Source organism: Nocardia pseudovaccinii, assembly GCF_050942345.1.
Classification (GTDB): Bacteria; Actinomycetota; Actinomycetes; order Mycobacteriales; family Mycobacteriaceae; genus Nocardia; species Nocardia pseudovaccinii.
In genome coordinates this window covers 3,663,200-3,893,397 of record NZ_CP192074.1, presented here as the reverse complement: position 1 = coordinate 3,893,397, position 230,198 = coordinate 3,663,200, and the positions used below count along the sequence as shown (strand labels likewise).

Here is a 230,198-nt window from a genome sequence, read left to right as displayed (position 1 = left end):
AGAGACGGTTTCCGGGTTGCAGTTGACCATGACGGTCTCGTATCCGGCCTGCGAAAGCGTCTGCGCCGCATGGACACACGAGTAGTCGAACTCGATGCCCTGGCCGATCCGGTTCGGCCCGGAACCCAGGATGATCACCTTGTCGCGTTCGCGCTGCGGCGAGACCTCCGACTCGGCTGCGGGATCGAGTTCGTAGGTCGAGTAGTGATACGGGGTTTTGGCCTCGAACTCCGCGGCGCAGGTGTCGACGGTCTTGAAGACCGGACGGATACCGAGCCGATGACGCAGTGCGCGCACGCCGGTCTCACCCGCCAATTCCGGTCGCAGCGCGGCGATCTGGCGATCGGAGAGGCCATAGTGCTTGGCACGGCGCAGCAGCGGCTCGTCGAGTACGGGTGCGTCGATGACCTCTCGGCGCAGCTCGACCAGTCCGGCCACCTCGGCGACGAACCAGGGGTCGATGCCGGAGGCCGCGGCGACGTCCTCGATGCTCGCGCCCAGCCGCAGCGCCCGCTCGACCTGGTAGATGCGCCCCTCGGTCGGCGTGCGCAGATCTTCGAGGATCGCTTCGGTATCGGTCCAGTTGCCGTCGCCCTGGGTCCAGAAGCCCGCGGCCTTGGTCTCCAGCGAGCGCAGCACCTTGCCGAGTGCCTCGGCGAAGTTGCGACCAAGCGACATCGCCTCGCCGACCGACTTCATGGTGGTGGTCAGCGTGGCGTCGGCGCCGGGGAACTTCTCGAAGGCGAAGCGCGGCGCCTTGACGACCACATAGTCCAAGGTCGGCTCGAAACAGGCCGGGGTTTCCTTGGTGATGTCGTTGACGATCTCGTCCAGGGTGTAGCCGATGGCCAGCTTGGCGGCGATCTTGGCGATCGGGAAACCCGTTGCCTTGGAAGCCAATGCGGACGAGCGCGAGACGCGTGGGTTCATCTCGATGACGATCAGGCGTCCGTCGGCCGGATCGACCGCGAACTGGATATTGCAGCCACCGGTATCGACGCCGACCTCGCGCAGGATGTCGATGCCGAGGTCACGCAGCTTCTGGTATTCGCGGTCGGTGAGGGTCATGGCGGGTGCGACGGTGACCGAATCACCGGTGTGCACACCCATCGGGTCCACATTCTCGATCGAGCAGACCACCACGACATTGTCGCGGCCGTCGCGCATCAGCTCGAGTTCGTATTCCTTCCACCCCAGGATGGATTCCTCGATGAGCACATTGGCGGTCGGCGAGGCGGCTAAGCCGCCGCCCGCGATGCGATCGAGGTCCTCGTCGTTGTAGGCCATGCCGGAGCCGAGGCCGCCCATGGTGAACGACGGCCGAACGACCACCGGAAAGCCCAGTTCAGTGACGGTTTCGCGGACCTCGTCCATGGTGTGGCAGACACGCGAGCGAGCGCTCTCGCCACCGACCTTGGCGACGATGTCCTTGAACTTCTGCCGGTCCTCACCGCGCTGGATGGCCTCGAAATCGGCGCCGATCAGCTCGACGTTGTATTTCTGCAGCACTCCGCGCTCGTGCAGGGCGACCGCGGTATTCAGCGCGGTCTGCCCACCGAGGGTGGCGAGAATGGCGTCGGGGCGCTCCTTTTCGATGACCTTCTCGACGAACTCCGGCGTAATCGGTTCCACATAGGTCGAATCGGCGAACTCCGGATCGGTCATGATGGTCGCCGGGTTGGAATTCACCAGCGATACCCGCAGGCCCTCGGCCCGCAGCACCCGGCACGCCTGGGTGCCGGAGTAGTCGAATTCGCAGGCCTGGCCGATGACGATCGGACCGGAGCCGATCACCAGGATGTGCTTCAGATCCTCGCGGCGAGGCATCAGGCTCCTTCCATGAGACCGGCGAAACGGTCGAAGAGATAGGCGGCGTCATGAGGTCCGGCGGCGGCTTCCGGGTGGTATTGCACCGAGAATGCGCGGCCGTCGACCAGGCGCACGCCCTCGACGGTGCCGTCATTGGCGCACACGTGGCTGACCTCGGCCTTGCCGAACGGGGTGTCGAACTGTTCGCCCTGTTCGCCCTCCAGCGCGAAGCCGTGGTTCTGCGCGGTGATCGAGATCCGGCCGGTTTCGTGTTCGACGACCGGGATATTGATGCCGCGGTGGCCGAACTTCATCTTGTAGGTCTTGCGGCCGAAGGCGCGACCGAGGATCTGATTGCCGAAGCAGATCCCGAACAGCGGCAGCCCCTTCTCCAGCACGCCCTGGGTGATGGCGACCGCGCCGTCCTGGGTGGCCGGGTCGCCCGGACCGTTGGACAGGAAGACGCCGTCCGGCTTCAGCTCCAGGATCTGATCCAGCGAGACGGTCGACGGCACCACATGCACCCGCATGCCACGCTGCGCGAACATGCGCGGGGTGTTGGTCTTGATGCCGAGGTCGACCGCGACGACGGTGAAGCGCGGGTCGCCGTTCGGTTCGATCGTGTACAGCGCGTCGGTGCTCACCTCCTCGGCCAGATCCGCGCCCAGCATCGAGGGCTGTCCGTTGACCCGGGACAGCAGTTCGTCTGCGTCGGCGAGGGCCGAGCCGGAGAAGATGCCCGCTTTCATCGAGCCGCGGGTGCGCAGGTGGCGCACCAGCGCGCGGGTGTCGATGCCAGCGATGCCGACGATCTGCTGGCGGTCCAGCTGGTCCTGCAGAGTGCCGGTCGATCGCCAGTTCGACGCGACGCGCGAGGCGTCGCGGACTGCGTATCCGGCGACCCAGATCTTGCTGGATTCGTCGTCCTCGTCGTTCCAGCCCGTATTGCCGATCTGCGGGGCCGTGGCCACCACGATCTGGCGGTGGTAGCTGGGGTCGGTGAGGGTCTCCTGATACCCGGTCATCGCGGTGCAGAACACCGCCTCACCGAGTGTTTCGCCCACGGCGCCGAAGGCCGTGCCGCGGAAGACCCGGCCGTCCTCCAGTACCAGTGCCGCAGCTTCCTTCGGCCCTCCCGCCACCCGGCCACCACCCCTCATCGAATCGCTGCGCGATCCTGTGTTCATTCGTCGTCTCCCGTCATCGCCCTGGCCCACGCCGGGTACACCGTCTTGTCGTCACCTCGGAAACCGGTATCTATCTCGGTTCCGGTCGGCAGCTTCCAGCGAATTACCAGCACACCATCTTCCGTCATCACCTTGCCCGCATGTCCGCGTTCGGTCCGCACGGCGGTAATGGATTCCTGCGGAATCCAGATCACCGTCGCACCGTCGCGCTCGAGCAGAATCCCCCGTTCGAACCGCGTGAGTTCCGCTGTGGCCCGGAAACCAAGGTCGCCCACCGCGATCCGGTCCTGCCAGCTCGGCGCGATGGTGCTGCCGAGATACAGTCCGGTGGCCGGCTCGAGCACCTGAGCGCCGAGATCACCCGGCACATGCGGTAGTTCGCCGATGCGCGCCTCCTGACGCGCGGCTCGGTTCTGCCAGCCCCGGTACATCAGCCAGACGCACAGAACGAACAGTGCGATCAGCCCGACCACCAACAGCACTCTCATCTACGAACCTCCCACCGCCTTGCCCTCACGGGCGGTTACCCGGCCTCGGAGCAACGTCGTTGTCACCCGAGCCGGGAACGTCATGTCCTCGAACGGCGTGTTGTTCGAAATGCTGGCGAGTTCGGCGGCCCGCACCGTCCAGCTCGCGTCCGGATCGACCAGCGTCAGGTTGGCCGGTTCACCGACCTCGATCGGGCGGCCATGGCCGTCGAGTCCGACGATTTCGGCCGGACGCTCGCTCATCACGCGGGCGACACCGCGCCAGTCCAGCAGGCCGGGTTCGACCATGGTCTGCACGATGATCGACAGCGCGGTCTCCAGGCCGAGCATGCCGGGGCGGGCGGCGGCGAATTCGCAGCACTTGTCCTGTTCGGCGTGCGGGGCGTGATCGGTGGCGACGCAGTCGAGGATGCCCTCGGCGAGCGCCTGCCGCAGCGCGATGGTGTCGGAGACCTCGCGCAGCGGCGGGTTCACCTTATTGACCGCGTCGTAGGTCTCCAGGCGCGAGTCGTCGAGCAGCAGATGGTGCGGGGTGACCTCGGCGGTGATCGAAATGCCCTGTGCCTTGGCCCATTTCACCAGCTCGACGGTACCGGCCGTAGAGGCATGGCAGATGTGCACGCGGGCATCTGCGTCGCGGGCCAGCAGTGCGTCGCGAGCCACGATCGACTCTTCCGCGGCGCGCGGCCAACCGGCCAGGCCGAGGCGGGCCGCGGTCGGACCTTCGTGCGCAACAGCGCCTTTGGTCAGGCGCGGCTCTTCGGCATGCTGCGCGATCAAGACGCCGAGGGAGTTCGAGTACTCCAGTGCGCGGCGCATGAGCAGCGGGTCGTAGACGCAGTGGCCGTCGTCGGAGAACATGCGCACCGCGCCGACCCCGGCGGCCATGGTGCCCATTTCGGCGAGCTGCTTACCTTCCAGCCCGACCGTGACCGCCCCCACCGGGTACACGTCGACCAGCCCGACCTCCTGACCGCGCCGCCACACGTGATCGGTGACGACCACCGAGTCGGCAACCGGGTTGGTATTGGCCATGGCGAAGACCGCTGTGTAACCGCCGAGTGCCGCTGCGGCGGAACCGGTTTCGATGGTCTCGGTGTCCTCGCGGCCGGGTTCGCGCAGATGGGTGTGCAGATCGACGAAGCCGGGCAGCAGGATCTGGCCATCCGCGTCGATGACCTCGGCGTCGATAATGCCGAGATCGGTTCCGATGGCGGCGATTACACCGTCGCGCACGAGTACGTCGACCGGCTCACCCTCGCCGTACGGCCGAACACCCTTGAGCAGCAAGCTCATGCCTTCACCTCGCTGGCGCTCGGCTCCGGCATGCGCCATGCGCACTGGCACATGATTCGCTCGATTCGTTCGCTCATGCGACAGCCTCCTGGGTACCGACCAGCAGCCGGAACAGCACGGCCATCCGCATATGCACTCCGTTCGTCACCTGTTGCAGGATCGCCGCCTGCGGGGAATCCGCGACCGGCGAGGCGATTTCCATGCCGCGCAGCATCGGCCCCGGATGCAGGACGACCGCGTTCTCGTCGAGCAGTGCGAGCCTGCGCTCGGAAAGTCCGTAGTTGACCGAATATTCGCGCGCAGACGGGAAGAAGCCGCCGTTCATCCGCTCCTGCTGTACCCGCAGCATCAGCACCGCATCGGCGCCGGGCAATTCGGCGTCCAAGGAAGGCGAGATCCGGGCGGGCCACAGGTCCGCGCCCACCGGCAGCAGCGTGCGCGGCGCGACCAGCACCACCTCGGCGCCAAGAGTATCGAGCAGGAAGACATTCGAGCGCGCGACCCGGCTGTGCAGGATATCGCCGACGATGACGATCCGCTTGCCCTCGATATCGCCGAGGCGCTGACGCAGCGTCAGCGCGTCCAGCAGCGCCTGCGTCGGATGCTGGTGGGTACCGTCACCGGCGTTGATGATGGCCGGGCCCTGCCGCCCTTCGGCGACCGCCCAGCCATCCATCCAGCGCGCGATCTGATGCGCCGCGCCGGAGGCCGGGTGCCGGACGATGAGCGCATCGGCGCCCGCCGCGTGCAGAGTCAGCGCGGTATCGCGCAGGGATTCGCCCTTGGCGACCGAGGAGCTGCTCGCGCTGACATTGATCACATCGGCGCTCATCCACTTGCCCGCGACCTCGAACGAGACCCGGGTGCGAGTCGAGTTCTCGTAGAAGACGGTCATCACGGTGCGGCCGCGCAGCGTCGGCAGCTTCTTCACCTCGCGGCCCAACAGCGCCTGTTCGAAGCGTTCGGCCTCGTCGAGCAGTTCGGTGGCGGTGGCACGATCGAGATCGGTCACCGTCAAGAGATGTCTCACGACTCCACCTCGCTGGCGCTCGGTTCCGTCGTTCGACCTCCGGTCGCTGTGTTGATGGTTCGCTCGCTGCGCTCGCTCACGACTCCACCTCGCTGGCGCTCGGTTCCGTCGTTCGACCTCCGGTCGCTGTGTTGATGGTTCGCTCGCTGCGCTCGCTCACGACTCCACCTCGCTGACACTCGCTCCGGCGAGCCGATTCACTGCGCGTCCTCCTGATGCAAGTAGACGCCGTCGCGCCCGTCGTGTTCGGTGAGCAATACAGAGATGTCCTCGCTGCGGGAGGTCGGCACGTTCTTGCCGACGAAATCCGCGCGGATCGGGAGTTCGCGATGGCCGCGGTCGATGAGCACCGCGAGTTGGACGGCGCGGGGGCGGCCGAGATCGCGCAGACCGTCGAGGGCGGAGCGCACGGTGCGGCCGGAGAAGAGCACGTCGTCGACCAGCACCACGAGTGCGTCCTCGATGCCGCCCTCGGGCACCGAGGTGCGCTCGAGCGGGCGGTGCGGGCGGCTGCGTAGATCGTCGCGATAGAGGGTGATGTCGAGCGAGCCGAGTGCCGGGCGAACGCCGGAGAACTCCTCGATCTTGTCGGTAAGTCGGGCGGCCAGCGTGGTGCCGCGGGTGGGAATGCCGATCAGCACCACGCGCGGTGCGTCCGGCTCGCCCGCATCGAGGGCGGTCTTTTCGATGATCTGATGCGCGATGCGCGCGATGGTCCGGCCGACGTCGGACGGAGACAGCAACTCGCGTCCCGCGCTCACCCACTCCGGGGTGTGTCGCTGCGACGTTTCGGCAGCGCCGGACTTGGCGGCCCGTTCCTCGGGCACGGCCATGCCGACCTCCTTCCCCGCCTCACCGGACGGTCCGTTAAAGGATGTCTTTACGGCATGCAGCCTAGCAGCGCCGTTTGCACCGCTTTAACCAGGCATATCCCGCTGTGAGCGGGGCCACGCACGGTTCGGACACTCCGGGCATTCCGGGCGGTTCACGCCTCGCGGACCGCGAGGACGACTCCGATGTCCGGATCGTTCGAAGCGACGGGCCGGCCCAAGGCGGCGACCATATCGTCCCAGCTACGGAATTCGGTATGCCAGCCGTGTTCGTCCAGCCAGGTTCTGGCATCGGCGCCGAGGCCGGTGCGCGGACGATCCGCGCCGTCGTCACCGCGGACCAACCGTTTGAGTTCGGCGTACGGCCGGGCATTTTCGTCGACGGCGAAGCGGCTGACACCGAAACGGCTTCCAGGAGCGGATAATTCGGTCAGTGTGTTGACCACGTGCAAAGCATGTTCGTGGGTCAGGTAGCCCAGGACGCCCTCGTCCACCCAGTGCGTGGGCAGATCCGGCCGAAATCCGTACTCCCCGAGCAGCTTTGCCCAGTCTTCGCGCAGATCGATGGCGAGCACCGCGCGGCCGCAGCGAGGTTGCGCATGCGCCGCGGCGAGGACCGGTTCCTTGAACGCGAAGAGCTCCGGCAGATCGATCTCGAATACTCGAACGTCGGCCGGCAGCGCCATGCGGAATGCCCTGGTGTCCAAGCCCGCACCGATCAGCACGATCTGGCGTATCCCCTGTTCGACCGCCGCGGCGACGCGGTCGTCGACGAGCCGGACACCGACCGTGCGGCCCTCGAAGAACATGTCCGCCACCTCTTCCAGCCGCGCCCAGCGCTCGGGTCCGCCGTCGATCTCGCAGTAGCCGCGGCGTGCGGCGTCGACGAACAGCTGCGCGAGCGGATCGTCGTACAGGCGGTCCGTGCGCACGGATTCCTTCGCCCGGATGACGGCGACACCGATCGCGGTCAGTGCGACACCGGCCGTCGGCGCCTTCGGATGTGTTTCGGTCATTGCCGCCTCCCCAATAGATAACTTGTCGCCCGGCTAGTAATTCGGGCACTGGGAAGACGCTAGGCTTTCACTAGCCGGTCGTCAAGCAAAAGAGAAGGACGCAATGGACGGACGTCGCAGCGATACGCGTGAGCGGATTCGTACTGTCGCAATGGAATTGTTCTCCGAACGCGGCTACGAGAAGACCTCCCTGCGCGAGATCGCCGACCGTCTCGGCGTCACCAAGGCCGCGCTCTACTACCACTTCCGTACCAAGGAAGACATCGTCGCGAGCCTCTCCGACGACCTGCGTCGCGGCATCGACGGCATCGTGACCTGGGCCGAGAGCGCCCCGCCCGGCACGGAGCGAGCCAACGAAATCCTCACCCGCTACGGCGCGCTGCTGCACGGCATCGGCCGCAGCATGGTCCGCTTCTGGCACGAGAACCAGCCGGCCTTCCGCCAGCTCGACTTCGGCTCGAGCATGCGCTACCAGTTCCGCGTGCTCGCTGACCTGATGGCCGGTCCGGACCAGCCGCCGCTCGCCGTCTTCCGTGCGCGCGAAGCCCTGCTCGCCATCAGCTGGAGCACCGCCATGATGGGCGATCTTCCGCTCACCGACGACGAGTGCTACGCCGCGGCCGTCGATATCGCGCGGGACATTCTCACCAAGAATTGAATGACCGTTTCTCGCTAGCACATATGTTCGATAGCGCGTAGATTCGACGGCATGCCGACACCGCTGCAGGGATCATTGCTCGACGGGTTCGGAGACATCGAGGTGGGCGGGCTCGATGGCGTGCGCCGGACGGCATTGAGTCATGGGGCCTGGGTGGATGTGTTGCCCGGGTGGCTGTCGGGGGCGGATGTGTTGTTCGAACGGTTGGCGGATGGCGTGCCGTGGCAGGCGGAGCGGCGGCCGATGTACGACCGGGTGGTGGATGTGCCGCGGCTGCTGTGTTTCTACGAGGAGGGCGCGGAATTGCCGGATCCAGCGTTGGACGAGGCACGGGCGGCACTGACCGCGCACTACCGCGAGGAACTCGGTGAACCGTTCTGCACAGCCGGGTTGTGCTATTACCGCGACGGACGCGACAGCGTGGCCTGGCACGGCGATACCTTCGGGCGCGGCGCGACCGATGACACCATGGTCGCCATCGTTTCGATCGGTGCGCCGCGAGCGCTGCTGCTGCGCCCGCGCGGTGGCGGCGCGAGTCTTCGATTTCAGGTCGGACATGGCGATCTGCTGGTCATGGGCGGGTCGTGCCAGCGCACCTGGGAACACGCGGTACCGAAGACGCGCAGGCCGACCGGGCCGCGAATCAGCATTCAATTTCGACCGCGGGGCGTGCGCTGACCACACAGACGGCGCGACGATTTGACCTCAACTATGGTTGAGATAAGAAGCTGATCTCCATGAGCGCAACGACAATTCAGCCCGTGGTCGCGGACACCGCGGTCGACCACACCGACGACATTGCGGCGATCGAGCAGATCATCGCCAATGTCGAAACCGCGTACAACACCAACGATGCCGAACTCATGACCGCCGACTTCACCGCCAATGCGGCGGTGGTCAATGCGGTCGGTGCTCTCATGGTCGGGAAAGACGCACTGCTGGAGGCGAATCGGCAGGGGCTGGCGGGATTTCTGAAGGATCAGTATGTCCGCTACGAGGTCGCCGACATCGTATTCCTGCGGCCCGATATCGCGATCGCGCACAAGCTCGCCCGGGCGACCACGGCCGAGGGCGAGCTGATCGATATCGATCACGCGATGATCGCGCTGTACGTCCTGGTCAAAGAGAACGGTCGATGGTGGACCGCGGCGCGGCAGAACACACTGGTCCCGCAGGCGAAGTAGCCGTCAGTTCAGGGCGTGGCGAGCCGTTCCTCGCGCGTCGGGAAACGACGGCGGCGAACGGTTGCACCGTGCGACCAGATGGCCCGCTGAACCTCCTCCGCCGAGGCGCATCCGTCGAATCGTACGAATACTTCGGCACGGGCCTGACGTGCGATTTTCACCTTGCGGCGGTATTGCCGGAAAATCTGCACCTCGCCATTACGATCCTCGTCCAGGTATTCGTAATCCATGCCGTAGTAGGCGTAGGTCCCGAGGGTTGCGAGCGAGGTTGCCCAGGATCGCAGCTGATCGCGTGCACCGAAAATCGTGACCATGCCGCCGATGCGGTCGATCCGTTCCCACCCGGTCGGTATGTCGGCGAAATTCCAGTCGCGCTCCCCCGGCCCCTTCGCGCGCCACTCCCGCAGCTGGGCCACCGCGGCATCCAGACCGAATGTCTGCCAGCGCACCGTGCCCTGCGAACCGTCGCGGAACGGCAGTTGCCTGCGCAAAGCGACGGCGGCGGCACGGGTGAACACGGTCAGGTCGGCGGGGACCAGCACAATCGGATCCGACGGCGCGGCGTCGAACGGATTGGGATCCAGATGCGCCGGATCGATGACCACGAGCGTGCCCGGCCGCCGCTGATAGGCCAGGCCCCACAGCAGTCGAGCAAGCATGCGCGCACCACGCCAATCGGAGAGCACATGCCAGGTCTCGTGGAAATGGTTAGTGGCGAATCGGAAATCGCTGCCGGGCCGCAGGCTCAGCACCGTATACACCCGCCCGTCGAGCACCATGGTGCGTCGATGCAGTTTCGCCATATTGTCGGTGGCCGAACCGGGGCGCGGCCGTTTATTCTGCGCGGCCACATTCACCTCCAGTTCTGCCTCGCGTGCATTCCAGGAGACCACGGCCGCCACCGTGCGGCAACGGATTATTTTCGCGTGGTTGAACAGTGGTCCAGAGCACAGCGGTGCGCGGCATCCCCCGATAGATTGGCCATATGAGCAATCCTGGGGCGGGGGTTTTGGCCGTGATGCCGCTGCATACGATCAGCGAGGTCTACGGCGAAAGCGGACTGCGCGAACGACTACTGCTGGAAATCGCCGAACTATCCGACACCGAACGGCTCACCGAGGCATTGGACCTGGCTACCGAACTGCACCGGGAGGATCGTTACGGCCGCGAACCGTATCTGAGTCACCTACTGCGCGTTGCGATTCGGATCGTCAGCCACTACGAGGTGCGGGACCCGGATGTCGTCGCGGCCGGGCTGCTGCACGATTCGGTCGAGGATCACCCGGTCGAACTGGCCGGAGCGCGTCCCGGTGCACCGGCCGATGCCGCCCTCGCCGAACTCTCGGCCCGGTTCGGCACCCGGGTCGCCGAACTCGTCGCCGCCGTCACCAATCCGGAACCGGATCCGGACATAGATCAGCACGCGCAATACCGCGAGCATGTGGCGGCCAATCTCGATCGGGCGCCGTGGGCCCGCATCGTCAAACTCTCCGACTTCACCGACAACGGCGTCGGCATCCTCTATGCCGACGGACCGGCGATGCGCAGACTCGCCACCAAGTACCGCCCGCTCACCAATATCTACCGCGACCTCGTCACCCGCCCGGACACTCCGCTCGCCGAGCACGTCAAACGGCACATCCTGCATCAGCTCGACAGCGCCGACGAACGTTTCGACGCCATTCTCGCCCGGGACTAGGGTCCGCGCAGCACCGATTCGACGAGTTCACGAACCGCTGCGAGCAGCCGTTCGGTCTCTCCCGCACGAGCCAGTCGCGGCACCTGTTCGCCACCCAGTGCGCCGAACAGCAGCCTGCCGACCACCTCGGCATCCAGGTCCGGGCGGGCCTCCCGCAACAGTGCGGTGATGTGCGCATCCCAGAATTCGTGGATTTCGGCGGCACGTGGATGCGGCGGGCCCTGCAGGTAGGCGACCGTCACCTCGATGTTGTCGGTCATCATTCGCACGAAGCCGTCGAAGAAGGCCACCAGTCGCTCTCCGGCCGGGGCCCCCGGACCCAGCGGCGGCGGCCCGGTCCGGACGGCATCCATCAAGGCGAAGGTGCTCTCGGCGATCATCTCGTGCAGCAATCCGGCGCGATTGCCGAAGCGGTGGAAGATCGTGCCCTTGCCGACCCCGGCGGCCGCCGCGACCCGATCCATGGTGAGTGCGTCGGCGCCGTGTTCGGCGAGCAGCGCGGCAGTCGCGGCCAGGATCGCCTGCCGATTACGCGCGGCATCCGCCCGTTCCCTCGGGCGTTCGTCGGTCATTCCACCACCTTCATTGACAACTTGACCGCCGGTCCATATTGTTCGAGACATCTGGACCGGCAGTCAAGTTATGGAGTCAGCAATGAAGGCAATCGTAATGACGGGCGTCGGCGGACCCGAGGTCCTGGTCGCCCAGGATGTCGCCGTACCGCATCCGGGCCCCGGCGAACTGGTGATCCGCGCCGAGGCGGTTCCGGTGCTGTTCCCGGAGACCAAACTGCGCTCGGGTGAGTTCCCGATGCCTGTCGGAACACCGGTGGTCTTCGGTTTCCAGGCCGCCGGGGTGGTCGTCGAGATCGGGGACGGGGTCGACCGGGCATTGCTGGGCCGACGGGTCGCGGTGGCCACCGCAGGCTTCGGTTCCTACGCCGAATTCGTGTGCGCACCAGCACCTTCCGTAACCGCCATTCCGGACGGTCTCACGTCGGAAGACGCGGCGGCTGTCCTGATGGACGGATCGGTGGCACTGGCTCTGCTCGCGACCGCGGCGCTTACCGGCACCGAAACCGTCCTGATCGAAGCCGCCGCAACAGGAGTCGGCAGCGCACTCACCCAACTCGCCAAGGAATTCGGTGCCGCGCGCATCATCGCAACCGCTGGCGGCCCCGAAAAGTCCACGCGGGCACTGACATTGGGCGCGGATGAGGTCATCGACCACAACGCGCCGGAGTGGCCGACCCGACTGCGCGAAACCCTTGACGGCACAACACTCGACGTCGTCTTCGATTCCATCGGCGGCAGCACCGCCCGCGACCTGCTGGCAGCCATGACCCCGGTTCGCGGCCGAATCCTCAGCTACGGCTGGCTCTCCGGAGCCCCCGCCCAGATATCGACAACAGATCTACTCCCCTACGGCCTCACCCTCACCGCCTGCGCGGGCCCGGCCTGGCTCGCCGAGGTCTCCCGCTCCGGTGCCGCCGCCCTCGACCGAGCCACGTCCGGAACCCTCACTCCCCAAATCGATTCCGTCCTTCCCCTCGACGCGGCCGCCAAAGCCCACCAGCTCATCGAGCAGCGCTCCCCCATCGGCAAGATCGTCTTGCGTCCCTGACGCACCACAGATATCCGACCCGCCGCGACTACCGTCACCGAAAGTGGGTTCTGGATTAAAATGGATTGTGGCCGTTGATGTTTCCCGTGGAGCATACGGTGCACGGACTGCATTTTCGCAGCGAGTGCATCTACCGGAGGCGTCAGGAGCGCCGGGCGAAAGCGGGGGCGTGTTCTGGGAGTATCCCTCGGGCAATCAGAAATGGGGGGACGGTGCGCAGGACCGGGATCCGGCGCAGGATGCGTAGCGGCAACGGAGTCGTCGCGGCGTTGGCGATATCGATTCGGCCGGACAGGGCGGGGCGGAATACGGCGGCGTGGAGGATGCGTTGCAGGCCCTGGGTGACGGCGGTCGGGAGCGTGCGGCGACGCTGCACCCTGGCCAGGTCGCGGGTGGTCAGGGTGCCCGAAGTCAAGGGTGGGGCAAGGATTCTCGCGGTGGCGACGGCGTCCTGGATGGCCAGGTTGATGCCGACTCCGCCAGCGGGTGACATGGCGTGGGCGGCGTCGCCGATGCAGAGCAGGCCGTCGGTGTACCACCTGGTCAGGCGGTCCAATTTCACGTCGAGTAGTTTCACCTCGTCCCAGTTCCGCAGCGCATCCTCCCGGTCACGCAACCACGGTGCCGAATCGGCCATACTGCGCACGATTTCGGTGACCGGATCGCGCCGGGCCGCCGCATCGCCGCCCTTGGCGATGAGGGTCGCGACCTGCCAATAGTCACCGCGATCGAACATGACGGCGGCGCGGTGGGCGCTGAGCAGTCCGATCAAACCGGCAGGGTCGATATCGGTGCGCGGCAAGCGGAACCACCACACATCCATCGGTGTCGGCCAGCTTCGTGAACCGAGTCCGACCTCGGCCCGCAGCGCCGAGTTACGGCCGTCGCAGGCCACGGTCAGATCGGCGCGGATCTCGCCGGTTTCGCCGTCTCTGGTCCGGTAGGCGACACCGGCGACCCGGCCGTCCTCCCGAACCACCGCTGTCGCTTCGGTATTCATCCGAAGCCGGAAGCTCGGCTCCCGATCGGCCGCCCCGGCCAATAAGTCCAGTAGATCCCACTGCGGCACCATCGCGATGTATTTGTGCGTACCCGGCAGATGTTCCAGGGTGAACACCGTCTGCACCGACCCGCGGATCGGCAGCTGGATCTGCTGCAGCTTGCGCGCGGGCAGTTTCGCGAACTCCTCACCGAGGCCCAGTTCATCGAGCAGGTCCAGGGTCGTTGGATGTACTGTGTCGCCACGGAAGTCGCGCAGGAAGTCCTTGTGTTTCTCCAGGACGGTGACATTGATACCCGCGCGGGCCAGCAGCAGCCCGAGTACCATACCCGCCGGTCCACCACCAACCACCAGGCACGTCGTACGTTCCATTGCCCCGACCTCCCTCCGTGCGCACGCGCCGGACGGACATTCCGCGGGCGCGGATGTAGCGGTTTCCCTGGCCGACTTCAATGGTATGCCGCTCAGCCGAGCCCAAGCCCCGTAACCGCTGCGGTAGCGATCAGATCAGCGGCGCAGAACGAAAAAGTACGGCTCGGCCATACCGCGCATATCCATCACCCCGAGCAGCGTATCCATATCCACCCGGCGGAAGTGGTCGATGATCGGCAGCTGGTCGTAAACCATCGCGGCACCCACCGCACCGCGGTATTCGATATCGCGCAAACGTGCTGTCGGCCTGCGAGTTCGGATCGCCGGGGCGAGGACGGGCAGTAGCTTCCGCGCCGTCTGCACGCCCGCGAGCGGCACCCTACCGGCCAGACCGAGCGGCACCCGCCGCGGATCGACCGCGAAGATATTTCCCGATTCGTCGGCGAACAACAGTGGATGCACCGACTCCGGGGCATCGAACTGCTTTCCGTACCAGCCCGAGGCGACCAGTACCCCGGCCATCGGATGCCCGGTATCCAGTTCCTCGCCCCGCCAGCGGCCGACGGTCACCTCCGCGACCCTGGCCGCGGGCAAGCGATCGAACAGCTCCCACGCCTGCTCCGTCGTGCATCCACCATCGAGCAAGTCCGCCAGATCGGACTGCGCGCTCTCATTCTCGGCCATGACCGATCTCCTTCTCGACGGCAACGTTGCGAGAATAAGAGTATCAATCTCTCATCCGGCGGTTCAGAAGGGCGCGTCGGCTGCCAACTGCCCCACTTCCGGCAGGTAGGGGTCGAGTTCGCCGGATTCGAACCGCGACATGCCGATGACATGCCAGAACTGACCGGCGATATTGCCCTCGAATTTGTATCGGCCATCAGGTGCGAGAGCCGCCCATCCTTCGGGTAGACCGAGCAGGATCGCGCGAATCGATGGTGCGCCATCCTCCGGACGCGACCACAGCAGGATGTTGCCGTCATCACCGCCGCTGGCCAGCAGCTTGCCGGACGGATCGAAGCCGAGCGACCAGACCCGGCGCTTATGCCCTTCGAGGGTATGCAGATGACGTCCGGATGCCATGTCCCACAACCGAACAACCAGATCATCGCCGCCGGTCGCCAGGGTGCCGGTGCGCGAGTCGACGGCGGCCGTCCAGAGCCTGCCGGTGTGCCGGGTCAGCGTATGCAGTGCATCACCGGATTCGATATCCCAGATGCGGGCGGTGGTATCCCAGGACACGCTGGCGAGGCGGTCCTCATGGAAGGCCACCGAATACACGCGGTCGCGATGTCCGCGCAGTGCGCGCAGGAACCGGCCGGAGCGCACGTCCCACAGCCGGACCACGGAATCGTCGCAGCCGGTGGCCATCAGCGCGCCGTCGGCACTGAATGCGATCGAGCGCACCCGGCCGCGATGTTCGGCGCAGACGGCGTGCAGTGCACCGGTGGTGCGCACCCAGATGATCACCGTGTCGTCGTCATTGGCGGTGGCCACATAGTCGCCGGTCGGGTCGAAGGCGGCGGCCCAGATCGGTGCGGATTCGACATTGATATGGCGTTCGTACAGGTCGGCGTCGAGGTTGAACAGGCTGAGCCGACCGTCGTTGACGACGAGGCCGAGCTGATGGCGGCCGAGTTCGCTGAATATCGCCGATTCGAAGGTGAGCAGGCGGTCTTCGCTGCCGATCAGTCGGCGAACCAACCGCCCGGTCACCGGATCCCACAGCCGAACCACACCGTCGTTACCCACGCCGGAGAGCAGGGTGCCGTCCGCGTTGAAGCTGACCGTGCGAACTTGGCGGCCGTGGCCGGTGAGCGTGTGTTTGCAGGTGCCGGTTACGGGATCCCAGAGCCGGGTGGTGAATTGGTCGTCGGTAATGGCCAATTGGGTACCGTCCGGGCGAAAGGCGAACGGCCAGATCGAGCCGGTATGCGCGGTGAGCCGGTGTCGCAACTCCCCGCTCTCGCTGTCGCGCAGACAGACCAGCCCGGCGCTATCGCCCGAGGCGAGCAGTTCACCCGCCGGATCGAAGGCGAGCCAGTAGATAGCCGCGGTGTGTTCGGTGAGCGACTGCCGCTGCGCACCGGTCTGCGCATCCCACAGACGCAGTCCCCCATCGGTATCCCCGCTCGCCACGATCGGCAGGCTGGGGTGGAATGTCACGGTATAGACCCGCCCGGTATGACCGGGAAGGTCGCGAATCTTCCGACAACTCAACGGATCCCACAGCGCGAGCGTGCCGTCGACGCCACCGACCGCGAGCAGTTCACCGGTGGGACTGAACGCCACGCGGAATACCGAGCCGGACGCCCCGCTGAATTCGCCACTCTCCCTGCCACTTTCGATATCCCACAGGCGCACGGTGCCATCCCGATAGGAGGCGGCGACCAGCGGTCCGCGAATATCCAAGCTGTAGACGAGTTCCCGGCCGCCACCCGCGGGACGGCATTCGTGCCGCAGTTCGCCGCTCGGCAACGTCCACAGCCGCAGCACGCCGTCGGCGTCGCCGGTGGCCAGCAGATCACCGGCGGGGCTCAGCACCACCGGCCACGGCCAGTTCTTGTGCCCCAGCAGGATTCGGCGCAGTTCACCGGTGGCGGCATCCCAGATGCCCACGGTGCCGTCGCCGGAACCGGTCACCAGCACCGTATCGGTGAACGCCACCGCGAACGTCCGTGCTCGGTGCGTCTGCAAGGTGCGCAGCGGTCTTCCGGTTTCGGCATCGCAGATGAGTACGCCGCCGTCGTCGCTGCCGATGGCCAGCGTGCCGCCGTCCGGGTTGTAGGCGACCGGCTGCGGCAGCCGGCCGTGCCTGGCGTGGAAGCCGTGCCGGACTCCGATTGCGGCAGGCGCGAATTCGGTCTGCGCCGCGACTCCGGGCACCCACGCCGCACCGTACAGATCGGTGCCGGTCGGGGTGCCCGTGACCTCGATGAGTGCCGCCCGGGACCAGCGGCTGCCGCCGGCCCGCGATCCGGTCAGATCGGTATGCACAAGACGGGCGCGGGTGAGATCGGCCTCGCTCAGATCCGCGCCGACCAGGCTGGCCTCGTCGAGTCTGGCACCGACCAACCGCGCACCGCGCAGGACGGCACGGTCGAGGTTCGTGCCGACCAGCCGGGCACCGCTGAGATCCGCCCCGGTGAGATCGACATCGCGCAGATCCCGATACGACAGATCCTCCCCCGCCAGACTCGCACCGCGCAGATCCGCGGTCGGTGCGGTGCGCAGCCGGGTCGCCACCCGAATGGCATTGGTGCGCGAGACTTCGTCGGCCGCCTGGTCGGCGAGCACACCCTCGGCCCAGATACGCAGTGCCCGGTTGTCGGCGAGATCGCAGAGGAAGTCGATCGAGAGTTGGGATAGCGGCGATTGGGTCAGCTGGGCGGGCGCGAGGGTGCCGACCTCGAATTGTTCGGCAATATGGTTGGCCACCAGCCATTCCATCACCGACGAATGGATGAAGCCGAACAGGTTGTCCTCGGTGCGCACCAGCAGGCTGCCGGAGCCGATGGCGTGCGCCGACTGGTGCACCGACATCCGGCTCGATCCGGTCAGCTCGGCCGAACCCGCCGCCACCTCGGTCAATTCGGACAGCCGCAGATACGGCTCGCCGGTTTCCCAGACGCGCAGCGCGAATGCCGTGACACCGAGCCACAATTCGTGCAGGCGCAGTCCGGGCAGCGCACCGGCCACCCCCGCCGTGCGGTCGGCCTCGTAGGTCAGCCAGGACTCCAGGATTTCCCGGTACAGTCCGGCCGGACCCACCGCCTGTTTCGCGCCCGCCGCGGCCCGTAGCCGCCGCTCGTCCAGATCGGCGATGAACCCGAGCATCCTGGGGTTCTGTGCCAGTCCGAGCAGATCCTCGATACCGGTGATCAACCCCATTCTGGCGTCTGCGCGGCGGATGTCGCCGCCGTAGCGGTTGGTCAGGAAGGCGTGGATCTGCGCTGGGGCGAAATCCTCGATGCCCACGATGCGCCGATCCTGTAGCAGACCGACGCGTTCGCCGAGGGCCGTCAGCACCTGGGCGCGAGATTCGAAGTGCTGGGTGCGACTGGCCACGATGATCTTGGCTTTGCCGACGGCGGCCTGCAGCAGGGTGTCGAGATGGTCGGCGGCGAAGTCGTAGCTGATCCGGGTGACGAGTTCGTCGAAGCCGTCGAACAGCAACACCACCCGACCCTCGCGCAGCATATAGTGCAGAGCCTTCAGATCGATCCGATCCTCGCCGTGATTGGCCAGATGCGCGGCGACCAGACCGTCGACCGAATGGGTTTTGTCCAGGGCCCGCAGGTCGATCAGGATCGGAATCAGCGCGGGCATGGTTTCGGTGATGCGGCGGGCCAACTCGCGCAGCGCGAAGGTCTTTCCGCGTCCGAAGTCACCGAGTATGAGGATGAATCGGCCGTGGTCGGCCGCGATCACCTTCATCAGTTCGCCGACCAGATCGTCTCGGATCTGCTGGTCGCCGTGTTCGAGGATCCGGAAGCGCTGCGGCACATACAGATCCGGCGGATAGGTGCGGTCCGCGCGCAACCGCGCGGCCTGATGCGTGAGGTAGTCGTCCAGATCCAGCAGACCCTGGAATTCGGTGAAGCTGCGGACCCGTAGACCGTGGCTGGCCGCCTCCTCGCGCAGCGAACGCGGCGGCGCCGCACCGCGGTACACGAGTTCGGAACCGTATTCCGGATCATGGCCGAGGAAGTCCTCCACCACCTGCCTGGTCATATCACCGACGTGCACGCCGACGCGCCATTGGGCGATGACCTCGTCGTCCTCCCTGGTGACCAACAGATGCGGCGGCTCCACCTCGACGCGCCGGACTTTCGCACCGGGATAACGGGTTTCGCATACCTCGGCGACGCGCTCGAGCAGCCGTCCATGCGGATCGACGGCGGGAGTTTCCGGGGGCGGTTCCGGGAGTTCGGGCTCGTCCGGTCCGAGGAGTTCGGGCTGTTTGGCCGTCGGCAGCGCTGCGGTCACCTTCAGCCAATCGAATTCGAGTTGCGCGGTGGACTCACCGCGTCCGGAGAACCGGGCCAGTCCCGCGGCAGTGAGCTGGATGATCTCGTCGCGGCCCGGAGCGGCGGCGGGCAGGACCGGCAGCATGTCGTCGAGCCGATCCAGATGCGGACCACCGGGTCCCGGACCGTGCAGCAGCAGGTTCAACCGGCCGCCGAGCATCCGGGACAGCGTATCGGCGTCGCGCAGCAGGTCCGGATCATGGGCAGGCGTGCCCGCGCCGGGCAGCGGATCGTGCCGGACGACACCGATGCGCAACCAACCGTTCTCCTCGAACGGGCGCAGCCGCTCGGCGAACCAGGACGCCTGCGGTTCGCCGATCCGGCCGTAATCGTCCTCGGGCAGATGGGTCGCGGCCATGGTCGAGTTCAAACCGGCGACCACCACCCGCAATTCGGGAATCGGGAACAGTGTCCACGGCTGTCCGATATCGAAGACGAGGTGATCCAACCCCTGATACAGCGCGCCGAACATCCGCGCGTACTGCTCGAGCTTCGGGAAATACGGCGGCTGCGGTTTGCGATCGCGAGCCTCGCAGCTCAGGAAGTACGCGTGGCAGGCCGGTCTGGAGACATCATGATTGCCGGGCACCACGATCAGTCGCTCCGGACCGAGGCCGAGCAGCGTACGCAATCCGCTCAGGAAGGTCAGCGCCTCCTCGACCTCGCGCGGACGGCCGGACTCGGTCATATCCCCGGACACCACGATCAAATCCGGTTTGGCCACACCCTGATTCACCAGATGGGTCACATTGGCGTGGATGCGCGCCTGCAATTCGGCCGCGGTGCCCGGCTCGTCCGGTGCGAGTAGCCCACGACCGAAGCGTGGACCCGCGACATGCAGCACCGAGACGCTCGTACGCGGTTCCTCACGATCGGTGGCACCCGGGAACGCAGGGGCCGCAACCGGTGTGCGCCGCGGCAGCACGGATTCGGGTGTGTCCGTGATGGTTTCGACGGCGAACCGGTCAGGACCATCGTGCGGAAAGCCCGGTTCCGACGGCGGCTTGGCCCGCCCCGCGAGCAAATGTCCGACCCGCTCCAGAAGGATTCGGCGCGCCTGCTCGGCGGTGGACACCCGCACCAGGTCGAGATAGGTGATGGTGGCGAGCAGACCCTCGAGCGTGCATTCGGCGATGCGCACCGGCATCAGCTTGCCCGGATCGGTGCGGTAGGCCGCCTGCCATTCCATGGTTCCGTAGTAGGAACCGAGATAGTTCTCCGACAGCACCACCAGCACCACCGCCGAATCACGCACACCGCGATCCATGAAATCGATGAAGTTGGTGCCGGGGACGAAATCCCAGGCCTGGATGAGGGTGCGGTAACCCGCGGTCTCCAACTGCCAGGCCAACCAGGTGGCCCATCGCTCGTCGGCCGGTGAATAGCTGATGAAGAAGTCCCGCCGCCCGCCCGAAGTCACAGCATCAGTATGCCCCGATGGGTCGCCACGCCAAACGGCAGAAGATCATTACGACGCGTACCGAATGCGGAAGTGCCCCAGCCGATATGCTGCATGATGGGGCATGTGTCCGAACAACAGGTCGATTCCGCCGCGGAGAACCCGCCGTCGAGTGCCCTGGTGTCCGCGCCGCCGAGATGGGGGCTGAGCACGCTGGATTGGGTCCGGCTCGGGCTGTTCGCGGCCGGACTGCTGTGTGTGGCGACCGGATTGCTGCCGCGCGCCGAGGCCGCCGACAATATGCGCAGGATCGGGCCGCTGCTGCTGTTCCTGTGCAGTGTGATCATTCTCGCGGAGCTGACGCGGCAGGCGAAGGTGTTCGATGTGATCGCGCACCGCCTGGCCATCCTCGGGCGCGGCTACTATCCGGCGTTGTTCCTGCTCTGCGTGCTTTTCGCTTCGGCGACAACGATTCTGCTCAATCTCGATACGACTGCGGTATTGCTGACTCCGGTGATGCTCGCGCTGGCGGTACCGGCTCGCATTCCGCCGCTGCCGCTGGCGATGACCACGCTCTGGCTGGCCAATACCGCGAGCCTGCTGCTTCCGGTCTCGAATCTCACCAATCTGCTTGCCGCCGACCGGGTTGCGCTGCGCGCCACGGATTTCGCGGCGCGGATGTGGGCGCCGCAGCTCGTGTCGATCACGGCGACCATGGTGTGCCTCTGGGTCTGGTATTGGCGGCGCGGCCGACGTGAAACCGATCGGTACGTACCGCCGGAGCCGATTCGTCCGGAGAACGCCAGGGAGCGCACGCTGCTCTACACGACGGCAGGAGCGTGTCTGCTGTTCATTCTTGCGATCCCGTTCGTGGGTGATCGGATCGGTATCGCCGCCACCCTGGCTGCCGCAATCGCCGTGGGCGCCTTCGCGATCTTCGACCGTTCATCGCTGCGACTAACGCTGATCCCGTGGCAGTTGCTGGTTTTCGTGGTCGGGTTGTTCCTGGTGGTGCCGACATTGAGCCGGTTCGGGCTCGCCGATGTCATGCAGGCGCTGATCGGGCACGATTCCGGAGTGGTCGGGGCGTACCGCGCGGCGGGCGCCGGCGCCGGATTGTCCAATGTGGCCAACAATCTTCCGGCTTACACCGCAGGTGAGGCGGTGGTGTCCGAGGAGAATCGAAATCAGTTGCTGGCCCTGCTCATCGGCACCAATGTCGGGCCGATCGTGACGCCATGGGCGTCGCTGGCGACGCTGCTGTGCCTGGAGTTCTGCCGCACCCATGGTGTTCGGGTGCCGATGCCGCGGTTCGTGCTCACCGGGCTGGGGCTCGCGCTCGTCGCTACGACCGGTGCTGTCGCTGCGCTGCTGGCGACCGGATAGGTGGTATCGCCCCTCAGCCCGGCAGGCCCGTCACACTCACCTCGGCGGCGGTCTTCACCAGCAAAGCCAGCTCCGGCAGCAATTCGGCGCTGGCGGCAATGAAGTTCACCTCGCCGCCGGGGAGGTCGAGGTGATCGTTGAGCGGTGCGCCGTCGAAATCGGTGATGTGGATACCGGATTCACGGGCCAGCAGGGTGCCCGCGGGCAGGTCGACCAAACCGGCTCGGTAGCCGACGAATCCGTCGATATCACCGCGGCTCAGCATGACCCAGCACAGCAGCGGAGACCACAGTTGGATCAGGCGACGGGAACCGGATTCCAGGGCCAGGCGCAGGCCGCGTGCCGTGCTGTCGGTACGAGTCACCGGATAGCCCTGCAGCCAGGCCAGGGTCGGAGCGGATTCGGAGGACCGGTGCGGCGGCCGCCAGAGCGGGCCGTCCGGCCCGGTGGCGCCGGACCCGCGCACGGCGGACCAGGTGCGGTCGGCCAACGGTTCGTGGACGATGCCGAGCATCGCAACCCCGTTGTGACACAGAGCGATACCGATTGTGCAGACGGGCAGGCCGATGGCGATGTTATTGGTGCCGTCGAGCGGATCGACGATCCAGCACCAGGAATCGTCGGCACCGTGGAGCCCGGATTCCTCGGCGAGGATGCGATGGTGGGGGAAGGCGCGGCGGATATGGCCGACGATGATATGTTCCGCGCGCAGGTCCAGGTCGGTGACCAGATCGCCGCTGGCGTCCTTGGTGCGGACGGTGACTGATCCGGCCAGACCCTCCCGGATCGCCCGACCCGCCTCGATCGCCGCCGCCCTGGCCACCTCGGCAGCGGTCGTCAGGACGGTGTCCAGCCGATCGAAGGCGCTGATCGGATCCGGATCGGCCGGCGTCGGACCATCCGGTGACAGCAATAGGTTCGCTACGTCGCCTGCTCGCATCGGTCCTCCAGTTGTTCCGGCAGGGTGGGCTCCTGCAGGTGGTCCAGCACCGTTTGCGCGGCGCGCCTGGTTTCGCTCGGAGTGCAACCGGTTCGGTGCACCCAGTGGTCGGCGGTGGCGAGAGTGCCGAGGGATCGGTCCGGTCGGCCGCGACGAACCTCGCCGAGCACCACGGTGGCCGCCTCGCCCCGCACATCGGAGAGGTGAAATACCCCGTGTGGCAGGGTGTATACCTCGCCTGCACGGAAATGTTCACTGGATCGGATGCGATAGCGGACCAGACGCTCGGTCGCACGCACCACATCACCGTCGGCGCCACTATGGATTTCGAAGATGCGATGGGTCGCCCGGTCCGCAGAGCTCTCCACTTCGAGTATCTCGTTGCCGACCTCGCCGTACAAGACCACGCTGAGCAGATCCCAGCTGTGCGCGTGCATCGCCGAAGTCGTCGGACACGACCGCAGCCCATCGGTCCAGACATGCACGCAGACGCCGAGTCCGCCATCGCGCCACGCGGGAAAACACAAGAAACCCAACGGATGCCGAACCGCGCCGATCTCGGTGCGACCGTCGAGCACTTCCGTCATGAAATCACGAGCCCAGCGTCGCACCGCGGGCCCCGCCGCATCGGAGCCGATCAGCGTTCGTAGTCGGGCATAGTCGTTCATTCAGTACGGATTCCTCGGCTGCAGTGCGCGTCGCACGATATCGGCGACATCGCGATCGGTATAGGGAGCCGGTAGCGCGAGACCGAGCAGATCGAACAGCGCACGAGTCTGATCGACCGACGGTTCGTCGGCGAGCGCGAGTTCCTCGCTCCGGCTCAGCGGCACCTGTCTGGCCTGCTTGAAACTGGCCACGAGCTCGCGGTTGAAGTCCCGGTAGTACGGCTTGTCCCGTTCGAACATCAGGGCAGGAGTGTTCGGATTGTCCTGTGTGACAATGACGCAACTCGACGAGAGGTCCCATCGGAAGGTCGTCATCACCATCGAGAGCCCGACATCGATGGTCAGGAAGGTGAATCGCTGCCGGTACCAGCAGGCCGCGAGCACCGTCGCGAAGGACTCCTTGCGGGTTCGCTCGGTGGTCCACAATTCGCCGGTGCGGTCGGCCTCGGGCACCAGCGAGGAGCGGAACTGCGCGTAGGTCTTGCACAGTTGTTCATTGGTCGGATCCAGCACTTCCACCTGGATCCGCAGCGGACGCTGTTCGCGGCGCGCGTTCTCCACGCACTCCCGCAGCGTCACCGCGCGCAGGTAGGTTCCGGTACCGCCCTTGAAAAGCCACTGCTCGGTACCGCGCCGGGCCAGTGTATGCGCATGCCCGATCTCGGGACCGTAGAGCAACTGCACCGAGGTCGTATCGCGAATGGCCTTGGCCGACAAGTGCCGATCACGCAGTAGCGTGGTGGCCAGCAGACCGAGTACCAGCAGGATGACCGCGTTGATCAGATCCGAATCGAAGAAGCCGATATCGATCAGCGAGATCACACCGAAGATGACCGCGAGAACCAGAGCGACGAGACCGTCGATATTGTTCCGCAGCCAGATCAGCACCCGTGCCATAGGTTTTCGGCCTCCCCTAGGGTTTCTACCCAGGATAGGTGCACCTGTGTGGACGCAGCGAGCGAACGGTCAAGTCGCACTGGCGGGTCGGTGTGTGACGGCGTCCAGTCGAGCGGCGAGGATACGGCGGGCTCGATCGTAGGGCGCCGATTCGCCGAACAGCAGCGCATCCTGGGCCGCGGTGCGTGCTATGGCGTCGAGTTCGAAGGCGAGGTCGGCGGGCTCGTTGCCGGGGACGATCTCGCCGAGGCCGATCGCCTCGGCAACGGTGGTTTCGTAGAGCCGCAACCAGTCTCGGCGCGATGCCGCGAGGGCGTCGTGCACGCGTCCGGGGCGGGCGTCGAACTCCGCGACGGCGGACAGGAAGAAGCAGCCGCCGCTGAAGTACGGCTTCGCGGCATAGTCCAACCACGACTCGGCGAGCGCCCGGACCCTGCGGATCCCGGCGGGTGCACGTCGCGCGGGCTTCACCACATGCGCGACGAATACCTCGACGGCCGCGCGGACGGTCGCGAGCTGGAGTTCTTCCTTGGAGCCGAAGTGCGCGAAAACGCCGCTCTTGCTGAGGTCGAGTTCGGTCGCCAAACGCCGCACGGACAAGCTTTCCAGGCCTTCGACCGAGGCGATATCCATGGCACGGTCGAGGATGACGCGGCGAGATCGCTCACCGCGCTGTAGACGCTTGTCGATCTTTGTTTCGACGGTCATCGGTACCCACCTTCGTCCGAGGTCGAGCATAGTTTACGGACGACCGTCCGAATTGTTTCACACTGGATTAGCTCGATCAACTACTAGGTCGACCGCATTGACAGACAGCGAGGCGGAAAGTAATAGTACGATCGTCCACTTACTTTGCGGTGATAGCCGCTGATCGACGCCGCAATCAGCAGCCTCGACGACAACCAGACAGGCGAATCTCCATGCAGAATCGGCAGATAGCCAGCGGCTCAGTGGATGCCTGGCCGCTCGAATATCTCGGACGAGCGTCCATATTCTTTTCAGGAGAGGACAGATCATGCGCGCTATTCAGCAGGAGCAGTGGGGCGGGCTGGAGACCATGCGACTCGTCGAGATCGCGCGGCCGACACCGCTGTACACCGAAGTGCTGGTGAAAGTCGTTGCGGCGGGGGTCAATCCGATCGACTACTTCACCCGAGAAGGGCGGGCGTACGTGCGGGCATTGACGCTGCCCTTCGTCAACGGCTGGGATGTCGCCGGAATCGTGGAGGAGGTCGGCTACGGGGTGACCCGCTTCCGACCCGGCGACCGCGTGTACGGCATGCCCTGGTTTCCGCGCGCGGCGGGCGCCTACGCGGAATATGTGACCGCGCCGTCGCACCAATTCGCCCACATGCCAACGGGTTCGAGTTTCACCGAGGCAGCCGCCCTGCCCTTGGCCGCGCTCACGGCCTGGCAGATGCTTGTCGATATCGGGAAAGTCGCACCTGGACAGCGTGTTCTGGTATCCGCCGCAGCAGGTGGCGTTGGCCATTTCGCCGTGCAGATCGCAAAGTCGTTCGGGGCCTATGTGATCGGGACAGCACGCGCGGCCAAACACGACTTCCTCGCCGCACTCGGCGCCGACGAGACCATCGACTACACGGCGACCGATGTCGCCGCGAGCGTCCGCGACGTCGATATCGTGATCCAGATGCACGGCGGCGAACCGGCGCTGCGCATGCTCGAAACCTTGCGTCCCGGTGGCGTTCTCGTCAACGCACAGGCGGCATGGACACCTGGAATGGCCGAGCGGGCGAGCCGGCTCGGCGTACGCGCCAGCGGCTACCTGGTGGAACCCGACCGCGCCGATCTCGAAGCACTGACCGACCTGGTCGAGAAGGGACAGCTGCGCCCACACGTGGAAACGGTGCTGCCACTGGAGCAGGCAGCGCAAGCCCACCGCCTCATCGAGCAGGGCCGAACCAGCGGAAAGATCGTGCTCACCGTGAGTGACCCAGAGCACACGCCGGAATCTTGACCTCGAGTGCGGTTGAGGAACCAGGATCGATCGTGCCCAGGTTCGCCGAATGCGGTGCACACCATCCGTCGGTGCGCACCACGGAGCCAGGCATACCCGATTCCGCGAGAATGTCCTCGCGGTTCGCTCCCGCTGGGCCAGTACACCCACCAGCGGGAGCTCGGGCGGCATCGGATCGTGATAGCCCTGAACCGTAAACAGCCGCATACCATTTCGGTATGCGGCTGGGCCGACGGGGATCAGACGGAGACGACGATCTCCCACTCGTACACGGTGAGCTCCGAGGAACCGGTGGTGTGCACCGGATCGGTGAACGCGATTTCCCTTGCGGCTTCCAAACTTTCGGCATTGATCACGTACGCACCGCCGGTGCCGTCAGTGAACCGACCGCTCTCCACCAACTGTCCGCGCTCGAGCAATTCGTTCAGGAACTGCTTGTGCGGTTCGATCACGGCCGGGTCGAACGACGGCTTGCGCATCGCCATGACCAGATACTTGTTGATCACGCCTGCGACTCCGGACGTGGCGCCCTGGTCGCCGCGGCGGCCGCGCGCACTTGCGGGGCGACCAGCACGACCTGGCCGAGCACACCGTTGACGAATCCGGGCGAATCGTCGGTGGACAGCTCCTTGGCCAACTCCACCGCCTCGTCGACCGCGACGACCGGCGGAACATCGTTGGCGTGGAACAACTCCCACACCGCGATCCGCAGGATGGCCCGGTCCACGGCGGGCAGCCGGGACAGCTCCCAGTCCTTGAGGTAGGACTCGATGGTGCCGTCCACCCGATCCAGATCGTCGGCGACGCCCTCGACCAGGGTGCGGGTGTAGGCATGCACCGGAGCGACCGCCTGATCCTGGGTGGCCAGTTCGGCCCGCTCGGTGAGCAGGTCGGCCGCGTCCACATCGCGGGCCTCCGCCTCGAAGAGCAGATCGACCGCCCGGCGGCGGGCCTTGTGGCGCGCGCCGAGCTTCTTGAACGTGGACTTCTTGTCTATGGGCTGTTCCGCCACAGCAGTCATTATCCCTGTTCGCCTCGGCGGGCGATCAGGCGTTCACGCGGCCGAGGTAGCCACCGTCGCGCGAATCGATGCGCAGCTTGTCGCCGGTGTTGATGAACAGCGGGACCTGCACCTCGGCGCCGGTCTCCAGGGTTGCGGGCTTGGTGCCGCCGGTGGAGCGGTCGCCCTGCAGGCCGATGTCGGTGTGCTGCACCACGAGCTCGACGGTGACCGGCAGCTCGACGTAGAGCGGCGCGCCCTCGTGGGTGGCGACCTGAACGACCATGTTCTCCAGCAGGAACCGGGCGCCGGGGCCGATGGTCTCCTCGGAGATGGAGATCTGGTCGAAGGTCTCGCCGTCCATGAAGACGTAATCCGAGCCGTCGTGGTACAGGTAGGTCATATCGCGACGATCGACGGTGGCGGTCTCCACCTTGACGCCCGCGTTGAAGGTCTTGTCGACGACCTTGCCGGACAGCACGTTCTTCAGCTTGGTCCGCACGAAGGCAGGGCCCTTACCCGGCTTGACATGCTGGAATTCGATGATCTGCTGGAGCTGACCGTCGATCTTCAGCACGAGGCCGTTCTTGAAGTCGCTGGTGTCCGCCACTGTTCTCGGATCTCCTAGTTCTGGATATACGGTCTCGGTGACCGGCGTCATTCGACGACGGTCAGGTCTTTGCTGGTGTTGGTGAGCAGATCCGGGCCCCCCTCGCGCACCACGAGCGTGTCCTCGATCCGGACGCCGCCGCGGCCGGGGAAGTACACACCTGGTTCGACGGTCACCGCCACGCCAGACAGAAGTGTACCGGTTCCGGTTTTGGCGATTCCGGGCGCTTCGTGGATCTGCAGTCCGACACCGTGCCCGAGACCGTGCACGAACAGCTTCCCGTGTCCGGCCGCCTCGATCACCGCACGCGCGGCCGCATCCACGTCGGTGACCGGCGCGCCGGGCTTCAGCGCCTCGCGTCCAGCCCGTTGCGCCGCCTCGACCAGCGCGTACACCTCCCGGTGCCAGTCGGACGCGGTGCCGAGCACGAAGGTGCGGGTCATATCGGAGTGGTAGCCGCCGATCACGGCGCCGAAGTCGATCTTGACGAAATCACCGGTGGCCAGGACCGCTCCGGTGGGCCGGTGATGCGGGATGGCGGAGTTCGCGCCGGTCGCCACGATGGTCTCGAAGGCGACCGCATCGGCACCGTGTTCGAACATCGCCCATTCCAGATCCCTGGCGACCTGGCGTTCGGTACGGCCGGGGCGCAGACCGCCGCGTTCCAGCAGGGTCGCCAGCCCGGCGTCACCCGCGGCGCAGGCGGCCCGCAACTGTTCGATCTCGAAAGCGTCCTTGACCATGCGCAGCTGTTCGACCAGCCCTGGAGTGGCAACGAATTCCAACCCGGTCTTCTGCTCGATGAATCCGCGATGCTGGTCGACGGTGACGATATGGCTCTCGTAGCCGACCCGGCCGAGCTGCCACTCCCCCGCGAGCTCCACGATGCGCCGGGCGGTCGCCCTGGCGATTTCGGCGCGCAGGTCCGGCACCTGCTCGGCGACCTGGCTCAGATAGCGCCCATCGGTGCCGATCACGGTGCGCTCCTCGGAATTACGCATATCCCAGGAGGTCACGAGCAGTGCGGCATTGGACCCGGTGAAGCCGGTCAGGTACCTGATGTTCACCAGATCGGTGACCAACAGCGCGTCGACCTCGTTCTCCACCAGCAGACTGCGCAGTGCGCCACGGCGCGCCGCGTAGTCGGGCCCAGGACCCGCGTGATCAGCAGACATGTCTCAAAACTACCGCCGACACGCCGTAGATCCCGCATAAAACACCGGTTTACCGGTATTCGAGCGAGGCGATCGATCTTCACATATCGATCGGTTATCCCCAATCCCGAATCGGGGGCTGCATCCGCGACCAGGGCGGACGAGGCTGAAAGCCATGTCCCCCATCGCTTTTGCCGTGCTACTGGCCTGGTGCTCGGTGCTCACCGTCTTCGATATCCGGCAGCGCCGACTGCCCAATGTGCTCACCGCCTCCGGCGCGCTGATCATCTTCGGATATGCGCTGTTCACAACACAATTCAGAGCCGCGATGGTCGGTTCGATCTTGTTGGCGGTGCCATATTTATTGGTGCACTTGATCGCACCGGCCACACTCGGCGCGGGTGATGTGAAGCTGGCCGTCGGGCTGGGCGCGGTCGCGGCGCTCGGTGGCGCGCAGGTATGGGTGCGGGCGGCGCTCGTTGCACCTGCACTGACTGCGGCATTCGGGCTCGCCGTATTGGCCCACTGGCGGATTCGGTCCGGTGCTGATCGGGCCGGACCGCATGCGCTCCCCCACGGGCCCGCTATGTGCGTCGCGACGGTGCTGAGCCTGGCGGCGGCGTATGGCTAGCCGATGCCGCGACGCCGCCGTGCCGGTCATCACGGCGGGCCGTGTGCCGGAGCACCCCCGTCGACATGGGAAGATGGACAGCGTGTTGCGCTGGATAACTGCCGGAGAATCCCATGGTCCCGCTCTTGTCACCATCCTCGAGGGGATGGTGGCCGGTGTCGAGGTGACGTCCGACGAGATCTCCGCACAGTTGGCGCGCCGTCGGCTCGGGTACGGGCGCGGCGCCCGGATGAAGTTCGAGGCCGATAAGGTCACCGTCATCGGCGGAGTGCGGCACGGACACACCATGGGCGGACCGGTGGCCATCGAGATCGCGAACTCCGAGTGGCCGAAGTGGACGACGGTCATGTCCGCGGATCCGGTGGAGGAGAACGAACTCGCCGACCTGGCCCGCAACGCACCGCTGACCCGGCCGCGGCCCGGCCATGCCGACTACTCGGGCATGCTCAAGTACAACTTCGACGACGCCCGCAATGTCTTGGAGCGGGCCAGCGCCCGCGAGACCGCGGCGCGCGTCGCGGCGGGCACGGTCGCCAGGAATTTCCTGCGCCAGGCCTTCGGCGTCGAGGTCATCTCGCATGTCGTCTCGATCGGCACTGCCGCCAACACCACCGGCATCGTGCCGACTGCCGCCGACCTGGCCGCGATCGACGAGAGTCCGGTGCGCGCGTTCGACAAGGACGCCGAGGCCGCGATGATCGCCGAGATCGAGGCCGCCAAGAAGGACGGCGACACTCTGGGTGGTGTGGTCGAGGTGGTCGTGGACGGGCTACCGGTTGGATTGGGTTCGTTCATCAGCGGCGCGGATCGGCTGGATTCGCGGCTCGCGGGCGCGCTCATGGGAATTCAGGCGATCAAGGGCGTCGAGGTCGGCGATGGTTTCGAAACCGCGCGCCGTCGCGGCAGCCAGGCACATGACGAGATGAAGCCGGGACCGGACGGCGTGCTGCGCTCGACCAACCGTGCCGGTGGTCTCGAGGGCGGTATGACCAATGGCGAGCCGCTGCGCGTGCGCGCCGCGATGAAGCCGATCTCGACGGTGCCGCGCGCGCTGTCCACGGTCGATATGACCACCGGCGAGGAGGCCGTCGCCATCCACCAGCGCTCGGATGTCTGTGCCGTGCCCGCCGCGGGTGTGGTCGCCGAGACCATGGTCGCGCTGGTCGTCGCGCAGGCCGCGCTGGAGAAGTTCGGCGGTGATTCACTGGTCGAGACCGTCGACAACATCACCAGCTACGTCAAGCGCATCCGCACCCGACCACACGTGCCGCAATGATCGTGCAGTCCGATCCGCGCGCACCGCGCGTGGTGCTGGTCGGACCGCCGGGGGCGGGGAAGTCGACGATCGGCCGCAAGCTCGCCAGGGAACTCGGTGTCGAGCTCTACGACACCGATGCCGGAATCGAGCGCGAGACCGGACGCAGCATCCCGGAAATCTTCACCGAGGACGGCGAACCGGAATTCCGCCGGATCGAGGAGCAGGTGGTGCGCCGCGCCATCCTCGCCGAACGCGGTGTGGTCTCCCTCGGCGGTGGTGCCGTGCTGTCCGAGGACACCAGGGCGCTGCTGCGCAATCGCACCGTGGTCTATCTGGAAATCAGTGTGGCCGAAGGACTTCGGCGCACCGGTGCGAGTACGCAGCGACCGCTGCTCAACGGTGCGGATCCGGGTGCGAAGTATCGCGAGCTGATGCGCAAGCGCAGACCGCTGTACCGGGAGGTCGCCACGGTGCGGGTGCGCACCGACGGTCGCAGTCCGGGTCGCGTGGTGCGGATGATCATGGCGAAGCTCGGCATGGAATCGGTACTGCCGCAAGAAGCGGAGCCCGACACGAGCGGAACTACACCGGATGTCGTAGCGCCGAAACCGCAGGGCAGCAATAGATCCCGAGCCCGGCGCGCGGCCAGGGCCCGTGCCGCCGCACGTCGCCGGGCCGCCGCCGCACAGGCGGATGGCACCGAATCCGCGGCGACCGAGCGGCTCGAGCCCACCGGCAAGATCACCGCGGCCGGCCGGATCACGACCGATACCGCAACAGTCGATCGCCCCAAGCCCACCGGCAAAATCGCCAATGGCCGTGCCGGTTCCGAAGGATCCGGTGACCCAGCGACACCCGGAAGCCGGTCCCGCCGGACCCGGGCCCGTCGCGCCCGCGCGCGAGCGCTCAAACAATCAGCACGCACAGAATCGGAGCCGAGTACACGTGAGTGAGCGAAGCGAGCGACCCATCAGCCCAGCTGAGCAGCAGCCGACCAGCCCGACCGAGCCGAGTCGCATCGAGGTCCGCACCGCCGATCCGTATCCGGTGATCATCGGCCGCGGCCTGCTCGACGAGCTCGTCGAGTCGGTCGTCGGCGCGACTACCGGCGTGCGCACAGTCGCGATCTTCCATCAGCCGCCGCTGGCCGAAACCGCCGAGGTGGTGCGCAAGGCGTTGGCCGACAAGGGTATCGATGCGCACCGCGTCGAAATCCCGGATGCCGAGGCGGGTAAGGACCTGGCGGTGGCCGGGTTCTGCTGGGAGGTGCTCGGCCGCATCGGCCTGACCCGCAATGACGTGGTGGTATCGCTCGGCGGCGGTGCGGCGACCGATCTGACCGGATTCGTCGCCGCCACCTGGATGCGCGGGGTGCATATCGTGCATGTGCCGACCACGCTGCTGGCCATGGTCGACGCGGCCGTCGGCGGTAAGACCGGTATCAATACCGAGGCGGGTAAGAATCTCGTCGGCAGCTTCCACGAACCGGCCGCGGTACTGGTGGATCTGGCGACCCTGGAGACGGTGCCGCGCAACGAGATCGTCGCGGGTATGGCCGAGATCATCAAGGCCGGTTTCATCGCCGACCCGGTGATCCTGGACTTGGTGGAGCGCGATCCGGAGGCCGCACTCGACCCGACCGGCGATGTGCTGCCCGAATTGATCCGCCGCGCCATCCAGGTGAAGGCCGATGTCGTTGCCGCCGATCTCAAGGAAGCCAGCCTGCGCGAGATCCTCAACTACGGCCACACTCTCGGCCACGCCATCGAGCGCCGTGAGCGCTACCGCTGGCGGCACGGTGCGGCCGTTTCGGTGGGTCTGGTCTTCGCCGCCGAACTCGGCCGACTCGCCGGTCGCCTCGACGATGCCACCGCCGACCGCCATCGCAGCGTCCTCGCCAGTGTCGGCCTCCCGACCAGCTACGACGCCGACGCCCTCCCACAACTCCTCGATGCCATGCAGACCGATAAGAAGACCCGCTCCGGTGTGCTGCGCTTCGTGGTCCTCGACGGCCTCGCCAAGCCCGGCCGCCTGGAAGGCCCGGACCTCACCCTGCTGGCCGCCGCCTACTCGGCGATCGCCCGCGAGGACAGCGCCAGCAGCGGCGCGATCCTGCTGTAGCCGCGAACAGCGAAGCGGCGCATCCGATTCGGTCGGTTGCGCCGGTTTTGCGTCACGATCTCGGCCGCAGGCACAGTGCCGACGGCATCGGCCCGCCCGCTGGATGGGCGAACTGAGCACCTGAGCAGGGCTGCGGCACATCTGGAAAATCGAAGGCGACCCTCCGGCCGATACGGCCGGAGGGTCGCCTCCAATCGAATTCGCCAGCGGCTACGCAGGAGTCGCGGCGGCGCCCGGCGCCTGGGGTGATGACCGATCAGCAGACTTGTTGATCTGGCGGTCGGCGATGATGCGGCCGATGCCGATGCCGATGAGGCCCGGAATGAAGACCAGCAGGATGATGAAGGACGCGCCCGCAGTCAGCTCGAAGAGCAGGCCGTTATCGCCGAGATCGAAGCGGGGCAGCCAGTCCAGCAGCCACGAAACCAAACCGCTGCCCAGCCCCGCGGCAGCCGCGGTCTTCAGCCACAGGATGGTGAGGTCGGAGCCGTGCTCCGGATCCGGATGGACCTCACGGTCCTTGCGGCCATCCAGCACACCCCAGAACACCACCGCGGCGAGCAGCACCACCAGGCACAGCGGTCGCATCCAACTGCCCTGGGTCGGCCAGTACACCATCGCGAATCCCAACGCGGCACGCAGGAAAACGACCAGCGCACCGAGCCCGATGGCCCGCAACACCCAACCATTCATGGTCAACACCATAGCCTCGAGTCGGCCGGATCCAAATGAGAACCGGTTACAGATTTATCGCCGCGGCCATTTCCGCGTGCGGAGCCGGGCGGCCGGTGAACTGTTCGACCTGCCCGTAGGCCTGGTTCAGCAGCATCTCCAGCCCGCCCACCACGGTGTGCTCCGCCCGCGCGACCGCAACAGCCAGCGGCGTCGGCCACGGGTTGTAGATCGCGTCGAGCACCACCGGGGCTGCCGCCACCGCCTCGGCGACAACCGCGGCCGCCTCGGCCGGGATCGTGCTCACCACGGCACCGGCATCCGCGCACGCCGCGCGCAATGCGTCCTTGTCGAATCCGATCACGGCGGTGGTCATACCGAGTTGCTCAGCGAGGTCCACAGCGTTGCGCGCCCTTCCGGCATCGCGGGCGACGACGGTCACCGCCTTCGCACCGAGTTCGGACAATGCGAGCAGCGCCGGACGCGCGGTTCCACCCGCACCAAGTACGACGGCCTCGGCCAACTCGCCGACACCACCGCCGCGCAACGCGCCGAGCACACCGTCGACGTCGGTGCAGTCGGCACGCCAACCCTGCGAGCCGATCCGAATCAAGGTGTTCGCCGAGCCCACCAGCACCGCCCGTTCGGTGCGTTCGCTCGCATATGCCAGCGCGGCCTCTTTACCCGGCATGGTTACCGAAAGCCCGACCCATTCCGGTCCGAGCCCATCGACCAGACCGGGCAACTGCTCGGCCGAACATTCGATCCGCTCATAGGTCCAATCGAGCCCGAGCGCACGGTAGGCCGCCAGATGCAGCTGCGGCGACCGCGAATGCGCGATCGGCTTACCGAGCACGGCCGCCTTGCGGGTTTCCGTCATCGCCTCACCGCCCACTGTCGAGAATTCCGCTCTGCCTGGCCTTTTCGATATTGCGCAGATGTTCGCTGTAGCTCTCGGTGAACAAGGTGGTCCCCTGTTTGTCCACAGTCACGAAGTACAACCATGTCCCCGGCTCCGGATTCTCGACGGCGCGCATCGCATTCAACGATGGCGCGGAGATCGGGGTCGCAGGCAGTCCCGGCATGGCGTAGGTGTTCCACGGCGTGCGCTTGGCACGGTCGGCGTCGGTGGTCGCGACCTCGGTGCGGTCCAGTGCGTAGTTCACCGTCGAGTCGAACTGCAGTGGCTGGTTGTCCGCGAGCCGGTTCACGATCACCCGCGCCACCTTGCCCATATCCTGCGGCAGCGCCTCGCGTTCCACCAGCGAGGCGGCGATCAGGGTCTGGTACGGATTCAGCTTCGTCTCGGCTCCGGACTGCAGCAGACCGGTCGACTCGTAACTGCGCGCACTCGCGCTCACCAGCTGCTTCAAAATCTGATCCGGCGTACCACTGGGATCGAAATCCCAGGTCCCCGCGGCGATAAGACCTTCCAGCTGCCTGGTGCGATCGGGTACGTCACGCACCCGCTGCTCGGCCCAGCTCGGCACGCCGAGGGCGTTCAGATCCGCACCCGCACCGGCGGCGTCGAGCTGGTCGTAGGTGATGCATTTCTGATTCGTACCGGTGCCGACGCAGCTGGCATCGGCAATCTTGCGGTAGATGCCATCCTTGCGCGAGCCGGTATTCACGTCCTGCTGGTCGTGCAGCTGCCGTCCCTCGGAGACGACGAGATTGCCGACCCGCGAACTCTTGCCGAGCAGTGCCGTCACCGCCTGGGTGGACGGGCTGTGACTCGGGATCGCGTAGTAGCCGGGCTGCACCGAATTCATATTCGAATTGCGCACGGCCGCTTGGAAGAAGGCCTCACTGCTCGCGACGATGCCCTTGTTGTGCATCTCCTCCGCGATCTGGTTCGACGTATCGCCCGGATGGACCTGAACCACCACCAGCGGTCCGACCGGACCCGCGAAGTCCTCGGGCGCGCCGAACATCTTGACCACTTTCATCCCCGCGAATACCGCGGCACCGGCGAACAGCGCCACGAACAGCGCACCGATCAGCCACAGATTCCGGCGGCGCTTCTTGCGCTCGGCGGCCTTGCGGGAGGCCGCCCGGGACCGTCGTCCCCGCGAGGGCGCACTGCGCCGACGCTCCGAGCGGGACTCCGCACGCTCCTCGTCTGTCCGACTCCCGCCGCGCTCGGACCTGGCGCGCCCGGACGCGGCACCGGAGCGTCCGCCACCCAGCCCGTCACCGCGCGCCCGCCGCGGCTCCGCTCCCTCGGTCCGCTGTGGCCACCCACGCCGCGGTTCGGCGCGCTCGGCGCGCTCGGCACGCTGGGTCGCACGCCGCGAACGCTCGGCCGCGAGTACCTCGTCGTGATCTTCGTCGGTATAGCGCGGAATGACAGTGGTGTCGTCGTCGTAGTCCTCCCATGCCTGGTCGTTTCGCCGGTAACGCCGCTCAGCCTCGCGCTGACGGAAACGTTCCTCGGCTCGCGCCCATCGATCCGTCATGCACCGTCTCCGGAATCAGACGCCGCTTCGGCCGACTTCAACACCGCACTCCGTTCGTCCAACCATCCCTGCAGGATCGCTACGGCGGCCGCCTGATCGATCACCTGCCGCTGGCCACGCGCGCGAACTCCACTGTCCCGCAATGCACGTGCAGCTGACACCGTAGTCAAACGTTCGTCGGAAAGTCGGATAGGCACGGGTGCTATGACTGCGCGCAAACGTTCCGCGAACACCATTGCCGCGTCAGCTGCGGTCCCTTTTTCCCCGCGCAATGTCCGCGGCAGGCCGACGATGACCTCGACGGCCTCGTATTCCCGCACAATTTCGGCAATTCTGGAAATGTCACTTGCCGGTCCGGGCGCGCGCTTATTCGGCTTCGCGCGCGCCACCGTTTCCACGGGCGTGGCGAGCATGCCGTCCGGGTCGCTGGAAGCGACCCCGATTCGGACACTGCCGACATCGATGCCGATCCGCCTGCCGCGGCCGGGATCGGTGTCGGGTGAGGGACGATGACTCTCCGAGTCGCCCATCACCCGGCGAGTTCAGCCACCCGGGCACGGACCGAAGCCAGACCGACTTCGATACCCGAGGGATCCGAACCGGCGCCCTGCGCCATCTCCGGCTTGCCGCCGCCGCGACCGGAAATGCTCGGGCCGAAGCTGGCGACCAGGTCTCCGGCCTTGAAGCCGAGATCCTGCGCGCTCTTGTTGACCGTAACGACGAAGGGCACCTTGCCATCGGCATTGCCGAGCAGTACGACGACCGCGGGCTCGGTGCCGAACCGGCCGCGGATATCGGTGGCGAGGGTGCGCAGGTCACCGGCGGTGACACCTTCGGGCGCGGCCGCGGCCACCAGCAGCACGCTGCCGACCCGCTCGGCCTCGTCCACGAACTTGGCCGCGGAAGCGAGCACCGTGGCGATCTTGGTGCGCTCGAGCTCCTTCTCGGCCACCTTCAGCCGCTCCACGAGCTGCTCGACGCGCGCGGACACCTCCTCCGAAGGCACCTTCAGCGAGGACGCGACACCGGCCAGCAGCGCACGCTCCTTCGCCAGATACTTATACGAGTCCAGGCCGACGAAGGCCTCCACACGTCGCTTACCGGAACCGATCGCCGATTCGCCGAGCACGGTGATCGGGCCGATCTGTGAGGAATGCTGTACGTGCGTACCACCGCACAGCTCCATCGAGAACGGTCCGCCGATCTCCACCACGCGCACCTCGTCGCCGTAGTTCTCGCCGAACAGCGCGAGCGCACCCATCTGCTTGGCCTTGGGCAGATCGGTGACGAAGGTGTTCACAGGGAAGTCCGAGCCGACCGCGTCATTGGAGACGGCCTCGATATCAGCCTTCTGCTGTTCGGAGAGCTGGCCCTGCCAGTTGAAGTCGAAGCGCAGATAGCCGGGCTTGTTCAGCGAACCGGCCTGCACGGCGTTCGGGCCGAGCACCTGCCGCAGCGCGGCGTGCACCATATGCGTGCCGGAGTGGCCCTGGGTGGCGCCGTGGCGCCAGGCCGGATCGGCCTGGGCGAGTACGACATCGCCCTCGGTGATCTGGCCCTGTTCGACCGTGGTCTTGTGCACCCACAGCTTCTTGGCGATCTTCTGCACATCGTTGACGCGCAGTTTGAGGCCCTGCGCCGTAATGGTGCCGCGATCGGCGATCTGACCACCGGACTCCGCATACAGCGGGCTGCGGTCCAGGATCACCTCGACGTCCTGGCCGATGGTGGCGGTCGGCACCCGGACACCGTCGGCGATCAGCGCGAGGACGTGCGCCTCGGAGGTCAGCTCGTCGAAGCCGGTGAATTCCGTTGCGCCGCGGTCGACCAACTCCTTGTAGATGGACAGGTCGGCATGTCCGTGCTTGCGCGCCTGCGCATCCTCCTTGGCCATCTTCCGCTGCTCGGCCATGAGCGAGCGGAAGCCCTCCTCGTCGACCGACAGTCCGGCCTCGGCCGCCATCTCCAGGGTCAGCTCGATCGGGAAGCCGTAGGTGTCGTGCAGTTTGAAGGCGTCCGAACCCGGAATCGTCTTGCCGCCCTTGGCCGCGACCTCATCGACGGCATCGGCGAACAGCCGGGAGCCGGTATTGAGCGTCTTGAGGAACGCGGTCTCCTCACCGACCGCGACATTCTCGATCCGCGCGAAGTCGGTGGCCAGTTCCGGATACGACGGCGACATCAGCTCGCTGACGACCTTCATGAATTCGCCGATCACCGGCTTGTCCGCGCCGAGCAGCCGGGCCGAGCGCACGATGCGGCGCAGCAGGCGGCGCAGCACATAGCCACGGCCCTCATTGCCCGGGTTGACGCCGTCGGCGATCAGCATGGCCGAGGTGCGGGCATGGTCGGCGATGACGCGGAAGCGGCGGTCGTCCTCGTGTTCGACACCGTAGGACCGGCCGGTCAGCTCCTCGGCCTTATCGATGATCGGGCGCAGCAGGTCGGTTTCGTAGACGTTGTCGACGCCCTGCAGCAGCAGCGCGATACGCTCGACGCCCATGCCGGTATCGATATTCTTCTTGGGCAGCGATCCGACCGGCGGGTAGCCGAGCTTGGGGCTCTGCTCACCGCGGATGTCCTGCATGAAGACCAGATTCCAGATCTCCAGGTAGCGGTCCTCGTCGGCGACCGGGCCGCCGTCCCTACCGTATTCGGGGCCGCGGTCGTAGTAGATCTCCGAACACGGGCCGCCCGGGCCGGGCACACCCATATCCCAGTAGTTGTCCTTGCCGTCGCGGAACTGGATCCGCTCCTTCGGGATGCCCGCGACCCGGTGCCAGATCTCGGCGGCCTCCGGATCGGATTCGTAGGCCGTCACCCAGATCCGCTCGGGATCGAAGCCGTAGCCGCCGTCCTCCTGCGACTTGCTGATCAACTCCCAGGCGAGGGTGATGGCGCCCTCCTTGAAGTAGTCACCGAAGGAAAAGTTGCCCGCCATCTGGAAGAAGGTGTTGTGCCGGGTGGTGACGCCGACCTCTTCGATATCACCGGTGCGGACGCATTTCTGCACACTGGTCGCGCGCGGGAACGGCGGCGCCTCCTGACCCAAGAAATACGGCTTGAACTGAACCATGCCCGCGTTGACGAACAACAGGGTCGGGTCGGCCAGGATCAGCGAGGCACTGGGCACCTCGGTGTGTCCGGCACGGACAAAATGGTCCAGGAATCGCCGTCGGATCTCGTGGGTCTGCACAAATATCCAGCCTACCGGTGCCCCGCATCCCCTTTTTCAGCGACCGGGTGGTCCACCTCCGCTCACGGGGCCGACCCGGAACCGGTCTGCGGCGAAGTGAGCGTTATCGTCCGCGGACGATTCTGCGCAGCTTCTCGACGCGGCGTTGGATATCGCGTTCGACGCCGTGATCGGTCGGGGTGTAGTAGTCGCGGCCGACGATTTCGTCGGGTGGATACTGTTGGGCGAGCACGCCGTCCGGGTCGTCGTGCGGGTATTTGTAGCCTTGGGCGTTACCGAGGGCGGCGGCTCCCGCGTAGTGGCCGTCGCGCAGATGTGCCGGGACCGCCCCCGCCTTACCTGCCGAAATGTCGGCGAGGGCGGCGCCGAGCGCGGCGGGCACGGCACCGGATTTGGGGGCGGTGGCCAGGTGAATCGTCGCGTGGGTCAGGGTGAGTTGGGCCTCGGGCATGCCGATCAGCTGCACGACGTGCGCGGCCGCGACCGCGGTCTGCAGCGCCATCGGATCGGCCATGCCGATATCCTCGCTCGCCGAAATCACCAGGCGGCGGGCGATGAAGCGCGGATCCTCACCCGCGCTGAGCATGCGGGCCAGGTAGTGCAGTGCCGCATCGACATCCGAGCCGCGAATGGATTTGATGAAGGCGCTCACCACGTCGTAGTGCTGGTCACCGGCACGGTCGTAGCGCACGGCCGCCTTGTCCACGCTGGCCTCGACCAGATCCACATCGACGGTGCCGTCCAACGAGGATTCCGCCGATGCCTCCAGCGCGGTGAGCGCCCGGCGCGCGTCACCGCCCGCGATCCGCACAATGTGCTCGAGCGCGGCCTCGGTCACCGTGTACGCGCCGCCGTAACCACGCGGGTCCGCGAGCGCCCGATCGAGCACCAGCCGGATATCGGCGGTGGTGAGCGACTGCAATTGCAGCACCAGCGAGCGCGACAGCAGCGGCGAGACCACCGAGAACGACGGATTCTCGGTTGTCGCGCCGACCAGCAGCACGATCCGGTTCTCCACCGCGGCCAGCAACGCGTCCTGCTGTGTCTTGGAGAAGCGGTGCACCTCGTCGATGAACAGCACGGTCTGCTCGCCGGCGGTGAGACGGCGGCGGGCCACATCGATGACCGCGCGCACTTCCTTCACCCCGGCCGACAAGGCCGACAGCGCCTCGAAGCGCCGACCCGTGGCCTGCGAAATCAGCGACGCCAGCGTCGTCTTTCCGGTTCCCGGCGGTCCGTACAGCAGCACCGATGCCGCGCCGGACCCCTCGATCAACCGCCGTAGCGGCGAACCGGGCCCGAGCAGATGCTGTTGGCCGACCACCTCGTCCAATGTCGCGGGGCGCATCCGCACCGCCAGCGGCGCACCGGCATCGCGGCGCACCACACTGTCGATGGAGTGTCCGGTCGGCACCTCGTCGCCGGGCACGTCGAATAAGCCTTCGCTCACACCGAGCACGTTACCGAGGAGCACCGACAGCTCCGGGTCGTGTGCCGATTTGCCTCGCCGACCGTGGATCGGCTGTGATCGCAGCCGTGGCTGAAAACGTCGTCGTTCCGGATTCCGAGCCTTTCGCTCGACGCACTCTGCTCGAGGGTGGTGCCGCGGCGACTGTCGCCGCATTCGCGGTCGCCACGCCCGCACGCGCCGAGGGACCGGTATTCCGTCACGGCGTCGCCTCGGGTGATCCGCTGCCGAACAGCGTGATCATCTGGACTCGTGTCACCGTTTCCGACGACGCGATGCCCGGTTCCGGCATCGGCGAATCCGCCGCGGTGCGCTGGGAACTGGCCGCCGATGAGCGCTTCGCATCCGTGATCGCATCCGGAATGGCCACGGCCACAGTGGATTACGATCACACAGTCAAGATCGATGTGACCGATCTGCAGCCAGGCAGCGCGTACTTCTACCGCTTCACCGCATTCGGCGTGCACTCCCCCGTCGGCCGCGCCCGAACGGCTCCGGCCACTTCCGCGGCGGTCGATCGCCTGCGCTTCGGCGTGGTGTCCTGCTCGAACTGGGAGGCGGGATACTTCGGCGCGTACCGGCATCTGGCCGATCGCACCGACCTCGACGCGATCGTGCACCTCGGCGACTACATCTACGAATACGGCCGCGGCAAATACGGCGGGCGCAGCGGCGCGGTGCGTCCACACGAGCCCGCCGATGAGATCGTCACCCTGGCCGACTATCGCATTCGGCACGCGCAGTACAAGACCGATCCGGATCTGCTCGCGCTGCACGCGCGGGTGCCGTTCATCTGCACCTGGGATGATCACGAATTCGCGGACAATGCGTGGTCCGGCGGTGCGAACAACCACGATCCGGCCGCCGAGGGCGACTGGCAGCAGCGCCGCGCCGCCTCGGCCCGCGCCTATCTCGAGTGGATGCCGGTCCGGGCGAGCAGTTCAGGGGCCGACGTCCAGATCTATCGACGGCTGCGTTTCGGCAACCTCGCCGAGTTGTCCATGCTCGACCTGCGCAGCTACCGCGATCACGAGGTCGAACCAGTCGCGGGCTGGCGCGAGGTCGACAATCCGGCGCGCACCATCACCGGCAAGGCTCAAATGGAGTGGCTCACTGCCGGTTTGGCGTCCGCGCCGGTGCAGTGGAAGCTCGTCGGCAATTCGGTGATGATCGCGCCGCTGGTGTTCCCGCCGCTGGAACCGGCGACCACGGAGGCCATCACGACCATGGTGGGTGTGCCGCGCTCCGGCGTTCCGGCCAACGCCGACCAGTGGGACGGCTACACCACCGACCGTCGCACACTGTTCCAGTCGATCGCCGATCAGCAGGTCGGCGACGTCGTCTTCCTGACCGGCGATATCCACTCCTCGTGGGCCGCCGACCTGCCCGTCGACCCGGCGAACTATCCGGGTGGGCCGACGGTGGGCGCGGAATTCGTGGTCCCGTCGGTGACCTCGTCGAGTCTCGGCGAGCTGCTGAAGGCGCCGCCGCGCACGGTCGCTGTCACGGTCGAGGAGTCCGTCAAGGGGATGAATCGGCATCTGCGGTATGTCGAGATGGAGTCGCACGGCTACGGCGTCCTGGAGGTCACCCCGGCGCAGGCGCAGATGGACTGGTTCTATGTCACCGACGTCGCCGATCCCGATTCCGGCGTGCGTCACGGTGCTTCGTTCGCCGTTCGTTCGGGTGGACGCGTCGAGCCACGCCCGGGACCGGTCGCCTGATCGCTCGGGCAGGTCCGCATCGGCACGACTTGCGAGACTCCACGCGATTCCAGGAGCAGAATTTTTCTCGCGCAAGGTTGTCGATTTCCGTCGAGCTCGATCGTCGGAACGAATACGACGGCCCGATCGGCGGGCCGGCGCAACCCGAAGGAGCGAGATCATGAGCCAGTACCTGGTGCTGATTTACGAGGACGAAAACGCGTACGCGACCGCATCGGAGCAGGTCATGGGTGAGGTCTACCAGTCGCACGTGACCTTCCAGGAGATCGCGGGCGACGCCGTGCAGGGCGGCAACGCACTCCAGCCGACCGCCACCGCCACCTCCATCCGGCAGAAGGACGACGGCGATTTCACCGTGACCGACGCCCCGTTCGCCGAGGCCAAGGAGGCGCTCGGCGGCTACTACCTGATCGAGGCCGGGGATCTGGACGCCGCGATCGCAGTGGCCAAGCAGGTGCCCGCCCGATTCGGCGGCGTCGAGGTGCGCCCGATCATGACCTTCGACTAGCCCTGTGCCGATCGATACCGATGCGGCTGCCGCCGTCGACCAGGCGCACCGTCGCGAATGGGCCTTCGTGCTCGCCACGACGGTACGGCTGGTCCGCGATTTCGACCTCGCCGAGGAATGCGTGCAGGACGCCTACACTCGGGCACTCACCGAGTGGGCCGCGCACGGCGTTCCCGCCAAGCCCGGCGCCTGGTTGACCACCGTCGCCCGCCGCCGCGGCCTCGACCTGCTGCGCCGCGATTCGACCATGCAGCGCGCACTGCCCATGCTGATCACCGACCAGGCCGACGACACCGCCGATCTCGCACTCGCGGAACTGGATTCGGCATCGGCCATTCCCGACGACCGGTTGCGCCTGATCAGCACCTGCTGCCACCCGGCACTGGCCCGCGAGGCCCGGGTGGCGCTGACCCTGCGCCTGGTCTGTGGTGTCACCACCGCCGAGGTCGCCCGCGCCTTCCTCACCAGCGAATCGACCATGGCGGCCCGAATCACGCGCGCCAAGAAGAAGATTGCGGTGGCACGCATTCCGTATCGGGTGCCGTCGGTGCGCGAACTCCCGGACCGGCTGGATGCCATCTGCGCGGTCATCCACCTGCTGTTCACCACCGGTCACACCGCGCCGTCGGGTGACGCGCTGGTGCGTGCCGATCTGGTCGATCGGGCACTCCAACTTGCGCGAATGATGCATGCGCTCGTCCCGGACGACCCTTCCGTCACCGGCCTCCTAGCCCTGATCATGCTCACCGACGCGCGCCGCGCCGCCCGAGTGGATACCGAAGGGCGCCTGTGCACTCTCGAACACCAAGACCGCTCCCGCTGGGATCGCGCGGCTATCGCCGAGGGTATTGCCTTGGTGAAAACCGCTCTGCCACATACGGATCGGTACACCCTGCAGGCGGCTATCGCCGCCGTCCACGACGAGGCACCGTCCTGGGCGGACACCGACTGGCGTGAGATCACCGGTCTGTACGTACTCCTGCTCCGGATCTGGCCCGCACCAGTGGCGCGCCTCAATCACGCGGTAGCAGTGGGCCTTTCCGGCAATCCGAGCCGAGCGCTCGCCCTCCTCGACGCGCTCGCCGCCGAACCGTCCCTCGCCACCTACGGCTACCTCGAAGCGTCCCGCGCGGCCTTTCTGACCCAATTGGGCCGCACTACCGAAGCAGCCCGAGCTTACGAATCCGCTCTACTCCTAACCGAAAACACCATTGAGCGAGCCCACCTCGAATCCCGCCTATCCGACCTCACCCGCTGACCCTGCTCGGGACTTCTCGTCGACGGTAGTCAAAGGGTGGTTGCCGTCGGCATGTCGACCCACCATTTCACCACCTTCGATGACGCCCCACATCGACGCTGGAGTTCGGTTCCCTCGACCCGGCCGAGGCGCCCCGGTGGACCCGAAACCTATTCCGACCAGCGCTCTTCGAGCATGGCCGACACATCCTCGGCGAAATCCCCGACCGCGTCGTCGCCGGTGCAGCGCGCGTCTTCGGCCAGGGCGGCCCAGCGATTGATCAGGGCTTCCGAGCGCGGAACGGAGAGGCCGTGTTCGCGGGCGGCGGCGATGCGGGTGTGGTCGGCGGGCAGGAACCAGTAGGTGGTGAGCCAGACCCAGATGAGGCGGGCTTCCAGGATACGTTCGGCGAGTACGGCGTCGTCGGCCAGGGCGGGCCAGACGCCGACGACCTCGGCGCGCCACGCTTCGACCATTTGCTTGGCGCGCTCGCGGGACAGTTCGAAGTCGCACAGGCAGCCGGGGAAGGACACCAGCGCGTAGGCGATGTCGAGAGTGGCGTCGCGGTAGCCGCCCCATTCGTAGTCGAGGAAGCGTGCGCCCTCTTCGTTGAGGATGACGTTGTCCGGGCACAGGTCCGAGGGGCTGAATGCGCGGAAGCGACCCGCGGAGAACAGGCGATTGCCTCGAACGATCCGCTCGGCGATCTCACCGGGCACCTCGATACCGAGTTCACGCTGCAGCATGCCGGGCACCTCGGAGATAGCGGCCTCGGCCTGTTGCGCGATGCCGTCGACCCGGTGCACCACATCCACCCGGCGCAGCAGGGCGACAAAATCCGCTTCGCGCCCGACGGTTGCCGCATGCATCCGGCCCAGCGCCTGTGCGAAGGCCATGAGCCCGTTGCGCGTCGCCGGTTCCGCACCGGATTGCAGCACCTGCGTCATCCGGGCGTTCTCCCCGAGATCACTCAGGACGAGCAGCCGGTCCGGGAGGCTGTGCGCGATCAGGTATGCGCCCGGTCGCTGTTCGCGGCTGAGCGCGGTAGTGAACTGATACGACACGGCCTCGCGTAGAAACGCTGAGTCGATGCTGGCGACGCCGGGCGCAAGACCACCCGTCGTGCGGTCCGCCGCGGATCCGCGAACCTGCTTGACGATGAGCGTCCGGGGCAGGGAGAAGGCGTTCTCTGAAACACGCACGCGTAGGACCGTCGTCCTACCACTACCGCTGAGTTCCATCGGATCGCTCAGCTTTACCGGAGCACCCATTCGCTTTGTGAGCAACTGCTGTGCTGCGGACACGACTTCGGCGGCGCGTTCGGCCAATAGTGCGGTCATCGCTAATCAAGCTACTCGCACCGGGTCACTTCTAGCGAGCGGTTACACAACCTTTCCGCGTCGCTCGGCGTGTCTGCGTCAAGGTTGCGGAACGGGCGCTGGTTGCTTGACACCATTGCGGCTGTCCGGTTTTCTCATCGTCAACTGCCGTGCGCCACACCGCAAACCAGTTGCGTCGAAAGGTCTGCAGACAATGTCCGACTCACCGTCGCCCAAGCCGAACGAACCAACTGGCTCGCCCGAACCGAGCGGCGGCGCGCCCGACGAAGGTGACAGCGAACAGTTCGCCGCCCATCCGGGTCAGCACGAAAGCCCCGATCCGCAACCGACGGAAACCAGCACCGGACACAGTAGGCACGAGATGGCCGGACCCGCGGGCTACCCACAGTTCGAGGGTCCCGGCGCGGCGCAGTACGGCAGTGAACCCGTGGAGCCGCCACCGCCGGTCGGCGCGCCCGGACAACCGGGACAACCGAGCTACGGCCCACCGGGAACCGGTCCCGGCTGGGCACATCCTGCAACGATGCCTCCTGGCACGACGCCGCCCGGAGCTACCGCAACGCCTGCTGGAGCGATCCCTCCGGGCGCAATGCAACCCGGCATCGATCCGGCCGGCGCAGCAGCGCCCGGCATGGCGAAGCCCGGCACCATGCCCCCCGGTGCTGTACCTCCCGGCGCAACGCAACCCGGCTTCGAACCGGCCGGCACGATGCCGCCCCCTGGCGCAATGCCTCCCGGCGCTCAGCCCGGCGCGCCGACCTACGGCTACCAATCCGCCCCCGGCGTGCCGACGACCCTCGATGTCGGCAATGCCCTGAGCTACGGCTGGGAGAAGTTCCGCGCGAATTTCGGCCCCTGGCTGGCCGTTACCGCGATCGGCGTGATCATCTATCTCGCCTTCGTGCTCATCGTCCAGGCCGTGCAACCGAATTCGCTGTTCAGTCTGTTGCTGATCTTCCTCGCGGTCATGGTCGCGATCTGGCTGCTGCAGGCCGCCATGATCCGCGGCGCTCTGTATGAAACCGACGGCAACAAACCAACTTTCGCGTCCTACTTCCATTTCGTGAATGCGGGCAATGTCCTCTTGACAGCACTGCTCGCCTTCGTGCTCACCTGGATCGGCGCGGCGCTGTGCTTCGTGCCCGGTCTGATCGCCGGATTCCTGTGCATGTTCTCGCTGCACTTCGTCGTCGATCAAGAGCAGGGTCCGTTCGACGCGATCAAGTCCAGCGCGACGCTGGTCATCGCCAATATCGGGCAGGTGCTGCTACTCGGCCTCGCCGTACTGGTCATCACCTTTGTCGCCACCCTGCTGTGTGGCTTCGGCCTGCTGGTCGCCGGACCGGTGTGCACGATCGCGGTGACCTACGCCTACCGGGCACTCACCGGCGGCACCGTGTCCGTATCCTAGCCTCCGGTGCGCTCGGCGCGTCCGCTCCCAGCGCACCGGAACATCAGCCCCGCAACAGAATCGGCGGTCACTTCGAGGGCAGTGACCGCATCCACCACCACTGCTTGAACCGGGCGATCGGTCCCCCTTCGCTACCCGCACGCGGGCGCAGCGCCAGCACGAGCACCCCGGCCGTGACGATGCCCGCCAGGTTCACCGCGAGCTGCCCCGCCGACATGAATGCGATATGCCACTCCCCCAGAGTTGCCGCGATTACCGCGAAGCCGGCCGCGGGCACGGTGGTCACCGAGATGAACACCCCGACCAGTGCCGCCGATTTCGCGGTGACCACCGCCAGCATCCCCGCTGCACCAGCCAACAGCGCGACCACCAATGAGAACGGCCCGACCTCATAAATGAAGTCGACATTCTCGATGGTTTCCACACCGGTCACCGTGATCCAGCCGAACTGCTCCCACAGCAAGGTCGCCAACAGTGTGATGACCATCGCCATCGGAAATGCCACCAGCAGCGCGACCGCCGATTTTCGGGCGAGCTGGAAATCGCGCCGCCACAGCCCCACCGAAAAGGCTGCCAGTGGCCCGAATTCCGGCCCGACCACCATCGCGCCGACGATCGTCACCGGCGAGTCGGTGGCCACGCCGACGGCCGCGAGCAGGCAGGCGATGGTGAGGAAGGCGACGAAGGTCAGCGTCAGCGCGGACTCCTCATGGGTCTGGGCGAGCAGTTCCTCCCACACCACCGCATCGGTCGGATCGCCCGGAGCCTCCTCGATCGCCCGCTCACCAGCATCGGAGATCACCGTCTCGACGGGGCCGAGCGTGATGCCGCCGGTGTGCTTGATGCCGAGCGTGGTCAGATCGGCGAGCACATCATTGGCGGCCTCACGCGCGACATCGGCCTGGATCAGATCACCGACGGGCTCGACGGCGACACCACGCGCCAGCGTGACATGCGTGACGCCCGGGTCGGCACTCAGCACCGCCATCACCTTGTCGGTGAGTTCGGGCGGGCTGATCATGCGCAAGTGCAGCACTGGAACCCCTTGTGGTCAGCATCCATGAAACTGACCAGAAAGTACCGTTCCAGCGGCAGCCCGCGCTATTCCGAAGCGCGACCCACGTCGCCGCCCTCGTCCTTCTTCTTCTCCGGTTTGAAGTCCAGTCCCGCTTCCTTACGCTGCTGCGCGGTGATCGGCGCGGGCGCATCGGTCAGCGGATCCACACCGCCACCGGTCTTCGGGAAGGCGATGACCTCGCGGATCGAATCCATGCCAGCCAGCAGCGCGGTGATCCGGTCCCAGCCGAAGGCGATGCCGCCGTGCGGCGGGGCGCCGTAGGAAAACGCGTCGAGCAGGAAGCCGAACTTCTCCTGCGCCTCGTCGTGCCCGATGCCCATCACCTTGAAGACTCGCTCCTGCACATCGCGGCGATGGATACGGATGCTGCCGCCACCGATCTCGTTGCCGTTGCAGACGATGTCGTAGGCGTAGGCCAGCGCCGAGCCCGGGTCGGTGTCGAAGGTGTCCAGCGACTCCGGCTTGGGCGAGGTGAATGCGTGGTGCACCGCCGTCCACGCCGAATGACCAAGTGCCACATCGCCACTCGCGGTCGCCTCGGCGGCGGGTTCGAACATCGGCGCATCCACGATCCACACGAACGCCCACGCGTTCTCATCGATCAGACCGCATTTGCGCGCGATCTCGCCACGCGCCGCACCGAGCAGCGCGCGCTGCGCTTTGGCCGGACCGGCGGCGAAGAACACACAGTCACCCGGTACCGCGCCGACATGCTTGGCCAGGCCCTCGCGCTCGGATTCGCTGAGGTTCTTGGCGACCGGACCGCCGAGCGTGCCGTCCTCCTGCACCAGCACATACGCCAGCCCCTTGGCGCCGCGCTGCTTGGCCCACTCCTGCCAGGCGTCGAGCTGACGCCGCGGCTGACTCGCGCCACCGGGCATCACGACCGCGCCCACGTACTCCGCCTGGAACACCCGGAACGGGGTCTCCTTGAAGTACTCGGTGCATTCGGTGATCTCGACACCGAAGCGCAGGTCCGGCTTATCGCTACCGAAGCGGCGCATCGCCTCCGCGTAGGTCATATGCGGAATCGGGAACGGGATCTCGTAGCCGACCAGCTTCCACAGCGCCTCCAGGATCTCTTCGGCGACGAGGATCACGTCCTCCTGGCGCACGAAGCTCATCTCGAGGTCGAGCTGGGTGAATTCGGGCTGGCGGTCGGCGCGGAAGTCCTCGTCGCGATAGCAGCGCGCGATCTGGTAGTACCGCTCGACCCCAGCGACCATCAGCAGCTGCTTGAACAGCTGCGGGCTCTGCGGCAGCGCGTAGAAGCTGCCCGGCTGAAGGCGCGCTGGCACCAGGAAGTCGCGGGCGCCCTCGGGCGTCGAGCGGGTCATCGTCGGGGTCTCGACCTCGACGAATTCATGATGGGCCAGCACCGCTCGGGCGGCCGCGTTGACCTTCGACCGCAGCCGGATGGCCTTACCCGGCGCCTCGCGGCGCAGGTCGAGGTAGCGGTACTTGAGGCGGGCCTCGTCACCGGGCTGCTCGTCGAGCTGGAACGGCAGCGGCGCACTCTCGTTGAGCACCTCGAGTTCACTGACATTGACCTCGATGGAACCGGTCGGCAGCTCCGGGTTCTCGTTGCCGTCGGGCCGCTGCTCGACCACACCGGTGACCCGCACGCAGAATTCGGCGCGCAGTTTGTGCGCCTGCGCCGCGGGCTCGCCCTCGCGGAACACCGCCTGCGCCACACCCGACGCATCGCGCAGATCGATGAAGATCACGCCACCGTGGTCACGACGCCGGGCCACCCAGCCGGTGAGGGTGACGGTCTGACCGGCGTGCTCGCTTCGCAGCGAACCAGCCAAGTGGGTGCGCAGCACGGGATTCCTTTCGACGATTGTGACACCGGCAGGGCGATCCGGTGCGGTTGCCATCGTAGTGAGACACATATCCCGAGAGGAAACCGATATCGCCGCCCCGCGTGCGAAGCTGTATCGGCAGGGTATGACCGAGGCGTTTTGGACACGAGAAAGCGAAGCAGATGACCTTCAACGAAGGCCTCCAGATCGACCCGGATCGGGCTTCTTCCGGCGGTGGACCCGGGATGGGCGGCAAGCTCGCCCTCGGCGGTGGTGCCGGTGGTCTCATCCTGCTGGTAATCGGCCTGTTGCTCGGTGGGGATCCGAGTTCGCTGCTCGGACAGTTGAACGGCAGCGAGAGCAGCACTGTGCAGCCCGGCACCGCGGGCACGCCCGCGCACTGCAAGACCGGCGCGGACGCCAATAAGTACGTCGACTGCCGGGTGGTGCTCACCGCACAGAGCCTGGACGCGGTGTGGGCGGCACAGCTGCCACAGCAGACCGGCAAGAAGTATTCGAAGCCGAAGCTGGTGCTGTTCTCCGGCGCGGTCTCGACCGGTTGTGGCAATGCGACCAGCGCGGTCGGCCCGTTCTACTGCCCCGCCGACCGGACCGCCTACTTCGACACCGCCTTCTTCCAGGAACTGGTCGACCGCTTCGGTTCCAGCGGCGGCCCGCTCGCCCAGGAGTACGTGGTGGCGCACGAGGTCGGCCACCACATCCAGAATCTGCTCGGCGATATCGGTCGGGCCCAGCAGGATCCGCGTGGACCGGAATCCGGCGCGGTGCGCACCGAACTCCAGGCCGACTGCTACGCGGGCATCTGGGCCCACTTCGCCGACAAACAGCCTGCCCCCGGCAGCGATCAGCCCTTCCTGAAACCTCTGTCCGACAACGATATCCGTGACGCTCTCTCCGCCGCGTCCGCCGTCGGCGACGACCGGATCCAGCGTGCCGCCCAGGGACGCGTCAACCCGGAGGCCTGGACCCACGGTTCCTCGGACCAACGCCAGAAATGGTTCCTCACCGGATACAAAACCGGTCAGGTCCAGGCGTGCGATACGTACTCGGCGTCCGACCTGAACAACCCGTCGGCCTTACGCTGATCGCCGACGGATGATCGATAATCGAGGCCAGTTGGACTGTGGCACAGCGTAGATAGGGATTTCATGCGGATAACGAAGTCGGCACTGCTGTTTCTCGTCGCGGCACTTGCGGGTAGCTGGGGTGTCGCCTCGGCCGAACCCACTGCCGACGCACCACAACCGCCCGCCCCGGCACTGCTGACACTCACCACCATCCCGAGCGGTTGGTCCGAGCGGGTCGACCTGCGCCCGGTGCTGCAGATCTACGCCGACGGCCACGCGGTCGCACAGCCCGACGCCGCGTCCACCACCCGCGCCGCCGACACCCCACCGCAGCGGCTCTCCGGCACCATCCCCACCGACGTCCTGAATGCCGCGCTGGCGGAAACCAAATCGCTTGCCGCGCTCGACCTCGGCATGCCCAGCACCACCGACCAGGGCACTCAGATCATCGACCTCATGCCTGCGCCGCCCGACCAAGACGTCCATGTCCTCATGTACGCCCCCGACGCGACCGAGAACCTCACCTCCGACCAACAAGCCAACCGCAAACGCTTCACCGACCTCTATCGCAAACTCGTCGACGCCTTCACCCGAGACCACTGAGCAGGTTGTCGACCTCGGTAGCGACGGCCATGAGCAACGTTGCGGGGCTTCGGTAAAACGCCAGGCCTGAGGTACCGCAACGTCGTTCGGACATATACACAGCTGGAACACCAGTGCCCCCGTTCGAATTCGAGCGGGGGCACTGGAGAACTCTTTCGGACTAGAACTGGTCCTGTTCGTAGTCCGAGCTGACCAGTTCATCCGGGTGGGTCGCACCGATGACGTCCGGGGTGGACTCACCGAGTGGCCCGGTGAGGTCGTCGTTGCCGGTTCGGCTCTGGTACGGGTCCACATTGCGCGTGTGCTCGTCGTCGTTGCCGCCGCGTTGCCCGGTGGCGCCGGGGCTGCCGCCCATGAAGGAGCTCCCCGAGCTCGCCGCGCTGGTCGACGTACCCGTGCCCAAGGATGTGCCGGACAGGCCCGAGACCCGGCTGATGGGCGAGACGGCGCTGCCCGGCGTGCCGGTCACCTTCTGCGTCGACGGCGAGCCCGATGTGCTCGGCGAACCGGAACGGCTTCCGATGCCGCTCATGCCCGAGATCCCCGAGGTAGTGTGCCCGGAATTGGTCGATGCCGCCATCGTGGACGTGCTCGGCGAACCAGAGGTGCTGGAACCGTCCAACAGGCCGGCGGCATTGGTCGACGCATCCTGCGCGACCGATTGCGCCTGTTCCATGATCGGCTCACCGATGTTCTGCATGACCGCCTGCGCGACCTCCTGCGGCGCGGGCAGACCGCTCGTCCCGAGCAGCTGGTTCACCAGACCGGTCAGCTCGGCGGTCTTCCCGGCCAGATCACCGCGGGTAACGTTGGCGACCGCGACGGCCGATCCAAGATGTTCGGTCGCGGTAGCGATGAGCGCGGCCTGACCGGGTGGCGTCAGCGCCACCGGCACGAGTGCGGTTGCCTGCGTGGCGAATTCGCTCGCGATCCCCAACAGCTGCGCATTGCCCTGCTGCACCACCGCCGCGGCGCGCTGGGTGAGTTCGGAGATATCGATACCGCGCTGACTGGTGTCCTGCCCCTGGGTCTGCGCGGTGTTGCTGGCGGCCTGCGCCTCGCGGGACGACTGGCCCTGCCACAGCTGCTCGACAGTCTGCAGACCACCCTTGCCGACCGATACCGCGGCCTCGATGATCTTGGACGACTGACTGAGAATCGCGGTCGGGTCGAAGGCTCCGATGACGCCGGTGCCGAAGCTGTTGAGGAGCTCCAGGATCGGCTGGAACAGCGTGTCGATTCCGGGAATTCCGGGAATCGACAGCCCCTGCATCAGCGCCGCGACCGGATCGGACGGAATATTCGTCGCCGCCGCGGCCGCCGCAGCTCCCTGGTTGCCCGCCCCACCGAGCGCACTGCTGACCGCACTCTGCGCCTGTTGCGCCGCGCTCTGCGCCGCCTGCATCATCGGCGCGGCCGCATGGCTGATCGCGGTCTGCGCATCGGTAAGCGCCTGCGACACATCGGGGGGCACCGCACCGGACAGAATCGCGCTCGCGTCGGGGTTCGAATTGCCGTTGAGCCCCGGCATGCCCGTCGGTATGGTCCCCAGCTGCGGCGATTCCTCGGTGATCTTGCGCGCGAGCACGAATTCGGGCGCCTCGATCGGCGGCAGATCCGCGGGCAACTGCGGCAGCGACAGATCGCTCAATCCCTGCGACGCATTCTGCAGTGCGTCGACGGCGGTGTTCTGGGTCGCGATCACGGCCTCTTCGATCGCCACGCTCTGCTGATCGGGTGCGATCACGCCGGTCGCGCCGGTATCCATCGGTCTCATGCCCCGCCTCCGACCTGGTCGGCGATCGCTTTCAGTACGCCCGCGTTGCCGAAGTCGGTGGTATCGAACGCTCCGGCCGCCGTGAACGCGGACTTCGAGAGCTTGTCGTATTTGGCCGACAGATCATTGATGTCCTTGGCCTGCAACACCTGTGCCGCGGCGAACGCCAACAGATAATCGGCGCCGATCAAACCGAATACCGGCGTCAGCGCCGCAACGTTCTGCACGGCATCGAAATTGCCCGCTCCCGCGATCTCGCCGGCGACCCCGGCATTGGTCGCCGCGAACGCTCGGACCGCATCGGTCTCCACCGAGAGATCAGCCATCGAGTTGCACCCCCCAAATCGTCGTGAACTGTAGTTCCGTGTTCATAGCGTCGATCAACATCTACTCCCTGCCCGCACCGGCAGCTCGGCTGCGATCGGGCCCCTGCGCAGCTGCGAGCCGGTACCGGCGCCGCTGCGGTTGCGCTCAATATAGCGGACCCCACCGGCAAGTTTCGAGCCCAACGCGGCCACCGGAAGGGAACTGGAACAGGTTGCAAATTAGAACAAGTTCTATATTCTCGATCGCATGAAGGTCGCAGTGACCGGCGCAGCCGGCTACCTTGGCACGAATCTGCTCAGCCTGCTGGTCGAACGAGGACACGAGGTCACAGCAATCGATCGCGTCGTTCCGGAGCAGCGGACGGACCCGAACGTCACCTGGGTCTCCGGCAATGTGCTCGACCCCGAATCCATGCGCACCGTGCTCGCCGGCGCGGAGATCGTCTACCACCTCGTCGCCGTGATCACCCTGGCCGAGCAGCACGACCTGGCATGGAAGGTCAACACCGAGGGTGTGCGCGTCGTCGCCGAGGCGGCCCTGGATCTGGGCGTGCGCCGCATGGTGCACGCAAGCTCCATCCACGCCTTCAACCAGTACACCTGCGGCGGCCGCATCGACGAGACCTCGGCGCGCTCGACCGACCCCGGCCTGCCCGTCTACGACCGCTCCAAATGGGCGGGCGAAATCGAACTGCGCAAGGTGATCGAGCAGGGCCTGGACGCGGTGATCTGCAATCCCACCGGCGTCTTCGGCCCGCTCGACTACAGCACCCCGCTGTCCAGGATCAACCGCACCCTCAAGGACGCCGCCCGCGGCCGGGTTCCCGCGATGATCGGCGGCGGCTTCGATCTGGTCGACGTCCGCGACGTCGCGAAGGGCCTGATCCTGGCCGGGGAGCGGGGACGAACCGGCGAGAACTACCTGCTCGGCGGTTCGATGATCTCGATGCTCGACCTGTGTCGCACCGCGGCGGAATGCGGCGGCAAGAAGGGACCGAAGTTCTCGATCTCACCCAAGGTCGTCAACGGCTTGATTCCGGTGCTCGAACCGATCGGCAAACTGCTCAAGACCGACATCGTGTCGAAGGCCGCACTCGGCGCATTGGTCTCCGCCCCGATCGTCGACCACGGCAAGGCGGAACGCGAAATCGGCTATCAGCCGAGGCCCATCGAGGAAACCGTGCGCGACCTGGTCACCTTCTTCACCGATCCGAAGCAGCTCACCGCGTCCGACACCCGACAGATCGCTTGACACTCTTTAGAACACATGTTCGACTGATGGGGTGCGGTGGCAAAGCCAAACCCTGGATGCCGACGACGGCGCCCTGCCCGGTCTCGACCGGGCGGGTTTCGTGCGCACCGTACAAACCCCCGAATTCGAGGGCATCACGTTCCACGAGGTGCTGTGCAAGAGTGCGCTGAACAAGATGCCGGAGGCGTCGAATCTGCCGTTCCATTGGACGATCAATCCGATGCGCGGCTGTTCACACGCCTGCCGCTACTGTTTCGCGCGTCCCACCCACGAGTATCTGGACCTGGACGCGGGCCGGGATTTCGACTCGCAGATCGTGGTGAAGACCAATATCGCCGCGGTGCTGCGCAAGGAACTCGGCCGGCGGTCCTGGCATCACGAGCCGGTCGCGCTGGGCACGAATACCGATCCGTATCAACGGGCCGAGGGCCGATATCGGTTGATGCCCGGCATTATTCGCGCGCTGACCGATTCCGGCACACCGTTCTCCATTCTCACCAAGGGCACGCTGCTGCGCCGGGATCAGCCCCTGCTCACGGCGGCGGCGCGCCAGGTCCGGGTGAGCATCGCCGTCTCCATCGCGATCCTGGATATGGATCTGCACCGCAGCCTGGAATCCGGTACGCCATCGCCCAAGGCGCGGTTGGAGATGGTGCGGGCGCTGGCCGATGCCGGGTTCGAAGTGAATGTGATGGTCGCGCCGGTGATTCCATATCTCACCGACAGCCGCGCCCACCTGGACGCACTATTCGGTGCGATCGCGGAGGCCGGGGCGGTATCGGTGGTCGCATTCCCGATGCATCTGCGTGGCGCCACCCGTGGCTGGTTCCTGAGCTGGCTGGCCGAGGCACATCCGGCGCTGGTGCGCCGCTATCGCCAGCTGTACGGCCGCGGCGCCTACGTGACGCCGGAATATGCGTCCTGGCTACGCGAGCGCGTGCAGCCACTGCTCCAGCAACACGGCCTCACCCGCGAGCACACCACGGAGCCGCGGACACAGCCCCCGACACCGCTGCCCAACGACACGCAGCTGACGCTCTTCGCGTAAAGCATTTCACAAGCAATTCCCGCACACGGCGGAGTAGGTTGGCCAATGGCACCTCCCATCGGACGAGGAAGTGAAGCAGGCATATGGTTTCCGACCAAAGTGATGTCGGCACAGCGAAATTGGAAAAGGTCGTAATTCGGTTCGCCGGGGACTCCGGTGACGGAATGCAGCTCACCGGTGATCGCTTCACGCACGAGGCGGCCGCATTCGGCAACGACCTCGCCACCCAGCCCAACTTCCCGGCCGAAATCCGGGCGCCACAGGGCACGCTGCCCGGCGTCTCGTCCTTCCAGATCCAGATCGCCGATTACGACATCCTCACCGCGGGCGACCAACCCGACGTGCTGGTCGCGATGAATCCCGCGGCGCTGAAGTCCAATCTCGAGGACCTGCCGCGCGGTGCCACCCTCATCGTGAACACCGACGAGTTCACCAAACGCAATCTGGGCAAGGTCGGCTACACCACCGATCCGCTCGACGACGACACACTGAGCGATTTCGTGGTCCACCGCGTGCCGATGACCTCGATCACCCTGGGCGCGACCGAGCCGACCGGTGTCGGCAAGAAGGACGCTCAGCGGGCGAAGAATATGTTCGCGCTCGGCCTGCTGTCCTGGATGTACGGACGCCCGATCGGCGGTACCGAACGCTTCCTGCGCGAGAAATTCGCCGCGAAACCCGATATCGCCGAGGCGAATCTGCTCGCTTTCCGCGCGGGCTGGAACTACGGCGAGACCACCGAGAGCTTCGCAACCACCTTCGAGGTGGCCCCGGCCAAGCTGCCGCCGGGTACCTACCGCCAGATCACCGGCAATACCGCGCTCGCCTACGGCCTCGTCACCGCGGGGCAGTTATCCGGGTTGCCGGTCTTTCTCGGCACCTATCCGATCACACCAGCCTCGGACATCCTGCACGAACTCAGTAAGCACAAGAACTTCGGCGTCACCACCTTCCAGGCCGAAGACGAGATCGCTGGCATCGGCGCGGCCCTCGGCGCGGCCCTCGGCGGCGCGCTCGGCGTCACCAGCACTTCCGGCCCCGGCCTGGCGCTCAAGAGCGAAACCATCGGGCTCGCGGTGATGACGGAACTGCCGTTGGTGATCGTCGACGTGCAGCGCGGCGGACCGTCCACCGGACTGCCGACCAAGACCGAACAGGCCGATCTACTGCAGGCGCTCTACGGCCGCAACGGGGAATCGCCGGTGGCGGTACTCGCGCCGCGCTCCCCCGCCGACTGCTTCGCCACCGCGGTGGAGGCGGCTCGCATCGCCCTCACCTACCGCACGCCGGTGCTGTTGCTTTCCGACGGCTCGATCGCCAACGGCTCTGAGCCGTGGTCGATTCCGCGGGTCACCGAGTTGGAGCCGATCGATCCGCGCTTCGAACCCGAGGCCGAGGACGGCACACCGTTCCAGCCCTACTCCCGTGATCCCGATACCCTCGCCAGGCCGCTCGCGGTGCCGGGGACCGCTGGTCGCGCGCATCGGATCGGCGGACTGGAGAAGGCCGACGGCAGCGGCAATATCTCCTATGAGCCCGGCAATCACGAACTGATGGTTCGCCTGCGGCAAGCCAAGATCGACGGCATCACCGTCCCCGATCTCGAGGTCGACGATCCGGACGGGCGGGCCGAACTCCTGCTGATCGGCTGGGGCAGTTCCTTCGGGCCGATCGGCGAGGCATGTCGGCGCGCCCGCCGTCGCGGCGTCCCGGTCGCACAGGCGCATCTGCGATATCTGAATCCATTGCCCGCCAACCTCGATGCCGTGCTGCGGAGCTATCGGACGGTGGTCGCGCCGGAAATGAACGGCGGTCAGCTGGCCATGCTGCTGCGGGCGAAGTATCTGGTGGACGTGCAACCGTGGACGAAGATCGCGGGCACGGCATTCTCCGCACAGGAACTCGTCGGGGTGATCGATGCGGCACTGGACGGGTCGATCGAAGATATGGAACACGACAAGGCGTTCGCGGCACGGGCGCGTGCCACGTACTCGACCGGGGGTAACTGATGACCATCGTCGAAACCTCGCTCGTCGGAACCGATCTGGGCCTCACCGGACTCTCGGGAGTGCCGTCCGCGGACGGGCCGCAGAAGGTCAAGGACTTCACCTCCGATCAGGAGGTGCGCTGGTGCCCCGGCTGCGGTGACTACGTGATCCTGGCGACCGTGCGCGGCTTCCTCGCCGAACTCGGATTGCGCAGGGAGAACCTGATGTTCGTCTCCGGGATCGGCTGCTCGAGCCGGTTCCCGTACTACCTCGAGGCCTACGGCATCCACTCCATCCACGGCCGCGCGCCCGCCATCGCGACGGGGCTCGCGGTAACGCGGCCGGATCTGTCGGTGTGGGTGGTGACCGGTGACGGTGACGCGCTGTCGATCGGCGGCAACCACCTGATCCATGCCCTGCGCCGCAATGTGAACATGACGATCCTGCTGTTCAACAACCGGATCTACGGACTCACCAAGGGGCAGTACTCCCCCACCTCGGAAGAGGGCAAGATCACCAAGTCGACGCCGATGGGATCGGTCGACCATCCGTTCAATACGCTGTCGGTCGCACTCGGCGCGGAAGCCGGCTTCGCCGCGCGCGCTCTGGATTCCGATCGGGCTGGCCTCACCGAGGTGCTGCGCGCCGCCGCCGAACACCGCGGGACCTCGTTCGTGGAGATACTGCAGGACTGCCCGATCTTCAACGACGGTTCATTCGATGTGCTGCGCAAGGGCGATGCCGAATCCCGCCTCATCCCGCTGCACCACGGTGCGCCGATCCGTTTCGGCACCGATGGCGAATTCGCTGTGGTCCGTGCCGGTTTCGGGCTCGCGGTGGTGCGCGCCGACGACGTCGACGAGTCCGAGATCATTGTGCACGACGCCTACACCGACAATCCGGAGTACGCCTACGCCCTCTCGCGTCTGTCGGACCAGGACCTCGGCCATGTGGTCACCGGGATCTTCCGCAACGTCACCCGGCCCACCTACGACGATGCGGTTCGCACACAAACCGCCATGGCGCGGGAACGCAAGCCGGTACAAGAGGATTCGCTGCAATCCCTGCTCAACGGTTCGGAAACCTGGACCATCAGCTAGGCAGACCCAGCCGATCGGCGAGCGTGCCCAGGATGCGATGTAGGTCGGCGCGCTCGGCCGCGGTGAGATCCGCGGTGGTCTCGGCGTCGATCGCCTGTACGGCGTCGAGACATTTGTCCAGTAATGCGCGGCCGTGGGAGGTCAGGCTCAGGTTCTGACGGCGGCGATCCTCCGGATCCCGCAGCCGTTCGATGGCCCCGAGGGACTCCAGGTGGTCGGCCAGCGCGACGACCAGACTCGGCGCGACGCGCAGTATCTGCGCCATCTGCATCTGCGAGGTCGGTCCGTCGGCCGCCAACACATTCAGCATTCCGGCGTGCTTCGGCTTGAGCCCGAGACTCGACACATCGATGCTGAAGCGGTCGGTCAGGAACGCACCCAGCAGTCCGAGCCGGAAGGTGATGGTCTCCGGCAGCTTTTCCACCTTGACGTTCTTCATAGCCAGCATAATACTGTCCCTAAACCATTCAGACTCTGAACAATTTAGAGAGTGAAAGATGCAGGACGAGAAGCTCACCAGATCCACGATCATCGTCAATGCGGTCGGCGCGGGCGTCGCCGTGGCATTCAGTGTCGCGGCACTCATCGACCCGACCCTGGCGATCACCGGCAGTGCGGACTCGCCCGGAGTCGATCTGTATGCCCAGGCCTACGCCGCGCGTGCCATCCCGTTGGGTGCCGCGTTGCTGTTCAGCCTGACCAGCCGCCGCAAGCGGGCTCTCTTACCGCTGCTGACCGTGTCGGGTGCGGTACAGCTCGGCGATGGCGCCATCGGCGCCGCCCAGGGAATTCCGGGCATGATGGTCGGCGGCAGCGTGCTCGCGCTGATTCATCTCGCCACCGCGGGTCGATTGGCCCTCGGCAACAGTCGCTCCGCCACAGCCGCGGCCTGAGCTACGACTTCGGGCATGAGTTCAGACGTACTTGGCGAATCCGAGGCCGACGACGGCGTCGCGTTCCTGTTCGAGTTCCGCGACGCTGGCGTCGATGCGGGCGCGGGAGAATTCGTCGAGCTCCAAGCCCTGGACGATCGCGTATTCGCCGTCCGCGCAGGTGACGGGGAACGAGGTGATGAGGCCTTCGGGAATGCCGTAGGAGCCGTCGGAAGGGACGGCCATGGAGGTCCAGTCGTCGGTGTGGGTACCGAGCGACCAGTCGTGGATGTGGTCGATGGCCGCGCTGGCCGCGCTGGCGGCAGAAGAGGCACCGCGGGCCTGGATGATGGCGGTGCCGCGCTGTTGGACGGTGGGGATGAATTCCTCGCGCACCCAGCCCTGGTCGACGAGTTCGCGGGCGGGGCGGCCCGCGATGGTGGCGTGGGTGATATCCGGATACTGGGTCGCGGAGTGGTTGCCCCAGATGGCGACGCGGGCGATATCGGCGGCGGCCGCGCCGGTCTTCTCGGCCAGTTGCGCGATGGCGCGGTTGTGGTCGAGGCGGGTCATCGCGGTGAATCGCTCGGCGGGGACGTCCGGGGCATTGCTCATGGCGATGAAGGCGTTGGTATTGGCCGGATTTCCGACCACGAGCACCTTGACGTCGGCGGCGGCGCTGGCGTTGATCGCCTGGCCCTGTTCGGTGAAGATCGGGCCGTTGGCGGCCAGCAGGTCCGAGCGCTCCATCCCCGCGGTGCGCGGCCGGGCACCGACCAGCAGTGCGACATTCGCACCCTCGAACCCGACCCACGGATCGTCACTGATGTCGATCGACTCGAGCAGCGGAAACGCACCGTCCTCGAGCTCCATCGCCACACCCTCCAGCGACGCCACCGCCGCCGGAATCTCCAGCAACCGCAGCCGTACCGGCGTCTCGGACCCGAGCAGCGCCCCGGACGCGATCCGGAACAGCAGACCGTAGGCGATCTGCCCCGCACCTCCGGTCACGGCGACGGTCACGGGCGCGGTCCGAGCAGCGGTGCTCACGAGAAACTCCTTGCGATAGACGGACACTCGATCCCACCCTAACGACTCTCACGGCCCCCGAACCCCACTGGTGAGCTACGCGACAATCACCGCGCCACACCCATCCAGCCGCCCCAGCTAACGACAAGCACCCACAACGGACGCGAAATCCGACAGAGTGCGCGCTGTTCAGCGCACGACGCAACCGCGCATCGCCTGCAACCTCGCGTGGCACGCGGATTCACGTGTCGCACAACTCGACTCGCGTATCAACACAGTCCCGCGACTTCCTGATCGGTCAGCACGATCGGCGACACATAGTCCTTCGCCCGAGCCAGGCGAACGGCACGGTACAGCGGCCGCTCCTCCAGTCCGGCATCCCGGGCCTCGGCGCGCAGTTGGTGGACGAGCATGGTCGATACCGCTACGGCCGCGGCGAGCTCGCTGGCGGCCAGGGCGTCGGCCAGTTTGCGGAGGCCGAGCAGGTGGAGTTCGCGACCGCTACCCGCATCGGTGTACATCGCGAGCGGCACGACCTGCGACTCGACGCCTGCGGTCACCCGCAGGACGATGCGGCTCAAACGGGCCGGAAAGACGAGGATCTCGACGCCGTTGGCGGCCGCGATATCGACCTGACGCTCGCCGATCACCCGCCGCGCGTGAATCGTGGTCCCGGCCAGCCACATCCGCCGACGGCGCAGCGCGATGGCGTAGGCGACGGTGGGCGCACCGACGACGAGACCGATCGCGATCGCGATCGACCACGGCACCAGCAGCGCCGCGAGCAATGCGGCACCGATCCCCACCCCTACCGCCGCGAGGGCGAGTCGCCGCAGCATTGGCGCGTAGGTCTCGGGCGCGACGAGATCGAGTCCGACCGACCGAACCGGTTGGGCTGCACCAGGATTCGTGGGTTCTACCGGCATGGCTGCCCATTCGTCGTGGTGCGGGTGTACCCCGGCACCGTACTACTCGCCGGAGCGCAGAGCGGTCGCGACGGCGGCCACCGTCTCGTCCAGTGGGATCTGACGCTGTTCACCGGTGGCCATATCCTTCAGGCCGATGGTGTTCTCGGCCAGATCACGGTCACCGAGGACCAGGGTGAATTTGGCGCCGGACTTGTCCGCGGCCTTCAGCGACCCCTTGACACTTCGACCGCCGTAGGCCAGATCGACCCGAATGCCCGCCGCGCGCAACTGCGCCGCGAGCACGACCAACCGCTGCTTGGCCGCATCGCCGAGGGCTACGCCGTAGACCTCGCACCGCGCCGGATCGCCCGCCGACTTGCCCTCGGCCCGCAGCGCCAGCATGGTGCGGTCCACACCGAGTCCGAATCCGATGCCGGACAGCGGTTGTCCGCCCAGTTCGGCCATGAGCCCGTCGTAGCGTCCGCCGCCGCCGATACCCGACTGCGCCCCGAGACCGTCGTGCACGAATTCGAAGGTCGTCTTCGTGTAGTAGTCCAGGCCGCGCACCATCCGCGGGTTCACCACGTAGGGCACCCCGAGCGCGTCGAGATACCCGAGCACCTGCTCGAAGTGCGTCTTCGCCGACTCGGACAGGTGATCGATCATCAGCGGCGCGTTCGCGGTCATCTCGCGCACCTCGGGCCGCTTGTCGTCGAGCACTCGCAGCGGATTCAATTGCGCCCGCCGCTTGGTCTCCTCGTCCAGCGGCAGCCCGAACAGGAACTCCTGCAACAGCTCTCGATATTGCGGGCGACAGGTCTCGTCACCGAGCGAGGTGATCTCCAGCCGGAAGCCGGCCAACCCGAGTTCGCGATATCCGGCGTCCGCGATCGCGATCACCTCGGCATCCAGCGCCGGATCATCGATACCGATCGCCTCGACGCCGACCTGCTGCAACTGCCGGTACCGACCGGCCTGCGGGCGCTCATAGCGGAAGAACGGACCCGAATACACCAGTTTCACCGGCAACTGCCCCCGGTCGAGCCCGTGTTCGATGACCGCACGCATGACACCCGCGGTACCCTCCGGCCGCAGCGTGACACTGCGCTCGCCGCGGTCGGCGAAGGTGTACATCTCCTTGGTCACCACATCGGTGGATTCACCGACACCCCGCGCGAACAAGGCGGTGTCCTCGAAGATAGGCAGCTCCACATGCCCGTACCCGGCGAGTCGGGCGGCGCGGATCAAGCCGTCGCGCACCGCGACGAACTCGGCCGAACCGGGTGGCACGTAATCCGGAACCCCCTTCGGGGCGGAGAAGCTGCTGGTCTTGGTCACGATGGTCCAGTTTCCACCACTACGGCCCGTCAAGTCCAACCGGTTTGCCGCCACCTGGTTCATACGGCGTCACGACTGGTCGAAATGGCCTGCTGAGCAGTCTCAGGAATAGATGGCACAATCCTGTGCCGTACGTAACGGATACGGGAGGAACGTGGTAGTGCCGAGCAACGAACAGCGACGGGCAGCGGCGAAACGCAAGCTGGAGCGCCAGCTGGCCAACCGGGCCGACCGGGCGCGCAAGCGCAGGCGACTCACGATCGCCGGATCGGCGCTCGGCGTGGTGGTCGTGGCGGCGGCGGCCGTCGGCGTCTACTTCCTGACCAAGAGTGACGATAAGCCCGCGGCCATCAGCTGCGACTACCGCGACAGTCAGAAGCCCGCGGATAAGCAGGTGAAGAAGCCGCGCACCAGCGGCATCGAGAACACCGGCGACAATGCGAGTCTCAGCGTCAGCATGGACACCACGCAGGGCCCCATCGGCCTCACCCTGGACAACGCCAAGGCGCCGTGCACCGTGAACAGCTTCGCCAGCCTGGCCGGTCAGGGCTACTTCGACAACACCACTTGCCACCGCATGACCGCGGATGAGGGCCTGAAGGTGCTGCAGTGCGGTGACCCGACAGCCACCGGCACCGGCGGTCCCGGCTACCAGTTCGACAACGAGTACCCGACCAATCGGTACAACCCCGCCGACCCCGCATTGCAGCAGCCCATGGACTACAAGCGCGGCACGCTGGCCATGGCCAACGCGGGTCCGGATCCCGTCACCGGCGGCGGCACCAACGGCAGTCAGTTCTTCATCGTCTACGGCGATTCGCAACTGCCGCCGAACTACACCATCTTCGGCACCGTCGATCCGGACAGCATGGGCACGCTGGACAAGATCGCCGCCGGCGGTCAGGACAACTCCAACGGCCAGGGCGACGGCAAGCCCAATCTCCCCGTAACCATCCAGTCGGTCCGCATCGACTGAGCTGGCCCTTTCGAGCGACCTGCAAGCAGTCGCTACGACACGCCCGATCCGAATACTCGCTTCGTTCGGACCCGCTGCGCACAATGAGCGGCGGGCCCGAACTACCGCCCCCGAACAAGCCAGGCTAGGCGACCCTAATCGTTCGGTTAGGGTGCGCTAAAACCGGAGATCCTCCGAAGCTTTCCCCTACCCGCCGGAATTGTGCGATATATGCTCTTAAGCGGCACGCCCACACGGTTGGCGCCGGGTTTTCTCGGGTAATCTCGAATAAAGGAGAACGCGTAGCGTCGTCATCCCCTGACCGGACGATCCCCAAACCGGGAATGCGACGCGACAAGTTCTCTGGGTGTCCACGTTTGCAGGCGGGGCACCGGCGCGGCGGACTACAGTTCGACGTGGCGGCGTCCGTGACGAAGCACCACAACATCCATAGTGATCACTGCAGCATCGGGGAGCAGCCATGTCCGAGGAACTGGACGACATCGGCCGGGAAACCGCGGCCATGATGAAGACTATGTTGCAGATTGCGACCCTGGTCGCGCTGCGGACCCGTGAGCGTGGTCAGAAGGAAGCCGAAGCCCGCGTCAAGGTCACCGAGGCCCGCATCAAGGAGGCCCGGGAACTGCAGATCCGTGAGGCCCGCGACGCCAAGGCGAAGGACCCACGCAATCTCGAACTGGCCCGGATGGTCGAGAAATCGGTTCCGGCCCAGGGTATTTCATTGGAGAAGGATCGTTTCTCCGCACAGGCCGAGGCCAGCAGGATGGCCGCGACGGCGTCGGCTCAGTCCAAACCGCTCGTTCGTTACGACTCCCAAGAGCGTCGGCAGGCCATCGCGGCACATCTCGCCCGGATCGGTATCGCACCGGAACTCGCGGCAGTGCGGATGCTCATCGAAGTAGGTCAGGGGCAACCGCCCGAAGAGGCCGTACGCATTCGCGACGAAGCCGCCCGCGCAGCCGCCGCACGCGGTCGGGAACAGGACGCACGCGGTTTGGAACGCGTCCGGCAGTAACTGGATCCCGACGCCGGAAACCGAAAACGCCCGCTGAAATCAGCGGGCGTTTCGACGTTTTCGGCTCCTCAGACGCGGAAATCGCCGATGGTCGGATCGCCGAAAAGCCCCTGGGTGGGCGACTTCAGCGGCAGTGGGCTCAGCATGTCCTTGTGGCCGTTGCGCACACTGCAGTACTTGAACGGCCCACGGGGATCGAAGAGTTTGGTCATATGCGGATCCGCGTGGTCGAGGAACCAGATGCTCAATCCGGTGCTCGGCTCGAGCCGGTAGTGCTCCCAAGCGCGCCAGAGCGCATCTAGTCGCGCCACCGCCTCGGCGTGTTTCCACCACTCCGGGCACCACACCGTTTCGCTGATGTCGGTGACCTGACGCCGGTACACCAGGCCGAGGTAGTTCTCGACGAAGTCGACCACATTGCTGTAGATCATGGGCTGTTGCTGCTGTTCAGTCACAGCGGCCGAACCTCCTCGATTTGACCGTATTCGGGTGGCGGAGCAGCCTTGGTCAGGTTGGGCGAGCCGAACAGGTCGGCGATCTCGGTCTTACGCCCCGGAAGATGGTGCGAGATCGACTTCTTCACGTCGTCAGCGTAGTCGCCCTCCCACCAGGGCACGGTACGCACGAGCACCGCTGGCTGGCCGGAGGTGAAGACGATCGCGCGGCCCTGTGGCAGGGTAGCCAGCGCGTTCACGGTGAATGTCTTGGACGAACCGAGTGAACGCGAATAGCTCTTGCCGCCTTTGGATTCCGAGACCGAGGAAGAGATCGCGTCGTATTCGCCGATCGCCTCGGACCGGTCCCGCAGGAAGTTCATATCGTCGACGCCCGGACCGAGCACCTTGATATTGGCCGCCGACCACAGCGCCAGCATGCCGTCGTCACCCCAGCAGCGCGCACCCTGGGCCCAGGACTGCAACACCGTCATCACCACGATGCCGCGTGACCCGAAGTGACTGTACTGCTTGGGCAAATCCTTCCAGCGCACCACATTCGCCGCCTCGTCCAGGACCGCGAGCATCGGGATCGGCAACCGTCCGCCGGGCGAATGCGTGGCCTTGCGCATGGCCACATCGACCACGGCCTCGGTGAGCGCACTGACCAGCGGCGCCGCCGAACCGCGGCCCTCGAGCGAGAGGCTGTAGAGCGTGCCGTTGTTCTCGATGAATTCGAGTTCGTCGAACTGCATGCGGTTGTCGCCGGGCAGAATCCACGGGTGCACATTGGACAGCTGCAGGCAGCGGATCATTTTCTTCGCGGTGCCGAAAATGCCGCTCTTCGTGCGCGGATCGGCGTTGTACTGCATCGCCAGGCCCGAGGCGGTGTAGTGCTTACTCGAATTGCGCAGCAGCTCGATGGGTTCGGAGTCGTTGGGATTGGTCACCCAGTCCCAGACCTGGACGATCGGGCGACTACCGAGCGCGGCCGCCAGGAACAGCCCAGCGAGCAGATCCTCGGCCTCCGGGTCGAAGAACACATCACCCTTGGCATCGGAACCGCTGTCGGCATCGGCGAAGTGTCCGGCCAGCCGCGCGGCCCGCATCTCCGCACCGTCGTGATATGCGTCCACCCAGGCAAGCGGATCCCAGAACCAGGTCGGCTCCTCCCCCGCCACGCCCTGCGGGTCGAAGACGAAGGTGCGACTTCCCTTGGCCTCGCGCACATCTCGGGTCGCATCGACCACGTCGCGTTTGTTCGAGGTAGACAGGACAGGTCCGATGGCAGTCAGGATGGCCGGGATCACCCGCGAGGTCGATTTGCCCTGGCGCGGACCCCAGATGTCCAGGTGCAGATCCTCATACGAGCCGTAGAGCATCACCCCATCGGCAACACCGACGCCGATCGGCACGCCCGGGCTGTCGTTGTAGCCGAGCCGGACGCCGAGCATTTCGGCCTTCGACCGCACCCCGGCCTCGGTGAGCGATTTGATAGCGCTGCCGCTCCCCATCACATCGGCCTTCTCGTCCACCGAGAGCCGACCGACCGATCGACGTGCGGCAAGCCGCTTGCGCACCACCACATAGGCCACGATCGCGCCGATGACGAGCAGCACGATCACCGTGGAGGCACGCGGCCAGTGCACTTTCCCCTTGACCAGATCGGCGACGATCGCGATCGGGTTGACCGGAATGTCCTGCGGGGTGACAGCCATCGCGTTGCCGAGATGCAAGGCGATCCACAGGGTTCCGAGAGTCGCGAAACCGGCGTAGATCATGTAGAGGGTGATATCGGGTCCGACCACGGCCGGATCCTGCACCTTCTTCTTTTTCGCCATGTCTGCCTCCTGTTAGGACCTAGCTATGTGGTTGTCGCTGGCGCGGGTTCAGCGGAAGGCGTCGAGCCGCCAACCTTCCGATGTACGCACCACGGTCGCGATGACCGTCCCGGGCGGCAGGGATTCCTTGCGCCCGTTCGGGTAGACGACCGTTTGCTCGATCCCGATCTTGAACTGTTGGACGTTCGGATCGGCGCTCGCGGGCGGGCGCTCACCCGATGCGAAGGTGAAGGCCTCGATATGTGCCTGCGCCTTGGCCCAGTCCGCCCACTGCAGCGTCGCTTTCGGTGTCTCGATCCCGGTCGGCGTGCTGTCGAGCATGCGGATCAGGCTGGGGCCCAACCATTTCCGCGCGCGCGACAGCGAGGCGCCCTGAGCCTCGGTGGCGGGCTGCCAGGAGTAGATCTCCTTCAGCGCGGCCACCGCGACGCCGTCGGGCGTCACCGGATCGGGTGCGGGCACACCCTCCAGCAATCGGGTTGTGGACGTGGGCGGCTGCGGCGCACCGGAACCCGACTCCCGATCCGAGCCGGCGCACCCCGCACCCGACATCGCGACGCTCAGCACCAGCATCACCACCAGTTTCACGCGTGCATTGTTATTCAAGGCTAGCCGCCGGGACCGACACTTGTGCGGTCCAATCGCCGCACGTGCCTCGGCGTGTTCGCCGGTCGCGGTATCGGTTGTCGTCACAGCACCCTCCTCCCGCGGCCGTCACCCGGCACCGCGACCTCGGTCACGCCACTGGAATGCCCGTACGCGGCGGGCACGGATTGGATCATTCGGCCGTTGCCGGAATAGATTCCGACCTGGGCGGGGCCGCGCGGGCCGAATGAGCTGAAGACCAGATCACCGGGTTGCAGCTTGCTCAGCGGTACTTCGGCGCCCGCCTCCCACTGCTGTTCGGCGGTCCGCGGCAAGGTCACCGCGCCCGACGAGGCCGCGAACACCGCGGCCGACGTGAGGCCGGGACCGTCCATTCCGCCGCCGCTCGGCCCCTGCGGGCCACCGCCACCCCAGACGTACGGCGTGCCGAGCCATTGCTGCGCCGCCTGGACGACCTGAATGCCGCCCGCCCCCTCCTGCGGGGTGAAGCGGCCATTGGAACCCTGCGCGCGGTATTGCGGTTCCATCGCAAGGATATTCGCGACGTACGGCTGGGTTTCGGCGTAGTGCGCGGCCACCTGGTTCGGCATACCGCCGGAGGCGAGTACCGCGCCCTCGCCGGCGTTGTAGGCGGCCAGGGTCAGTGCCACGACATCGCCCTGCACGCGCCCCTGGGACTCCCACGCCGTGATCTTGTGCGCGAGCGCGCACATATAACGGCCCTGACCGATGATCGCGTCGCCGTCGTCCCATACGCTCGCGACGCCATTGCCGTCGGCATCGATGACATAGGGCTGACCGTCGTCGGGATCGATACTGGCCGCGGTGCCGGGCAGGAACTGGGCCAGACCCTGCGCGCCCGCGGGAGAGGACGCGCTGCGCCGGAATCCGGACTCCTGCCTGCCCTGTGCGGCCAGCAGCGACGGGGTGATCTGCGGGCAGATGGAACCCGCACGGCGATACCAGATCTCGAGTTCCTGCGGCACCTTGCCCGCGGCCAGCGCACCACCCGCGGTGCCGAAGCCGCGGCTACAGCGCGGGTCGGTCGAGAAGGCCTGCGCGCCACCGACATCCGGGGTCGGTGCGCCGTCGAGCCAGGGCAGCGGGTCGATCTGCCGACCACCGGTGAAGCGTCCGCCCGGCACGATCTCGAAATGGAGGTGCGGACCGCTGGATTCACCCGCCGAGCCGACCTGCGCGATGGGCTGACCAGCGACGACGGTATCGCCGACGTGCACATGCACGCCGCTGTCCCACATATGGCCGTACACCGCGGAATACGCGCGGCCGTTGGTGTCGACGGAATCGACGACGATCCAGTTGCCGAAACCCGAAGCGGGACCGGCCGCTACGACGCGTCCATCGGACACCGAGTAGATGGTGGTGCCGTCGGTCGCGGCGAAGTCGACGCCCTTATGGGTGCCGCCGCGCGCGCCGAATACGTCCGACACGGTGAAGGTGCCTGCGGCCAGCGGCAGCGTCCGGCGGATCGGGCCGACGCCCGCGGCCAGCGACGGCGCACCGGTGGCGGTCGAATGGGCTTGGGTGGCAGTCGGATTGCCGGTCGTGCTCATAGGAGTCGGGGTGCCCGCGACGCGGGAATTACCCGGCGCGTATCCGCCGAGCGGCGCCAGCATGGTCGATGATACGAGCACCGAAGTGCCCTCGCAGGCGTCGTCCACGGCGGGCATCACGATGACGACCACCAATGTCATCAGCCCGAGTACGCTCGCCAGCGCCACGTAGAGGAGGGTCCGCCCGGTCACCGCATCCCCGGCAGCGCCGAACGACCGCGGACCGAACCCATCACGTTTGCCGCCGAGATTCGTTGAGGGTGTCGGCCAGGGTGCGGTTCATCTCCGCGGCGGCGGCCAATTGTTGCTGTAACAGTGCGACTTTGCGGCGCAGCGCCGTCGCGTCCAGGCGCTCGAGACTCGGTCCCTCGGCGGCGCGCACCCAGTTGCGCACCGAGTTGGTATGCACGCCGATCTGCTCGGCGACCACCCGGCAGGCCTCCGACTCGCTGCGTAGTTTGCCGGTAAGTGCGATGACCTGCTCGACCGCGGCCTTGCGCACTTCCGGCGACACTCTCCGATAGGACCGGTGCGGCATCATGCGCCCCACCTCCCACAGCCATCCGCCGGTCTCGACAACGGTGCAAGAAGCCCCCTCATGCGGCACTCCCACTGGGGGAATCGCCACCACGCGAAGTCGACTCGGTGAACTCGGAGAAGCGCTGGTTGGTTTCGTGGATCCCACTCTCCTTCTCGGACAAGGTGAATTCCATATGGAACGGGATGCCGGGGCGGCGATCCTCACCGATCTTCAGCAGGAATTTGCCGGTACCCGGCGGCGACGGGCGCAGCTGACCAGGTTTGAGTGCCTCGCCCGTCAGCGCTTGCGGCGCGGACCATCCGGTCACCATCTCCTCCTCGGCGGATGTGAACGGAACCACACTGTCCAAGCGCTTGATCTCCTCGCCGGGCAGCGCGCCGAATATCTTGGCGCGCGCGCGTTCGAGGAAGCCCAGCGCCTTCGCGATGGCGGCTTCCGATCCCAGTGCTTGCAGGTCCTTGATGGTGTGGCTGATCATGATCAGCGCGGTGGCGATGGTGCGCTGCAGACGGGTCAGCTCATCGACTCGGTCGACCATGAAGTCGCCGAGGCCGAGCACCTGCCACAGCTCGTCCATCACCACCTGGAAATAGCGCTGCGGGCCGAGTTTCGCGTCGGCGAGCACATGCGCGGCCTCCACCGATGCGAAACCGTCGGCCCAGCAGGCCAGCATCACCGCGGCCTTGAGCTTTTTGTCCCCGGTGGGGATATGGGATACGTCGATGCAGACCGCGACCGCGCTGGTATCGATCGGAACGGTGGTCTGCCCGTTGAAGATCGCGCCGAACGGGCCCTGGGTCAGGGCGCGCAGCGAGCGGCGCAGGCCCTTGATGGCGACCTGGTATTCGTTCGGATCGTCGGCACCGGCGTCGAGCTGCAATTCGTCACCGCCGGCGACGATCACCTCGAGCAGGTTCTCCATGATGGGCGGTTGGTCGGGCGTATAGCCGCTGCCCGGTCGGTAGAGGATGCGCAGTGCGGTGGCGATCAGCGTCTCTTCGTAGTCGCGCACCCGCGCGCCGCGTACGAGTTCGACCAGACCGGCGATGAGCGTGACCTGGCGGGCGCGCAGATCCTGCAGCACCTGAAGTTGCAGTGCCGGAAACTCGTCCAGCATCGGCACGACCGAACCGAGCACACCGGCGGCGAGCGGATTGAGCTTGCCGTGGCCGTAACCGAGGTCGATCACCTGGCCACCGACCAGTTCGACCAACTTGCGGTAGTCCGGTTTCACATCGGCCAGGATCAGCGGGGTGATGCCCTGCGCGATACCGCCGAGCACGATCCGGCGCACCAGCGAGGACTTACCGAAACCGTTGAGCCCCAGGACGAAAAGGCTGGGCGCGGTGATGAAGCTGCCGCGCAGGAACCAGTTCATCGGGTCGAAGCAGACCGGGGCGCCGGTATGCAGATGCGAACCGAGCGGGGTGCCGATCAACGGCGCACCCGCGCCGACCGACCAAGGCCAGAGACCCGCCACCTGGGCGGTGGTGGCCCGGTATTCGACCGGGCGGCCCACGACGTTCATCCGGCCGCCGCCGGGACCCATATAGCCGCGATCGGTGAGTTGGGCTGTGCTGCGGTCGAATCCGTCTTCGAAGACCTGTTCGGCACGCGCCGCGTAATTGCGGCGGCGGATATCGTCGGTGCGGACCCGGAAGGTCGCGAAGGCCGCCCGCAGGCCGGTGCCCTCACGGCTGATCTGCTCGAGTTTGGCCCTGGTCGCATCGTCGAGCAGCGGCGGACCGGACTGTTTGCGCTTGTCCGACCTCGCCTTTGCGCGACGGGCGGCCTTGTCCATCTGCGGGGTGCCCATGGCGCGGTCCGCGGTGTAGTCGATCTTGGCCGCGCGCTGCGCCTCGCGGCTCGTCCGCGATCCATTGCGTTCCGGTCGTGCCACGCGTTCCCCCCGTGCCGGTCGTTGCGGTGCGCCATCGCGCGGGCGAGCGGTCCGGGCGCCGTCGGGACGTCCGCGCTCCGTCGAAGTCCGTTCACCGCGGCCGTTTTCGGACCTGACGCGGCCACGGTCCGGATGCGGCCGATCGGCACGGCCACCGTCCGCGGCTGCGGAGCCGGGCCGCGCCCGTCGCTCGGCCGCATCGCGCGACGGTCGCCGCTCCCGATCGGACGTTTCGCCGATGCCGGTCCGCTCGCCGCCACTCACCCCCGCCGGGCCTCGCGCGGCCCGCCGATCCCGGTCGGGCATCTCCTCGATGCCCGAGCGCTCGACCCGGCCCCCGGTGGGCCGCTGAGCGCGTTCGTCCGCGGGCCGCTCCCATGCCGCGTCCTCGGGACGCCGCCTGCGCCGCACCGGCGCCTCGTCCCGTTCGCGCACGGGTGGCTCGTACTCACGTGCCATGTAATGCTCACCCCGCCAAGGCTTTCGGAATTGTCGCGTGTTCCGGCAGGATCACCCCGCAACCGAGCGAGGCCGCGAAGGCCGCCGCCTGGTAGCGGTAGCACCGCCGGATCTTCAACCGCGCCTGCGTGGACAGGTCGCGGGTAATGGCTTCGATGCGCGGCAGATCACCGCGCAGCGGCTCGGTGATGGTCACCAGCGCACCGAAGCGGGTCACACCGTGACCCCGGGCTTGTTCCTCACGGGCCTGCTGGGTGGCGCCCACCCGCAGGGTCGCGGCCGCCGAGACGACACCGCGTTCACTCTGCTGGGCCACCAGCGCGTTCTTGAAATCGTCGTCGACGATTTCGGCGGCGTCGGCGGCCGAATGCGGACGGTACACGATGGCGATGCGCTTGCGCGGCACTTCGGGATTCGGCGCGAGCAGCCGTTGCAGCACTCGCTCGTCCACCGCACCCTCGGGTGCCGCGTCCATCTCCCAGGTGACCGAACGGCCACCGTCGTGCACCAGATGATCCCACTTCTCGTCGTGTGAAACCGGTCCGGCATCGGCCCAATCCAGCCCGTGCCCTTCGGGTTCGCCCGCGGCGACCTCGAGATCGGCCTGCGAGGCAGGATCATAGCTGCGCCGGATGAACGAGATGACCTCATCGGCCGACATCGGCTGAGCGCGCACACCCGCCTCGGCCAGCGCGGCACAGATTCCGGGGAGTCTGCGCCCGATCTCGACGGCCTCCTCGGCCGGATTCTTGCGGCGCTCGGCGGTGGTCGCCTTGAAGGTGATCGCAACGCGCGGCAGCAGCTGCACCCGTTCCTGCGGCAACTCGGTGGCGAGTTCGTACATCACCTGCTGCGCCAGCTCCGGCGCTTCCGGGCGGGTGATGGTGGAGACCTCGGTGAGCAGCCGGTTACCCGTCTCGGGCACGGTATCGATCACCGGGACGACAGCGACGATGTCACTGGTCTGGCCGACCGAGGCGAGAAACGTACCCCAGGCCGAGACCCAGCGATCGATGACCGGCTGGTCCACGGCCTCGTGCCCCTGCGGCCAAGCCCGCAAAACCACTGTGTACTGGGCGAATTGCGGTAGGTGGATCATGCCGAAGCTGTAGCCGCCCGCGTCGATGCCCTCGTAGAGCTTCGAGGGCGCGAGCAGACCGGGTAGCCGCGTGACACCGCCCGGAATCCGCGAGAACCGGCCGCCGCGATACACGTGCTCACCGCGGTTGCGGGAGCGCATCCAGTTGAACATCATCAATCCGTTCTCGTATCCGGAGCGGCCCCCTGTCCGCCACACCAGTGGAACCATCACGACAACGCCGGTGCCGCCCACGATCAGACCCCATTTGAAGCCACCGACCATGGCGCAGATCAGGGCCGTGATCACGACGACGAAGCCGATGACGGTCTCTTCCCAGCGCAGACCGAAAAGGCCTGCGCTGCGCGGCTTCTGCCACAGCCCGTACGAGCGGCGCTCGTAGGTATCGCTCGTCGTCATCGTCATCGCGGAATGGTGCTCCTCCCGAGGTCGGGCGAACGGTTCGCCCAGCGGTCGCCCGCCACATCACCCATGGCTTCATCGGCTCGGTTCAGCGGCGCGGTCGCCGCGCGGGCCACGCCGATCGCACCCGCCGCCCGCGACGCACCGGACGGTACTCCCGCCCCGCCCTGCGGGACGGAGGCGCGCGGAGGTGCTCCGCCGCCACCACCGCCGCCGCGTGGCGGGGCCGGGCGCGGCGCGCCACCGCCGCCGCGCGGACCGCCCGCACCGCCCGGTGGACGCGGACCAGTGGAGGTACCACCGACATAACCCGCCGACCCGGGTGCGGCACCCTTGACCGAGACGGCCTTGGTACCCATCGCACCCAAAGCACCCACCGCGAGCAAGGTTCCGCCTGTCGCGGTGAGACCGGAACCACCGCTGCCCACGATCGCGACCGCCGGCGTGACCAACCGCATCAGCGCGGGCAGCACGAACGCGACACTGCACAGCAGCACGATGGCGACCAACATCCGTTGCGCTTGTTCGCCTTCGGGCAGTCCGCCGGTATCGGTCAGCGAATCCACATGGCCCGCGGTGGTGAACGCGATCATGTAGACGATGGCAGCCACCGGCTTCCAGAGCATGAACGCGATGATCCAGCCGATCAGCTTCTGATACGACTGTTTGCCGATATTCATCCCGGATGCGGCCGCGGCCAATGGCAGCACACCCGCCGCGATGATCAGCAGCCCCTGACGCACGATGGCGAGCACGATCTGTGCCAGCGAACCGAGCAGTCCGACAATCGCGATGATCAACACCAGACCCGGCGAAAATGCCTGCAGCTTACTGGTTTTCACCATCAGCTCGGCCAGATCCTTGGCATTGCCGTTGGTCGAATCATTGATGATCCACTCGGAGAAGCGATCCGAGGCCTGAGTGCCCGCGACGATGACGGCGCCGAGCATCCAGGAACTGAAAACCACCCGCGTGAACATGCGGAACGATTCGGCCGCCTCATTCATGACGGCGCCGCGTCTGGCCTCGGCCAATCTGGCGCCGGACAATATTACCGAGGCTATGAGCAGCAATATCTGCGCTTGATAGGTGTAGTCGTTGATCTTGACGAACAACGAACCCGAATCGCTGGCCGCCTCGTTGGGGACCTTCATCCAGAAGGTCAACGCCAGGATGATGGCCTCACCGAGACCGTTCATCAGCGAATCGACGACCTTGCCGAAGGTCGAATCCCAGGCCTTGTCCTTGACCGCGTTCGCGGCGCTGCCCGGGTGCGAGGCGGCATTGCCCGCCTTGCACGCGGCCGACGCGGCGTCACCGAGCGAGAACCCGGGCAGACCGACATTGTCGAGCGTGTCGTGCAATTCGTTGCACGTATCGTCGAATCCGTAGGTCTGACCGTACGCCACCGTCGGTGTCGCGATCATGACAGTGAAGATGACCGCGAGGATCGTGACAACGCGCCTCACCATTTTGTCCACCCATCGATCGAGTCGATCGTCTCGAGCGGCTGTGCATCACTCGTGGACGACTTGAGTTTCCAACCACCATCGCGCCAGAGCACATTCAGTCTCATGGCTACCCAGCTGCGCCCGCCGTGCAGGAAATCACGGGTCTTGCGGGCGATACGTACCACAGCGAAATCGTCACCATAGCTTTCGATTCGGAATGCATCGGAGGCGAACAACAACGGTTTGATGTTGTCGGGCAGTTCATTCGGGATCTTGCCGTCGGCGATCTTTCGGTCGCGATCGGCCTGCTCCTGGTCCGACAGGATCACCAGCTGCTGCCACAGGGCCCGATCGGTCGGACGTGCCACGGTGCGCCAGTAGATCTGCTCGGCCGCGAGCGCGGCGCCCTGCGGGGTCCGAGTGAATCCGATCGGTATGTCGTTGTCGATGCGGGTCGGGCCGTCGGTCGTCGAGAACGGGATCACCGGGCCGCTGTACACCCGCTGCCAACCACCCTGCTGACCTGTGCCCCCCGGAGCGCCGGACAGCCAGTCGGCGTCGGCGGGCTGACGCGGCGTGACGGACTCCGAAAGCGGCTGTCCGGCAGGATTGTTCGGAACATCGAAACGATGGCCGAACGAATCCACGTCGGAGCCGCTGAACCCGGCGGCCCCAGCGGTGGCGGAGGCACCGACAGGGACACCGCCCGAACTCGTGCTGGTCCTCGATACCTGATCACCCCCGGCGGCATTGTCTCGCATCGCGACCACGGTCACCGCGACTGCGACGACCACGGCAAGCACCGCGCCGACGCCCAGCATCGCGAGTGGCGAACGTTTGCCTGCCGGACCGGATCCGGGTCCCGTCGTCACCATTTGGTCCACCCGTTCAACGACTCGACATATTCGGTCTGCGGGTTGTTCGATGTTGCCGGTTTCAGCCGCCAGTCGCCCGCGTCCCAGATCATCACCAATCGCAGGGCCGCCCACAGTTGCTTGCCATCGACCACCTGACCACGGGTGGCCAGCTGGATGATCGCCAGATCGTCCGCATAGTTCTCGACCTTGAACGCGTCCGAGGCGACGAAATACTTGGTCACCTTCTCCGGCTGCTGCTGCGGGAGTTTGTCCTGGGACAGGGCCTTGTCGTAGGCGGCGATCTGCTGGGCCGAGACGCGGACCTGGCGGACGTAGAGGTCGCGGTCGGCGGGGCGGGCGTTGAGGCGGTAGGTGATCTGGGCGGCCGCGAGCACCGCGCCCTGCGGGGTGTGCGAATACCCGACGGCCAGACCGTCTTCGATGTAGGTCGGTCCGTCAGAGGTGGAGAACGGGACCGACGCGCCGTAGACCCGCTGCCAACCGTGCGGTGCGGTGGTGCCCTCGGGTGCCGCGGTCAGCCAGTCCGCGTCCGACGGCCTGCGCTGCCGGGTCGGATCCTGCGGAAGCGGTTGTCCGGCAGGGTTGTTCGGGACGTCGACGCGCCTGCCGAGAATATCCACCTCGGGGGTCGCGAAGCCCTCACCGCCGGAATTGGCTGCGGCGGCGGCCTTGTCGCCACCCGAACCCGAATCGTCCCGGCTCACGTACACGAATACGCCGACGACCACGATGAGCACCAACACGGCAGCGGATGCGATGACACCGAAGGAGACGCGATCGCGCGTGTACGGCTCCTTCTCACTCATGACTCCGCCTCGCCAGCGCTCGGCTTGGTCATGAGCGAAGCACGCTGCGACATGATTCGCTCGCTTTGCTCGCTCATGTCGGCGCCTCCAATTTTACTATGTCCGTGGGCAATTCATCGACCGCCTCGATGGGCCGGGCGGTCGAGTCGGGATCCGGCAGTCGTAATCTCCAGTCGTTGCCGAACCATTCGACAGTGGTGTGGTTCACCGCCTTCGAGTTGTCCGAATATTCGGTATAGACGTCGACAGCGGAAGCCGCATCGGTGTAGCCGGTGATCTTGTATCCGAGCACTCTCGGCGCATATTCGGGCGCCGCCGGACCGGTGATCGCGAGCTGCACCCGGTTGACCGACCACTCGTCTCTGGCCTTGTCCGGCACCACCTCTTGGCGCACGATACCGGCCCATTGACTGTCGGCGGCCACCGACAATCGCACCGTGTGCACGATCGCCGCCAACGCGGCGCCGATCGGCGAATGCTCGAAACCCGTTGCGGCGCCGTCGGATATCTGCTTCGGCCCCTGGTCGGCACTCGGGAGTGCCACGCCTTGGAACGGCTGCCACCGCACATGGGTCGGCGCGGCCGTCAAGTTCGGGCCGGAATCGCCTTCACCCCCGCCGCAGCCGACCGCCGCCAGTAGCAGAGCAGCACCGAACGCACCCGCGGCGGGCTTGCGAATGCCCCGCCGCCACACGCCGGGTTGCTCCCGCACAACTGTGGAAATCATCCCAGGGCCGTCCCCATCCCCGTTCACGTCGGCAGGAACGCCAACGCGATCCCCGAGGCCGTGCTCGCCACAGCCGCCCCGAGCAGACTCATCAATACACCGTGCGAGGCGTCGTTCATCGCCAGGTCGCTCCGGAACGCGATCCACAGGCGGCCCGCGGACACGATCATCCACGCCAGGCACACCAGCAGGACGAACCAGAGCAGCCAGTTCAGCAGCTGCATCAGCGGTTGCAGCACTTCGGCGGGCATCTGCTTGTAAGCAAGCAGTTCCGCCGCCGACATTCGCACGGTAGTCATCGCCGCCATCAGGTTCCGATGACGGCGTTCATGATGGTGCCCGCGCTCGTCGCGACGACGCCGCCGATCATGGCTCCGGCCACCATCTTCGGCGATTCGAGCCCACCACCGGTCCACTTCTCCCACGCGAATTTGCCACCCGCGTAGGTGATTCCGCAAATACCGGAGAGCAACACGAACCAGGTGAGGTAGCGGACCAGCTGCAGAATCTTCTCCGAGCCGGGAGGCGCTTCCGGTGTCGGGTTACCGACCTGAGCCAGCACAGTGCCGTACGTGTCCTGCACGGCAAGGAGAATCATGCTCATCGGCTGCCTTTCTTGGTAGTGGCGGTCAACGGTGGCCCTCGTCGAAAGATGCACTGCTGTCCAGGTTTTCACGCACGACCGCAACGATATCGGCCCCGAGCTCCCGGATCTCGAGCGGAACTTCCTCGAGCGGGTCGATCCTTTTCTTCTTCTGCGGTATCTCGTCGCCCGGGGTCCAGATCGGCAGACTCTCCGGTTCGACGAGGGTCCATTCCTCGTACCACGGGACCTGCCAGACCTGACCGGCCAGGGAGCCGACCACATCGCGGTAGCGGCGGATTTCGGCGGGCATGCGCCCGGGGCGGGCCGCGACGGTGATCAGTCCGAGCACCTCACAGGAGCCGGCGAAACCCGAATGATGTTGGCGCAGAAGATCATGCGCACGAGTGAGTCCAGCAATGGTCTCGCGGGCCACCAAGACGACGAATGGCGATTCGCGGTCGAAGACGCCGGGCCAGCGGCGGCCCGAATCCGCCGCGGGCGCAAGCACACGCGCGAGGCTACTGGCTCCGGCACCGCCGTGCACACCTAGCAGCCACCACAGCGGCGCCCGGCCGACGCCGGGTACGGGACGGTCCCAAATGGGCGCGCGACGGGACTCCGGTGGGGCGACCACACCGGCCTGGGCGGCTTCGGACTGGCGACGAAGTTTCATGGCGGCCGTCATGATGCCACTCCGGCGAGCAGCCGCCCATAAGCCCGGCGCGTCTCCGAAGCCAGCGATGCGTGGCGAACGAGTTCACCGCGCGCCAGATGTGGATCGTAGGGAATCTCCCTGATATCGCGAACCCAGCCGGAAAGGTGCTCGCGCAAATGGTCGGCAACATGTGAGTCCGCGCCGGGGAGCTGGTGTGAGACAACGATCGTGGTATCTCCGACGATGCCGCCGCCCTGTCCCCCGGCCGAATCGCCGAACTGGTCGTCGAGCCATTCCAGGGTCACCCGCAGCCGGTTCGCGGCATCGGCGCGCGCCGGAATGGCAAGTACCAGAGCGACATCCGCGTCGTCCAGCAAGGGTCGCAGCTGCCGTCCGGCAATCGGGTTGCCGCCGTCGTAGACAGCGGTGTACCCGGCGTCATAGATCGCGCGCGCAACTGTGAGATATGTGGCACGCCGACGCAGGGGCGCGGCATCGCGCCAGAGCAGTCCGATACCCGAACTCGCCTGCGACAGACACTCCTTCAACGGCGCCGGTTCATCGTTGCCGCGCCCGTACAACCACGATTGCAGGCTGATCGGATGCAAATGCTCATCGGCCCCGCGCAGCGCCAGATCGCTGCCCGCCGCCGTGGCGTCCACGGCCACCGTCGAGGTGCCCGTCGAGCCGAGTTCACCGGCCAAGCCCAAGGCCGTGGTAGTGGTTCCCGCACCACCGCAGCCACCGACCACCAGAATCGAACGCTGCGCCGGTTCCGCGGATTCACTGTCTCCGCCCTTACGCCGCAGACGCACCACCGGAGCCTTCGAAGGCGCGTGCCGGTCCGACGGATCACCCGCATCGGGCGCTTCGTCGAGCCAGCGGCTCCAGTCGTCTCCCATCGCTATCAGCTCTCCCTATTCATCCGGCCGAGACGCTCGTGATGAGCGTCCGGCCGTCGACCACCACCGTGGTGACGGTCTGCTTGTTGTACGTGGCGGGCGCGCCGCCGGGTCGATACTCGGTGACCTCGACCGAATACCGGTCGTCGGTGATCGTCTGGATCCGCACGCAGTGCGTGGTGCCCAGCGGAATGGTGTCGATGCCGTGCTGGATCACCGCGGCCGAGGAGATATTCGATTCCGGGGCGACCACCGCCCGGACCCGCTCGCCGGAGCGTTCCACGTAGTAGGCGTATTGGAACGCCAGGATCACTTCCGGTCCGGAGTCGGTGCCGCCTGGTTCGGCACTGCGCACGATGCGGTCGCCGCGTTCGGTCGGGCAGTCGGCGATGCCACGGGATTGCACACTGCCCGCGGTGAATTGCATCGAGGGCACGACCGGCGCGGCGGCGCGATCACCGGACGAGCGCAGGAGCAACACCGCGCCCGCGGCGGCCGCGGCCAACAGCAGCACGGCCACGACGAGCACCGCGATCACCCGGGCCCGCCGCGCGGCCGGATGATCGCGCGCCTCTTGGCGCAGTGCGCGCGTCGCGCGCGTCGACCGTTCGCGCGGAACGTGGTCGTGGTCGTCGTCCTCCGGCCACGGGAACTGTACAAGTTCGCCATCGCGCGGACCGATGTAGTCGTCGTCGGGACCGGGGGCGCGTCCGGCCACCCAATCCGACCACCCACCGGTGAACTCGCTGCGACCGGAGGCCAGATCGGCGGGCACCTCGTTGCGTGCGCGCACCTCGTCGGGATCGTCCTCGCGAATGTAGTGCGGAAACCGGGGCGCACCGTCCTCGTCACCGGGATCCCGCAATCCCGGCTCGTCGGGGTTCGGGGCCGCTACCCCCGTCTCCGGCTCCAGCGCGCCGTACCAGCGCGACAGCTGTTTGTACGACTTCAACATTCCCCCATTCCCGCAGAGCGAGGCACATGCATAATCGGACCCTCTCTGCGATCAGTTCGTGGAGAACGGGTAGGTGTTGTTTACGGTGCCGGGTACTACGGTGGGCGGAGTCGACGTCGCGCCGCCGGATGAGGTGCCATCGGCTCCTGTCCCGAACGGAAATTGTCCCGTACCGGACGAATTCGGCGTAGTCGACGCGCCGGAACTTTCTCCGAAGAATCCGGTGGTCGATTTCCTGCTGCCACCGATAGGCACAGCTCCGCTGCCATATTTATCGGCCAGATCGTGTGCCGCCGCGGCGAACCAGTCCGCGACGAATCGGGTGGGCGAATCACCGGTCGCGGTGACCGCCGCGGTGCTGTAGGCGCCGTGGCGCTGCACCGTATCCCAATAGCGCACCCAGGTCGTCACATTGAGCAGTTCGCTGTTATCGGTGATGTTCTGTACAACCGCGTCGAAGGCCTGAGTTACCAGTCGGGCACCGGTCGTGGGCGGCACCAACTGCGGAATCGCGCCCAGCAATTTCGTGCCGAACAGCAGGATTCCGGAGACCGGATCGGTCAAACCCGCGGTGGCCAGTTGGCTGATATGTGCCGAGCTGATGACCGATTCGACCACTGCCACAACCGCGTTCAGTCCGATCATGCCGACCTTCAGCAATGCCCGCAGTGCCGCAGGGATATTCAGCGGTGTGCGCGGATCAGCGGCATCGGCCACGCGCTGCGAAATCGACTTCTGCGGCGAAATCGACAAATTCGCCAGTGAGTTGCCCTGGACATCCTCATTGACGACTTTGGTGGCGGTTTTGATCGACGTGTATGCCAGCGCCTGGGAAATCGACACCAGTGACGCGATCGGGTCGCCACCACTCAACTTGGACTGGCCCGCAATAGACGCCACTGCCTTCAGAATCGGCGCGCCCTCCGGTGCATCGCACGCGAGATCGCCTGCGGCACAGAAACTCGCGACACGCCCGGTGAGCGCGGCGAAATTGGGGGCCTTATCACGTTCCGGCCCGATTCCGCCGCCACTCGCGGGCTGCTGCGGCAGGGCCGCGATGGCTGCGATCCGGTCCCCCGATGTGCCTGGTGCCGGATCCGGCGTCGCCTTGCCCGGTGAGCCGGGAAATAGCGGCGCACCGGGATTGCGGGTCGGATCGGCGAACAAGGCGACCGCGGCGACCTTCTCGGGCGGGATTACGCCATGGCGCTGGCCGACCTCCTGGGCGAACATCGAGGCCACGTGCGCGCCTTGCGAATAGCCTACGATCGCGAACCGGGTCTCGGTGCAGCGGGCCGCGACATCCTGGGCCATCGAGCGCAACCGGAGCAGTCCGCCGATCACCGACTCCGCATACGACACCGTGCCACCGGCGGTCACGCCGCCGAAACCGGATTCGTATGGGACATAGGCACGGTCGACCAGACTGGGATCGGCCTTGGCCAGCATCGGCATGAAGACCGTGGAGAGCATGCCGGTGTCGGTGGTCGGCGCGGCATCCGGTGACGATTCGCCTGTGCCCTGAATTCCCAAGGCGTACAGTGCCGGACACGTACCGATGGCGATGTTCGTCGGCGGGCCTGCGGAATCGGACGGTTCCGCTACGGCGGTCCCTGCGGTCGCCACAGCAACGGCGAATGCGATCAGCATTCCCGAGATCCGTGCCGTGTAGTTCATCATAGCGATCCGCAATCAATTCGTGTTGCCGCAGCTAACCTAAACGCCATGAAACGCAATAGACCGTAACAGATTCCGACTCTTGCTGCGGCTTCGACGAAAAGTTTGCGCGAACCGCCGAGTGCCGCATGACAGTTCACGGCGTGCCATCCTGGATTACCCGACAAGTTTCCGACGGCGGAATTCGCCCTGCAACCGGTCGGCGACCCCGTGGGCATTCGAATCATCAACCTGGACTTCGCATTCCAGCGAACAACGAACCACACGGGCAGGCAACCGCAACTTTCCATGCGGGTACGCCGGCTGTGTCCAGCGAGGTTGACGGGGTGCGGCCTAGGTGGCCGAGGTCACCCGGTAGACGTCGTAGACGCCCTCCACATTGCGAACCACATTCAGCAAGTGGCCGAGGTGTTTCGGATCGCCCATCTCGAAGGTGAACTTGCTGATCGCGACCCGGTCGCCGTGCGTGGCGACCGAGGCGGACAGGATATTCACCTTCTCATCGGCGAGCACCTTGGTCACATCCGACAGCAGTCGGGTGCGGTCGAGTGCCTCGATCTGGATGGCGACCAGGAACACCGAGGACGGCGACGGCGCCCACTCCACATCGATGATGCGCTCGGCCTGTTCGCGCAGGGAACCGGCGTTGGTGCAGTCGGTGCGATGCACGCTGACCGCGCCGCCGCGGGTCACGAAGCCCATGATCTCGTCACCGGGAACCGGGGTGCAGCACTTGGCCAGCTTCGCCACCGTGCCCGACGCGCCGGGGATCAGCACCCCAGCATCACCGGTCACGCGCTGGCGGCTCGGCGTCGTCGACGGGGTGGAACGCTCGGCGAGCTCGTTCTCGACATCACCGATGCCGCCGAGTTGCGCCATCAACCGCTGCACGACGTGGTGCGCGGATACCTGGTGCTCGCCGACGGCGGTGTAGAGGGTGGAGATGTCGGTGTAATGCAGTTCGTGCGCGACGGCGGTCATCGCGTCCACGCTCATCAACCGCTGCAGCGGCAGCCCTACGCGGCGGACCTCCTTGGAGATCTGCTCCTTACCGCTTTCCAGGGCCTCTTCGCGGCGTTCCTTGGCGAACCACTGCCGGATCTTGGCCTTGGCGCGCGGAGAAACCACGAAGTTCTGCCAGTCGCGGCTGGGTCCCGCGTTCTGCGCCTTCGAGGTGAATACCTCGACGACCTCACCATTTTCGAGCTGACGTTCCAGTGCGACCAACCGGCCGTTGACCCGCGCGCCGATGCAGCGGTGCCCGACCTCGGTATGCACGGCGTACGCGAAATCGACCGGAGTCGACTTCTGCGGCAACGTGATCACATCACCCTTCGGGGTGAACACGAAGATCTCCGGCGACTTCAGGTCGAAGCGCAACGACTCCAGGAATTCGGCTGGGTCGGCGGCCTCCCGCTGCCAATCGAGCAGTTGACGCATCCACGCCATATCGTCGACTTCGGTGGAGTCGTTGGAATGCTTGCCGCGGGTCTCCTTGTAGCGCCAGTGCGCGGCGATGCCGAATTCGGCGGTGCGGTGCATGTCCTGAGTGCGGATCTGCACTTCCAGCGGCTTACCGTCGGGCCCGACGACCGTGGTGTGCAGCGACTGGTAGACGCCATAGCGCGGCTGGGCGATGTAGTCCTTGAACCGGCCCGCCATCGGCTGCCACAGCGAATGCACGACACCGACCGCCGCATAGCAGTCGCGCACCTCATCGCACAGGATGCGGATGCCGACAAGGTCATGGATGTCGTCGAAGTCCTTACCCTTGACGATCATCTTCTGGTAGATCGACCAGTAGTGCTTGGGGCGACCCTCGACGATCGCGTTGATCCGCGATGCCGCAAGCGTATTCACGATCTCCGCCCGCACCCTCGCCAGGTAGGTGTCGCGCGAGGGTGCGCGGTCGGCGACCAGGCGCACGATCTCGTCGTACTTCTTCGGGTGCAGAATCGCGAACGCGAGGTCCTCGAGTTCCCATTTGACGGTGGCCATCCCGAGGCGGTGCGCCAGCGGCGCGATCACCTCGAGGGTTTCCTTGGCCTTCTTCGCCTGCTTCTCCGGCGGCAGGAAGCGCATGGTGCGCATGTTGTGCAGGCGGTCGGCCACCTTGATCACCAGCACGCGCGGGTCGCGCGCCATCGCGATGATCATCTTGCGGATGGTCTCGGCCTCGGCGGCGGCGCCCAGGTTGACCTTGTCGAGTTTGGTGACGCCGTCGACCAGATGCGCGACCTCGGCGCCGAAGTCCTCGGTCAACTGCTCGAGCGAGTAGCCGGTGTCCTCCACGGTGTCGTGCAGCAGCGCCGCGACCAGTGTGGTGGTGTCCATGCCGAGTTCGGCGAGGATATTGGCGACCGCGAGCGGGTGGGTGATGTAGGGATCGCCGGACTTGCGGAACTGGTGGGCGTGCCGCTCGTCGGCGACGTCGAAGGCGCGCTGCAACAGCGTGAGATTCGCCTTCGGATACAGCTCGCGGTGCACGCTGGCCAGTGGTTCGAGCACCGGTTTGACCGCCGCGATACCACGCTGGCCGGTCATGCGCCTGGCCAGGCGGGCGCGCACCCGCCGCGAGGCGGAGGTCGGGACCGCGGCCGTGGTCCCGGGCTGACGCGCCGGTGCGGTGCCGCCGTTCAGCTGCGGTTTCGGCGTGGTCACATCCGAGGCGGCCGCACCATTCGACTGCGGGGCACCTGCCGATTGCTCGACATTCGCCTCGCCCAGATGCTGAGTCATGCCACCACCTCTCCACGCCGCGATCGGACCACAGTATCCGACCGCTGCAACCGCCCAGACCACAACTTTAGTCCGCGCGCAGGTCACCTGCCCGATCCGAGGTTGCCGAGTCGGAAATGCCCCGGTTATGCGGGTGAATTGCGGCGCTGGCGATCGTATGCGGCGACAACGAGCGGAGCGTGCGAAAGGTGCCCTATCGGCTGGTAAAAGGTTCAACGGGCTGGCGGATGCGCGATTGTCCGTCGAAGTCCGGGTCGAGCGGGGCGTGGAATATATCCAGCACGGTGGGGGTGATATCGACCAGCGAGAAGCTGGAACTGGTCGCGCCCGCAAGGAAGTTCGGGCCGCGGGCGATGACGAAACTGCTTGTCTCGTCGGGGGTTTGGCCGCCGTGGCCGCCCTTGGGCCGGTGGCCGTGGTCGGTGGTGACCAGGACGGTCCAGCGTTCGGCGGGGTTGGCGCGAGCGCGAGCGTCCACGGCGGCGACTATGCGGCCGACGAGGGCGTCGATGCGGGTGACGGCGTCGCGGTACTCGCTGGACGCGCCGCCGTGCTGGTGGCCGGCGCGGTCGACCTGGTCGAGGTGGGTGAAGAGGAAGTCGGGGGCGTATTTGGTGATGGCGGTGACCACGCTGTCGGTGGTGGCGGCGTCGGTGGCGCTTTCATTGTCGTCATCGGGGACGAGTGGGGTGGAGATGACGACGTCGGCGCGCGGATCGCCGCTGGCCGTCATGGTGGCGATCTGATCCCAGGTGGCGATGGACTGGGTCTTCAGGGTCGGATCGTGGCGTTCGAGGCGGGTGAAGACCGTCGGATATTTCGCGAACGGGGTGGCGTCGAAGTTGTTGTCGGTGATGCCGTGTTTGCTGCCCCAGACGCCGGTGAGCACGGTGGCCCAGGACGGGCCGGAAATGGATATGTGCGGGGCGATGGAGCCGCGGCCGAGGGTGCCTTCGGCGCTGAGCCGCAACAGGTTCGGCGCCCGCACCTCTTCGATCTTGCGGTACATCGTGCCGTCGAGTCCGATGAGGACCACCTTGTCGGCCTGGGAGGCGGCCTGCGCACGCCCGGTGGCGAGGACGGTCGAGACCGCCGCGATGGCAACGGCGCCGGAGAAAAGCTGCCTGCGTGCGAGGGGCGTGGTGGCTGCGGTTCGCGCGCTCATATCCCGAACGATCCGGTACGACAGTGCCTTTCGGTAGCGCACCGAGTGAGTGTTCATGGACGTTTCATCGGTCTGGCCATCGCCGGTCGCCTTGCTGAACAGCCATTGAACTCGCGATAGCCAATAGCTATTCATACTGCTCACAGGTGCGTATCGGTGAGGTGAACAGCGGAAGCCAGTTGACACGCCGTCCAGCGTGTGGCTGGCTGACCGCCATGTCCCCCGCTGCACTCCTTCGGATCGCCGCCGTCGCGGATCTGCATATGCGCGATGCCGTCGCAGGACGTTTCCGCCCTGACTTCCTACGACTGGACGCCGATGTACTGCTGCTCGGCGGCGATCTCACCGAGGGCGGTGGGCCGCACGAAACGGATCTGCTGTGCGCCGAGATCGCCGGACTCGCGATGCCGGTGGTCGTGGTGCTCGGCAATCACGATCACGATCGGAGGCTCGGGTACCGCATCGCGGCCATGCTCACCGCACTCGGCGTGCATGTGCTCGACGGCGATGCGATCACGCTCGAGCTGCGCGGGCGGCAGGTCGGAATCGCCGGGGTGATGGGTGGCAGCGGTGGGTTTCCCGAGTACCCGGGCACACCCGACGAAGGCAGCGCAGAGCACCGTGCCCGGATGCGGCGCGGACCGCTCGACGCACTGCGGCTGCGTCAGGCGCTGGATTCGCTGGATTGCGAAACACGTATCGCCCTGACGCATTTCGCGCCGATCATCGACACGCTGGTGGGTGAACCGCCGAAGATCTACCCGGGGCTGGGCTGTCACGATCTAGGTACGGCCGTGGACGCGGGCGGTGCGGTGCTGGCTATTCATGGACACGCGCACGGAGGCACGGAATTCGGACGCACCGCGGGTGGGGTGCCGGTGCGGAATGTGTCCTATCCGGTGCTCGGACGCACATACGCGGTTTACGAAGTGTAGTGCGGTGCGTTATTCGCCGGGGGTGAAGGCCCAGACGGCGGCGGGGCGGCCGGTGGCTTTGACGCGGCGGCGTTCGGTGGTGCGTTCCAGGCCGGAGATGGCGGCCAGGGTGCGGTTCAGGTTCGCCGGGTCGGGGCGGGCGCCGAGAACGGAGGAGCTGAGTTCCACCGCGCGGGTCGCCGGGAATTCGTCACCGGTCAGCGCTCTCGTGAACGCCATATCCTTCCAGAGCAGACGGGCCAGCAGGCCGCGAGCGGCATCGACGATGCGATTGTGGTCGAAGGCCAATTCGGGCACCGCATCGAACGAAACCCATTGCGCGGGCCCGTCATGCGGCCCGACCACCGCCCACATGGCAATCGACAGCGTCGGCCCGCGCGGGTCGCGATTGGGTTCGTCGAAGGTCACCAACTGCCCGACCGCCCCGATCGCCGCTTCCGGCACGCCCAACTTGGTGTGCACCGCACGCCGCGCCGCCGCGACCAACCGCTCCCCTCGCCCGAGCAGCACCCCCGGCAGCGCCAGCTGCCCGGTGAACGGCTCCGTCTCCCGCGGCGCGATACCCACGGTCACCCCGGCATCGTCGGCCCAGAACCGCAATGCCACCACATCAACCGAAACCACGGATTGCTCCACGCCACCCCATCCTGCCGCACCCCGTCCGGCTTCGACCGAGTGGCACACCAACGAAGTTCTAGGCAGCGGCGACGACCCCGGTCGGGATCCGGTTGCGACGGTCCGGGCCGTCTGCGGTGAGGACTATCGGGGTACCGAGTTGACATTCCAGCCAGGGCACCGGGTCGGCCGGCACGGCTGTCAGCAACGGATCGGCCGTGGTCAGCAGGGCGGTGAGGTCGCGTTGGTGGTCCAGGTCTTGCCAGCGGCCTGGTTCGATGCGGTCGATTACCCCGCGCGAAGTCGCGTATCCCGTTGCGGCGTAGCCGGTTCCGAGTGCGTCCAGGTGCGTGAGGGCGAGGCCGTCGATGCCGCCGGAGACCTCGATGGCGTAGCGGAGCAGGATGGGGTCGAGGTGGCCGCATCGGAAATGGCCCTGGTAGGGGCCGGTGGTGTTGTGCGGTTCGGGGATCGTCATGGTGCGGTCTCGAGTGGGGAACGGTCCCGCACCGTGGCGGGTCATGTAGGTGCGGGTGACGCCGAGTGTGTAAGCGGGGGCGTCGATTTCGGCGAGCAGGGCGCGTGCGTTGCGCGGTTCGACGGTGGACCAGGTGGTGTGCGGATGGAAGCCGCGCCATTCGTCGAGGAGAACGCCTTGTGCGCCTTCGAAAATCAGGCGGCCGCGTTGCGCCAGGCGGGCGAGTTCGGTGCCGTCGACGATGCGCACGGCAGTGGCGAATTCCCGGTACATGTCGACCAGATCGCGAATCGCTTCGTATCGGTGCGCGCTCGGCGCGATCAGTGGCCCGTAGTGTGCCGCCATCGCCTGCAGCTTGGCATACAGCACGTCGGGGCGCAGGCAGTCCGAGACGGTCGGCGCATCGTATTCGAGTGCGTAACTTGCTGTTTCGCCGATGCCACGACCACAGGAACCGTGCCGCGAGGAACCCCTCGCATCCTCGCGCGCACGGTTGGCGGCGATGTGGATCGGGGTCGTGAGCAATGCGCGGCCGTCGATCCGCAAGAGCGACAGCGGATCCCGCACACCGAGTGCCGCAAGCTGCCGCGATTCATTCGCCAGCGCGATCGGCTCGACCAGCATGTGCCGCGAGAGCAGCGTCGGCACACGGGAAAAGGTTCCGGATCCGAACTGCGCGTAGGTGTGATGGCGACCGTCGGCGATGACATTGTGCGCGGCCTGCGCACCGCCGTTGAAGCGCACGACCGCCGATACGTCCAGCCCCGTTTCCGGTGCGCACAGCCAATCGACGGTCGCCCCCTTCCCCGCATCCCCGAACCCCAGGTCGAGCACGATAATGTGCGACGGAATCACCTCTCACCCCTTGCCTTTCCATTGATGCGTTCGAAAGCGCAGACATTCGGCCCGAGCCGCCGCGGACCCTGCGCACCACGATTGGGCCCTGTGCACCGCCATCCGCGTGCCACTGCGACGTCGGCCACAGGCTCTCTGCGCTGCGGATCAGCAGCGTGCCCGCGCGATAGCCGTCCGGGGCCGAACACCACATCGGGGCGGCAGCACTCCACCACTTGCCGGATTCAGCTCTGCCCCCGCGACAGGGCACGAAGACTCGGTCCCGCCTTGACGCCCAACGCCTTTCCGACCGAGTCGGCCTCTGCCATCGACCCCACATCACGCAGATCCGCGAGTCCGGCATGCACGTCGATGCGGTCCTCCTCCAGCCCGATGGTGAGTGCGATGAGCTCGCAGACCGCGGCGGGATCGTCGAGCTTCATGAAGTTCTGGCCGAGCAACCCCCGCCAGTGTTCGGCGATCTCGGGATCGTCGAAGTAGTTCGACTGGTTCGGCAGGATGTAGTACACGTGCCAGCGCTGGGCCAGTTCCCGATAGATCGATGCGACCTCGATATCGGTGCGCACATGATCGCCGATGACGCCCCGGATATGCCGCCCCGCCAACTTCGCCTTGTTCAACTCGTCACCGATGATGAACAGGTAGCCGCGCTTACCGCGCCGCTCCCATGCGTCCGTCGCGACATGGGTGGCCATGAAATACGCGGCCAGTTCATAACTTTCGGACTTCTGTCCGCCGCCGCCGCCCTCCAGCAGGATATTGCGCAACTGCTCGTCCATCCGATTGTCGGATTCGAACTGCCCGACCTGCAGCGGCACGCGGTCGGTATCGGCGTCGCCGATGGCGCCGAACATGATCTGCGGATCCTCCGCATAGCCCTTGCGCCGCAGCAGACCGTGCAATTTGCCGAGCTTGTCCTGCATGATCCGCGGCACCCTCCCCATCGATCCGGTGACGTCGAACAGCACCGCGATCGGCAGCGAGTTGCCGTGCTCGGCCGAATCCCGGCATTCACGCATGGTGACGCCGAGCGGTTCGAGCGCGGGATGCGCCCGCCAATCCGAATACGGCTGCCCCTGCATCTCCGCGGTATATCCGAAGTCGTCCAGACCTCGACTGGCACGGAAGGTCTTGGCCGCGCGGTAGGCGGTGTCGTCCCAATGTCCGTATCCCATGTCATCACATCCTCTCGTGAGCCTTGTTTTAGTGTATTAGACTAAAACTCGGCTCGTCAAGAGTCCGCTGGTCGCGACCAAGATCATCGATCCAGCGGGATCGGCTCAGGCGTCCTGCCACTCGCGCTTGCGCGCCTCGCGTGCCAGTGCCCGGTCGCGCTGCTCCTCGAACTTGAGCACATCTTTGCCGAGCTGCTCGAGGAATAAGCCGAGTTCCTCGCGCGCTTGTTCGCCGCGGGCCCCGAAGTCATTGCGCTCGAAGACATTCCACTTGCGCAGCACCGGTGTGACGACCTCCTCGAGGTGCTGGCGCAGATCGTAGATGCCGTGTTTGGCCATCAGCACGCTGTTGCGACGCCAGTTCGGCATGCCCGCACCCGGCATTCGGAAGTTGCGGATGATCGCGGAGATCGCTACCAGCGCTTGGTCGGGAGCCAGATCTATGGCTGCACCGCAGAGGTTGCGGTAGAAGACCATGTGCAGGTTCTCGTCGGCGGAAATGCGCTGCAGCATCCGGTCGGCAGTCGCGTCGTTGCAGACCCGGCCGGTATTGCGATGGCTGACCCTGGTCGCCAGTTCCTGGAAAGTCACGTAGGCGACACCGGGTAGGAATCCGTTGTCGTCCACCCCGGTCGGGTGCTGCACCCCGGCCGTCATACAGACCATCCGCGCATGTTCCAGCGCTACCGGGTCCACCCCGCGGGTGACGACGAGATAGTCACGCATGACCGTCCCGTGCCGGTTCTCCTCGGCGGTCCACCGCCCCACCCAGGTGCCCCAGGCGCCGTCCTGGGAGAAGGACTCGGCGATCAGTCGGTGATAGGACGGCAGATTGTCCTCGGTCAGCAGATTGGTGACCATCGCGGCTTTGGCCAGTTCACTCAACTGGGACTGCGCTGGTTCCCAATCGATTCCGCCCATCTCGGCGAAGTTGCGGCCTTGGTCCCACGGCACGTAGTCGTGCGGGTGCCAGTTCTTGGCCATCGATAGGTGACGGTTGAGATTTTGTTCGGCAACGGGTTCGAGTTCGGTCAGTAGCTCCAGCTGTGTCAAGGTACGTGTCACGATCGGATTCCTGTCATCGGATCAGGGGCTCTCTTCCAGAGTGCCCCGATTGCCGCGCCGCCGAAATCCCCTGCGGCGAATTCGTTTCGCCGGAGACACGACGGCTCACTACTGGTTATCGCGAAGACGGGCCGACACGGTATCGCCACAGCGACAAATCGTCATCGCCGGTGACCTGATAGTCCCGCCCACACTGCAGGATGAACATCGGTTTCCCCAGGTCGAACAACTGCGCCTGCCGAACGATGGCCTCGATCGCGGCCTGCGCGGCGGCACCACCAGCGGGCTCCGACGTCGGGAGATAACGCGGTTACCCGCACCGCGGCCCAGTGCATCGACGAGGCATCACCGACCATGACGATCGGACTTGCCACCGACGGTTCGGCGGCCACGACCCGTGACGCGATCCTGCTTGTACCTGAGCACGAAGATCCGATCCGCATCGACGACTGGGGGCTCGCACAGCCGCGGCAGGCCGACGGTGCCATCAACGACGAGGGCTCCTGCACTTGCTGAGCCCGATCCTGTTTCCGCCGGTCCAGGCAACGGAGGACGACGGGACGTGACGCTGACCGGATATGGGACCAACAGCTGGTCCCGCGATCGGCTCAGGAGGCCGACACCAGGGCCACTGCGGCAACCGTCTCGACAATGCAGTAGAACCAGTTGGGGTAGAAGGCGACGCGGGCATCGAATACCGCGGATACGATGCGGCCGAATGCCATTCCGCCGAGTGCGACTCCGATGGTGATCATGATTCCGGTGCGCAGGGCTCCGTCGTGGGTTGCCGCGACTGCCAGCATTGCCGCCATCGCCAGACCGAATCCGCCGTAGACGGCGCGGATCTCATAGCGCGCCTCCGGTTGCTCGAGACGAATCCCGAAGGGGCGGGTCAATGCCGCGGGCGCCGCGAGGGCATAGACACCCATCGCGAGGAAGAACACGCCCACGACGGTGTTGACGACGGTTGCCAAGGGAACCTCCTGTTCGAGTCGCAAGGCCAGCATGCTCGACCGGAGCGGGCACCCGCTTCCACAAACGTGCGGTCAGTCGCCGTTGTACTGCAGCGAGCGCCAGGCCTCGATCGCCCAATCGAGTTGCGCCCCGGGAACACTGATCGTGACAAGCAGCAACTCACCATTGCGACGACTGGCGATCCCCTGCACGCCGACCTCCGCACCGTCCTCCGAGGGCAACCACCATCCGTCACCGGGACCGCCGCTGACCGGTTCGCCGCGATGACCTGCGGTCGCGTTGGCACCGTATTGCAGCATCGCCGCCGGTGGCGGCCCGGTTTTCGGGTCGCCGACGCGCAGGATGGTGATCTCGATCTGGCGGATGCCGTCCCAGGCCCACCACCGATCGCCATCCCAGCCGTAGGTGAAATCGCCGGGAATGCGCAGGCTCCACCCCGACACCGGTGTGGTGTGCACCGGGCGGCGGCGGTAGCCGAGCGGCACCTGGTCCGCCGCGACGGCCCGCGCTGGCAGATCGGTGGGCGCACCCGGCGCGGTGGCGGCCGAATCCCCGAGCAGCAGCCGTAATTCGTGCCAGGCCGCCCACGGCAGCTCCAGCGCCGCGTCGAGCCGGTGCGCCTCGGCGAGCAAGGCATCGGCCTGGTGCAGTGCGGGCGTGTCGTCGGCGTCCGAAGGTGCCCGCCAACGCACGTCGTTCCACATGATGCCCATCGCGGTATTGCGAATCGTCGGCGCGGTCCAACCGTCCTCCCACCAGGGGAAGAACGCGCGCGCGGCCACCTCGTCGCCATCTCGGACAGCCTGGAACCAGTCGCGATCGCGCGGCCCCAACCAGCTCGCGGCCAGCCCGTCGTAGTCGAAACGGTCACTGCCGAGCGACAATCCGATCGAAACCCAGGCACCCTCGGCAGGCACTTCGGTCAGGACCGTCTCCGCGAGACTGCGGATCCATACCAGATAATCGCGCTCGACCTCGGCGCGGTCATCGCCCAATCCGAGCGGATCCTCGGTCCCCTCGTCCCACACGATGTCGAATCGCCGACCCATTTCGTGCAGCACCGCCGCAACGTGCCGGTGATAGCCCGGCCCGGCCGACGCACAACCCGCGCTCACCACCACCTGCCCGTGCGCCGCACGCAGATCGACCGGTTCGGCCGCCGGATGCAGCACGGCCAGCAGGCGATCTCCGGAGACCTCCACCGATTTCCGCAGCGGCGCGGATGTCGCGGTCCAGCCGACCCGCGCACCGGCGGGGCCGGTCAGCAGCCACTCCCCCACCTGTTCGAGGAAGTCCGCGGTGGGCGCGCGGCATACCCCCGCCGCGTGCAACTCGATTCCCATGGATACACATCCTCGTGTCCGCGTTCCGGCGGCGAAAGTCAGGACCCTACACCCACTCTGCGGACGTGGGACCGAGCGGCTACTGCTCCACGAGCCGTCGGCAGCCGTCCCGCCCGCCGGGCAGGCCCGCGGTATCGAGCCAGCGTTCGAGTTGACCGAGCTGCCACAGATCATCGATCTCCACCAGGACCGCGAGGAACGACAGCTGGGCGGCGGACAGCTCCGATCCGGCGCCGATGGTATCCGGAAAGGCTCTGTGCAGGAAGGAAATACAGTCGTAGTGCACGGTGCTCGGATTCGCCGCCCACGCGGCTTCGATCGCGGCGGGCAGCAGGGTCTCGAAATCATCGACCCGGCTGACGAGTTCGCGGATGACATCGTGGCGCAGCCAGCCGTCCTGTCCGGGCAGATGGCGATCGAACCACCGGTCGATGACCTCCGGATGCTCCAGCGCGGCAAGCAGTTCGTCGGTGGCATGCTGTTCGGCGGCGAATGCGGGCGCGAGGGCGGCGCAGGTGCGCACACCGGGATGGGCGTCGGCGAGCAATTGCTCCGGACGGCCGCCATTGAGGCCGGAAATCCGTGCGGCAGTGGCGCGTTCGACCGGGTCCGACATGGTCGGCGCGATCTCGTCGAGCCGCTGCAGCACCGCGGCCCGCTTCTCGGCATGGGCCGGATGCGTGGTGAGTTCGATCATCGCGCGCAGCGCGGCCATGCGCACCGTCACATCCGGATCATCGATCAGGGGTTCGACCGCCTCGAGCACACCGGGAATGACCGCGCGACAGGCGATCTCGTCTCTTGCCCGCATCGCCGCGCGGAATTCGTGGTCGTCGATGGCGGCCAGCAAGCCCGGTGGCGTCGGAACATGTTCCACCAGAAGGGCATTCGCTGGATCGGGCCCCAATTCCAGTAGCCCGGCGCGCCGATTCGCCTTGACGCGCTGCAGATCCTCTTCGGTACGGCCGGATGGATAGGCCTCGGCATACAACTGCTCATCGGAGATCCCCGAACAACACCCCTGCGCGAAGACCTCGAGATAGTCCAGCAGCGCGACGCGCAACGACCGCGGACCCGGATCCCACGGCAGTATGTCCTCGACCTTCATCTCGGTATGCGGACGCGCCAGCAGTTCGGCCACGATCGCGACGAACGGCGCGGTCGCGGAGTACACACTGCCCTGATGCAATATCGCGGCGTCGAGATAGCCGACCGCGTCGACGCAGGACTCGACATCACCGTCCATCAGCGCCCGCAGGTGCGCCGGAGCATCCGCCGCCGGGCCGTAAGCATGTTCCAGCTCGGCCCAATCGACATCGGCTATCGCCCGCAACACCGGATCCATCGGATTGATCATGCTGCAGGCGAGCACGTCGATCAACTCGAGCGAAACACTTGCGTTACCCGACAGACCTAGGGCGCCGGTTCGAGATGATCGCCGATCAGCATGGTTCCCGGTCCGCGCCGCGCGCCGGGACCATGCCGCCAGTCCACATTGTCGGCGGTGAGCGGCCCGCCGCAGTCCCGGCAGACCACCACCCCGGAAGTGGGATGTCCGCAATCGCGATGCACGACCAGCGCGGGTGGCCCGGCGGGCCCGGCGAGCCACTTATCACCCCATGTGATGAGCATGGTGAGCACCGGATACAGATCACGCCCCTGCTCGGTGAGCACATATTCGTGGCGCACCGGATTCGACCGATAGGCCCTGGCTTCGACGATCCCGTACTGCCGCAACGCATCCAGACGCGCGGTCAGGACATTGGAGGCGATGCCGAGGTCGCGGCGGATGTCCTCGAACCGGTTCACCCCGACGAACAGGTCGCGCAGGATCAGCGGCGTCCACCGCTCCCCGACCACGTCGAGCGTTCGCGCGATCGAGCACACAATGTCGGACATGGCAGCTTTGGGCACCCGCCCATCCTAGTCCATTGCTTTTTGCAAGTGACTCCGTTATGTTGCGAAACAACCAACTGTGAAGGGGTGATCGAGACATGTCCGATGCTGTGGCGCGGTTTCGCGAGGCTACGGAGGCCAGCGATTTCGATGCGCTGATGACGACACTCGCACCCGATGCCGCGCTGACCTCTCCGGTCTCCGGCAGGTTGGTCTTCCGCGGTCACCAAGATCTGCGCATCCTGCTCGCCGCGGCGTACGGCAGCCTCGGCCGGCTGCGCTGGACCGAGCACATCGGCGAGGGCGCGCGCCGAGTTCTGCTCGCCGAGGCCGCGGTCGGACCGTTCCGGATGACCGAGGCCATGATCCTCGAATTGGCCGCCGACGGCCGCATCCGCCGCCTCGAACCGCACCTGCGGCCCTGGCTCCCGCTGACCCTGCTGGCGGTGAAGCTGGCGCCGCGCCTACTTCGTCATCCGGGCGTCATGCGGCGCGCGCTGTCACGTTTCGACCAGCCCCTCACTGGTTAGCTCGAGTCGTCGGGTCACCCCGATATCGTCGAGGAAACGGGCGTCGTGGCTGACGACGACCAGTGCGCCCTCGTAGTTGGCCAGGGCCTGGGTGAGGTGGTCGAGGCTGGGCAGGTCGAGGTTATTGGTTGGCTCGTCGAGCAGCAGGAGCTTCGGGGCCGGGTCGGCGAGCAGGAGCATGGCCAGGGCAGCGCGCAGGCGTTCACCGCCGGACAGTGCCGCCGCCGCGACATCGGCATCGGCGCCGCGGAACAGGAAGCGGGCCAGTTGGGCTCGGATCTGTTCGGCGGCGGCATGCGGTGCGGTCGCGGCGACATTCTCGAAGACCGTCCGCTGTTCGTCGAAGATGTCGAGGCGCTGCGGCAGTATGCGCCACGGCACTTGCGGCGGTTCGGCGGCGACGCGGTGCAGCAGTGTGGTTTTGCCCGCGCCGTTGCGGCCGGTCAGTGCGATCCGCTCCGGACCGGAGACCCGTAATGTCACGGTCGGACCGCATGCCAATTCCACCTCCTCGAGATCGATGACGTCCTGGCCCGGGTAGAGCCGGGTGTCCGGCAGGTCGATCCGGATCTGCCGGTCGTCGCGCAACAGGTCCTCGGCCTGCTGCAGCTGCTCCTTCGCGGTGTCCAGCTTTTCGATGTGGTTATTGCGCAGCTTGCCCGCCGACACCTGCGCTGCGCGTTTGCGTGCGCCCATGACGATCTTCGGCTCCCGCTTGTTCTCGAACATCTTCTGCCCGTAGCGGGCTCGGCGATCGAGTTTGATCCGGGTCTCGACCAGTTCGCGTGCTTGTTTGCGAACATCACTGCGCGCGTCCCGGATCGCCGCGCGCGCCACTTCCTGCTCCGCTTCGACGATCCGCTCGTATTCGCTGAAATTGCCGCCGAACAAACGCAATTCACCCTGACGCAGTTCGGCGATGGTGGACATCCGCTCCAGCAGCTCGCGGTCGTGGCTGACCGTGAGGACGGTGCCGGAGAACTGGGCGACGACCTCGTAGAGGCGTTGGCGGGCAACGTGATCCAGGTTGTTGGTCGGCTCGTCGAGCAACAGCACGTCCGGATCGCGCAGCAGCTCGGCGACCAGGCCGAGCAGCACCGTCTCGCCGCCGGAGAGGGTTTCGAGGCGGCGGTCCAGCTGTTCGGTCGAGTCGGCGAGATAGTGCAGGCCCAGTCGGCCGAGCAGCGCGATGGCACTCTCCTCGACATCCCACTGCGCGCCGACGATATCGAAATCGGACTCGTCGCCGATGCCGGATTCGATGCGGTGCAATGCCTTTCGCGTCTCGGCGATACCCAGCACCGCGTCGACGCGCTGACCGTCGCCGAGTCCGAGATCCTGGCGCAGGTAGCCCAGCCGCCCGGTGAGCGAGATCGAACCGCGCGCCGGGGCCAGCTCACCCGCGATCAGCCGCAGCAGAGTGGACTTGCCCGCACCGTTGCCGCCGACCAGGCCGAAATGGCCCGGTCCGAGCACCGCGTCCAGACCGTCGAAGACGGGGGTGCCATCGGCCCAGGAGAAAGTGAGATCGGAAAGAGACAGATTGGTCATGTGGACCCCAGAGGTTGCGCGGGAATGCGGCGCACAGGATGCGGGCCGCCCGAGTGGCTACCTCATGAGAGCAACGACATGACTCCGATCAACGGGGATAAGACCCGTCTAGATTAAACACATCCGCGGATGTTGCGCCACTGATATTCGGATCACATTCTGTGTCCGCAACGCCGCGGCGGCTCCGACCTATGGGTGACAGCGCCACACCGAGATAGAGGAGCACCATCATGGGCAAGGTAATCATGGCGGCCACCATGTCGCTGGACGGCTTCATCGCCGACCCCACCGACGAGGTCGGACCGCTGTTCGACTGGTACGGCAACGGCGATATCGAAGTCGCGCCAGGCGATCCGGAACGCCTGTTCCAGGTCACCGCAGCCAGCGCGAACTACGTCACCGAATCCTGGCCGCGCATCGGCGCGTCCGTCATCGGCCGCCGCCTCTTCGACCTCACCAACGGCTGGAACGGCCGTCCCGCCGCTGGGGACGCGGTCTTCGTGGTGACCCACACCCCACCCACCGACTGGCCCTTCCCCGATGCCCCCTTCATCTTCGTCACCGACGGGGTGGAGAGCGCCGTCAACCGAGCGAAGGCCTTCGCCAGCGACCGCGACATCTCCATCACCGCAGGCGAAATCGGCACCCAGGCCCTCAACGCCGACCTCGTCGACGAAGTCGCCGTCGCCCTGGTCCCCGTGCTCTTCGGCACCGGCATCCGCTTCTTCGGCGACATCATCCAGTCCCCCCTCCTCCTGGAAAACCCCCGAATCGTCCAGGGCGACCGAGTAACCCACCTCGACTACCCGGTCCGCAAACACTGAACGCCGAACTACCCGCCGGTCCCGATCACCGCCGAGATCTCCGTCGACAGCGGATACGGCCGCTCAACTGGAAGCGCATCACCAGCTGCGGACAACTGCCCGGCGATCACCAGTTCGTGGATTCGCCGCGCCTGATCGGTTACATCTCGAATCTCGGTGATCCAGGCATCCACATACGCATCGACGGCCTCCCCACCGAGACCGACCTGCAGCGACCGATGGTTCAGCGGGCGGTGATACAGATCGCGTTCCGGATCCCATTGGATCCGAACCGGACTCGTCCGCAATCGCTGCGTCCACGCACGGCGATCCGAATACAGCTCCGGCACATAGTGACTCAGGCAGGCTCGCGCCAGTGCCCATTCGAATCCGGTGCGCGTCATGGTGATCGCGAGCACCCGCTCCTGCCCGGGCTTGCGGGCCCACCCGCAGCGATACATCATCCACAGGAACGACGGTTTGATCCACGTCATCCGCTCCCGCTTGAACGGACTCACGAAAGTCCCCGCGGCCAGGGCGGGTTCGGCAATCTCCGGCGAATACGCTTGATAGACAACTACTGTCGAGTCGTCGTAGGAAGCCCGAATCTGCCGCGGCGGCGCGGAAACATCCACCCCGCGATCCTCGCAGCTCGAATCCGAGCAGGCAAACCCGGCGAACCCGGCCGAACGACCTAGACCCGAACCACCGAGGTCAACGGGTAATCGCCCTGGCGATCCCGGCCATTGAGGAAGCTCAACTCCAGCACCACTGCGGCCGCGATAATTTCGGCACCGGCGGCCCTGAACAGATCCGCGGCGGCAGCCAATGTGCCGCCCGTGGCCAGCACATCGTCGAGCAGCAGAATGCGCCGCCCCTTCAGCTCGACTCCGTCGGCCGGAATCTCGAGCGATGCGGTGCCGTACTCGAGGCTGTACTCACGCGAGATGACCGGCGGCGGCAACTTTCCAGCCTTGCGCACCGCCATGACACCGGTTCCCAGCGTCGCGGCAACGCCGGCACCGATGATGAATCCGCGCGCGTCTACGCCCGCAACCAGGTCGGCATCGGGCGCGCACGCCGCGAGGCAGTCGATGACGGCCCGGAAACCCTCCGGATCGGCAAAGACCGGCGTGAGATCGGCGAAGCGAATGCCGGGAGAGGGGAAATCGTCGCGCCAGCGGGTCAGGCGTTCGACCAGTTCGGCCGCCTTACCTGTCCGCTCGGCTAGGACGTCGTCCGATTCCACCGCCGCATGCTTGCTCATCGACACCTCTCCATGGTTACTCACCCACCAACACCTGTCACCGCTTCAACACCCAGCGGTCCATGTTCCAGCCGGTGCCCGCCTGGGTGGGCCCGGCTATGCCGTTCTGCAAACCGTTGCCGAACGCGATGGTGCGGGGTGTGACGAACAATGGAATGCTCGGCATCTCCGCCCACAACAGGTTCTCGGCCTCGGTGCGCAGATTCAGCGTTGTGGTCGAGTTGTCGTCGCCCGCAAGCTGATCGGTGATCGAATCGTAGCGGCCGTTACCGAACCGACCGAAATTGAGCCCGCTACCGGTGCGCAACGCGCTGGTAGCGGCCACACCGGTCGCGGATCCGGCCGGACCCGGGGCCGATGCGGTGCTGCCGAGGACGGCGTCGACTTTGCCCTCGGTGAGCTGAGATGGCGTGAAATCGGCGGAGCCGGCATCCACCACATTGATACCGGCCGGTTTGCATGCGTCGGCGATCATCTGCACGGTCTGCGCGCGCCGATCGTCCGGCTTCACATATCCGATCCGGATGGTCGGCTTGGCCGCACCGGCGCTCGCGGCCGCCGCGGTCGCATCACCGCCGCGGTACTTGTCGGCCGCGCCGATCACGTTCGGGTAGTACAGCGAATCCTGCTGTGTGATACGAGAATTCAGCACCGCCGTACCGAGCCCGGTCTTCGGCGCATCCTTGGCCTTGCCGAGCTTGTCGAACAGGTCCTGGCGCGGCACACAAAACGCGAAACCGCGCCGCGCCTCGGCCGAGGCGAACACTCCCGAAGTAGCGAGCACCAACTGCTCGGCACCGCGCCCGGGCACGGTCCGCACCGAAAACCCGCCCAGATTGATGTCTTTCACCGATCCCGCGCCGATATCGATGACCCCGACCGCATTGTCGCCGACCTTTGCCTTCAGATCGGCCGTCTTCGGATACACGACGATCCGCCCGGTCTCGGGCTTATTGCCCCACCAGCGCTCGTTCGCGACCAGCACAAGACCGTCTTTGGCGGAGTAGGAATCGATCCGATACGGCCCCGACGACGGGAACCGTGAGAGATCCACCTTGTCCGCGCCGATCGCCCACCCGTTGTTCCAGAAGTCGGCGATCCGCTGCAACGAGGCCTGATCACCGGACTGCACGGCCGTCACCACGTTCGGCACATTCGCCACCCGAGCGGCGACATGCGCGGGCATCAACTCACCCGCGGTGAACAGGCTGCGCCACGGCAGGTAGTGGTGGTCGGCGCGGAACACGACGGTGGCGTCCTTGGATCCCGGCTGACAGTCCACCCGTTCGATATCGGCGTATCCGGCGGTGCTCGCGGCATCGAACAGCGGAACCTGGCCGCGGTCACCGGGCTTGGTGTAGCGGCCGCTGCGCGCGGCCCAGGCGAGCACCAGATCGTCACATGACGTCGGCACCCCGTCGGAGTACACCCCGTCCGCATTGAGCCGGTACTGCACCGTCTGCGCCTCGCCCGGCACCTCTTTCGCGGTGCCGACATCGGTGTCCGCGACCTGCTGACCGTCCGGTCCGGTGTAGAAGAACCCGGTCAGCACCCGCGCGAACACCGCATCCGAGCCGGTGCCCGCACCGAGCGTGGTGCCACCGTTGTAGGTGGCGATCACGGCGTCGACGGCATAGCCGATGGAGGGCACCTGGTTCTGGCTGGAGCACCCGGCCATCACCGTGGCTGCCACGGTGCCCGCAGCCACCGCTCCGATCAGACGTGCCCCTAGCGACTGCTTCATATATGCAAACCCCTGCCGTCGGCTGTCAGTGCCTGCGCTTGTTCCGCTTTCCGCTCGGCCGTGCGCCCGGACGCGGAGCCTGTCCCGGTTCCCGCACGGGACGCGCACCCAGCTCCCGGCCGGTCGCCGCGACCGCGCGTCGCTCCGCCTCGGCTCCCGCACGCGCCGACGCAAGTCCGGCCCGCTTGTTGAGCACCTTCTTGGTGTGCGCCGCGACCGGACCCCACCGCTCCTTGATCGACACCAGCAGCGGCACCGCGAAGAAGATCGACGAATACGCGCCGACGATCATGCCGACAAGCTGCACCAGCGCCAGATCCTTCAGCGTGCCGACGCCGAGCAGCCACACCGCGATCACCAGCATGCCGACAATCGGCAGGATGCCGATGACCGTGGTGTTGATCGACCGCATCAAGGTCTGGTTCGCCGCGAGATTCGCCTGTTCGGCATAGGTGCGCCGGGTGGTATTGACCACACCGCGGGTGTTCTCCTCGACCTTGTCGAAGACGACGACATTGTCGTAGAGCACGTAACCGAGGATGGTCAGCAGACCGATCACCGCGGCCGGGGTCACCTCGAAGCCGACCAGCGAGTAGATGCCCGCCGTGACGATCATGTTGAAGAACAGCGAGGCGATCGCCGCGATCGACATATCCCGTTCGAAGCGGATCGCGATATAGACCATGGTGAGCGCGATGAACACGACCAGCGCGATCAAGGCCTTCTTGGTGATCTGGCTACCCCACGTCTCGCTGATCTCGGCAATGCTGATCGCATTGCGCGAGACGTTGCCGTCCTTGTCCTTCGGCTGGAAGGCATTGAACAGCGCGGTCTGCAGCGCGTCGGTCTGGGTGACGCTCAACGTGTCCGAGCGGACCTGAATGGTCTCCGCCGAACCGGATCCCACCTTCTGCACCGTCACCGGGGCGTGGCCGATGGTCTGGGAGTAGATGTCCTCGACCTTCTGCGTGGTGGCCGTGCCCGCCGCGGGCAACTGAATGCGCGAACCGCCCGCGAAGTCGATGCCGAGGGTGAATCCGCGAATTCCGATGCTCAGCAACGAGATCAGCACGAAGGCCGCGGTCAGCGCGTAGTAGAAACGCCGCCGGCTGACGATCTTGAATCCGCCGGTACCGGTGTAGAGGCGCTCGAAGATGCTGTGCTTGGGCGTCTCGAAATCGTTCACCTCGTCGGCAAACGGCTCCAGAGTCGAGTTCGTCATCGTGCCGTCTCCTTAACCAGCGCCTCGCCGGCCCTACGCTCCCTGGCCACTTCCTGAATCGCACCGAGCCCGTTGACCGACGGCTTCGCCCAGAACGACGAGTGTGAGGCCAGCATCATCAGCGGGGCGGTCACCAGGTACAGCACGATGACGTCCAGGACGGTGGTGATACCGAGGGTGAACGCGAAGCCCTTCACCTGACCGGCGGCCAGGATGTACAGCACCACCGAGGCGATGAGGCTGACGGTCTTACCGGAGAGGTTGGTGCGCTGGGCCCGCTGCCAACCGCGCGGCACCGCCGAACGGAAGCTGCGCCCCTCCCGCATTTCATCCTTGATGCGTTCGAAGAACACCACGAAGGAGTCGGCGGTCAGACCGATACCGATGATCAGACCGGCGATACCGGCAAGGTCCAGCGTGAATCCGATCCACCGGCCGAGCAGCACGATGATGCCGTATACCGCCACACCAGAGGCGATCAGCGAGAATCCCGCGAGGAAGCCCAGCATCCGGTAGTAGAGCAAACAGTACAGCAGCACCACCGCGAGACCGATCGCACCCGCGAGCAGGCCCGCGCGCAGCGAGGACAGCCCCAGCGTCGCCGAAACAGTCTCGGCCTCGGAGGTCTGGAACGACAGCGGCAGCGAACCGTACTTCAGGGTGTTCGCGAGTTCCTTGGCGCTGGCGGCGGTGAAGCTACCGGAGATGGTGGTCCGACCGCCCTGCTGCGGACCCGACTGCACGACCGGCGCGCTGACCACCTTCGAGTCGAGTACGAACGCTACCCGCTTGTTGATGTACTCACCGGTCAGCGAGGCCCACGCATCGCTACCACCGGATTTGAATTCGAGGTTCACCTCGTGGCGCGCCTGCTGCTGGTTGAGTCCGGAGGTGGCGTCCTTGATCTCCTGGCCGTCGATGCGGCTCTTGTCCAGCAGCAAGATTTCCTTGCCGTCGGTGGAGCAGGTGACCAGCGGCAGATTCGGATCGTCGTTACCGGCCAGCGGGTCGGACTTGGTGCAATCCATCGCGGCCATAGCGGCCTGCTGCACCGTGGGATCGGTGCTCTGCCTGATCGCCTTGGCGTCCGCGATCTCCTTCTTCGCCTGCTCCTGCGGCGTCAGGCCGCCCGGCGGGGTCGGCGGCGAGGTCGGGGCCTGCGCGGGGAAGACGCGCGGCTGCGGGGTCGACTCCGCCGCGGGCGCGGACTCCGTGGTCGGCGCCGCCTCGGTGGTGGGCGCGGGCTGGGTCGGCACAGTGCCATCGGGGTTGAGCTGGGTGGTGTCCGGCGCAGTGCCCGGCGTCGCCGTCCCCGCCGTCCCCGCGGTACCTGTCTGTGGCGTGGCCTTACCGCCGACCGCGGGCACCGCCGACAGCACCGGACGGATGTAGAGCTTGGCGGTCGTCGCCAGCGCCTTGGCCTGGCCACCGTCGTCACCCGGAACCGTGATCACCAGGTTGTCGCCGTCGATGACGACCTCGGAGCCCGAGACACCGAGACCGTTGACGCGGTTCTCGATGATCGTCTGCGCCCGGCGCAGGCTGTCCTGGTTGGGCTTGCTGCCGTCGGGGGTGCGCGCGGTCAGTGTGACGCGAGTACCACCCTGCAGGTCGATGCCGAGCTTGGGGGTCGGGGAATGGTCACCGGTGAAGAACACCAGCGCATAGATCACGGCCAGCAGCACGGCGTAGACGCCGAGCAGCCGGAGCGGATGCGCCGATCCCTGGGAAGGTGGCACAGTTCGTCATCTCCTAGGCGGAAGTCGAGGGTGGAACAGGCGGGCGCGCACGGCCGGGCACCCGGACGGATGGCCCGCGGCGATCTGCAGCACGCGGGCTGGCCCTTTCGAGCGACCTGCAAGCAATCGCTACGGGAGCCGATAGGACCGATCAGTCCTTGGTCAGCCGGGTCTCGGTCTGCTCCGCGGACTCCTCGACGGGACCGGCTTCGGTCTCGTCGGTCACGGTCTCATCCGTGGTCTCGTCCTCGGTGCGCACATCGCGGATGGCCTGACGCAACCACGTGGTGACGACGTCCTCGGCGATCTCGAGATCGACCGTGGTGTCGTCGAGATCGACCACGGTTCCGTACAGACCCGACGTGGTGGTGACCTGATCGCCGACCTTCAGGCTTTCCTGCATGGACGTGACCTTCTCGGCCTCGCGCTTCTGGCGGCGAACACCGAGGAACATGGGCACGAGCAGGGCTACCAGTAGGAGCGGAAACAGAAGTTCCATCGTCGAAGTCAGTCCCTAGTCTGTGGGTGGGAATGGGCTATTACCCCAACAGTCTGCCAGCTCATGTCGTCACCACCACACCGGCACACCCTCGAGTCCCGGAATCCGGAGCCGGAGCCGCTCCGGGACAGCACGAGCCCCGCGACCGAGCGATGGTCGCGGGGCTGCGCAGCCTGGCGTTCTAGGAGACTGCTGAATAACTCGGTGTGTTGACCCGGCCCGGAGGGCCGGGTCGACGAGGATGGTGGGGTGCAAGGTGAGGGTGGGTCGGATCCGCAGTTGATGGATGCCGCGGCACTGGTGGGGCATCTGGTGCCGGCGGGCAGTGTGTTCGCGTTCCTGGCCGAGCATCGCCGGGAGGTTTTCCCGGCTGGAATGTTCGAGGACCTGTTCCCGAGCAGGACCGGCAGGCCGAGTCTGGCGTGCGAGGTCGCGGCGTCGGTGCTGTTGCTGCAGGCCCTGCATGATTTGTCGGATCGGGAAACGGTGCAGGCGTTGCGGTGTGACCTGCGGTGGAAGGTCGCCTGCGGGTTGGCGTTGGACGATGAGGGGTTCGATCCGTCGACGTTGACCTACTGGCGGCGACGGTTGGCGAAGTCGAGCAATCCGAACCGGATCTTCGACGCGGTCCGCGCGGTGGTCGCCGAAACCGGTGTGCTGAAAGGAAAGACACGACGGGCGTTGGATTCGGTGGTACTCGACGACGCGGTCGCCACCCAGGACACGGTGACCCAGTTGATCGCCGCGATCCGTCGGGTGCGTCGTGAAGTACCCGGCGCGGCAGCGGTAATCGCCGCCGACTGCGATGCCCACGACTACGACGATCCCGGCAAACCGGTGATCGCCTGGGACGACGCAACGGCACGGGAAGCGTTGGTGTCGGCGCTGGTCAACGACGCGATTGTGGTCGTTAATGCGTTGGCGGACAAGGAATTCGACGACGACGCCCGCGACAAGGCGGCCCAAGCGTTGGCGTTGCTGGCGCTGATCGCCGGCCAAGACGTCGAACCCGCCGAGGGCTCCGACGGCACCGACGGACGCTGGCGCATCGCCCGCAAGGTCGCCACCGATCGCGTGATCTCGGTCGTTGATCCCGACGCCCGCCACATCCACAAAACCGTGCACAAACGCCAGGACGGTTACAAAGCCCACGTCGCGGTCGAACCCGACACGGGGCTGTTCACCGACGGTCGGCTGTCCAAGGGAAACGGCAGCGACAACCACGAATCGGTCGTCGGCCTGGATCTGCTCTCCAGCGAGGACGGTTCGCGAGATGTGTTGGGCGACACCGCTTATGGTAGCGCAGACATGCGCGCCGAGCTGGCCGGACGCGGTCACACCGCGATCATCAAACCGTTCCCCTTGCGCTCGGCCGTCAAAGGCGGGTTCACCCTCGACGACTTCACCGTCGACCACCACGCCCGCACCGCGACCTGCCCGAACGGCGTCACCCGCTCGATCACCGCCAAACACAGGGTCGTCTTCGGGGTGGCCTGTCGAGACTGCCCGCTGCGCAGGCGATGCACGACCAGCAAAGACGGGCGCACCCTGAACCTGCACCAGCACGACAACCTGCTGCGGCGAGCACGCCAAAACTGGCGCGAAGACCCCGACCTCGTCGCCGCCTACCGCAAACACCGCCCCATGGTGGAACGCTCGATCTCCTGGCTCATCGGCCCCAAAGGACGCTGCCGCAAACTGCGCTACCGCGGCATCGCCGCCAACAACCAATGGCTGCACACTCGCATCGCCGCCCTGAACCTGCGGCGGCTGCTCAACCTCGGCCTCGACCGCATCGACAACACCTGGGCAATCGCCTGACCAACCCAGACCGAGCTCGACCCGCAGCCTCCGACCAGTCGAGGCCAACCCCACCCCGCCACCAGCGCACCACCGACCGCGCCGAATCCAACAACCAACCAAAATCGAAGGGTGTCCGCGCGAAGCGCGGACACCCCTCAAACAGCCTTATTCAGCAGTCTCCTAGTGTCCCGCGCCTGAGATCCGTTGAAGAATGGTAGGTTCGGCCGGTGGCGCGTGTGGGCAGGCCGGTGGCCGAGTTGATTCTGACTGACGATGAGCGCGAGACGCTGCAGCGGTGGGCACGTCGGGCGAAGTCGTCGCAAGCGCTGGCGCAGCGGTGCCGGATCGTATTGGGTTGCGCGGCAGGCAAATCCAATAAGGAAGTGGCCTCGGATCTGGGGATCTGGCCGCAGACGGTGGGCAAGTGGCGTAACCGGTTCGTGGCGCGGCGGCTGGAGGGACTGGTCGATGAGCCTCGCCCGGGTGCACCGCGCACGATCACCGATGAGCAGGTCGAGGCGGTGCTGGTGGCGACGCTGGAGCGGCAGCCGGTCGACGCCACGCACTGGTCGAGGGCGTCGATGTCCGAAGAGGTCGGGTTGAGCAAGTCCACGATCGGGCGGATCTGGAAAGCGTTCGAGCTCAAACCGCATCGGGTCGACGAGTTCAAGATCAGCAATGATCCACAGTTCATCGACAAGGTCCGCGATGTGGTCGGGCTGTATCTGGATCCGCCGGAGAGGGCGCTGGTGTTGTGTGTGGACGAGAAATCCCAGATCCAAGCGTTGGATCGGTCCGCGCCGGTACTGCCGATGATGCCGGGCATGCCCGAGCGGCGCACCCACGACTACATCCGTCACGGGATCACCACCTTGTTCGCCGCGTTGAACGTGGCCACCGGCGAGGTGATCGGGTCGATCCATCGCCGTCACCGCGCCGCCGAGTTCAAGAAGTTCCTCACCAAGCTCGACAAACAAGTCCCAGACGACCTCGACGTGCACCTGATCTGCGATAACTACAGCACTCACAAAGCCCCCATCGTCGCGAAATGGCTTGCCGCGCACCCGCGTTTCCACATGCACTTCACACCCACCTACTCGTCGTGGCTCAACGAGGTCGAACGCTGGTTCGGGCTGCTCACCGACAAGAAACTTCGCCGCAGCTCCCACCGGTCGGTCCAGGCCCTCGAACGCGACATCCGCGACTGGATCGTCCACTGGAACGAGAACCCGAAACCATTCACCTGGACCAAGACCGCCGATGAAATCCTGGATCGACTCGCCTCATATCTTCACCGAATTCCTGGCGCAGGACACTAGGCGGTCTTGCCGTAGGTGTAGTCGTCGAGCGGGAAGCTGACCGCCTCGCGGTGAGCATTGACGGTGCTGGTCGGACGCAGTAGCGCGGCCTCGCCGTGCTGGTTGAAGTAGTAGCTGCGCGCGGTCGCGCAGTCGCCGCCGTAGAACACCGAGGAACCCAACTTCTCGGTGACGCGGTCCAGGAACCGGGTGTTGGCCTGCTCGGTCACCTCGAAGGTGGTTTCGCCGCGCCGGAACATCTCACCGAGCAACCGGCCCATGTGCTTCATCTGGGCCTCGATGGTGGTGAAGTAGGACAGGCCGCTGTAGGAGTACGGGCTGTTGAGACTGAGGAAGTTCGGGAACTTCGGCACGGTGATGCCCTCGTAGGCCTGGAAACGGTTGTCGCGCCAGAACTTTCCGAGATTCACACCATCGCGGCCGATGATCTCGATAGCCGGGAAATTCACGTCCCACAGGTTGAAGCCGGTGGCCAGGATCAGGGTATCGATCTCGGTCTTGTGTCCGTCGGCGGTGACGATGCCATCGGCCTCGATGTGATCGATCGAATTGGTCTCCAACCGGACATTGGGCTGGTTGAACGTCTTGAAGTACTGGTTGGAGAAGGTGGGGCGCTTGCAGCCGAAGTCGTAGTGTGGGGTGAGCTGCTTGCGGATCTCCTTGTCGCGCACCTGGGCCCGCAGATGCGCCTTGGCGAGTACGCCCGCGGCCATATTCAGGGGCTTGGCCTGCTTGAAGTGCAGTACGCCGACCACCATGAGCGCCTCGAGCATGCTGGTGTTGACCAGCCGGGCGGCCTTCTGCGTGGCGGGCACGCGCGCGAACAGCTTCTGCACCGGCGCGGGAATCGCGGTGTCGATCTTCGGCACGACCCAGATCGGGGTGCGCTGGAACACGGTGAGTTCCTGGGTCTTCTTCGCGGCCTCGGGAATCAGCTGCACCGCGGTGGCGCCGGTACCGATGATGGCGGCCTTGCGACCCGAGAGGTCGAAATCGTCTTCCCACGCGGTGGTGTGGATGATCTTGCCCGCGAAGGAATCGATGCCGGGAAACGGCGGCGTGTAGGGCTGGGACAGGAAGCCGGTGGCGGTGAGAAGGTAACGGCCGGTGACGGTTTCACCGCCCGCGATGGAGACGGCCCAGTGCTGGTGCTCCTCGTCCCACCGCGCGCCGTCCACCACGGTGCCGAAACGCATCCGGCGGCGCAGGCCGTACTTGTCGGCGACGTGGGCGGCGTACTTCTTGAGCTCCTTGCCCGGCGCGAACAGGCGCGTCCAAAACGGGTTGGGCTCGAAGGAATACGAGTAGGTCACCGAGGCGATATCGACCGCGAGACCCGGGTAGTGATTGACATGCCAGGTGCCGCCGAGGTCGTCCTCCCGCTCCAGAATGACGAAATTGCTCAGACCCAGCCGGTCGAGCTCGATACCCGCTCCCATGCCGCCGAATCCCGCACCGATCACGACCGCGTCGTATTGAGGCGCCACGTCGAACCTCCTGCTTAAACATTCCATCGGGAATGTAGGAACCATTCCTCACGGAATGACACATCATTCCGTTTGTGAACACCGTATCATCGGACAGGTGACGAAGCCATCCACGCGTGCGCCCCGCCCAGCAGCCGGAAATGCGATCCAGCGACGCAAGGCCGAACTGCGGCAGGAAATCATCGACACCGCCTTCGTCTGCTTCGCCGAGAAGGGCTATCACGCCACCGGCATCGCCGACATCGCCAATGAATTGGGCATCGGCCACGGCACCTTCTACCGGTACTTCAGCAATAAGCGCGAGATCATCGACGTGGTCATCGACGATCTGGCCGCCCGGATCATCGAGGCGCTCGGCACCGACAACGCGCCCGACGCCGCCACCTCCCTTGACGAATATCGCGCCCAGATCGACCGCATCGGCGCCGCGCTCACCCGGATCCTCGTGGACGACCGCCGCGTCGCCCAACTGCTGCTGTTCCATGCCACCGGCATCGATGACGAACTCACCGCCCGGCTCTACGGTCTGCTCGATATGGCCGACGCGCTCACCGCGGGCTATCTGTCGCACGGTGTCGAACTCGGTTATCTGCGTGCGGATCTCGACACCAAGTACACCGCCAAGGCGGTCACCGGCATGCTGCTCGCGGGCATCGTGCACGGGCTGCGCAATCCGGACGAGGCCGCGGTGCAGGAGTTGAACGAGGCGATCCGGCGGCTGCTGATCGACGGCGTGCGCAAGGACTGAAAACCGGCGAATCCCCATCGGTTACGTGAGCCGATTCCGGCTAGGGTGGACCCGGATCGACCGGCCAACGGGGGCAACACGTGTTCGGCAGAGACCGCCTAGTTCGAAAAAAGCGCATTCGACGCGAGCAGGGCAGCGACCCTGGAACAATGTCGCGGGTGACCCCCGACGACGTGAGCCGAATCCACTTCGCCATGCCACCTTTGGGGCACCGCGGCTACCACGCCGATGAGGTCGACGCGTTCCTGGAGCTGGTCTCGGCGACATTGGCCGGTCACGGTGTGCTGACCGCCGACGATATCCGGCACGTCGCCTTCGACGCCCCACGCTTCGGTGGCCGCGGCTATCAGGCCGATCAGGTCGACGAATTCCTGGACCGGGTCCGCGTGGAACTGGAATTCCGGCAGCGCGGTTCCCGCCCGGTCCCCGCCGGTGGCAATGGTTCCGGGCTCGCCGCATTGCTCACCCCCGATGATGTGCACCGCATGCAGTTCACCCAGGCCGCTGTCGGCCGCCGCGGCTACGACACCGAAGAAGTCGACGCCTTCCTCGACCTGGTCGCGGCCACCCTCGCCCACGGCGCTCCCGGCAGCCTGACCGTCACCGACGTCCGCGCCGTCCGCTTCACCGAGGCACGCCTCGGCACACGCGGCTACAGCCGCGACGAGGTCGACGCCTTCCTGGATCTGGTCGTCACCGCCCTCGAACACAACCACCGCTAGACCACGGTCAGTCGAAGAGGTCGAGGGTGGGGTGGGGTTCGCGACCGCGGACTTCGATGGAGCCGAAGACGAGATCGGGCGGCGGCACGAGGCCGAGATGTTCCCAGGCGGCGGCGGTGGCGACGCGGCCGCGCGGGGTGCGGGCCACCATACCCGCCCGGACGAGGAACGGCTCGCAGACCTCTTCGACGGTCGCGGCCTCCTCCCCCACGGCGACCGCGAGGGTCGAAACACCAACGGGCCCACCGCCGAAGCTGCGGACCAGCGCGCCGAGGACGGCGCGGTCGAGGCGGTCCAGGCCGAGGACGTCCACGTCGTAGACCTCGAGTGCGGCCTGCGCGATGGGACGGGTGATCACCCCGTCGGCGCGAACCTCGGCATAGTCGCGGACGCGGCGCAGCAGGCGGTTGGCGATGCGGGGGGTGCCGCGGGAGCGGCCCGCGATCTCGGCGGCCGCATCGCGGTCGATGGTGACACCGAGAATATGGGCCGAGCGCTGCAGAATACGCAGGAGTTCTTCAGGATCGTAGAAATCCATGTGGCCGGTGAAGCCGAAGCGGTCGCGCAGCGGACCGGTGAGCGCACCGGAGCGGGTGGTCGCGCCGACCAGGGTGAACGGTGCGATATCCAGCGGAATCGACGTTGCCCCAGGACCTTTCCCGACGACCACGTCGACGCGGAAATCCTCCATGGCGAGGTAGAGCATCTCCTCGGCGGGCCGGGCGATCCGGTGGATCTCATCGATGAACAGCACGTCGCCCTCGACCAGATTGCTCAGCATCGCGGCGAGATCGCCCGCGCGTTCCAGCGCCGGGCCGGAGGTAATGCGCAGTGCCGTACCGAGTTCGGCGGCGATGATCATCGCCATACTGGTCTTGCCGAGGCCGGGCGGTCCGGACAGCAGCACATGGTCGGGGGTGCCGCCGCGCTGTTTGGCGCCGCGCAGCACGAGCGCGAGCTGTTCACGGACGCGCGGCTGGCCGATGAAATCGTCCAGGGACTTCGGGCGCAGGCTGGCCTCGATATCACCATCGGACTTGAGATAGCTTGCGCTGACCTGGGATTCGGCGTCCGGTTCGGGATCGTGATCCATGACGTCTTACCGATTCTTCCCCAGCGAGCCGAGCGCTGCCCGCAGCGCCTTCGACGTATCGGCACCGGGATTTTCGGCGAGTACCGCATCGACCGCGGGTTCGGCCTGTTTGATCGGGAATCCGAGTCCGACCAGCGCGTCGACAACCTGCTCGCGCACCGGTGTGAGCACCGGCGTCGGCGTACTGCCGGGGGGACCCGCCTGCACCGGCACAAGATTCACCTTGTCGCGCAACTCGACAACCATGCGCTCGGCCCCGCGCTTGCCGATGCCGGGCACCCGGGTCAGCGCCGCGACATTGCTCTCCGCCAGCGCCTTGCGCAGCGCCTCGGGCTCGAGCACTGCCAACACCGCCATGGCCAGCCGGGGTCCGACTCCGGAGACGGTCTGCAAAAGGCCGAACAGGTCGCGGGATTCGGTATCGGCGAATCCGAACAGCGTCATCGAATCCTCGCGGACGATCATCGCCGTGAACAGCCGGGATTCCTCGCCGCGGGTCAGGGTGGACAGCGTCGCCGGGGTGACATTGAGCCGGTAGCCCACGCCCGCCGCCTCGATCACCACATGATCGAGCGCGATCTCGAGCACCTCACCGCGTACCGACGCGATCACCCGCGCACCACCTTCCGTTGTTCGGCAAGCCGCTGTGTATACCGCCGTTGTGCCTCGGCGGCGCGCGCCTCCGCCTCCGCCATCCGCGCCATCAGCGGTGCCCGCCAACAATGACAGATCGCCAGGGCCAGCGCATCGGCCGCATCCGCCGGTTTCGGCGCGACCCGGAGGCCGAGGATACGCGTCACCATCGCGGTCACCTGAGCCTTGTCCGCGGTGCCGTTGCCGGTGACAGCGGCCTTCACCTCACTCGGGGTGTGGAAGGCCACGGGTATTCCCCGACGCGCGGCGGCCAGTGCGATCACGCCGCCTGCCTGGGCGGTGCCCATCGCGGTGCGCACATTGTGCTGCGCGAACACCCGCTCGATCGCGACCGCGTCGGGTTTGTGCGTATCCATCCAGTGTTCAGCGACGTCGGCGACGCCCATCAGCCGGTGTGCCAGGTCCAGATCCGCGGGGGTGCGCACCACGTCGACGTCGAGCGCCGTCACCTTCCGCCCCAGCCCGCCCTCGACGATGCTGAGGCCGCACCGGGTGAGCCCCGGGTCGACGCCCATCACCCGCACACGATCCCCTCTCGAAGGCACGAACAACTGTTCGAGAGTCTAGTGGACGGCGCGGGCGGCCTTCACCAACGACACGGCGCCCGTCCGGGATTCGGCTAGTTGAACGAGTGGTAGCAGCTCACATACGCGTAGGTGCCGGAGTCCGAATCTTCGACGACCACCTTGCCGTCCTGCAGGATTCGGCAGGTCACCGTGCCACCGCTGGATCCGCTGACAGTCGCCGACACCCGGCCCGTGCGGACATATCCGGTCACGGTCACGGCCTTGGTCCACGGCAGCGGTGCGTCGTTGGCATTGGCGGTATCGAAATCGCCACTGTTGTAGGAGATATCGGCGGTGCCGGAGCCCGAGACCTCATAGGTGATCGAGGTTTCCTTCTTCGATTCCTTGTCGAGCCGGTAGGCGATTGATCCGAAGACCGCGACGCAGCCGCCGACGGTGAGCACGATCGCCAGGAAGACGCCGCCGAGCACCCACGGCCAGACCGGCTTGCCCTTGGGCGGCTGCGGCGGGTATCCCGGGTAGACCGGATACCCCTGCCCCGGATAACCCGGGTACTGCGGCGGTGGTTGATAAGTCATGTGCACCCCTCCTGAATCCTGCACGACCAGCTACTGGACTTTACCGGACAAGAGGTTCGGAGCCCGGGTTCACCTGTGCAGTTATCGACATGCGATCGATCGGCGTTTCAGGGTCGCCCAGGTTCATCGGAGCGAATTCACAGGCTTTCTCGAGGAACGGTCTCGACAATGCCGTAGGTGCCCGTAGTCCGTGCCCCGCTCGCCGCACCCGCGACCCCCGTGACACCGCCGCCACCACCGCGGCTGCCTTCGGCGAATCTGAATCCGAACTATCAGAACGGCTTTCATCACGGCATATCGCTGCTGCACGGCTGGCTGCCGGTGACCGTCGAACTGGTCGCGGTGGCCGCGTTGATCCTGGCGATCGGCTGGCGGACCCGGCGCTGGCGGCTGGTGCTGCTGCCGGTCTGCGTGGTGCTCGGTGCGGCGGGCGCGGTGGCCGCGTGGGCGTATGTGAACGATCAGGGGCTGGCCTCGGATCCGGCGCCGGTCGAGTTGTGGGCCTGTGTCGGCGTCGCGGTCGCGGCGATCGCGGTCGCCGCGCTCGGTTGGCGCAATGCCAGGTGGTGGCGGCGTGGTGTCTCGGTGCTCGCGATACCGCTGGCTCTGTTGAGCACCGGCATCGTGCTCAATCAGTGGGTGGGCTACTACCCCACCGTGCAGTCCGCGTGGAGTGCGCTCACCGCGGGTCCGCTGCCGAATCAGACCGATATCGATGCGCTGCCCGGACTGCGCAATACCGATGTCAGCACCGGCAAGATCGTGCCGGTACAGATTCCGGACGCGGGCAGCGGTTTTCCGCATCGAACCGAGTACGTGTACTTGCCACCGGCCTGGTTCGCCGGTCCGATGCCGCCGACACTGCCGGTCGTCATGATGATCGGCGGCGAATTCAATACGCCCGCCGACTGGATCCGCAGCGGTCAGATCATGCCCGAGGTGGACAAGTTCACCGCCGCCAACGGCGGCCGCGCCCCTATCCTCGTCTTCGTCGATTCCAGCGGCAGTTTCAACAATGACACCGAATGTGTGAACGGTCCGCGCGGCGATGCCGCCGACCATCTGACCCGAGATGTGCCCAGCTATCTGGAATCTCGCTTCGGCGCCTCGGCGGATCCGGCGAACTGGGCGGTTGTCGGCTGGTCCATGGGCGGCACCTGCGCGGTCGATCTGGCGGTCATGCACCCGGAATTGGTGCACACCTTCGTCGATATCGCGGGCGATCTCGGCCCCGCCTCGGGCAATAAGGACCAAACGATCCGAAGGCTTTTCGGCGGCGACGCCGACCGCTGGGCCGCGTTCGATCCGCTCACCGTTATGGCCGCACATGGTCCCTACACGGGTATGGCGGGTCTGTTCGACGACCTCACCCCACCCAAATCCGGTCCGGGATCCCGTGGTGCGCGCCAACAATCCGCAGCCGCCGACGACGACAACGTGGGCATGGGCGGTCATGACGGAGTCTTCGACACCGGTGAGGTCGGCGCCGCCGAAAAGCTGTGCGACGCAGGCCACGAGGTCGGCATCGATTGCACCATTCACACCACCCAGGGTGGCCACACCTGGCAGTTCGCCTCGGCCGCGTTCACCTCGTCGTTCCCCTGGATCGTCGCCCGCGTCGGTCTCCCGGTGCCCGACGCGACCTGAAACCGATTGCCCGGTCGATGAATCGAGCCGCGCTCAGCCCAGAGCTTCGGCCGGGACGACCGAATCGGCACGGAAGGTTCGGCGATAGGCCAGCGGCGATACGCCGATCGAATCGTGCAGATGTTGGCGTAGTGAGCTCCCGGTGGCGAAGCCGACCTCGCCCGCGATGCGATCCACGGTCATATCGGTCGATTCGAGGAGCTGGCGGGCACGGAAGACGCGTTGCTGGATGAGCCAGCGGCCCGGGCTCATGCCGACCTCGTCACGGAAGCGACGGGCGAAGGTGCGCTTGCTCATTCGGGCCTGGACGGCGAGATCGTCCATGGTCAACGGCAATCGGAGATTCTCGAGGGCCCAGTGCCTGGCGGCGGCGGTGCCCGCCGAGGTCGACGGCGGCACCGGCTGTTCGATGTATTGGGCCTGGCCGCCATCACGCCACGGCGGCACGACGCAGCGGCGCGCGACCGTATTCGCGATCGCACTGCCGTGGTCGCGGCGCACCAGATGCAGACAGAGATCTATGCCTGCCGCCGCGCCCGCCGAGGTGAGCAGGTCATCGTCGTCGACGTAGAGGACATCGGTATTCAGCAGCACTCGCGGAAAGGTGCGCCGGAACAGTTCGGCCACATTCCAGTGCGTCGTCGCCGGACGACCGTCGAGCAGTCCGGCGGCGGCGGTCACGAATGCGCCGGTACATATCGACACGATGCGGGTTCCCGGTCGGATGCGCGCGAATGCCGCGGCCACCGGGGGCGGCAGCGTGCCATCGAGCGTCATATCGATATCGCAGGCCGGTACGACCACGGTGTCGGCGGTCGCCAGCATCCGGCTGTCCTGCTGGACGGCAATGGCGAAATCGGCTCGGCTCGGTACCGGTGCGCCATCTATCGAGCAAGTGCTCACCTCGTACAGATCCGCGGCGGTGCCGAAAACGCGGTTCGGAATGCCGAGTTCGAACGGATACACCCCGTCCAGGGCGAGCACGACCACCCGATGTCGCGCCGAGCGCCCGTCCGAGGTACCGATCATGGCACGATCATATCGAATATTGGCAATCGTGCCATTTCCCCGCGTCACCGCCGACGGCAGGCTGAACGACATGAACGACACCACCATGCGCGCGATCAGCCAAGACCTGATCGGCGGCCCCGAGGTCCTGACCGAAGTCGAACTGCCCATCCCGACACCCGGCCCCGGCGAAATCCTGGTCCGGGTGCGAGCTGCCGGTCTCAACCCGACCGATTGGCGGCATCGCGGCGCCTCCGGACTTTTCCTCGGCGAACCGCCGTTCGTGCTGGGTTGGGATGTATCGGGCGAAGTGGTGGCCACGGGTATCGGCGTCACCCTGTTCGAGCCGGGCGACGCGGTCTTCGGCATGCTCCCCTACCCCTACGGACACGGCGCATTCGCCGAATACGTCGTGGGCCCCGCCCGCGCCTTCGCCCCGAAACCGGCCAACCTGGACCACATTGAGGCCGCGGCCATCCCACTGGCCGCCCTCACCGCCTGGCAGGCCCTCGTCGATACCGCGAAACTACAAGCCGGACAACGCATCCTGATCCATGCGGCAGCGGGTGGCGTCGGACACTTCGCCGTTCAGATCGCCAAGGCGCGCGGCGCGCACGTCATCGGCACCGCGAGCGCAGCCAACCACGAATTCCTGCGCGAAATCGGCGCGGACGAGACGATCGATTACCGCACAACCGATTTCGCCGAGGCGGTCGGAGACGTCGACGTCGTGCTGGACTCGATCGATAACGAGAACAGCCTCCGCTCCCTGCGCACACTCCGCCCCGGCGGCCTACTGGTCTCACTGCGCGGCGGGACGGACGAATTGGCCACCGCCGGCACAGGATTTGGGAGTCCGAGCGGTGCGCATGCTGGTGGAGGACGATCACGCCGGAATGGTCGCGCTCGCGGAACTCGCCGAATCCGGGGCGCTGCGCCCGGCCGTCACCGGGGTCTTCCCGTTCGAAGATGCGGCGAAGGCGCACGCACTCGGCGAAACCGGCCGCACTGTAGGCAAATTGGTACTCACGGTGCCGTGAGTCAGCGCTTCTTGCCCGTGGCTGATCAGTATGTCGGCGCCCCACCAAGTCAGGCGTCCGGCGATCGCCACGTATAGGAAGATCGCGAAGTACACCAGGCTCGCACCGTAGTCGGCAGCCCAGCCCGGCATCCGGTTCACCGTCGCGAATGCGGCGATCAGCAGGATCAGTCCGGCCGCGACCGCGGGCGGGGCGAGGGTGATACTCAGGTCGGTTGAATCGCCGGGACGCTCGTCGGCAAGGGATCGACTCATGATGGCTGGTCTCTTTCCGGACGGGACAAGTTCACGGTGCGCAGAGCCTGATCGGGCGGCCGCGCGACGGTCTGTCGCGGCACTCGATTCGTATATCAGCAATCGAGTCGCAATCGTTACACCGCAGATATCGACAGCTGCGATCAGTTGCTCCTAACCCAGGAAATGCGATCAGCTGACTTTGGCAACCAGCGATCGGTTGCATCGGACTTCCTCAGGGTGCGGCATCGCAATTCCCCCACGACAACCCGGGCCGTTCGGCCGCGTTTGTGGCATGCATCACATACGAGACCTACCATCCGAAGGATGAGCAATGTTGTGAAGGCTGTCCTAGAAGGTGGGCCGAAAGACTTGCCCGCTCGCATCGTTCCGATCACGCCGCCCGGCGTCGAGCTCAAAGTCGAATACCGCGGCGGATACGAGCACTTCAAGGTCACCAATCGGGAGGCCGATACGCCCGAGGGGCGGCTGCGAGTCTACGAGTGGTCCGATCGGACACGAATCGCGGAATAACCAGTTTCACGCCGGGTGCGAAACACACTCGGGGCGGTCCGCATATTCGCGAACCGCCCCGAGGCGCTGGTGGATGACGAGCCGTGTCAGTCCTGTTCCCACTGAGAGCCGACCTCGTCGGAGATGTCCACCATCGGAGGCAGTGACGTTCTGTACGTCATAGCGGCCGATGCACCGGCAATCCGGGTGTCAGTCCTGTTCCAGCTGGGAGCCGACCTCGTCGGAGATGTCGACGTTGGTGTAGACGTTCTGTACGTCGTCGCTGTCCTCGAGCGCGTCGACCAACTTGAACACCTTGCGCGCGCCGTCGACGTCGACGGCGACCGATACCGACGGCTGGAAGCCGGATTCGGCCGAGTCGTAATCGATTCCGGCGTCCTGCAGCGCCTTGCGCACCGGGATCAGATCCGACGGTTCGCTGATGACCTCGAAGGAATCACCGAGGTCGTTTACTTCCTCGGCGCCCGCGTCGAGCACAGCGAGCAGCACATCGTCCTCGGACAGCCCGTTCTTCTCGAGGGTCACGACGCCCTTGCGGTGGAACAGGTAGGAAACCGAACCCGGGTCGGCCATATTGCCGCCGTTGCGGGTCATCGCCACACGCACCTCGCCCGCGGCGCGGTTGCGGTTGTCGGTGAGGCATTCGATCAGCACCGCGACACCATTGGGGCCGTAGCCCTCGTACATGATGGTCTGCCAGTCGGCGCCGCCGGCCTCTTCACCGCCGCCGCGCTTGCGGGCACGCTCGATGTTGTCGTTCGGAACCGACGACTTCTTCGCCTTCTGGATGGCGTCGTACAGCGTCGGATTGCCCGCCGGGTCACTCCCACCAGTGCGGGCCGCCACCTCGATGTTCTTGATCAACTTGGCGAAGAGCTTGCCGCGCTTCGCGTCGATCCCCGCCTTCTTGTGTTTGGTGGTGGCCCATTTGGAGTGGCCGCTCATTCCCTACTTCCTCCAGTCGACAGCACGTCTGATCGTGCGCACGGTACCCGCACCGGCCGGGTAGACAACTCTCTCAGCCTACTCGTCCGGTTACGGCCAGTTCCTGTGGGCGACTACTCGGCGGCGCGAACCAGATCGACGAACATCCGATGCACCCGCAAATCGCCGGTGACCTCGGGATGGAACGACGTCGCGACTACCTTGCCCTGCCGCACCGCGACAATGCGCCCGGCGGCCGGGCCACTGGGAACAGTGGCCAGCACCTCGACGCCCGCGCCGACCCGCTCCACCCACGGCGCCCGGATGAATACCGCGCGCACCGGACCGTCGGTCAGGCCCGCGAAGTCCAGATCGGTCTCGAACGAGTCGACCTGACGGCCGAAAGCATTGCGCCGCACCGTCATATCGATACCGGACAGATGCTTGGCGTCGGGACGAGTGTCGAGCACTTCGGACGCGAGCAGGATCATTCCGGCGCAGGATCCGAAGGCGGGCATACCTTCCCGCAGCCGCGCGCGTACCGGTTCGAGGAGTTCGAAGACCTCCAGCAGCTTGCTGATGGTGGTCGATTCACCGCCGGGCAGCACCAGCGCATCCACTGCGGCGAGCTCGGACGCGCGGCGCACCAGCACCGGTTGCGCACCGCATTCCGCGAGTGCCGCGACATGTTCGCGCACGTCACCCTGCAGAGCCAGCACACCGATGGTGGGCCGGTCGGGACTGCGCTGCGCGCCCGTTGCGGGCGAGGCGACCGATGCGTTCACGCCATGAGCTTACGAGGCGCCGCGCTGTGGCCCTGCTCACGGTGGCCGTCAACGTTGCGTCAAGACCGGGTTCATTCGGCCGAAAGCGGTCGACACTCACAGATGTGATTACGGTGTTGCCACGCAAGGCGCCCGCGCCGCGTGCGGCCAGCTCGACGCGCCGGGGTTTGACCGTTTCGACCGGCTTGGCGGGACTTTCCCTCGATGCCATGGCATCGGTCTCCTACGGTCCGGAAGCGATCGTGCTGGTGTTGGCCACCGCCGGTGGCGCCGGACTCGGCATGACAGTGCCGGTAACCCTTGCGATCGCCGCCCTACTCGCCGTACTGGTCGCCTCCTACCGGCAGGTGATCGCCGCCTTTCCCGACGGCGGTGGCGCGTACGCGGTGGCGAAGCGGCATCTCGGCCACCGCACCAGCCTGGTCGCCGCGGCCTCGTTGATCGTCGACTACATCCTCAATGTCGCCGTCTCGATCGCGGCCGGTGTCGCCGCCCTGACCTCGGCATTCCAGGCGCTGCACGGGTATACGGTGTGGATCTGCCTCGCGATCCTGGTCGGGGTGACCGCGCTCAATCTGCTCGGTATCCGAGAAAGTGCGCGCGCCTTCATGATTCCCACGATCGTCTTCGTCGCGGGCATCTTCGCCGTCATCGCCGGCGGCCTGATGCGCTCCGAACCGGCCGACGTCGCCACCGGGGCGGCGACCGTCGGCGATATTCGAACTATCGGAGTGTTATTGCTGCTCAAGGCATTTTCCAGCGGCTGTGCGGCGCTGACCGGTGTCGAGGCGATCGCGAATGCGGTGCCCAGCTTCGACGCGCCGCGGGTCAAACGCGCGCAGCGGGCGGAGGTGGCGCTCGGGGCGCTGCTCGGTGTCATGCTGATCGGGCTCGCCGTGCTCATCGAGAAGTTCTCGGTGCGGCCGATCGAGGGCACGACGGTGCTTTCTCAGCTCACCGAGGCGGCGCTCGGGCACGGAATCGGTTACTACATAGTGCAATTCGCAACCGTCGTGCTGCTCGCGCTGGCCGCCAACACCTCCTATGGCGGGCTGCCGACGCTCACCCGGATCCTGGCCGACGACAATTGCCTACCGCACCGATTCGCGGTGACCTCGCCGCGTCAGGTGTACCGCTACGGCGTGCTCACCCTCGGCGTAACGGCGGGGGTGCTGTTGATCGCGGCGCGCGGCAATATGAACGCACTCGTTCCGTTGTTCGCGATCGGCGTGTTCGTCGGATTCACCATCGCTCAGGCCGGCATGGTCCGGCACTGGTGGCAGACCAAGACCGCGGGCTGGCGCTGGCGGCTCGCGCTCAACGGCTTCGGTGCGCTGCTCACCGGCGTCGCCGCGATCGTCACCACAGCGATGAAATTCATCGACGGCGCGTGGTTGATCGTGCTCGTACTGCCCGCACTGGTACTCGGTATGGAGCGAATTCGCGGCGCCTACACCAGGATCGGCGGCCGCCGCGGCAATGGCGCGATTCCGGACCAGCCGCAGGTCACCGGTACGGCGATCGTGGTGCCGATCTCCGAGGTCTCCGAACTCAGCCGTGAGGCGCTCTCGGCCGCCATGTCGATCGGCAAAGACGTTGTCGCGGTGCATGTTTGCCTGCCGGGTGAATCGGTCAAGGCGTTCACCAAAGCGTGGGAGGCATGGCATCCCGAGGTCGGGCTGGTTCTATTGGAGGACAGCGACGCAACCGTCGGCGGGCCCGTCGCACGCTATGTCCGCGAGAACTTCTCCGGACGGCGCAAGGTCGTCGTCATCGCCGAGATCGATCCGCCGATCGGCTGGGACCGGGTGCTGCCGAGTCACCGCAGTGACGAACTCGAACGCGAACTACGTCGGATGACCGACACCGTGGTGTGCCACCTGCGCGTCCAGGTGGTCTGAGCCCGACGAGGCTCGAGTGGGCGTTCGGGTCGCTCACTCCCCGCGCAAGGTGCGAATCAAGCCTTCTTGGACAACCGCCGCAACCAACTCGCCCTCGCGGTTGAAAATCTTGCCGCCGGTCAGTGCCCGACCGAAACCCGCGGACGGGGAGGACTGGTCGTAGAGCAGCCACTCGTCGGCACGGAACGGGCGCAGGAACCACATGGCGTGATCGAGCGAGGCGTTCTGCGTCGGCTCGTCGGGGTGGGTGACCTTCGAGGAACCGAGCAGGGTCATATCGCTCATGTAGGCGAGGGTGCAGACGTGCACGACCGGGTCGTCGGGCAACGGATGCCGGTAGCGGAACCACACCTGCTGCGGGGAGACGACGCCGTCGCGGCGGGTCACCACATCCTGCGGCACGGTGCGGATATCCCAGTGCTCCCATTCACGCATGGCCCACAGTCGCTCGGGGCTCAGCGTTGTGCTGGCGTCCGGCAACTCATCCGGACCCTGCACCGGCGGCATCTCGTCCTGATGTTCCGGACCCGAGTCTCCGACGTGGAACGACGCCGACATGGTGAAAATCGCCGCACCGTCCTGAACGCCGGTCACCCGGCGGGTGCAGAATGACCGGCCGTCGCGAATCCGCTCGACGAGGTACACGGTCCGCTCTTCCGGATTTCCCGGCCGCAGAAAATACCCGTGCAGCGAATGCACCTGGAACCGCGGCTCCACCGTCCGCACCGCCGACACCAGCGCCTGGCCGGCAACCTGTCCGCCGAATGTGCGCACGAGCTGGGTCTTTGTGGACGCGCCACGGAAGATGTTCTGCTCGAGCCGCTCGATCTCCAGCGCCTCTTCGATTGTCGCCATGAGGGCGAGATTATCCCGAGCGCCGCCGCGACTTCTCGGTGACCTCTGAGCAATGGGCACGTCCGCCGCCCAGAACGGGGGTCCGCGGCACGGTTTGATGGAATGGATCGGTGCCGCATTTCGATCCGATCACCCGGGACGGCCTCGTCGAACTCATCACCAACCGCGTCCTCGAGCTCGACGGGCGGATGCTGACCGCCGTCGATGGAGCCGACGCGGCCGAGCCCGTGGCGATCGCCGACCGCGTCGCCGGCGCACTGCGTGACACCGGACGCGCCGCCGAGGTTGTCGCACTGCACGACTACATCCGCCCGGCATCGCTCCGCATGGAATTCGGACGCACGGACGAAATGTCTTATCGCACCGCCTGGTTCGACTACGCCGCACTCGACCGTGAAGTCATCCGGGCGCTACGCCACGACGCCCGCTGGCTCCCCGCGCTCTGGGACGAGGACCGCGACCGCTCGGCCCGCTCCCCCATCCGCACCGCCGCCCCCGGCACGGTCCTGCTCGTCGCGGGTCCCATGCTGTTGGGCCGCGGTCTCGACTTCGATCTGACCGTCCACCTCGACATGTCCGAACCGGCCCTGCACCGCCGTACGCCACCCGACGACCAGTGGACCATCCCCGCCCTGCTCCGCCACGACCGCGACAATTCCAGCGCCCCAACCTTTTTCATCCGCTGGGATCACCCCGATCGTCCGGCGCTCCGCATAGACGACACCGCTCGCCGGTAGTCGTACCCCGCCGCGAGAACACCGGCCCCTCCTCTGCAATTTGGTTGGGAGACAGACAGTTCCACGTTAGGCCACCAAGATCAGAAACATAGCTGAATGCGCATATCCACGTATCAACATTCTTATAGTTGCCCAGTTAGCCACCTACACTTCTCGACATCTGTACGGCAGCCCACACTGGACGCGAATCGCTAGGAAAGGTGCGGATATTCGCGATATGAGACGCAGCGAGGCGGCGAGCACAAATGCTCGCACCTCGAATCACCCACTCCCCCAGCCGAACCCACCGGCGGCCGGGATCAGGGACTAGCCGCAGGCCGTGGACTGCTGACCGAGATTGGTCAACATCGTGCAGGCCCAACTCTTTTCGACCTTCCACTTGCCGTCCTCGGCGACGAAGGGCACATCGACGATGTTCTCCTGGCCGTTGATGGTGAACTTCGCCTTGGCATCGAGCGCGTCACCGAAGGCACTCACCTCCGTGACCTCGGACTTGGCGCCCGCTTGCTGATATGCCTGCGCCAGACGGTTCGGCAGTTCCGGATCCGCCTGTGCGCCTTGTACCAGGTCCAGCTTCTCCGAACTCGGCACCGACGGGTCCAGCGCGCGGAGCAATTGAGCGTTGAGGTCGGCGACGCTCGGGGTCGGCGGGAGGTTCGCATTCGACTTCGTGACGCTGGTCGAGGTCTTGGTCGGTGTGGTCGCGGTCTTCGAGTCGTCGCTGCCACACGCCGACAGGCTGAGGGCGGCCACGGCGGCCAGACCCGCGATCGCGACACGTCCGGTCTTACGAAGCTTCAACTGATCATCCTTTGCCATTCGGACAGGTCCGTGACCCCGACGGTGCCGCGCCGACTGCCCGCGCGGCCGCCGACGTGCACCGAATTCCGAAGCTAGCCACCAACTCTGTGGCGGGCATAAGACAACTGTGAGGGCCGCGACAGCTTCTGTCTCAATCACCCAGGACGAGCAACGTCCACGGCAGTGGGTCAAGCAATCCCCCTGCCGCGGGCGTCGATTCGATTCAGCGGTAGTGCCGAATCACCAACCGCGCTCGGCCAGCCGGTGATCGACCGGCAGCTCCTCGACATTGATGCCGACCATGGCCTCGCCCAGACCGCGCGAAACCTTGGCGAGCACATCCGGGTCGTCGTAGAACGTAGTCGCCTTGACGATGGCGGCGGCGCGCTCCGCCGGATTGCCGGACTTGAAGATGCCCGAACCGACGAAGACACCCTCGGCGCCGAGCTGCATCATCATCGCGGCGTCGGCGGGGGTGGCGATACCGCCCGCGGTGAACAGCACGACCGGCAGCTTGCCGGTCTGCGCGACCTCGCGCACCAGCTCGTACGGCGCCTGCAACTCCTTGGCGGCGACGAACAGCTCGTCCTCGGGCAGCGACGACAGCTTGCGAATCTCGGCGCGGATCTTGCGCATGTGGGTGGTGGCATTGGAGACGTCACCGGTGCCCGCCTCACCCTTGGAGCGAATCATGGCCGCACCCTCGGTGATCCGGCGCAGCGCCTCGCCCAGGTTGGTGGCACCGCACACGAACGGCACAGTGAAGTTCCACTTGTCGATGTGGTTGGCGTAGTCGGCGGGGGTCAGCACCTCGGATTCGTCGATGTAGTCGACGCCGAGGCTCTGCAGGATCTGCGCCTCCACGAAGTGGCCGATACGCGCCTTGGCCATGACCGGAATCGAGACGGCGGAGATGATGCCGTCGATCATGTCCGGATCGCTCATCCGGGAGACGCCGCCCTGTGCGCGGATATCGGCCGGAACACGCTCCAGGGCCATCACCGCGACCGCGCCGGCGTCCTCGGCGATCTTGGCCTGCTCGGGGGTGACGACATCCATGATCACCCCGCCCTTGAGCATCTCGGCCATCCCGCGCTTCACGCGGGCGGTGCCGATGGTGTTGGTGGTCTCGGGCGTGGTCACGGCAAACTCCTGAGTCATGTGCGCCAATCGGGTCGCTTGGAACTAACGCCACCGATTCTAGGCGGGCCGATCAGGCCACTTGATAGCCAGTTGGCCACCACTGGCCTTGCCCCGACCAGCGGGTCCGCGTCCGGTCCGCAACCACTGGACCGGTCCCGAGACGGATCCGTCGGGGCCGACGCAAGTCTTGCGCCGCCCCGACGAACACCCGACGGGAACTACAGCGGGCCGACTACCAGCAACTGGGCCCAATACCCCGCGGCATCGGAACCCAACAACGGCAATAGGAAATCGAACAACAGGTAGGACATGTACTGCTTACCTTCCACACGCCAACGGACCATCTCACTGCAGTGGAAGTACCACCAGAACTCCCGGTGGCGCTCCCCCACCAGCACTACCCAGGCGGCAGCAATCCAGTCGCGACGCTATCACGATCGTGAAACACATCACAGCCGAAAGATCCAGGCGCGCACGCTGTTCGCGCTCAGGGCAGCCCGATCACCGGATAGACCGCACCTCGGGATCGGAATCACCCGACGCGGCTTTGGCAGCTTCGGGAAGCAGTTGGTCCAGGTGGTAGGGGTAAACGGTCTCGCCGGTGTGGTCCAGGGTGACGATATCCGACCCGGTGCACCACTTGTTGCCGGTGATGCTGCGTCGCTCGACCGCGGTGAGATTGCCCGGCTGGGGGTCGAAGGCCGGGACACGCAGGGCGAAGAACAGCTCCTCGGCCCGGATGAGTTCACCGTCGAACGGGAATACCGCGACCCGTCGCCAGATGGGACCGCGCAGCGCGGTCGGATCCGCGGTGTGCCCCGTCTCCTCCCAGAGCTCGCGCACCGCCGCACTGCGCAGGGTCTCCCCCGGTTCCACACCGCCACCGATGGTGAACCAGAAGGAGACGTCGGGGGTCTTGGGGTCGTTGCCGCGCATGAGCAGCACGCGGCCCTGCTCGTCGAGCAGCACCACGCGCGCCGAGGTGCGGACCGTATCGACAGCCAGGCCGGTCGACGCGGCCGGGGTGGCGCGTTCGCTGATCTCGAAATATGTCGGTAGCGGCGCGGTACCGCCCAGGTGCAGGATGCGGACCGGGCGACGAGTGCGCAGGGCGAGGGTGTCGCGCACCGCGTCGTTGTGGAAGCGACGCGCGATCAGCACTCGGGCCTCGGCATCGGCGAGTTCGGCGACCTGCTGTGGGCGCAACTTGGCGATATCGATCGCGGAAAGCGCTGCGGAGAGCTGATTTTCGATGGTTTCACGGTCGGCGCGGCCCGCCCGCTCGGCCCGATCGGCGAGTGTGGTGAGCCGTTTGGCCTGCTCGCCCAGCGCGGCATCGGCAGTCGGGCCCGCGATGGCCACGGCGACCGATCTGGCCACCACCGCCCGCCGTGCCAACGCACCGTCGAGGGCCTGCCAGGACTGATCCGACCGCACGTGCAACCGGTCGAGCCGGTTCGCCGTCGAGGCCGCCCACAGACCGATCGCGACGACCACCGCGGCGATGAGCGCGAGTACGAGAACCGTTGTGGCGGAGAACGTAATCATCCAGCAGCCCTCACCGTGCTATCGATCATCCAGCGGCCCGCACGCGCGTATCCCCCACCGTGACGGTTTCGTAGACGCGCAGGATCTGTTCGGCGACCACCGGCCAGTCGTATTCGCCGACCACCTGATCGGCGGTGTGGATCAGGGCTTCGCGGCGCACATCGTCGGTGAGCAGGGTGTCCAGCGCCGCGGCGAGTCGAACCGAATCACCCACCGGGACGAGCATTCCCGCCGTGCCATCGCGTAATACCCGACGGAAGGCGTCCAATTCGCTTGCCACCACGGCGGTTCCGGCCGCCATCGCCTCGATCAGGATGATGCCGAAGCTCTCCCCACCGAGATTCGGCGCGACGTACACGTCCGCGCTGCGCATCGCCGAGGCCTTCTCCTCGTCCGACACCTGACCGAGGAAACGCAGATGCCGGGCGAGTGGCCCGGCCTCGCGGCGCAGCCGCTCCTCGTCACCGCGCCCGACGATGAGGATCTCGACATCGGGATGTCTGCGCACCAATTCGGGCAGCGCGCCGAGCAGGACTTCCATCCCCTTGCGCGGTTCGTCGTAGCGACCGAGGAACAGCACCGTTCCGCCCGCGCGCGGATATCCGGGCAGCATCGGGGCTCGTGCGAAGGCGGGCACGGCGACGCCGTTGGGAATCTCGACCGCGTCCGAACCGAGCGCCTCCACTTGCCAGCGCCGGGCCAGCTCGGAGACCGCGATCCGGCCGCTGATCTTCTCGTGATAGGGCCGCAGCACACCCTGAAAGGTGCTCAGCACCAACGATTTCGTGGTCGAGGTGTGGAAGGTGGCCACGATCGGCCCCTCGGCGATCTTCAGCGCGAGCATGGACAGGCTCGGCGCATTCGGTTCGTGGATGTGCAGCACATCGAAATCGTTGCCGTCGATCCAGCGCCGAATCCTGGTGTAGGCCATGGGGCCGAAGGACAGCCGGGCGACCGAACCGTTGTACGGAATAGCCACCGCGCGACCGGCCGACACCACGAAGTCCGGCAGCGGCGTGTCCTCCGACGCGGGCGCGAGCACGCTCACCTTGTGGCCGCGTTCGATGAATACTCGCGCCAATTCCACGACATGGGCCTGCACGCCACCGGGGACATCGAAAGAATAGGGGCAGACCATGCCGATTTTCATGGTGTCTTCTCCCCTGTGGCGCTGTCCAACCTGGCCTGCGCCGCGGCGATCCTGGCTCGCCGCTCCGCCGAAAGGTCCTGCTCCCATTGTGGCTGCAACATATGCCAATCGGCGGGATGCTCGGCGATATTGGCCGCGAACCGGTCGGCCAGCGCCTGGGTGACCGCCGCGACACCGTCCGAAACATCCAGCGGTGCTTCGGTCTTCATCCCCCAGCCCTCGCGGCCATCGGCAGCTACGGTGAACCAGACGTGCACCGGAATCAGCGCCGCACCGGTCTCGATGGCCAGCTTCGCCGCCCCCGCGGGCAGCCAGGTGCGCTCGCCGTACATGGTCACCGGGACACCTTTACCGGTCAGATCCCGCTCGCCCATCAGGCATACGACATTGTTCGCGCGCAGGCGGGCGGCCAGCGCGGTGAACGGCGGCTGCTCACCACCGGTCAGCGGGAAGACCTCGAAACCCAGGCTCTCCCGGTAGGCGACGAACCGCTCGAACAGCGATTCCGGCTTCAACCGTTCGGCGACGGTCGCCAACGTGCCGCTGTGGCCGACCAACCAGACCCCGGCCGCATCCCAGTTCCCGGAGTGCGGCAGCGCAAGCACCACACCGCGTCCCCGCGCCAGGGCGGCGTCCAGATTCTCCACGCCCTCCACGAGCGATCCGGTCAGTGCCGAGTGATCCATCGTCGGCAGTCGGAAGGCTTCGCGCCAGTAGCGGGCGTAGGAACGCATACTCGCGCGGATCAGCTCGTCGGGCACCTCGGCCGGAGTCACACCGAGCACACGAGCGAGATTGCGCCGCAACTGATTCGGTTCGCCACCGGCGCGAAAGGCGCGATTCGCCTTGTCCGCGACCCGATTGCCGCCCCAATCGAAGGCCCGCCGCGCCGTGGATTCGGGCAGCGCCCGCACAACCCGCCAACCCGCCGCATAGGCCCAATCCGTCAGTCCGGACTTGATCCGCGAGCCGACGCCGTCGGACTGGGAACTCACGACTGCACCTCGCCGGCGCTCGGCTCCGTCGTGCGTTCCGCACGCTGGCATATGGTTCCCTCGCTTCGCTCGGTCACGAAGGCAACTCCGTCGCGTCCGCCGGATTCTGCGGCGGCGCGGGCGGAATCACGTCCCGCGCGCCCGGCGAATTCCGGACCGCCAGCACCCGCTGGAACACCGTGATAATGCTCAACACCGCCAGAATCCACATCGCCACATGCACGGCCCAGGTCAGCCATTCGATCCCCCAATACCCGCCGATTCCGGTGAATCCGGCGCCGACCAACACAATGATCAGCCGATCCGGCCGCTCGATGAGTCCACCGTCCGCGGATAGGCCACTGGCCTCGGCGCGCGCCTTCGCGTACGAAATCACCTGGGAGGTGATCAGAACCACCAGGGTTGCGAAGAACAGCGGCCTACTGTTCTCGTGATACACCGCCCACCAGGCCAACCCGGCGAAAATGGCGCCGTCGGCGACCCGGTCGCACGTGGCGTCGAGCACCGCACCGTATTTCGTGCCACCACCGCGCGCTCTCGCCATGGCGCCGTCAAGCATATCGAACATGACGAACAGCCAGATCACCATGGTTCCCCAGAACAGATGTCCGGTGGGGAACAAGGTGACCGCGGCCGTGATCGAGGCGACGGTGCCGATCACCGTGACCGCGTCGGGGGTGAGTCCGGTACTGACGAGCGCTCTGCCCAGCGGCGCAGTCGCTTTGGAGAACGTCTCGCGGCCGAAGAAGCTGAGCACCCTACTCGACTTCCTTCCACGCCGCCGAAAGCAGCGCCCGAGTTTCCCGCAGCAACTGCGGCATGACCTTCACTCCACCGACGATGGTGATGAAGTTGGCGTCCCCGCCCCAGCGCGGCACGATGTGCTGATGCAGGTGGTCGGCGAGTGAACCGCCTGCCACCCCACCGAGATTCAGGCCGACATTGAAACCGTGTGGCCGCGAGACCCGCTTCATCACCCGAATCGCCTGCTGGGTGAACGACATCAGTTCGGCGCTCTCCTCGAGCGTCAGATCCTCGAGGTTGGCCACCTTGCGGTAGGGCACCACCATCATGTGCCCCGGGTTGTACGGATACAGATTCAGTACCGCGTAGACGTGCTCGCCACGGGCGATGACCAGACCGTCCTCATCCGACATCTTCGGAATATCCGTAAATGGATGGCCCGTGGTGTCTTTCGGATTGGCGGTGGCGGCCTCGGCGATATAGGACATCCGGTACGGAGTCCACAGCCGCTGCAACCGATCCGGCTCACCGGCACCGGTATCCACGATGCTCCCCTGTTCGTCCGAGTCCGCGTTCAAATCCACGAGCCCGTCCGGCACCGTGCGCTCAGTCATGCTCTGTCCGATCTGGTACGTGCGGGGGCCCTCCGTGGTTACGCCCGCTGCCTCCTCCGGGCCCTGACTGCTCATACCGGGCCCTTCACCACAAAACCCTCGGCGGTCGGCGAGGCGTTCTCCCGGTTCGCGATCCATTCCACGATCGTGGCCACCGCGGCGGCGACCGGCACGCCGTTGACCTGGGTGCCGTCGCGGAAGCGGAAGCTGACCGCGCCCGCGTTCACATCGCGCTCACCAGCGAGCAGCATGAACGGGATCTTCTGCGCAGTGTTGTTGAAGATCTTCTTCTGCATCCGGTCGTCGCTGCGATCGACCTGCGCGCGGATACCTGCGTCCTGCAGCTGCTCGATGACCGAATCCAGATGCGGCGCAAAGGTTTCCGCGACCGGGATGCCGACGACCTGGACCGGCGAGAGCCAGGCGGGGAAGGCGCCCGCGTAATGTTCGGTGAGCACACCGAAGAAGCGTTCGATGGAACCGAACAGTGCGCGGTGGATCATTACCGGCCGCTGCTTGGTGCCGTCGGAGGCGGTGTATTCCAGGTTGAAGCGCTCGGGCAGGTTGAAGTCGAGCTGGATGGTCGACATCTGCCAGGTGCGCCCGAGCGCATCCTTGGCCTGCACGGAGATCTTCGGTCCGTAGAAGGCGGCGCCGCCCGGATCCGGGACCAGCTCCAGTCCGGAGTCGGTGGCCACCTTGCGCAGAGTCTCGGTGGCCTCCTCCCACATCTCCTCGGAGCCGACGAACTTCTTCGGATCCTTGGTGGAAAGCTCGAGGTAGAAGTCGTCGAGGCCGTAGTCGGCGAGCAGCCCGAGCACGAATTGCAGCGTGCTGGTCAGCTCGGCGTGCATCTGCTCCTTGGTGCAGTAGATGTGCGCATCGTCCTGGGTCATGCCGCGCACCCTGGTCAGGCCGTGCACGACACCGGACTTCTCGTAGCGGTAGACCGAGCCGAACTCGAACATCCGCAGCGGCAGCTCCCGATAGGACCGGCCGCGCGAGCGGAAGATCAGGTTGTGCATCGGGCAGTTCATCGGCTTGACGTAATAGTCCTGGCCGGGCTTGCGGACGGTGCCGTCCTCGTTGAGTTCGGCGTCCAGGTGCATGGCCGGGAACATGCCGTCCTTGTACCAGTCCAGGTGACCGGAGACCTCGAACAGATGTCCCTTGGTGATGTGCGGCGTATTGACGAATTCGTAGCCCGCGGCGACGTGGCGGCGGCGCGAGTACTCCTCGAGCTCCTTGCGGATGATGCCGCCCTTGGGATGGAAGACCGGCAGGCCGGAGCCGAGTTCGTCGGGGAAGCTGAACAGATCCAGCTCCAGACCGAGTTTGCGGTGGTCGCGGCGCTCGGCCTCCTCGAGCAGGTGCAGATGCTCGTCCAGGGACTCCTGCGATTCCCAGGCGGTGCCGTAGATGCGCTGCAGATCCTCACGGTTCTGGTCGCCGCGCCAGTAGGCGGCGGAGCTGCGGGTCAGCTTGAAGGCGGGGATGAATTTGGTGGTCGGGATGTGCGGCCCGCGGCACAGATCGCCCCACACCCTTTCGCCGGTGCGCGGATCCAGGTTGTCGTAGATGGTCAGCTCTTTGCCGCCGACCTCCATGACCTCCGGATCGTCGATACCGGATTTGTCGCTGATCAGCTCGAGCTTGAACGGCTCCTTCGCCAGCTCGACACGCGCGTCGTCGACCTCGACCACTCGGCGCGAAAACCGCTGCGCGCCTTTGACGATCTTCTTCATCCGGGATTCCAGCTTGGCCAGATCCTCGGGAGTGAACGGCCGGTCGACCTGGAAGTCGTAGTAGAAGCCGTCCTTGATGGGCGGGCCGATGCCGAGCTTGGCCTCGGGGAACTCCTGCTGCACGGCCTGGGCCAGCACATGCGCTGCCGAATGCCGGATCACGCTGCGGCCGTCCTCGGTATTGGCGGCGACCGGCTCGACCTCGACATCGGTGTCCGGGGTCCAGGACAGATCCTTGAGCCCCTCCGCATCGCGTACCACGACGATGGTGTCCGGCCCCTTCGTCGGCAGTCCCGCCTCGCGCACCGCGGCACCCGCCGTCGTCCCGGCCGGCACCCGAACGAGGGCGACAGGGCTGATAGGTGCTGAGGTGGTCACGGCGAGAGACTCCTTGGCGTTCGCTGGCGGGCGTGTTCCCGCGCTGGTGCGGGCGGTTGCCCACAGGTCATCGTCGGAGGCGAATTCCTCCGGCGCGACCATGCTATCGGCACCCTGGCGGCCCCGCGTCGATGGACTCGGATCGCCGCGTCGCGGGTCGACCGGCGCCGTTGCGCGAGACCAGAACGTGACATCCGGCAATCGGTTCCGTCATGGGACTGCCGCCGGTTCGATGCGGTGTGCCCGTCGGCGCCGCGGACCCGCCTCGTTCGGAACCGACGCCGGGTTCGACGGATTGCGCCGAGTGTGCTCTGCTCGGCCGATCCGGCGATTTCTGCCAGGTTCGCGCGAACAGTCTCGCTCCACACGCCCATGCCGGGAAAGTACGCACACAGCCCGTCGCGGATGTTCAGGTACGCCGCGTGGACGCCGAATACCTTGCGGGCGATCAGCTTTCGGCAGCGAGCCGAGCCAGGAGTGCCTTGCGTTCAGCGGGGGGCCGCTTCGGGCAACTGGTGCACATTTCGCAGCCGGGCACCTCGAAGACCAGGCAGCACGAGATCCGGCGGACAAAGGTCCGCCCGCCGACATCCACGAACCGCGGTACCGGCAGCTTCCCACCGACCTCGCCTGCGAGCCGCGTCCCGGCCTCGGGATTCCCGGCGTCGAGGGCCCGGTTCCCGATGGCATCGGCGGCGATCGCCCAGAGTGAGGGCACTCCCGCACCGGAGACCGCCGCTACGGGGCCGATCACGGCCGCCAAGGTCTCCCGCAACGCCTGCGCGCAGGCATGGCCGAGCGCGGCGTCGGACTCGTGCGGTGCACCGCTGTCACCGTCGAGACCATGCCCTACGCCCACACGTGCGACGGGGTGGATATGGACTCGTTCTATGCCGCCGTCCGGGCGGACCGCACAGTCGAGGTGGTCCAGGAACGGCACCGGCGCCGGTTTCTCGTTCGCGTAGGCGCATGCGAGTTGTTCGACCAGTGCCGATGCGACCATGCACCACCAGAGCGTGCCGGATACGCGCGGTTCGGCGGTGCCCCAGGAGCGGCCCATTTCCGCGATGCGGGCCGACAGCCAGTCCGGTTCGGTCAGGGTGCGGCCGGGGACCGTGTTCACCGTTCCAGGGGACTGTGCAACCACTGCCATTCGACTCCGATCCAGCCGCCGACCAACCCGAATGTTCCCAATACCCATAGTGTCGCGAGGACCAGCGCGAAGGTCGCCACCGCCGCGAACACCCGCATGGCCGGGCCCCGTGCGGAGTACCACGCCATACCCTGCCGGTACTTGTCACGCAGCCAGCCGAGCGCCCGGCGCGCCCAGGCGAATTCGGTGGCGAGAATGCCAAGTCCGGCGAATACGATCGCCCAGCCGGGGCCGGGATAGGGAATCGCCAGGATTCCGACGACCAGCACCGCGATGCCGACCACCGCGACCCCGATCCGGTAGGCGAGGTTCAGCGTAGGCCGCGCGGCCAGCCGGGCGCGGAAGGCGCGCCATCCGGTGCGCGTGGGTTCGGATTCCAACTCGACACTCATCTCCATCAGCCTACGAGCGACATGCGTGGACCCGCCCGAGCGAGGTCGGGCGGGTCCAGCTGTCATCGGCTCAGACGAGTTCCGGCGTGACCCGCGCGCCGGTGTCGTCGATATGGGCGAGGCCATTCACGGTCACCTCGATGACGCGCGCGCTGGCGATATCGAAGAACAGACCCGACACCGTCACGCCACGCTCGGCCACCGCCGCACGCACGGCGGGATGCCGGTGCAGCGTTTCCAACTGCACGGCCACATTGACCATGCTCAACTGGTCGACCTCACCGAAGCCGACGGCCGCGGCCGCCTGCGCCACCGGGTGCCCGAGCCGGAACTGCTCCATGCTCGGGTGCGCATGCGCGAGCCACGGCCCGATCCCCGGTCCGTCATCGGTGCCGGAATGCAGCGCCTTCATGGCACCGCACGACGAATGCCCGCACACCACGATGGACCGGACATTCAGCTCGTTGAGCGCGAAGACCAGTGCGGCCTCCACCGACGCGTCACCGCTGTCCGGCACCAGATTGCCCACATTGCGCACCGTGAACATGTCACCGGGACCGCTGTTGGTGATGACGTTCGGAACAACTCGGGAGTCCGCGCAGGTCAGGAAGAAGGTATCGGGATCCTGGCGGTCACGCAGTTCGTCCAGATGCGGACGTACGACATGGGCGTGGCTGCGGTGGTAGGCGGCGACACCCGAGGTCACTCGGTCGGTATTCGCGTCGTCGCCGCGCCACGGGCCGAGGATCTCGTCGAGCACCGCGCGCCCGAATCCGCGGGCGGGCGGACCGGCGGTCGCGTGCGCCATCCGCGCACTGCCGATTTCCACGAAATCGACGGCACCGCCGGTGCTTTCCTGCTGCCGCACCCAGTCCTCGATGGCTTCGAAGGCGGCATGGTCGAGGAAGTCGACCGTCATCTCGACGGTGACGTCCACGCCTGCGGGCACCTTCGCGAATTCCGCGGACAGCTTCGGCAGCGCGAGGAAAGTGCAGGAACCATCGATGGTGAGCAGCCAGCGCCGCGAATCGGGAATCTGCACGGCCGCCACGGCGACTCGAACGACGCGCCACAGCAGCAGCCCGAACGCCAGTGCCAGACCGATGATTACGCCTTCCAGCAGATTCAGGAAGACCACGCCGAGGATGGTGACGACATAGATGAGCAGATCGCCGGTGCGCCTGGCCATCTTGATGTGGGCCAGCTTCACCAGCTGGATACCGATGACGATCAGCAGACCAGCGAGCGCGGACTTCGGAATCTGCTGCACCACCCCGGCCAGGACGACCGAGAACAGCAGTATCCAGCAGCCGTGCAGCACAGCCGAGGCACGGCTGCGCGCACCCGCCTGCACGTTGGTGGCACTACGCACGATCACGCCGGTGACCGGCAGGCCGCCTAGTAGACCCGAGAGCACATTTGCCGAGCCCTGACCGATCAGCTCGCGATCGAAATTGGTGCGCTTACCGGTGTGCATCTTGTCCACGGCCACCGCCGATAGCAGACTCTCGACGCTGGCGATGAGCGCGACGGTCAGAATCATCAGCGCCACCGCGGACCAGTTACCACTGGGGATCTGCGGTAGGCCGATTGCGTCGAACAGCGAGCCGTTCAACACGATTCGCTCGGCCTCGAAGGGCAGCACCAGCGACAGCACCGTGCCGGCCAAGACCGCCACCAGCGGTCCGGGCACCGCCCGCACCTTCGCGGGCATCCGGCGCCAGCCGAGCATGATCGCGATGACCACCGCGCCGATGATCGCGTCGTCACCGTGCAGCGACAACAATTGCGAGGGCAACTGGGCGATGTTGTTCCAGGCAGAACTGTGCGAGGACCCACCGAGCAGCACGTGAACCTGTTGCAGCGCAATGGTTATGCCGATGCCCGCGAGCATCGCGTGCACCACCACCGGCGCGACGGCCAATGCGGCCCGCGCAATCCGGCTGAGCCCGAATAGGATTTGCAGCACACCGGCCGCAACGACAATGAAAGTCGTTGTACGCCAACCGAATTGGCTGATGGATTCGGCGACGACGACGGTCAGACCCGCGGCCGGGCCACTGACCTGCAATATCGAACCGCCGAGCGTGCCCGCGACGATGCCGCCGATGACAGCGGCGATGAGTCCGGCGGCGACGGGCGCGCCGGAGGCGACCGCGATGCCGAGGGACAGCGGCAACGCGACCAGGAAGACCACGATAGAGGACGGCAGATCGTGGCGCAGAATCGATGTCAATCGATCGGACAGAGGTTCGGAACTGCGATGGCCCTCGCCCTGTTCAGTGGGCGGTAACGGTGGTGCGGCTACAGCGCTATCAATAGCCATTGACTTCTCCTTCGCCGACTCGGCGCGAACGCCGAGGTCGGTTGACGATCCAAATGTCCAGCAGGGCACAGACCGCGAACCGGCATCTCGCGGTGAAGCAGTTCCCGACACAGCGATGGGTCGAGATGTAAATCGCATCAAGGCTATTAGTAAAGACTTAGCAAAGCCTGAGAAGTTGCCTGGAAATGCTCGAATCCATACCTCCGAATCGGTGTGAAACGCGACACATCCGTGCCGAGTTCGCCTGTCGGGCCGCATCATTCGGCCCACACTCGGCGACTAGACGGGCTCGGCAGTCACGCCGCGCACATCGGCCAACTCATCGAACGCTTCGACCGTCAGCTCGTCGTCGAACTCGGCAATGCTGTCCATGGTCACCTCGATGACCCGGGCCGTCGCGAGATCGAAGAACAGTCCGGACACCGCCACTCCCCGTTCCTCCACCCCGCGCCGGACCACCGGATGGGCGTGCAACCGCTCCAGTTGCAGTGCCACATTCACCATGCCCAGCTGATCGACCGGGCCGAATCCGGCGAATGCCGCGGCATCGGCGACCGGATGTCCGAGCCGGAACCGGTCCAGGCTGGGCCGTGCGTGCGCGAGCCAGTCGCCCAGGCCGGGCCCCGTGCGAACCTCTCGGTGCAGTGCGTCCATCGCCCCGCAACCGGAGTGCCCGCAGACCACGACCGCGCGCACATCCAGCTTCTCCAGCGCGTAGACCAGCGCGGCCTCCACCGAGACATCGCTGCCACCGGACGGGACCAGATTGCCCACATTGCGGACGGTGAACAGATCCCCCGGCCCGCTATTGGTGATGACATTCGGCACGATGCGGGCATCGGCGCAGGTCAGGAAGAAGGTGTCGGCGTCGGGCCGGTTGCGCAATCCGTGCAGATGGGGGCGCATCAGATGGGCGTGGCCGCGATGATAGGCGGCGATACCCGCCGCGATCCGATCCTCCCGGTTACCCGTGCGCCGCCACGGCCCGATGACCTCATCGATGACCTGACGCGAGTGCCCACGTTCGGGCGGGCCCGCCACCGCGGTCGCCATCCGCGCGCTGCCGATTTCGACGAAATCGACTGTGCCACCGGCGGCCTCACGCAGACCGGCCCAGTCGGCGATCAGCTCGTAGGAGGCGTGGTCGAGGAAGTCGACCGTCATCTCGATGGTCACGTCCACCTCGGCGGGGACCTTCGCCAGTTCTGCTGTCAGCTTGGGCAGCGCGAGGAAGGTGCAGGTGCCATCGATGGTGATCAGCCAGCGGCGGGTATCGGCCACCGGTTCGGCATGGATGCTAACCCGCACCACCCGCCACAGCAGCAGGCCGAAGGCGAGTACGAGCCCGATCACCATGCCTTGCAACAGGTTCAGGAACACCACGCCCAGTACCGTTGCCACGTAGACGAACAGATCGCCGTTGCGCCGAGCCAACCGGATATGGGCCAGCTTCACCAGCTGTACGCCGACGAGGATGAGCAGACCCGCGAGTGCCGCCTTGGGAATCTGTTGCACCAACCCGGCCAGCGCGACCGCGAACAGCAGGATCCATACACCGTGCAGCACCGTCGCGGCTCTGGTCCGCGCCCCAGCGTGGGCATTGGTAATGCTGCGGACGATCACGGCCGCGATCGGCAGACCACCGAGCAGACCCGACACCACATTGGCCGAGCCCTGCCCGATCAGCTCGCGATCGAAATTGGTTCGATGGTCAGGGCGCGTCTTGTCCACGGCGACCGCCGAGAGCAGGCTCTCTATGCTGGCGATCAGTGCGATCGTCACCATGGCCGTCGCGACGGCGAACCAACTGCCGGACGGTATCGCGGGCAAACCGATCGAATCGATCAGCGAACCATTGAGCACGACGCGCTCGACATGGGTCGGCAGTATCAGCGACAGGATCGTGGCGACCACCACGGCGACGAGCGGCCCCGGCACGACGCGGATCGTGGGCGGGACGAATCTCCAGCCGATCAGAATGATGATCACCACCAGGCCGACGACCAGATCACCGCGGTGCACCGACATCAACTGATGCGGCAGCTGGGTGAGGCTCGCGTACGACGAACTCAGCGAGTTGCCGCCGAGCAGAATATGGACCTGTTGCAGCGCGATGATGACGCCGATACCGGCGAGCATTGCATGGACCACCACCGGCGCGATGGCGAGCGCGCCTCGCGCAACGCGACTGAGCCCGAACAGAATCTGCAATAGGCCCGCACCTATGGTGATGAAACAGGTAGCGGCCCAACCGAACTGGTGCACGCTCTCGGCAACGACAACGGTGAGACTGGCCGTCGGCCCGCTGACCTGCACGGCCGAGCCACCTAGTAGCCCGGCGACGACACCGCCGACGACAGCGGCGATGAGTCCAGCGGCAACCGGCGCGCCCGAGGCGACCGCGATGCCTAGTGAAAGTGGTAGTGCGACAAGGAAAACCACAACCGAAGCGGGTAGGTCATGGCGGCCGACGGCGGCGAGACTTGCTGGAAGACTTGCGCGAAGCGGCGACGTCCGTGGTACGGGATCGGTGTCGGTGGACATTATTCTCCTTCGCCGAAACGGCGTGGAGCCGATCGGTTCATCGGTCGAACATGTACTGGCATCGAAAGCGAGCGGCGGGCGAAGCTTTCTGAGAACGCTGGGTGCTACATCTGCTCTGCATGGAGCAGCTTCGTGAAGCAGTGACCCATGACGCGAAGGTCAGGCGCAATAGTAAAGACTTCGCAAAGCACATGGAAAGGCTTGTGTTGCAAATGGGACTAACTGCTATCAAAATGTGATCCAAGTCACAGCATGGCAAGAGGTATCCCGGGTCGGGATCGATCGAAGATGCGGCGGACACTGCGCCGATACGAAAGAAGGCCGGGCACTCGCTGTGCACCGACCTCGTTCAATGGGTGGTCCCAGCTGGTTTCGAACCAGCGACCTTCCGCGTGTGAGGCGGACGCTCTCCCGCTGAGCTATGGGACCGAACTTGGTGTTCGAGCGGCGGCAGAGCAGCCGTTCGAACGAGATGGAACCTTAGCACGCACTACCGGCGTCCCACCAAATCGCCACCCCGACACGGGCGATCGGCCGTCGAGCTTTGCGGCTGGCATTGCTGCGGGGTCGTGAATTGCAAAGTGGCGCAGTAAGTCCCGGAGTGGCCGTTCACGTGCACAGCCGCGGGACCACCCATCAGGGCTCGCGGGCTTTGCCATCCGAGCGCGCGAGGTTCGGCTTCGATCCCGCCCCCGACGGCATGGTTGGTCAGGGCCGACGCCGCTTGCCAACGCCCCTGTCCTACGGCGGGTTCGGGTGTGGCGCAAGCGAAAGGCACGGCTCGGGCACGCTCACCCCGGGATGCGCCCTACCCAACCTCGCGAACAACACCCGTGTAATTCAACTTCAGGCTCTTCTACCAGCGGATTTGTAGGTTGCGCCGAACGTCGGCTAATGTTCTGTCTCGCACCACGGAGGGCCGCAAGCCCCCCGGAGATGCAAATGCGGATGTAGCGCAGCTGGTAGCGCATCACCTTGCCAAGGTGAGGGTCGCGGGTTCGAATCCCGTCATCCGCTCGAGGAGTAGGGCCAGGCAATAGTTAAAGCCTTCCCCCTTCGCACGGTGGAGTGGCCGAGTGGTGAGGCAACGGCCTGCAAAGCCGTGCACACGGGTTCGATTCCCGTCTCCACCTCGCGCGATTAGCTCAGCGGGAGAGCGCTTCCCTGACACGGAAGAGGTCACTGGTTCAATCCCAGTATCGCGCACCACCGTTTCTCCAGGTCAGCCCCGGTTTTTGCCGGGGCTTTCTTGTTTTTCGCGGGGAGAATTGGCGGAGGATGACAGGGAACAACGACCAGAGCCGTGTCGGCAAGGTCACCGCGGAGGAGATCCGTCGGGTCTGGGGTGACCATCTTCAACCGGTGCCACCCGAGCTGGTCAGCCCACGGCTGTCGGTGCCGACCCGTGAATTCCTCTCGACCGTGGGCCTGCCCGCGATCGAGACAGTCGACTCGGCGGGCCTCATTCCCGTCCGGAACCTGCGGCTTTCGTTCCTGCGGGAAGACTGCGAATACATCGTCGTGGCCGAGGATATCGATCCTGGATGCGGCGTAGCTGTGGAGGTCGCCACCGATCAGGTGTTCTTTATCTGTGCGGAGGATCCATCCGACCGTCGGCTGGTCAATTCCGACATTGCCCTGTTCGTGTTGCTCCTGGGGCTTTTTCAAACCACCGTGCGGGAGCTGGCTGAGGCGGACCGTGATATCGGCGAACGTCTCCTGGCCGACCGGTGGCACCAGTCGACGATCCGCGACCCTATGGCGATGAAGGACGACCGCAACTACTGGGTTGGGATGTGGGACAACCTCGCCGACGATTTCGCGTGTGGCACTCCATAGCGGATGGGAACGGCCTCAGCTCGGGTCGGTGCCGGGCGTGGGAGGTTGGGTTTGGAGGCGGGGCGCGGTGTCGATGACGCCTTCCAAAGGGCGGCCCTGGCTGATGGTGAGGACGGTTTGGGCCAGTTGGGTGCAGGTGTCGTCTACCGCTCGCCGGGCGCGGTCGCGTTGGGCGGTGATGGTGGCGTGGATGAGGGCGGTCAGTGCGACCGAGCCGTTGAATGCTTGCAGGGTGATCATTTTGGCGGTCAGGTCGAGGCCGCTGAAGGCCGGGAAGTCACGGGTCACGGCGACGATGGCGACGGTCGAGGCGATCAGGGCACACGGCAGGGCGCCAGCCAGGTGGAAGCGCATCGCGGCCCAGGTCACAAACGGGAAGACCAGGAAGAGCAGGTTCGCCGACACCACGGTGGCCGATACCGCGACGACGAATGTGCCCACCGCGAGCATCGCGGCCTCGATTACCCGTAATGGACTGCGGACCTCGGGTATGCGAATACCTTTGCCGACGAGGATGAGCGGTGCGATCAGCAGCACGCCCATGGCGTCGCCGGTCCACCACACCAACCAGGCGCCCCAGAAACCGTGTGCGGAAACCACACCGGCCATGAGCAGAGCGACAGTACCGACTGTCGCGCTGATCAGCATTGCGGTGAGGGCACCGAGGAAGACGAGTTCGAGTACGTCACGTACGCCGACGAAATCGCTGTGGAACCCGGCCCTTCTGAGCAGCAGGTACGCGACCACCGGAGCGACCGTGTTGCCGAGAGCGATCATGAGGACGGCAGGAAGCGTCGGCCCGAGCAAGGCATTCACCGCCAACGCGCCGAGCGTGATGCCCGGCCAGGCACGCAGGCCGAATAAGAACAGACATGCGAGGGCGACCCCGGTCGGCGGCCACAGCGGCGTGACTTGATTGCCGACCAGGGCAAAACGCAACCCGACCTCGGCAGCCGCAAAATACGCGACCGCCGCGACAATGATCCACAGCGCCAACTCGGCGTTGCTGCGGAAACGACCCACGACGTGAGCATAGAACCGTTTCCCACAACGATCAGGAAATATCGAGGACAGCGCGGACAGCGACGCCGAGCGGGCAGAGACGGATGCGGCCGATTGGGTGGGCGATCGGCGGGATGGGCCGGGTTGTCGGTGGTCGGCGTTAGGCTACGGCGCACATATCGAGTGGAGCCGAGTCGTGGTCAGGGGTGCAGGTGACGGCAAGTGAGGCCGATGGGCGGGATCGGGCTACTGACTATGCCGATCCCGAGGTGCTGGACGATATCGCCGGGGATGTGTCGTTCGATCTCGAGGAGATCAACGAGCTATTGGGCGAATTGATCGAGATGCGGGGGGATCGCAAGCGGCGCGATGCCGACATCGTGGGGTTTCGGCTCGGGGTGAGCGGGGAGGCGCCGGAGACGTTGGCGCGGATCGGTGCTCGATTCGATCTGTCGCGGGATCGGGTTCGACAGTTGCATACCCGGGCGGTGGCGCTGATTCTGCGGGAAGCGCAGCTGAGTGGACATCGGGCGGCCGAGGTATTCGGGACGCGATACCCGGTGGGGGCACGAGATCAGCAGTTGGTGCGGGCGCTGTTGGTGGAAACCTATGCGACGGATACCGATCTGGCCGCCAACGAGTTGGCTTATCTGAAGCTGCGGCTGGCAGGGCATGCGGGCGAGGATGCCAAGCGGGTCGCCGGATATGTCATGCAGCGGATTATGGGGTGGCAGAAGAAGACGAACCGGCGGTTGGCGAAACTGCATGAGCCGCTGGCGACGAGTGAGCTGAATTCATGGCTGGGACAGGTCGATTGGCCCGCCTCCGCACCAGGACCCGCTCCCCTGCCGATCGCCTCGGCGCGCACCGTCGACGGCGACGACGAAGGACGCGGGCGGTTCTATCTCGACAAGGTCGGACGCGATGTCGGGTTCGATTCCGGCTTGGAGGCTCGGCTGCTTCGGACGGTGAACGCGAGCGATCTGGTCGAGACATTCCAGGAGCAACCGAGTGCGGTCACCTTCGAAATGGACGGCACGGAACGAGGCTACTACCCCACCATCGCCGCACGGCTGGCCGATGGCCGCGTCGTCCTGATCGATGTCGAACCGCTGGGACATGTCGGCTTCCACATCAATCGGATCAAGTCGGCGGCAAGCCGCACACATGCGCATGCCAACGGCTGGGGTTGGCTGGTGTGGACGGGCAGCAAGATCGGGATCCCAGATCTATTGCGGCGCACAGTAGCCGAGGAGGCCGAGAGTCGACTGCGGGAGTCGGTCGAGCGCGGGCCGGTGTACTGGTCCGTGGTGCGGCAGTTGCGTGCGGAGGTCGAGCTGGATCTGCTCGACCTGATCGCGCTGGTGCTGCGCAACGAATGGCGTTGGGACCGAGCGCCGTTCCGGCTGACCGGCAACCACCCGGTCGACCACCTCAGCGCACGAACATCGCTCCCGCGATGAATGTCACGATAAGCATCATCGCGCAATAAGTGATCAGCTGCCAGTGACCGATCGCCTTCTGCAGACTCACGATGGTGGCACGCAGGCTGGCGTCGACGCGGTGGTGGTTGTCGAGCTTGCGCTTGACCTCGGCCAGCGAGTCCGCGCGCTCCTGTGCGGACTCCTCGGCACGTTCCAGCCGGGTGGCGAGCTTCATGATCTGTTTCTGCTTGTCCCGCACGGATTTTCGAGACAGGGCCAGCGTGGTGCGTTGGTTGACCAACTCCTGGCGCTGCCGAGCGATGACGCTGGCCTGCGTCCTCGTGTGGTGTTCCCAGTCGGTCACGGTGGCCCATCCTCCTGTCATCACATCGCGGTAGCCCCATACGATTTCGCCCCGCACCCAGCCGTACAGGAAATCGCGCAGTTCATAGGGTTCACGGCGCGGTAGGACGACCGCGCTGTTCGAAGTGTCCAACATGCCCTCTTCGGCCCGGTAATCGCAGGCGGGCGGGGCGAAGTCGGCGATGCCGAGCGCAGGCAGATGCCCGACCCAATAGCCCGGCGGGCACAGCCACAACACCCCGTCACATCCGGAGGTGCGCAGCCGCGTCGTGTGGTGCTGGGCCGATTCCCGATCCAGCGGGCCGGTACGGACCTCGATGGCATACTGCCGATCACCGCTGCGCCAGAGCACGTCCACCGGGACGTCACCCACCCGGCGGTCCACCTCGGCCACCTCCGCACCGTAGGACGCGAGCCGACCGCACAGCCAATACTTCAGCCGCTGGATATCCCATTGCGCGGCGGCACATTCCGGACATGTGCAGCCGTATCCCCCTGCCCCCACCGCTCCGCCGACGGGTGCGCGACCATCCGGCACCCGGGTGTCCGCGACGCGACCGTCCGACAATCCCAATTCGGCGAGCATCGCCCGACGCCCGCACGCCCGCTCGACGCGCTGCTTCGTTCTCACGCGACCTCACCCCTGCCCAAAACCACCGCAGGTCAGGTACGACCTACGCCATAGATCAAGAGTGCGTCAGCTTTGGCCCGCCCGCCAGCCCCCTATACCCCGCGCTCGGGTGCGCCACAACCCGCGAACACGCTCCGACCAGCCGATGTGTGCTGTCTCACAAGCGATTTCAGTGCGACACGCGAGAGCATTGCCACAGTTATTCCGGTGATTGATAGTTGCGGCCATTCCTTGGACACGGCCGATGCCGCCGAACGAGCGAACGAGCGCCGCCGCGTAACCGGACGAAAGGTGCACGGCGCGGCCACGGCCGATCCTCGAACCGCGTCGGTACCGATCGACAGATAGAATCGGCCGGCCACGAGCGGAGTTTCGGGCGATACGGGGAAGAAGGTATGGGATGGACCACGACGAGCGGAGTGGCGAATCGATCGGCGCACTCTTGTCGAGTCTCGCGACGACCCTGCGCGAGGTGAGCAATAAACTCGACGCGGTCGCCGCCCACGTGGATGACGACCGTAACCTGGCCGGTCGCCTGGCCAAGTTGGAGGCGTGGGCTTTCCGTACCGGGGAGGATGTTTCGAAGATCGGGTCACGGTTGGAGCAGGTCGTCACCGTCGAGCCCAGTGACGAACCGGCCGAACCCGCGCTGCGGGTCCGCCCGGAGCCCGTGCCCGCGACCAGGGAACGGCGCGAACCGATTCCGTCACGTCGCGACCGTCTCGATGCCGTAAACGGGCGAGCCGACACCACGAGCGCGCACGCCGAGACCGGCCGCAACGACCTCCCTGACATCACCACCGTGCTCAGCCAAACGCCGACCGGACGCAACAACCGCCCCGACACCACCGGAACCAGCGAGCGCCTCGAGCCCAAGACCGGCCGCAACGAGCTCGTCACGCCGACGACCGGAGCCAACGGGCGCTTAGCGACCCCGACCGGACCTCTGGACGCGACGACCGGGCGCAACGAGCGGCTGAAAGCGCCCGAAGACAGCGCGCCCCGCCCCGCACGGACCGAATTCACCGCGCCGATCACCCGCACCGAACACCTCGAACCATTCGGCCCCGCAACGCCCAACGACTCTCTGCCCCTCCCCGCACGGACACCGCAGCCCGTCCCGCCCGCGGTCCCCCCGACCTATCGCAGCGAGCCGCTCTCCGCACCCACCTCGCGACCCGAATGGCTCGACTCGGCCACACCGGCCGGCACGGAACCTTCCGCGCCGACCTACACCAACTCCCAACCCACGACCACCGGCGACCGGCTCGACTACGGCTCGGTCGGCTCGAGCAACGGCCGCTTGGAGCCGCTCACGTCCCCGCCCCGCAACGGCTATGAATCCCCAACGCCGACAACCCGTCCCGACAGCGGTATGACCGCACCACGCACCGAGGACAACGGCGCACTGTCCCCTGGCGCGCACCGCGCGGGGACCGGCGAGGACACCTCGCACGTCGACAAGCTGCAGGCCATGCTCGACGAACTCAAGCGCAACCCGCACGGCCCCTTCGGTCGCCCGGAACCGTCCTCCGCGCCGAACGAACTATCCGGCGTGGATCCGAACTTCGCGATCCGCACCGAGGGCTGAGCTGGTCACCGGCCGGACGAGTCCAGCCCGGTGAGGGTGCCGCGGATCAATTCGCGTAGCCATCGGTGGGCGTTGTCGGCGGTATTACGGGGGTGCCACGCGATGGCGATGGCGATTTCGGGGAGGGGCAGGGGGATTTCGAAGGCGCACAAGCCGAGTGCGGTGCGCGTTGTCGCGGTGAGGGCGGCGGGGACGGCGCAGATCAGATCACCCGAGCGGACCGCGAGCAGGGCGCTGGTGAGGTCGGGGACAGTGGCCACGACGCGGCGTGTGCGGCCGTGCAGGGCCAAGCGGTCATCGATGGGGCCGCGGGCGCGACCCCGGCGGGAGATGCCGAGGTGGGCGGCGGCGGCGAACCGCGCCACGGTCACACGGTCGGTGATCAGCGGATGTTGCGGTGCGGCAACGCCGATCACGCGGTCGCGCAGGACGCGTTGCACGGAGGTCTCGGGATCAGTGTGCTCGATGACGCCGACCTCGATATCGACGCGACCGTCACGCAGTGCGGCGGTGCCCTCGTCGCGATCCGGGAGTAGGTGCAGTGTCACGCCGGGCGCCTGTGCGCGGACGGCGGCCAGCAGCGGCGTCGTCAATTCCCCGAGGACCATATCGCCCGCCTGCACGGCGAAGTCGCGCTTGAGCGTGGCCGGGTCGAGTGCGCCGCGCGGGGTGAGCAGCGTCCGCCCTCGCTCCACCAGAACGCTTACCTCGTAACGCAATTCGAGTGCGCGCGGCGTAGGCACCAGATTGCGGCCCGCGCGCACCAGCAGCGGATCGCCGAGCACGTGACGCAGCCTGGCCAGCGTTCGGCTCATCGCGGGCGCCGAAGTGTGTAGCCGCTCGGCGGCCTGGGTGACGCTGTTGGTCTCCAGCAGCGCATCCAGAGCAACCAGCAGATTCATGTCGAGGGCGTCCACTCCTGGATTATCCAGAACGGAAAGGCTGGTAACCAACATTGCACTGGTGATAATCCGCGGTGCCGACCTCGACGGCGCTGTCCGGCCCGATTGCCGACTCCGGCCGGGATGACGGCACGCCCGTGCGACGCCGGTCACACCGTGAACTTCTTCGACTCGAAATCCACAGTCGCACTGGGTAAATCGAGGTGCCTCGCAGAGGGAAACGGACTTTGTTCCTATCCCGTATCCCCGGCGGCTACCATCGCCGGGGCCATTGGCCGACGAGAGCCGAGAGATCCCCCGCCGGTGATCGTCGACGTCGGTCGAACCTGTACGTGCTCCATACGCGACGCCGGGTCCGACCTACCACACGTTGAGCGCCGAGGAGAACGCCCGCAATCCCCAGGCGCACTCCGGGCAATCGACCTACGGCGTGCGCTGTTCGGCGGAGACCTGAGGCGCCAATTCCGGCGCCGATGTCACTACCGGCCCTTTCGACCGTTCCGCGAGCCCACGATACGAAGACGGCTTGATCATCCGGAACCATTGTGCCGCACGGGTTCTACGCGGCAGCCGGAATTTCAGGTCGGCGAGCATCTCATCGATATTGTGAATCGAGAACGGGGTGATGGCGCCGCCGTGCGCGTGGTGGCCACCCGTGCGTTCGGCCATCCAGCTCAGCCGCTCATCGACGTGCGCGGTCATCTCTTCCTGCGTCGGCAGGGCAAGGCGGCCGCGCAACAGTGCGGCGGTCCAGTGCGCACCGACCTCGGCGCTGAGCGTGCTGATGACCGAGGAGTTGTACCCGACGAAGCTCAGATTCGGCACGCCGATCGGCAAGATCTGCCGGTACAGGCGGAAATTGCCCTCGTCATCGGTGAGCTGACGCTGCACGTACGGGGTCAGGAACGGCACCCGCTGGTGGAACCCGGTGGCGCAGATGACGATATCGGCCTGCAGGGTCGTGCCGTTGGACAGTCGCACCTGGTTCGCGGCCATCTCGGTGATGGTGCTCTCGCGGTGCACCGCGATCAGTCCCATCCCCACCCGCTCGAAGAAATCCTCGGTGACCAGGCTGACCGTGCTCTCCGCGATATCCTCGAAGCGCCCCTCCGGCACCAGCCCCAGCTCGCGCAGATGCGACTTCTTGGTGGCGAGTTCCTGGATCACATCGAGGTTGCTGTCACGGAAGCTGTGCCCGGAACCGTGCAGGAACCGTTCGATCCGCCCGAGCTCCTGATAGCGGAAGTGCGCCTCCCCCAGCCTGGTCAGCATCAGCCGTTCGTAGTCGACCAGTCCGCGCGCCAATTTGCGCGGCATCTTCCACAGCAGTCGGCGGGCGACCACATTCGTCGAGGCCGCGACGTGACTGACCGCCTCGGCGATATCGCAGGCCGACTTGCCATAGCCGACCACCACGACAGATTTGCCGCGCGCCCACTCGATATCCAGGAACTCCGAGGCGTGCCCGATCTGCCCGCCCGCCTGCCGGAACCGCTCGACGCCCGGAAAGTCGGGCACCGCGGGCTCACTGAATATTCCGTTGGCGATGACCAGATGGTCGCAGGATGTGCGATGGACACCGAGGTGGTCGCGGATCTCCAGCAACCAACCACTGTCGACCGGATCGGCCGCGACCACCTCGGTGCCGAGGCGCAGACTCTCGCCGAAGCCGAAGTGCCGCACGTACCCGTCGAGGTACTGCTGCATCTGCTGCCCATCCGGCACGCGCGGATAGTCATCGGGCATCGGGAAGTCGGAGAAGTGATATGTGTGTTTGCTGTTCTGTGCGCGCAGGCCGGGATACCGGCGCGTCGCACTCCACACTCCGCCGACGTCCGAGGCCCGATCGAATACCTCGACCGGAAAACCTTCCCGGCGCAACACCTTCGCGCAGGCGAGGCCTGCGATGCCCGCACCTACGATTGCGATGCGGTTCCCGCTCGTCATGGCACGGAGATTACGTCGCTCGCGCGAATGCGGCAAAGCCTCGGTGCGATTTCACGAAGTTGAACGGGGAGTGACTACAATCCTGGCCTTGTCGCGCGGCACGGTGGTGATATTGCGCACCCGTCCGCGCTCGCGTTTCGCCCCCTCGGGCGGGGCCAGGGTGTAGCGGGACAGGATCTCGCGCAGCACCGTGGTGCCCTCCATCAGCGAGAATCCGGCGCCGATGCAGCGGCGCACGCCGCCGCCGAAGGGCAGCCAGGTATTCGGTTCGACCTCGCCGTCGAGGAAGCGTGACGGACGGAAGGTCCCGGTGTCGGGATGGTTGGCCGGGCTGCGGTGCGCCAGCAGGATCGAACAGCTGACCACGGTGCCCGCGGGCAGCTCCCAGCCGCCGATGGTCATATCCCTGGTGAGTTTGCGTACCGCGCCGGGGATGACGGTGCGCATCCGCATCGCCTCCTTCATGACGGCCTCGAGCGCCTTGTCGTCATCGATGCGGACCGCTTCGTGGGCATCGCGTTGTACCTGCGGGTTGACCGAGAGTTCGTGCAGTGCCCAGGACAGCGCGGCGGCGGTGGTTTCGTGACCGGCGAGCAGCAGGGTGATGAGTTGATCGCGCAGTTCGGGGTCGGTGAGGGGCGGATCGGACTCGGTATCGCCGCCCGCCTGCAATAGCCGGGACAGGACGTCGGTGCGTTCGGCCAGGTCGGGGGCGGTGCGCCGGGCCGTGATCTCGGCGTACAGCAGATCATCGATGGCGGCCATATTGCCGTGGAAGGACTTCCACGGCGGATACTTCTGCAGCGCCGGTTTCATCAGGCCGATGTACTGCAGCGGCCCGATATCGACGATGCGGCCCAGCCGCGGTGCGAGCACGGCCCGGGTGCGCTCATCGGTGACGCCGAACACCACCCGCATGATCACCTCGAGGGTGAGCGCGTTCATCCGGTCGAGGGTGATCACCATCGAACCGGGCCGCCAGCGGTCGACCTCCGCGGCCGCGATCTCGGCGACCAGATCGCGATAGCCGCGCAGGGCCGCGCCATTGAATGCGGGCATGAGCAATCGGCGCGCCCTTGCGTGTTCGGCCTCGTCGGTCATCAGCACCGAATGCTGGCCCATGACGGGGCCGAGGATCTGGTTGCCTTCACCCGCGTGCAGGTCACGTGGGTCGCCCGCGAAGATCTCCTTGATGTGTTCGGGGCGGGTGAATACCACGAGGTTCTGCGCGAACGGCGGCACATGCAGCGAGAAGACATCGCCGTAGCGCCGCCGCAGCGGCGGCAGCACCTGGGCGCGGTTACGGATGTACAGCAAGCCCTGTAGGAATGCGGGGATCGGCGGACCGGGTGGATACGCCGCAGTCATCGTTTCCCTCCGCGTCCGGCGCCGGACGCATCGTTACGCCCGGTTCTCTGCACTGTTGCACAGTTGTCCGGCGTTGCGGAAGCCCCTGGGGCACAACGCCTGATCAGCGGGGCCGTCCGCCGCTCTGCGCACCACCCGAACGCCGCATTCAACGCAGTGCGGGTGCCCCTGCCAATTCGACCGGCAGATCCTGCAACCCCCGGATGAGCATGCTCTCCCGCCAGCGCAATTCACCACCGGCGGCCGCCAAGCGCAGATCCGGATACTGCTCGACCAACCTCGTGATCGCGATGCGCGCCTCCAGCCGAGCCAGACCCGCACCCAGGCAGTAGTGGATGCCGTGGCCGAATGCCAAGTGGCCAGATGCGGAACGCTCCGGGTCGAACTGAGCCGCGTCGCCGAAGTGCCGTTCGTCGTGATTGGCCGAACCCAGCGCGACGAGCACCATCTGGCCCGCGGGAATCTCGGTGCCGCCCAGCGTGATCGATTCGGTCGTGTAGCGCAAGGTCGCGACGTTCACCGGACCGTCGTAGCGCAGCATCTCCTCGATCAGGGCGGGCACCGCCTCGGGATTCCGGTGCAGAGCACGATAACGCGCCGGTTCCGACAGCAGGGTGAGCACGGTATTGCCGATCAGATTGACCGTGGTCTCGTGACCCGCGACCAGGATGAGGAACACCATGGAGATCAGCTCGTCGTCGGTGAGACGGTCACCGTCGGCACTGGCGGCGATCAGGTCCGAGACGAGGTCCTCCCCCAGCCCCTCGGCCCGCCGCCGTGTGATCAGCTGCTCGAAATAGTCGGCGATGGCATCGGTCGCGTGCCGGACCTCCTCGGGGGTCGCGGTCGATATCTCGACGATGATGCGCGACCACTCCCGGAAATCCGCGCGATCGGCCACCGGCACACCGAGTAGTTCGCATATGACGGTGATGGGCAGCGGAAACGCGTACTCCGACAACAGATCCACCGGGCCCATGCCGTCCGCGGCGATCCGGTCCAGGAGGTCGTCGGCGATGGCCAGCACGCGCGGGGCCAATGCCTCGATCCGAGCGGGTGCGAATGCGGGGGCGACCAGTCGCCGCAGCCGGGCGTGCGCCGGCGGATCGGTATTCAGCAGGTGGTAACTGATCCGGGCATTTACCGCGCCGACGCCGGTGTCACCGGTGGGCAGACCACGGGCCTTGCGGCTGGCGTCGGTGCGCGGGTCTTTGCGGATTGCCGGATGACGCAGCACCTCGCGCGCGACGTCCAGATCCACCACCAGCCAAGCGCGAACGCCGCTATTCAACTCGATGGGGTGCACGGGACCTTCGGCGCGCAGCTCCTCGTAGAAGGCATACGGTGTACGAAAGAAATCCTGCGGCAGCTTTCTCATTCGACGGCCCTTCCCCGTTCGCGAGTTGTCTTGCGCCCCTTCGATAGTGGCACGCGATATCGATCTCGACCACCCGCGTATCGACCGCGGCGACCGAATCGGACCAAAGGATGACCGTCGCGCGCGCCGCATCCACCAAAAGGATGACCGCGACCGTCTACCCGGGCACGGCTACGGCCGGGCCGATACTCTCCGCAGATGGGATCGATTTCTCCCGTCCTGCGCGGAGCCCGGATCGCGAATTCGTTCGCCTTCGGGTTGCAGGGCTTTTTCTTCGCGGTGGTGCTCACCGAACTGCCCCAGCAGAAGGATCGCTTCGACCTGTCCGATGGCCTGATCGTCGGTGCGGTGGTGCTGGTTTCGATCCTCGCCGGCGTCGGTAGCGTGGCGGCCGAGCAGGTGGCCACGCGGTGGTCGAGCCGGGTCACGGTACGGATCGGACTGCTGGGGATCACGGTCACCGGATGCGCCATCGCGCTGGCCCCGAATATCCCTGTGCTGGCGATCGCCCTCGGGTGCTACGGAATCGCGGTCGGCATCGTCGATGCGAGCACGAATATGCAGGGTGTATTCATTCAGCACGGGTACGGGACATTCATCCTGTCCTCGTTCTACGGGGCGTGGAGTGCCGGATCGATCCTCGGCGCGCTGTTCGTATCCGCCTGCGAGGCATTGGACGTCACGCTGCGCGAATCGCTGTTGGCGGCGGCGGGCGTAGTCCTCGTGGTCGGGTTGGTGACCGGCCAACGCCTGCTCGGCGCCGCGGAGGCCGAGTCCGGACCAGCGGAGGTGACCGACAGCGAATCCTCAGCATCCGGCATGGTTCCGCTGCGGATGTACCTCGCCTTCGGCATCGCGGCATCGCTCGTTTTCGCGATCGATCTCGCCGTCAGCAACTGGTCGGCGTTGTATCTGAAGGAGGATCTGCTCGCCAGTTCGTCCACCGCGGCGTTGGCGTTGGCGGTCTACCAGTGTGCGTCGCTGGCCGCCAGGCTGAGCGGGGATCTGTGGGTGCGGCAGCTCGGCGGACGCCGGGTGGTGCGCATCGCGGGGGCGATCGGCGTGCTCGGACTGGCCGTCGCGGTAGTGGCGCCCGGGCCGGTGGTCGCGATCGTCGGCTTCCTGATCGGCGGTTTCGGAACCGGCGTCGTCGCACCGCTGTGCTTCAGCGAGGCCGGACAACTGACCAGCGGACGGCAACTCGACGCACTGATCGCGCGCCTGAATCTGTTCAACTACGTTGGCACCCTCGTCGGCGGCGGGCTGGTCGGCGCGATTGCCGCCGGGTTCGGACATCGGATCGGTTTCGTGATCCCGGTCCTGTTCATGGCAATCGTTATCGGACTCGCACGTGTATTCCATTCCCGTTCCGAACCGGATGAGCTTTCCGCTTCGAACGGAGGTCGTGCTGTACTGGACACATGAGCAACATCCCAGTCACCGTCGACCGGGCCGGATTGTGGGACGCCGAGGCCCTCAGTGACGTTGCGGCCGCGACCTTTCCGCTCGCCTGTCCACCGCACGCCACCGCGGACGATATCGAGATCTTCATCGCCGAGGTGCTCTCCGGTGAACGCTTCGGCGAATATCTGACCGACCCCGCCCGGATCGTGCTCAAGGCGGTCGCGGGCGGCGATATCGTCGGCTACGCGATGTTGCACTACGGCGACCCGGCCGATCCCGACGTCGCCAAGGCCGTCGACCTGCGCCCGGCCGTCGAGATCAGCAAGATGTACGTACTGCCCGGTCACCATGGCGCCGGCGTATCGAAGGCGCTGATGAACGCATCGCTGGAGCAGGCTCGCGAGGAGGCGGTTGCCGGGGTGTGGCTCGGGGTCAACGAGGAGAATGAACGCGCCCAGCGGTTCTATCTCAAGCACGGGTTCGAGCGGGTCGGCACCAAGACCTTCACCGTGGGCAGCCAGTTGCATCACGATTTCGTGATGCGCCGGGTTTTCTGACCGGCTCAGGCCACGAACTCGACCAATGCCGCATGGAAGCTCGGATCCACGACGGCCATCAGGTGATCGCCGGGCACGATCCGCAATGTCGCATCTGGCAGTGCGGCCGCGAGTCGATCGGGCTCGGCGGCGAACGGATCCTTATCGCCCGCCAGTACCAGGCTCGGCATGGTGATCTCGGCCAGGGTCTTTATCGGCTCGTCGTCCAGGCCGGTCGCCACCGCCTCGATGGCATCGCGGTCGGCGCGCACCGCGTCGGCGAGGATGCGGAACATCATCGCGATCGGTGGTGTGCCCGCGCCGTCACCTCGCATGGCGGCGCGCAGATCGTCGATATCGATGACGCGCCGGTCGACGCCGCCGCAATCGAGCACACCGGAGCCGATGCCGCCCACTGCCAGCTTGCGCACCCGCTCATCCGCCCCCGCCACCAGCAGCGAAATGACCGCGCCCATCGAATAGCCCACCTGCACAACGTCATCGAAGCCCAGCTCGTCGTAGAGCGCGGTGACGTCGCGCGCCATCCCCGCCCATGAATACCGCGCCGGATCATGGGGTTTCTCGGAACGACCGTGTCCGCGCGCATCCAGTGACACCACGGTGTGCCCGGCCGCCTGCAGGGCGCCGACCACCCCGGTTGCCATCCAGTTGGCATTCGTATCGGCCACTACCCCGTGCTGCAGTACGACCGGGCTGCCTTCGCCCTCCCACACGCGGTAATTGAGCTCCAGCCCGTCCCAGGTCTTGAACGTCGTCATGACCGGATCGTAGCCCGACCCATAGGTTGACAAGTTCTTTATGTTCAGCATTTACTGAACATAACAGTCTTTGCGGAACATGCAGGAACAAAAGGAGCATCATGACCACCGCCGCGATCCGCACCGAGGGCCTGACCAAGCACTACGGCAAGCATGTCGCACTCACCGATCTGAACCTCGAGGTCGGCCAGGGCGAGGTGTTCGGGTTTCTCGGGCCCAACGGTGCGGGAAAGTCCACCACCATCCGCATCCTGCTGGATCTGATCCGACCGACTTCGGGCCGTGTCGAGGTGTTCGGCATCGAGCCACGCGTCGGTGGTGCGCAATTGCGCAGGCGCATCGGTTACCTGCCGGGCGAACTCGAGATCGAGGGTCGCAATACCGCTCGTGACCTGCTCGCCTTCCTCGCCGATCTACACGGCGATGTCGCACCGGATCGGATCACCGACCTGGCCGATCTGCTCGATCTGGACCTGTCGAAAAAGGTTGGCGCGATGTCCAAGGGCAATAAGCAGAAGGTCGGCATAATCGCCGCCTTCATGCACAACCCGGATCTGCTGATTCTCGACGAACCCACCTCCGGACTGGATCCGCTACTGCAGCAACGCTTTCTGGATCTCATCGGCGCGGCCAAACGCAACGGGCAGACGGTGTTCATGTCCTCGCACATTCTCAGCGAGGTGCAGCAGACCGCCGATCGGGCGGTCATAATGCGCGCCGGCCAGCTGCTCGGCACCGAGAATGTCGAGGATCTGCGCAGGCGTTCGCCGCGCTCGGTCGAATTGGTCTTCGGCGAGGACATTTTCGGCGACGACTTCGCCAGACTGCCCGGTGTACGCGATCTGACCGTCGACGGAAAAACTCTGCGCTGCACCACCGAAGGCGAGGTCGACGGGCTGTTCAAGATGGCCGCGAAATACCAGCTGGTGAGCGTGCTGTCCACCGAGCCGGATCTCGAACAGATCTTCTTCAGCCGCTACGGACGCTGACCACCCATCATCCGAATTATTTGTCGCACAGGAGAATTCGCCATGACTCGCTCGGTCTTCACGCAGACCTCGACCGAACAGGGGCGCGGCCTGATCGGCTGGTCGATCGGTTTCGCCGTCATCCCGATGATGTATCTGCCGTCCTACCAGTCGCTGAAGGAGCAGGGCTCGCTCGATATCAAGCAGAACACGATGTACGAGGCCATGGGCGTCAGCGACTTCGCCAGCGCCAGTGGATATTTGAACGCGACGGTGTATTCGTTGATGGGTCTGCTACTTATGCTGATCTTCGCGGTCACCTTCGCCAGCCGTTCGGTGGCGCAGGAGGAGAACGGGATACTGGATCTGCTTCTCGCACAACCGATCAACCGGATGAATCTGCTGCTGCAGCGATTCGCCGCACTGGCCGTGCAGATCGCGATCGCCACCACCGTGCTCACCCTGAGCGTTATCGCCGGGGCCGAGCAGGGTGGGCTGGAGGTATCCACCGGCAATATCGTGGCCGCGAGCGCGGGGCTCGGATTGCTGGCACTGGTCGTCGGTGCGATCACGCTACTGATCGGCGCGGCCACCGGAAAGCGTTCGGTGACACTGGGTTCGGCGTCGCTGATCGCGGTGGCGGGCTATCTGGCCAATAACCTCGGCGGTGATTTCGTGCGCAAGCTGTCGCCCTTCTACTGGGCCAATGGGGGCGCTCCACTGGTACACGGCTGGAACGGTATCCACCTGGTGGTGCTGGTCGTCGTGGCCGCGGTCGCCCTGGTGCTGGCGCTGGCCGCCTTCGATCGCCGCGATCTGGCGGTCTGATCGACCGATACGGGGCGGGCCGACACGGTCCGCCCCGTTTACCGCTCTCCGCATTCTGGAAGGGATACTTCTCCGATGGGCACCACCGACAACGAGCAGACAACCGGACCGACTCCGGAAAAGTTGGCATTCGTCGAGGATTTCGCGCTCGTACTGGAGCGGATGGGCCTGGTCAGGATGACGGGCCGGGCCGCGGGGTGGTTGCTTGTCAGTGATCCGCCGGAGCAGACCTTCGGCCAGATCGCCGATGCGCTGCAGGCGTCCAAGGGTTCCATCTCGTCGGCATTGAAGACGCTGGTCACCATGCGCTGGGTGGACAAGATCTCCAAGCCGGGCGATCGCAAGGACTACTACTCGATCCGGCCCGGAATTCTGCCGGAGCTGACCCGTCAGCAGAGCGGCATGTACTCCGACCTCACCAATATGACCGCGCGCGGGCTCGCACTATTCGACGACCCGAATGGTGCTGACGCCGAACGGGTTCGGGATATGCACGAGTTCTTCGTGTGGATGGGCAAGGAACTGCCCGCGCTGATCGATCGGTGGTATGCCGAGCATCCCTCCTGATTCAGGCCAGCAGCTTCGCCTTCAGTGCCGCCACATCGGTGGCCGACAGCTTCAATCCCGCACGGACATAATTGTCGAAACTGCCGTAGCTCTGGTTCGCCTGGTCGAACGCGGCATCCAGCCACGCGGCCGAGACGCCGTTGAGCGGATCGTTCGGGCTGGCATTGCGGTACTGGTTGGACAGCAGGTAATCCTGCGTGACGGTGTCGCGGTCCACGCCGAGGATGGTCAGCAGGACCGCGGAGGTCCAGCCGGTGCGGTCCTTGCCCGCGGTGCAGTGGAAGAGTACGGCGCCGTCGGTGTCGATGATGTCGCGCAGCACCGAGGCGAAGGCCTCGTTCGCGCCGGGCGCGGTGATGAATGCCCGGTACAGGTCATTGCCACCGGTGAGGGTGGTGACCAGGGTTTGCGGCGGCGCCTGACCGATGACGTCGTTCCAGTTCGCGACCGCAGCAGCGGGCAGGCGGTCGGCCGCGATGGTCCGCTCGTAAACGGTGCGCAGATCGTCGACCACGCGCACCTGACGGTCGGCCAGCACGGCCAGATCGGCCGGAGTCGCATTGTTGAGCTGACCGGTGCGGTAGACCAGCCCGGTACGCACCCAGTGTCCGTCGGTGGTGCGATAGCCGCCCGCGTCACGGCCGTTCTGCACGCCCTGCAGATTCAGTGCGCGGTCGAAGGCGACCGGATCGGTGACGCTGACCGGGTCGGCCAATGCGACGCCTGCCACCGGCCCGAAGGCGACGGTCAGCCCGGCAGCCAGTGCGACCGGGACTCGAACGGAACGACGGACCACGACTGCTCCGATCACGCGGCAACCTCGAAGCGCGAAAGCGCCAGCAGACGCGAAATCGCACGCAGGTACTTCTTGCGGTAACCACCGTCGAGCATCTCCTTGGAGAAGATCTCGTCCAGCTTCGCACCCGAAACCGTCACCGGAATGCTCGCGTCGTACAGCCGGTCGGCCAGCACGACGATCCGCAGCGCGACCGCCTGATCGGTCACCGGATGCACATTCGAAATGAATACCGACGACACCCCGGAGATCAGCGCACCGTACTTCGACGGGTGCAGTGTGCTCAGATGTTTCAGCAGCGCGTCGAATTCGTCGAGCGTGGAACCCATTGTGGCGCAAGCGCGTTCGGTGAGCAGCTCCGGTGAGGTTGGTTCGGGAGCGGGCGGCAGATCGCGGTGCCGGTAGTCCGGACCGTCGACGCGCACGGGTTCGAAGATCGAACCGAGCTTCTTGATCTCGCGCAGGAAGTCCTGGGCGGCGAAGCGGCCCTCCCCGAGCTGGCCGGGCAGGGTGTTGGAGGTGGCGGCGATGGAGACGCCGCGCGCCGACAGTTCGGTCAGCAGCCGCGAGACCAGCATGGTGTCGCCGGGATCGTCGAGTTCGAATTCGTCGATGCACAGCACGCTGTTCGCCGCGAGCCGCTCGACGGCATTGTTGAAGCCGAGTGCGCCAACGAGATTGGTGAGTTCGCCGAAGGTGCCGAAGGATTTCGGCGCGGGCGCGCTGTGGAAAATGGAGGCCAGCAGGTGGGTCTTGCCGACACCGAAGCCGCCGTCGAGGTAGAGCCCGGCGCCGCTGATCGGCTTCTTCTTCCCGAAGAGGCTTTTCTTGTTAGCCGCCTGATGGATCTTGGCGACCTGACCGGCAAAATCCTCGGCCTTGCGGACCGCGGCCGCCTGGGTCGGCTCCTTGGGATCGGGAATGTAGGAGGCGAAACTGACCTCGTCGAACATGGGCGGTGGCACCATCTGGGCGACCAACTGGTCCGCCGGAACCTCCGGATGGCGATCGACAAGGCGCTCTTGCATGCTGGAAGCCTAATGACGTGGTGTGATCTTTCTTCATGCAGCGTATCCACAATGCGATCCAGCTCACAGGACTGAGCCGGGACGAGCTCGCCGACCTGTACGCCTACCCCACCGAACTCGAGGCACCTTGGGTCCGCGCCAATTTCGTCTCCAGCATCGACGGATCCGCCACCAGCGGCAATGCCTCCGAAGGCCTCGGCACCCCCGCCGACAAAACCGTCTTCATGCTGTTGCGGCAATTGGCCGATGTGATCGTGGTCGGCGCGGGCACCGCGCGGGCGGAGAACTACGGCGGCGCCGGGACGGACCCGGTCTTCCGGCGCGCCCTTTACGACCGCGGCATCGGCGGACATCGCGACGGCGCACCGCCACCGATCGCCGTGGTCACCGCGAGCGCTTCGCTGGAGGCGGGCGCGCGGCTGTTCACCGATACCAAAGTTCCGACGCTGATCATTACGACCAGCACCGCGCCGGAGGATCGCAAACAGCAACTCGCCGATGCGGGCGCGCACGTCATCGAGGCGGGCGGTGTCGCGATCACCCCGCAGGGCCTGCTCAACACACTCACCGACCTCGGGCTGCGGCGGGTGCTGTGCGAGGGCGGCCCGCATCTGTTCGGTGAGCTGCTGGAGGCAGATGCGGTCGACGAACTGTGCATCACCACCGCGCCGATCCTGGTGGGCGGTACCGCGCGCCGAATCTCGCTGTCGGCACACGAGTTCCGGGTACCGATGGTGCGCAGGCATATCCTGCTCGACGACGACGGCACTGTGCTGACCCGCTGGACCCGTTCATGAACAAACCGCACGAACCTGGCAGGCTGTAGCGCATGCGCTGGACTCGGGCCGTCGTGCTGGCATCGACACTCTCGATCATGATCGCCGGATGCGGTGCGGGACCTTCCGATCGCCCCGGCGTCGCCGTCGAGCGCGCCCCGCAGGGCGGGGCGGGTCCGCACCCGACCACGGTCATCGCGCCGCCGCCCGATGCCGGTGTCCCCAAAACCGATCTGACCTGGCGCGATTGCACCACACCCACGCTCGACCTACTCGGCCTCGGCCCCGCGCCGTCCGGCCTGGTCCTGGACTGCGCCGAATACACCACCCCGATCGATTCGACCGGCGGCGTGCTCGGCAACTTCCGCACCGGCGCCATGCGGGCCCGGCTGCCGCAGACCCCGACCGATGTCGCGCCGCTGGTCATCACCTCCGGCGCGGACCGCTCCTCCACCGCGACACTGGCCGGGCTCGCCGTCGGCGCGGGCAACGGGCTGCTGGCCAGCCGCCCGATCGTCGCCGTGGACCGGCGCGGTCTCGGCACCTCGCAACCGATCGACTGCATGACCGCCGAGTCCCGCCGCGGCCTGGCCGATAACGGGCAATTCGGACCGGGTGCAAGCGATCCCGTCGAAGCGGTGACCGGATTCAGCCAGGACGCCACCATCGCCTGCCGCGACTTCCTGCAGCCCTATGAGGGCACCTTCGACGCACCGCACGCCGCCGACGACATCGAGCAGCTGCGCAGGCAATGGCAGGTCGACCGGATCGACCTGCTCGGTTCGGGCAACGGCGCGAAGGTCGCGCTCAGCTACGCGCGCAAATTCGGCGACCACCTGGCGCGCCTGGTGCTGGACTCACCGGAAGCCGTCGGCGCAGATGCCGTCACCCGCACCGAACAGCGTGTCCAGGGCGCGGAGGCCGCGGTAACCGCATTCGCCCAGCGTTGTACCGGCGTCGGCTGCTCACTCGGTGCCGACCCGCGCGCGGCGATCATCGATCTGGTGCGCAAGGCGAGCAGTGGCGGACTCGGCGATATCTCCGCGAATGGGCTGCTGACCGGGGTGTCGGGCTTCCTGGCCGCTCCACGCGACCAAGCCGCGCATGTCGCCGAACTCGCCGACGCACTCTCGGCCGCCGGGCGCGGCGATCGCGGTCCGCTCGGGACGCTGATCCAGCGCGAAACCGCCGCCACGGCGGCCGACGGCCAGTTCGTCAACCGCTGCACCGACAACCAGCTGCCACCGAGCCCCACCAAGGCCAAGGAGCTCGCGGACACCTGGGGCACCAAATATCCGGTCTTCGGCAGGTCTGCCGCGATCGGGATGATGGAATGCGTCGCGTGGCCGGTCAGCGCCGCACCGCCGCTGCCGGAGAAGCTGGACCTGCCGGTTCTCGTGCTCGGCGGGATCGCGGATCCGTTGGTCGGCGACGGCGGTCAAGCCTCGGTGACCGGTGCGCTCGGCGCCGCCGGCGCGCGCAAGGCCGCGATCACCTGGCAGGGTTGGGGGCATCCGGTTTTCGCCCATTCCGGTTGTGCGCAGCGGGCTCTCATCGACTACCTGAAAGACGCCAAGCTGCCTGCTGATGGGACGGCATGCCCCGCATAGGCGAGCGACGCGAGCGCATCAAGCCCCTTTAGGGGATATGACGGAGCCGAGCGCTAGCGAGGCGCAGTCGCGTGAGTGAGCGCAGCGAGCGAATCGATGACACAGCCCCTTTAGGGGATATGACGGAGCCGAGCGCTAGCGAGGCGCAGTCGCGTGAGTGAGCGCAGCGAGCGAATCGATCACACAGCCCCTTTAGGGGATATGACGGAGCCGAGCGCTAGACGAGTAAGTCCGAAGGCCGGTCAGTGATCGTAAGCGATCAGCGACCGGGTGATTGGTGCGCCGATCAGGGTGTTGTGCCAGATCGCGGTGGCCATCGCCAGGATGCGCTGGGCAACGCGGATCGCCACGCCCTGGTAGGAACGTCCGCCGTGGTCTTCCAGGTCGAGCTGGCCTTTGAGAGTGTCGTTGACCGACTCGATCAACTGGCGGACCTTCTTCAGTAACGGCTCACCGTATCGGGTTTTCTCGTCCTTGCGGGACGGGCGAAGCATGGTGATCCCGTACTCGCCCACCAGCGTTTCGAACTCACGGCCCGCGAAGCCCTTATCGCAGATCAACAGGATGCCCTCGTGCTCAGCGGCTACAGCTGAATCGACTTCGAGCATGGCCGAAAGCACCTCGCGTTCACCGATTTTCGGGTCTGCTAGGGCCCACAGGATCGGCATTCCGGCCGGGGTACACACCAGATACAGTTTCAGCCCCCAGTAGAAGCGGGAGTGGGAAGCGCAGTAGCCGTAGCCGGCCCACCCGGCCAGCTCCGACCGCTTCACCGTGGGTCGGGACATGCCACACGGCACCGGAGTCGAGTCCACGATCCAGCAGTCGTCGAGCCAGAAATCGCTGGCGCGAGCCAGCATTCGGATCACCCGCTTGACCAGTCCCAACGCGTTGCGCAGCCGCTTGTTGTACCCGGACTGCTGCGGCAGGTACGGGAACATCCCGGTCAGATGCTTGCGGGCTTACCGCAGCCAGTGCGATTCGGAGGTGAATCCGAGCAGCGACTGGGCCACCGCCAGGCACACCAGTTCCGAGTCGGTCAGCACCGGTGGCCGCCCCGTCCAGCGTGGACCCGCCAATTCATCGTCGATTTTCACGTACAGTGCGGTCAGGAGGGCGTCAAGGTCGTTCGTCACACAATGGTCTTCGGCGCCCTCCGTCCATGTCCAGGCAACGCCGGGACTTCGGACTTACTCGTCTAGCGAGGCGCAGTCATTTCCCCTAACCTCGGCGCGCCAGGTAGGTCCAGGCAACCGTCGTGTGCGGATCCGGTGTACCGTGCCCCAGTGTTACTTCGACAGCTCGAGCCTCGCACCGCTCGCACCACCGCCGAGGTGATCAAGTTCGCACTCTGGCCGCTCGCGGTCATGACTGTGCTCAACCGGGTCTTCATCAAGGCAGTCAACGGGTTCATCACCGATGACTTCAAACCGGTCTACAACGCGTCGCTGGCGTTCCTCAACCACCGACCGGTGTACACCGCGAATTACAATCTGGTGGATCCGCACTACTTGTATCCCCCGAGCGGCACGCTGCTCATCGCGCCCCTGGCGCTGATCGATCCCGAGAAGTCGCGCTGGTGCTTCATCCTGTTGAATGCCGCCGCCATCATCCTGGCCTGGTACCTGCTGCTCAAGCTGTTCAAGTTCACGGTGTCGTCGGTGGCGGCGCCGGCCCTCCTGCTGGCCATGTTCAGCTCCGAAACCGTCATCAACACACTGGTTTTCACCAATGTGAACGGATGCGTGCTGCTGGCCGAGGTGGCCTTCATCATGCTGCTGCTCGCCCGGCGGGATCTGTGGGCCGGTGCGATATTGGGTTTGAGTATCGCGGTGAAACCGACGCTCGCACCGCTGGTGCTGATCGCGGCGGCGCGCGGGCAATGGAAGGTGTTCTACACCGCTATCGGTGTTCCGGTCGCGCTCACCGCTGTCGCCTGGCCGCTGTCGAAGGACGCGGACAAGTTCTTCACCCGGACGGCGCGCTACATCTTCGAATCCCGGGACTACTTCAACAGCGCGATTGTCGGCAATGCCGCATATTACGGTCTGCCGCTATGGCTGACCTGGGGTATTCGCATCGTGATGGGCGTGGTGGTAGCCATCTCGCTGTGGCTGCTGTATCGCTACTGTCGCGACGACGAACTCTTCTTCGTGACGACCTCGTCCGGTGTGCTGATGACCGCGTCGTTCCTGCTGTCCTCACTGGGTCAGATGTACTACTCGATGATGTTGTTCCCGCTGCTGATGTCGGTGGTACTGCGCAATTCGGTGCTGCGGAACTGGCCGGCGTGGCTGGCGGTCTTCGGATTCATGTCCTACGACAAGTGGCTCTCGGACCGCTGGCAGGGCCTGGGGCGCAATCTGGAGTATCTGCGCATCACCTTCGGCTGGGGTCTGCTGCTGATCGTCATCACGTGCGTGCTCGGCGATCGGTATCTGGCGGCGCGACGGGAAGGTCGGCTGCAGTTCGGAATCGATCCGGAGTGGATGCGCTCGGCGCCGGATTCGCGGGATGCCGCCGAGGACGCGCCGCTGGTGGTCGAGCCGGAGATGGAATACGAAAGCACTCCCGGCGAGGCGACGAACGGCAGCGAATTGCTCGATGACCCGCGGGCGAGTGCACTCAAGTAGCGACTGGACAGTCGGCGCGGGCATCGAAAACCTATTAGCGTGGAGCAATGAGTTCTGACGCCGACACGTCCCTACCCGCACCCCGGATCCAGCTGACCCCACAGGAGTGGAAGGCCAAGCTGAATCCCGAGGAATACGCGGTGCTGCGACAGGCCGCGACCGAACGTCCGTTCACCGGCGAGTACACCGACACCAAGACCGAGGGCGTCTATGTGTGCCGGGCGTGCGGGGCCGAATTGTTCCGCAGCGCCGAGAAATTCGATTCGCATTGCGGGTGGCCGTCGTTTTTCGACCCGGCGAAGTCGGAGGCGGTCATTCTGCGCTCCGACGACACACTCGGCATGCACCGGGTCGAAGTGCTGTGCGCGAACTGCCACAGCCACCTCGGCCACGTCTTCGAGGGCGAGGGATACAGCACGCCCACCGATAAGCGCTATTGCATCAACTCCATCGCCCTGCAACTGCACCCCTCGGGCAGAGCAGCGGAATAGAACGACTGCGCGCTGAGCGAAAGATACAGACCGACCGGCTTGTTGCGCATGCCCCGAAAAACTGGGGCATGCGCCATGGGTCAGTAGCTCAGGGCAGCGCGGCGATGAGTTTTTCGATTTCGACGCGGGGGCCGGTGAAGAAGGGGACCTCTTCGCGCACGTGCAGGCGGGCCTCGGTGGCGCGCAGGTCGCGCATGAGGTCGACGATGCGGTGCAGTTCCGGGGCCTCGAAGGCGAGGATCCACTCGTAGTCGCCGAGAGCGAAGGAGCTGACGGTGTTGGCGCGCACATCCGGGTAGCCGCGTGCGGCCTTGCCGTGGTCGGCGAGCATCTTGCGGCGCTCATCGTCGGGCAGCAGATACCACTCGTAGGAGCGCACGAACGGGTAGACGCAGATGTAGTTGCCCGGATCCTCACCGGCCAGGAACGCCGGAATGTGGCTCTTGTTGAATTCGGCGGGCCGATGCAGCGCCACATTGCTCCAGACCGGCGCGCTGGCCCGGCCCAGTTCGGTGGTGCGCCGGAAATCCGCGTACGCGGACTGCAGATCCTCGACCCGCTCGGCATGCGACCAGATCATGAAGTCGGCATCGGCGCGCATCCCCGCGACGTCGTAGATGCCGCGAACCACGACATCACGCTCGGCGAGCCCATCGAAGAACGCCCGCGCCTCCTTGATGGCGGCCTCACGGTCGTCCCCCAGCACACCCGGCTGCACCTGGAACACCGAGAACATCAGGTAGCGGATGGTGGAATTGAGTGCTTGATAGTCGAGTCGCGCCATGATTCCTATCGTGCCACTGCGCCGAATCAATGCATCCGTGCGGGCCATTCCCGACGCGGATGCGCGCGCCGCATCTCCGTGGCGGGCAGCGTGCGACGCAGTGCCGATCAGGGCGCCGCGGCACAGGTCATCGCACTGCAACCCGGTCGCAGCACCGCGCAGGCGCAACGCCGATCTGGACGCCGCAGGTCGGGCCCCGACCACCAGGAAGTCGCACTACGCGGCGCGGCGCCGATCGCGATGCCGGAGCTCAGATCCGGCACTGGCCAGCCCATAGTCGCGGTCCGTGGCACGGCTGCCGCGGCTCAGATCAGGGCATTGCCCACCTGGTAGTCGCATTGCGCAGCGCCATCAAGACACCGCAGCTCGAGGTGCTGCCTACCCCGGTGCTGCGCGGATCAGGCGGCGGTGTGGGTCAGGGTGGTGGCTATGCGGTGGGCGGCGGCGGTGCCGGAGGCTACGCAGGCGGGGACGCCGACACCGTGGAGGTAGGCACCCGCTATCGCCAGGCCCTCGAAATGGGCTGTAGTGGATTCGATTTCGGCTATGCGGTCGAGGTGGCCAGGGGCGTATTGGGCCAGACCGCCGGGCCAGCGCTGAACCACGGCCGAGATCGGTTCGATGGTGGCACCCGTGACGGTGGCGAGGTCTTCGGTGGCGGCGGCGATGAGTTCGGCGTCGGTCCAAGTCTGGGTGGAGTCGTCGCCGAATTTGCCGAATGAGGCTCGGACGGCGGCGGTTTCGCGTTCGGCGAGGTGGGTCCACTTGCGACTCGACAGGGTGAAGGCCTTGGCACGCAAGGGTTCTCCGGTGGCGACCAGGATGCCGGAGTTCTGCGGCAGCGCGGTGTCACGCGGAAGGGCCAGGGCCACAACGACAGACGAGGACAATTCGATGCCACCCGCGGCCGATGCGGCGGCGGGCGCGAAGGGGCGCAGCAGGTTCGCGGTCACCGGGGCGGGGGTGGCGAGCACCACCGCGTCCACCGCGCCGATCGGTTCGACTACCCAGCCGTGAGTCGCGCGGGTCAGGTGGGTGGCCGAGGTCGCGGTGATGAATTCCGCCTCGGACTTGGCGGCCAATACGTCGAGGAGCACCCGGTAGCCGCCACGAAGGCCGCCGAAAACCGGCGTGTTCGAGGGCGGCGGCAGCGCGGCCGCGACCGCCTTGGTGAGGCTCGACGCGCCGTTGTCGAGCGCGGCGGCCAGCGTCGGCAGTGCGGCGCGCACCCCGATGGAGCGCGAACTGCCCGCATAGACGCCACCGAGCAGCGGATCGACGCCGCGCTCGGCGACCTGCGCGCCGAACCGGTCGGCTACCAGGCTGTAGACGTCGATGTCGGCGTCCGGATACCAGGCCAGCGGCCGTCGCGTCTCCGCATCGATCCGCTCGAGCGTCTCGGCATCGACCAGCCCGCGCATCGACTCGGCATCCGACGGAATGCCCATCAACGTGCGTTCCGGCAGCGGATGCGCGCTGCCCTGCGCCCAGACCAGCGGCCGCAACCCGGCGGGCACCACCAACTCCGATTCCAGCCCGAGTTCGCGCAGCAGCGCGGGTACCTCCGGCCGCCGCCCGACGAACGCCTCCGCCCCGAGATCCAAAGGCTCTCCGGCCAATTCGCCGGTATAGAGAATCCCGCCCAGCCGCGCGCCCCGATCGATGACCACGATCTCCGCCTGCGTCCCCAGCAGCCCCCGCAACCGGTACGCCGCGACAAGCCCGCTGATCCCGCCACCGACCACCGCGATTCTCATGTCGCGACCGTAGCCCGCCGACGGATCCGCACCGACCACACCCCTCACCTTCGTGACCGAGCACACGGTCAGCACCCGGAGTCCGGGGACCGGGCGGGTGTTTTCAACGGTCGCCGCGCAGCTGCGCCCGGATCTCCGGCTTGAGCACTTTGCCGATTTTCGAGCGCGGCAGATCGGGCCAGATCTCCACCTGCTTGGGAGTTTTCACCCCGCCGAGTCGCGCCTTGGTGTGCTCGCGCAGTTCGTCGACGGTCACGGTATGGCCGAGGTTCAATTGCACGACAGCGGTGACCCGCTCACCCCACTTATCGTCGGGAAGTCCGATGACCGCGCAGTCCTGGACCGCCGGATGCGTCAGCATCGCCTGTTCGACCTCGGCGGAGTACACGTTGAATCCGCCGGTGATGATCATGTCCTTGGCCCGGTCGACGACGTAGAGATAGTTGTCGGTATCGAGGTAACCGATGTCCCCGGTGTGATGCCAGCCGTACCGCGACACCTCGGCCGTCGCATCTGGATTCTTGTGGTACCCGGCCATCACCAACGGACCCCTGACCACGATTTCGCCGCGCTCACCCGAGGCAAGCAGCCGACCCTCGGCATCCATGATGGCCACCTGGGTGAGCGGGGTCGGCCGTCCGGCCGATGACAGTCGTTCGGTGGCGATCGATCCGTCGGGACGGAAGTGATCTTTCGGCGCCAGCGTGGCAACCATCATGGGCGCTTCGGACTGTCCGAACAGCTGGCCCATGACCGGGCCGATCCGGTCCAGCGCCGCGGCCAGCCGGGCCGTCGACATCGGGGCGGCACCGTACCAAAGGCACTGCAGCGAACCGAGATTCGCTTCCGGCAGCGCCGGATGATCCAGCAGCATGTAGATGAGCGTCGGCGGCAGGAAGGTGTGGGTGATCCGGTGCCGCTCGATCAACGTGAGAAATTCACCGAGATCCGGGGCGGGCATCACCACGATCTCACCGCCGAGGGTCAGGATCGGAAAGCACAGCACGCCCGCCGCGTGGGTCAGGGGTGCCAGTGCCAGGTAGTGAGGCCGAAGTTCGAATGGATAACTCATCAAAGTCAGTGCGGTCATCGCCTCGATATTGTGGCCGGTGAGCCGGACCCCCTTCGGCCGTCCGGTCGTGCCTCCGGTGCCGACCAGCATGGCGAGTTCGTCGATCGGCTCGACCTGCGTTGGATCGGCCGGACATTCGCGCAGCCAGTCCTCGAAACTTGTTGCGTCGGAGGCATTTCCGTCCAAACAGACCAGGGTCCGCAGTCCGGGTAGTTGCGGTGCGATGACCGAAACGAGTGGCGCGAAGGCGGATTGGAATATCAGGCAGGTGCAGTCGAAAAGGTCTAGTAGTTCCCGATTCTCCGCCGCCTCGTTACGTGGATTGATCGGACACCACACCGCGCCCGCGCGGGCGATGCCGAAAACGCAGGCGAAGGCCAGCGTGTCGTTCGCCGACAGGATCGCGACCCGCTCGCCGGGCCGGATGCCGGATCGCGCCAGTGCCCCGGCGATGCGCCACGACAACTGTTGCACTTCCGCATAGGTCAGCGTGCGCCCGTTCATGGTCAGGCAGGGCGCGGCGGCGCCGAGTGAAGCGCCCTTGTCGAGATAGTCGGTCAAACGCACGGTAATCCTCTGCGGAAGCTGTTGTGGAAGTGGCCGATTCGGGCCACGGGCAGCGCTGGGCACCCGTGGCCCGAGACCGCGATCAACGGTGCACGTTCAGGACCGGTTCACTGACCAATCCGAAACCGCGGAGCACTCCGAGCAGTTCCCGATGACCGAAGGCCTGGCACGCCGAGGCGAACCCGGTTCGTTTCGGCGGCGCCTGTAGCAGTGCATTCGCGGCAAACGCCTGCATCAGGCCGGTCTGCTTGTAGTTGCAGTTCCCGTAGATCACACAGTGGGCGCGCGCCAGCGGTCCGGACGCGTGCACGGAATCGAGCGAGGTGTTGATCCGCGGATTCTCCCGCGGCGGCATCTCGTCGCGCACCAGTGCGGCCTGCTCGGCCAGGACGCGATATTTCTCCTGCACCGGAAGATCTTTGACCTGCTCGACGACCGCCTGCACGATCTGCGGCACGCCCTGCATCAACGGCCGGTTGAAAACGCCGCCGAGCACCTTCACATTCGCGACCCGCGGATCGCGCTTGAACCACACCGGATGCGAGGTACCACCCCAGGGCAGTGCGAGCCCGATCTCGTGTTGGCCGGGCACCACCACGTCGTAGAGTCCGGCGTCCGCGGGCCACTCCGCATACTGGTTCTGTTCGAGGTAATAGGCCTTGGACAGCGCGGCATTGACCAGGATCGTCTTCGTGGACGCGACCGTCGGGAAGCCCTTCCAGAAGACCTGGATATCGAGGGTGTCCAGACCGGGGGTTTCCAGGCAGATATTCGCGGCGATCTCGCCGGTGGTGTACATCTGCGCCACGCCCGGCGCGAGCAGCAGACCGCGAGCCGCCATCTCGGCGCCGTACTGCTCATCGCAGTCGATCAGCCAATCCTGTTCGCCGGTGGTGTCGAGGTAGTGGGTCCCCGCTGCCACGCATGCCTGTACCACCTCGTGGCCGTATTGCGCGAACGGGCCGACAGTGTTGCAGACAACCCCGGCGCCACGAAACAGCTCGGTCAGCGTGGCGACCTCGTGGGCGACCTCGACGACCTCGTGCTCCACGGTGTCGATACCGGGAATCTTGTCGATCGCCTCCTGCAACCGGGTCTTGTCCCGGCCCGCGGCGACGAACGGAATATTGAATTCGCGAAGGTATTCACAGACCAGACGGCCGGTGTATCCGGATGCGCCGTAGACGACGACGGGCTTATCGGTGCTCATGAAATCTCGAACCTTTCGTTGTCGCAGTACTCACATGCCCATGCCGCCATCGACCGGCAGACCAGCACCGGTGATGAAGCGCGCGGCATCGGAGGCGAGGAACACCACTGCGTCGGCCATATCGGCAACCTCGCCGAGCCGTCCCTGCGGCGTCTGTTCGATGACGGCGCCGACGGCGGCTTCCGCACTGGGGAACAAGCCGATCCGAGCGACATCGTCGGCCAACTGGGCCCCCATCTCGGTCGGGACGAGTCCGGGGTATACGCAGTTCACCCGCACGCCGTAGCCGAGCTTCCCGGACTCCATCGCCGCCACCCTGGTGAGCCGATCCACCGCGGACTTGGTCGCCGAATACACCGAAATACCGGGAAAGGCGATGGTCGCGGCGACCGAGGCGATATTCACGATGGCGCCACCGCGCCCCGCAGCGCCACCGGGGCGCATCGCCCGCAGCGCATGTTTGATGCCCAGTGCGGTGCCGAGCACATTCACCTCGAGCATCCGGCGCACTTCTTCCGGATCGAGATCGACCACGAGGCTGGTGATTTCGACACCGGCGTTGTTCACCACGATGTCGAGGCCGCCGAGCGTTGCGACGGTATCGGTGACCGCCTGCGCCCAGTGCGCGTCATCGGTGATATCGAGCGGCACGAATTCGGCCCTCGCGCCGCCGGCCCGCAGCGCTTCCACGGTCTCCTTACCGAGATCCTCGCGCACATCGCCGATCGCGACCGCCGCTCCGGCGCGGGCCAGCGCCTCGGCCATACCCGCGCCGAGTCCTCGCGCACCACCGGTTACCAGGGCCGTGCGCCCGGTCAGGTCGTACCCACTCATCCGGCATCTCCTCCTCGAGATCGTCCATTCGGATTTCGCATTCGACTGATCAGATGCGACGTGGATCACAGTGTGCGCGCATGCTTGACGGTCGTCAAGACTTTTTTTGACAGTCGTCAAGCATTTCTTGCACGATCGTCAAACCAGCTGGTCGCCCATCGCCGATACCGCGATAGACTGGGCGAATTCACATGAGCGGTGACGGAGAGAAGCCACGATGACCGAAATCGTCGAGACCAGGCGGGATCGAATCGCGCGCCGACAGGTCGACAAGTTCGGCGAGCGACGCGCACAGCTGGCCGCCGCCGCACTGCACACCCTCGCCGAACTCGGCTATGCCCGGACCAGCCTGCGGGAGATCGCGCAGAAATCCGAGTTCACCCACGGAGTGCTGCACTACTACTTCAACGACAAGGTCGAGCTGATCACCCACGCGGTGCGGCAATACGAGCAGGTGTGCGTCACCCGTTACGACGACATCGTCACCGCAGCGGCGACAGCCGACCAGCTCCGGCGCGACTTCGGCGCCGCAATGGCCGCCACCCTGGATGCCGACGCCCCCCTGCACCGGCTCTGGTACGACTTGCGCAACCAGAGTCTGTTCGAGGAGTCCTTCCGCGATGACGTGCTCGAAATCGACGGCCATCGCGAGGAGATGATCCGCAACGTCGTCGACCGCTTCGCCGAGCTGTCGGGTCGACCGCTGCTGGTCCCCTCCGCCACCGCCTACGCCATCTTCGACGGCCTCTTCCAACAGGCGCTGCTGCGCAAACTCGCCGGACACAGCGATGCCGTCGACACGCTCGCCATCGAAGCCGCCGCTCTGCTCGATGTGGTGATCGGACAGCGCAAGCCCTAGCCGACCTCCGGAATCACACTGCCGCACGGCCATTTACGGCCGCACACAAGGCGCGATCCGCGCGACAAGTCCGTTACGTCATTCGTTTGCGGAGGGTGGTCAAGGCGAACCGGGAATGATCAGGTCCACATGGTCGCGCGTGTTGTCGGTGGCGAAGTGCTCGTCTTCAGCGGCCATCCACTGCTCCCATAAGGGCAGGGTGTGGACACCGTCGCGTTCGAGACCGCGTGCCAGACGCACCGCGCGCGGGGTGTCGATCCATACCGCGAGCGATAGCCGATCGCGGACGACGGCGCGGGCCGAGGAGACGCCTTCGAGTACGAGCACTCCCCCGGGCCTGACATCGTGCCATTCGGCCAAATCCCGCTTGTCCCAGTCGTATCGCTGATATCGCCCGACACGCCCCTGGGCGATCGGCACCAGCACCTGCTGTTCGAGCCGCGGCCACCAGGGGAGTTCGTTGTTTCCAGCCGCGAAGTCGTCGGCGGAGACCACCTGGGCATCGCACAGTGCCGCCAAAGACGCTGCGAACGTAGACTTTCCGGCTCCGGCCGGACCGTCCACCGCTACCAGGCGGGTCGAACCGAGTCGCGGCGCGCGGGCGGCGACCCGACCCGCGATCTCTTCGAGCACCGGACTCCTACCCGGCGGCACCGGCCGACCGGCCGGTCACAGTTCGTGGACGAGTTGCACCAGGGCGGTCAGCACACCCGGATCGGTGTCGGGCAGCACTCCGTGCCCGAGGTTGAAGATATGACCGGCCGCACCCATGGTGATCGCCTCATCGGCCTCGTGTGCGATACGCCGCGCCTCGGCCTCGACGGCAGCGGATCCGGCGAACAGCACGGCGGGATCCAGGTTGCCCTGCAACGCTTTTCCGGGTCCGACCCGACGCACCGCCTCGGTCAGCGGCACCCGCCAATCGACGCCCACGACATCGGCGCCCGCCTCGCCCATCGCACCGAGCAGTTCACCGGTCCCGACCCCGAAGTGGATCCGCGGCACCCCGGCCGCGGCGACCTCCGCGAATACCCGCTCCGAATGCGGCAGCACGAATTCGCGATAGTCGGCCAGCGAGAGCGCACCGGCCCACGAATCGAACAACTGCACGGCGTCCACGCCGGCGGCCAACTGTGCCTGCAGGAAAGCGATGGTGATATCGGTCAGGACGCCGAGCAACTCGTGCCAGGTCGTCGGGTCGGCGTGCATCATCGCCTTGGTGCGCTCGTGGTTCTTACTCGGCCCACCCTCGACCAGATACGACGCGAGCGTGAACGGCGCACCGGCGAATCCGATCAGCGGCGTATCGCCGAGCGCGTCGGTCAGCAGCTTCACCCCGTCGGTCACCGCGCCCACCTCTTCGGGCCGCAGCCGCGGCAGTGCGCGCACATCCGCGATGGTGCGCACCGGCGAGGCGATCACCGGCCCGACACCGGCCACGATATCGAGATCGATACCGGCGGCCTTCAGCGGAACGACGATGTCGGAGAACAAGATCGCCGCGTCGACACCGTGGCGCCGGATCGGCTGCATGGTGATCTCACACACCAGCTCCGGGTCGAAGCACGACTCCAGCATGCCGATGCCCTTGCGCAGTTCGCGGTACTCGGGCAGCGACCGTCCGGCCTGCCGCATGAACCACACCGGACGACGGCTCGGTGCGGCGCCGGTGGCGGCGGCCAGGAACGGGGCATCGGTCAACCGGCGACGGGTTTGAGTGCTCATCACCGCCTATCGTATGCGGCCCGCAAGGCCCTCTAGCGGCGCGCCTCCGACTGCGCCGGGCACGCAAGGTCTACCGTCGCTTCCGTGACACCGCTCGACTTCCGCGACGGAGCCGCACCGACCGAAGGACCCAACGGCGAGCCAGCTCAATTTCGCGCCGCGGTCGATGCGATGGGCACCGCAACCGTGCACCCTCGAATCGAGCTGGCACCGATCCGGCCCCCACAACGCCTGGCACCCTTTTCGTACGCACTAGGCGCGGAAGTCAAACACCCTGAAACCAATGTGGTGCCGGTCGATTCCGAGGGCGATGCCTTCGGCAGGCTGATCCTGCTGCATGATCCCGAGGGCGGCGAGGCCTGGCACGGTGTCTTCCGCTTGGTGGCCTACATCCAGGCCGATATCGATGCGGCACTGGCCACCGACCCGCTGCTGCCCGAGGTCGCCTGGAGCTGGCTGGTCGACGCGCTCGAAACCCGCGGCGAACCGTTCACCGCGCTCGGCGGCACCGTCACCTCCACCAGTTCGGTGCGCTACGGCGATATCGCCGGACCGCCGCGCGCACACCAATTGGAGCTGCGCGCCTCCTGGACCGCGATGACCACCGATATGCGTCCGCACGTGGAAGGCTTCTGCGAAGTGCTGGCCTACGCGGCCGGTTTGCCGCCCGCCGGAATCACCCATCTGCGACCGGAGTCGTATACCAGCAACGACCACACCTGATCGCCACGTAAAGTTCAGGTTTATGTCGGTAGCAGACGAGTCCGAGCAAAGCAACACGCCACCAGAAAGCACGGCGGAGCCGCTGCTCGTGCCTGCCGCCGGTGTGCCCCCCGTGCTCGTAACCGCCGCAGAGGTCGCCGACGCCGCTGCTCGGCTCGCGGCGGGCACCGGTCCACTGGCCGTCGATGCCGAGCGCGCCTCCGGTTTCCGGTATTCGGCGCGTGCCTACCTGATCCAGTTACGGCGCGCGGGTTCGGGCAGTTTCCTGATCGATCCGATTCCGGTCGCCGATGCGCTCGAACCGCTGGCCGCCGCGATCAACGATCTGGAGTGGGTGCTGCATTCGGCGGACCAGGATCTACCCGGACTCGCCGAACTCGGCCTGCGCCCCGCGCGACTGTTCGACACCGAATTGGGTGGCAGGCTGGCCGGTTTCGAGCGCGTCGGACTGGCGGCCATGGTGGAGCGGCTACTCGGCCGCGCATTGCGCAAGGGTCATGGCGCGGCCGACTGGTCGACCCGGCCGCTGCCCGACGATTGGCTGAACTACGCGGCGCTCGATGTCGAATTGCTGCTCGAGCTGCGCGACGAGGTGGCCGTTTCGCTCGACGTCCAGCACAAGGCCGATTGGGCCGCACAGGAATTCGAGCATGTCCGGATCACCGAACCCGGTACGCCGAAGGCCGACCGCTGGCGGCGCACCTCCGGCATCCACACCCTGCGCCGCACCCGCCAGCTGGCCATCGTGCGCGAACTGTGGACCACCAGGGATACCCTCGCGCGCACCCGCGATGTCGCCCCGGCCCGCATCCTCCCGGATGCCGCGATCATCGCCGCCGCGAATGCCGAACCGCGCACCATCGCCCAACTACGCACCCTGCCGGTCTTCGGCGGGCCACGCCAACGCCGCTACTCCCGCGACTGGCTCGCCGCCGTCGACCGCGGCCGCGCCCTCCCCGACACCGACCTACCACCCCTGACCCAACCGTTCGAGGGACCGCCCCCGGTGAACCGCTGGGAGCGCCGCGATCCGTCCGCCGCCGCCCGACTGGTTCGAGCACGCGCGGCGATGGGTGAACTGTCCATCGAGTACGCGATTCCGGTGGAAAATCTGCTCTCCCCCGACCTGGTGCGCCGCTTGTGCTGGGACGGACTCCCTGATTACGACCGTGTGGGCGAGTTCGACGACCTATCCGCCGCGGTCGACGGATTCCTCAAGTCGGGTGGCGCCCGACCCTGGCAGCGCGAACTCGCGGTCCCCCGACTCGCCGCCGCCCTGACCCCAACCTCCGAGTAGGCCGGACTCGGCGTTCAGGATGAGGTCGCGACGGCGGTCTCGACGGACTGCTTGAAGACCTGCAGGCCGTGCTCCATGGATGCGCCGAACGCGTCGGCGAGTTCGTGCGGCAGGGTGTCGTGGATCCAGACGAAACGGCTGCCGTCGGCGTGCGGGAAAACCTGCATGGACGAGCTGTCGTGCTCCGGGGTGACGCTTCCCCCGACGATGGAGAACACGATCCGGCGTTCGGTTTCGTCGAGCGCGATGAACCGTTCGTGCAGCACCGTGCCGTTCGCGAAGGTGACGATGCGCAGGTCCGGACCGTCGAGGGTGCTGTCGGTGACGAAACCGGGCGCCATACGTTCCGGGCCCTGCGCGAAGTCGCCGATGATCGCCCACAGCTGCTCGGCGGGCGCCTCGACGAGGATCTCCCTCTTGACCGATCCCATGATTGATCCTCCTGTATCGGAGCGGAGTCTCCGCTCGGGATAACTTCTGTTTCCGAAACGGTAGTTAGGTAACCAGCCATCGTCAATGGGCAGTTACTATTGACTTCATGTCCGACACAGTCGATGCCGCACCTGCGGCGCTCGCTCGTCTGGTGGAATTCGTCAACACGCGCCGCGCGGACGGCGACGACATCGGCACACCCGAGCAGTTGACGAGTTGGCTCCGCGCACACGAATTGCTGCCCGAGGGCTCAGCCGATACGGCCGCACAACAGCGAACCGTCCGAGTCCGCGAGGGTCTGCGCGCCCTACTCGCCACGAACAACGCCGAACCCGTCACCAGTCCCCGTCCAGACGGTCTGAACCCAGCGGCCCGCACCGAACTCGCCGCGCTCACCGCGGCGCTGCCACTGACTCTGGAGGTGACCAGCACCCCGCCCCGTTTGGTCCCGCACACCGACGACCGCGTCGACCATGCCCTGGCCACCCTGCTCGCCGACGTCGCCACCGCGGTCGCCGCGGGCACCTGGTCACGCCTCAAGACCTGCCGGGAACCGAGCTGCCGCTGGGCCTTCTACGATCATTCCCGCAACCGCGGCCGCACCTGGTGCTCGATGGACGTCTGCGGCAATCGCGTAAAAGTCCGTGCCTCCCACCGCCGTAACGCAGCACGGTAGTCGAAGCACCAATGATGGTGCCGCCCAGCGCCGGTCGGCACCGGGGCGACAACCCCTGGATCAGCGTGCGTCGAGCCAGCCCGAGATGCGGCGGGCGATATCGGTAGCCGTCAGTCCGAGCTCTTCGTGCACCTCGTTGCGCGACGCGTGGTCCAGGAAGTGTTGCGGCACACCGAGATCGCGAGTCGGCACATCCAAGCCCGCACCGCGCAAGCGCGCGGATACGGTGGATCCGATGCCGCCATGCAGACCGCCGTCTTCCAGAGTCACTACGAGACGGTAGTTTTCGGCGAGTTTGACGACTGTATCGGAAACCGGCAGCACCCACCGCGGATCGATGACCGTGACCGAAATACCTTCCGGCTCCAGCAGATCCGCGACCGCGACCGCGGTCGATGCGAAAGGTCCGACCGCGACCAGCAGTACATCACCGCGCTGGGCTCGAGCAGAGCCGCCCTCACGCTCGGGCAGCCGCAGCACATCGACCCCATCGAGCCGCTCGACGGCCGAAATATCCTCGGCCACACTGCCCTTCGGGAAGCGGATGGCGGTCGGTCCGTCGCTCACCGCGAGCGCCTCGGCCAACTCCTCACGTAATGTCGCCGCATCGCGCGGGGCCGCAACGCGCATGCCCGGAATGATGCCGAGCACCGACAGATCCCACATGCCGTTGTGCGAGGCGCCGTCCGGACCGGTGATTCCGGCGCGATCCAGCACCACCGTCACCGGCTGCTTCAGCAGTGCGACATCCATCAGCAACTGGTCGAAGGCGCGGTTGAGGAATGTCGAGTAGATCGCCACCACCGGATGCATGCCGCCGAGGGCGAGTCCGGCCGCCGAGGCCATCGCGTGCTGTTCGGCGATGCCGACATCGAACATCCGCTCCGGGAACCGCTCCCCGAATGCCGCCAGACCGGTCGGTCCGGGCATAGCCGCGGTGATCGCGACGATATCGTCGCGCTTCTCCGCATGCGCGATCAGCTCCTGGGAGAACACCGAGGTCCAGCCGAGCGCCTTGGGGCCGCCGAGCGGGCGGCCGGTGAGCGGGTCGATCGGATCACAGGCGTGCATCTGGTCGGCGACGTGGTTCTCGGCGTGCGAGTAGCCGCGCCCCTTCTGCGTCACCACGTGCACGACCACCGGCCCGCCGAAATCCTTCGCGCGACGCAGCGCCGCTTCCAACGCGACGGTGTCGTGGCCGTCCACCGGCCCGACATACTTCAACCCGAGATCGCTGAAGAGCTCCTGCGGACTCACCGCATCCTTGATCCCGGCCTTCACCGCGTGCACCATCGAGTACGCGGATTCGCCGACGCGCGGAATGCTCTTGAGGATCCGCTTCCCCGCATCCAGCGCATGCTCGTAGGCGGGCTGGGTGCGCAGCGCGGTCAACCGGTCGGCGAGGCCGCCGATGGTCGGCGCGTAGGAGCGGCCGTTGTCGTTGACCACCACGACGACGGGCCGGTCCGGCGCGGCGGCGATATTGTTCAGCGCCTCCCAGCACATGCCACCGGTGAGCGCGCCGTCGCCGACGACCGCGACCACATGCCGGTTCTGCCCGGTCAGCGCGAAGGCCTTCGCCAGACCGTCGGCATAGGACAGCGAGGCCGAGGCATGCGAGGACTCGACCCAGTCGTGGGCGCTCTCGGATCGGCTCGGGTAGCCGGACAATCCACCCTGCTTGCGCAGCGTGTCGAACTGATCCTTGCGACCGGTGAGGATCTTGTGCACGTAGGCCTGATGCCCGGTGTCGAAGATCAACGGATCGGCCGGCGAGTCGAAGATCCGGTGTAGTGCGATGGTCAGCTCGACCACGCCGAGATTGGGGCCGAGGTGCCCGCCGGTGACGGCGACCTTCTGCACCAGGAACTCGCGAATCTCCTCCGCCAGTTCACCCAATTCGGCAACGGTCAGCCGTCGCAGGTCTTCGGGCGTATCGACCCGGGAAAGCACTCCCACCTGAACTCGCTCCCTCCGGATAGCGCATCTGATCCGATCAGTCTACGGAGCCGCGCCAGTGGCTCCGCACGACAATGCCCCGCCACCAGCCGACTTCGCGTGGAAGTGTGAGCCTCCACACGAATCGCCGCCCATCCGAAGACACGCTCAGGCGGACGAGTTCGCCGGTCCACCTAACGTTACCCAGCTTAGAGTGGACCCGTGGCCCTGCCCGAGCAGAAGGTTCCGCAAACGGTCGACCCCGGCGTCGTGGCACGCATCGTCACCGATGTCTACGAATTGTGCCGCGCCGACGATTCCGGGGAACTCGCCGATTACATCCCCGAACTGGCTGCCGTACAACCCGATTCGTTCGGACTGTGCCTGGCCACCGCGGACGGACGGGTCTACGGTACCGGCGACGTCACCACCGAGTTCACCATCCAGTCGATCTCCAAACCCTTCACCTACGCACTCGCACTGGCCGATCGGGGCATCGCGACCGTCGCCGAGCACATCGATGTCGAACCCTCCGGCGAAGCGTTCAACGAGATCAGCCTGGATCCGGTGACCGAGCGCCCGCGCAATCCGATGATCAATGCGGGGGCCATCACAGCGGCCGCACTCGTCACCGGCCGCGACCCGACCGAGCGCTTCGAGCGCATCCGACGCTGCTACTCCCACTTCGCCGGGCGCGAGCTGACCATGAACGAGGCGGTGTACGCATCGGAAGCGCGCACCGGATTCCGCAATCGCGCCATCGGCTACATGCTGCGCTCCTTCGGCATCATCGAATCCGATCCGGACGAGGCGGTCGACCGGTACTTCCGGCAGTGCTCGATCGATGTAACCTGCCGCGATCTCGCGCTGATGGCCGCGACGCTGGCCAATAACGGACTCAACCCGCTGACCCGCGAACGCGCACTGACCGCGGCCCTCGCCGAACGCGTGCTCAGTGTGATGACCACCTGCGGCATGTACAACGCCGCGGGCGACTGGGTGACCACCGTCGGTCTCCCCGCCAAGAGCGGCGTCGGCGGCGGCATCCTGGCCGTGCTGCCCGGCCAGATCGGCATCGCCGTCTATTCCCCTCGGCTGGACACGCACGGCAGCAGCGTGCGCGGTGTCGCGGCCTGCCGGGCGCTGTCACAGCGGCTCGAATTGCACTTCCTGCACGTCACCCGGTCCGCGCGCACCGCGATCCGTGCCGCGTACACGGTGGCCGAGGTGCCGTCACGGCTGCGACGCACCACCGACGAGTTGGACGTCCTCGCCGAATTCGGGCACCGCGCCCGCGTCTACGAACTGCACGGCGACTTATTGTTCACCGGTGCGGAGCGGGCGGTCCGCGCGATCGAGGAGCAGGCGCGCGAGTTGGCGGCCTTGGTAGTGGACCTGCGGCGGGTCGGTGAGGTCAGCGGGATCGCGGTCCAGATGCTCGATGCCTTGCAGATCGAACTCGCCGCGGCGGGCTGCCGCGTCGCCATTGTCGACCCGGACGGCAAACTGGGGCATCTGGTCTCCGGCCTGGATCCGGCCGACCCACGGGGGCGGGTCTTCATCGATCGCGATACCGCGACCGAATGGTGCGAGGACATCGTCCTCGACCACCATCGGCCCGCGGACGAACCGGCGTGCACGTCCCTGCCGATCGAGGAGCATCCCGCACTCGCGGCTCTCGCTCCGGACGATCGCAGCCGGCTGGCCAAGGACTTCGAGGTCCGCACCATCGCTCGCGGCGAGGTCATCGCCGAGCGCGGCAGCGCCCGCTCCGGGCTGTATCTGATTCTCGAGGGCCGGGTCCGGATCACCTTCGAGGGCACCGATGCCCGGATCCATCGGCTGGTATCGCTTTCGGCGGGAATGTCTTTCGGCGAGGTCCCGATGTTGGTCGGGACACCGTTCGTGAACGAGGCACGTGCGGAAAACGCGGTGCGCGTCGCGGTGCTGCGTCCGGAGCGGTTCGACATGCTCACCGAGCAAGCGCCGGACCTCAAGCTCGCGCTGCTCGAGCGACTCGCCGCGGGAGCGTATGCGCAGATGGATGCGGCGGTACGCGCGATCGCCGTGCGCGGCGGCGACTATTGACCGGTTTGCCCGGGTCACGGGGACATTTCCGAAGCATCGACCGTTGCGTCTGAAACCGATGAAGTCAGGAGAGCGCTGTGAGCAAGAAGAAGTCCGACGGCACCGCGAGCACGGTCACCACCTTCGGGTCCGGCAGCGCCCGCGCCACCCCGGATCTGATGCGCGTCACCATTTCCGTCGAAACCCGGGCAGGCAAGGTCGCGCTCGCCTACGGCCAGGCCGGTGAGCGCGTCACCGCGGTCACCGAATCGCTGCGCTCCGATGGCGTTCCCGGCACCGATATCGCCACCAGCGGACTGTCTGTACGCACCGAAACGGTCTGGCTCGAAGGCGGTGGCTCGAAGATCACCGGTTACGTCGCGACCACCGACCTCACCGTCGTGCTGCGCGACATCGGCGAAACGGCCGATCCGGGCCCCGCCACGATCATCGCCAACTGTGTCGACGCCGGTGGTGACGATGTCCGCCTCGGCGGCCTCGATCTCGGTTTCGCCGATCAGGAGAGCCTGCTGATCCGCGCACGCGATGCCGCTTGGGACAACGCGCTCGCAAAGGCTGAGCAGTATGCGGGCCGTGCGCGGCGCACCCTCGGCCCGGTTCTGGAAATCACCGAGAACGCCACCTCCGCACCACCCGCCACGCCTCGGCTCATGGCCATGTCGGCCCCGATGAACGAGTCGTACGGTGGCGCTCCGGTTCCGGTCGAACTCGGCGAATCCGAAATCTCGGCGACCATCCGCGCGACCTGGCAGCTCGACTGATTCCATCCGGCCTAACGCTTGCTTGGGTACAGTGAGGGCCTCATCGTGTCCGAAGGGGTCCGCATGTCATTCGTGCTCATCGAGAAACCGCGACCGCAAGTCGCGCTGGTCGCGCTCAATCGGCCGGAACGGATGAACGCGATGGCCTTCGATGTGATGATCCCGCTGCGCGAGGCACTCGAAACGGTCAGTGCCGATAACGAAGTGCGAGCCGTGGTGCTCACCGGCGCGGGCGAGGGCTTCTGCTCCGGCGCGGATCTGCAGAACGCGGGCCGGATTCCCGATACCGAAGGTCTGACCAAGACCAGCATTGCGCGGCGCTCGATGGATCTGCTCAACGATGTGATGATCACGCTGCGGCGGATGAACCAACCGGTCATCGCCGCGATCAACGGTGCGGCGATCGGCGGTGGCTTCTGTCTCAGCGTCGCCACCGATATCCGAATCGCCAGCGAGAACGCCTACTTTCGCGCGGCGGGCATCAATAACGGCCTCACCTCAGCGGAATTGGGGATCAGCTACCTGCTGCCGCGCGCCATCGGTGCCTCGCGGGCCTTCGAGATCATGTTGTCCGGCCGGGATGTCGACGCGGTCGAGGCCGAACGGATCGGCCTCGTCTCGCGCGTCGCGCCCGCCGCCGAACTGCTGGACACCTGCTACGACCTGGCCGAACGGATCATCAGCTTCAGCCGCGTCGGTACCGAGCTCACCAAACGCATGCTGTGGAGCGGTATGGAGGCCGGCGGCTTCGAATCCCATATGCAGCACGAGGGCATGTCGCAGCTCTACGTCCGACTCACCACCGAGAATTTCGACGAAGCCATCCGGGCGCGGCGCGACCGGCGGCCACCGGTATACGAAGACTGACCTTCACGAGCGGCGGCCGATGCCATCGACCAGCAGCGTCACCGTATCCGCACCCGCGTGACGATCCTTCGAGATCTCCTGATACTCAGGGGAATCCGCCCACTCGCGAAATGCAGGCTCGTCCGGGAACGACATCAGCACGACCTTCTCGCGATCCGACTCGCCCTCGATCACCCGCGGGGATTCATCGGAGGCCAGCAGAGTGCCGGAGTAGCGGGTGAACACCTCGAGGAAGCGCGCACGGTAGCGATCGTAGGCAGCGCGATCGGTGAACTTCAGCTGTGCGACGACGTACACGGTCATGGTTCGACTGTAAGCCGCGCTGCCACAACAGCAATCGACGGAACCGGACACTTCACCGTGGTCGCCTTCGGGCTGGCCCGGGTGGGCGTGTACAGGTCTCAACGCTCCAGCAGGGCGAGGCATTCGACGTGGTGGGTGGCGGGGAAGGCGTCGAAGGCGCGTAGATCAGCGAGGTGGTAGCCCGCCGATCGGTAGAGGCCGAGGTCGCGGGCGAATGAGGCCGGATCGCAACCGATATGGATGATGCGGGACGGGCCGCTGGTGGTCACGGCGGTGACGACCTCCTTGCCCGCGCCCGCGCGGGGTGGATCCAGGACGACCACATCCGGGGCGGCGCTGCTGGCGTGTTCGGCCAGCCAATGTTCGACACGCTGGGCGCGCAGGTCCAGCCAGGGCAGATCGCGCAGCGCGGCACTACCGTCGGCGACCGCGGACCGGGTCGATTCCACCGCCAGCACCGAACCGGTCGGACCGACCTGTCCGGCCAGTCGGGCCGCGAAAACCCCTACGCCGCTGTACAAGTCCCACGCCCGCTCCCCGTTACCGAGCCCCGCCCACCCGGCGACCACATCCGAATAGCATTGCGCCGCACCATGATGCGCCTGCCAGAACCCGGTTGCCGCGAGTTCCCACCGGCGCCCGGCCACATACTCGACCGTCCGACCGCTACCGCCCATCACCCACTCGTCCCGAGCCGCGTGCGTCGCCGCCCGCCGCGCCGCCGCCCGCCGCCGAACCCCCTCTCCCCCAACCGATCCGGACTGATCGCTGCCGCGCGAGCCTTCGCCGCCGAACTCATCACGACGAGACCGATCCCCACGCCTGCCCCGATCCCACTCGCCGTCGTGCCCCGCTCCTGCACGACGGCTCCTGCCATCCACATCGCCGGGCAGGGACTGAGGGCCGTCGCCGTCATCGATATGCCGCCATTGCGATCCGCCCCATCGGCCTTCGTCGCCGTGTCCACGTGCACCGGTCCGCGGCGACTCGCTGCCGGGCCCCCACTCAGCGGTGCGACGCTTTCCGGAACGCCGGTCTGTCTCCCGCCTGCCACGCCGATCCCCACCTCGCCTCGAAGGCCGTTCGGACTCGGCACGTCCCGCAACCGCCGACGGAGCCAATTCGACGACATGCCGCATCCCATCGCCGTCGACCGCGACCACCAGATCCGCGCCGGGAGTCCATATTCGGTCCGCAATGCCGTCCATCGCACCCGGAACCGGTTGGGGACAGCGCAGATCGGTGATCACCTCGGTGCTGCGGTACCCGTGCACTCCGGCTCGCCCCTCCGCGTCAACGGCCAAGCGGACGCGGGTGCGCCAGCCGCCGGTGGCGTCGGCCGGATATCCGGCGATCGGCTCCACGGTGATATCTCGTTCGAGTCCGGCGATGCGATACAGTTGCTCCGCCACCACCGCCGCCTTCAACGCGCGCTGCGCGGCGGGGGTGGCGAAGGAGAAATCGCAGCAGCCCGCGCCACCGGGACCGGAGACGGGACAGGTGGCGGGAACGCGATCCGGCGATGCCTCCAGGATTTCGATCGCATCGGCACGGCAGAACGAACCCCCGCGATCCTCGGTGACCCGCACTCGAACCAGTTCATCGGGTAGCCCGTGTCGCACGAAGACCACCCGGCCCTCGTGCCGCGCGATACAGAATCCGCCGTGCCCGGGCGGGCCGAGCCGCACCTGGAAGGTGTTCGAGCGCCAGTCGGTCACCCTCGGTCCTCGTACCCGCGCCGCACCGCACCGGGCGCATTCACCACACCGGCCTGCCTGGCCTTCGCGGACGACGTCAACTGCCACGGCACACTCGTCACCATGACACCCGGCTCGAACAGCAACCTGCCCTTGAGCCGCAACGCGCTCTGGTTGTGCAGAATCTGCTCCCACCAGTGTCCGACAACGTATTCGGGAATGAATACGGTCACCACATCGCGCGGCGAATCGCGCCGCACCCGCTTGACGTAATCCAATACCGGCTTGGTGATTTCGCGATAGGGCGATTCGATCACCTTGAGCGGCACCGTGATATCGCTGCGCTCCCACTCCCGCACCAGCGCCCTGGTGTCGGCCTCGTCGACGTTCACCGTCACCGCCTCCAAAGTATCGGGGCGGGTCGCGCGCGCGTAGGCCAGCGCCCGGCGCGTCGGCAGATGCAGTTTGGACACCAGCACGATCGAATGCGACCGACTCGGCAGCACGCCGTCCCATTCGTGCTCGTCGAGTTCGCGGGAAACCGAATCATAGTGCCGTCGAATGAGTTTCATCACAACGAAGATCGCCACCATGGTGCAGATCGCGATCCAGGCACCGGCGAAGAACTTGGTGATCAACACAATGACCAGCACCGTCCCGGTGGCACTGAGCCCGATCGCGTTGATCACCCGCGAACGCTTCATCCGCGCCCGCTGCGACGGATCGGTTTCGGTGCGCAACAACCGGGTCCAGTGCCGCAGCATGCCGGTCTGGCTGAGCACGAACGAGACGAACACCCCGACGATGTACAGCTGGATGAGTTTGGTCACCTCGGCGCCGAACACCACGACGAATGCGACGGCCGCACCCGAGAGGAACAGAATGCCGTTGCTGAACGCCAATCGGTCGCCGCGGGTGTGCAACTGCCGTGGCAGGTAACGGTCCTGCGCCAGAATCGAACCCAGCACCGGGAAGCCGTTGAACGCGGTATTCGCGGCGAGCACCAGGATCAGCGCGGTCACCGTGGTGATGAAGAAGAAGCCGATCGGGAAGCCATGGAAGACGGTTTCGGCCAGCTGGGCGATGAGCGTCTTCTGGTGGTAGTCCGCGGGCGCGCCGATCAACTCGGATTCGTTGTGCGCGTACACGATCCCGATCTTCTGGGCCAGGATGATGATGCCCATCAGCAGCGCGATCGCGATGCTGCCGAGCATCAGCAGTGTGGTCGCGGCGTTGCGCGACTTGGGTTTCCGGAATGCGGGCACACCATTGCTGATCGCCTCGACACCGGTGAGCGCGGCACAGCCGGAGGAGAACGCCCGCGCGATCAGGAAGGTGAACGCGAGTCCGTATAGGTGCTCCTCCTCGGCATTGAGCTGGAAGCCCGCCGATTCGGCACGCAGGTCGTCGCCGAGTACGAAGATGCGGAACAGCCCCCAGCCCAGCATCGCGAACATGCCGAAGATGAAGGCGTAGGTCGGAATCGCGAAGGCGACACCCGATTCCCGGATGCCGCGCAGATTGATCGATGTCAGCACGACGATGGCGACGACCGCGAACAACACCTTGTGCGTGGCGACGAACGGAATCGCGGACCCGATATTCGACGCCGCCGAGGAGATGGATACCGCCACCGTGAGCACATAGTCGACGAGCAGCGCACTGCCGACGGTGAGCCCGGCATTGGGCCCGAGATTCGTGGTGGCGACCTCGTAGTCACCGCCGCCGGAAGGGTAGGCGTGCACATTCTGCCGATAGCTGGCGACCACCACGGCCATCACGAATGAGACGGCAAGACCAACCCAGGGCGCGTAGACGTAGGCAGAAATGCCCGCCACCGAAAGAACAAGGAAGATTTCCTCCGGGGCGTAGGCCACCGAGGACATGGCATCGGAGGCGAACACCGGAAGCGCGATTCGCTTCGGCAGCAGGGTGTGGCCCAGCGCATCGCTACGGAAAGGCCTGCCCAGCAGCAAACGTTTGGCTGCCGTCGTCAACTTGGACACTGGAGCGAGCATAGATCCCCGCAGGATGCAGCGCTCCCTCGGCCGGTTCGCGTCGTATGTTTGGTTGACAGGCGGAGGGGAAATTGGGCCATGGAAACATCTGGCGGGTACGGTTCGATGCCGAGGTAAGCAAACCGAACGCCATGGTTCCAGGAACGAGGTTGCGGTGTACGTAGTGATCATGGGTTGCGGACGGGTCGGCTCATCGCTGGCACGCGCCCTGGTCCGGGTCGGCCATGAGGTCACCGTGATCGACCGGGATCACAGCGCCTTCCTGCGCCTCGGCGAGGACTTTCCGGGCGAGCGGGTGGTCGGTGTCGGCTTCGACCGGGATGTGCTGACCCGCGCGGGAATCGAGCGGGCCGACGCCTTCGCCGCGGTCTCCTCCGGTGACAACTCCAACATCATCTCCGCGCGGGTGGCCCGGGAAATGTTCGGTGTGCAGCGCGTGGTAGCGCGCATCTACGACGCCAAACGCGCCGCCGTCTACGAGCGCCTCGGCATTCCGACCATCGCCACCGTGCCGTGGACCACCGACCGCTTCCTCACCACGCTGATCGGGGACGGCGGAACCACCACCTGGCGGGATCCGACGGGCACCGTTGCGGTAGCCCAGTTGACGCTGCACGAGGAGTGGTACGGGCGCACCGTGCGCGATCTGGAGCGCAATGTGGGCGCCAGGGTCGCCTTCATCATCCGGTTCGGTCAGGGCCTGCTCCCCGAGAGCAAGACCGTGGTCCAAGCCGACGACGTCGTCTATGTCGCAGCCACCTCCGGCTCCGTCGGCGAGGCCGTCGCCTTGGCCGGTAAGCCCCCAGCAAGCGAGGACTGAAATGAAAGTGGCGATCGCCGGAGCCGGCGCAGTCGGCCGATCGATAGCCAGGGAGCTATTGCGCGGCGGCCATCGGGTGATGCTGCTCGAGCGCCAGCTCGACCACATCGACCCCGCCGCCATCCCGGATGCCATCTGGGTCCATGCCGACGCGTGCGAACTCGCGCTGCTGGAGGACGCGGGCCTGCAGACTTACGAGGTTGTCATCGCCGCCACCGGTGACGATAAGACGAATCTGGTGCACAGCCTGCTCGCCAAGACCGAATTCGGCGTGCGCCGGGTGGTGGCGCGGGTCAACGACCCACGCAATGAATGGCTCTTCGATGCGTCCTGGGGCGTCGATGTCGCCGTGTCGACGCCGCGGCTGCTGGCCTCGCTGGTGGAAGAGGCGGTCTCGGTCGGCGATCTGGTCCGGTTGATGACGCTGCGGCAGGGTCAGGCCAATCTGGTGGAGATCACCCTGCCCAGCGATACCGCCTTGGCGGGCAAGCCGGTCCGCACGCTCACCCTGCCGCGCGACGCCGCCCTGGTGACGATTCTGCGCGGCGGCCGCGTGATCGTGCCGCAGCCCGACGACCCCCTCGAAGGCGATGACGAGCTGTTGTTCGTGACCTCCGTGGAGGCCGAGGAAGACCTGCGGGTGGCGCTGGCCACGCACGGTATCAAACCCTGACTCCCCGACAAGGCTGATACGGATCAGCGCCTGTCCGACCTCAGGATGCGGCCGCGAGCTGCGCGCGCAGCTTGTTCAGCGCGCGATGCTGCATGACCCGAACCACGCCGGGACTGGTGCCGATGGCCTCGGCGGTCTGCGCTGCGGTCCAGCCGAGCACGATCCGCATCACCAGCACCTCGCGGTGCGCGGGCGCCAGGATCTTCATCAATTCCCGGGTGGCCTCGCGACGTTCGGACGCGATCGCCCACTCCTCCGGGCCCGCGGCGGTCGATGCCGTATCGGGCACCTCGTCGACCGGGTACATCGGGTGCAGCTGCGCACGCCGGAACGCGTCGGCCACCTTGTTGGCCGCGATGCCGTAGACGAACGCCAGGAACGACTTGCCCTGATCGCGGTAGCGCGGAATGGCGTTGACGGTGGCCAGCAGGATCTCCTGCACCACATCGTCGGCCGTGACGTGCAGATGTGCGGTATTGCCAAGGCGCGCACCGCAATACCGGCGCACGAGCGGGTGGACCAGCCGGATGATCTCGGTGACCGCCGCACGGTCGCCCGCGGCCGCCGGACCGATCAACTTATCCAGTTCGGCCGATACCCGGCGGCTCTCCGACAGGGCCGGGTTGTGGTGGGCCTGGTTTTTCGACAGTGTCGCAATGTTGTGCTCGGTAGCCAACTTCCGAGTCCTTCCTCGCCGATCGTGCTTTTTTGCTTGCACTGATCGTCTGATGAACTCGGTCGCCCAACCAGGCACCCCAGGGTGGGTACTCCCCCACCTCCGGCGGCGATTCGTTAACACCCCAGCGGAATTCGGGGCGGGAATTCCTAGGCCGTTTCGGCGGCCGTATCCCGGCGCACCGGCAGATGTCCGGCCCGGCGCACCGCCCATACGGTCACGGCCAGCGCGACGGCGGTCAGCGGCCACCCCATCGCGATGCGCGCGAAGGCCAGCCAGCCGGTGCGATCGGTGTCGTAGAGCTGTGACTGCACCAGATAGCGCGCGCCGAACACGATCACCCAGGTGGTGGTCGCCAGGTCGTAGAGGCGCACGACGCGGCGGTCGGACCGCCATTCGGTGCCGTGGCCGTTGAGCACACCCCAGATCACGCCGACCAGCGGCCAGCGCACCAGCATCGACACCAGGAACACCCCGGCGTAGACCAGGCTGGTGTAGATGCCGAACAGGAAGAAGCCTTTCGCCTCACCCATGCGGTAGGCGATGAACGCGCAGATGCCCACCCCGAGGAAGCCCGAGATCGCGGGCTGGATGGGGCTGCGCCGCACCAGCCGCCACACCAGAATCGCGGCGGCCACGCCGAGTGCCGACCAGATCGCCGCGGTGAGCCCGGCGAAGGTGTTCACGGGCACGAAGACCAGCACCGGCAGCGTCGAGTAGATCAGGCCGCTGAAGCCGCCCAACTGCTCGAGGAGGGTTTGTTCGGCCTCTTCGTTTTCGGCGTCTACAGAGCGATCTACGACGTCGGACGGGCCCGCGTCGATCGGCTCACGACCTCGGGTGTGGATCTCGGCGGCGTTCTCGTTGCTCGATGGCATACGTCAGCTGTTCTCACGCAATTCGTAGTAGGGGTTGTAGATCACCTTACGACCATCCCGGTCACCCACACGACCGCGGACGAGGATCTTGCGTCCCGGTTCGATACCGGGAATCCGGCGGCGACCGATCCACACCAGACTGATGGCATCGGTGCCGTCGAAGAATTCTGCCTGAACACTGGCGCCGACGGACTTCGGACACGCCTCGACACTGCGTAGTCGGCCGAGCATGGTCGCCTCGTCACCGCGCTGACAGTCCGAGGCCCGGCAGGCACCCGACGCATCGGCCGATTCGGCGAGTTCCTCGGCGTCCAACTGATCGAGATCCTCGGTCAGTCTGCGGCTCAGACGGCGAAAATAACCTGAGGCGGCGGATGACATTTGACGCTCTCCTGCGTGGAGCAAGACGACGTGGGTCCCACGCCATCATGGTTGTTCCGGTGACGACCGGCTTAAGGCCGTATACCCGCCACTGTAGATGGGCAACCATCCCCCCGCTACGCTCGGACCGGTGTTCGACTCCCCACATTTCGCGCCGGACCGCAGCGGCCGCGCCCCGATCGCCGTGGCGTTGCCGGGAACCGGTTCGGATGCCGACTTCGCTCGCCGCGCCTTCGGACCGGCTTGTGCGGCACGCGGAATCGAATTCATCGCCGTCGAACCCGACCCGCGCGGAGTGGTTGCCGGGTATCGGGCGGCGCTCGACGAGGCCGCCGGGCGCGGGCCGGTCCTGGCCACCGGGATCTCCCTCGGCGCGGCGGTCGCACTCGAATGGGCGGCTGAACATCCCGGGGCAGCAACCGGCGTAGTGGCGGCGCTACCGGCCTGGACCGGTCCCGATACCGCCGCGTGCCCGGCCGCGCTCAGCGCTGCCGCCACCGCGGCACAATTGCGCGCGGACGGGCTCGACACGGTGGTCGAACGCATGCGCGCGAGCAGCCCGCGCTGGCTCGCCGACGCGCTCACCCAGTCCTGGCATGCGCAGTGGCCGCGGCTGCCCGAGGCACTGCAGGAGGCCGCCGACTACAAGTGGCCCGATGCGGAACGACTCGGCACCGTCGAGGTGCCCGTCACCATCGTCACCGCTGTCGACGATCCGGTGCACCCGCTGTCGGTCGCCGAGGAATGGGCCGAGCTGATCCCGCGCGCCGAGCTGATCCGGATCACCCTCGACGAACTCGGCGCGGATCCCGCGATTCTCGGAAACGCGGGACTCGCGGCGTTCTAGTTCAGCCCGAGCTGCTGCATGGCGGAGCCGTCCGCACCGCGTCGCGGTTCATTGGGCATACGCGGCGGGACCAGCGGCTGGGGTGTGGGCTGGACCGCGGCCTGCTGTGCGGCTACCGCCTGCTGCTGTGCGTCCACCTGCGCCTGATGCGCGGCGGCCAGCTGCTCGGCCAGTTCCGGTGGCAGCACGACGGCCAGCGGCTCGCGCACCGGCATCGGATCGTCGCCGCGCCGAATCACGGTCTCGGTCAAGATCGCTCGCGCGGCCCGCACCAGCGGCCCACCGTCATCGGCGGCGCCCTGCGGCCCCGCGGCCACCAGCCGCACCATCCATCGCGGACCATCCACCCCGATGAAGCGCAGGTCCGCGCCCTCGGTGATGGCGAGCAGTTCCCGGCCCCACGGTCCGGTCTCCACCGCGACCCTGGCGCCGTCCTTGCGTAGCGATTCGGCCAGATCCGCTGCCACCGAACGCCATTGGCCCGCCGACTTGGGCGCGGCATAGGCCGCGACAGTGATCCGACCGTGTTCGGTCGCCAGGTGCACCGCCTGCGGCGTGCCGTCCGGGGTCATCTCGACCTGCAATTGGCCGCCCGGCGGCACCGGCAGGATCACCGAACCCAGATCGAGGCGCTGATCGGACACATTGTCCAGCAGCTCGGCCACCTCGTCGTAGTCGTACGGGCCGGATTTGGGCATGTCCACGACATCGTCGTCGTAGTCGTGCTCGTCGTACTCGGATTCGTCGTACTCGGGTTCGTCGTCGTAGTGCGCGGCGACGTAAGCGGCTGGGACGATCGGATTCTCGTCGGTGATCGGATCGATGATGGGGTTCTCGTCGGTGATCGGCTCATCGTCGTAACCCGCGTCGCCGTAGGCGGCGTACTCGCCGTATTCGTCGGCGTAGTCGTCGTATCGGTCCTCGACGTATTCATCACGTCCGCCGGACTTGCGTCTCTTCCCGAACATGCCGGTCATGCCTCCTTGCCGAGAGTGGCCGCCTCGTCGGCCGACGCGGCCAGACTGGCGTGGCCACCGCTCGACCCGTAACCGCCCGCACCCCGCGTGGTGTCGTCGAGTACGTCGACCTCCACGAAATCGACCAGTTCCACCCGCTGCACCAGCAACTGCGCGATCCGATCGCCGCGACGCAATTCGATCGGGGTGCGCGGATCGTGATTGATCAGGCACACCTTGATTTCGCCCCGATAGCCCGCATCGACGGTGCCCGGCGTATTCACCACGGACAGACCGGTTTTCGCGGCGAGTCCGGACCTGGGATGGATCAGGCCGACCGTGCCGACCGGCAGTGCGACCGCGACACCGGTGCCGACCAGCACGCGCTCCCCCGGTTCGATGATGACGTCCTCTGTAGTGCACAGGTCCACGCCCGCGTCTCCGTGGTGGGCACGCGTTGGCACGGGGATGCCGGGATCAAGCCGCAGCAAAGGTATGGGTGAAAGGGCGCTCACGTTCACCGAGCCTACGCGTACGCCCTCGACCTCAGTGAATTAGTGTTGAGTCGTGTCGGACCAGCCCAACCCAGTGACTATGGACGAACAACAGCGAAGCTTCGAGCCCTACCGCGAGCGCCTTTGGGTGCCGCTGTGGTGGTGGCCGATCGCGTTCGCCATCGCCGGGTTGCTGGCCGCCGAAATCCATATGGGCGCACCGGGTCTGCGCGCCTGGTTGCCCTACGCGTTGCTGTTTCCGGTACCGGTGTGGGTGCTGTTGTGGCTGAGCCGTCATCGGGTGGAGGTCGCCCAGGACGGTTCCGGCATCCGCGAACTCCGCGCCGATCGCGCGCATCTGCCGGTGAACTTCGTGGCCAGATCGGCCACGGTGGCCCCCACCGCCAAGAGTGCGGCGCTGGGCCGCCAGCTCGACCCCGCCGCCTATGTCCAACATCGGCCATGGGTGGGGCCGATGGTGCTACTTGTACTCGACGACCCGGACGATCCGACGCCGTACTGGTTGATCAGTACGCGACGGCCGGACCGGGTCTTGGCCGCGCTTGGCATACCTGACTGAGGCCGGGCGTGCCGAGCGCGGGCTGACCGTTGATCTCGGCTGGAGATCAGATCTCGCGCCGGAGATCAGGCTGCACAGTCCATGCAGATCAGCTGACCGCCACTCTCACTGGCCAGCCTGCTCCGGTGATGGACCAGGAAACAGCTGGAACAGGTGAACTCGTCGGCCTGCTTCGGGATCACCCGAACCGTCAGGACTTCCTCGGACAAGTCCGCGCCGGGAAGCTCGAACGACTCCGCGGTATCGGATTCGTCGATATCCACGACGGCGGACTGTGCCTCGTTGCGACGAGCCTTCAGCTCCTCCAGCGAATCTTCCGACACTTCGTCGGATTCAGTGCGCCTCGGTGCGTCATAGTCGGTTGCCATGTCGTCTTCCCCTCGTCCTTACTCCGTATATCCCGGACCGGGCCACTCACACCGATTCCCTCGGAATCGGAATGACCAGCTCCGCCCCGCCGGTGGTGCACGTCACACGTACACCGGTCCCCTATCAGGGCGGATCATGCGGACCCACCTTTGATAGCGCTCGGTAAACGCAGGACATGCCCTTCTTGTTCCCGCGACCGACCACCGTTTTGGGCTGCGATGTTTCGATCTGGGCCGCCAGACAATAGCGGACGCCACGGCAAAAGTCGCAATCAAAACACAGACGATTCGAAACTGAGGGGTAATCGACACCAACCGTGAACTCGCCGAGACCTTACGCACTGGCGCGGACACATTTTCGTAGAGTATGCACGTGGTTTCACTCATCACCGAAGGCAGCGCAACGGATCGAACGGGTCAACCCTTCCTCCGGAGACGCAACCAGCCATGGTTGATCCTGGTCGGCGTCCTACTCCTGATCTGCACCGTGGTGTGGATCAAGGCCCTGACCACCGAGGACAGCAGCGGAACCGCGATGGCGTGCAATTCGCCGAGCCCGGCCACCGACGCGAAATCGCCCCAACCGGCCCCGATGGGCCAGCGGGTGGGGCAATCGCGGCTGACCGACGTCGAACCGGCGGCACTGGCCTCGTCGAAGGTCCGCGTACTGAACGCGAACAACAAGAGCGGTCAGGCCTCGCACATCGCCTCGGCGCTCGGCGATCTGGGCTTCGCGAGCGCGCCGGGACAGCAATTCGGTAACGATCCGGTTTATGTGAACGGCGACCTGAACTGCACCGGCCAGATCCGCTTCGGCGTGAACGGCCGACCGGCCGCCGCCTCGGTCCAGTTGGTCGCGCCGTGCGCCGAGCTGATCGAGGATCAGCGCAACGACGACACCGTGGACCTGGTGCTCGGTTCGGTATTCGGCGAATCGCTGCGGCCGAGCCCCGACGCCGAGGAAGTGCTGAAATCGCTGAAGAATCCGGCACCGGGCGGATCGACGTCCATCGATCCCAAACTGCTGTCCGCGGCGCGCACGGCACGCTGCTGACCTTTCCTGAACCGACCTTCATCGCCCCGGTCTGCCGCTTCGGCAGACCGGGGCGATCCGTTTTCAGGCGTCCGGGATCGCGGTGGTCGCGCCGACACGCTCGAACAGCTCGGTCAACTCGTTCGCGACGCCCGGTGCGGCGGCAACGACCAGCTCACCTGCCGCACCCGGGCTGGTCGCGGCGGGCAAGCGCAGCGCCGCACCCGCCTCCGCGGCGATCAAAGCGCCCGCCGCCCAGTCCCACGCGTTGAGTCCGTGTTCGTAGTACGCGTCGACGCGGCCCTCGGCGACGAAGCACAGATCCAGTGCCGCCGCGCCGAGGCGGCGGATATCGCGGATCTCCGGCAGGATCTGCGCGATCAGCTCCGCCTGCCTGGCCCTGCGGTGTTTGCCGTACGCGAATCCGGTGGCCACCAAGGCCATCGCCGCCGATCGCACCGGCGTGCAGCGCAGGTGTTCCACGGCGCCGTCACCGGTCACCTTCGTGGCTCCCATCCGCAGTCCGGCGCTGTAGGTGGCCGCCCGCGCGACATCGACCACCGCCCCGGCGACGGGTTGTCCGTCGCGCATCGCGGCCACCGAAATCGCGTAGCCCGGAATGCCGTACAGGAAGTTCACGGTGCCGTCGATCGGGTCCACCACCCAGTGCACGGTGTCCCCGTCACCGCCGGCCAGGCTGCCGCCGCCCTCCTCACCGAGGATCGGATCGCCGGGGCGCGCTTCGTCGAGCAGGCGCCGGATCAGATCCTCGGTCTCGGTATCGACGATCGTCACCGGATCGGTGGGGTGGCCCTTGGCCTGCACGGCCCCGTCGCGCGCACCCTCCGGACCGAATACCTCGGGCCGGCGCGAGCGCACATGCGCGGCCGCGGTTTCGGCGAGTTGGACCGCGATCCGGCGCAATTCGGCGACATCCTCGGATGGCGTCGCGGGCGGGCGGGCGGTAACTGACGCTGTGGTCTCCGGCATGCCCCCATGCCATCACACATCCTCGGCGAACGGGAACCGATGCCCGCCCATTACTCTTGTCGTGCACGACACAACGCCGTCGTCGGGCACAACACCGCATGCTCCGCGACCAGCCGGTGGTGAGTTCCTGTGCGGCGGTGCGTTCATCACATCGGCCAGCACAGGGAACGAGGGAACGTCATGTCCGCTCGGGGGCACGCATTCGGTATCGATATCGGTGGCAGCGGCGTCAAGGGCGCCGCGGTGGATCTGGCCACCGGAGCATTGGTCCATGAGCGGATAAAGATCCTGACACCGCATCCCTCGACACCGCAGGCGGTCGCCGACGCGGTCGCCGAACTGGTCGCCCAGGCCGATTGGGACGGCCCGGTCGGCATCACGCTGCCCTCGGTCGTGCTGGAAGGCGTCGCGCAGACGGCCGCCAATATCGACAAGGCATGGATCGGCACCGACGCGCGGGCGCTGTTCTCCGCGGCACTCGACGGCCGCGCCGTCACCGTGCTCAACGACGCCGACGCGGCCGGTCTGGCCGAAGATCGCTACGGCGCGGCAAAGGAATTCGACGGTCTGGTGGTGCTGCTGACGTTCGGCACCGGCATCGGCTCGGCGCTGCTGTTCCACGGCACGCTGGTGCCCAATACCGAACTCGGCCATCTCGAGATCGGCGGCATGGAGACCGAACACCGCGCCGCCGCCTCGATCAAGGATCGCGACGGCCTGACCTACGAGCAGTGGGCCGCCCAGGTCAGCATTGTGCTCAGCGGCCTGGAGAATTTGTTCTGGCCGAAGGTCTTCGTCGCAGGTGGCGGCATCAGCCGCGATGCCGAACAATGGATTCCATTGCTCACCAACCGAACACCGGTGATTCCCGCCCGACTGGAGAACACCGCGGGCATCGTGGGGGCGGCCATGGCCATCGATGCGGGCATCGCACCGTAGACGCGCGGAGGGTACGGCATTAGCCGTTGCCGGGATCGTGCCGTAGGTACCCTGGTTCGATCGTTACAATGGAACGTACTCCGGCCGCGAGCCGGAAACCCCAGACCCGGCGTTCAGCCGGTGAAACCCGACAGACCGCTCCGCCGGAACACCACTCTGGCGTGACGCCGCACGAGACCGTCACGAAAGGGCGTACGTGGTAGCCACGACCCGTCAGACCGCCGAATCGGCCGATGCCGACTCCGCAGATGTAACCGAAGCACGGCCGGTCCGCAAGGCTGCCGCGAAGAAGGCCCCGGCCAAGAAGGCCGCAGCCAAGAAGGCCCCGGCCAAGAAGGCCGCCGCCGCGAAGGCGACGAAGGGCCCGGCCAAGAAGGCCGGACCGAAGAAGGCCGGACCCGACGGCGAGCCCGGCGGCGACGAGAACCTCGAGGCCGAGGATCTCGACATCGAGGATCTCGGCGATCTAGAGGTCTCCGAGGACGATCTCGCCGACGAGGCCGAGGAACTGGTCGAGGACGTCGCCGAGGAAGTCGAGGAGGGTGAGACCGACGAACCGTCCGCCGCGGACAAGGCCTCCGGCGACTTCGTCTGGGACGAGGAGGAATCCGAGGCGCTGCGTCAGGCCCGCAAGGATGCCGAACTCACCGCATCGGCCGACTCGGTGCGCGCCTACCTCAAGCAGATCGGCAAGGTCGCACTGCTCAACGCCGAGGAGGAGGTCGAACTCGCCAAGCGGATCGAGGCCGGTCTCTACGCGGCGGAGAAGGTGCGCGAATTCGCCGAGCAGGGTGAGAAGCTGCCGGTCGCGATGCGCCGCGACTACACGTGGATCGTTCGCGACGGCAACCGCGCCAAGAACCATCTGCTGGAAGCCAACCTGCGCCTGGTGGTCTCGCTTGCCAAGCGCTACACCGGCCGCGGCATGGCATTCCTGGACCTGATCCAGGAGGGCAACCTGGGTCTGATCCGCGCGGTGGAGAAGTTCGACTACACCAAGGGCTACAAGTTCTCCACGTACGCCACCTGGTGGATCCGGCAGGCCATCACCCGCGCCATGGCCGATCAGGCCCGCACCATCCGCATCCCGGTGCATATGGTCGAGGTCATCAACAAGCTCGGCCGCATCCAGCGCGAGCTGCTCCAGGATCTGGGCCGCGAGCCCACCCCGGAGGAGTTGGCCAAGGAAATGGACATCACGCCGGAGAAGGTCCTCGAGATCCAGCAGTACGCGCGTGAGCCCATCTCGCTGGACCAGACCATCGGCGACGAGGGCGACAGCCAACTCGGCGACTTCATCGAGGACTCCGAGGCCGTCGTCGCGGTGGACGCGGTGAGCTTCACGCTGCTGCAGGATCAGCTGCAGTCGGTGCTGGAGACGCTGTCCGAGCGCGAGGCGGGCGTGGTTCGGCTGCGCTTCGGCCTGACCGACGGCCAGCCGCGCACCCTCGACGAGATCGGCCAGGTCTACGGGGTCACCCGTGAGCGCATCCGGCAGATCGAGTCGAAGACCATGAGCAAGCTGCGCCACCCGAGTCGCTCGCAGGTCCTGCGCGACTACCTCGATTAGTTCGTTCTGCTCGATTTTCCGAAGCGCCCGCGCCTGACAGCGCGGGCGTTTCGTTTTTTCGCAACCGGCCTCCTTGTCGTTCGGTCGACCGGCAACTCCGCCCGCATTCGCTCCGCCTACGGTCCCGCTATCGTCGAATCCGGCTGCCCCCATTGGGGTTTTCAATTGCGTTGAGCCGAATTGCTTCTGCAACAGTCACTTTCGGCGTTCTGTCGCGCAAACGATCAGCCATGGGGCGGCAAACGAGACAGCGTCCGGCTCGCTAACCAATTCGGGTTTCAATCAAACCTAAAAGTGACCGAAACCACTTCTGCAAAAGCAGATTTCGGCTCCCATCAGGTCGACGGCTGTCGTATCGTCTGACCCGCTGTTGTTTCAATCGCCGATGCTTTTTCTTCGGCAGTGGGAGCGTGCGTGCTCGACATCTACCATTTCAGTTACGGTCTACTGACCCCGCTGCTGGCCTACACCATGTCGGTCACCGGATGCCTGCTCGGCTTGCAGTGCGCCGCACGCGCCCGCAGCGGCAAGGATCGGATCGGCTGGCTGCTCGGCGCGGCCGTCGCCATCGGCGGCACCGGTATCTGGGTCATGCATTTCATTGCGATGCTGGGCTTTTCGATCCGTGGCACCGAGATCCGGTACGACATTCCACTCACCCTGCTCAGCGCGATCACCGCGATAGCCGTGGTCGGCATCGGGCTGTTCATCGTCGTCAAACCCGAACCGTCGCTGCGCGGACTGCTGGCCGGGGGTGCGATCACCGGCCTCGGCGTCGGGGCCATGCATTACATGGGCATGTATGCCATGAAGTCGAATGCGATGATCAGCTATGACGCGCGGCGGGTCGGGCTGTCGTTGGTCATTGCGGTGGTGGCGGCCACGGTTGCGCTCTGGTTCACGTTGCGGGTCAAGGGATTCTTCGCAACCATCGGCGCCGGACTGATCATGGGTGTGGCCGTTTGCGGCATGCACTACACCGGGATGTCGGCGATGCATGCGCACACCGGAGATATGCACACCCCCGAAGGGACCGGTGCCATGGAACTGATCGCGCCGATCATCGTCGTGATCAGCGTGGTGACGATGCTGCTGCTCATCAGCGTCAGCCTGACCGAGATCGATCGCAGTGTAGAACTGCCGCCGCTGCGCATCGCGCCGCGCGCCAAAACCGATCCGCTACCGCCGCTGCCACCGGTGGAACCGCAGATACTGCCGACCGCGTACTGGCCGACGCGGACCGAGGTACCGCGGCACTGAACCATCGAAATCGCCTGTGCGACAAGCTCACAGCGCGATCTCACCGGGCGATGCGACTCAGTCCCTGGTCGGCCAGTAGCGCGCCGGGCGCGGTCCGCGCGCACCGTCGTAGGCCGGATCCTCGACATCGGTGATGCCGATATGCAGTAGCAGCATCATGGTGACCATACCGACGCCGACCGTCAGCGGAGTCAGCAGTTGTGTCGCGCCCGCGCCCGCGGGTGGGTGCATGTGATGGCCGTTCTGCACATGCATCGCAAACATGCCCGTGTAGTGCATGCCGCAGACCGCGACGCCCATCACCAGTGCCGCGCCGATGGTGGCCAGGGTGCCGCGGACATGCAGCGCGAACCAGAGCGCCGCCGTCGCGGCGATCACCGCGATCACCATGGACAGCAACACTATTCGTCCGTCGTATTCGATGACCGCGTCGGATTTCATCGCATACATGCCGGAATAGTGCATGGCACCGACACCGACGCCGGTGATCGCACCACCGATGTACAGCGCCACCGGCTCCAATCCCGGCAGCTGCGCGACCCGTAATCCGATCCACACCACCACCATCGCGATCACCGCGCTGAGCAGGGTGATCGGCACGTCGTAGCGGATCGATGCGCCGTGGATCGAAAAGCCCAGCATGGCAATGAAATGCATGACCCAGATACCGGTGCCGCCGATCGCAACGGCCGCGGCGACGAGCCATCCGGCGTGGCCGCTACCGGCCCGCGCCCGAACCACGCACCGCAGTCCCAGCAATGATCCGGTGAATGACATCAGATACGCGACAACCGGCGTGAGCAACCCGTGGCTGAAGTGATCGATTTCCAGCACGCGAACTCCCTCGTTGGGCTGACGTCGACCGTCATCGCGACAGTGCGAGCCTGCCCGCTTCTAAGAACCAGCAGGTAGGCGATTTACAGTACTACCGTCCGCTAAATTTGTCATGGGATGAATCCAATCAGTGAGACAGTGCCCGCTATCCGTCGGCGACCACCCGTGCCCGATACATACCGAACGGTCCCCCGCCGCCGAATCCTGCTGATCGTCACCACTGGCAATCGATCAGCACCGATATTGCTGGGCCACAATGGATCTCAAGAATTCGCCGATCGACACCAAGCGTTCGCGCATTTGCAAGAACACCACGGCAATTTCGGTACGCATGCCGAATCTCATTGCGGCCCAGCGCCGCCGAGCTGGATGAGGCTCGGTCGCCAACCGGACTCGACCGGCGTCGTATGCTCGCGGCGGGTCTGCAGTATTCGCGCCGAACTGACAGAGGTTGCCCTCTTGGTCGGCGGACCAATTCTGCGGAGCCGACGTTGCCCCGGATGCGAATCGACGTGAGGGCGGAAAGACCAGCTCAGGTGAGCCAGGACACAGACCGGGCGGGTCTGCGCGCAGAAGTTCCTCGGAACCGGCAGACTTGTGCATGTGGTTGCCCCCACTTTGCGCCGAATCCACTCCCCCTGGACGCAGACCGTCGACCTCGGTGACGAGTTGCGTGCGGTCTGGTCGTGGGCGCGGCGGCCCCGATTGATGCGCCGGCTGCTGCCCGAACTGCGCCAGCACCTGTCCGGCGCGCCGGCCAGCACGGCCTACGCGTTCACCCTGTTCGTCACCTGGTGGACGCTGCGCGGGGTCGGTGATTCGGTGGAGCGCAGGCTGATCTTCTCGGCCTCCACCAACCTCTACAACATGCAGCACAACCCGATCCAGGTGCTGGTGGCCTCGGCGTTCTGGACTCAGGGGCAATTTCCGTGGGTCACCATCGCGGAGATTCTGGTGGTCATGGGCTTCGCCGAACGCTGGCTCGGCACCAGTCGCTGGATTCTGCTGTTCGCGACCGGACATATCGGCGCGACGCTGCTCACCGTCACCGCCATCGACCACGCCATCGACCACCACGTCATCCCGGTGCGGGTGCAGTATGCGGCGGATGTCGGCACCAGCTACGGGTTCACCGCCGTCTTGGCGGCCATGGCGTTCCACTTCCGCGGTGTGGTCCGCGCACTGTGGGCGGGTGTCATCGTCGTATTCCTCGGCTCGGCGCTGCTTATCGGACCGACCTTCACCGACTACGGGCATATGTGCGCGGCCCTGATCGGTTTGGCGATCGGATTCGTCGCGTCGACTTTCTGGCGGCGCATCGAACGTCTTCGTACCGAACGCGACGCGATTTCCGCCGCGCCGACACCGGCGTCGACGAATCGGCTTACGGTGCCCCGGATTCCCGCGGCCGCCGCCGATACCGGGACGAATTCCGTGGCGGCGCAGCCGCTATCCGGTGCTGACGGCGGGGCTGAAGCGGCGCTGCACCATGCCGATGACCGGTTCGACGACGCGGGCCGCGATCGGGCCGAGCACCGCCATCAGTAGGACATAGGCCGAGGCGAGTGCGGCGAGTTGGACGTCGACCGCACCCATGCCCACCGCCAAACCCGCGATGACAATGGAGAATTCACCGTGCGCGACCAGTGCCGCGCCCGCGCGCGCCCGCCCCATCCGGCGGATACCCTGCCGACTCGCCGCCCACCAGCCGGTGGCGACCTTGGTCAGCACGGTGACCACTGCGAGCAGGATCGCCCAGCCGAGTACCGGCGGAATGGCCCGCGGATCGGTGCTGAATCCGAAGGCCACGAAAAAGATGGCCGCGAACAGATCCCGGATCGGTTCCAGCAGTTTGGTCGCCTCGTGCGCGGTGGAACCGGAGATCGCGATGCCGAGCAGGAATGCGCCGACCGCCGCCGAAACATTCAGCGCCGATGCCAGCCCTGCGACCAGCAGCGCCGCGCCGAGCAGCTTCAACAGGAATACCTCGCGGTCGGCGCTGTCCACAATCGCCGAGACGTACCGGCCGTAGCGCAGCGCGACGACCAGGACGACGGTGACAGTGGCCAGGGCCAGACCGAGCACGGTCAACCCGCTCAGCAAGCTCGTACCGGCCAGGATCGCGGTGAGGATCGGCAGATACATCGCCATCGCGAGATCCTCGAAGACCAGGATCGACAGGATCACCGGGGTTTCCCGGTTACCGAGGCGGCCGAGGTCGTTCAGCACCTTGGCGACAATGCCCGATGACGAGATGTAGGTGACCCCGGCCATGGTGATCGCTCCGGTCATCCCCCAGCCGAGTATCAGGGCGACCACCACGCCGGGCGTCGCGTTCGCGACGAGATCGACCAGACCTGCGGCCCAGGATCGGCGCAATCCGGTCACCAATTCCGCCGCGGTGTATTCGAGGCCGAGCAGTAGCAACAGCAGTACGACGCCGATTTCGCCTGCGATATGGCCGAATTCGTTCGCGGCGCCCAGTTCTACCAAGCCACCCTGGCCGAAAGCCAGCCCGCCGAGCAGATATAGCGGAATCGGGGACATGCCGAAGCGTGCCGCCACTCTCCCGAGCATGCCGAGGGTGAATAACACCCCCCCGAGCTCGATGAGGGCGAGCGCGGTTTCGTTCACGCTCTCACCCGTGCGTCAGGATCTTCGCGGCCGCGTCCAGACCGTCGGGGGTACCGACGACCACGAGTATGTCGTCGGCGGTGAAAGTGAAATCCGGTCCCGGCGAGGGGTGCAGCTGCCCCGCACGCATCACCGCGACGATGGAAGCCTTGGTGCGCGTGCGCATTCCGGTCTCGCCGAGGGTGCGGCCCTCGTACGGCGAATCCTCGGCGATGGGTAGCTGGCGGGTGGTGATCCCGGGTAGGTCGCGGTGATCCTCGCGCAGCTTCGCCACCAGCTGCGGCGAGCCGAGTAGGTTGGCGAGCACCGCGGCCTCGTCCGGAGTCAGCGGTACTTGCGCGGCGCAGGAGTCCGGGTCATCGGGTTTGGAGACGATCAGATCGATGCCGCCGTCGCGATGATCGACCACACCGATCCTGCGGCCCGACCGCAGCTGGAAGTCTTTGCGTACCCCGATCCCGGGTAGGGCGGTGACATCGACGTTCACACCTCCACCCTAACCGGCAAAAGCGGCTGACCGCCCAACAGCCCACCGACACTCATTCCTTCGGCGGACCCGGGGACGCGAGGGCATGTGCTGTGATGGGGCGATGCGACGGCACTGGGATGCTTTGTCGGCGACCGCGCAGGACGCGCTGGTCGCCGCCTTCGCGCTTGTACTCGGCGCCGCGCTCTATCTGACCGGCCTGTTCGAGATGGCCAGTGACCTGAGCCGCCATCCGCCGCTGCCGGTGCGGTTCGGGGTGCTCACGCTGATCTGCGTGGCGACCTTCCTGCGGCGTCGCATGCCGATGTCGGCACTCGGTATCGGGCTGATCCCGTTCGCCATCGATTTCGCACTCGGTCCGACGGTGCCGGTCTGGCTCATCTATTCGGATCTGGTCTATGCCGGTGTGCTGTATGCCGCGCCCGCGCGTTCGCGCTGGCTGGTCACGGTTTGCGGCGTGGTCTCGGCCGTACTGACCGTGCTGGCCCTCGTGCTCGGCGACTGGCGGGTCGCGGTGATCACCATCGCCGCACTGTTCGCCTTCGTCGCGACGCCGCTGTGGTGGGCACTGTCGGTGCGCGGACACAAGGAGATCGCCGAGGCCGAACGCAAACGCGCACAGGCGATGACACTGGTCGCCGAATTGGATCGGCGCGCCGCCATCGCCGACGAACGCAAGACGATGGCGCGCGATCTGCACGATGTGATCGCCGGACACCTGTCGGCCATCGCCATCCAGTCCGAAGCGGCGCTCGGGGTGCTGGCCCGGCGGGAAACCGATCCCACTGTCGCCGGGATCATTTCGTCGATCCGATCCAATAGTGTCAGCGCGCTGCAGGAGATGCGCACCATGATCGGTCTGCTACGCCGCGACGACGGCGCCGAGGACGACGCGGCCGCGCCGCGCAAACTGGCTCAGCTGCCAATTCTCGTCGATGCTGCCCGGGCCGCCGGAATCACCGTGCGCGTGCGGGATTCGCTGAACGGGACGGCGCTGCCGAGCGCGGTCGACCAGGCCGCCTACCGAATCGTCCAGGAAGCACTGACCAATGCCATGAAACACGCACCGGGACAGGCGGTCGATATCGACGTGCGTACGGAGACAACGGATCTGGCCCTCTCGGTGCGCAATCCGACGGTACCGGTACACAATCGACGATCCGAGGACGCGGGCCACAGTGGTCTGATGAATATGCGGGAACGAGCCGTAGCCCTCGGCGGCACCTTCACCGCCGGACCCAGCGCCGGTGGCTGGGAAGTCCGTGCGCGACTGCCGATCTCGACGACGGAGGTGTCATGATCCGGGTACTGATCGCCGATGACCACGGCGCGATCCGGGCCGGACTGCGGATGATCCTGGAGACCGCCGAAGGCATCGAAGTGGTCGGCGAGGCCGCCGACGGCGATATCGCGGTGGCACAGGCCAAGGCGCTGCGCCCGGATGTGGTGCTGATGGATGTGCGCATGCCGGGCGTCGACGGCATCACCGCCACCGGCCGCATCACCGACGACGGCTTGGCCAGGGTGCTCATCCTCACGACCTTCGACCTGGACGAGTACGTCTTCCGGACGCTGCGCGCCGGCGCGTCCGGCTTCGTGCTGAAATCCGCGTCGGGACAGGCACTTGTCGATGCGGTGCGTGCGGTTGCCGCGGGTGACGGCGTGCTCGCGCCCGAGGTGACCGCCGCGGTGATCCATGCGTTCGCCTCGACCGATGGCGAACCGGCCCGGCCCGCGCCGGACGGCTTGGACGAGCTGACCGAACGCGAACGCGAGGTGCTCGACTGCCTCGGCGACGGTCTGTCCAATGCGCAGATCGCCACGCGGCTGTTCATCGGTGAGACAACAGTCAAAACACATGTCTCACGTGTGCTCACCAAACTCGGTGTGCGGTCTCGCGTTCAGGCCGCCATCGTGGCGCGCGAGGCCAGAAAGCGGTAGGTCAGGATGCCGGAAAGTTCGGGTCGAGCGCGGCGAAGGTGCCGTCCGCCCCGGGCTGGTACTCGACCACGGCGGTGACCGCGCCGACCGGCAGCGGACCGTACAGATGTGGGAACAGCATCGATTCCGGATCGGTCGGCACGCCCGGTTCCCATTTCACCGGCGCGCCGACGCGAGCCGGATCGACGCGCAGCAGCACCATGTCACGCCGTCCGGCGAACAATCGGTTGGCGGGCAGATGCGCCTGCTGTGGCGTGGACAGATGGATGAACCCGATCTCCTCGAACGATTCCGGGCGGTACTCGCCGGTTTGCCGGGCGGTCAGCCAATCGGCGAGTGTGCAAATGTGAACGAGCGTGTGAGTGTCATGGATCACGGGTAATCTCCCGGTAGACAACTGGATAGGCCTGTTCGTGATCGTGGTCGAGTGGAGTTCGATACGTAACCAGTGATGTTCGCCAGTAGCGAAATCCCAGGTGGTGTTATCGAAAACACACAGAATCACTTCCGGGAACAAAGCCCCCGTCCCGAACGTCTGACAGAGTAGTCATACCCCTGCTGGGAAGTAGCGGTAGCGAGCCCGCGGAGTGACCACGGGCCCCACACCAGGTGAACGGACTGTAGTGCCGGGAGCCAGGACGGAGGAGTCATGCCAGGAACCCTGACAAGCACCCCACTGACCGCGGTCGATCGTTGCGACCGCTGCGGTGCTGCCGCACGAGTTCGTGCCGTATTGCCCGCAGGTGGCGAGTTGCTCTTCTGCCAGCACCACGCGAATGAACACATGGATCGCTTGCGTGAGCTCGAAGCCGTGATCGATACGGAATCGGCTCCCACGCTCTGACCAGTCCTCGCGTCCCGACACAACAGCATCGAACAACAGAACATCGCTGATAGACGACAGCGGGCGACCTACAGGTCGCCCGCTGTCGGCGTTTCCGGTCCCGCTACCCCGGACAGGATGCCGTCGAGTAGTTTGCCGAGACCGAAGGCGAAGTCGCCCGGCGGGTCCGACGGCGCTTGATAGCGTTCGCCTACCACCGCACCGACCCGCGAGGCGATCGGGAACTCCTCGACCGACATGACCTCGGTCAGCAGCGGGCCGTGCTGCTCCCACCACTGCGCGTCGGTCAGCTCCGCGGTACTGCGGATTCCGGCGATCGCCATCCGCGCATTGCCGGTCGCGAATTCCGACAGCACCGCGATCACCCGATCCATAGCCAGATCGGATAACCCGATCCCCTCGATCGCGGCCAGCTGCCGTTCATATCGGCGCATCCGGCCCGGACCGAGGACCAGCCGCCACGGCGGCACCTCGAGCAGCCATGGGTGCGCGATCAGTTCCGCACGGACCTGCTCGGCGATCGCGGACATTCGGTCGCGGACCGGGAGATCGATCGGGATGGGCGCGTCCTCCAGTGCGACCGTGTCGACCATCAACACGGTCAAAGCCTCCTTGCTCGGCACATAGGTGTAAAGGCTCATCGGGCGCAGGCCGAGTTCGGCGGCGACCGCGCGGATCGACACCTTCTCGTACCCCTCCCGATCGGCGAGGGCGATCGCGGCGACGACGACCTCATCGACACTCACCGTCTGCTTCGGGCCGCGCCCACCGGATCGCGGCGGCACAGCATGTCGCCAGAGCAGGCTCATCAACTGTTTCGCCTGGTCGGTCACGCGGTCCTCTCGGAATTAATTCGGTACGCTGTACGTTGTTATAATACTCCGTACACCATACGACGATCTAGGGGACCGCTCTGCGCAGCACACAGGCCACCTATCTACCCGACCGCCACATGTTCGCACTGTGGACCTGGAACGGATCCGCGCCCGGCCGCGCGCCCGACGGTGATCGGGAAGCACTCTCTTTGGCAGTGCCGACGGGTCCGGACGGCGCGATCGAGGTCACGGATGTCGAATGCGCACTCGTTGATCCGGACGAGCTGTTGGACCTGGAGCTCGGTAACGCGGGCCCGTCCGTACACACTTGGCGCGCAGTACTGCAGGACGGAGCCGGACCGGGTGATGCCGAGACGGTGCCGCTGCCCATTGCGGCGCACGCTGTCCCTGACGGCGTCGGAACATCGATCGTGTCCGCCGAGCGTGCGGTGCGGGTGTTGCGTGAAACACGGTGTGCCGGGGCGGAACTGCGGGCCGGGCTGAAGGCGGAGTTGCGGCCGTATCAGGTGCGCGGGGTTGGATGGTTACACGAGACCGTCGCGGCGCACGGTGGGGCGGTCTTGGCCGATGAGATGGGGCTCGGAAAAACGGTGCAGACCATCGGGTTTCTGCTCGGGCGGGCCGAGAGCGGAGCGCAGCTCGTGGTTTGTCCGACGTCGCTGGTGGGGAACTGGGCGCATGAGATCACGCGGTTCGCGCCGGGGCTGCGGGTGGTGGCGTGGCGTGGGGGTGAGATCGCCGATGAGGCCGGGACCATTGTGGTGACCGGGTATCCGATACTGCGGTTGCACGGTGCTGTGTTGACCGATCGCTCCTGGACGACAGTCGTTTTCGATGAGGCGCAGGCATTGAAGAATCCGCGCGCGCAGGTGTCCAAGGCGGCGCGGGCATTGACGGCGGAGGCGAAGGTCGCGCTGACGGGTACGCCGGTGGAGAACCATCTCGAGGAGCTGTGGGCGCTGCTGAATCTGGTGGCGCCGCGGCTGTTCGGGCATCGCACACAGTTCCGTCGTCGATTCGTCCGGCCGATCCACGAGGGTTCGGCGGCCGCGGCGGCCCGGTTGCGGGATGCGCTCGAACCGGTGCTGTTGGCGCGCAAGAAGGCTCAGGTCGCCGCTTCGCTGCCCGCGAAGATCCACAGCGATCTGCTCTGCGATCTGACCACCGAACAGGAACGGCTGTACGACCAGCTGCTCGACAAGGCGATCGATGACGGCTTCGGCCATGGCGTGCAACGGCAGAGCCGGGTGCTCGCGGCGCTCACCGCTCTCAAGCAGGTCTGCAACCATCCGGGCCTGATCACCGGCGAGCTGAGCGAATTGGCGGGCCGGTCCGGAAAGCTGGACCTGTGCGCCGATATCGTGGCCAACAATCTCGAAACCGGCGACCCGACACTGATATTCACCCAGTATCGCGCCACCGGTGACCTGCTGGTCCGCCACCTGCACGAGCAGTTCGGGGTGCGGGCGCCGTTCTTCCACGGCGGACTGAGTCAGGCCGAGCGGGCCGAGATCGTTTCGGGCTTCCAGGCCGAAGACGGTCCGCCCGTGTTGATCCTGAGTCTGCGCGCCGCAGGCACCGGTCTCACCCTGACGCGTGCCGCCGATGTCATCCACTTCGACCGCTGGTGGAATCCGGCCGTCGAAGCTCAGGCCTCCGACCGGGTGCACCGCATCGGCCAGACCCGCACCGTCACCATCACCACCCTGACCTCGGGCACCACCGTCGAGGAGCACATCGCGGGCATGCACGACCGCAAATCCGCCCTCGCGGACCTCAACGATTCGGCCGGGATCGCCGCACTGGCCCGCCTCGACGACGACCAGCTCATCGAAATCCTGCGCCGCAAGAGGGAGAACTGATGGCGGACAACGAATTCGGATACACGGCATGGGGGATGGACTGGGTCCGGCTCGCCGAACCTCTGCGCCAGACCCGACCCGACCCGCTGCTCCCCCGAGCCCGCAGTATTGCCAGAAACAACGGTGTCCAGGCGACCGTCGAAGGGCGCATCGTCCGCGCCGCCATCCATCGCGGTGGGCAGGCCTCGGTAACCCACCTCGAAGTCGCGCCACTTTCCCGTTCAGCCATCACGGCGATCGCCGAAATCATCCCGGATACAACAGTTCTCACCGATGAAATGCACCGAGCGCTGGTCGACGCCGGCATCAGCCCGGCGCCTGGCCCAGCCGGGACGGACTGCTCCTGTCCGGCTCGCATCGCCCGCTGCGTGCACGTCCTTGCGGTGTGCTACGACATGGCCCGCCGCGTGGACGAGAACCCTCGCCTGGCGCTGGAGATCCAAGGCTATTTTCAAGCGGCACCGCACGATTCGACAGCGCCGGTCGCGTCTCCCCGCTGGACGCCGATCAATGCACTCGATCCTGCGGACTACTTCGAGGCCGCAATAGCGGTGCGCTGAAAGGATTCACTCGGGACGGCGGGCGCGGAAACGGAAACTGCGTTCGCCGGTTTCGATCTCGACATCGGTGAAACCGGCTCGGGTGAGCCGGTCCGCGGCGTGCTCCGGCGGTACCGGCACGCAGGTGTCGCCGAGGTGCAGCAGGCGGAATACGCGGCCGTCGAGGCCGTCGCTGCCTGCGAATACACCGCCGGGACGCAGGACACGCAGGGCTTCGCCGAAAAGCGCGTCCTGTGCTCCGACAGTGGGTACGTGGTGCAGCATGGTGAAGCACACGACCGAGTCGAATTGGCTCGGGGGCAAGGGCATATCCGCACCGTCGCCCTCGATCACCGTCATCGCGGTACCGTGCCGCGTGCGCAGCCGATCGACGAGCACCGGATCGATCTCGACACCGGTCAGTTTGCTGGTGCGCTCTCGCAAGGCGCGGATATTGGCACCGTAGCCGGGGCCGATCTCGAGTGCGGACGCACCGAGGTCGAGACCGGACAGCGCCCACGGGACGATCCGCGTCGTACTCGTACGCTCCCACGCGGCCGATCGGCACATCAATTTGTGTACGTAGTTCATCGCCATGCGATCGACGCTAGAAGCGGTCGGCTGTGACCACGACAGGCTACGGTGACAAGTTGTGTCGCGAAACGGCCAATTCTTGGTGCCCCAACCCGGGACATCCCAACTGAACGACGGATCCGCGGTATTCCCTGCCGCGATCGGTGATACCGCCATGGTCTTCGGCGCGGGCGTCATGTCCGCGGGCTACTGGTTCGACACCCATGAACATCCGCAGCACCAAATCGCCTGGGCGGCAAGGGGCGTCATCGCCGTCGAAATCGGCGACGGGTACTGGGTGCTGCCACCCACCCGTGCCCTGTGGATCCCCGGCGGCACCCGACACCGAACCGGAACCGCCCAGGGCGCGATCATGCGCGGCATCTTCGTGGCACCCGACCGATGCCCGGTCTCGCTCACCACCCCGACAATGCTCCGAGTGTCGCCATTGCTGCGCGAACTGTTCGACCATCTCACCGAACCCGACACCGCCCTCGCGCGCGGAGATGACGCGGAGCGACGCGAGCACGTCGACGAGCCCACTCCCAGCGAGCACCCGCGCACGGACACCCGAACCGACGGGGTGGTCACCGCGGCGACTGGAAATCGCGCCGACAACGTCGCCGCGGCACGAGGCGAGCGCGCGGAAGCGGTTCGATTCGAGCAGGCCGACGAGAATCCGGTCAGCGCCCGCCCGCTCGCGGACGCTCGACCTGAAGGGACCGCCGCGGCGGCGACCCGAAATCCCGCCACGCGGCGCGAGCGCGCGGAGGCGGTCATCTTCGACCTGCTCGAGCCGGTCGACGTGATTCCCGTCGGCGCGCGCCGACCGGTGGATGCCCGAGCCGGACGGGTCGCCGACGCCATGACCCGCGACCCCGCCGACCCCCGCACCCTCGCCGAATTCGCCGCCGACGCCGCAACCAGCCCCCGCACCCTGGCCCGTCTGTTCCTCGTCGAAACCGGAATCTCCTTCGGCCAGTGGCGAACCCAGATCCGCCTTGCCGCCTCCCTCCCCCTGCTCGCCGAGGGTCTGCCGATCGCCCGCATCGCGGGCCGCGTCGGCTACGCCACCCCCAGCGCCTACGTGGCCGCCTTCCGCCGCACCGTCGGCGTCTCCCCCGGCCGCTACTTCACCGGGTAATCGCGCGCTGCGGAGTCAGGCGTTGGTGCCGCCGTCGACAGTGAAGGTCGCTCCGGTGATGCTGCGGCCGGAGGGGCCGGCGAGGAAGGTTACGGTGGCGGCGATGTCGTCGGTGGTGCCGAAGCGGCCGAGCGCGTTCAGGTCGATCTGATGGGAGGCGTGGTCACCGTCGGCCGGGTTCATATCGGTGTCCGTGGAGCCCGGCTGCACCAGGTTGACCGTGATGTTGCGCGGACCGAGTTCGCGCGCAAGGGCCTTCGTGAATCCGTTGAGTGCGGATTTGCTCAGGTTGTACAGCGTGAGTCCACCGAATGCGGCGCGCTCGGACAGGTTGCTGCCGATGCTGATGATTCGTCCAGCCTCGGACATATGCTCGACCGCCGCCTGTGAGCCGACGAACGCCGCCCGCGCGTGGATACTGAGCGCGCGGTCGATCTCCTCGACGGTGAACTGCTCGAACGGCTTGGCCGGGAAGATGCCCGCGTTATTGACCAGCACGTCGAGCCTGCCGAGTTCGGTCGCGGCCCGATGCACCGCCGCAACGACCGCGCCCGCGTCAGCGCTGTCGGCTCGAATGGCGATGGCGCGCCGCCCCAACGCTTCCGCCTCGGCGACCACCGATTTCGCCAGCAGTTCGTTGTGCTGGTAGGTCAGTGCCACATCCGCGCCCGCCGCGGCCAGGTGCCGCACGATCGCCGCTCCGATCCCCCGGCTACCCCCGGTCACCAGCGCAACTTTGCCAGTCAGATCCGACATCGTGACTCCTCCTAATTCTGTGTCGATCAGTACATAAATAGCTAAGCGCATGAGGCGCGACGGCGTCAAGGGGTATATTTAACGATTGACACAGAAAGGAATGGGTCATGGCCGAACGTGGACGCCCACGCGCATTCGACCGCAAGGTCGCGCTACGTCGCGCCATGGAGGTGTTCTGGGAACACGGATACGAGGGCTCGTCGATGAGCGATCTCACCGCGGCGATGGGCATCAACTCACCGAGCCTGTACGCCGCATTCGGCGGCAAGGAAGAGCTGTTCCGCGCGGCTGTCGGCTTGTACGGCGAGACCGAAGGCGGCTACACCGCACGCGCCCTGCGCGAGGAGCCGACCGCCCGCGCCGGCATAGAAGCCATGTTGCGCGACAACGCCACTGCCTATACCCACGAAGACAAACCGCACGGCTGCATGGTCGTGCTGGCGGGCTCCACTTACACCACCCGCAGCGAATCCATCCGCGACTTCCTGGTCGAAAAGCGCCGCGAGACAACCCAAGACATCCGCGAGCGCCTGGATCGCGGTGTCACGGAAGGTGATCTATCTCCCGACGCCAATACCGCGGCTCTCGCGAGCTTCTACACCACGGTCCTGTACGGTCTGTCGATCTGCGCCCGCGACGGCGCTTCGCACACCGAACTCACCCGATCCATCGACTGTGCCATGGCAGCGTGGCCCGCGTCGGCCATCGCACACTGATCACCGCGGTTACTTACGGCGCAGGGCGGCGATGCGCTCACCGAGTTGGTCCGCGGTGGCCAATGCCGTTGGCGGACCACCGCATTCGCGGCGCAACTCACCGTGGATCACACCGTGCGGCTTGCCGGTGCGATGGTGGTGCATGGCGACCAGACTGTTGAGCTCACGACGCAGCTCACCGAGCTTGTCCGCGGTCGCGACCCGCTCGGCGGCCGAGGCGACCTGCGGACCAGGATCGGGCGTCGCGGCCTCACCGCGTTCGGCGAGTTGCTTGGACTGACGTTCACGCAGCAGCGCCCGCATCTGCTCCGCGTCCAACAGCCCGGGAATCCCGAGGTAGTCGGCCTCCTCGGCACTACCCGCGAAAGTCGCTGTGCCGAAGGAGGATCCGTCGTAGATCACCTGGTCGAGTTCGGCGTCGGCGGCGAGCGCGACGAAGGGCTTCTCGTCCTCGCCCGGCTCGTCCTTCTGTTTGTTCGCGTCGATCAGGAGTTCGTCTTCGAGGCCGTTCTGCTCGCGGTGCGGCTTGCCGATGACGTGATCGCGCTGCAGTTCCAGCTGCGCGGCCAGATCGAGCAGCACCGGCACCGACGGCAGGAACACGCTTGCGGTCTCGCCTGGCTTGCGCGCACGCACGAACCGGCCGATGGCCTGGGCGAAGTACAGCGGGGTCGAGGCGCTGGTCGCATAGACGCCGACCGCGAGTCGCGGCACATCGACGCCCTCGGAGACCATGCGGACCGCGACCATCCACGGCTGGGTGTTCTTGCTGAATTCGGCGATCCGGTTCGAGGAGGACGGATCATCCGAGAGCACCACCGCTGGCCGCTCGCCGGAGATGTGTTCCAGCAGTTCGGCGTAATCGCGGGCCCGCTCCTGATCGGTGGCGATCACCAGCCCACCGGCATCCGGCATACCGGTCGCACGCAGCTGGCGCAGCCGGGTGTCCGCGGCGACGAGCACCTTGGACATCCAGTCGCCTGCTGGATCCAAGGCCGTGCGCCACGCACGGGCGGTGTGTTCCGCGCTCAGCGGCTCACCGAGGCGGGCCGAATACTCCTCCCCCGCGCTGTCGCGCCAGTGCGCCTCACCGGAATACGCCAGGAAGACAACGGGCCGGACCACGCCGTCGGCCAATGCCTCCGCATAGCCGTAGGTGTGGTCGGCGCGCGAGCGCGGGAAACCGGCTTCATCGGGTTCGTAGATCACGAACGGGATCTGGCTGTCATCGCTGCGGAACGGGGTACCGGTCAGCGCGAGCCGGCGGGTGGCGTCACCGAATGCCTCGGCGGTCGCCTCACCCCAGGACTTCGCATCGCCCGCATGGTGGATCTCGTCGAGAATCACCAGCGTTCTGCGTCTTTCGGTGCGGACACGGTGCCGCGCGGGATGCGAGGCGATCTGTGCGTATGTGACCACGACGCCGTGATAGTCGCCGGAGGTCGCACCGGTCGCGTTGGAGAAGCGCGAATCCAGCTGAATGCCCACGCGGGCCGCGGATTGGGCCCACTGATGTTTGAGATGTTCGGTCGGAGCGACCACGGTGACCTGGTCGACGGTGCGGTCGGCCAGCAGTTCGGCCGCGACCCGCAGTGCGAAGGTGGTCTTACCCGCGCCCGGCGTCGCCACCGCGAGAAAGTCCCTGGGCTTGGTGGACAGATACTTCATCAGGGCCCGGCGCTGCCAAGCACGTAGCGAACCACCTGAGGAACCCGCGGCGCTCGATTTTTGCGAATCGCCCGGTGTTTCCGCTTCTCCCGCCACAGCGGCGCCACCCGACACAGTCACGAGGACGACCCTAGCTGTCCCCCATGGCGTGTCGCCAAACCGACGCGGCGTGGGCGACGGGCGTCACACGCCGAACCGTGCGCCACGCCGTGTTCATCTGCTCCCCATCGTCTCGATGCCACGGCAAACCGGAACAATATGCTCGGATGCGCAATGCTGTTAAGCATCATGACCGACGAAAGTGCTCTACCGCGCCACACCCCGGGGGTCGGCGACCAGCCGATCCACAGCGGCGGAGGCGGCGCGGAACCCACGGCGGCGACCTATGCGCGCAACGCCGCAACGCGAGCTGCGCATGTCGCGCGACATGGTGGCAAACTTGTCGTCCGGGTGGCGGTGAAGTCATGGAACGATTCGATTTTCGCCAAATCCGCGGCCGCGGCGTTCTGGCAGACCATGTCGCTGGCGCCGCTGCTGCTCGGGGTGCTCGGCAGCCTCGGTTACGTCGGGGAATGGTTCGGACCCGATACCGTGGAGATCGTCCAGCAGAAGATCATCGCGTTCAGCCGGGACCTGTTCAGCACCAGTGTGGTGAGCGATCTGATCGAACCGACCGTCACCGATGTGCTCAGTCGCGGACGCGCCGCCTTCGTCTCGGTGGGTTTCGTAATGTCGCTGTGGGCGGGATCCTCGGCCATGTCGACCTTCGTGGATTCGATCGTCGAGGCGCACGGCCAGAAGGATGCCCGGCATCCGGTGTGGCAGCGCATCTTCGCGTTGCTGCTGTATGTGCTGTTCCTGGTGGTCGCGGTATTCCTGCTCCCGCTGATCGCGCTGGGGCCGACATTGATCGGACGGGTCCTGCCGGATTCGTGGCGGGAACCCGGGTTGCGGCTGATCGACTCGTTCTATTACCCGGGCGTCGGCCTGGTGCTGATCATCGGGCTCACCACCCTGTACAAGCTGGCACTGCACAAATCGCTGCCGTGGCATCGCTTGTTCGGCGGGGCTTTGGTCGCGGGCGTGTTCTTCATGGCCGCCAGCGAGGGACTGCGACGCTATCTGTCCTGGGTCACCAGGACAGGTGTCAGCTACGGTGCGCTCGCAACGCCGATCGCATTCCTGCTGTTCACGTTCTTCCTCGGCTTCGCGGTCATCCTCGGCGCCGAATTCAATGCCGCGGTGCAGGAATTCTGGCCCGCTCGCAGCACCCGCATCGATCAGGTGAAGGAATGGTTGTCCAATCAGTTGGGCGGAGACGACTCCGACACCGAACAGGATGATCCAGCCACAGCGAAGCCCCCGAACCCACAGGAGGCTCAGGGGCCGATCGAGCGGACACACGACAACGGCGCCGATGCCGACCGGACACGACTCAGCGCGCCCGGCGATCCGTCATCGGCGTCGGCTCAGTCGCCTTTGCGCAAGCCGTCGTAGACCTTCTTGCACTCCGGGCAGACCGGCGAGCCGGGCTTCGGCGAGCGGGTCACCGGGAAGACCTCACCGCAGAGGGCGACCACGTGGGTGCCCATGACGGCGCTCTCGGCGATCTTGTCCTTCTTCACGTAGTGGAAGAACTTGGGGGTGTCGTCGCCTGTCGTCTCGTCGGTGGTCGTATCCGGGCGAACCAGAGTGTCGGTACTCACGGATTCCATGATGCCGCATACTCGCGAGCTCGGCTGATGACGGTCGGTGTTCGTCGAGCTGACCAGGCCATGTGCGGTGCGCCGTCGACAGTGGAAGACTCAGGGTATGCAGCAGTACGGCGACACCCCCGACGCCGACGACATCGGCAGCGGTGATCGCCCGGACGTCGCGATGCCGACGCCACCCCGCAAGTCCACCGGCTACTTCCCCGGCAATGACGAGAAGCACCCGGTGCTGATCACCGAGGCCGCGCCGTCACTGGAGGATCAGCACCGCGCCAGGGTTCGGCGCTACACCATCATCATGGCGTTCCGCATCCCCTGCCTGATCCTGGCCGCGATCGCCTACAGCGTCTTCAGCAACGCCCTGCTCTCGATCCTGATCATCACCGCTTCGATCCCGCTCCCCTGGATCGCCGTCCTCATCGCCAACGACCGCCCACCGCGCCGCAAGGACGAACCCAGCCGCTGGGACCGCCCCCGCACCGCCATCGAATCCCGGCCGCATCGCGCCATCGATTCCTGAGGCTGGGGTCGGGCGAGGTCCGCGGGCGGGGAGGGTTAGGTCCTGGGCCGGTAGGCAAAGGGCAGGATCGCGGCATGCCACCACGCGGGTGCCGACATGCCGACGATCAAGCTGGACGAGTGATCACCGTGCAACGGTGTGGGCAAACGTCGAGAACCGCCCGCCACCAGCGCATTCTCGGTGTCAGGGGTGGCGGCGGATGGCGGCGGACATGAGGGCCGCGGCGGCGCAGAGGGCGCCGGCGATGTACCAGGCGAGGTTGTAGGAGCCTTGGACGTCGCGGATGACGCCGGCGCCGGTGGCGGCTATGGCGGAGCCGATCTGGTGGGAGGCGAAGACCCAGCCGAAGGCGACGGGGCCGTCGGCCCCGAAGAGCTCGCGGCACAGCATGACTGTGGGCGGGACGGTGGCGATCCAGTCCAGGCCGTAGAAGATGATGAACACCCACATGCTCGGCTGCGTGTCCGGCGCGAACAGCGACGGCAGGATCAGCAGCGAAAGTCCGCGCAGCGTGTAGTAGCCGACCAGCAGGTAGCGGGGGTCGGCGCGGTCGGTGAGCCAGCCGGAGAAGATGGTGCCCGCAACATCGAAGATGCCGACCAGCGCCAGCAGACCGGCGGCGGTGGTCGGCGGCATGCCGTGATCGTGTGCGGCACTGACGAAGTGGGTGCCGACCAGACCGTTGGTCGATGCGCCGCAGATCGCGAATCCGCCTGCGAGCAGCCAGAATCCGGGACTGCGCGCGATCGTGGTCAAGACCGTCAGCGCGCGGGTCGCGCCGCCGGTCGCCTGCACACGCAGTCCAACTGTGCTGCCGGGTTCGGCGCCGTACGCGGAAACGCCTGCGTCACTGGGGAAATCGCGGATGAACAGCAGGACCAGCGGCACCACCGCCAGCGCGACACCCGCGACGATCAGCGAGGGTACTCGCCAGCCGTGCTCATGCGCGACAGCGGACACCACCGGCAGAAAGATCAGCTGCCCGGTCGCGCCCGCCGCGGTGAGCACGCCGGTAACCAGTCCGCGCTGACGCACGAACCAGCGACCGGTGATCGTCGCCACGAACGGCATCGACATCGATCCGACGCCGACTCCGACCAAGAGCCCCCAAGTCGCCACCAAATGCCAAGGCTGGGTCATGAATACGGTGAGCCCGCTGCCCGCCGCGACGAGTACCAGTGCGCACGCCACCACCCGGCGGATACCGAATCGGTCCATCAGCGCCGCCGCGAACGGCGAAATCAGCCCGTACAGCAACAGATTCAGCGAGACCGCGGCCCCGATGGTGCCGTGGGACCAGCCGAACTCTTCGTGCAGCGGATCCAGCAGCACACTCGGCACCGACCGGAACGCCGCCGCGCCCAGGAGCGCGATGAATCCCACACCGGCGACGATCCAGGCGGGGTGCAGCCGCCTCGGCACGGAATCGACAGGTGTCCGAGGCGTCTGCAGTTCAGTCACCCGCTGAGCGTGCCGGAATTTCGCGCATCGAACGAGTGGCCGGAATGCCATAAACCGCCAAGATCGTGCCAGTCACGGCCGAGCCGAAACCGGCTCGACAGCATCGCGGGCGACACCTACTGTGTGGCGGGGGTAAGCGACGGGAACTCTCTCAGCGCCAGTGATGTGCGACACATCCGCGCCAACCGGGCGCGGGCGGCGCCGAATCGCCGGAAGATGCGACAACTGCATGCCCGGCTGCGGCGCGGGAACTCCCGCCAGGAAACAGGAGAAAGCATGATTCGGTGGGTCTGGGCCTTCCTCGACCGCCCGACGCAACGTTTCGACGAATGCGCGACATTCTGGTCGACGATCACCGACACCCAACTCTCGCCGCGACGCGGCGAGAACGACGAATTCCTCACGCTCCTACCGGACCCCGCACTCTTCGCCGATGCGGGCGTCAAAATGCAGGCGGTGACCGGACTCGGCCGGGTACACCTCGATTTCGACGTCGCCGATGTCACCGCCGCGGTCCGCATCGCGCTCGACCTCGACGCCGAACTGGTCGCCAACCACAAGAGCTACGCCGTGCTGCGGTCCCCGGGCGGTCAGATCTTCTGCTTCACCCCCAGCGGCCGCGCGAAGGGCACGCCCGCCCCGGCCGTGCGCGCCCCGGACGGCACCCTCACCCGCCTCGACCAGGTCTGCCTCGATATCGGCCCGACCGACCACGCCGCCGAATCCCGCTTCTGGACCACCCTCACCAACTGGGATCTCACCCAGGGCCGCCTGCCCGAATTCGCCCGGCTGCGCGCGAAAGAGCCACTGCCCGTACAGCTTCTGCTGCAGCGCCTAGGCGAGGACCGACCCGCCAGCGCGCACATCGACCTCGCCTCCGCGGATATCGACGCCACCGCCGCCTGGCACGAGTCCCTCGGCGCGACATTGGTCGAGCGCCATGAGCACTGGATCGTCATGTCCGATCCGGCCGACGCGCCCTACTGCATTACCGGCCGCGACCCGAACGGCGTCTGAGATCGCGCGCTGTCCGGGTGACACGACGAGCATGTTTCGGTTGTCGGCGTGTCGCGGTGGCAGAGTACCGGTGTGCCTACCAACCAGACGACCACCGGATCGCTGCTCACCGCGCTGTGCCCCGATCTGCGGGCCGCGCTGACCCGCGTCGGCTACGACGCCGACACGCTGCTGGAAGTGCTCGGCGCCGACGCGCACGCCGCGCTGGGCCGGTCCGAACCGGTACCGGTGCGTCGCGCCGCTCGCCGAGCGGGCGCACTCGGAACCCTGATCCGCCTGTTGCTGCTCGGTGACGCACTGCCCGAACGCGATGTCGCGGCCGCACTGGCACCGGTGGAGATCGACCGCGCGGTAGCCGCCGGCCTGCTCGCCCGCGACGGCGACGATGTACGCGCGGCCCTGGACCTGCGTCCGCTCGACGCGGGCGAGGGCACCCGCTGGATCCTGTCCGACCTCGACGATTCGATGTTCCGGCGCACCCTGACCGAGGATCACGTACTCGGCGTCGGACATGCCTCCCTGTCGCTGTTGCGCGCCACTCCGACCCGCCGCGTTGGTTCGGTGCTGGACCTGGGCACCGGCTGCGGCGTCCAGGCCGTCCACGCCGCCGCGTACGCGGACCGGGTGACCGCGACCGACGTGAACCCGCGCGCCCTGTGGCTGGCCGAGGCGACGGCCGCACTCAACGGACTCGATGTCGAACTTCTGGCCGGTTCCTGGTTCGAGCCGGTGGCCGGTCGCCGCTTCGACCAGGTGGTGGCCAATCCGCCGTTCGTCGTCGGCCCCGCGCGCATCGAACACACCTACCGCGACTCCGGCCTCGCCCTCGACGGCGCGAGCGAATTGGTGATCTCGCAAGCCCCCGCCCTGCTCGCCCCCGATGGCACCGCCGCGATGCTGGCGGCATGGGTGCATGTGGACGGCGAGGACTGGCGCCAACGCGTCTCGTCCTGGCTGCCCGCGCACGGCGTCGATGCCTGGGTGGTCCAGCGCGATGTCGCCGATCCGGCCCTCTATGTCGGAACATGGCTGCGTGACGCGGGTTTGGATCCGCGCGACCCGGCCGCACAGGAGCGCGCCGAGCAGTGGCTCGATGCCTTCACCGCCGCGTGCGTCGAGGGCATCGGCTTCGGCTTCGTCTACCTGCACGCCATCGACGGTCCGACCGAACTGCTCGCCGAGGACCTGAGGCACGGCTTCGACGATCCGCTCGGCGCCGAGGCCACCGCGTATTTCGCGCGCTCGGCCTGGTTGCGCCGCGCCGCCGCCGAGGAAAATCTCGCCTGGTCAACACGTTTCGTGGTCGATCCGGCAACCGCGCTTGAACGGGTCTATCTGCACAGCGAACTCGGTTGGGAACAGCAGGTCGCGCGGCTGCACCGCGGCGACGGACCGCGCTGGCAGCACGAAGTGGACGAGTCCACCATCGCACTCGTCGCGGGAATGCGCGCCGAGGGTTTGCCGTTACAAGAGCTGATAGAACTGTTCGCGCTCGCCGACGGATCGGGCGAGGTGACCGAGGAGTTCGCGGCCGACGCATTATCCGTGGTGGCCGGATTGGTTCGCCACGGTTTGGTGCGGCCCGTGTAACGAAGCGGCAACCGCTCGCATCCCGCCGGACGCTTCGCGCACGGGCTGTTCCGACAGGGTGGGGTTCTCAGGAACTTCTCAGACGCGAGTGATGGAAACCGCAGTTCAGAGCGGTTTATCGGAGCAGTAGCGGGGAACTTTCTACCTGTCGGGTCCGTTGTTCGGAGTGAGACACCACCGACAGGAGGCAAGTCATGACAAGCCCCGCCACCACTCGTGTGCGCACCAGCGATTCGGACCTCGACGCCCAGAGCCCTGCCGCCGACCTGGTACGTGTGTACCTGAACGGGATCGGCCGTACCGCACTGCTCACGGCAGCCGACGAGGTCGAGCTGGCCAAGCGCATCGAGGCGGGCCTCTATGCGCAGCATCTGCTGGAGACCGGCAAGCGACTGTCGGCCACCCGCAAACGCGATCTGGCCGCCGTCGTTCGCGAAGGCCAGGCCGCGCGCTCGCATCTGCTCGAAGCCAACCTCCGGCTCGTGGTCTCCCTCGCCAAGCGCTACACCGGCCGCGGAATGCCGCTGCTGGACCTGATCCAGGAGGGCAACCTCGGCCTGATCAGGGCAATGGAGAAGTTCGACTACGCCAAGGGATTCAAGTTCTCCACCTATGCCACCTGGTGGATTCGGCAGGCCATCACCCGCGGTATGGCCGATCAGAGCCGCACCATCCGCCTCCCCGTGCATCTGGTCGAGCAGGTCAACAAGCTGGCCAGGATCAAGCGGGAACTGCATCAGCAGCTCGGTCGCGAGGCCACCGATGCCGAACTCGCCAGCGAGTCCGGCATTCCGGTCGACAAGATCTCCGATCTGCTCGACCACAGCCGCGACCCGGTAAGCCTGGATATGCCGGTCGGCAATGACGAAGAGGCCCCGCTGGGCGATTTCATCGAGGACTCCGAGGCCACCTCGGCCGAATCCGCCGTGATCGCCGGGCTCCTGCACCACGATGTGCGCAGCGTGCTCGCCACCCTGGACGAGCGCGAACAGCAGGTCATCCGGCTGCGCTTCGGCCTGGACGACGGCCAGCCGCGCACTCTCGATCAGATCGGCAAGCTCTTCGGGCTCTCCCGCGAGCGTGTTCGTCAGATCGAGCGTGAGGTCATGTCGAAGCTGCGCAAGGGAGAGCGGGCCGATCGCCTGCGCGCCTACGCCAGCTGATTCCCGCAATAACTCGTGCCGGTGATCCCGGCGCGTGCCCATGACGCCGAACCACTCCGAGGCCGGTTCGGCGTCCGGCTTGGTGACCCTGGACGGTCACCTCGAAACGCCGACCGGTGACCGCGCGTCCCGCCCCCTCCGGGTTCGCGCGAGCCGGTCGGCGAACCCCATTCAATCGCCGCCGAGTCCATCGTCGACCGCGACGTTCTCTGGTTCCAGTTCGAGTGCGGAGTTCTCGGCCTGCAGATCGAGCAGGATCGCGAAATCCTCGTGCACTCGACCGCTGCCCACACTGGCCTGGACCAGTTGTGCGGTGGCCGCCGCAAGCGGCATCGGCACCTCGCATCGGCGGGCCGCGTCGAGACCGAGATCGAAATCCTTGCGCAGCAGGATCGGGGTGAAAGTCGGTGTGTAGTCGAGGTTTACGAAGGCTGGGGTCTTGTAGCGGGTGAAGACCGAACCCATGACGCTGCTGTTGAGGAAGTCCAGAAAGGCCGCGCGGGATACTCCGCCCTTCTCCGCGAGGACGGTGACCTCGGCCATCGACTGGGTGACCACACCGAGGAACAGGTTGTGGCAGATCTTGACCAGCCGCGCCGCATCGCCCACACCGACGTAGGTGACGGATTTGCCGATGGTGCGCAGTAGTGGTGCGACGCGTTCGTAGACCTCCAGTGGACCTGAGGCCGCGAACGAAAGTCCGCCCGCGGCGACCACTTTCGCATTGCCGCTGACCGGCGCGGCCAGGAAGCCGACACCACGCAGTTCGCAGGCCGCGCGAATGGCCGCGGAGGATTCCGTCGAGACGGTCGAGCAGTCCACCACGATCGCGGGTGCAGATTCTTCGTCGGCGAGCAGGCCGTCGGCGCCGAATAGGACCTGTTCAAGGTCGGCTTGGGTGGAGACCGTGGTGAACACCACGTCGAGGGTGCGCAGATCCGCGATGTGGTCGGCGATTGCGCAGCCGTGCTCGGTGAGTGGTTCGGCCTTGGCTCTTGTTCGGTTCCACGCCGCGACCTGGGTGCCCGCAGCGGCCAGGCGGGTGGCCATCGCGGCGCCCATTCTGCCCGTGCCGATCCAGCCGACCGCTTGTTGCTGAGGCGATTCTTCCGGGTTCACCCGCACTCCTATGCAATCGTTTGCAACGACAATGGGTAAGACTCACACTAACATGCAGGGCTCTTGCCACCTGCTACGGTGCAAACGAGTGCAGGGCGCCCACGGCCATAGTGGGCTCATAGCGCTGTTCATCGCGCGCCGCAGTCCACACCCATGGCGCACTGCGGCCCGCCCATCCCACGCGCCGTCACCGATCGTCAACGCCGTTGCCCATCCCACGCCGCCGCCCGCCGCACATCGCGCGCCAGCGGCCCATTCCAGCGCCGCGGGCCCACCGCACCGCCGTCGCTCCATCGCGCGCCGCCGGCCCACCACACCGCCGCCTATATCCATCGCGCACTGCGGCCCATCGCCCATCGCACGCCGTCACCGATCGTCAACGCCATCGCCGCCCGTCCCACGCCGCCCGCCCTTCGGCAATCGCGAACCGAACCCATCGCGCTACGGCAATCGCCATAGCCATCGCGCCGCCTGTCCATTCCCACGCCGCGGCACATCGTGGCGACGCCGCTCATCGCGCACCACGCGCTGCCGCCAATCGCCGTAGCGCACCGCCTGTCCAGTTCCTCTCGACGGCACACCGTGCCGACGCCTACTCCATCGCGCGCAGCCCTGCGGCCCAACGCCATCGCGCCGTCACCGATTGCCCAATGCCATCGCCGCGGCACATCGCGCAGCCGCCCGTCCATCGCGCGACGCCGATCGCTCATCACCGCCCGCCCGACGCAGGCATACGATTTCGACTCGGCTGAACACCACAAGCCACTTCGGGTTGCGGCTGAAGTCGTTGCCCGAGAAAGCGGACGGATATCTGCCTGCGCTGCCGCTATCTGCACGCACGGCGTCCGGGATGGCCCAGGCGCTGAATCCGGCGCTTGGCGTGGGGATGACGCGAGGTGGGGCCGTGCGGGGGCCGCTTAGTATTTCTGCAATGCAGGGACCCACGCTCCGGGATGTGGCCGATGCGGCAGGTGTGCATACGGCCACGGCGTCGCGCGCTCTGAACCCGAATGCCCGCGCCTTGGTGAATCCGGAGACTGCGCGGCGAGTGCTGCGGGCGGCGGAAACGCTCGGTTATCGGCCGAATCCGATTGCCAGGAGTCTGAAGACCGCGAAGTCCGGGACGGTCGGGCTGGTCATCCCTGATCTCACCAACCCCTTGTTTCCACCGATCGCGCGCGGCATCGAGGATGTGCTGGCCCCCGCGGGGTACAGCACCCTCATCGTCAATACCGACGACCGGCCCGAACGCGAGCAGGCGCAGATCACCTCGCTGCGCTCGCGCCAGGCCGAAGGTCTGATCATTGCCACCGCACTGCTGAAACATCCGCTACTGCAGCAGTTGCACGAGCAGGGCGTGCCGATGGTGCTGGTCAACCGCCGCACCGAGGAACTCGCCGTCGGATCCGTCGCCGCCGATGACGCGGCGGGCATCGGGCTCGCCGTCAAGCATCTCGTCGAGTTGGGCCACCGCCGGATCTTGCACCTCGCAGGCCCGCAGACCACCTCCACCGGTGTCGAGCGCCTGCGCGCCTTCCGCACCGCCGCTCGCGAACACGACCTGGACGACTCCGATCGAATCATGGTGTGTGACAGGTGGACCGAAGACGCCGGAGCCCGAGCCCTGCGCACCGCACTGGATTCCGCCGACGATTTCACCGCCGTTGTCGCCGGAAACGACCTCATCGCCCTCGGCTGCTACGACGTCTTCGCCGAACGGAACATCACCTGCCCCACCGATATCAGCGTGACCGGCTTCAACGGCATGCCCTACCTCGACAAGCTCAGTCCCGCCCTGACCACCATCGCCATCCCCCACCACGACATCGGCCGCGAAGCCGCCCGCATGCTCCTCGAATCCATCGCCGAACCCGACCGCACCCCCCGCTCGGTCCTCCTCCCCCCATCCCTCGTCCCCCGCGCGTCCACCGCCCGACCCCGCCACTGACACATCTGCCCGCGATCGCGACGCCGCTGAGATACTCCTGGGCGCAGCCACGGCCCCGCTGCACGGCTCAGCACCTAGCAAACCGCTCCACGCGCAAAAACGGTAGCGAATCGAACGACCGGCTTGAATCTGACGGATTGCGACGTAGGCCCCCGCTCCCGTGCAGCCACGGTCTCCGATCGAAGCGGTCCATGCGCCATGCACCGGCACTTCGAGCCACCTGCTCAACCCCGCCGCTGACCGGTTCGCCCGCGATCGCGACGCTGCTGATGCTCCACGGCGCCACCGCGATCCCCCGCACCGCGCACCCCCGATCGAACCGGTGCGTACGCTAGCCGGTCAGCGATTCGCACCAGCCGACGCGAGATCGCGATGCCGATGAGTGCAGCCGGTCGCCGCCTGACCGGCCGACACGAGCAACTCGCACAGCGTCGCGACTTCGTCGACTAGCGCCGATGCTCTCGGGCGCGGCCCGTACACCACTCACGATCGATCGAACCGGCTCATGCGCTACCCGGCGGCGATTCACACCTGACGCAGGACCGCAGCGCGCGCGAGTGCAGCAGACTGGTGCGTTGAGCGGCTCGGGGGTCGTGTGGCTCGGAGCGGCGGCGAGTTACGGGAGCTCAGCCGAGGCGGCGGGGGCCGGTGTCGAAGCGGCTGGGTTGGGGGCCGAAGCGGGCTCGGGCGTAGAGGATTGCGGCGGCGTTGGCGGAGGCCAGGACCGGATCGAAAGATAGTTCGCGGATTTCGGGGAGGTCGTCGAATAGGGCCGAGACGCGTTGGACGAGTTCGACAAGCGCGGGTTTGTCGACACGGGGGCTGGCGGGGGTGCCGGAGAGGAGGGGGGCGGCGCGAGGGGCGTCGATGAGGGCGCTCGCTTCGTCGCCGGTGAGTGGGAGGGCGCGGTAGGCGCGGTCGCCGAGGAGTTCGATGATCATGCCGGAGAGGCCGAATTCGATGACCGAGCCGAAGGACGGGTCGTCCTGCACACGCAGCACACAGCCGACGCCGGGGCTGGCCATCTTCTGGATATGCACGGCGGGATCACCGCATAGTTCCACCAGGTGCGAATAGGCCTGGCGCACGGCTTCAGGCCGCCACAGGTCCAGCCGAACCCCGCTGAGATCCGGTCTGCGCCGCCACATTTCGCCGGTCGCCTTGGCCGCGACCGGATAGCCGAGTTCTTCGGCCGCCGCCATCGCCTCGTCGGCGCTGCGGACCTCGCGGAATTCGACGACGCGAATTCCGTAGCAGTCCAACAGGTCCACTGCTTCCAGATCGGTGAGCCAACGCCCGTCGGATTCGCGCATCCAGCCCGCGACCAGCCGCTCGGCCCGTTCCGCGTCGATGCCCGGCGGACGAACCACGGTCGACACCGGTTTCGTGCGCCATTGCGCGTATCGGTGCGCCCTGGCCAGCGCCCGTGCGGCCCGCTCGGGATCCGGATAGGAGGGTATCGAGCCGCGCACCGCCGTACCGCCCGGACCGCGCATGGCCAGTAGGTTCGGAATCCCTTGCTCGGCAACGAAAGTGGTGAGAATGGGTTTCGCCGCATCGGGCACGGCCGCTGCCGCCTCGCGAATGGCATCGGCGAATCCGGCCATCCGCAGTGGCACCGGCGGTGCGAAAACCACGATAACCGCATCGATCTCGTCCGAGCGCAGCGCGGCGACCACCGCGTCCAGATAGGCACCGGGCGTCGCGTCGGGCCCCAAGTTCACCGGATCGCCGATCGACTGCTCGTCCACCACACGCTCGGTCGGGCGCGGTCGCCGAACATTGTCGAACGGCACCGTGGCTGGACGTCGGACCTCGAGCCCCTCTCCGCGTGCGGCATCGACGGCCAGCCAGTTCAGCGCCGCGCTGTTGCCGATCACGGCGACCCGAGGCCCCGTGGGCAGCGGCTGATAGCCCAGCAGCGCCGCACAGTCGAACAACTCCGAAATCGAGTCGACCTGAACGATTCCCGACTGCGCGAACAGGTCCCGCACAATCGATCGGTCCATATCGCCGGTCGGCTGGGCCCGCGCGGCCAATCGCCCACTGCTCACCGCGACGATCGGTTTACTCCGCGCGACCCGACGCGCGATCCGGGAAAACTTGCGCGGATTACCGAAGCTCTCCAGATACAGCAGGATCACATCGGTGGCGGAGTCGGAGTCCCAGTATTGCAGCAGGTCGTTGCCGGACACATCCGCGCGATTACCCGCCGAGACGAATGTCGACAACCCGAGGTTTCGCGCGGCCGCCTCACCGAGGATGGCCGCACCCAACGGCCCGGACTGACAGAAGAATCCGATGCGCCCGGGCCCAGGCAGTACCGAAGCCAGGGTCGCGTTCAACGAAACCGAGGCATCGGTATTGGCGATGCCGAGCGCGCTCGGTCCGACCACCCGCATCCCGTGTCCGCGTGCCGCGGCAACCAACTCGTGTTCGGCGACCACGCCGCCATCGCCGGTCTCCCCGAAGCCCGCGGTGAGCACGACCAATCCCTTGACGCCCTTGGCCATACAGTCGTCCAGAACCGAGCTGATCGCCTCCGGAGGCACGGCAACCACCGCGAGATCCACCTCATCGGGAATATCGCGCACCGTCGGGTAGGCACGCACCCCGCGCACCGATCGCCGGTTCGGATTGACCGGGAACACCGGCCCTTGGAAAACCCCGGAAAGCAGATTGGCCAAGATCACTCCGCCGACCCGGGCCGGGCCCATAGTGGCGCCGATCACCGCGACCGAACGCGGCGCGAGCAGATTGCCGACACTGCGCGCCTCGGAGGCGCGTTCGCGCGAATCCCGGACCGAGAGTAGGGCTTCGGTGGGATCGATGGCGAACTCCAGATGCAGCACCGAACCGTCCCTGGCGCGCTCGACCTGATAGCCCGCGTCACGGAATACGGTGACCATCACGGTGTTCTCGGCGAGCACCTCCGCGACGAACGTCTCGATCTTGTTCTCCGCAGCCGCACCCGCCAGATGTTCGAGCAGGATGGAACCGAGCCCGCGTCCCTGATGCTCGTCGGCCACCACGAACGCGACTTCGGCGGCGCGCGGCCCGGTGCGGTCGGTCAGCAGTTCGTAGCGGCCGACCGCGATGATCGCCTCACCCAGAACCAGCAGCAGTCCGACCCGGTCGTGGTGGTCGACATGGGTGGAGCGGTACAGATCCTTGGGCGAAATACGCGGGTACGGACCGAAGTAGCGCAGGTATCGGGAGCGATCCGACAGTGCCGTGTGGAATTCCTGCAGCCGCTCGGTGTCATCGGGCGTGATCGGGCGCAGTCGCACCACGCCACCGTCCGAGGCGAGTACATCGGCGAACCAGTGCTGTGGCGGCGGAGGCGGTACAACGGGCGTATTCGGGGAATCCGGGACGGGTGGGTTCTCAGTCACGGGGGTCCTCCGGATCAAGGCCGAGCAACCCGAAGGTGGCTCGGCGCGTAGCCAATACGGCCGTATCGATAGCGCGTTGCGCGCGGTCGGTGCGCGCGTCCCCAGTTTCCCCCGTGCCGCCGGGACCATCCCACGGGCGGTAGGCGGTGTCACCACCGTCACCCATGGTGCGCGGCGGATCGACGGTCGGCGCCGCGGACTGGATCCTATCGATCCAGTCCTGCGGCACCACGGTTTCCGGTGCGATGGTGCGATCCAGCGCGGTCGCGAGCAGATGCGTCCAGGCGCGCGGCACCACCCGCACCAGGCCGTAGCCACCGCCGCCGACGGCGAGCCAACGGCCTTCGGCGTATTCGTCGGCCAGATCGCGCATGGCGATGAAGGCGGCGCGTTGACCGTCGACGGTCAGTTCCATATCTGCGAGGGGGTCCTCCCGATGGGTGTCGACACCGCATTGACTGACCACGAGCTGCGGCCGGAACGCCGCCAGCGCGCCGGGCACGATCGCGTGAAAGCCGCGCAGCCACTGCGGATCCCGGGTGCCCGGCAGTACCGCCAGATTGATCGCGGTGCCCTCGGCGGCGCCGTGGCCGGTCTCCTCCGGCCAGCCGGTATTCGGCCACAGCGTGGCCGGATGCTGATGAATCGAGATCGTCAGTACTCGGGGGTCGCCGTAAAAGGCGCGCTGCACACCGTCACCGTGATGCACGTCGACATCGATGTAGGCGATCCGATCGAATCCGTGGTCCAGCAGCCAGGAGATGGCCACGGCCGCATCGTTGTAGATGCAGAATCCGGCCGCCGAATCCGGCATCGCGTGGTGCATGCCGCCACCGATGCTCACTGCGCGCCGAGTGCGCCCGTGAGCGATCTCGCGGGCCGCGGTCAGTGTGCCACCGACGATCACCGAGGCCGCCTGATGCATCCGCGGGAACACCGGATTATCCGGTGAGCCGAGACCGTACGGCGGTGCGAGCGGCGCACCCGCGGGCGGTGTGGCATTTTCGACGGCCTCGATGTAGTCCGCGGTATGGATGCGCAGCAAATCGGACACTTCGGCCCGCTCGGGCACCAATCGCTCGACACCGTCGAGTAATCCGAGACTTTCCGCCAGGGCCATGGTGAACTGCAGGCGCGCCGGTTTCATGGGGTGTTCCGGCGTCCATGCGTAGTCGAGGAAGCGGTCGGTCCAGACAACCGTGCCCGATCGCGCCTCGAGATCGCTTTCGTCCAGCGGCGCGGACTGTTCGCCGTGCGGTGCAGTGGCCATGCTCGCAACGCTACGCGGGAAGGTAACGGCCCCGTTGGACGTTCGTATGCAGTAGAAATACAAGCAAGAGCGAATACGGTGACAGGCCGTGCGCCGACAGAATTCCCACAGCGCAGTCACGGGTGTAGCGCGAAACCATGCGGCACACGGGGGTGCCGACGTGCGTGGGTAGAATTCGTGCCGACGAAGGGGTAACAGGTGAAGGATCTGGTCGACACCACGGAGATGTACCTCCGTACCATCTACGACCTCGAGGAAGAGGGCGTGGTGCCCCTGCGTGCGCGCATCGCCGAGCGCCTGGAGCAGAGTGGCCCGACGGTCAGCCAGACCGTCGCGCGGATGGAACGCGATGGTCTGCTGCTGGTCGCCGGTGACCGCCATCTCGAACTGACCGACAAGGGCCGCAGCATGGCGGTCGCGGTCATGCGCAAGCATCGCCTCGCCGAGCGGCTGCTCGTGGACATCATCGGGCTCGACTGGCAGAACGTGCACGCCGAGGCATGCCGCTGGGAACACGTCATGAGCGAGGACGTCGAGCGGCGGCTGGTCGAGGTGCTCAACCACCCGACCACCTCCCCGTACGGCAACCCGATTCCGGGCCTGGACGAGCTGGGCCTCGCCCCGCAGAGCGGCGCCGACGAGACCCTGGTGCGACTGTCGGATCTGCCGCACGGCCAGGTGCACGCGGTCGTGGTGCGTCGCCTCGCCGAGCACATCCAGACTGATCCCGAGGTCATCGGCCAGCTGCGGGAGGCGGGCGTGGTGCCCGACGCGCGTGTGACGGTCGAGACCAAGCCCGGCTCGGTGGTCATCACCGTGCCCGGCCACGCGGGTTTCGAGCTCTCGGACGAGATGGCCCACGCCGTCCAGGTGAAGTTGGTCTGAGGCGTGAAACTTCTGGTCACGGGTGGCGCGGGCTATGTAGGTGGCGTCTGCGCGCAGGTTTTGCTCGAATCGGGGCACGAGGTCGTGGTGGTCGACGATCTGTCGACCGGCAATGCCGAGGGCGTGCCTACCGAGGCGCGATTCGTCGAGGGTGATGTCGCGGTCGCCGCGCCCGCGCTGCTCGAGGCCGAATCCTTCGACGGTGTTCTGCATTTCGCGGCGCAGTCGCTGGTCGGTGAGTCGGTGCAGCAGCCGGAGAAGTACTGGCAGGGCAATGTGGTGAAGACGCTCGAGCTGCTGGAGGCGATGCGCCGCACCGAGACGCCGCGGCTGGTCTTCTCCTCGACCGCGGCGGTGTACGGCGAACCCGAGCGGGTGCCGATCACCGAGGATGCGCCGACCCGGCCGACCAACCCCTACGGCGCCTCCAAGCTGGCCATCGACCACGCCATCACCTCCTATTCGATCGCGCACGGTCTGGCCGCGACCAGCCTGCGCTACTTCAACGTCGCGGGCGCCTACGGCGGCCTCGGCGAAAACCGGGTGGTGGAAACCCATCTCATCCCCCTCGTGCTCCAGGTCGCCCTCGGTCATCGCAAGGCGATCTCGATCTTCGGCACCGACTGGCCCACACCCGACGGCACCGCGGTC

General features: G+C 66.4%; 211 protein-coding genes, 4 tRNA genes and 3 pseudogenes (2 of these 218 running past the window's edge). 84 read left to right on the top strand and 134 right to left on the bottom strand.

Going from position 1 to position 230,198, the window contains the following annotated elements:
* From carB to ACQPZ2_RS17515, 7 genes are all read right to left on the bottom strand, one after another.
* Positions 1-1,827, bottom strand: the 5' portion of a protein-coding gene (gene carB / locus ACQPZ2_RS17545; RefSeq protein WP_433526515.1) for a carbamoyl-phosphate synthase large subunit. Its footprint begins 1,482 nt before the window's first position; 1,827 of the gene's 3,309 nt are visible here — the first part of the coding sequence; it begins with the start codon at positions 1,825-1,827; the stop codon falls past the left edge of the window.
* Positions 1,827-2,969 carry a glutamine-hydrolyzing carbamoyl-phosphate synthase small subunit gene (gene carA / locus ACQPZ2_RS17540; protein WP_433527450.1) on the bottom strand — a complete coding sequence of 381 codons (1,143 nt, stop codon included), beginning with the start codon at positions 2,967-2,969 and terminating at the stop codon, positions 1,827-1,829. The genes carB and carA overlap by 1 nt, the downstream gene beginning before the upstream one ends.
* A 23-nt stretch (positions 2,970-2,992) precedes the next feature.
* Positions 2,993-3,484 (bottom strand): transporter, encoded by a 492-nt coding sequence (locus tag ACQPZ2_RS17535; RefSeq protein WP_433526514.1) that lies wholly within the window; start codon positions 3,482-3,484, stop codon positions 2,993-2,995.
* Entirely contained in the window at positions 3,485-4,780 is a 1,296-nt protein-coding gene (locus ACQPZ2_RS17530; RefSeq protein ID WP_433526513.1) for a dihydroorotase, read from the bottom strand.
* Positions 4,781-4,853: 73 nt separating this feature from the next.
* Positions 4,854-5,810: an aspartate carbamoyltransferase catalytic subunit gene (locus tag ACQPZ2_RS17525; RefSeq protein WP_433526512.1), complete on the bottom strand. Its 957-nt coding sequence runs from the start codon at positions 5,808-5,810 to the stop codon at positions 4,854-4,856.
* A 197-nt stretch (positions 5,811-6,007) separates the two neighbouring features.
* Positions 6,008-6,643 (bottom strand): bifunctional pyr operon transcriptional regulator/uracil phosphoribosyltransferase PyrR, encoded by a 636-nt coding sequence (gene pyrR, locus ACQPZ2_RS17520; RefSeq protein ID WP_063043178.1) that lies wholly within the window; start codon positions 6,641-6,643, stop codon positions 6,008-6,010.
* Between the two features lie 152 nt (positions 6,644-6,795).
* Positions 6,796-7,656 (bottom strand): SAM-dependent methyltransferase, encoded by an 861-nt coding sequence (locus ACQPZ2_RS17515; protein WP_433526511.1) that lies wholly within the window; start codon positions 7,654-7,656, stop codon positions 6,796-6,798.
* Positions 7,657-7,759: 103 nt separating this feature from the next.
* Here ACQPZ2_RS17515 and ACQPZ2_RS17510 point away from each other — a divergent pair, with 103 nt between their 5' ends.
* The 3 genes from ACQPZ2_RS17510 to ACQPZ2_RS17500 are packed head-to-tail and all read left to right on the top strand — an operon-like array spanning position 7,760 to position 9,498.
* Positions 7,760-8,314 (top strand): TetR/AcrR family transcriptional regulator, encoded by a 555-nt coding sequence (locus ACQPZ2_RS17510; RefSeq protein WP_433526510.1) that lies wholly within the window; start codon positions 7,760-7,762, stop codon positions 8,312-8,314.
* 51 nt (positions 8,315-8,365) lie between these two features.
* A complete protein-coding gene (locus tag ACQPZ2_RS17505) occupies positions 8,366-8,992 on the top strand; it encodes an alpha-ketoglutarate-dependent dioxygenase AlkB (RefSeq protein WP_433526509.1) in 627 nt (208 codons plus the stop codon).
* Positions 8,993-9,051: 59 nt separating this feature from the next.
* On the top strand, positions 9,052-9,498 hold the full coding sequence (locus ACQPZ2_RS17500; RefSeq protein ID WP_433526508.1) for an SgcJ/EcaC family oxidoreductase: 447 nt from the start codon (positions 9,052-9,054) through the stop codon (positions 9,496-9,498).
* Between the two features lie 8 nt (positions 9,499-9,506).
* Here ACQPZ2_RS17500 and ACQPZ2_RS17495 read toward each other — a convergent pair whose 3' ends face one another.
* Positions 9,507-10,391 carry a hypothetical protein gene (locus tag ACQPZ2_RS17495; RefSeq protein WP_433526507.1) on the bottom strand — a complete coding sequence of 295 codons (885 nt, stop codon included), beginning with the start codon at positions 10,389-10,391 and terminating at the stop codon, positions 9,507-9,509.
* Positions 10,392-10,483: 92 nt separating this feature from the next.
* Between ACQPZ2_RS17495 and ACQPZ2_RS17490 the strand changes: the two genes are divergently transcribed.
* Complete coding sequence (locus ACQPZ2_RS17490; RefSeq protein ID WP_433526506.1) at positions 10,484-11,197, top strand: HD domain-containing protein; 714 nt, start codon at positions 10,484-10,486, stop codon at positions 11,195-11,197.
* Here ACQPZ2_RS17490 and ACQPZ2_RS17485 read toward each other — a convergent pair.
* The gene (locus ACQPZ2_RS17485; RefSeq protein ID WP_433526505.1) at positions 11,194-11,769 is read right to left on the bottom strand and encodes a TetR/AcrR family transcriptional regulator; all 576 of its coding nucleotides are present in this window, start codon (positions 11,767-11,769) and stop codon (positions 11,194-11,196) included. The two genes, ACQPZ2_RS17490 and ACQPZ2_RS17485, sit on opposite strands and share 4 nt — an antisense overlap.
* An 82-nt stretch (positions 11,770-11,851) precedes the next feature.
* Here ACQPZ2_RS17485 and ACQPZ2_RS17480 point away from each other — a divergent pair, with 82 nt between their 5' ends.
* Positions 11,852-12,820: a quinone oxidoreductase family protein gene (locus ACQPZ2_RS17480; protein ID WP_433526504.1), complete on the top strand. Its 969-nt coding sequence runs from the start codon at positions 11,852-11,854 to the stop codon at positions 12,818-12,820.
* 142 nt (positions 12,821-12,962) lie between these two features.
* Here ACQPZ2_RS17480 and ACQPZ2_RS17475 read toward each other — a convergent pair whose 3' ends face one another.
* The 3 genes from ACQPZ2_RS17475 to ACQPZ2_RS17465 form a co-directional block, all read right to left on the bottom strand.
* Positions 12,963-14,192, bottom strand: a complete 1,230-nt coding sequence (locus tag ACQPZ2_RS17475) for an FAD-dependent oxidoreductase (protein ID WP_433526503.1) — start codon at positions 14,190-14,192, stop codon at positions 12,963-12,965.
* Between the two features lie 135 nt (positions 14,193-14,327).
* Positions 14,328-14,876 carry a DUF4334 domain-containing protein gene (locus ACQPZ2_RS17470; RefSeq protein ID WP_433526502.1) on the bottom strand — a complete coding sequence of 183 codons (549 nt, stop codon included), beginning with the start codon at positions 14,874-14,876 and terminating at the stop codon, positions 14,328-14,330.
* Between the two features lie 63 nt (positions 14,877-14,939).
* Positions 14,940-20,642 (bottom strand): TIR domain-containing protein, encoded by a 5,703-nt coding sequence (locus ACQPZ2_RS17465; RefSeq protein ID WP_433526501.1) that lies wholly within the window; start codon positions 20,640-20,642, stop codon positions 14,940-14,942.
* 105 nt (positions 20,643-20,747) lie between these two features.
* Here ACQPZ2_RS17465 and ACQPZ2_RS17460 point away from each other — a divergent pair, with 105 nt between their 5' ends.
* Positions 20,748-22,007 carry an SLC13 family permease gene (locus ACQPZ2_RS17460; protein ID WP_433526500.1) on the top strand — a complete coding sequence of 420 codons (1,260 nt, stop codon included), beginning with the start codon at positions 20,748-20,750 and terminating at the stop codon, positions 22,005-22,007.
* 13 nt (positions 22,008-22,020) lie between these two features.
* On the opposite strand, the gene ACQPZ2_RS17455 is transcribed toward ACQPZ2_RS17460, so the two are convergent.
* The 4 genes from ACQPZ2_RS17455 to ACQPZ2_RS17440 all read right to left on the bottom strand — a co-directional run bounded on the left by ACQPZ2_RS17455 (position 22,021) and on the right by ACQPZ2_RS17440 (position 25,220).
* Positions 22,021-22,947 (bottom strand): inositol monophosphatase family protein, encoded by a 927-nt coding sequence (locus ACQPZ2_RS17455; protein ID WP_433526499.1) that lies wholly within the window; start codon positions 22,945-22,947, stop codon positions 22,021-22,023.
* Positions 22,929-23,615: a hypothetical protein gene (locus ACQPZ2_RS17450; RefSeq protein WP_433526498.1), complete on the bottom strand. Its 687-nt coding sequence runs from the start codon at positions 23,613-23,615 to the stop codon at positions 22,929-22,931. The genes ACQPZ2_RS17455 and ACQPZ2_RS17450 overlap by 19 nt, the downstream gene beginning before the upstream one ends.
* The gene (locus ACQPZ2_RS17445) at positions 23,616-24,512 is read right to left on the bottom strand and encodes a hypothetical protein (protein ID WP_433526497.1); all 897 of its coding nucleotides are present in this window, start codon (positions 24,510-24,512) and stop codon (positions 23,616-23,618) included.
* Between the two features lie 69 nt (positions 24,513-24,581).
* A complete protein-coding gene (locus ACQPZ2_RS17440) occupies positions 24,582-25,220 on the bottom strand; it encodes a TetR/AcrR family transcriptional regulator (protein ID WP_433526496.1) in 639 nt (212 codons plus the stop codon).
* Between the two features lie 307 nt (positions 25,221-25,527).
* Between ACQPZ2_RS17440 and ACQPZ2_RS17435 the strand changes: the two genes are divergently transcribed.
* Entirely contained in the window at positions 25,528-26,490 is a 963-nt protein-coding gene (locus tag ACQPZ2_RS17435; RefSeq protein ID WP_433526495.1) for an NADP-dependent oxidoreductase, read from the top strand.
* A 239-nt stretch (positions 26,491-26,729) separates the two neighbouring features.
* Here the strand turns inward: ACQPZ2_RS17435 and ACQPZ2_RS17430 are convergent, their stop codons facing one another.
* The 4 genes from ACQPZ2_RS17430 to ACQPZ2_RS17415 are packed head-to-tail and all read right to left on the bottom strand — an operon-like array spanning position 26,730 to position 29,275.
* A complete protein-coding gene (locus ACQPZ2_RS17430) occupies positions 26,730-26,996 on the bottom strand; it encodes a YciI family protein (protein ID WP_433526494.1) in 267 nt (88 codons plus the stop codon).
* Entirely contained in the window at positions 26,993-27,502 is a 510-nt protein-coding gene (nusB, locus tag ACQPZ2_RS17425) for a transcription antitermination factor NusB (RefSeq protein ID WP_040692236.1), read from the bottom strand. Before nusB ends, ACQPZ2_RS17430 begins: the two co-directional genes overlap by 4 nt.
* Before the next feature lie 34 nt (positions 27,503-27,536).
* The gene (gene efp, locus ACQPZ2_RS17420) at positions 27,537-28,100 is read right to left on the bottom strand and encodes an elongation factor P (RefSeq protein ID WP_063043191.1); all 564 of its coding nucleotides are present in this window, start codon (positions 28,098-28,100) and stop codon (positions 27,537-27,539) included.
* 47 nt (positions 28,101-28,147) lie between these two features.
* A complete protein-coding gene (locus ACQPZ2_RS17415) occupies positions 28,148-29,275 on the bottom strand; it encodes a M24 family metallopeptidase (RefSeq protein WP_433526493.1) in 1,128 nt (375 codons plus the stop codon).
* A gap of 154 nt (positions 29,276-29,429) precedes the next feature.
* On the opposite strand from ACQPZ2_RS17415, the gene ACQPZ2_RS17410 reads away from it, so the two are divergent.
* The 4 genes and pseudogenes from ACQPZ2_RS17410 (at position 29,430) to aroB (ending at position 33,264) form a co-directional block, all read left to right on the top strand.
* Positions 29,430-29,885 carry a prepilin peptidase gene (locus ACQPZ2_RS17410; protein WP_433526492.1) on the top strand — a complete coding sequence of 152 codons (456 nt, stop codon included), beginning with the start codon at positions 29,430-29,432 and terminating at the stop codon, positions 29,883-29,885.
* 82 nt (positions 29,886-29,967) lie between these two features.
* Entirely contained in the window at positions 29,968-31,161 is a 1,194-nt protein-coding gene (gene aroC / locus ACQPZ2_RS17405; RefSeq protein ID WP_433527449.1) for a chorismate synthase, read from the top strand.
* Positions 31,158-31,676: pseudogene (locus ACQPZ2_RS17400) on the top strand (shikimate kinase); the annotation flags it as partial. The gene aroC and the pseudogene ACQPZ2_RS17400, both read left to right, overlap by 4 nt.
* A 412-nt stretch (positions 31,677-32,088) precedes the next feature.
* On the top strand, positions 32,089-33,264 hold the full coding sequence (aroB, locus tag ACQPZ2_RS17395) for a 3-dehydroquinate synthase (protein ID WP_433526491.1): 1,176 nt from the start codon (positions 32,089-32,091) through the stop codon (positions 33,262-33,264).
* 210 nt (positions 33,265-33,474) lie between these two features.
* Here the strand turns inward: aroB and ACQPZ2_RS17390 are convergent, their stop codons facing one another.
* From ACQPZ2_RS17390 to ACQPZ2_RS17365, 6 genes are all read right to left on the bottom strand, one after another.
* Positions 33,475-33,957, bottom strand: coding sequence for a B-4DMT family transporter (locus ACQPZ2_RS17390; RefSeq protein ID WP_433526490.1), 483 nt, complete (start codon positions 33,955-33,957; stop codon positions 33,475-33,477).
* A gap of 46 nt (positions 33,958-34,003) precedes the next feature.
* Positions 34,004-34,816, bottom strand: a complete 813-nt coding sequence (locus ACQPZ2_RS17385) for a shikimate dehydrogenase (protein WP_433526489.1) — start codon at positions 34,814-34,816, stop codon at positions 34,004-34,006.
* 4 nt (positions 34,817-34,820) lie between these two features.
* Positions 34,821-36,395, bottom strand: coding sequence for an endolytic transglycosylase MltG (locus ACQPZ2_RS17380; protein ID WP_433526488.1), 1,575 nt, complete (start codon positions 36,393-36,395; stop codon positions 34,821-34,823).
* Positions 36,392-36,925 carry a Holliday junction resolvase RuvX gene (gene ruvX, locus ACQPZ2_RS17375; RefSeq protein ID WP_433527448.1) on the bottom strand — a complete coding sequence of 178 codons (534 nt, stop codon included), beginning with the start codon at positions 36,923-36,925 and terminating at the stop codon, positions 36,392-36,394. The genes ACQPZ2_RS17380 and ruvX overlap by 4 nt, the downstream gene beginning before the upstream one ends.
* Complete coding sequence (alaS, locus tag ACQPZ2_RS17370; RefSeq protein ID WP_433526487.1) at positions 36,925-39,591, bottom strand: alanine--tRNA ligase; 2,667 nt, start codon at positions 39,589-39,591, stop codon at positions 36,925-36,927. The genes ruvX and alaS overlap by 1 nt, the downstream gene beginning before the upstream one ends.
* 103 nt (positions 39,592-39,694) lie before the next feature.
* A complete protein-coding gene (locus tag ACQPZ2_RS17365) occupies positions 39,695-41,041 on the bottom strand; it encodes a replication-associated recombination protein A (protein ID WP_433526486.1) in 1,347 nt (448 codons plus the stop codon).
* A gap of 86 nt (positions 41,042-41,127) precedes the next feature.
* Between ACQPZ2_RS17365 and ACQPZ2_RS17360 the strand changes: the two genes are divergently transcribed.
* The 3 genes from ACQPZ2_RS17360 to ACQPZ2_RS17350 all read left to right on the top strand — a co-directional run bounded on the left by ACQPZ2_RS17360 (position 41,128) and on the right by ACQPZ2_RS17350 (position 44,549).
* Positions 41,128-42,783 carry an alkaline phosphatase D family protein gene (locus ACQPZ2_RS17360; RefSeq protein WP_433526485.1) on the top strand — a complete coding sequence of 552 codons (1,656 nt, stop codon included), beginning with the start codon at positions 41,128-41,130 and terminating at the stop codon, positions 42,781-42,783.
* A gap of 160 nt (positions 42,784-42,943) precedes the next feature.
* A complete protein-coding gene (locus ACQPZ2_RS17355) occupies positions 42,944-43,291 on the top strand; it encodes a YciI family protein (protein WP_433526484.1) in 348 nt (115 codons plus the stop codon).
* Between the two features lie 4 nt (positions 43,292-43,295).
* Entirely contained in the window at positions 43,296-44,549 is a 1,254-nt protein-coding gene (locus ACQPZ2_RS17350) for an RNA polymerase sigma factor (protein ID WP_433526483.1), read from the top strand.
* A 149-nt stretch (positions 44,550-44,698) separates the two neighbouring features.
* On the opposite strand, the gene ACQPZ2_RS17345 is transcribed toward ACQPZ2_RS17350, so the two are convergent.
* Positions 44,699-45,868, bottom strand: a complete 1,170-nt coding sequence (locus ACQPZ2_RS17345) for a phosphotransferase family protein (RefSeq protein WP_433526482.1) — start codon at positions 45,866-45,868, stop codon at positions 44,699-44,701.
* A 193-nt stretch (positions 45,869-46,061) separates the two neighbouring features.
* Here ACQPZ2_RS17345 and ACQPZ2_RS17340 point away from each other — a divergent pair, with 193 nt between their 5' ends.
* Positions 46,062-47,279 carry a hypothetical protein gene (locus tag ACQPZ2_RS17340; RefSeq protein WP_433526481.1) on the top strand — a complete coding sequence of 406 codons (1,218 nt, stop codon included), beginning with the start codon at positions 46,062-46,064 and terminating at the stop codon, positions 47,277-47,279.
* Positions 47,280-47,346: 67 nt separating this feature from the next.
* On the opposite strand, the gene ACQPZ2_RS17335 is transcribed toward ACQPZ2_RS17340, so the two are convergent.
* The gene (locus ACQPZ2_RS17335; RefSeq protein ID WP_433526480.1) at positions 47,347-48,315 is read right to left on the bottom strand and encodes a DUF389 domain-containing protein; all 969 of its coding nucleotides are present in this window, start codon (positions 48,313-48,315) and stop codon (positions 47,347-47,349) included.
* 65 nt (positions 48,316-48,380) lie between these two features.
* On the bottom strand, positions 48,381-50,183 hold the full coding sequence (gene aspS, locus ACQPZ2_RS17330) for an aspartate--tRNA ligase (protein ID WP_433526479.1): 1,803 nt from the start codon (positions 50,181-50,183) through the stop codon (positions 48,381-48,383).
* Between the two features lie 161 nt (positions 50,184-50,344).
* On the opposite strand from aspS, the gene ypfJ reads away from it, so the two are divergent.
* Both ypfJ and ACQPZ2_RS17320 read left to right on the top strand, forming a co-directional pair.
* Positions 50,345-51,268 (top strand): KPN_02809 family neutral zinc metallopeptidase, encoded by a 924-nt coding sequence (gene ypfJ, locus ACQPZ2_RS17325; protein WP_063047228.1) that lies wholly within the window; start codon positions 50,345-50,347, stop codon positions 51,266-51,268.
* 63 nt (positions 51,269-51,331) lie between these two features.
* The gene (locus ACQPZ2_RS17320; RefSeq protein ID WP_433526478.1) at positions 51,332-51,853 is read left to right on the top strand and encodes a hypothetical protein; all 522 of its coding nucleotides are present in this window, start codon (positions 51,332-51,334) and stop codon (positions 51,851-51,853) included.
* Positions 51,854-52,013: 160 nt separating this feature from the next.
* On the opposite strand, the gene ACQPZ2_RS17315 is transcribed toward ACQPZ2_RS17320, so the two are convergent.
* Positions 52,014-53,630: a hypothetical protein gene (locus ACQPZ2_RS17315; protein WP_433526477.1), complete on the bottom strand. Its 1,617-nt coding sequence runs from the start codon at positions 53,628-53,630 to the stop codon at positions 52,014-52,016.
* Positions 53,627-53,956, bottom strand: coding sequence for a type VII secretion target (locus ACQPZ2_RS17310; RefSeq protein WP_063047225.1), 330 nt, complete (start codon positions 53,954-53,956; stop codon positions 53,627-53,629). The genes ACQPZ2_RS17315 and ACQPZ2_RS17310 overlap by 4 nt, the downstream gene beginning before the upstream one ends.
* A gap of 247 nt (positions 53,957-54,203) precedes the next feature.
* Between ACQPZ2_RS17310 and ACQPZ2_RS17305 the strand changes: the two genes are divergently transcribed.
* The 4 genes from ACQPZ2_RS17305 (at position 54,204) to ACQPZ2_RS17290 (ending at position 59,344) form a co-directional block, all read left to right on the top strand.
* Positions 54,204-55,208: an NAD-dependent epimerase/dehydratase family protein gene (locus ACQPZ2_RS17305; RefSeq protein WP_433526476.1), complete on the top strand. Its 1,005-nt coding sequence runs from the start codon at positions 54,204-54,206 to the stop codon at positions 55,206-55,208.
* A 31-nt stretch (positions 55,209-55,239) separates the two neighbouring features.
* Positions 55,240-56,256: an Rv2578c family radical SAM protein gene (locus ACQPZ2_RS17300; RefSeq protein WP_433526475.1), complete on the top strand. Its 1,017-nt coding sequence runs from the start codon at positions 55,240-55,242 to the stop codon at positions 56,254-56,256.
* An 83-nt stretch (positions 56,257-56,339) separates the two neighbouring features.
* Positions 56,340-58,265 (top strand): 2-oxoacid:acceptor oxidoreductase subunit alpha, encoded by a 1,926-nt coding sequence (locus tag ACQPZ2_RS17295; protein ID WP_063047222.1) that lies wholly within the window; start codon positions 56,340-56,342, stop codon positions 58,263-58,265.
* Positions 58,265-59,344: a 2-oxoacid:ferredoxin oxidoreductase subunit beta gene (locus tag ACQPZ2_RS17290; protein WP_433526474.1), complete on the top strand. Its 1,080-nt coding sequence runs from the start codon at positions 58,265-58,267 to the stop codon at positions 59,342-59,344. The genes ACQPZ2_RS17295 and ACQPZ2_RS17290 overlap by 1 nt, the downstream gene beginning before the upstream one ends.
* Here the strand turns inward: ACQPZ2_RS17290 and ACQPZ2_RS17285 are convergent.
* The gene (locus ACQPZ2_RS17285) at positions 59,337-59,783 is read right to left on the bottom strand and encodes a MarR family winged helix-turn-helix transcriptional regulator (protein ID WP_433526473.1); all 447 of its coding nucleotides are present in this window, start codon (positions 59,781-59,783) and stop codon (positions 59,337-59,339) included. The genes ACQPZ2_RS17290 and ACQPZ2_RS17285 overlap by 8 nt on opposite strands.
* Before the next feature lie 58 nt (positions 59,784-59,841).
* Between ACQPZ2_RS17285 and ACQPZ2_RS17280 the strand changes: the two genes are divergently transcribed.
* The gene (locus ACQPZ2_RS17280) at positions 59,842-60,237 is read left to right on the top strand and encodes a DUF4267 domain-containing protein (RefSeq protein WP_433526472.1); all 396 of its coding nucleotides are present in this window, start codon (positions 59,842-59,844) and stop codon (positions 60,235-60,237) included.
* A 21-nt stretch (positions 60,238-60,258) separates the two neighbouring features.
* Here the strand turns inward: ACQPZ2_RS17280 and ACQPZ2_RS17275 are convergent, their stop codons facing one another.
* From ACQPZ2_RS17275 to hisS, 3 genes are all read right to left on the bottom strand, one after another.
* Positions 60,259-61,266 (bottom strand): malate dehydrogenase, encoded by a 1,008-nt coding sequence (locus tag ACQPZ2_RS17275; RefSeq protein WP_433526471.1) that lies wholly within the window; start codon positions 61,264-61,266, stop codon positions 60,259-60,261.
* Between the two features lie 248 nt (positions 61,267-61,514).
* Positions 61,515-62,171 carry a hypothetical protein gene (locus ACQPZ2_RS17270; protein WP_063047219.1) on the bottom strand — a complete coding sequence of 219 codons (657 nt, stop codon included), beginning with the start codon at positions 62,169-62,171 and terminating at the stop codon, positions 61,515-61,517.
* A 42-nt stretch (positions 62,172-62,213) separates the two neighbouring features.
* Entirely contained in the window at positions 62,214-63,491 is a 1,278-nt protein-coding gene (gene hisS, locus ACQPZ2_RS17265) for a histidine--tRNA ligase (protein ID WP_433526470.1), read from the bottom strand.
* 160 nt (positions 63,492-63,651) lie between these two features.
* On the opposite strand from hisS, the gene ACQPZ2_RS17260 reads away from it, so the two are divergent.
* The gene (locus ACQPZ2_RS17260; protein ID WP_433526469.1) at positions 63,652-64,467 is read left to right on the top strand and encodes a peptidylprolyl isomerase; all 816 of its coding nucleotides are present in this window, start codon (positions 63,652-63,654) and stop codon (positions 64,465-64,467) included.
* A 460-nt stretch (positions 64,468-64,927) separates the two neighbouring features.
* Positions 64,928-65,482 carry a hypothetical protein gene (locus ACQPZ2_RS17255; protein ID WP_433526468.1) on the top strand — a complete coding sequence of 185 codons (555 nt, stop codon included), beginning with the start codon at positions 64,928-64,930 and terminating at the stop codon, positions 65,480-65,482.
* A gap of 68 nt (positions 65,483-65,550) precedes the next feature.
* Here ACQPZ2_RS17255 and ACQPZ2_RS17250 read toward each other — a convergent pair whose 3' ends face one another.
* From ACQPZ2_RS17250 to ACQPZ2_RS17160, 19 genes are all read right to left on the bottom strand, one after another.
* A complete protein-coding gene (locus ACQPZ2_RS17250; RefSeq protein ID WP_245567240.1) occupies positions 65,551-65,937 on the bottom strand; it encodes a DUF4913 domain-containing protein in 387 nt (128 codons plus the stop codon).
* Entirely contained in the window at positions 65,934-67,757 is a 1,824-nt protein-coding gene (locus tag ACQPZ2_RS17245) for a type IV secretory system conjugative DNA transfer family protein (RefSeq protein ID WP_063047216.1), read from the bottom strand. Before ACQPZ2_RS17245 ends, ACQPZ2_RS17250 begins: the two co-directional genes overlap by 4 nt.
* Positions 67,758-67,805: 48 nt before the next feature.
* Positions 67,806-68,345, bottom strand: a complete 540-nt coding sequence (locus ACQPZ2_RS17240; protein ID WP_433526467.1) for a hypothetical protein — start codon at positions 68,343-68,345, stop codon at positions 67,806-67,808.
* 101 nt (positions 68,346-68,446) lie between these two features.
* Positions 68,447-70,129: a peptidoglycan DD-metalloendopeptidase family protein gene (locus tag ACQPZ2_RS17235; protein WP_433526466.1), complete on the bottom strand. Its 1,683-nt coding sequence runs from the start codon at positions 70,127-70,129 to the stop codon at positions 68,447-68,449.
* 40 nt (positions 70,130-70,169) lie between these two features.
* Positions 70,170-70,478 (bottom strand): transposase, encoded by a 309-nt coding sequence (locus tag ACQPZ2_RS17230; protein ID WP_040692310.1) that lies wholly within the window; start codon positions 70,476-70,478, stop codon positions 70,170-70,172.
* Between the two features lie 55 nt (positions 70,479-70,533).
* Complete coding sequence (locus tag ACQPZ2_RS17225; protein WP_433526465.1) at positions 70,534-72,837, bottom strand: hypothetical protein; 2,304 nt, start codon at positions 72,835-72,837, stop codon at positions 70,534-70,536.
* 7 nt (positions 72,838-72,844) lie between these two features.
* Complete coding sequence (locus tag ACQPZ2_RS17220; protein WP_063825095.1) at positions 72,845-74,335, bottom strand: SCO6880 family protein; 1,491 nt, start codon at positions 74,333-74,335, stop codon at positions 72,845-72,847.
* A gap of 2 nt (positions 74,336-74,337) precedes the next feature.
* The gene (locus tag ACQPZ2_RS17215; protein WP_433526464.1) at positions 74,338-75,810 is read right to left on the bottom strand and encodes a hypothetical protein; all 1,473 of its coding nucleotides are present in this window, start codon (positions 75,808-75,810) and stop codon (positions 74,338-74,340) included.
* The gene (locus tag ACQPZ2_RS17210; RefSeq protein WP_433526463.1) at positions 75,804-76,664 is read right to left on the bottom strand and encodes a hypothetical protein; all 861 of its coding nucleotides are present in this window, start codon (positions 76,662-76,664) and stop codon (positions 75,804-75,806) included. The genes ACQPZ2_RS17215 and ACQPZ2_RS17210 overlap by 7 nt, the downstream gene beginning before the upstream one ends.
* Positions 76,658-77,473, bottom strand: coding sequence for a hypothetical protein (locus tag ACQPZ2_RS17205; RefSeq protein ID WP_433526462.1), 816 nt, complete (start codon positions 77,471-77,473; stop codon positions 76,658-76,660). The genes ACQPZ2_RS17210 and ACQPZ2_RS17205 overlap by 7 nt, the downstream gene beginning before the upstream one ends.
* 73 nt (positions 77,474-77,546) lie before the next feature.
* Positions 77,547-78,200 (bottom strand): hypothetical protein, encoded by a 654-nt coding sequence (locus ACQPZ2_RS17200; RefSeq protein ID WP_433526461.1) that lies wholly within the window; start codon positions 78,198-78,200, stop codon positions 77,547-77,549.
* 23 nt (positions 78,201-78,223) lie between these two features.
* A complete protein-coding gene (locus ACQPZ2_RS17195; RefSeq protein ID WP_245721076.1) occupies positions 78,224-78,499 on the bottom strand; it encodes a hypothetical protein in 276 nt (91 codons plus the stop codon).
* A gap of 8 nt (positions 78,500-78,507) precedes the next feature.
* Positions 78,508-78,804, bottom strand: a complete 297-nt coding sequence (locus tag ACQPZ2_RS17190) for a hypothetical protein (protein ID WP_040692318.1) — start codon at positions 78,802-78,804, stop codon at positions 78,508-78,510.
* A gap of 25 nt (positions 78,805-78,829) precedes the next feature.
* Positions 78,830-79,471: a hypothetical protein gene (locus tag ACQPZ2_RS17185; protein ID WP_063043703.1), complete on the bottom strand. Its 642-nt coding sequence runs from the start codon at positions 79,469-79,471 to the stop codon at positions 78,830-78,832.
* The gene (locus tag ACQPZ2_RS17180) at positions 79,468-80,343 is read right to left on the bottom strand and encodes a MinD/ParA family ATP-binding protein (protein ID WP_433526460.1); all 876 of its coding nucleotides are present in this window, start codon (positions 80,341-80,343) and stop codon (positions 79,468-79,470) included. Before ACQPZ2_RS17180 ends, ACQPZ2_RS17185 begins: the two co-directional genes overlap by 4 nt.
* Before the next feature lie 19 nt (positions 80,344-80,362).
* Entirely contained in the window at positions 80,363-81,298 is a 936-nt protein-coding gene (locus ACQPZ2_RS17175) for a hypothetical protein (RefSeq protein WP_433526459.1), read from the bottom strand.
* A 51-nt stretch (positions 81,299-81,349) separates the two neighbouring features.
* Positions 81,350-82,978 carry a cutinase family protein gene (locus ACQPZ2_RS17170; RefSeq protein WP_433526458.1) on the bottom strand — a complete coding sequence of 543 codons (1,629 nt, stop codon included), beginning with the start codon at positions 82,976-82,978 and terminating at the stop codon, positions 81,350-81,352.
* 330 nt (positions 82,979-83,308) lie between these two features.
* On the bottom strand, positions 83,309-85,714 hold the full coding sequence (locus ACQPZ2_RS17165; protein WP_433526457.1) for a RelA/SpoT family protein: 2,406 nt from the start codon (positions 85,712-85,714) through the stop codon (positions 83,309-83,311).
* Between the two features lie 193 nt (positions 85,715-85,907).
* On the bottom strand, positions 85,908-86,879 hold the full coding sequence (locus ACQPZ2_RS17160) for an alkaline phosphatase family protein (RefSeq protein WP_433526456.1): 972 nt from the start codon (positions 86,877-86,879) through the stop codon (positions 85,908-85,910).
* A gap of 179 nt (positions 86,880-87,058) precedes the next feature.
* Between ACQPZ2_RS17160 and ACQPZ2_RS17155 the strand changes: the two genes are divergently transcribed.
* The gene (locus tag ACQPZ2_RS17155) at positions 87,059-87,814 is read left to right on the top strand and encodes a metallophosphoesterase family protein (RefSeq protein ID WP_433526455.1); all 756 of its coding nucleotides are present in this window, start codon (positions 87,059-87,061) and stop codon (positions 87,812-87,814) included.
* Positions 87,815-87,823: 9 nt separating this feature from the next.
* On the opposite strand, the gene ACQPZ2_RS17150 is transcribed toward ACQPZ2_RS17155, so the two are convergent.
* The 4 genes from ACQPZ2_RS17150 to ACQPZ2_RS17135 all read right to left on the bottom strand — a co-directional run bounded on the left by ACQPZ2_RS17150 (position 87,824) and on the right by ACQPZ2_RS17135 (position 92,002).
* On the bottom strand, positions 87,824-88,450 hold the full coding sequence (locus tag ACQPZ2_RS17150; RefSeq protein WP_433526454.1) for an NUDIX hydrolase: 627 nt from the start codon (positions 88,448-88,450) through the stop codon (positions 87,824-87,826).
* Between the two features lie 58 nt (positions 88,451-88,508).
* Positions 88,509-89,759 (bottom strand): adenylosuccinate synthetase, encoded by a 1,251-nt coding sequence (locus ACQPZ2_RS17145; RefSeq protein WP_433527447.1) that lies wholly within the window; start codon positions 89,757-89,759, stop codon positions 88,509-88,511.
* A gap of 227 nt (positions 89,760-89,986) precedes the next feature.
* On the bottom strand, positions 89,987-90,937 hold the full coding sequence (locus ACQPZ2_RS17140; RefSeq protein WP_433526453.1) for a hypothetical protein: 951 nt from the start codon (positions 90,935-90,937) through the stop codon (positions 89,987-89,989).
* 105 nt (positions 90,938-91,042) lie between these two features.
* A complete protein-coding gene (locus ACQPZ2_RS17135; protein WP_433526452.1) occupies positions 91,043-92,002 on the bottom strand; it encodes an acyl-ACP desaturase in 960 nt (319 codons plus the stop codon).
* A 354-nt stretch (positions 92,003-92,356) separates the two neighbouring features.
* On the opposite strand from ACQPZ2_RS17135, the gene ACQPZ2_RS17130 reads away from it, so the two are divergent.
* Complete coding sequence (locus ACQPZ2_RS17130) at positions 92,357-92,518, top strand: hypothetical protein (protein ID WP_433526451.1); 162 nt, start codon at positions 92,357-92,359, stop codon at positions 92,516-92,518.
* Positions 92,519-92,610: 92 nt separating this feature from the next.
* On the opposite strand, the gene ACQPZ2_RS17125 is transcribed toward ACQPZ2_RS17130, so the two are convergent.
* The 4 genes from ACQPZ2_RS17125 to ACQPZ2_RS17110 form a co-directional block, all read right to left on the bottom strand.
* Positions 92,611-92,976 carry a DUF4345 domain-containing protein gene (locus tag ACQPZ2_RS17125; protein ID WP_433526450.1) on the bottom strand — a complete coding sequence of 122 codons (366 nt, stop codon included), beginning with the start codon at positions 92,974-92,976 and terminating at the stop codon, positions 92,611-92,613.
* A gap of 72 nt (positions 92,977-93,048) precedes the next feature.
* Positions 93,049-94,320: a hypothetical protein gene (locus ACQPZ2_RS17120; protein ID WP_433526449.1), complete on the bottom strand. Its 1,272-nt coding sequence runs from the start codon at positions 94,318-94,320 to the stop codon at positions 93,049-93,051.
* 79 nt (positions 94,321-94,399) lie between these two features.
* Positions 94,400-95,665, bottom strand: coding sequence for a hypothetical protein (locus tag ACQPZ2_RS17115; protein WP_433526448.1), 1,266 nt, complete (start codon positions 95,663-95,665; stop codon positions 94,400-94,402).
* A 68-nt stretch (positions 95,666-95,733) separates the two neighbouring features.
* Positions 95,734-96,234 carry a winged helix-turn-helix transcriptional regulator gene (locus ACQPZ2_RS17110; RefSeq protein ID WP_433526447.1) on the bottom strand — a complete coding sequence of 167 codons (501 nt, stop codon included), beginning with the start codon at positions 96,232-96,234 and terminating at the stop codon, positions 95,734-95,736.
* 80 nt (positions 96,235-96,314) lie between these two features.
* On the opposite strand from ACQPZ2_RS17110, the gene ACQPZ2_RS17105 reads away from it, so the two are divergent.
* Positions 96,315-96,746 (top strand): nuclear transport factor 2 family protein, encoded by a 432-nt coding sequence (locus tag ACQPZ2_RS17105; protein ID WP_433526446.1) that lies wholly within the window; start codon positions 96,315-96,317, stop codon positions 96,744-96,746.
* Here ACQPZ2_RS17105 and ACQPZ2_RS17100 read toward each other — a convergent pair.
* Positions 96,717-98,297, bottom strand: coding sequence for an ABC-F family ATP-binding cassette domain-containing protein (locus ACQPZ2_RS17100; RefSeq protein WP_433526445.1), 1,581 nt, complete (start codon positions 98,295-98,297; stop codon positions 96,717-96,719). The genes ACQPZ2_RS17105 and ACQPZ2_RS17100 overlap by 30 nt on opposite strands.
* 230 nt (positions 98,298-98,527) lie before the next feature.
* Here ACQPZ2_RS17100 and ACQPZ2_RS17095 point away from each other — a divergent pair, with 230 nt between their 5' ends.
* Positions 98,528-99,121 carry a dihydrofolate reductase family protein gene (locus ACQPZ2_RS17095; RefSeq protein WP_433526444.1) on the top strand — a complete coding sequence of 198 codons (594 nt, stop codon included), beginning with the start codon at positions 98,528-98,530 and terminating at the stop codon, positions 99,119-99,121.
* A gap of 8 nt (positions 99,122-99,129) precedes the next feature.
* Here ACQPZ2_RS17095 and ACQPZ2_RS17090 read toward each other — a convergent pair whose 3' ends face one another.
* The 6 genes from ACQPZ2_RS17090 to yajC form a co-directional block, all read right to left on the bottom strand.
* Positions 99,130-99,735, bottom strand: coding sequence for a DUF4291 domain-containing protein (locus ACQPZ2_RS17090; protein ID WP_433526443.1), 606 nt, complete (start codon positions 99,733-99,735; stop codon positions 99,130-99,132).
* A 59-nt stretch (positions 99,736-99,794) separates the two neighbouring features.
* The gene (locus ACQPZ2_RS17085; RefSeq protein WP_433527446.1) at positions 99,795-100,367 is read right to left on the bottom strand and encodes an adenine phosphoribosyltransferase; all 573 of its coding nucleotides are present in this window, start codon (positions 100,365-100,367) and stop codon (positions 99,795-99,797) included.
* 37 nt (positions 100,368-100,404) lie between these two features.
* Entirely contained in the window at positions 100,405-102,111 is a 1,707-nt protein-coding gene (locus ACQPZ2_RS17080) for an ABC transporter substrate-binding protein (protein WP_433526442.1), read from the bottom strand.
* Positions 102,112-102,136: 25 nt separating this feature from the next.
* Positions 102,137-103,333 (bottom strand): protein translocase subunit SecF, encoded by a 1,197-nt coding sequence (gene secF, locus ACQPZ2_RS17075; protein ID WP_433526441.1) that lies wholly within the window; start codon positions 103,331-103,333, stop codon positions 102,137-102,139.
* Entirely contained in the window at positions 103,330-105,072 is a 1,743-nt protein-coding gene (gene secD / locus ACQPZ2_RS17070) for a protein translocase subunit SecD (protein ID WP_433526440.1), read from the bottom strand. Before secD ends, secF begins: the two co-directional genes overlap by 4 nt.
* 151 nt (positions 105,073-105,223) lie before the next feature.
* Complete coding sequence (yajC, locus tag ACQPZ2_RS17065; RefSeq protein ID WP_063043674.1) at positions 105,224-105,571, bottom strand: preprotein translocase subunit YajC; 348 nt, start codon at positions 105,569-105,571, stop codon at positions 105,224-105,226.
* Between the two features lie 249 nt (positions 105,572-105,820).
* Between yajC and ACQPZ2_RS17060 the strand changes: the two genes are divergently transcribed.
* Both ACQPZ2_RS17060 and ACQPZ2_RS17055 read left to right on the top strand, forming a co-directional pair.
* On the top strand, positions 105,821-107,392 hold the full coding sequence (locus ACQPZ2_RS17060) for an IS1182 family transposase (protein WP_433526439.1): 1,572 nt from the start codon (positions 105,821-105,823) through the stop codon (positions 107,390-107,392).
* 209 nt (positions 107,393-107,601) lie between these two features.
* Complete coding sequence (locus tag ACQPZ2_RS17055) at positions 107,602-108,693, top strand: IS630 family transposase (RefSeq protein WP_433520296.1); 1,092 nt, start codon at positions 107,602-107,604, stop codon at positions 108,691-108,693.
* On the opposite strand, the gene ACQPZ2_RS17050 is transcribed toward ACQPZ2_RS17055, so the two are convergent.
* Positions 108,690-110,180 (bottom strand): flavin-containing monooxygenase, encoded by a 1,491-nt coding sequence (locus ACQPZ2_RS17050; protein ID WP_433526438.1) that lies wholly within the window; start codon positions 110,178-110,180, stop codon positions 108,690-108,692. The genes ACQPZ2_RS17055 and ACQPZ2_RS17050 overlap by 4 nt on opposite strands.
* Positions 110,181-110,277: 97 nt before the next feature.
* Here ACQPZ2_RS17050 and ACQPZ2_RS17045 point away from each other — a divergent pair, with 97 nt between their 5' ends.
* Positions 110,278-110,928, top strand: a complete 651-nt coding sequence (locus ACQPZ2_RS17045; protein WP_245721073.1) for a TetR/AcrR family transcriptional regulator — start codon at positions 110,278-110,280, stop codon at positions 110,926-110,928.
* Positions 110,929-111,077: 149 nt separating this feature from the next.
* A complete protein-coding gene (locus ACQPZ2_RS17040) occupies positions 111,078-111,650 on the top strand; it encodes a DivIVA domain-containing protein (RefSeq protein ID WP_433526437.1) in 573 nt (190 codons plus the stop codon).
* A gap of 7 nt (positions 111,651-111,657) precedes the next feature.
* Here ACQPZ2_RS17040 and ruvB read toward each other — a convergent pair whose 3' ends face one another.
* The 4 genes from ruvB to ACQPZ2_RS17020 all read right to left on the bottom strand — a co-directional run bounded on the left by ruvB (position 111,658) and on the right by ACQPZ2_RS17020 (position 114,502).
* Positions 111,658-112,743, bottom strand: a complete 1,086-nt coding sequence (ruvB, locus tag ACQPZ2_RS17035) for a Holliday junction branch migration DNA helicase RuvB (protein WP_063043671.1) — start codon at positions 112,741-112,743, stop codon at positions 111,658-111,660.
* Positions 112,744-112,749: 6 nt separating this feature from the next.
* Positions 112,750-113,355 (bottom strand): Holliday junction branch migration protein RuvA, encoded by a 606-nt coding sequence (gene ruvA / locus ACQPZ2_RS17030; RefSeq protein ID WP_433526436.1) that lies wholly within the window; start codon positions 113,353-113,355, stop codon positions 112,750-112,752.
* Complete coding sequence (gene ruvC, locus ACQPZ2_RS17025) at positions 113,352-113,921, bottom strand: crossover junction endodeoxyribonuclease RuvC (RefSeq protein ID WP_433526435.1); 570 nt, start codon at positions 113,919-113,921, stop codon at positions 113,352-113,354. The genes ruvA and ruvC overlap by 4 nt, the downstream gene beginning before the upstream one ends.
* Before the next feature lie 95 nt (positions 113,922-114,016).
* A complete protein-coding gene (locus tag ACQPZ2_RS17020) occupies positions 114,017-114,502 on the bottom strand; it encodes an MmpS family transport accessory protein (protein WP_433526434.1) in 486 nt (161 codons plus the stop codon).
* 177 nt (positions 114,503-114,679) lie between these two features.
* Here ACQPZ2_RS17020 and ACQPZ2_RS17015 point away from each other — a divergent pair, with 177 nt between their 5' ends.
* A complete protein-coding gene (locus ACQPZ2_RS17015) occupies positions 114,680-116,149 on the top strand; it encodes an alpha/beta hydrolase (protein WP_433526433.1) in 1,470 nt (489 codons plus the stop codon).
* A 33-nt stretch (positions 116,150-116,182) separates the two neighbouring features.
* Here the strand turns inward: ACQPZ2_RS17015 and ACQPZ2_RS17010 are convergent, their stop codons facing one another.
* The gene (locus ACQPZ2_RS17010) at positions 116,183-117,178 is read right to left on the bottom strand and encodes a GlxA family transcriptional regulator (protein ID WP_433526432.1); all 996 of its coding nucleotides are present in this window, start codon (positions 117,176-117,178) and stop codon (positions 116,183-116,185) included.
* On the opposite strand from ACQPZ2_RS17010, the pseudogene ACQPZ2_RS17005 reads away from it, so the two are divergent.
* Both ACQPZ2_RS17005 and ACQPZ2_RS17000 read left to right on the top strand, forming a co-directional pair.
* A pseudogene (locus ACQPZ2_RS17005) lies at positions 117,093-118,197 on the top strand (NADP-dependent oxidoreductase). The gene ACQPZ2_RS17010 and the pseudogene ACQPZ2_RS17005 overlap by 86 nt on opposite strands.
* 560 nt (positions 118,198-118,757) lie before the next feature.
* Entirely contained in the window at positions 118,758-118,964 is a 207-nt protein-coding gene (locus tag ACQPZ2_RS17000; protein ID WP_040692396.1) for a DUF5988 family protein, read from the top strand.
* A 189-nt stretch (positions 118,965-119,153) separates the two neighbouring features.
* On the opposite strand, the gene ACQPZ2_RS16995 is transcribed toward ACQPZ2_RS17000, so the two are convergent.
* Both ACQPZ2_RS16995 and pdxT read right to left on the bottom strand, forming a co-directional pair.
* Positions 119,154-119,909 carry a YebC/PmpR family DNA-binding transcriptional regulator gene (locus ACQPZ2_RS16995; protein ID WP_433526431.1) on the bottom strand — a complete coding sequence of 252 codons (756 nt, stop codon included), beginning with the start codon at positions 119,907-119,909 and terminating at the stop codon, positions 119,154-119,156.
* A 113-nt stretch (positions 119,910-120,022) separates the two neighbouring features.
* Positions 120,023-120,673, bottom strand: coding sequence for a pyridoxal 5'-phosphate synthase glutaminase subunit PdxT (gene pdxT / locus ACQPZ2_RS16990; RefSeq protein WP_433526430.1), 651 nt, complete (start codon positions 120,671-120,673; stop codon positions 120,023-120,025).
* A 209-nt stretch (positions 120,674-120,882) separates the two neighbouring features.
* Here pdxT and ACQPZ2_RS16985 point away from each other — a divergent pair, with 209 nt between their 5' ends.
* Positions 120,883-122,574 carry an APC family permease gene (locus ACQPZ2_RS16985; RefSeq protein ID WP_433527445.1) on the top strand — a complete coding sequence of 564 codons (1,692 nt, stop codon included), beginning with the start codon at positions 120,883-120,885 and terminating at the stop codon, positions 122,572-122,574.
* 33 nt (positions 122,575-122,607) lie between these two features.
* Here ACQPZ2_RS16985 and ACQPZ2_RS16980 read toward each other — a convergent pair whose 3' ends face one another.
* Entirely contained in the window at positions 122,608-123,429 is an 822-nt protein-coding gene (locus ACQPZ2_RS16980) for an acyl-CoA thioesterase (RefSeq protein WP_433526429.1), read from the bottom strand.
* Between the two features lie 110 nt (positions 123,430-123,539).
* Between ACQPZ2_RS16980 and ACQPZ2_RS16975 the strand changes: the two genes are divergently transcribed.
* Complete coding sequence (locus ACQPZ2_RS16975) at positions 123,540-124,166, top strand: hypothetical protein (protein ID WP_433526428.1); 627 nt, start codon at positions 123,540-123,542, stop codon at positions 124,164-124,166.
* Between the two features lie 306 nt (positions 124,167-124,472).
* Here the strand turns inward: ACQPZ2_RS16975 and ACQPZ2_RS16970 are convergent, their stop codons facing one another.
* From ACQPZ2_RS16970 to ACQPZ2_RS16905, 14 genes are all read right to left on the bottom strand, one after another.
* A complete protein-coding gene (locus ACQPZ2_RS16970; protein WP_433526427.1) occupies positions 124,473-124,967 on the bottom strand; it encodes a hypothetical protein in 495 nt (164 codons plus the stop codon).
* A gap of 240 nt (positions 124,968-125,207) precedes the next feature.
* A complete protein-coding gene (gene pdxS, locus ACQPZ2_RS16965; protein ID WP_040692437.1) occupies positions 125,208-126,110 on the bottom strand; it encodes a pyridoxal 5'-phosphate synthase lyase subunit PdxS in 903 nt (300 codons plus the stop codon).
* A gap of 218 nt (positions 126,111-126,328) precedes the next feature.
* Positions 126,329-126,502: a hypothetical protein gene (locus tag ACQPZ2_RS16960; protein ID WP_433526426.1), complete on the bottom strand. Its 174-nt coding sequence runs from the start codon at positions 126,500-126,502 to the stop codon at positions 126,329-126,331.
* Between the two features lie 109 nt (positions 126,503-126,611).
* Positions 126,612-127,655 (bottom strand): NUDIX hydrolase, encoded by a 1,044-nt coding sequence (locus ACQPZ2_RS16955; protein ID WP_433527444.1) that lies wholly within the window; start codon positions 127,653-127,655, stop codon positions 126,612-126,614.
* Positions 127,656-127,683: 28 nt separating this feature from the next.
* A complete protein-coding gene (locus ACQPZ2_RS16950; RefSeq protein ID WP_387284728.1) occupies positions 127,684-128,808 on the bottom strand; it encodes a glycosyltransferase family 4 protein in 1,125 nt (374 codons plus the stop codon).
* Positions 128,805-129,803 carry a phosphatidylinositol mannoside acyltransferase gene (locus ACQPZ2_RS16945; RefSeq protein ID WP_433526425.1) on the bottom strand — a complete coding sequence of 333 codons (999 nt, stop codon included), beginning with the start codon at positions 129,801-129,803 and terminating at the stop codon, positions 128,805-128,807. The genes ACQPZ2_RS16950 and ACQPZ2_RS16945 overlap by 4 nt, the downstream gene beginning before the upstream one ends.
* Positions 129,804-129,876: 73 nt before the next feature.
* Positions 129,877-130,560 (bottom strand): phosphatidylinositol phosphate synthase, encoded by a 684-nt coding sequence (pgsA, locus tag ACQPZ2_RS16940; protein ID WP_433526424.1) that lies wholly within the window; start codon positions 130,558-130,560, stop codon positions 129,877-129,879.
* A gap of 1 nt (position 130,561) precedes the next feature.
* On the bottom strand, positions 130,562-131,161 hold the full coding sequence (locus ACQPZ2_RS16935; RefSeq protein ID WP_433526423.1) for an HIT family protein: 600 nt from the start codon (positions 131,159-131,161) through the stop codon (positions 130,562-130,564).
* A 71-nt stretch (positions 131,162-131,232) separates the two neighbouring features.
* Positions 131,233-133,284 (bottom strand): threonine--tRNA ligase, encoded by a 2,052-nt coding sequence (gene thrS / locus ACQPZ2_RS16930; RefSeq protein WP_433527443.1) that lies wholly within the window; start codon positions 133,282-133,284, stop codon positions 131,233-131,235.
* Between the two features lie 448 nt (positions 133,285-133,732).
* A complete protein-coding gene (locus tag ACQPZ2_RS16925; RefSeq protein WP_433526422.1) occupies positions 133,733-134,407 on the bottom strand; it encodes a (2Fe-2S)-binding protein in 675 nt (224 codons plus the stop codon).
* Positions 134,404-134,829, bottom strand: a complete 426-nt coding sequence (locus ACQPZ2_RS16920) for a TIGR02611 family protein (protein ID WP_433526421.1) — start codon at positions 134,827-134,829, stop codon at positions 134,404-134,406. Before ACQPZ2_RS16920 ends, ACQPZ2_RS16925 begins: the two co-directional genes overlap by 4 nt.
* A gap of 70 nt (positions 134,830-134,899) precedes the next feature.
* Complete coding sequence (locus tag ACQPZ2_RS16915; protein ID WP_433526420.1) at positions 134,900-137,155, bottom strand: SulP family inorganic anion transporter; 2,256 nt, start codon at positions 137,153-137,155, stop codon at positions 134,900-134,902.
* 279 nt (positions 137,156-137,434) lie between these two features.
* The gene (locus ACQPZ2_RS16910) at positions 137,435-139,699 is read right to left on the bottom strand and encodes a SulP family inorganic anion transporter (RefSeq protein WP_433526419.1); all 2,265 of its coding nucleotides are present in this window, start codon (positions 139,697-139,699) and stop codon (positions 137,435-137,437) included.
* Positions 139,700-140,056: 357 nt separating this feature from the next.
* Positions 140,057-140,128 (bottom strand) — tRNA-Val (locus ACQPZ2_RS16905).
* 515 nt (positions 140,129-140,643) lie between these two features.
* On the opposite strand from ACQPZ2_RS16905, the gene ACQPZ2_RS16900 reads away from it, so the two are divergent.
* From ACQPZ2_RS16900 to ACQPZ2_RS16885, 4 genes are all read left to right on the top strand, one after another.
* Positions 140,644-140,716 (top strand) — tRNA-Gly (locus ACQPZ2_RS16900).
* Positions 140,717-140,761: 45 nt separating this feature from the next.
* Positions 140,762-140,832, top strand: a tRNA-Cys gene (locus ACQPZ2_RS16895).
* Between the two features lies 1 nt (position 140,833).
* A tRNA-Val gene (locus ACQPZ2_RS16890) sits at positions 140,834-140,908 on the top strand.
* Positions 140,909-140,977: 69 nt separating this feature from the next.
* The gene (locus tag ACQPZ2_RS16885) at positions 140,978-141,538 is read left to right on the top strand and encodes an SUKH-4 family immunity protein (protein ID WP_433526418.1); all 561 of its coding nucleotides are present in this window, start codon (positions 140,978-140,980) and stop codon (positions 141,536-141,538) included.
* A gap of 15 nt (positions 141,539-141,553) precedes the next feature.
* Here the strand turns inward: ACQPZ2_RS16885 and ACQPZ2_RS16880 are convergent, their stop codons facing one another.
* Positions 141,554-142,561, bottom strand: coding sequence for an MASE1 domain-containing protein (locus ACQPZ2_RS16880; RefSeq protein ID WP_433526417.1), 1,008 nt, complete (start codon positions 142,559-142,561; stop codon positions 141,554-141,556).
* Between the two features lie 191 nt (positions 142,562-142,752).
* Here ACQPZ2_RS16880 and ACQPZ2_RS16875 point away from each other — a divergent pair, with 191 nt between their 5' ends.
* Positions 142,753-144,003 carry a sigma factor-like helix-turn-helix DNA-binding protein gene (locus ACQPZ2_RS16875; RefSeq protein ID WP_433526416.1) on the top strand — a complete coding sequence of 417 codons (1,251 nt, stop codon included), beginning with the start codon at positions 142,753-142,755 and terminating at the stop codon, positions 144,001-144,003.
* Here ACQPZ2_RS16875 and ACQPZ2_RS16870 read toward each other — a convergent pair.
* Entirely contained in the window at positions 143,975-144,958 is a 984-nt protein-coding gene (locus tag ACQPZ2_RS16870; RefSeq protein WP_433526415.1) for a hypothetical protein, read from the bottom strand. The two genes, ACQPZ2_RS16875 and ACQPZ2_RS16870, sit on opposite strands and share 29 nt — an antisense overlap.
* 400 nt (positions 144,959-145,358) lie before the next feature.
* On the opposite strand from ACQPZ2_RS16870, the gene ACQPZ2_RS16865 reads away from it, so the two are divergent.
* A complete protein-coding gene (locus ACQPZ2_RS16865; RefSeq protein WP_433526414.1) occupies positions 145,359-146,549 on the top strand; it encodes a hypothetical protein in 1,191 nt (396 codons plus the stop codon).
* Between the two features lie 5 nt (positions 146,550-146,554).
* On the opposite strand, the gene ACQPZ2_RS16860 is transcribed toward ACQPZ2_RS16865, so the two are convergent.
* From ACQPZ2_RS16860 to ACQPZ2_RS16845, 4 genes are all read right to left on the bottom strand, one after another.
* Positions 146,555-147,466 (bottom strand): LysR family transcriptional regulator, encoded by a 912-nt coding sequence (locus tag ACQPZ2_RS16860; protein ID WP_433526413.1) that lies wholly within the window; start codon positions 147,464-147,466, stop codon positions 146,555-146,557.
* A gap of 408 nt (positions 147,467-147,874) precedes the next feature.
* Positions 147,875-149,398: a flavin-containing monooxygenase gene (locus tag ACQPZ2_RS16855; protein ID WP_433526412.1), complete on the bottom strand. Its 1,524-nt coding sequence runs from the start codon at positions 149,396-149,398 to the stop codon at positions 147,875-147,877.
* A gap of 51 nt (positions 149,399-149,449) precedes the next feature.
* Complete coding sequence (locus tag ACQPZ2_RS16850) at positions 149,450-150,766, bottom strand: cytochrome P450 (RefSeq protein WP_433526411.1); 1,317 nt, start codon at positions 150,764-150,766, stop codon at positions 149,450-149,452.
* Between the two features lie 148 nt (positions 150,767-150,914).
* The gene (locus tag ACQPZ2_RS16845) at positions 150,915-152,144 is read right to left on the bottom strand and encodes a cytochrome P450 family protein (RefSeq protein WP_433526410.1); all 1,230 of its coding nucleotides are present in this window, start codon (positions 152,142-152,144) and stop codon (positions 150,915-150,917) included.
* Positions 152,145-152,342: 198 nt separating this feature from the next.
* Between ACQPZ2_RS16845 and ACQPZ2_RS16840 the strand changes: the two genes are divergently transcribed.
* Positions 152,343-153,569: an MFS transporter gene (locus ACQPZ2_RS16840; RefSeq protein WP_433526409.1), complete on the top strand. Its 1,227-nt coding sequence runs from the start codon at positions 152,343-152,345 to the stop codon at positions 153,567-153,569.
* Positions 153,566-154,105, top strand: a complete 540-nt coding sequence (locus ACQPZ2_RS16835) for a GNAT family N-acetyltransferase (protein ID WP_433526408.1) — start codon at positions 153,566-153,568, stop codon at positions 154,103-154,105. Before ACQPZ2_RS16840 ends, ACQPZ2_RS16835 begins: the two co-directional genes overlap by 4 nt.
* Positions 154,106-154,110: 5 nt before the next feature.
* Here ACQPZ2_RS16835 and ACQPZ2_RS16830 read toward each other — a convergent pair whose 3' ends face one another.
* On the bottom strand, positions 154,111-154,863 hold the full coding sequence (locus tag ACQPZ2_RS16830; protein ID WP_433526407.1) for an alpha/beta fold hydrolase: 753 nt from the start codon (positions 154,861-154,863) through the stop codon (positions 154,111-154,113).
* 101 nt (positions 154,864-154,964) lie between these two features.
* Here ACQPZ2_RS16830 and ACQPZ2_RS16825 point away from each other — a divergent pair, with 101 nt between their 5' ends.
* The 3 genes from ACQPZ2_RS16825 to ACQPZ2_RS16815 all read left to right on the top strand — a co-directional run bounded on the left by ACQPZ2_RS16825 (position 154,965) and on the right by ACQPZ2_RS16815 (position 157,226).
* Positions 154,965-155,852 (top strand): ABC transporter ATP-binding protein, encoded by an 888-nt coding sequence (locus ACQPZ2_RS16825; RefSeq protein WP_433526406.1) that lies wholly within the window; start codon positions 154,965-154,967, stop codon positions 155,850-155,852.
* Between the two features lie 42 nt (positions 155,853-155,894).
* Positions 155,895-156,659, top strand: a complete 765-nt coding sequence (locus ACQPZ2_RS16820; RefSeq protein ID WP_433526405.1) for an ABC transporter permease — start codon at positions 155,895-155,897, stop codon at positions 156,657-156,659.
* A gap of 75 nt (positions 156,660-156,734) precedes the next feature.
* Positions 156,735-157,226: a GbsR/MarR family transcriptional regulator gene (locus ACQPZ2_RS16815; protein WP_433526404.1), complete on the top strand. Its 492-nt coding sequence runs from the start codon at positions 156,735-156,737 to the stop codon at positions 157,224-157,226.
* A 1-nt stretch (position 157,227) separates the two neighbouring features.
* Here the strand turns inward: ACQPZ2_RS16815 and ACQPZ2_RS16810 are convergent, their stop codons facing one another.
* Together ACQPZ2_RS16810 and zapE are read right to left on the bottom strand one after the other, a co-directional pair.
* Complete coding sequence (locus ACQPZ2_RS16810) at positions 157,228-158,037, bottom strand: tyrosine-protein phosphatase (RefSeq protein WP_433526403.1); 810 nt, start codon at positions 158,035-158,037, stop codon at positions 157,228-157,230.
* Positions 158,034-159,050 carry a cell division protein ZapE gene (gene zapE, locus ACQPZ2_RS16805; protein ID WP_433526402.1) on the bottom strand — a complete coding sequence of 339 codons (1,017 nt, stop codon included), beginning with the start codon at positions 159,048-159,050 and terminating at the stop codon, positions 158,034-158,036. Before zapE ends, ACQPZ2_RS16810 begins: the two co-directional genes overlap by 4 nt.
* 35 nt (positions 159,051-159,085) lie before the next feature.
* On the opposite strand from zapE, the gene ACQPZ2_RS16800 reads away from it, so the two are divergent.
* The gene (locus ACQPZ2_RS16800; protein WP_433526401.1) at positions 159,086-159,847 is read left to right on the top strand and encodes a pyrimidine reductase family protein; all 762 of its coding nucleotides are present in this window, start codon (positions 159,086-159,088) and stop codon (positions 159,845-159,847) included.
* 32 nt (positions 159,848-159,879) lie between these two features.
* Positions 159,880-161,436 (top strand): alpha/beta hydrolase, encoded by a 1,557-nt coding sequence (locus ACQPZ2_RS16795; protein WP_433526400.1) that lies wholly within the window; start codon positions 159,880-159,882, stop codon positions 161,434-161,436.
* Between the two features lie 242 nt (positions 161,437-161,678).
* Here ACQPZ2_RS16795 and ACQPZ2_RS16790 read toward each other — a convergent pair.
* Positions 161,679-162,572, bottom strand: a pseudogene (locus ACQPZ2_RS16790) (IS982 family transposase).
* Positions 162,573-162,722: 150 nt separating this feature from the next.
* Here ACQPZ2_RS16790 and ACQPZ2_RS16785 point away from each other — a divergent pair.
* Together ACQPZ2_RS16785 and msrB are read left to right on the top strand one after the other, a co-directional pair.
* Entirely contained in the window at positions 162,723-164,069 is a 1,347-nt protein-coding gene (locus tag ACQPZ2_RS16785) for a glycosyltransferase family 87 protein (protein WP_433526399.1), read from the top strand.
* Positions 164,070-164,116: 47 nt separating this feature from the next.
* The gene (gene msrB / locus ACQPZ2_RS16780; protein ID WP_433526398.1) at positions 164,117-164,560 is read left to right on the top strand and encodes a peptide-methionine (R)-S-oxide reductase MsrB; all 444 of its coding nucleotides are present in this window, start codon (positions 164,117-164,119) and stop codon (positions 164,558-164,560) included.
* Between the two features lie 88 nt (positions 164,561-164,648).
* On the opposite strand, the gene hemQ is transcribed toward msrB, so the two are convergent.
* Positions 164,649-165,344 carry a hydrogen peroxide-dependent heme synthase gene (hemQ, locus tag ACQPZ2_RS16775; protein ID WP_040692486.1) on the bottom strand — a complete coding sequence of 232 codons (696 nt, stop codon included), beginning with the start codon at positions 165,342-165,344 and terminating at the stop codon, positions 164,649-164,651.
* Positions 165,345-165,434: 90 nt separating this feature from the next.
* Here hemQ and ACQPZ2_RS16770 point away from each other — a divergent pair, with 90 nt between their 5' ends.
* Positions 165,435-165,677, top strand: a complete 243-nt coding sequence (locus ACQPZ2_RS16770) for a hypothetical protein (protein WP_433526397.1) — start codon at positions 165,435-165,437, stop codon at positions 165,675-165,677.
* A 65-nt stretch (positions 165,678-165,742) separates the two neighbouring features.
* Here the strand turns inward: ACQPZ2_RS16770 and ACQPZ2_RS16765 are convergent, their stop codons facing one another.
* From ACQPZ2_RS16765 to ACQPZ2_RS16750, 4 genes are all read right to left on the bottom strand, one after another.
* The gene (locus ACQPZ2_RS16765; protein WP_433526396.1) at positions 165,743-167,101 is read right to left on the bottom strand and encodes a protoporphyrinogen oxidase; all 1,359 of its coding nucleotides are present in this window, start codon (positions 167,099-167,101) and stop codon (positions 165,743-165,745) included.
* A 103-nt stretch (positions 167,102-167,204) separates the two neighbouring features.
* Positions 167,205-168,740 (bottom strand): acyl-CoA synthetase, encoded by a 1,536-nt coding sequence (locus ACQPZ2_RS16760; protein WP_433526395.1) that lies wholly within the window; start codon positions 168,738-168,740, stop codon positions 167,205-167,207.
* 82 nt (positions 168,741-168,822) lie between these two features.
* Positions 168,823-169,950 carry a DUF5938 domain-containing protein gene (locus ACQPZ2_RS16755; RefSeq protein WP_433526394.1) on the bottom strand — a complete coding sequence of 376 codons (1,128 nt, stop codon included), beginning with the start codon at positions 169,948-169,950 and terminating at the stop codon, positions 168,823-168,825.
* A 30-nt stretch (positions 169,951-169,980) separates the two neighbouring features.
* Positions 169,981-170,784: an SDR family NAD(P)-dependent oxidoreductase gene (locus ACQPZ2_RS16750; RefSeq protein WP_433526393.1), complete on the bottom strand. Its 804-nt coding sequence runs from the start codon at positions 170,782-170,784 to the stop codon at positions 169,981-169,983.
* Positions 170,785-171,001: 217 nt separating this feature from the next.
* Between ACQPZ2_RS16750 and ACQPZ2_RS16745 the strand changes: the two genes are divergently transcribed.
* Positions 171,002-171,643, top strand: a complete 642-nt coding sequence (locus tag ACQPZ2_RS16745) for a TetR/AcrR family transcriptional regulator (RefSeq protein WP_433526392.1) — start codon at positions 171,002-171,004, stop codon at positions 171,641-171,643.
* A 99-nt stretch (positions 171,644-171,742) separates the two neighbouring features.
* Here the strand turns inward: ACQPZ2_RS16745 and ACQPZ2_RS16740 are convergent, their stop codons facing one another.
* Both ACQPZ2_RS16740 and hemE read right to left on the bottom strand, forming a co-directional pair.
* Positions 171,743-172,276 carry a uridine kinase family protein gene (locus ACQPZ2_RS16740; RefSeq protein ID WP_433526391.1) on the bottom strand — a complete coding sequence of 178 codons (534 nt, stop codon included), beginning with the start codon at positions 172,274-172,276 and terminating at the stop codon, positions 171,743-171,745.
* Positions 172,277-172,312: 36 nt separating this feature from the next.
* On the bottom strand, positions 172,313-173,368 hold the full coding sequence (hemE, locus tag ACQPZ2_RS16735; protein WP_387284794.1) for a uroporphyrinogen decarboxylase: 1,056 nt from the start codon (positions 173,366-173,368) through the stop codon (positions 172,313-172,315).
* 171 nt (positions 173,369-173,539) lie between these two features.
* Here hemE and ACQPZ2_RS16730 point away from each other — a divergent pair, with 171 nt between their 5' ends.
* Both ACQPZ2_RS16730 and ACQPZ2_RS16725 read left to right on the top strand, forming a co-directional pair.
* On the top strand, positions 173,540-174,091 hold the full coding sequence (locus ACQPZ2_RS16730; protein WP_387286025.1) for a DUF3000 domain-containing protein: 552 nt from the start codon (positions 173,540-173,542) through the stop codon (positions 174,089-174,091).
* 22 nt (positions 174,092-174,113) lie between these two features.
* Positions 174,114-175,388, top strand: a complete 1,275-nt coding sequence (locus ACQPZ2_RS16725; protein ID WP_433526390.1) for an HRDC domain-containing protein — start codon at positions 174,114-174,116, stop codon at positions 175,386-175,388.
* A 14-nt stretch (positions 175,389-175,402) separates the two neighbouring features.
* Here ACQPZ2_RS16725 and ACQPZ2_RS16720 read toward each other — a convergent pair whose 3' ends face one another.
* Positions 175,403-175,819 carry an SRPBCC family protein gene (locus ACQPZ2_RS16720; protein ID WP_433526389.1) on the bottom strand — a complete coding sequence of 139 codons (417 nt, stop codon included), beginning with the start codon at positions 175,817-175,819 and terminating at the stop codon, positions 175,403-175,405.
* A gap of 107 nt (positions 175,820-175,926) precedes the next feature.
* On the opposite strand from ACQPZ2_RS16720, the gene ACQPZ2_RS16715 reads away from it, so the two are divergent.
* A complete protein-coding gene (locus ACQPZ2_RS16715) occupies positions 175,927-176,496 on the top strand; it encodes a CGNR zinc finger domain-containing protein (protein ID WP_433526388.1) in 570 nt (189 codons plus the stop codon).
* Positions 176,497-176,556: 60 nt separating this feature from the next.
* Here the strand turns inward: ACQPZ2_RS16715 and dxs are convergent, their stop codons facing one another.
* A complete protein-coding gene (gene dxs / locus ACQPZ2_RS16710) occupies positions 176,557-178,455 on the bottom strand; it encodes a 1-deoxy-D-xylulose-5-phosphate synthase (protein WP_433526387.1) in 1,899 nt (632 codons plus the stop codon).
* Positions 178,456-178,656: 201 nt separating this feature from the next.
* On the opposite strand from dxs, the gene glsA reads away from it, so the two are divergent.
* The 3 genes from glsA (at position 178,657) to ACQPZ2_RS16695 (ending at position 182,150) form a co-directional block, all read left to right on the top strand.
* Complete coding sequence (gene glsA / locus ACQPZ2_RS16705) at positions 178,657-180,522, top strand: glutaminase A (RefSeq protein WP_433526386.1); 1,866 nt, start codon at positions 178,657-178,659, stop codon at positions 180,520-180,522.
* Positions 180,523-180,599: 77 nt separating this feature from the next.
* Entirely contained in the window at positions 180,600-181,283 is a 684-nt protein-coding gene (locus ACQPZ2_RS16700; protein WP_433526385.1) for an SIMPL domain-containing protein, read from the top strand.
* Positions 181,284-181,346: 63 nt separating this feature from the next.
* Entirely contained in the window at positions 181,347-182,150 is an 804-nt protein-coding gene (locus ACQPZ2_RS16695; RefSeq protein WP_433526384.1) for an enoyl-CoA hydratase, read from the top strand.
* A 3-nt stretch (positions 182,151-182,153) separates the two neighbouring features.
* Here ACQPZ2_RS16695 and ACQPZ2_RS16690 read toward each other — a convergent pair whose 3' ends face one another.
* The 3 genes from ACQPZ2_RS16690 to ACQPZ2_RS16680 form a co-directional block, all read right to left on the bottom strand.
* The gene (locus tag ACQPZ2_RS16690) at positions 182,154-182,453 is read right to left on the bottom strand and encodes a DUF1330 domain-containing protein (RefSeq protein WP_433526383.1); all 300 of its coding nucleotides are present in this window, start codon (positions 182,451-182,453) and stop codon (positions 182,154-182,156) included.
* 98 nt (positions 182,454-182,551) lie between these two features.
* The gene (locus ACQPZ2_RS16685; RefSeq protein ID WP_433526382.1) at positions 182,552-184,171 is read right to left on the bottom strand and encodes a class I SAM-dependent RNA methyltransferase; all 1,620 of its coding nucleotides are present in this window, start codon (positions 184,169-184,171) and stop codon (positions 182,552-182,554) included.
* The gene (locus ACQPZ2_RS16680; protein ID WP_063043644.1) at positions 184,168-186,156 is read right to left on the bottom strand and encodes an APC family permease; all 1,989 of its coding nucleotides are present in this window, start codon (positions 186,154-186,156) and stop codon (positions 184,168-184,170) included. Before ACQPZ2_RS16680 ends, ACQPZ2_RS16685 begins: the two co-directional genes overlap by 4 nt.
* Before the next feature lie 166 nt (positions 186,157-186,322).
* On the opposite strand from ACQPZ2_RS16680, the gene ACQPZ2_RS16675 reads away from it, so the two are divergent.
* Together ACQPZ2_RS16675 and ACQPZ2_RS16670 are read left to right on the top strand one after the other, a co-directional pair.
* Positions 186,323-186,988, top strand: coding sequence for a potassium channel family protein (locus ACQPZ2_RS16675; RefSeq protein WP_040692532.1), 666 nt, complete (start codon positions 186,323-186,325; stop codon positions 186,986-186,988).
* Between the two features lies 1 nt (position 186,989).
* Positions 186,990-187,661 carry a potassium channel family protein gene (locus ACQPZ2_RS16670; RefSeq protein ID WP_433526381.1) on the top strand — a complete coding sequence of 224 codons (672 nt, stop codon included), beginning with the start codon at positions 186,990-186,992 and terminating at the stop codon, positions 187,659-187,661.
* Between the two features lie 40 nt (positions 187,662-187,701).
* Here ACQPZ2_RS16670 and ACQPZ2_RS16665 read toward each other — a convergent pair whose 3' ends face one another.
* The 3 genes from ACQPZ2_RS16665 to ACQPZ2_RS16655 all read right to left on the bottom strand — a co-directional run bounded on the left by ACQPZ2_RS16665 (position 187,702) and on the right by ACQPZ2_RS16655 (position 189,596).
* On the bottom strand, positions 187,702-188,337 hold the full coding sequence (locus tag ACQPZ2_RS16665) for a sigma-70 family RNA polymerase sigma factor (RefSeq protein WP_433526380.1): 636 nt from the start codon (positions 188,335-188,337) through the stop codon (positions 187,702-187,704).
* A 149-nt stretch (positions 188,338-188,486) separates the two neighbouring features.
* Entirely contained in the window at positions 188,487-189,215 is a 729-nt protein-coding gene (locus ACQPZ2_RS16660) for a DUF3159 domain-containing protein (RefSeq protein ID WP_433526379.1), read from the bottom strand.
* 3 nt (positions 189,216-189,218) lie between these two features.
* Complete coding sequence (locus ACQPZ2_RS16655) at positions 189,219-189,596, bottom strand: OB-fold nucleic acid binding domain-containing protein (RefSeq protein ID WP_063043609.1); 378 nt, start codon at positions 189,594-189,596, stop codon at positions 189,219-189,221.
* A 130-nt stretch (positions 189,597-189,726) separates the two neighbouring features.
* Here ACQPZ2_RS16655 and ACQPZ2_RS16650 point away from each other — a divergent pair, with 130 nt between their 5' ends.
* A complete protein-coding gene (locus ACQPZ2_RS16650; protein WP_433526378.1) occupies positions 189,727-190,443 on the top strand; it encodes an alpha/beta fold hydrolase in 717 nt (238 codons plus the stop codon).
* Here ACQPZ2_RS16650 and ACQPZ2_RS16645 read toward each other — a convergent pair.
* Both ACQPZ2_RS16645 and dut read right to left on the bottom strand, forming a co-directional pair.
* Complete coding sequence (locus ACQPZ2_RS16645) at positions 190,440-191,411, bottom strand: DUF3710 domain-containing protein (RefSeq protein ID WP_433526377.1); 972 nt, start codon at positions 191,409-191,411, stop codon at positions 190,440-190,442. The two genes, ACQPZ2_RS16650 and ACQPZ2_RS16645, sit on opposite strands and share 4 nt — an antisense overlap.
* Before the next feature lie 5 nt (positions 191,412-191,416).
* A complete protein-coding gene (gene dut, locus ACQPZ2_RS16640) occupies positions 191,417-191,914 on the bottom strand; it encodes a dUTP diphosphatase (RefSeq protein ID WP_040692540.1) in 498 nt (165 codons plus the stop codon).
* A gap of 79 nt (positions 191,915-191,993) precedes the next feature.
* Between dut and ACQPZ2_RS16635 the strand changes: the two genes are divergently transcribed.
* On the top strand, positions 191,994-192,473 hold the full coding sequence (locus ACQPZ2_RS16635; protein ID WP_433527442.1) for a DUF3093 domain-containing protein: 480 nt from the start codon (positions 191,994-191,996) through the stop codon (positions 192,471-192,473).
* Positions 192,474-192,538: 65 nt separating this feature from the next.
* Here the strand turns inward: ACQPZ2_RS16635 and ACQPZ2_RS16630 are convergent, their stop codons facing one another.
* Positions 192,539-192,841 carry a DUF4193 domain-containing protein gene (locus ACQPZ2_RS16630; RefSeq protein WP_040692543.1) on the bottom strand — a complete coding sequence of 101 codons (303 nt, stop codon included), beginning with the start codon at positions 192,839-192,841 and terminating at the stop codon, positions 192,539-192,541.
* A gap of 373 nt (positions 192,842-193,214) precedes the next feature.
* Between ACQPZ2_RS16630 and cei the strand changes: the two genes are divergently transcribed.
* Positions 193,215-193,895, top strand: a complete 681-nt coding sequence (cei, locus tag ACQPZ2_RS16625; RefSeq protein ID WP_040692557.1) for an envelope integrity protein Cei — start codon at positions 193,215-193,217, stop codon at positions 193,893-193,895.
* A gap of 63 nt (positions 193,896-193,958) precedes the next feature.
* Here the strand turns inward: cei and ACQPZ2_RS16620 are convergent, their stop codons facing one another.
* On the bottom strand, positions 193,959-194,864 hold the full coding sequence (locus tag ACQPZ2_RS16620; RefSeq protein WP_433526376.1) for an inositol monophosphatase family protein: 906 nt from the start codon (positions 194,862-194,864) through the stop codon (positions 193,959-193,961).
* Positions 194,865-195,044: 180 nt separating this feature from the next.
* Between ACQPZ2_RS16620 and ppgK the strand changes: the two genes are divergently transcribed.
* From ppgK to ACQPZ2_RS16605, 3 genes are all read left to right on the top strand, one after another.
* Positions 195,045-195,803 (top strand): polyphosphate--glucose phosphotransferase, encoded by a 759-nt coding sequence (gene ppgK, locus ACQPZ2_RS16615; protein WP_433526375.1) that lies wholly within the window; start codon positions 195,045-195,047, stop codon positions 195,801-195,803.
* Positions 195,804-195,999: 196 nt separating this feature from the next.
* The gene (locus ACQPZ2_RS16610; RefSeq protein ID WP_433526374.1) at positions 196,000-197,373 is read left to right on the top strand and encodes an RNA polymerase sigma factor; all 1,374 of its coding nucleotides are present in this window, start codon (positions 196,000-196,002) and stop codon (positions 197,371-197,373) included.
* A gap of 414 nt (positions 197,374-197,787) precedes the next feature.
* Positions 197,788-198,633 (top strand): MHYT domain-containing protein, encoded by an 846-nt coding sequence (locus tag ACQPZ2_RS16605; RefSeq protein WP_433526373.1) that lies wholly within the window; start codon positions 197,788-197,790, stop codon positions 198,631-198,633.
* Between the two features lie 57 nt (positions 198,634-198,690).
* On the opposite strand, the gene ACQPZ2_RS16600 is transcribed toward ACQPZ2_RS16605, so the two are convergent.
* Complete coding sequence (locus ACQPZ2_RS16600; protein ID WP_433526372.1) at positions 198,691-199,467, bottom strand: MHYT domain-containing protein; 777 nt, start codon at positions 199,465-199,467, stop codon at positions 198,691-198,693.
* Between the two features lie 603 nt (positions 199,468-200,070).
* On the opposite strand from ACQPZ2_RS16600, the gene ACQPZ2_RS16595 reads away from it, so the two are divergent.
* On the top strand, positions 200,071-201,015 hold the full coding sequence (locus ACQPZ2_RS16595) for a rhomboid-like protein (protein ID WP_433526371.1): 945 nt from the start codon (positions 200,071-200,073) through the stop codon (positions 201,013-201,015).
* Here the strand turns inward: ACQPZ2_RS16595 and ACQPZ2_RS16590 are convergent.
* Together ACQPZ2_RS16590 and ACQPZ2_RS16585 are read right to left on the bottom strand one after the other, a co-directional pair.
* Positions 200,917-202,101, bottom strand: a complete 1,185-nt coding sequence (locus tag ACQPZ2_RS16590) for a cation:proton antiporter (protein ID WP_433526370.1) — start codon at positions 202,099-202,101, stop codon at positions 200,917-200,919. The two genes, ACQPZ2_RS16595 and ACQPZ2_RS16590, sit on opposite strands and share 99 nt — an antisense overlap.
* Before the next feature lie 4 nt (positions 202,102-202,105).
* Positions 202,106-202,588: a cation:proton antiporter regulatory subunit gene (locus ACQPZ2_RS16585; protein ID WP_063043599.1), complete on the bottom strand. Its 483-nt coding sequence runs from the start codon at positions 202,586-202,588 to the stop codon at positions 202,106-202,108.
* A gap of 103 nt (positions 202,589-202,691) precedes the next feature.
* Between ACQPZ2_RS16585 and ACQPZ2_RS16580 the strand changes: the two genes are divergently transcribed.
* Both ACQPZ2_RS16580 and ACQPZ2_RS16575 read left to right on the top strand, forming a co-directional pair.
* Entirely contained in the window at positions 202,692-203,888 is a 1,197-nt protein-coding gene (locus ACQPZ2_RS16580; protein WP_433526369.1) for a histidine kinase, read from the top strand.
* Positions 203,885-204,529: a response regulator gene (locus ACQPZ2_RS16575; RefSeq protein WP_433526368.1), complete on the top strand. Its 645-nt coding sequence runs from the start codon at positions 203,885-203,887 to the stop codon at positions 204,527-204,529. The genes ACQPZ2_RS16580 and ACQPZ2_RS16575 overlap by 4 nt, the downstream gene beginning before the upstream one ends.
* Position 204,530: 1 nt before the next feature.
* Here the strand turns inward: ACQPZ2_RS16575 and ACQPZ2_RS16570 are convergent, their stop codons facing one another.
* Complete coding sequence (locus tag ACQPZ2_RS16570) at positions 204,531-204,905, bottom strand: DUF952 domain-containing protein (protein ID WP_433526367.1); 375 nt, start codon at positions 204,903-204,905, stop codon at positions 204,531-204,533.
* 273 nt (positions 204,906-205,178) lie between these two features.
* On the opposite strand from ACQPZ2_RS16570, the gene ACQPZ2_RS16565 reads away from it, so the two are divergent.
* Positions 205,179-205,373 (top strand): DUF7455 domain-containing protein, encoded by a 195-nt coding sequence (locus ACQPZ2_RS16565; protein WP_433526366.1) that lies wholly within the window; start codon positions 205,179-205,181, stop codon positions 205,371-205,373.
* A gap of 68 nt (positions 205,374-205,441) precedes the next feature.
* Here the strand turns inward: ACQPZ2_RS16565 and ACQPZ2_RS16560 are convergent, their stop codons facing one another.
* A complete protein-coding gene (locus ACQPZ2_RS16560) occupies positions 205,442-206,182 on the bottom strand; it encodes a TetR/AcrR family transcriptional regulator (protein ID WP_433527441.1) in 741 nt (246 codons plus the stop codon).
* 143 nt (positions 206,183-206,325) lie between these two features.
* On the opposite strand from ACQPZ2_RS16560, the gene ACQPZ2_RS16555 reads away from it, so the two are divergent.
* Both ACQPZ2_RS16555 and ACQPZ2_RS16550 read left to right on the top strand, forming a co-directional pair.
* On the top strand, positions 206,326-208,071 hold the full coding sequence (locus tag ACQPZ2_RS16555) for a DEAD/DEAH box helicase (RefSeq protein ID WP_433526365.1): 1,746 nt from the start codon (positions 206,326-206,328) through the stop codon (positions 208,069-208,071).
* Positions 208,071-208,631, top strand: coding sequence for a hypothetical protein (locus tag ACQPZ2_RS16550; protein ID WP_433526364.1), 561 nt, complete (start codon positions 208,071-208,073; stop codon positions 208,629-208,631). The genes ACQPZ2_RS16555 and ACQPZ2_RS16550 overlap by 1 nt, the downstream gene beginning before the upstream one ends.
* Positions 208,632-208,637: 6 nt before the next feature.
* Here ACQPZ2_RS16550 and ACQPZ2_RS16545 read toward each other — a convergent pair whose 3' ends face one another.
* Positions 208,638-209,207 (bottom strand): class I SAM-dependent methyltransferase, encoded by a 570-nt coding sequence (locus tag ACQPZ2_RS16545; RefSeq protein WP_433526363.1) that lies wholly within the window; start codon positions 209,205-209,207, stop codon positions 208,638-208,640.
* 55 nt (positions 209,208-209,262) lie between these two features.
* Between ACQPZ2_RS16545 and ACQPZ2_RS16540 the strand changes: the two genes are divergently transcribed.
* Positions 209,263-210,327 carry an AraC family transcriptional regulator gene (locus ACQPZ2_RS16540; RefSeq protein ID WP_433526362.1) on the top strand — a complete coding sequence of 355 codons (1,065 nt, stop codon included), beginning with the start codon at positions 209,263-209,265 and terminating at the stop codon, positions 210,325-210,327.
* Positions 210,328-210,342: 15 nt separating this feature from the next.
* Here ACQPZ2_RS16540 and ACQPZ2_RS16535 read toward each other — a convergent pair whose 3' ends face one another.
* Positions 210,343-211,083 (bottom strand): SDR family NAD(P)-dependent oxidoreductase, encoded by a 741-nt coding sequence (locus ACQPZ2_RS16535; protein WP_433526361.1) that lies wholly within the window; start codon positions 211,081-211,083, stop codon positions 210,343-210,345.
* 107 nt (positions 211,084-211,190) lie between these two features.
* Between ACQPZ2_RS16535 and ACQPZ2_RS16530 the strand changes: the two genes are divergently transcribed.
* A complete protein-coding gene (locus ACQPZ2_RS16530) occupies positions 211,191-211,799 on the top strand; it encodes a TetR/AcrR family transcriptional regulator (RefSeq protein WP_433526360.1) in 609 nt (202 codons plus the stop codon).
* A gap of 9 nt (positions 211,800-211,808) precedes the next feature.
* On the opposite strand, the gene ACQPZ2_RS16525 is transcribed toward ACQPZ2_RS16530, so the two are convergent.
* Positions 211,809-213,467 (bottom strand): DEAD/DEAH box helicase, encoded by a 1,659-nt coding sequence (locus ACQPZ2_RS16525; RefSeq protein ID WP_433527440.1) that lies wholly within the window; start codon positions 213,465-213,467, stop codon positions 211,809-211,811.
* 288 nt (positions 213,468-213,755) lie between these two features.
* Between ACQPZ2_RS16525 and ACQPZ2_RS16520 the strand changes: the two genes are divergently transcribed.
* The gene (locus ACQPZ2_RS16520; RefSeq protein ID WP_433526359.1) at positions 213,756-214,964 is read left to right on the top strand and encodes a YihY/virulence factor BrkB family protein; all 1,209 of its coding nucleotides are present in this window, start codon (positions 213,756-213,758) and stop codon (positions 214,962-214,964) included.
* Here ACQPZ2_RS16520 and ACQPZ2_RS16515 read toward each other — a convergent pair.
* Positions 214,937-215,173, bottom strand: a complete 237-nt coding sequence (locus ACQPZ2_RS16515; protein WP_063043591.1) for a DUF3039 domain-containing protein — start codon at positions 215,171-215,173, stop codon at positions 214,937-214,939. The two genes, ACQPZ2_RS16520 and ACQPZ2_RS16515, sit on opposite strands and share 28 nt — an antisense overlap.
* 172 nt (positions 215,174-215,345) lie before the next feature.
* On the opposite strand from ACQPZ2_RS16515, the gene ACQPZ2_RS16510 reads away from it, so the two are divergent.
* Positions 215,346-215,699, top strand: coding sequence for a DUF3099 domain-containing protein (locus tag ACQPZ2_RS16510; protein ID WP_063043590.1), 354 nt, complete (start codon positions 215,346-215,348; stop codon positions 215,697-215,699).
* 183 nt (positions 215,700-215,882) lie between these two features.
* Here the strand turns inward: ACQPZ2_RS16510 and ACQPZ2_RS16505 are convergent, their stop codons facing one another.
* Positions 215,883-217,211, bottom strand: coding sequence for an MFS transporter (locus ACQPZ2_RS16505; protein ID WP_433526358.1), 1,329 nt, complete (start codon positions 217,209-217,211; stop codon positions 215,883-215,885).
* A gap of 225 nt (positions 217,212-217,436) precedes the next feature.
* On the opposite strand from ACQPZ2_RS16505, the gene ACQPZ2_RS16500 reads away from it, so the two are divergent.
* The 3 genes from ACQPZ2_RS16500 (at position 217,437) to ACQPZ2_RS16490 (ending at position 220,930) form a co-directional block, all read left to right on the top strand.
* A complete protein-coding gene (locus ACQPZ2_RS16500) occupies positions 217,437-218,177 on the top strand; it encodes a VOC family protein (protein WP_433526357.1) in 741 nt (246 codons plus the stop codon).
* A gap of 72 nt (positions 218,178-218,249) precedes the next feature.
* The gene (locus ACQPZ2_RS16495) at positions 218,250-219,767 is read left to right on the top strand and encodes a DUF7059 domain-containing protein (protein ID WP_433526356.1); all 1,518 of its coding nucleotides are present in this window, start codon (positions 218,250-218,252) and stop codon (positions 219,765-219,767) included.
* Between the two features lie 194 nt (positions 219,768-219,961).
* Entirely contained in the window at positions 219,962-220,930 is a 969-nt protein-coding gene (locus ACQPZ2_RS16490; RefSeq protein ID WP_433526355.1) for a sigma-70 family RNA polymerase sigma factor, read from the top strand.
* 171 nt (positions 220,931-221,101) lie between these two features.
* On the opposite strand, the gene ACQPZ2_RS16485 is transcribed toward ACQPZ2_RS16490, so the two are convergent.
* Complete coding sequence (locus tag ACQPZ2_RS16485; RefSeq protein ID WP_433526354.1) at positions 221,102-222,049, bottom strand: NAD(P)-dependent oxidoreductase; 948 nt, start codon at positions 222,047-222,049, stop codon at positions 221,102-221,104.
* Positions 222,050-222,980: 931 nt separating this feature from the next.
* Here ACQPZ2_RS16485 and ACQPZ2_RS16480 point away from each other — a divergent pair.
* Complete coding sequence (locus tag ACQPZ2_RS16480) at positions 222,981-223,997, top strand: LacI family DNA-binding transcriptional regulator (RefSeq protein WP_433526353.1); 1,017 nt, start codon at positions 222,981-222,983, stop codon at positions 223,995-223,997.
* A gap of 626 nt (positions 223,998-224,623) precedes the next feature.
* Here the strand turns inward: ACQPZ2_RS16480 and ACQPZ2_RS16475 are convergent.
* Both ACQPZ2_RS16475 and ACQPZ2_RS16470 read right to left on the bottom strand, forming a co-directional pair.
* Positions 224,624-227,392, bottom strand: coding sequence for a GNAT family N-acetyltransferase (locus ACQPZ2_RS16475; RefSeq protein WP_433526352.1), 2,769 nt, complete (start codon positions 227,390-227,392; stop codon positions 224,624-224,626).
* Positions 227,385-228,662, bottom strand: coding sequence for an acetoin utilization protein AcuC (locus ACQPZ2_RS16470; protein WP_433526351.1), 1,278 nt, complete (start codon positions 228,660-228,662; stop codon positions 227,385-227,387). The genes ACQPZ2_RS16475 and ACQPZ2_RS16470 overlap by 8 nt, the downstream gene beginning before the upstream one ends.
* A 198-nt stretch (positions 228,663-228,860) precedes the next feature.
* Here ACQPZ2_RS16470 and ACQPZ2_RS16465 point away from each other — a divergent pair, with 198 nt between their 5' ends.
* Together ACQPZ2_RS16465 and galE are read left to right on the top strand one after the other, a co-directional pair.
* On the top strand, positions 228,861-229,547 hold the full coding sequence (locus tag ACQPZ2_RS16465) for a metal-dependent transcriptional regulator (protein WP_040692605.1): 687 nt from the start codon (positions 228,861-228,863) through the stop codon (positions 229,545-229,547).
* A 3-nt stretch (positions 229,548-229,550) separates the two neighbouring features.
* Positions 229,551-230,198: the 5' portion of a UDP-glucose 4-epimerase GalE gene (gene galE / locus ACQPZ2_RS16460; protein ID WP_433526350.1), read on the top strand. The gene runs 333 nt beyond the window's last position; only the first 648 of its 981 coding nucleotides appear in the window; its start codon is at positions 229,551-229,553; its stop codon lies beyond the right edge, outside the window.

Bases quoted from the DNA above. Each gene is read 5' to 3' on its own strand.
- carA (WP_433527450.1), bottom strand. From the start codon at position 2,969: ATGAGGGGTGGTGGCCGGGTGGCGGGAGGGCCGAAGGAAGCTGCGGCA.
- ACQPZ2_RS17535 (WP_433526514.1), bottom strand. From the start codon at position 3,484: ATGAGAGTGCTGTTGGTGGTCGGGCTGATCGCACTGTTCGTTCTGTGC.
- ACQPZ2_RS17530 (WP_433526513.1), bottom strand. From the start codon at position 4,780: ATGAGCTTGCTGCTCAAGGGTGTTCGGCCGTACGGCGAGGGTGAGCCG.
- pyrR (WP_063043178.1), bottom strand. From the start codon at position 6,643: ATGGCCGTGCCCGAGGAACGGGCCGCCAAGTCCGGCGCTGCCGAAACG.
- ACQPZ2_RS17515 (WP_433526511.1), bottom strand. From the start codon at position 7,656: ATGACCGAAACACATCCGAAGGCGCCGACGGCCGGTGTCGCACTGACC.
- ACQPZ2_RS17510 (WP_433526510.1), top strand. From the start codon at position 7,760: ATGGACGGACGTCGCAGCGATACGCGTGAGCGGATTCGTACTGTCGCA.
- ACQPZ2_RS17505 (WP_433526509.1), top strand. From the start codon at position 8,366: ATGCCGACACCGCTGCAGGGATCATTGCTCGACGGGTTCGGAGACATC.
- ACQPZ2_RS17500 (WP_433526508.1), top strand. From the start codon at position 9,052: ATGAGCGCAACGACAATTCAGCCCGTGGTCGCGGACACCGCGGTCGAC.
- ACQPZ2_RS17490 (WP_433526506.1), top strand. From the start codon at position 10,484: ATGAGCAATCCTGGGGCGGGGGTTTTGGCCGTGATGCCGCTGCATACG.
- ACQPZ2_RS17485 (WP_433526505.1), bottom strand. From the start codon at position 11,769: ATGACCGACGAACGCCCGAGGGAACGGGCGGATGCCGCGCGTAATCGG.
- ACQPZ2_RS17480 (WP_433526504.1), top strand. From the start codon at position 11,852: ATGAAGGCAATCGTAATGACGGGCGTCGGCGGACCCGAGGTCCTGGTC.
- ACQPZ2_RS17475 (WP_433526503.1), bottom strand. From the start codon at position 14,192: ATGGAACGTACGACGTGCCTGGTGGTTGGTGGTGGACCGGCGGGTATG.
- ACQPZ2_RS17470 (WP_433526502.1), bottom strand. From the start codon at position 14,876: ATGGCCGAGAATGAGAGCGCGCAGTCCGATCTGGCGGACTTGCTCGAT.
- ACQPZ2_RS17455 (WP_433526499.1), bottom strand. From the start codon at position 22,947: ATGCGAGCAGGCGACGTAGCGAACCTATTGCTGTCACCGGATGGTCCG.
- ACQPZ2_RS17450 (WP_433526498.1), bottom strand. From the start codon at position 23,615: ATGAACGACTATGCCCGACTACGAACGCTGATCGGCTCCGATGCGGCG.
- ACQPZ2_RS17445 (WP_433526497.1), bottom strand. From the start codon at position 24,512: ATGGCACGGGTGCTGATCTGGCTGCGGAACAATATCGACGGTCTCGTC.
- ACQPZ2_RS17440 (WP_433526496.1), bottom strand. From the start codon at position 25,220: ATGACCGTCGAAACAAAGATCGACAAGCGTCTACAGCGCGGTGAGCGA.
- ACQPZ2_RS17435 (WP_433526495.1), top strand. From the start codon at position 25,528: ATGCGCGCTATTCAGCAGGAGCAGTGGGGCGGGCTGGAGACCATGCGA.
- ACQPZ2_RS17415 (WP_433526493.1), bottom strand. From the start codon at position 29,275: ATGTCTGCTGATCACGCGGGTCCTGGGCCCGACTACGCGGCGCGCCGT.
- ACQPZ2_RS17410 (WP_433526492.1), top strand. From the start codon at position 29,430: ATGTCCCCCATCGCTTTTGCCGTGCTACTGGCCTGGTGCTCGGTGCTC.
- ACQPZ2_RS17390 (WP_433526490.1), bottom strand. From the start codon at position 33,957: ATGAATGGTTGGGTGTTGCGGGCCATCGGGCTCGGTGCGCTGGTCGTT.
- ACQPZ2_RS17385 (WP_433526489.1), bottom strand. From the start codon at position 34,816: ATGACGGAAACCCGCAAGGCGGCCGTGCTCGGTAAGCCGATCGCGCAT.
- ACQPZ2_RS17380 (WP_433526488.1), bottom strand. From the start codon at position 36,395: ATGACGGATCGATGGGCGCGAGCCGAGGAACGTTTCCGTCAGCGCGAG.
- ruvX (WP_433527448.1), bottom strand. From the start codon at position 36,925: ATGGGCGACTCGGAGAGTCATCGTCCCTCACCCGACACCGATCCCGGC.
- ACQPZ2_RS17355 (WP_433526484.1), top strand. From the start codon at position 42,944: ATGAGCCAGTACCTGGTGCTGATTTACGAGGACGAAAACGCGTACGCG.
- ACQPZ2_RS17345 (WP_433526482.1), bottom strand. From the start codon at position 45,868: ATGACCGCACTATTGGCCGAACGCGCCGCCGAAGTCGTGTCCGCAGCA.
- ACQPZ2_RS17340 (WP_433526481.1), top strand. From the start codon at position 46,062: ATGTCCGACTCACCGTCGCCCAAGCCGAACGAACCAACTGGCTCGCCC.
- ypfJ (WP_063047228.1), top strand. From the start codon at position 50,345: ATGACCTTCAACGAAGGCCTCCAGATCGACCCGGATCGGGCTTCTTCC.
- ACQPZ2_RS17320 (WP_433526478.1), top strand. From the start codon at position 51,332: ATGCGGATAACGAAGTCGGCACTGCTGTTTCTCGTCGCGGCACTTGCG.
- ACQPZ2_RS17315 (WP_433526477.1), bottom strand. From the start codon at position 53,630: ATGAGACCGATGGATACCGGCGCGACCGGCGTGATCGCACCCGATCAG.
- ACQPZ2_RS17310 (WP_063047225.1), bottom strand. From the start codon at position 53,956: ATGGCTGATCTCTCGGTGGAGACCGATGCGGTCCGAGCGTTCGCGGCG.
- ACQPZ2_RS17305 (WP_433526476.1), top strand. From the start codon at position 54,204: ATGAAGGTCGCAGTGACCGGCGCAGCCGGCTACCTTGGCACGAATCTG.
- ACQPZ2_RS17295 (WP_063047222.1), top strand. From the start codon at position 56,340: ATGGTTTCCGACCAAAGTGATGTCGGCACAGCGAAATTGGAAAAGGTC.
- ACQPZ2_RS17290 (WP_433526474.1), top strand. From the start codon at position 58,265: ATGACCATCGTCGAAACCTCGCTCGTCGGAACCGATCTGGGCCTCACC.
- ACQPZ2_RS17285 (WP_433526473.1), bottom strand. From the start codon at position 59,783: ATGAAGAACGTCAAGGTGGAAAAGCTGCCGGAGACCATCACCTTCCGG.
- ACQPZ2_RS17280 (WP_433526472.1), top strand. From the start codon at position 59,842: ATGCAGGACGAGAAGCTCACCAGATCCACGATCATCGTCAATGCGGTC.
- ACQPZ2_RS17270 (WP_063047219.1), bottom strand. From the start codon at position 62,171: ATGCCGGTAGAACCCACGAATCCTGGTGCAGCCCAACCGGTTCGGTCG.
- ACQPZ2_RS17255 (WP_433526468.1), top strand. From the start codon at position 64,928: ATGTCCGAGGAACTGGACGACATCGGCCGGGAAACCGCGGCCATGATG.
- ACQPZ2_RS17245 (WP_063047216.1), bottom strand. From the start codon at position 67,757: ATGGCGAAAAAGAAGAAGGTGCAGGATCCGGCCGTGGTCGGACCCGAT.
- ACQPZ2_RS17230 (WP_040692310.1), bottom strand. From the start codon at position 70,478: ATGATGCCGCACCGGTCCTATCGGAGAGTGTCGCCGGAAGTGCGCAAG.
- ACQPZ2_RS17225 (WP_433526465.1), bottom strand. From the start codon at position 72,837: ATGGCACGTGAGTACGAGCCACCCGTGCGCGAACGGGACGAGGCGCCG.
- ACQPZ2_RS17220 (WP_063825095.1), bottom strand. From the start codon at position 74,335: ATGACGACGAGCGATACCTACGAGCGCCGCTCGTACGGGCTGTGGCAG.
- ACQPZ2_RS17215 (WP_433526464.1), bottom strand. From the start codon at position 75,810: ATGGTGAGGCGCGTTGTCACGATCCTCGCGGTCATCTTCACTGTCATG.
- ACQPZ2_RS17210 (WP_433526463.1), bottom strand. From the start codon at position 76,664: ATGGTGACGACGGGACCCGGATCCGGTCCGGCAGGCAAACGTTCGCCA.
- ACQPZ2_RS17205 (WP_433526462.1), bottom strand. From the start codon at position 77,473: ATGAGTGAGAAGGAGCCGTACACGCGCGATCGCGTCTCCTTCGGTGTC.
- ACQPZ2_RS17200 (WP_433526461.1), bottom strand. From the start codon at position 78,200: ATGATTTCCACAGTTGTGCGGGAGCAACCCGGCGTGTGGCGGCGGGGC.
- ACQPZ2_RS17195 (WP_245721076.1), bottom strand. From the start codon at position 78,499: ATGACTACCGTGCGAATGTCGGCGGCGGAACTGCTTGCTTACAAGCAG.
- ACQPZ2_RS17190 (WP_040692318.1), bottom strand. From the start codon at position 78,804: ATGAGCATGATTCTCCTTGCCGTGCAGGACACGTACGGCACTGTGCTG.
- ACQPZ2_RS17185 (WP_063043703.1), bottom strand. From the start codon at position 79,471: ATGACGGCCGCCATGAAACTTCGTCGCCAGTCCGAAGCCGCCCAGGCC.
- ACQPZ2_RS17180 (WP_433526460.1), bottom strand. From the start codon at position 80,343: ATGGGAGACGACTGGAGCCGCTGGCTCGACGAAGCGCCCGATGCGGGT.
- ACQPZ2_RS17175 (WP_433526459.1), bottom strand. From the start codon at position 81,298: ATGTTGAAGTCGTACAAACAGCTGTCGCGCTGGTACGGCGCGCTGGAG.
- ACQPZ2_RS17170 (WP_433526458.1), bottom strand. From the start codon at position 82,978: ATGATGAACTACACGGCACGGATCTCGGGAATGCTGATCGCATTCGCC.
- ACQPZ2_RS17165 (WP_433526457.1), bottom strand. From the start codon at position 85,714: ATGACTCAGCATCTGGGCGAGGCGAATGTCGAGCAATCGGCAGGTGCC.
- ACQPZ2_RS17160 (WP_433526456.1), bottom strand. From the start codon at position 86,879: ATGAGCGCGCGAACCGCAGCCACCACGCCCCTCGCACGCAGGCAGCTT.
- ACQPZ2_RS17140 (WP_433526453.1), bottom strand. From the start codon at position 90,937: ATGGGATACGGACATTGGGACGACACCGCCTACCGCGCGGCCAAGACC.
- ACQPZ2_RS17130 (WP_433526451.1), top strand. From the start codon at position 92,357: ATGACGATCGGACTTGCCACCGACGGTTCGGCGGCCACGACCCGTGAC.
- ACQPZ2_RS17120 (WP_433526449.1), bottom strand. From the start codon at position 94,320: ATGGGAATCGAGTTGCACGCGGCGGGGGTATGCCGCGCGCCCACCGCG.
- ACQPZ2_RS17115 (WP_433526448.1), bottom strand. From the start codon at position 95,665: ATGGATCCGGTGTTGCGGGCGATAGCCGATGTCGATTGGGCCGAGCTG.
- ACQPZ2_RS17105 (WP_433526446.1), top strand. From the start codon at position 96,315: ATGTCCGATGCTGTGGCGCGGTTTCGCGAGGCTACGGAGGCCAGCGAT.
- ACQPZ2_RS17100 (WP_433526445.1), bottom strand. From the start codon at position 98,297: ATGACCAATCTGTCTCTTTCCGATCTCACTTTCTCCTGGGCCGATGGC.
- ACQPZ2_RS17095 (WP_433526444.1), top strand. From the start codon at position 98,528: ATGGGCAAGGTAATCATGGCGGCCACCATGTCGCTGGACGGCTTCATC.
- ACQPZ2_RS17085 (WP_433527446.1), bottom strand. From the start codon at position 100,367: ATGAGCAAGCATGCGGCGGTGGAATCGGACGACGTCCTAGCCGAGCGG.
- ACQPZ2_RS17080 (WP_433526442.1), bottom strand. From the start codon at position 102,111: ATGAAGCAGTCGCTAGGGGCACGTCTGATCGGAGCGGTGGCTGCGGGC.
- secF (WP_433526441.1), bottom strand. From the start codon at position 103,333: ATGACGAACTCGACTCTGGAGCCGTTTGCCGACGAGGTGAACGATTTC.
- yajC (WP_063043674.1), bottom strand. From the start codon at position 105,571: ATGGAACTTCTGTTTCCGCTCCTACTGGTAGCCCTGCTCGTGCCCATG.
- ACQPZ2_RS17040 (WP_433526437.1), top strand. From the start codon at position 111,078: ATGTCGCGGGTGACCCCCGACGACGTGAGCCGAATCCACTTCGCCATG.
- ruvB (WP_063043671.1), bottom strand. From the start codon at position 112,743: ATGGATCACGATCCCGAACCGGACGCCGAATCCCAGGTCAGCGCAAGC.
- ACQPZ2_RS17020 (WP_433526434.1), bottom strand. From the start codon at position 114,502: ATGACTTATCAACCACCGCCGCAGTACCCGGGTTATCCGGGGCAGGGG.
- ACQPZ2_RS17010 (WP_433526432.1), bottom strand. From the start codon at position 117,178: ATGATCGGTACCTCGGACGGGCGCTCGGCGCGACATCGGGTGGTCGTG.
- ACQPZ2_RS17000 (WP_040692396.1), top strand. From the start codon at position 118,758: ATGAGCAATGTTGTGAAGGCTGTCCTAGAAGGTGGGCCGAAAGACTTG.
- ACQPZ2_RS16995 (WP_433526431.1), bottom strand. From the start codon at position 119,909: ATGAGCGGCCACTCCAAATGGGCCACCACCAAACACAAGAAGGCGGGG.
- ACQPZ2_RS16985 (WP_433527445.1), top strand. From the start codon at position 120,883: ATGGCATCGGTCTCCTACGGTCCGGAAGCGATCGTGCTGGTGTTGGCC.
- ACQPZ2_RS16980 (WP_433526429.1), bottom strand. From the start codon at position 123,429: ATGGCGACAATCGAAGAGGCGCTGGAGATCGAGCGGCTCGAGCAGAAC.
- ACQPZ2_RS16950 (WP_387284728.1), bottom strand. From the start codon at position 128,808: ATGAAAATCGGCATGGTCTGCCCCTATTCTTTCGATGTCCCCGGTGGC.
- ACQPZ2_RS16935 (WP_433526423.1), bottom strand. From the start codon at position 131,161: ATGACTGAGCGCACGGTGCCGGACGGGCTCGTGGATTTGAACGCGGAC.
- ACQPZ2_RS16920 (WP_433526421.1), bottom strand. From the start codon at position 134,829: ATGAGTGTCGAGTTGGAATCCGAACCCACGCGCACCGGATGGCGCGCC.
- ACQPZ2_RS16915 (WP_433526420.1), bottom strand. From the start codon at position 137,155: ATGGCTATTGATAGCGCTGTAGCCGCACCACCGTTACCGCCCACTGAA.
- ACQPZ2_RS16910 (WP_433526419.1), bottom strand. From the start codon at position 139,699: ATGTCCACCGACACCGATCCCGTACCACGGACGTCGCCGCTTCGCGCA.
- ACQPZ2_RS16885 (WP_433526418.1), top strand. From the start codon at position 140,978: ATGACAGGGAACAACGACCAGAGCCGTGTCGGCAAGGTCACCGCGGAG.
- ACQPZ2_RS16865 (WP_433526414.1), top strand. From the start codon at position 145,359: ATGGACCACGACGAGCGGAGTGGCGAATCGATCGGCGCACTCTTGTCG.
- ACQPZ2_RS16855 (WP_433526412.1), bottom strand. From the start codon at position 149,398: ATGACGAGCGGGAACCGCATCGCAATCGTAGGTGCGGGCATCGCAGGC.
- ACQPZ2_RS16850 (WP_433526411.1), bottom strand. From the start codon at position 150,766: ATGACTGCGGCGTATCCACCCGGTCCGCCGATCCCCGCATTCCTACAG.
- ACQPZ2_RS16845 (WP_433526410.1), bottom strand. From the start codon at position 152,144: ATGAGAAAGCTGCCGCAGGATTTCTTTCGTACACCGTATGCCTTCTAC.
- ACQPZ2_RS16840 (WP_433526409.1), top strand. From the start codon at position 152,343: ATGGGATCGATTTCTCCCGTCCTGCGCGGAGCCCGGATCGCGAATTCG.
- ACQPZ2_RS16835 (WP_433526408.1), top strand. From the start codon at position 153,566: ATGAGCAACATCCCAGTCACCGTCGACCGGGCCGGATTGTGGGACGCC.
- ACQPZ2_RS16830 (WP_433526407.1), bottom strand. From the start codon at position 154,863: ATGACGACGTTCAAGACCTGGGACGGGCTGGAGCTCAATTACCGCGTG.
- ACQPZ2_RS16825 (WP_433526406.1), top strand. From the start codon at position 154,965: ATGACCACCGCCGCGATCCGCACCGAGGGCCTGACCAAGCACTACGGC.
- ACQPZ2_RS16820 (WP_433526405.1), top strand. From the start codon at position 155,895: ATGACTCGCTCGGTCTTCACGCAGACCTCGACCGAACAGGGGCGCGGC.
- ACQPZ2_RS16815 (WP_433526404.1), top strand. From the start codon at position 156,735: ATGGGCACCACCGACAACGAGCAGACAACCGGACCGACTCCGGAAAAG.
- zapE (WP_433526402.1), bottom strand. From the start codon at position 159,050: ATGCAAGAGCGCCTTGTCGATCGCCATCCGGAGGTTCCGGCGGACCAG.
- ACQPZ2_RS16800 (WP_433526401.1), top strand. From the start codon at position 159,086: ATGCAGCGTATCCACAATGCGATCCAGCTCACAGGACTGAGCCGGGAC.
- ACQPZ2_RS16795 (WP_433526400.1), top strand. From the start codon at position 159,880: ATGCGCTGGACTCGGGCCGTCGTGCTGGCATCGACACTCTCGATCATG.
- msrB (WP_433526398.1), top strand. From the start codon at position 164,117: ATGAGTTCTGACGCCGACACGTCCCTACCCGCACCCCGGATCCAGCTG.
- hemQ (WP_040692486.1), bottom strand. From the start codon at position 165,344: ATGGCGCGACTCGACTATCAAGCACTCAATTCCACCATCCGCTACCTG.
- ACQPZ2_RS16765 (WP_433526396.1), bottom strand. From the start codon at position 167,101: ATGAGAATCGCGGTGGTCGGTGGCGGGATCAGCGGGCTTGTCGCGGCG.
- ACQPZ2_RS16755 (WP_433526394.1), bottom strand. From the start codon at position 169,950: ATGAGCACCGATAAGCCCGTCGTCGTCTACGGCGCATCCGGATACACC.
- ACQPZ2_RS16750 (WP_433526393.1), bottom strand. From the start codon at position 170,784: ATGAGTGGGTACGACCTGACCGGGCGCACGGCCCTGGTAACCGGTGGT.
- ACQPZ2_RS16745 (WP_433526392.1), top strand. From the start codon at position 171,002: ATGACCGAAATCGTCGAGACCAGGCGGGATCGAATCGCGCGCCGACAG.
- hemE (WP_387284794.1), bottom strand. From the start codon at position 173,368: ATGAGCACTCAAACCCGTCGCCGGTTGACCGATGCCCCGTTCCTGGCC.
- ACQPZ2_RS16730 (WP_387286025.1), top strand. From the start codon at position 173,540: ATGGGCACCGCAACCGTGCACCCTCGAATCGAGCTGGCACCGATCCGG.
- ACQPZ2_RS16725 (WP_433526390.1), top strand. From the start codon at position 174,114: ATGTCGGTAGCAGACGAGTCCGAGCAAAGCAACACGCCACCAGAAAGC.
- ACQPZ2_RS16720 (WP_433526389.1), bottom strand. From the start codon at position 175,819: ATGGGATCGGTCAAGAGGGAGATCCTCGTCGAGGCGCCCGCCGAGCAG.
- ACQPZ2_RS16715 (WP_433526388.1), top strand. From the start codon at position 175,927: ATGTCCGACACAGTCGATGCCGCACCTGCGGCGCTCGCTCGTCTGGTG.
- ACQPZ2_RS16695 (WP_433526384.1), top strand. From the start codon at position 181,347: ATGTCATTCGTGCTCATCGAGAAACCGCGACCGCAAGTCGCGCTGGTC.
- ACQPZ2_RS16690 (WP_433526383.1), bottom strand. From the start codon at position 182,453: ATGACCGTGTACGTCGTCGCACAGCTGAAGTTCACCGATCGCGCTGCC.
- ACQPZ2_RS16670 (WP_433526381.1), top strand. From the start codon at position 186,990: ATGAAAGTGGCGATCGCCGGAGCCGGCGCAGTCGGCCGATCGATAGCC.
- ACQPZ2_RS16660 (WP_433526379.1), bottom strand. From the start codon at position 189,215: ATGCCATCGAGCAACGAGAACGCCGCCGAGATCCACACCCGAGGTCGT.
- ACQPZ2_RS16655 (WP_063043609.1), bottom strand. From the start codon at position 189,596: ATGTCATCCGCCGCCTCAGGTTATTTTCGCCGTCTGAGCCGCAGACTG.
- ACQPZ2_RS16645 (WP_433526377.1), bottom strand. From the start codon at position 191,411: ATGTTCGGGAAGAGACGCAAGTCCGGCGGACGTGATGAATACGTCGAG.
- ACQPZ2_RS16635 (WP_433527442.1), top strand. From the start codon at position 191,994: ATGGACGAACAACAGCGAAGCTTCGAGCCCTACCGCGAGCGCCTTTGG.
- ACQPZ2_RS16630 (WP_040692543.1), bottom strand. From the start codon at position 192,841: ATGGCAACCGACTATGACGCACCGAGGCGCACTGAATCCGACGAAGTG.
- ACQPZ2_RS16620 (WP_433526376.1), bottom strand. From the start codon at position 194,864: ATGCCGGAGACCACAGCGTCAGTTACCGCCCGCCCGCCCGCGACGCCA.
- ppgK (WP_433526375.1), top strand. From the start codon at position 195,045: ATGTCCGCTCGGGGGCACGCATTCGGTATCGATATCGGTGGCAGCGGC.
- ACQPZ2_RS16580 (WP_433526369.1), top strand. From the start codon at position 202,692: ATGCGACGGCACTGGGATGCTTTGTCGGCGACCGCGCAGGACGCGCTG.
- ACQPZ2_RS16575 (WP_433526368.1), top strand. From the start codon at position 203,885: ATGATCCGGGTACTGATCGCCGATGACCACGGCGCGATCCGGGCCGGA.
- ACQPZ2_RS16565 (WP_433526366.1), top strand. From the start codon at position 205,179: ATGCCAGGAACCCTGACAAGCACCCCACTGACCGCGGTCGATCGTTGC.
- ACQPZ2_RS16560 (WP_433527441.1), bottom strand. From the start codon at position 206,182: ATGAGCCTGCTCTGGCGACATGCTGTGCCGCCGCGATCCGGTGGGCGC.
- ACQPZ2_RS16555 (WP_433526365.1), top strand. From the start codon at position 206,326: ATGTTCGCACTGTGGACCTGGAACGGATCCGCGCCCGGCCGCGCGCCC.
- ACQPZ2_RS16550 (WP_433526364.1), top strand. From the start codon at position 208,071: ATGGCGGACAACGAATTCGGATACACGGCATGGGGGATGGACTGGGTC.
- ACQPZ2_RS16545 (WP_433526363.1), bottom strand. From the start codon at position 209,207: ATGGCGATGAACTACGTACACAAATTGATGTGCCGATCGGCCGCGTGG.
- ACQPZ2_RS16535 (WP_433526361.1), bottom strand. From the start codon at position 211,083: ATGTCGGATCTGACTGGCAAAGTTGCGCTGGTGACCGGGGGTAGCCGG.
- ACQPZ2_RS16530 (WP_433526360.1), top strand. From the start codon at position 211,191: ATGGCCGAACGTGGACGCCCACGCGCATTCGACCGCAAGGTCGCGCTA.
- ACQPZ2_RS16525 (WP_433527440.1), bottom strand. From the start codon at position 213,467: ATGAAGTATCTGTCCACCAAGCCCAGGGACTTTCTCGCGGTGGCGACG.
- ACQPZ2_RS16520 (WP_433526359.1), top strand. From the start codon at position 213,756: ATGACCGACGAAAGTGCTCTACCGCGCCACACCCCGGGGGTCGGCGAC.
- ACQPZ2_RS16510 (WP_063043590.1), top strand. From the start codon at position 215,346: ATGCCGACGCCACCCCGCAAGTCCACCGGCTACTTCCCCGGCAATGAC.
- ACQPZ2_RS16505 (WP_433526358.1), bottom strand. From the start codon at position 217,211: ATGGCATTCCGGCCACTCGTTCGATGCGCGAAATTCCGGCACGCTCAG.
- ACQPZ2_RS16500 (WP_433526357.1), top strand. From the start codon at position 217,437: ATGATTCGGTGGGTCTGGGCCTTCCTCGACCGCCCGACGCAACGTTTC.
- ACQPZ2_RS16490 (WP_433526355.1), top strand. From the start codon at position 219,962: ATGACAAGCCCCGCCACCACTCGTGTGCGCACCAGCGATTCGGACCTC.
- ACQPZ2_RS16480 (WP_433526353.1), top strand. From the start codon at position 222,981: ATGCAGGGACCCACGCTCCGGGATGTGGCCGATGCGGCAGGTGTGCAT.
- ACQPZ2_RS16470 (WP_433526351.1), bottom strand. From the start codon at position 228,662: ATGGCCACTGCACCGCACGGCGAACAGTCCGCGCCGCTGGACGAAAGC.